The following is a 230,686-nucleotide window of genomic DNA, read 5'->3' on the forward strand; positions in this document are numbered from 1 at the left end:
GGAGTTGGGCCGTCAGCGATGCCGAGGCCTCGTCGAGTCCGTCGAGGTCGTCGACGACGAGCGTGAACCTCCTCGGGGTGCCGGTGCCGGGGCGGCTGCCCGAGCCGCCTGCCCCGCCTCCGCCCGGTGAGCCGCCCGCCCCCGCCGCTCCGCCTGAGCATGCCGCGCCGCACGCCCCGCCCGTGCCTCCCGTGGCTCTCGCGGCTGCCGCGCTCCGCTCCGTGAGGGCGTCGCGCGCCTTCCCGAACAGCGACACCGAGTCCCGGACGCTCGTCCCCTGCGGCAGCAGATGCGCCAACGAGGCCAGCGGAAAACCCGGTTCGGACACTGCGATCGCCTTGCCGGTCGCATGGCCGCGCCGTTCGGCCCGCTCGCGGCAGACCTGCGCCAGATGCGACTTGCCGATGCCCTGCGGTCCGTGTACGACGAACGCCTGCCACCGTTCGCTCGCCAGCGCCTCCTCGAAGTCGGCGATCTCCCGCTCGTGCCCGACGAACGGCCATGCTGTCGGAGCATCCATGGTCTCGCCCCCTGGCAGGAAGTCGGTTCGGAGCAGATTAGGGACCCGGCGGCCGCAGGACCCCCGTACGTACGGGAATTGGCAGATCTTGAGTGCCGCGAGCCCTGCCACAGCTGTGACGCATCAGGCCCGCGTCCGGACCCACCCGGCCCGCGCGCAAGGGGAGAGGGCACTCCGAAACCACGCGCCTTGGACAGCGGAAGGCCCACGTCACGCACGCGTACGGGACCGGGGAAAAGCAGTGGGGAAGCGGGCCCCGAGCGGCGATACTCGCTCAGGTGTTCTTGACGATAAGCACCACGGGAGACGCCCGCAGCCCGGCCACCGACCTGGGGTTCCTCCTGCACAAGCACCCGGAGAGGGCCCAGCGGTTCGCCACGTCGTACGGCGACGCCCACGTCTTCTACCCCGAGGCCTCGCCCGCGCGCTGCACGGCGGCGCTCCTCCTCGACGTGGACCCGGTCTCGCTGGTGCGCCGGGGCAGGGGCAAGGGCCGCGGCGGCGCACCCGACACCGCACTGGCGCAGTACGTCAACGACCGTCCATACGCTGCGTCCTCGCTGCTCGCGGTCGCCCTGCGGACGGTCTTCGCCACCGCGATGAAGGGCCGCTGCGACGCGAAGCCGGAGCTCCCCCTGCGCGATCTGCCGCTGCGCGTGGAGGTGCCCGCGCTGCCCGCCCGCGGCGGTCCCGCCCTCGTACGGCGCCTGCTGGAGCCCCTGGGCTGGAGCGTGGAGGCCGACGCGCTCCCGCTGGACGGACAGTTCCCCGAATGGGGCGACTCGCACTATGTGCGCCTCGTCCTCACCGGAGAGCTGCGGCTCTCGGACGCGCTGCGCCACCTGTACGTACTGCTGCCGGTCCTGGACGACGCCAAGCACTACTGGGTCGCACCCGACGAGGTCGACAAGCTGCTGCAGGCCGGCGAGGGATGGCTGCCCGGCCACCCCGAGCAGACGCTCATCACCCGCCGCTATCTGACCCGGCGGCGCACGCTGACCCGGGACGCCATGGAGCGGCTGGAGCTGGCGAGGCTCGCCGAGGCCGACGACAGCGAGGCGGAGGAGCTGGACAACGCGGTCGACGAGGACGCGGACACCGAGGAGAAGCCCGTACCGCTGGCGGTGCGGCGCCGCGAGGCGATCCTGCGGGTCCTGAACGGCCAGGGGGCGCGGCGCGTCCTCGATCTGGGCTGCGGCCAGGGGCAGTTGGTGGGTGCGCTGCTGAAGGAGAGCCGCTTCACGGAGGTCGTCGGCGTGGACGTGTCGGTGCGCGCGCTGAACGAGGCCGCCAGGCGGCTGCGCCTGGAGCGGATGCCGGAGCGGCAGGCGGCCCGCGTGAAGCTGACGCAGGGCTCGCTCGCCTACAGCGACGTACGGCTCAAGGGGTACGACGCGGCGGTGCTCTGCGAGGTCGTCGAGCACGTGGACCCGTCGCGGCTGCCGGCCCTGGAGCACGCGGTGTTCGGCACGGCGGCGCCCGCATCCGTGGTCGTGACCACGCCGAACGTCGAATACAACGTCCGCTGGGAGTCGCTGCCCGCCGGGCGGTCCCGCCATCCTGACCACCGCTTCGAGTGGGACAGGGAACAGTTCCGCGCCTGGGCGGACTCGGTTGCGGGGCGCTACGGCTACGGCGTCGAGTACGTGCCCGTCGGCGACGACGACCCGGAGGTGGGCCCGCCGACGCAGATGGCCGTGTTCCGGACCGGACCGGCGGCGGAGCCCGCCACCCGAAGAACCGAAGACGAGCAGGGGGACCGCAGATGACCGCAGCCACGGACACCGCGTCGCCGCTGCTCGGAGTGCCCGACCTGTCGCTGGTCGTCCTCGTGGGCGTCACCGGATCGGGCAAGTCCACCTTCGCCCGCAGGAACTTCCTGCCCACACAGGTGCTCTCCTCGGACTTCTGCCGGGGCCTGGTGGCCGACGACGAGAACGACCAGGGCGCCACGCGTGACGCGTTCGACGTCCTGCACCACATCGCGGGCAAGCGGCTGGCCGCGGGACGGCTGACCGTCGTCGACGCGACGAACGTGCAGCCGGAGGCGCGAGGCAGACTCGTGAAGCTGGCACGCGAACACGACGTGCTGCCGGTCGCGATCGTCCTCGACATGCCGGAGAAGGTGTGCGCCGAGCGCAACGCGCAGCGGCCCGACCGGGCCGGCATGGGCCGCCACGTACTGCCTCGGCAGCGCCGTGAACTGCGCCGTTCCATGGGGAAGTTGCAGCGCGAGGGGTTCCGCAGGGTGCATGTGCTGCGCAGCCCGGAAGAGGCCGGAGCCGCCGGGATCGCGATCGAGAAGCGGTACAACGACCTGCGGCATCTGAGCGGGCCGTTCGACATCGTCGGCGACGTACACGGCTGCCGTGCCGAACTGGAGTCCCTGCTGCGGCGCCTCGGCTACGAACTCCTGCGGGACGGGCAGGGCCGGCCCGTGGACGCGCGCCACCCGGAGGGCCGCACCGCCGTCTTCGTCGGCGACCTCGTCGACCGCGGTCCGGACAGCCCCGGCGTGCTGCGGCTGGTGATGGGCATGACCGGCGCGGGAAACGCGCTGTGCGTGCCCGGCAACCACGAGAACAAGTTCGGCCGCTTCCTCAAGGGCCGCAACGTGAAGCTCACCCACGGCCTCGCCGAGACGGCCGCGCAGCTGGAGGGTGAGAGCGAGGAGTTTAGGGCGCGCGCCGCCGCGTTCGTCGACTCGCTCGTCAGCCACTACGTGCTGGACGGCGGCGCGCTCGTCGTGTGCCACGCGGGCCTGATCGAGAAGTACCACGGCCGCACGTCGGGACGGGTGCGGGCCTTCGCGATGTACGGCGACACCACGGGCGAGACGGACGAGTACGGCCTGCCCGTGCGCTACCCGTGGGCCGAGGAGTACCGGGGCCGCGCCGCGGTCGTCTACGGGCACACGCCGGTGCCGTCCGCGTCATGGGTCAACAACACCATCTGCCTGGACACCGGCTGCGTCTTCGGCGGCCGGCTCACCGCGCTGCGCTGGCCGGAGCGTGAGCTGGAGTCAGTCGAGGCCGAGCGGGTCTGGTACGAGCCGGTGCGGCCGGTGGCGGCGACGGGCACGTCCGGCCACCGGGAGCGGCCGCTGGACCTGAACGACGTCGCCGGACGGCGGATCGTCGAGACGGCGCACCACGGCCGGATCTCGGTGCATGAGGAGAACTCGGCGGCGGCGCTGGAGGTCATGAGCCGCTTCGCCGTCGATCCGCACCTGCTGCTGTATCTGCCGCCGACGATGGCGCCCTGCGCGACCTCCTCGGAGGAGGGCTTTCTGGAGCACCCTGCGGAGGCCTTCGCGGCCTACCGCGCGGAGGGTGTGTCGCGGCTGGTGTGCGAGGAGAAGCACATGGGCTCGCGTGCTGTCGTGCTGGTGTGCCGGGACGCGGAGACGGCGCGGCGCCGGTTCGGAGCCGCGAACGGCACGAGCGGCGCCGTGCACACCCGTACCGGGCGGCCGTTCTTCGACGAGCCCGCGCTCACCGAGGAGTTCCTGGCGAGGCTGCGCGAGGCGGTTGCCGGCAGCGGTCTGTGGGACGAACTGGCCACGGACTGGCTGCTGTTCGACGCCGAGCTGCTGCCGTGGTCGCTGAAGGCGTCGGGGCTGCTGCGCCGGCAGTACGCGGCCGTCGGCGCCGCCGCCGGGGCGGTGTTCCCGCCGGCGGTCGCGGCTCTCCGGGCAGCCGTGGAGCGGGGAGTGGGCGGAGAGGACGTCGCGGCGCTGCTGGAGCGGCAGCGCGAACGTGCCGAGTGCACCTGGGCGTTCACCGACGCCTACCGCCGCTACTGCTGGCCCGTGGACGGTCTCGACGGGGTGCGGCTGGCCCCCTTCCAGATACTCGCCGCCGAGGGACGCAGCCTCGCCGCGGTGCCGCACGGCGGGCAACTGGCCTGGCTCGACCGGCTCGTGGACGCCGACCGGGGAGCCGCAGCGGCGGCCGGGCGCGAGGAGCTGCTGCGCGCGACCGCGAGGGTCACGGTGGAGGCCGGCGATCCCGAGAGCGAGGCCGCAGCGGTCAAGTGGTGGCTGGAGACCACCGCGTCGGGCGGCGAGGGCATGGTCGTCAAGCCGCTCGACGCGTTCGTGCGCGGCGGGAACGGACTGGTGCAACCCGGGGTCAAGTGCCGCGGGCAGGAGTATCTGAGGATCGTCTACGGTCCCGAGTACACCCGGCCCGAGCATCTGTCGCGGCTGCGCTCCCGTTCCCTCGGGCACAAGCGGTCGCTCGCGCTGCGCGAGTACGCGCTGGGCCTGGAGGCACTGGACCGGCTGGCGGCCGCGGAGCCGCTGTGGCGGGTCCATGAGGCGGTGTTCGCCGTGCTGGCGCTGGAGTCGGAGCCGGTCGACCCGCGTCTGTGAGCGGAGCAGGGCGGTCCCGGCAGTCAGCCGTGCTGCCGGGCAGCCGGGCCGGGTTCCGGCTGCCCGGCCGTACCGGCTGCCGGGTCCGACTGGGCATTGCTCCTCACGCCGCGCCTCAAACCCCGGCCCGCTGGGACCCGCCGGTAACCACCCGTTCCGGCCATGCCGCATCCCTCAACCCTGCCCCACCGGGTGATTGGACGGTCACATCGAGAGCTGTCCCCGGCTAGGTACATATTGCCTATGGCCTTTTCAGCCTCCTTCCGATGAGCTGGAGAATGACCATTGCCACCGACGCGGTCAGGGCGTCGACCCGCACGTGAGGCATCCGGCTCGTACGGGAGGCGCAGCGGACTGCCGGGGAGATTGAACGAACGGATGGAATGCGCACGTCTGTCTGATGCGGACCTGCTCCGTCTCGTACGAGCGGGAGGGGAGCCGTCGAACGCTGCGCTCCGTGAGCTGGAGCGACGCCACTTCCAGGCGGTGAGAGTCTTCGCGTCGGCCTGCGTCGTCAGCTCCTCGGCGGCGGACGCTCTGGCCGGCCAGGCGTGGAAACAGGCGCTGCGGCCGCAGGACGGAGAAGCTTCGGGTGCGGTGCGTCCACACGCGCTGTCCGTCGTGCTGCGTACGGCCGCCGCATGGTCCCGCTCAGAGCAGCAGAGCGTTCTCAGCCCGGACTTGGTCTCCTGGGCCGCCGCGCACGCTCCGGCGCATGGGACCGGCGACGAGGACGCCCAGCCGCAGTTCCACCCCCTCTCGGTGGCCTCGCGGGCCTTCGCCGGGCTGACCGAGCACAGCCAGACGGTGCTGTGGCACAAGGCCGTGGAGCACGACGAGACGGAGCGCATCCAGGAGATCCTCGGCCCCGGCGGCGAGGCGGTGCACCTGCTGGAGCGGCGTGCGCGCAACGAGCTGTACAACGTCTACGTACAGCTCCACCAGGCCGGTCTGGCCGACGAGTGCCGGCCCTTCCACCGGATGGTCCTGGCCTACGCCGAGGAGAAGGCCATCGACATGGCGGCGGATCTCGCGCCGCACCTCGAAGGCTGTGCCGCCTGTTCGCGGGCCGTCGCCGACCTCGGGCGGATGCGCGTCGACTGCGGGGCGTTCCTCGCGGAGGCGGTCCTGCCGTGGGGAGGCGAGGAGTACGTCGCCATCAGGGCGGAGGAGGACGCCCCCGTGGGCACCGCCCTCGAACTCCTCCCGGGCGGCGCGCACTTGAGGCACACGCCGGGCCGGATGCACCGCCGCCTCTTCGGGCGCTGGGGCCCCGCCCGTCCTGTCCTCCCCGGGGGGCGGCGCACCACCCGGGTGCTGCAGAGCCTCGCCATCATCGGACTCACCTCCCTGGCCGCGGCGTTCGCCTTCTCCGGCAGCCTCCGGCCCGGTGCGCCACAGGGCAACGAGTCCGGCCCGTCCGAGAGCGCGCAGCCCGCACCGCCCGGTCAGCCCGGTCCTCCCCGCGCGACCGCCACGGCCACCTCGACCGTGACGGAGACCCCCAGCTCCAAGCCGCCCCCGGAGCGCAGCAAGGCCCCGCCCCCCGCTTCCAGGGCTCCCGTACGCGGCGCGATCCTGGAGTGGGTCTTCGAGGGGGTCAAGGGCGGTGTGGTGGCCGACACTTCGAAGAACGGCCGCAGCGGCACCTTCGCGGGCTCGCCGCCCCCGGACGCCGCCGGGGGAGGTGTCCGGTTCGCCGGACAGCAGTCCGTCGTCTCGGACGGCCCCGTCGTCGACACCGAGCGCGGCTTCACCGTGTCGGCGCGGGTCAAGCTCGACAGCCTCGGCGACGACCAGGCCGTGGTCACCCAGGACGCGGACCGGTCCAGCGGCTTCCTGCTCCAGTACGACGCGGAGGAGGACCGCTGGGAGATGCGCATCCCCGACGAGGACGAAGAGGACGCGGAGGAGGCCGAAGCCGACGAGGCGGCCACCGACTTCGGCCCTGACACGGGAGTGTGGACGCACCTGACCGGTGTCTACGACGACAAGGACGACGAGATCCGTCTCTACGTCGACGGCCGGCTTGAGGACACGACCGAGCACGAGGAAGGCGACTTCGCCTCCGACGGCGACTTCGCCGTCGGCCGCGGGCTGTCGGGCGGCGCGGGCTTCCGTGGGGTGGAGGGCACCGTCGACGACGTGAGGGCCTTCGACAGAGCGATCAGCGGGAGCGACGCGGCGGCCCTCGCCAGGAGGTCCTGACCGCTGACTGCCCGCCGCGGCGTGACTCCCTGGGGCGTGTCCGCGAGGTCCCGCCCCCGGACTCGGTTCCGGTGAGGGCTCAGCGTCGCCGGTCGCGGGGGGCGGCCCGCCCCGGGCGAAGGCCCAGGGGGCGGGCGCCGCCGCTGTGCGGACACGCCCTCGGCGCCCCGGTTCCGCCCGTACGAAGCGGGCTCGGGGCGCATTCGTGTCCGGGGAGGGCACGGGCGCTCCGTGGGTTTCTTGCGTATCCGTATATCGCCCGACCCGTATAGGCGCGTCACGGATCCGTGAGTAGCTTCCCTGGCGATCGGTATGCGGGCCCCCGGTTCGGGCCCGAGGATTCGCGGCGGTACCCCCCACGGGACCCATGGTCCGCCCGACGCGGGTGAACGCCGCCCCCCACAGAGGAGATTGCCAATGCGCACGCTGCTTCGAAGACTGACCGGCGCCGCCGCTCTCGTCTTCGCTCTCGTCTTCGCCTTCCCCGTCTCGGCGACCGCCGCCGAGATCAGCGACGCAGCACGTTCCGACGCCGCCGTCTCCGCCGTCGCGCAGCAGGCCGGCCAAGCGGCACTCTCGGAGGGCTTCCCCACCGGTGACGCGCCGGGCTCCCCCGCACTTCCCGACGCCCCCCGTGACGACAGTCCAGGCTTCACCGCCTGGACGTACCACATCACTTCCTCCTGCAGCGGTCTCGAAGGCCCGATACGCCAGGGCGCGAACTTCTGGGGCGACGCCCAGGAGACGTCCTCCAGCGGCACCCCGGTCGAGTGCACCGGCGGCTACGTGCAGGGCTGCGGCGGCGGGAACGTCGTCGGGTGCAACTGGGGCCAGGGGCAGCGCATCATGCTCTCCACGCTCGTCAGTGACTTCGCCCTGCTCGCCGCGCACGAGTTCGGGCACAACTGGTACGGGCACTCCCCCGCGGGATGCGCGAACTGGGCAAGCGCGTACGAGGTGATGCGGCCGACCATGTGCTGACGGCACCGCCGTCTCCGGCGGATCAGCCGAACGTGCGGATGGCGGCTGTCGTCATGCCGCCGGACCCTCGCAGGCGTGTGGTTGACCTCCCCCCGGCCCCGCCGGGGGAGAGGCCCCGGTTACGGCAGGACAGACGTGCCGCAGCCGTGTGAACTCACACCGCATGGGGGTCCGGCACCATGGCCGGCGTCCGGTGCACCCGCCTTCGGCTGATCCCGCCGGACAGGCTCCGGCAGGCGGCCTCCGGCGGAACCACGCCGGGGGCCGCAGGCGCGTGACGGCACCCGGCCCGGCCGCTCGCCCGTCGCGCGCCCGCCGCAGGCCCATGCTCTATCCGGGGCCGCGTCCCGCCGGTTCGGTGTGCTCCGCGAGGGCCTGCCGTGAGCTGATGCCGAGCTTGCGCATCGCCCGCGCGACGTGCTGCTCCACCGTCCGCGGAGACAGGTGGAGGGTGGCCGCTATCTCCCTGTTCGTCAGGCCGGTCGCGGCGAGTTCCGCCACCTCGCCCTCACGCGGGGACATCCGCTGGGCGTACGAGGGACGCCCCGGGGCCCGGCGCCGGGCCGCCGCGGGGCCGTGGGCGCGCAGCGTCGCCCGTACACGGGCCGCGTCCCACACCGCGCCGAGCGCGGTCAGCTGCTCCACCGTCTCCCCGAGACGGCGCGCGGCAGCCTCCGCGTCGCTGCCGAGAAGGAACGCGCAGCGCCCGGCACGCTCGGCCATCAGGGCGGACGCGTACGGGTGCGGCAGCCGCGCATAGGCCGCGGCCGCCTCCTCGAAGCGTCCGAAGGCCGCCTCCACTTCGCCGTCCTCCTCGGCCAGCACGGCCCGGCACCACAGCAGCGCGGCCGCGGCCGAAGGAGCGTCCCGTCCCGCGATGCCGTCGGCGAACTCGCCCACCTTCTCGCGCGCCTCGGAGGGTCTGCCTGCGCGGACGTGGGCCTCGGCCACCCAGGGCGCGAGCGGCGCGCCCCAGACCCAGACGCCCTTCCTCCGCAGCCGCTCCCAGGCCCAAGCGGCCGCCCTCTCCGCCGAGTCGACGTCCTGGCGTGCCAGCCGCAGCCGGATGTACGCCCCTGCCGCCGTGGTCGCGACGGGAGCCTCGCAGGCCTCCCACGCCTCGCACGCCGGCGGCTCGGACGCTCCGGACGGGCGCGGCTCACCGCACGGCAGCCAGTCCTCCGCCGCGGCCCACTCGCCCTTCGCCAGCGCCAGCAGGGCCAGCACCACGCGGGCGTCGTTCGCGACCCCGTCCTCGGCGGCGAGCCCCGTGCACCGTTCGGCGAGTCCGTCCCAGCGGCCCGTCAGCCAGTCGCGCAGGAGCGCCGTGCCGCGACCCACCCGCTCCAGGAACGGCGCCCCGCTGCGTACGGCCAACTCGACGCCCTCCAGGAGGAGTTCACCGGCCCGACGATGGTGGCCGAGATACACCGCACCGTTGGCCGTGTTGCAGAGCCCGCGTGCCGCCTGTTGCCTCTCGGCCCGCCGCGGGCTGTTGCGCGGCAGCCTCTCCACCAGTCCCCAGGCCTCCGGGTCACCGGAGTTCATCAGCACCGTCGCCCGGCACGCCGCGACAGCCGTGCGCGTCGTGCGGTCCCCTGAGGCGGCTGCCGCCTCCTCGGCGCGCCGCAGCCAGGCGAGGTTGTCACGCAGACCGAGGCCGGGGAAGAACGGGTTGGCCAGGGCCGCCGTGGCCCGCGCGGCCAGTGCGGGCCGCTCCGTCAACTCCTCGGCAGCGCGCCGCAGTTCGGCCCGCCCCTCCTCGAAGCGGCGCTTCTGGTTATGCAGCAGCAGACCGAGTTCGAGCCGCATCTCACCGCGAGCCGCGGCCGGCAGCGCCGGGTCGTCGACGATCCCGCGCAGCGCCCGCGCCGTCCCCTCCGACCGTGGGCCGAACATGGCCCCGCGAGCCAGGTTCAGCGCCAGCCGGCCCCGCTTGTCCGGCGGCAGCCCCACGGCACCCAGGACCTGCTCCAGCAGCGCGAACCGTGCCTCGTCCCCGCCGCCGGCAACGTCCCCGCGCTCGTCGCCCTCGCCGAAGTCCCCGTCCCGTTCCGGGTTCCCGTCCGCACTCTCGCCGCAGCCGCCCGCGGCCACGTGCTCCGCGGCACGCAGCCAGTCCTCCGTACGGCCGCCGCCCTGCCAGTGCCGGGCGACCCGGGTCCACGGCACAGGGGCGCGGTCCGCGAGCATCGCCGCGGCGCGTTCGTGCAGCCTCTCCCGTACGGGCCCCGGCAGTTCCTCGTACACGGCCGAGGCCTCCAGCGGTACCGCGAACCCGTACCGGCCCTGCTCCGTCTCCCGCAGCACCGAGCCGTTCAGTGCCGCCACCAGCGCCTCGTGGCCGCCGTCCCCGGTCAGCCCCGCCACGGTGGCCAGATCGCGTGCGCCGGCGGGCTCGCCGAGCACCGCGGCCGCCCAGACGACCGGACGGTGCCGCTCCGGCAGGGCACCCGCCCTGTCCAGCACCAGCTCGGCCAGGCGGACCGGCACGCCCGCCTCGTCCACGTCCCCGGCTGTGAAGTGCCTTCGGTTCCGGCCGCCTGAGGAGTCGCGCAGTGTGCACAGCAGGTCGACGACCACCTGCGGTATGCCCGCGGACCGGCGGTGCAGCCCCGTGACGAACTCCTGGGTGCAGCGCTGTGCACCGAGCAACTCCCCGGCGAGAGCGCGTACTTGCCGCTCGTCCAGGGGAGGCGGCGAGCAGCGGGTGACGGACAGCCGCGACGGGTAGTCCACGGCACGGCCCAACGGAAGCCCGGGCCGCGACAGTTGGCCTGGCCGGTAGGTGAGCACGGCCATGAAGCGTGCGGGCGGATCACTCAGCAGGTGCCGCAGCAGCCGGAGGTTCTCCTCGTCCGCGTGGTGCACGTCCTCGACGACGAGCAGCGCGGGGCGTACGGAGGCGAGCGCCGACTCCAGGGAAGGATGCGGGACGGAGCCGGCCGCCGCGCCGGGATCGGCGACGTCGGGCCCGCCGGACGTACGGAAGGTGACGGCCAGCCGCGGCACGCATCTCGCCGCCGGCGACTCCAGCAGCCGCCGTACGAGTTCACTCTTGCCCATGCCGGCTTCGCCGCCGACCAGCAGCAGCGCCGGACGCGCGGGCCCTTCCGCGTCGCCGGACAGCGCGCACGTCAACTGCCGCTCACACGTCTGCTCGCACACGAGAGGCCGCTCCTCGCCCAGTCGTCACGAACTCCTCGCCCCACCGGGCCCTCTGCGAGCGGACGCACATGCCACCGATGGCCGGTGCCCCGCTATGTATCACGTATTCGCACTTATGCACCAGAGCCGTGACTTGACGGCTCCGCAGAGTCAACTCCGGGCCCTGATGCGGTAGTACAGCCTGAGCCGGCACCGGCAGGCGTCAGCGGGACAGCAGACGGGACGCCGCCACGACGCCGAACAGGGCCGGAACCGTGTAACAGCCGCCCGCAGCAGGGGGAGATCACCGATGTCGCGTTACCACGAGCTCAAGTTCCGTGCGGTCACGGCGTTCCAGAGGAGGATCGGCAACCCCGTCACCACCCGGCTGCCTGCCCAGGTCCTCCTGGAGACCACCGGACGCAGGTCCGGACTGCCCCGCCGCACGCCGGTCGGCGGGCGCCGCACCGGCGAGACGTTCTGGCTGGTCTCGGAGTACGGCGAGAAGGCCCAGTACATCCGCAACATCCAGGCCGATCCCCGGGTACGCGTCCGTATCCGGGGACGCTGGCACACGGGCACCGCCCACCTCGTCCCGGAGGACGACCCGCGTGCACGCCTGAAGACCCTGCCCCGGCTCAACAGCGCGGCGGTGCGGGCCGTCGGCACGAACCTGCTGACGGTACGGGTCGACCTCGACGGCGCCGCCCCCGGCGTCACGGAACCCTGACCTCCCGCATACGGGCACACGGCGTACGGGCACACGGCGTGCGGGCGTGCGGGCGTGCGGGCGTGCGGCCCGCGACGGGGCAGGCGGGCTCAGCCGGGGAGCCCGGCCGGTTCCAGCCGGCAGACGATGCCCTTGGACGTCGGCGTGTTGCTGATGTCGGCGACGCTGTCGAGCGGCACGAGGACGTTGGTCTCCGGGTAGTACGAGGCGGCGGAGCCGCGTGCCGTGGGATACGCGACCACGCGGAAGCCCTTGGCCCGCCGTTCGATCCCGTCGTGCCACACGCTCACCAGGTCGACCTCGGCGCGGTCGGCGATGGCCAGCTCTTCCAGGTCCGCCGGGTTCACCAGCACCACGCGGCGGGCGTTGTGGATGCCGCGGTAGCGGTCGTTCATCGCGTACGGCACGGTGTTCCACTGGTCGTGGGAGCGGAGCGTCTGCAGCAGCAGATGACCCTTCGGCGCCTGGAGCATCGTGAACTCGTTGCGGGTGAAGACGGCCTTGCCGCCAGGGGTGTTGAACTTCCGCTCGTTGACCGGGTTGGGCAGCCGGAAGCCTCCGGGCACCGCCACCCGCGCGCCGAAGTCCTCGAATCCCGGCACGACTCGGGAGATGCGGTCCCGGACCGTGCCGTAGTCCGCCTCGAACTCCTCCCAGGGGATGGCGGGGTTCGCGCCGAGAGCCGCACGCGCCAGCCTGGCGATGATCGCCACCTCGCTCAGCAGCAGCGGCGAGGCGGGAGCCAACTTCCCTCGCGAGATGTGCACTTCGCTCATCGAGTCCTCGACGGTGACGAACTGCTCCCCGCCGGCCTGGACGTCCTTGTCGCTGCGTCCGAGCGTGGGCAGGATCAGGGCCGTCTCGCCGCACACCGTGTGCGAGCGGTTGAGCTTCGTCGAGACGTGCGCGGTCAGCCGGCAGCCGCGCAGCGCCTCCTCGGTGGCCTGGCTGTCCGGACTCGCCCGTACGAAGTTGCCCGCCACGCCCAGGAAGAGCCGCGCCTTCCCGTCCCGCATGGCCCTGATGGCGTTCACCGAATCCAGCCCGTGCTCCGCGGGCGGCGTGAAGCCGAACTCCCGCTCCAGGGCGTCCATGAAGGACTGCGGCATCCGCTCCCAGATCCCCATGGTCCGGTCGCCCTGCACGTTGCTGTGACCGCGTACGGGGCATACCCCGGCCCCCGGCCTGCCGATGTTCCCGCGCAGCATCAGGAAGTTGACGATCTCGCGGATGGTGGGCACGCCGTGCTTGTGCTGCGTCAGGCCCATCGCCCAGCACACGATGACCTTCTCCGAGCGCAGGACACGTTCGTGCAGGGCCTCGATCTCCTCGCGGGAGAGGCCGGTCGCGGTCAGCACGTCGTCCCAGCAGACGTCGCGGGCGTGTGCCGCGTACTCGGCGAAGCCGGTGCTGTGGGTCTCGATGAAGCCGTGGTCGAGCACCCCGCCGGGCGACTCGTCCTCCGCCTCCAGCAGCAGCCGGTTCAGGGCCTGGAAGAGCGCGAGGTCCCCGCCGGGGCGGATCTGCAGGAACTGATCGGCGATCTCGGTGCCGCGCCCGAGCACGCCGCGCACCTTCTGCGGGTGCTTGAACCTCATCAGCCCGGCCTCGGGAAGCGGGTTCACGGCGACGACCTGACCGCCGTTGCGCTTGGTCTCCTCCAGCGCCGAGAGCATCCGGGGATGGTTGGTGCCCGGATTCTGCCCGACGACGAGGACGAGGTCCGCGTCGTGGATGTCCTGCAGGCTCACGCTGCCCTTGCCGGTGCCCAGGGTCTCCATGAGCGCCGAACCGCTCGACTCGTGGCACATGTTGGAGCAGTCGGGAAGGTTGTTCGTGCCGTACGCGCGGGCGAAGAGCTGCAGCAGGAACGCGGCCTCGTTGCTGACGCGGCCAGAGGTGTAGAAGAGGGCCTCGTCGGGGGAGGCGAGGCCGCGCAGCTCGCCGGCGAGCAGACCGATCGCCTCGTCCCAGCCGACCGGCTCGTAGTGGTCCGAGCCGGGCCGCTTGACCATGGGCTCGGTCAGGCGGCCCTGCTGGTTGAGCCAGTAATCGGACTTCTGGTCCAGCTCGGAGACGGAGTGTTCGCGGAAGAACTCCCGGGTGACGCGGCGTGAAGTGGCCTCGTCGTTGATGTGCTTGGCGCCGTTCTCGCAGTACTCGTTGCGCTGCCGCTGCCCCGGCCCGGGCTCCGGCCACGCGCAGCCCGGGCAGTCGATGCCCTTGGTCTGGTTGACGTTCAGAAGCGTGAGCGCCGTGCGCCGTACGGAGGTCTGGCTGAGGGAGTACTGGAGGGCGTGGGTGACGCCGGGCACGCCCGTCGCCCAGGTCTTGGGCGGGGTGACGGACAGCTCGTCGTCCGGGTCCTCGATGCTGCGCATGGTCTCTTCGGTCCCTTTCTGCCGCGTACGCCGGCCCGACGGCGGCCCGGCTTCAAGAGGCACAGGGAAGCCGGGCCGGTTATGGCAGCTCTTGTCTGCGTATCGGCGCGTCCGCGACACCGCCAGCCTCGTGCGGACTTCCCGGCTGTGTCAAAGAGTTGCTTCCGATCACCTGATAGCCCTCGTCTATACACGGCATGGCGGCGGCGCGGACGCCCGGGCACGGCATGGACCCCGCAGTTCACGGACTCCCGGGAGAGGCTAGTTGCTTGGGGCTACCATCTAATAGGGTGCGGCCGGGCGGCCTCCCGTGAGGGCCCGGGCCCGCGGCCCGTCACTTGTTCGCGGGAGTCCGCCTGACCAGCACAACTGCGAACACGGAGGTGCCCGTTGAGCACGGACCAGCAGTGGGACATCGTCACCGGAGTCGGGCTGACCGCCCTGGCGGTGGCCGCGGGCAGAGCAGCCGAGTCCGCACGCCCGGACGCGCTGATGAGCGACCCCTACGCCTCCCGGCTCGTCGCCGCGGCGCAGTCGCCGGTGCCCTTTCCCTTCGCCGGTGGCTCCGCCGAGTCCGCCGGGTCCGCCGAGTCCGCCGGGTCCGCCGAGTCCGCCGGGTCAGGCGAGCCCGCGGCTTCCGCCGGCTCCGGTGCGACGGGGGTCCAGGACGAGGAGATGTGGAACGGCGCCTCCGACTACATAGGGCTGCGCTCACGGGTCTTCGACGACTACTTCCGGGACGCCGCCGGGGCCGGCATCAGGCAGGCCGTGATACTCGCCTCCGGGCTCGACACGCGCCCGTACCGGCTCTCCTGGCCCTCCGGCACGGTCTGCTTCGAGCTCGACCAGCCGGCCGTGCTCGGCTTCAAGTCGGCCACGCTCGCCGGGGAAGGAGCCACCCCGGGCTGCGATCACCGGCCGGTGCCGGTCGATCTGCGCCACGACTGGGGAGCCGCCCTGGAGGCCGCCGGTTTCGACGCCTCCCGGCCCACCGCGTGGCTCGCCGAGGGGCTGCTTCCGTACCTTCCGCCGGAGGCCGAGGTCCGGTTGCTGAAGGAGGTCAGCCGTCTCTCGGCGGACGGCAGCCGCTTCGCCGTCGAGCGGATCGACGACGTGGGACACCTGCTCGACGACCCGGTCGTGCGTGAGCGCTCGGACGCGCTCGGCATGGACTTCCCCTCGCTCTTCCCGGCGGGGGAGCGTACGCCGGTGGCAGACCAACTGACTGGCCTGGGCTGGAAGTTGGAGCACCGTACCGTCCCCGCGTCCGCCGCCGCGCTCGGCCGTCCCGAGCCGGGGCTCGCGATGCTCACCGATCACGTCACCCACACCTTCGGACGCCTCGGCTGACGGCCGCCGCGGGCGGGGGGTCGTGCCGGGCCCCGGAGGGAAGCCGGGCCCGGCACGACGGGGCGCCCGGACCGGGCCGGAGATGTTCCGTCAGATCATGTACCGGCTGTCCGCGGGAGGGAGCCCCAGCCGGGGCGGGGCGGCGCTGGGAAGTCCCGGCGTGGGCCAGGCGGCGGGCGCCGCCTGCAAAGCCGGCGGACCGTAGCCGGTCACCGGTGTCGCACGGCTCGGGGCGAGCAGCGCGTAGAGGACCGTGTCGCGCCACGTGCCGTCCGGACGTCTCTGATGCCGCCGCAGCAGACCCTCACGGACCGCGCCGATCTGCTGCATCACCTCGTGGCTTCTGCGGTCGAGGTCGTCGAGCTGCCACTGCACCCGCGAGAATCCCAGGTCGTCGAAGGCGTGCCGCAGGAGCAGCAGATGCATCTCCACGGTGGCGTACGTGCCGGTCAGCGAGTCCCCGAGCCAGTGCCAGCCGATGTCCAGCCGCTGGTCCATCACGCCGATGTTGAGGTACGCGATCCAGCCGGCGGGCCTGTGGGTGCGGGCGTTGAGCGCGACGAAGAGGAACGCGGCTCCCGCCGCCTGCTGGGCGAGCCGCTGTTCCACGATGAAGCGCATCTCTGCCTGCGAGCGCGGCGCGTGCACCGGAAGCCAGCCCCAGTCCGTCTCCAGGCCGCCCTGGGCCGCGAAGAGCTCCGGGACGTGATCGATCCTGAGTGGCTCCAGCACGACGTACCGGCCTGGCAGGGCCACGGGAGCGGGGGGCCGCGCGGTCATGTGCGGCACGCTAGCGGGCGGACCCCGTCCGGCGGGAGTCATACGCACGATCACAGCATTTCCACCGACGGCAATCAGCCGCGCACGGACGTCGGGGCTGCGGCCCCAGGGCTTGTCCGCAGAGTCCCGCCATGGCCACTCGCACCGCTCCCGCCGCGCTCCAGGGCGCTGGAGACGACGGCGAGGGCGAGCGCGGAGGCGGCCAGCACGGCGCCCACCCAGTTCGGTGCGGTGTAGCCGAGGCCCGCCGCGATGACGATGCCGCCGAGCCAGGCGGACAGCGCGTTGCCGAGGTTGAAGGCACCGATGTTGACCGCGGAGGCCAGGGTCGGCGCACCGTGCGCCTGGTCGAGTACGCGCTTCTGCAGCGGCGGCACGGTCGCGAAGCCCAGCGCCCCGATGAGGGTGATGGTGACCGCGGCCGCCCCCTTGTGGTGCGCGGTGAGCGTGAAGAGTGCCAGTACGACGGCGAGGGCGCCCAGCGACACGTAGAGCATGGGCATCAGGGCCCGGTCGGCGAGCCGCCCGCCGATCAGGTTCCCGCCGACCATCCCGAGTCCGAAGAGGACCAGGAGCAGCGTGACGGACGAGTCGGCGAACCCGGCGACGTCCGTCGTCATCGGCGTGATGTAGGTGATGGCCGCGAAGACCCCGCCGAAGCCGAGCACGGTCATCGCCATGGCGAGGAGGACCTGGACGTTCCTGAACGCGGCCATCTCGTGACGCAGTCGTACGCCCTGGGGGCCTGCCATGTCCGGCACGAGCGCCGCCACGCCGGCCAGGCCGAGCACGCCGAGTCCGGCGACGGCGAGGAATGTGACCCGCCAGCCGGCGCTCTGGCCGAGGAAGGTGCCCAGCGGTACGCCGGCGACGTTGGCGACGGTGAGTCCGGTGAACATCATCGAGATGGCTGCCGCCTTCCTCTCCGGAGCGACGAGGTCGGCGGCGACGACCGAGCCGATGCCGAAGAAGGCGCCGTGCGCCAGTGATGCCACGATCCGGCCCGTCAGCATCAGTTCGAAGGTGGGGGCGAGGGCGGAGAGCGCGTTGCCGGCGATGAAGAGGCCCATCAGCAGCATGAGCATTCGCTTGCGCGAGACCTTGGTGCCCAGGGCGGTCATGAGCGGGGCGCCGAGGACGACCCCGAGGGCGTAGCCGGTCACCAGGTGGCCGGCCGAGGGGATCGAGACGTGCAGGTCCTCGGCCACCTCCGGGAGCAGACCCATGATGACGAATTCGGTGGTGCCGATTCCGAAGGCCCCGACGGCGAGAGCCAGGAGCGCGAGAGGCATGGCGAAGCCCTTCCAAGAAGATTGAACAAGCGTGTTAACTGCACGCACAATAATTGCATACGCGTGCTACTTGCAAACGCGGGCTAAGAGTCTCGGTGTGGTCTGTCCGGTGTGCGGCGGGAACGGGCGGACGGCAAGAAGGCGCCACCCCGGGGATGGGGTGACGCCTCCTCCGGCCCTACGGACCGTGCCGCCGGAGCCTCAGTTGAGGGTGTCGGGGTCGGGGCCGGTGCGGGTGCCGTCGTCGAGCGGGGTGATGGCCGCGACGTCCTCGTCGGAGAGGGAGAAGTCGAAGACGTCGATGTTCTGCCGGATGCGCTCGGGTGTGACCGACTTGGGGATGACGACGTTGCCGATCTGGAGGTGCCAGCGCAGGATCACCTGGGCCGGTGTCCTGCCGTGCGCCTGGGCGATGGCCGTGACCGCCGGGTCCCGCAGCAGGGCGCCCTGGGCCAGCGGGCTCCAGGCCTCGGTGGTGATGCCGTGCTCGGTGTGGAAGGCGCGCAATTCGCGCTGCTGGAGCCGGGGGTGGAGCTCGATCTGGTTGACGGCGGGGACGACGCCGGTGTTCTCCAGCAGCCGGGTCAGGTGCGCGGGCTGGAAGTTGGAGACCCCGACGGCCCTCGCCCGTCCGTCGGCGTGGATCTTCTCCATGGCCCGCCAGGTGTCCAGGTACCGGTCGCGGGCCGGCAGCGGCCAGTGCACGAGATACAGGTCGACGTGGTCGAGGCCCAGCTTCTCCAGCGAGGTGTCGAAGGCGCGGAGCGTCTCGTCGTACCCCTGGTCGTCGTTCCAGAGCTTCGTCGTGACGAACAGTTCCTCGCGTGGGATGCCGGAGGAGGCCAGCGCGCGGCCGACGCCCTGCTCGTTGCCGTAGACGGCGGCGGTGTCGATGCTGCGGTAGCCGGCCTCCAGGGCCGTGCCGACGGCCGCGGCGGTCTCGTCGTCCGGGATCTGGAAGACGCCGAAGCCCAACTGCGGGATACGAACGCCGTTGTTGAGGGTGACTTGGGGGACGGTGGTCATCGGGTGGATTCCTTTCCTTGCCGCGAGGGGCGCGGCCCGGGGTCTGTGATCAAGGTATGAGGGTCGGAGCGACGCCGCCGTCGACGCGCAGGGCGGCACCCGTCGTCGCCGAGGCCTGCTCGGACGCGGCGTACAGGACGAGGGCGGCGACCTCGTGCGGACGGATCAGCCTGCCCAGCAGCGAGGTCGGACGCTCCTGCTCGATGAACGCCCGCTCGGCCTCCTCGAAGGAGGTGCCGGGCCCGACGCGGTCGGTGATGAACTCCTCGACCCCAGGGGTGAGCGTGGGGCCCGGCAGCACGGAGTTCACGGTGACGCCCGTGCCGGCCACCTCCTGGGCCATGCCGCGGGAGAGGGCGAGCTGGGCCGTCTTCGTCATGCCGTAATGGACCATCTCGGTCGGTGTCATGACGGCCGATTCGCTGCTGATGAAGAGGACCCGCCCCCACCCGCGCCGCGCCATCCGGGGGGTGTGATGACGCGCCAGCCGGACGCCGCTGAGGACATTGACGTCGAAGAAGCGCTGCCATTCCTCGTCCGGGATCTCGAAGACCGGGGCGGCCGAGAAGATGCCGGTGTTGTTCACGAGGACGTCGCAGTCGGGTACGGCTTCCACGAGCCGCCGCGTGCCCTCCGCGGTGGACACGTCCGCCGCCACGGGACGCACCGTCTTCGAGCCCGATTCCCCGGCGACGGCGCGGGCGGCCGCCGCGGTGCGTTCCTCGTCGCGTCCGTTGACCACGACGTCGGCGCCGGCGCCCGCCAGCGCGACGGCGACGGCCTTGCCGATGCCGGCGGTGGAACCGGTGACGACGGCGGTACGGCCGGAGAGGTCGATCTGCATGGGTTCCTTCCTTCATGGCGCCCGCTCCGGCCTGGGCGGGAGGCGGTCGCCGGTCGTCGTACGGGGCAGGAGCGCGTCGGTCGTACGGTCCTGCGGTCGTGGAGAAGGTGCTTCCGGGGCAGCGGAAGCCGACGCCGGGCAGGTTACTTGCGTGCGCAGCTAGTTGCAAACGCGCTATATACCCACGCGCCGGTAAAGACTGAACGACGTGCGACGCTCTGCGCGTGTGACGGGGGCCGGGTTCGGGGGAGGGCGGTCAGAATAATTGCATACGAGCCATAACGGCGTTAGCGGTATATTGTGCGGCTGCTCTACCCTTGGCCCCGGCAGGTTCTGCTTCGAGGGAGGAAGACAGAGATGACCGCGACGGACCCGGCGATGACCGCCCTCGCTCAGAGCTGGTGCGCACTGTCCCTGCTGCACGGCCGGATCGAGACGCACATCGAGCGTGCCCTGCAGGCGGGACACAGGCTCAGCGTCCGCGAGTTCTCACTCCTCGACGTCCTCAGCCGTCAGCACACCGGGCCCGGCGGTCACCTGCAGATGAAGCAGGTCGCCGACGCGGTCGTGCTCAGCCAGAGCGCCACGACCCGGCTGGTGACCCGCCTGGAGGACCGCGGACTCCTCTCGCGCTACCTCTGCCCGACCGACAGGCGCGGCATCTACACCGACGTCACCGACGACGGTCTCGCCCTCCTCGGCGAGGCGCGGCCCACCAACGACACGGCTGTCCGCGAGGCGCTCGACGAAGCGGCCAAGGACCCCGAACTCGCCCCGCTGGTCAAGGCCGTCGAGGCCCTCAGGGCGCCCGCCTGAGCGGACCCTGCGCCCGCCGGCCGGGCCCGACGGCCGCGCCCGACGGCCGCGCCCGCCCTCGGTTGCCCTCGGCCGTCAGCGGCGGTCGCCTCCGGCGGGCACGCCCGTCGAGTCGCCGGGCTCCTCGTGGGGCTCCTCCCCGGGACGGCTGCGGCGCAGGAGGTAGGTGTCCATGATCCAGCCATGCCGGGCACGGGCTTCGGCCCGCAGTTCCACGATGCGGCCGGCCACCCGGTCCAGCGGGCCGGACACCAGGATCTCGTCCTCGGTGCCGACATACGCACCCCAGTAGATCCACAGATCCTCGTCCGTGTGCCCGGTGAAGCGCTGATGGGCGTCGAGCATGACGACGACGTCGTCCGCGGAGCCGATGCCCTCGTCCAGGAGCCTCCCGGGGGTGAGCAGCACCGGGCCCCCGACTTGGTTGAGCGGCGTGCCGTGGGCCGCCGTCAGCGCCGAGACGCTGCTGATGCCGGGAACGACCTCGTAGCCGAAGGTCACGGTGCCCCGGGAGCGGATCTCCCGGAGGATGCCGAGCGTGCTGTCGTACAGACCGGGGTCGCCCCACACGAGGAAGGCCCCGCATTCACCCGGTGCCAGTTCCTCGCTGATGAGCCGTTCGCAGACGTCCGCACGCCGGTGCCGCCAGTCCCGTACCGCATCGGTGTAGGGCCCGTGGCTCTGGCGGCTGCGGTCGCGTTCCGGGTCCTCGCCTTCGACCAGCCGGTACGGCGTCCCGACGTGCTGGTCGAGCAACTGCCGCCGCAGCCGGATCAGTCCGTCCTTCTCGCTGCCCTTGTCCAGTACGAAGAAGACGTCGGCCCTCCGCATGGCGGCCACGGCAGCCAGCGTCAGGTGTCCGGGATCCCCGGCACCGATCCCGATGACCAGGATGTGCCTGTCGCCGGCGCTCACGGTGACGTCCGCCCTTCGGCGGCGGCACGGCGGTGGCAGCCCTCGCCGGGCAGCTTCCGTATGGGTCCGGGCCTGTCGTGCACGGAATCTCCTTTCGCGGGGCAGGTCGCGGTGCGCTGCGACTGCCCGGGGGACGAGGCGACATGACGAGGGAGCAAGGGGACGGGAGAACGAGGGGGCAAGGGCGAACGAGCTGCTCCGACCCTACGGACCCCTGGCGAGGGCGGTCGTGCCGGTCCGTCTCGTCGCGCGTGCGGGGCGCGAACACCGCCCCGCGGAAGGCGCCTTCGGAGCGGGCGGGCATCGACGTGCACGTGTGTGCTTCAGTGGTGCGGTGCCCGCCGAAGCCTCTCCCGCCGCTTTTCACCCCGTCCGTGAAAGGCGGCAGCGGTGAACCAGCCCCACGTGCTGATCCTCGGCGGCACCACGGAGGCCCGCCAACTGGCCTCCCTGCTGTCGGCCGAGGACGCGCGGGGCGGAGGACCCGGGGGACCGCCCGCACCACGGGCGCCCGGCGGCAGTGCGCCCGTCCCGCACCGTCTGCGCGTCACCACGTCGCTCGCGGGCCGTACCGCGAACCCCGCCCCGCTGCCCGGTGAACTGCGTACCGGAGGGTTCCCGGACGCCGGAGGGCTGTCCCGGTGGCTGACGGAACACCGGGTGGCGGCGCTCGTCGACGCCACGCACCCCTTCGCCGCGAGGATCAGCCGCCACGCGGCGCGGGCCTCGGCCCGCTCCGGTGTGCCGTTGCTCGCGCTGCGGCGGCCCGGCTGGTCCGCCGGCCCCGGCGACGACTGGCATGTCGTCGGTTCCCCGGAACAGGCCGCCGCCGTCCTGCCCGGTCTGGGGCGGCGTGCGTTCCTCACCGTCGGACGTACGGGCGCCGCCGCCTTCGCGCACCTCGACAGCGTGTGGTTCCTCATCCGTACGCTCGAAGCGCCGGAGCCTCCCGTGCCGCCCAGGGCCGAAGTCCTCCTCGACCGTGGGCCGTTCACCGTCGAGGCGGAACGCGGGCTGCTCCAGCGGTACGCCATTGACGTCCTGGTCACCAAGGACAGCGGGGGCGCCGCGACGGCCGCCAAGCTCACGGCCGCACGCGAGGCGGGTCTGCCGGCCGTGGTGATCGGCCGCCCCCCGGTGCCCGGCGGCGTCACGGTCACCTCGTCCCCGCAGGAGGCGGCGGACTGGGTTCGCGCCCGTACGGGCCGGCGCTGCACAGGCTCTGCCTAGGGAGCGTCCAGTCCCTGGCGGCCGTTCCCGAGGGCCATGCCGGCGGTGAGGGTGGAGCCGTCCGCGGCGTCGATGAGGATGAAGGACCCGGTGCGCCGGCAGTCCGCGTAGGCGTCGAGCGGGAGCGGCTCCGCGGTGCGCAGCACGACGCGGCCGATGTCGTTGACGCCCAGCCGGCCGGGGTCGGGATCGGAGGACAGGTCATCGAGAGCGAGGCGGTCGGGGATGTCCTTCACGACCGCCCGTACGGTGCGTGTGCCATGCCTGAGGAGGACGCGCGCCCCCTTGGCGAGCGGGTTCTCGTGCAGATGGCAGACGGTCGCTGTGACGTCCCGGGTGAGGGGCGGCAGCACGCCGGCCGGCGCGATCATGTCGCCGCGGGAGACGTCCAGGTCGTCGGCGAGGTGGAGGCTGACCGACTGCGGTGCCCAGGCGGCCCGCGCGCGCCGCCCGAGGACGTCGATGGCGGCGATCGTCGTCGTACGGCCCGAAGGCAGGACGGTGACCTCCTGGCCGACGTGGAAGAGACCGGAGGCGATCTTCCCCGCGTAGCCGCGGTGGCCCGAAGACCCGGCGGTCCGCGGACGGATCACGCACTGGACCGGGAACCGGGCCACGCGACGGCGCGGGTCGTGATCGATGTGGACCGACTCCAGGTGCTCCAGGACGGTCGGGCCGGGATACCAGTCCATGTGGGCCGACGGCTCGACCACGTTGTCGCCCTTGAGCGCGGAGACCGGGACCGCCGTCACGGCGGGCACGCCGAGGCGGGTGGCGTACGCGGTGAACTCCCCGGCGATGCGAGCGAACACGCCCTCGTCATGTCCGACGAGGTCCATCTTGTTGACCGCGAGCACCACATGGGGGACCCGCAGCAGCGCGGCCACGGCGGCGTGCCTGCGGGTCTGCTCCACGACGCCGTGCCGGGCGTCGAGCAGGACGACCGCGAGTTCGGCCGTCGACGCCCCGGTGACCATGTTGCGGGTGTATTCGACGTGCCCGGGGGTGTCCGCCAGGATGAAGCGGCGGCGCGGGGTGGCGAAGTACCGGTAGGCCACGTCGATGGTGATGCCCTGCTCGCGCTCCGCGCGCAGCCCGTCCGTGAGGAGCGCCAGGTCGAGATCCTGCCGGCCGCGGCTCCTCGAAGCGTTCTCGACGGCCTCCAGCTGGTCGGCGAGCACCGACTTGGAGTCGTGCAGCAGCCGGCCGACCAGCGTCGACTTGCCGTCGTCGACGGAACCCGCCGTCACGATGCGCAGCAGGCCCGGTTCCTGATCACCGGTCATGGTCAGAAGTAGCCTTCTCGTTTGCGGTCTTCCATCGCGGCCTCGGACAGACGGTCGTCGGCGCGGGTGGCGCCGCGCTCGGTGAGCCGCGTGGCGGCGACCTCGGTGATGATCTTCTCCGCTGTGTCGGCGCCGGAGCCGACGACGGCGCCGGTGCAGGACATGTCGCCGACGGTGCGGTAGCGCACCAGCCGGGTCTCCACCGCCTCGCCGTCCCTCGGGCCGCCCCAGTCGCCGGGCGCGAGCCACATCCCGTCGCGCTTGAACACCTCGCGCCTGTGCGCGTAGTAGATCGAGGGCAGTTCGATCTGCTCGCGGGCGATGTACTGCCACACGTCCAGCTCGGTGAAGTTCGACAGCGGGAAGACCCGTACATGCTCGCGGGGCGAGTGCCGGCCGTTGTACAGGTGCCACAGCTCCGGCCGCTGCCGCCGGGGGTCCCAGCCCCCGAACTCGTCCCGCAGGCTGAACACCCGCTCCTTGGCGCGTGCCTTCTCCTCGTCCCGGCGCCCGCCGCCGAAGACCGCGTCGAAGCGCCCGGTCTCGATGGCGTGCAGCAGCGGAACGGTCTGCAGCGGGTTGCGGGTGCCGTCCGGCCGGTCCCGCAGCTCGCCGGAGTCGATGAACTCCTGCACCGACGCCACGTGCAGCTGCAGGGAGTTCCGGGCGACCACCCGGTCCCGGTATGCGAGCACCTCCGGAAAGTTGTGCCCGGTGTCGACGTGCAGCAGCGCGAACGGCAGCGGTGCCGGGGCGAACGCCTTGAGAGCCAGGTGCAGCATCACGGCGGAGTCCTTGCCGCCGGAGAAGAGGAGCACCGGTCGCTCGAACTCCCCGGAGACCTCCCGGAAGACGTGCACCGCCTCCGATTCCAGCACGTCCAGATTCGGCAGCTGGAAGTCCTCGGCGCTCGTCCGGTCGTCGAAGGGATCCAGGCCGGAGGTCGCGGGCCGGTCAGCCGTACGGCGGTCCTGGCGCGGTCCGGGTATGCGGTCGCCGTTCATTGGCTCCGTCCGTGGTCGGCTTCGCTCGGGGGCGCGCTGAGCTCGTTGAAGAGCCGCTCCCACTGCGGCTGGACCGCGGCGGGGGAGTAGGAGCTGCGGGCGGTGGCCAGGGCGGCGGCACCCACGTCGGCGCGCAGCCCCTCGTCGGCCATCAGCCGGCTGATGGCGCTGCCGAGTGCGTCGATGTCGTCGGGAGGCACCAGCAGGCCGTCCTTCCCGTCGGTGATGACGTCGGCAGGGCCGGTCGGGCAGTCGAAGCTCACCACCGGCAGGCCGTGCGTCATCGCTTCCAGCATCACCATGGGGAGGCCCTCGAAGCGTGAACTGAGCACGTAGAAGGACGCGTTGGTCAGCTCGTCGTCGAGGTGCGAGGTGTGGCCCATCAGGAAGACGTGGTTGTACAGCTCGTACTCGGTGATGAGGGCGCGCAGCTCGTCGCGGCGTTCGCCCGTGCCGAAGATGCGCAGCTGCCAGTCCGGATGCTCGCGCACGGCCTGTGCGAAGGCGGGGATGAGAAGGTCGAAGCCCTTCTGCCAGAACAGCCGGCCCGCCGCCACCGCGACCTTGTTCGTGTACGTGCTGCGCCGCTGCTGCTCCACGGCGTGTACGGCGTTGGGAATCCGCACCACCCGCGTGCCGGGCAGCACCCGCTCGTACTCCTCACGGTCGCCGTGAGTGAGCACCGCGACGGCGTCGAATCGGTCGTAGAGGCTGGTGATGGCCGCCCGGATGTCCTTCTTGTACGTGCCGAGGTTCATGTGCTCCTGGGCGACGCAGACGACCTCCGGGCGTGCGTACTTGGCGACCAGGAAGTTCAGGCCCGGCCGGGTGGAGACGAGGACCCCGTCGCGCACCTCCCGCAGCAGGCGGATCACCGCCTTCTCCGCCTGCAGGCTGAAGAGCTCGTAGCCGAACTCGCCGCGCGGTACGTGCCGCGGCGCCCTCCCGGCGTCACGGGCGCGCCGGGCGTCCCGGGCGCGCGCCAAGGGGCCGCGTCCGGCAGCGGCGGTGCGGGTGCTCTCCCGCTCGTCCACGAGGGCTCTCAGACGTACGCGGCTGTCGAGCGGGAAGCGGGGTGCCGCCCGCCGCCGCAGCACGCTGATCACCTCGACGTCGTGGCCGGCTGCTGCCATCGCCTCGGCCTGGTTGAAGACGGTGCGGATGGTGCCGCCCGTTCCGTAGGCGTGCAGCAGCAGGTAGCGGATCCTCATGATGCCGACTGCGCCTCGTGCCGCGGCGCGAGGCATTCGACCGACAGGTTGTCCTTGACCGTGTAGTACGGCTGGACCAGCGGCGCACCGTCGTGCTCGCCCGCCGGCTGGGCGGGAAACTCGACGATGTCCTTCTTGCCCTTGATGCCGTCCAGCCGCCGCCCGGCCCGCAGCCGCACCTCGCCGCCGGCGCTCTGCGACACGAGATGGATGTCCCAGCGGCCCGGTACGGGCAGTTCGCCTGCCGCCAGGTCCGCCACCGGGAAGGAGCCGTCGAAGCGGGTGCCTTCCATGGCGACGGGGTATTCGAGACGGCGGTCCTTGTGCCCGCGCAGGGTGAGCAGCAGCCGCCAGGGGCCGCCTGCCGCCTCCGCCTCCGTCTCCGGCGCCGGTTCCGCTCCCTGCTCCGTTTCCGGTTGCGTTTCCGCTTCCGTTCCGGCCTCGGGCTCCGGCAGGCCGTGTGCGTGTCCGACCAGCCGGATGCGGCCCTCGCGGGGCCACACCTCGGCGACCTCCGCGTGTCCCTTCCCGGCCTGCTGCCCGCCGGCGTCCCGCGCGTCCCGGCCGCTGCCGGCTCCCGAGTAGCCCCACGCCCTGCTGATCTCCCGCAGCGGCTCGGGGATCTCGTCCGGCCCCGGCAGGTCACGGCCCTGCTGGACGTGGCCGGTGCGGATCTTTTCCTTCCAGTCGCCCAGGCCCTTCTGCAGGTTGTGCAGATCGCTCCCCGCCCCGGCCCCGTACTCGAGCATTCCCGGCTCGAAGGGGACGTCGAGGAACGCGCAGATGCCCTTGAGGGTGGCCTCCGGATCGGCGGTCAGGTCCTCGTAGCGCACGACGTGACCGGGCAGGTTCCTGCGGGCCCGTTCCACCGCCCGCATGTAGCGCAGGGCGTCCAGGGCGGCTTCCTCGGGGTTGCGCTTGTCCGGGTCGGCCTCGTGCCAGGACTCGGCGACCGAGGCGGGGTGGCGCAGCAGGAAGACGAAGCGGGCGTCGGGCCAGCAGGCGGCGATGCGCTGGTAGGCGAAGGCGTTGCTGGGGGTCTTCTCGACGATCGTGCTCTTGCCGGCCCTGACCAGTTCACGGTGCATCACACGGTCCCAGAGCAGGTGCTCGAGGTCGCCGCGCTCCAGCCCGAGCGCCGCCATGGAGCGCTCGCCGAGCCCGGTGCTGGAGCGGACCTCCAGCCGGCGCACATGGAGTTCGTGCGGAGAGTGCAGCTGCGAGTGCGCGCCGAGCAGCAGCCGCAGGAGCGTGGAGCCGGAGCGTACGGGGGCGATCACGAACACCGGACGCTTCAGCAGCCGGTCCACCGCGGGGTCGTCGGGGGCGCGGAAGTCCACCCGGTCCTGCTTGCCCTTCGCGGTCGTCGCCGTTTCCGGCCGCGGCTCCGCCGGGCGGGCCGGTCTGGGTCGGCCGGCGCGGCGGACCTCGTACCCGGTGACCGAGCCGAGCTTTCTGTTGAGCTTTCCGACGAGAGACATGGCCCATCCCTATGCGTCGTGGACGCTGATTTTCAACTCGCGTGCAAGGAGTTGTTCACAAAGTCCTGTGCCCGGCCGGGGAGCGGACAGACGTGGAATCACGTCCCGGGCGCTCCGCGGCCGGACTCAGCGACTGCCCGGTCGCCGGTCCCGGTGCCGGTCGGCGGATTCACCCGCGGACGGCGACGGCCGGCGGAGTACGCGAACGAGTGGGACGACGACGTGCACGTTGACGAGCGGGCGCCCTTCGGCCGGCGGGCCGCGTCCTGCGGGCGGACCGCCTCCGGCGGCGGCGCTGCCCGGTGTGCCCCGTCGAGGCGGACGCGGAGGCGGGTGACGCTCTGTCACGCCCTCTTGCCGGTCCCGCCGCCCACCGCGTACGTGTAGTACCGATACGGCAGTTCAGGAAGACCGGACAAGGGTGAGCAGGAGCGCCACGTGTACCGACTGACCGTCCTCTACGGGCACCCCGAGGACCCCGAAGCCTTCGACGAGTACTACACCAGCACGCACATTCCGGTGGCCAAGAAGATGCAGGGGCTCACCGGCTGGACGATCGGCCACTGCGAGGCCGCCGAAGAGGGCGAGAAACCGCCCTACTACATGATCGTCGGCCTCTACGCGGAGTCCCGCGAAGCCCTCGAAGCGGTGCTGGCCAGCCCGGAGGGGCAGGCCACCGTCGCCGACGTGGCCAACTTCGCCACCGGCGGCGCTTGGTTCTTCTTCGACGACGAGCAGGTGATCACGCCGGTCACGTTGGGCTGAGACCCCTGCTGCCGTGCTTGCGCACCGCCCCTGTCAGCGGGCCGCGGGGAATTTCTGCTGGAAACGGCCGCCGGCGAAGCTGCGCAGCGCGGTTTCCAGTCCGGCCGCCCGGGTGCGCGTCTCCTCTTTGGCGGGCGAGACGATCGTGTACTTCAACACACCCTCTCCCGGGCTCAGTTGCTGAGGCACATGAGTGTCCGCCCCCTTCGCGAGGGCGACCGTCAGGGCGAGTTCGCGCATGTTCTTCGCCCTGGTGAACGTGACGGACGCGATGTCCCGCCAGGGCACCGCCAGCATGTGCGGGCCGTACCGCACATGGAGCCCGTCCGCCCCCACTTGCAGGGCCCTGGCCCGCAGCAGCGGCAGGGAGACCCTCAGGTTGTGGCTCAGGTACACGAGCGTGGCGAAGAACGCGTACGCGCAGAGCGCTGGGAGGACGTCGAGGACCAACCCCACCATGAGCAGCAGGCCGCCGATCGCCGACGCCCGCAGGACCGGCCGTCGCATCCGGCGCCAGAACGCCTGGGGGCCCCATTCCTCCACCGCGAACGCGGGAGGGTCCGCCGGACCGCCTTGCGTCCCGGCGGACGGCCGGCTCCGGTGGGCCTCCGCCGGCGCCGGCTGCCCGGCGTGCGCGGGCTGCTCCGGTCGGCCCGGAGGCGCGGAACGGGCGGGAGGCATCGTCGCGGCCGCCGCCCTCGCCGAATTCGCCTGCTGCGGCCCGGTGGTCGCCACGGCGTCCGCGTGCGGACCGCTGTCCGTCACGTCCGTCCGCGAACCTGTGGTCAGGTCCTCCGGCGCGACCCGCGGGTCGCGCACCGCCGACGGCTGCCGGTTCGCGAGGCGCGCGACGAGTTCCCCGGCGGCGGGCCGGTCCTCCGGTGCCTTCCGCAGGCAGTCCCGTGCCAACTCCCGCAGGCCGTACGGCACTCCGCCGAGGTCGGGCTCCTCGTACACGACGCGGAACAGCAGGGCGTGTGAAGGCCCGTCGCCGAAGGCTCCCGCGCCTGTCGCCGCGTGGACGAGCAGCGAGCCGAGGGAGAAGATGTCCGACGGCGGACCCGCCGGCTGCCCCATTGCCTGCTCGGGCGACATGAAACCGGGTGTACCGAGGACGGTTCCCGCCCTGGTCAGATCGGCTCCCATCGAAGTCTCCAAGGTCTCGAGCGCCTTGGAGATGCCGAAGTCGATGACCCTGGGACCGTCGTCCACGAGCAGGACGTTGGAGGGTTTGAGGTCGCGGTGCACGAGGCCGCCCTTGTGGAACGATGCGAGCGCCTCGGCCAGCCCGATGCCGAGCCTGCGCACCTCGCTCTCGTCCAACGGCCCCTGCTGCCGGACGCGTTGGGCCAGCGAGGGCCCGTCGACGTACTGGCTGGCGATCCACGGCATGGCGGCGTCCGGGTCCGCGTCGACGACCTGTGCCGCCCAGAAGCCGCCCGCCCGCATCGCGAGCTTCGCCTCCCTGCGGAAGCGGTCGCGGAAGCCGGGGGAGGACGCCAGGTCCTCCCGTACCACCTTCACCGCGACCCGCCGCCCCGCAGGGGACTCACCAAGGAACACCCGGCCCATGCCGCCCTGGCCGAGCCGGCCGGTCAACCGGTACGGGCCGGCAGTTCGCGGATCCCCGGCTCCCAGCGGTTCCATCGGGCCCCCTTCGACTGCGGCCTCACCTGTCACCCCGTACGCCACACCCTAGCGACGTCGTCCCACGGCGACTCCTCGTTCCGGGGCAGTCGCCGTGACGTGCGGGGCTGTGCCGCCGGCGCCGGCCACCCGGCGACCCGGCTCCGTGACGGCGACGCGCGCTCAGCGCCTGTACGTCACCGACTTGAAGGACTCGGTCTGCCGGCGGATGCCCTCTTCGGTGGGCAGCCGCTCGATCGAGCTGGCGCCGAAGAAGCCCACGACCCCCGACGTGCGGGAGAGGACGTATTGCGCGTCCTCCGGCTCCGCGATGGGCCCGCCGTGGCACAGGACCAGGATGCCGGGGTCGACCGCGGCCGCGGCGTCCCGCATCGCCTGGATCCGCTCGACGCATTCGTCGAGCGTGAGCGCGGTCTGCGCGCCGATGCTGCCCTTGGTCGTCAGGCCCATGTGCGGGACCAGGACGTCGGCCCCGGCCTGCGCCATGGCGGTCGCGTCCGCTTCGTCGAAGACGTACGGGGCGGTCAGCAGCCCGCGTTCGTGCGCGGCGGCGATCATCTCGACCTCCGCGCCGAAACCCATGCCGGTCTCTTCGAGGTTCTGCCGGAAGACACCGTCGATCAGCCCCACCGTGGGGAAGTTCTGCACCCCGGTGAAGCCCGCCGCCTTGACCTGGTCGAGGAAGCGGCCCATCACCCGGAACGGGTCGGTCCCGTTCACGCCCGCGAGGACAGGGGTGTCCTCGACCACGGGCAGTACCTCGTCGGCCATCTCCATGACGATCGCGTTCGCGTCGCCGTAGGCGAGCAGCCCCGCGAGCGAGCCCCGTCCGGCCATCCGGTAGCGGCCGGAGTTGTAGATGATGAGCAGGTCGATGCCGCCTGCCTCGGCCGACTTGGCGGACAGGCCCGTACCGGCCCCGCCGCCGATGACCGGGCGTCCCTCCGCCGCGGTGGCCCTCAGCCGCCGCATCGCCGTTTCGCGGTCCAAAGCCGTGCTCCCTTCTGCCGGCGCTCTGCCGTCGGTCTGCCGTCGGTGCCGTGCGTTCCGCGTCCGTCCCGCATTCTCGTACGCGCCCGCTGCCGCCCTCGTGCGCAGCGGGTTTTCCGTACGGAGCCGCCCCTCACACCGCCCGGGTGATCAGCCGGTCGAGGCGGCGGGCGGCATCGCGCCCGAAGCCGGGGGAGTTGATGTGCGCGTCCACGTCGACGACCTCGACCGGCGATCCCGCGAGCGCGTCACGCAGCGCCGAGAACAGAGCGTCGTCCGCCGCCGCGTCGCGGAACGGGCCGCCCTCGTCGTCGATGCCGCTCAGCCCGCGCAGCGGGAGATGGACGGCGACCGGCCCGTGCGCACCCGCGAGCTTCGCGCCGATGCGCCGGCCCAGCTCGGCGTTCTCCTCCGGCGTGGTCCGCATCAGTGTCACCGCCGGGTTGTGGATCACGAACGTACGGTCCCCGAACTCGGCCGGAACCGTCTCGCGCGGCCCGAAGTTGGCCATGTCGAGCGCTCCGAGCGACACGACCTGCGGTACGCCCATTGCGGCCGCCGCCTCCAGCCGGTGGGGTCCCGCACTCAGTACGCCGCCGACCAGGTCGTCGGCCAGTTCCGTCGTCGTCAGGTCGACCACCCCGGCGAGACGGCCGTCGCGCACGAGCTTCTCCATCGCGCGGCCGCCGGCCCCGGTGGCGTGGAAGACCAGCGGCTCGTACCCGAGGCGCACCAGCTCTTCACGCGCCTCGTCGACGGCCGGCGTGGTCAGGCCGAACATCGACAGACCGACGGCCGGCCGCCGTTCGCCCCCGGGTGCGTCACCGCGTGCCTCGTGCTCCACGGCCATGGCGGAGATCGCCGCGGCGGCGTTGCCGAAGATCTGCCGGGAGACGGAGTTGATCCCGGCCACGTCGACCACCGCGTGCATCAGCGTCACGTCCACCTCGCCGACGTACGGGGAGACATCGCCCGAGGCCATCGTCGAGACCAGCAACTTCGGAACGCCGACCGGCAGCGCCCTCATGGCACGGGAGGCGACGGACGATCCGCCGGAGCCGCCGACGCCGAGCACCCCGTCCAGCCGGCCCTCCGCGTGGAGCCTGAGGACGACCGCCGCAGCCCCGGACGCCATCACCTCCATGGCCGCGCCGCGGTCGCCGGCTTCGCGGAGCACCGTGAGGTCGCCCCCTCCGGCGCGCGCGACTTCGGCCGCCGCCACGTCCGCGCCGGACGCGGGCGCTTCGGAGAAGGAGCCGACGTCGACGGTCACCGTCTCGACCCCGTGCGCGCGGACGCGGTCGGAGATCCAGGCGTACTCCTCACCCTTTGTGTCCATCGTGCCGACGAGCACGACCGTGGCCATCCTGCTCACCTCCTGTTTCCAGCCCTCGCTCGCCTCTGCTGCCTCCGAGAGCCATGGCACTCAGGTTCACAGATGTCCTGCCCCGCGACCTCGTTTCCATGAAGTCCCCGCGGGCCAGGGTTCTTCGGGGCCTGCCCGGGCCGGCTGAAGGACCCCGGCCGGCTGCGCGCACGCCCTCGGCCCGGCACGTACGGGGATCACCTGGTGCGTCGCCGCCCGCGACGCACCCGTAGGCAGCAGGCTGATGGGGAACAGCTCCGCTTGACTTAAAGTTAAGGTTAAGTTGCACCCTGAGGGTGTCGCGTTGGTCCAAGGTCCGGGAGGGCACCATGCACGCAGTCGTTCTGCACGATTTCGGTCCTGCGGAGAACCTCCGTTACGAAAGCGTCGCCGACCCCGTGCCGGGCCCGGGCCAGGTGCGGATCGCCGTGCGGGCGGCGGGGGTGCATCTGGTCGAGACGATGATGAGATCGGGCCTGGAGAGCGACATGATGCCGCCGCTCCCGGAACTTCCGTCGATCTTCGGCGGAGAGGTGGCGGGCACCGTGGATCTGGTAGGTCCCGGGGTGGACCCCGCGTGGACCGGGCTGGCCGTCGTGACCTCCGCCGGTGCACCCGGTGGCTACGCGGAACTGGCGGTGGCCGACCTGGCGTCGGTACACCGGATCCCTGACGGGGTGACGTACGAGCACGCCGTCGCCATGGTGGTCACCGGGACCACGGCCCTGCAGCTTCTGGAGATGGCGGAGCTCACCTCGGACGACGTCGTCCTGATCACCTCCGCGGCGGGCGGGGTCGGCCGGCTGGCCGTGCAGTACGCGCGACGGGTCGGGGCGCAGGTGATCGGTGCCGCGGGCGGCCCCGCCAAGGCAGCGGCTGTGCGTGAGCTCGGTGCGGACCTCGCCGTCGACTACAACGAGTCCTCCTGGAGCCACGACGTGGCCGAGAAGCTGGGCGGCCGCGCGGTCACGGTGGTGCTCGACGGGGTCGGCGGCGCCAAGGCACAGGGGGCCTTCGAGCTCATCGCCGACGGCGGCCGCTACCTGACGATCGGCAGTGCTTCCCAGGAGGACTTCGTGCCGGACCCCGAGATGCTGCGGAAGCGTGACATCAGCGCGGTGGACGCCCTGGCGCTGCTGCTCGAACGGCCGGAGGAGGGGCCGGAGTTCGAGGCCAGGGCGCTGGCCGCGGTGGGGGACGGCACGCTGATGCCGAGTGTGCAGGCGTTCCCGCTCTCGGAGGCCGCTGCCGCGCATGCCGCCATCGAGGCAAGGGCGACCACCGGCAAGGTCGTCCTCGTCCCGTAGACGGAGTCCACACGTACCCGGAGGTGCCGTCCAGGCGGCGGCCGCGGGGTGCGTGAACGACGCCGCCGCAGCACCTGGGGCTCCCGTGCGGCGCGGTACGGGCCGCGCCGCACGGGAGTCGAGCTTTACACCCGCACGCGAGGCCGGTCCGGCTCAGCGCAGGACGGCAGCGCGGCGGCCGGTGTTCCGGATGGGGCGGGCCGGTGTCACGCGCCGGCAATGGACGACGATGTCGAACCACTCGGCAAGCGATCCGCCGGTCATGTGGTGGGCGGCGTCGTTGTCCGGGTCGTAGCGCGGTCCGATGGCCCGCAGCCGGGAGATCTCGTCGAGCCACTCGGCGACCGGCGGCGGCGGAGTTCCACCGAGGTCCAGGAGAAAGGCGCTGATGCCCGATGCGCTCAGCACCGACTCCGCGAAGGGCGGGGTGGCGTTCGGGACCTGGTGCGGCGGCGCATCCCCGTGAGTGGCGAGTTCGCCGTGGTCGAAGGTGAGTCCGATCGATGTGTACCGGGGCCCGAAGCGGTCCCTGAGGTAGCTTCCGGCGTTGCGGGACACCCGCACCGGATTGGGCGGGAAGCTCATGGCCCGTCCGGATCCGTTGGACGTGTGCGAGCTCGAGGACCAGAACAGGGCCTTGTGGCCGGTGTGTTCGTGCCACCAGGCCAGGTTTTCGGCGAAGAACCGCTCGAACTGGGCCATGTTGTGCGGATCGAGCGGTTGCTGATCGTGATCGTGGAGCTCGTAGTACTGGACGATCAGGCGCGCGTTCTGTACCGCCCAGGCGTGACCGTCCCGTTCCGCCGGTACTCCTGCCACCAGCGCATGTGCGGCCCGTGCCCGGTCGACCCAGACGGTTCTGGCGGGGAGGTCACGGAACCGGCGGGTGTGCGAGCGGACGTCGTCGCCGGGACGGAGCCCGGCATAGCAGGCCTCCAGTTCCGCCACGCGGTCCGGGGCGGCCCGGCGGACGAAGTCGACGACCGTGTCGTACGCCGATCCCCTGACCTCGTGGGGGCTCACCCCGACGAAGCGCACCGGGTCGCCGGGATGAGCCATGTTGAATGTCCGCATCCACTCGAGGAGTTCCAGGACCTCCTCGGTTCGCGAGAAGGGCTCGGCGCGTGCGAGGAGCGCCTCGGGATCGCCGGTTCCGGTGCGGACGAACTCGTCGAGCCCGACGCCGAGCGTCCAGTCCTGGTCGAGTACGACAGCGCGGAAGCCGGCTTCCACGACCAGCAGCCTGGCGAGGCGGGCCTGGAGGGCGAGGATCTCGTGCGCCCCTCGGGTGCCGGCGCCGCACCCCACCACGGACGCTCCGTCGCCCAGCATGCTGAGCAGCGGCCGCAGATCGTCGAGGGGTGCTGACGGGTCGGCTGTGGTCAGAGGGTGGGCCATCTCCTTGATCCACTCCGTGACAGCTGTGCGTCCATCTGGGGAGAGCGTCATGGAGTCACCCTGTGACTTCAAGTCCGGTTGAAGTCAAATGTGGGTGGAAATGGGCGTTTCGTCACCGTGTCATCGGCCAGGTCCCGCCCATGAGACGGCGGAAGTCCGTCACGTTCGGCATGTCCGCGGGACCCGGGGTTGTGGACGGGTCAGCGAGACCCGGCAAGAGGCAGTGGCTGAGCGAGGACTGCCGCGGTGAAGACCGTTTCGTCGTCCTGACGGCCCGTGACGCGCGTCCATCCTCCGGGGTCCTCGGAGTCCCGCGTGGCCTCTATCCAGCAGGGCCGGCCGAATTCGGCATAGCGCTGGAAGCTGCTGTCGATGCTGGTGATGAGCGCCGGACGCGGGCCGGGGTCGGAGGCGTGGACGGCCTGGCGTGCCGCTTCGAGCAGAGCCATGCCCGGTATGTGGTCGACGGGGTGGTCGAAGAGGACCGGATGCATGGGCTCGAGGCGGACCTGCCAGGACCCGGGCGTCCCGGAGGGAGCGAGGACCACGTCGAAGTCGGAGCCCCGGCCCACACTCGCGGGTGCGACAGGGGCGAGGGGTGCGGGAGGGCTGCCGGCCGCCCGGGAGAGCTGTGCGGCACGCAGCCTGTCGTAGACCTTGGGGGAAACGCAGCTGTAGCCGGCTCCGCCGCTGGCGACGACCTGTCCACCGAGCCGGATGGAGGTCTCGTAACGCAGACCGGCCAGCTCGTTCCTGCGTCGTTGGATATCGGTGCAGGTGACGTCGATTTCGAGGTTTGCGGGAGCCGAGCCTATGGCGAGGCGGTCGGGGAGAGCTAAGTAGTTCAGGTCCCACATGAGGAATTTGCGGTCGAGGGGCACGTCGAATGAGGTGTGCGCCAGAAGGGCTCCGACCTGCCGGATCGTCTCGGCGGCCAGCAGGGAATCGTAGAAAGTGCGCCCGATGGGCGTGAAAAAGCTGTGGCTTCGGGGCCATTGCGCCGTCATCGCGCAGCGTCCGTCCTTGAGAGTGGTCCAGCCGGTGAGGAGGACCTCGGTGACGGATGCGCGGTGTACGTACTCACGCGGCACTGTCGTCGTGAGTCCTGGCGGGGGCGCTGTCGCGCAACGGCAGGAAGTCTGAGCGGAGTTGGCTGCGATGCTCTGGATCACTGTTCCCCCTTGACGATTTCCGCTGCTGACGAAAGGACGGCGCCCTTGCGACCCCGGTAAGGCCCAGAAAGGGCCCTGCGGCATGAGACCTGTGCATGGCCTGTGCAACCGTCAAGTGACGGTCATGTATCACCCAAGGGATGCCCCAGGATTCCTCAAGCGGGAGCCAACATACGTACTGATCGGTTTCTTGTACAAGTGGATCAGGTGAAGTCGGGGCAGAACTTGTGAGTCCAGAGACGCGGCATCACGTCACGGCGGCCGGCGCGGAACCCGAACTCGGCCGGGGCGGCCGCAGATCTCTCAAGTGAGCCCCCGGTCAGGTATCTGCAATGTCAATTCCTGCACACCCAATGTCAATACTGTGTCAACTCCCTGCGACAGCCGCTCGATACGGCTATGGGGACTGGGCGATTCGGCAGGACTGTTCAAGCAACGGGCCATCCGCTACGTTTTCGGCGTCCGGGGGTTTGCGGGCACCAGGGGAATTCATGCTCGGCGTCGCCATCGACGAACGCAGCGCGATCCAGCACGAGGAATTCGTGACCGCCGCGGCATGACGGCACCGGCGATCATGGAGATGCCTTGCGTCAAATACGGCTGGCAGCTGTCAACATCGACGGTGTCCTGCTCACGGACACCTTCAGCCCGGTCATCCACCGCTTCATCACCCGTCGCGGAGCCGAGTATTCCGCAGACGTCGAAAGAGAGATCTTCTCTCAGCCCCAGCACCTGGCGGCAAAGGCGCTCGGAGTGGCCGCGGGTCTGGACTGGTCCGTGCCCGAGCTCTTGGAGGCGTTCTTCGAAGAGCGCGACGCGTACCTGTCCGATCACCCCCTGCGCGTCCAGGACGGAGCTGTCGAACTGCTCCGCCGGCTTCGGGCCCAGGGTCTGCAGGTCATCTGTTACGGCGGTCTCCGGAAGGAACACTTCGACCGATTCCTGGGGGAGTGGGAAGACCTCTTCGACGGGCCGCGGTACGTGTGCACCGACGAGATCCGGCCCGGCATCCGGGAGATCTCCGCGGACGTCTTCGGGCTCGGGTTCGACCAGGTGCTGTTCATCGACGACGTGGCCCGGGTCGCGGAAGCCGCCAGGGAACTCGACGTGGCCTTCATCGGTCACGCCTCCGACTTCGAGCACGGCTTCCAGGGCGTGTTGATGCGGGAGGCGGGGGTGCGCCACCTGGTCACCTCGCCGGCCGAGATCGACGAGGAACTGCTGTGCCTGGTGGACGCCGAAGCCGCCGCGGGTGCCGTGTGGATCCGCTGACCTCCGCGGCCGGGAGTCCCGTCGCCGTGGGCCACACCAATCAACTGTGAAGGGAAGAAGTCATCATGACCCCTCGTCATGGCCTGCTCCGGGGCAAGGTCGCCCTGATCACCGGGGCGAGCAGCGGAATCGGGGCCGCGGCCGCCCGGGTCTTCGCCCGGGAAGGGGCCGACGTGGTGCTCGCCGCCCGCCGCGAGGACCGGATCAAGTCATTGGCCGAAGAGCTTCGTTCGGAAGGGGCGCGGGCCGAGTACGCCGTGTGTGACGTGACCCGGGCGCAGGACACCGTGGCCGCGGTGGAATGTGCCGTCGACCGCTTCGGGGGCCTGGACGTGGCCTTCAACAACGCCGGCTTCGGCGTTGGCCGTACGCCACTGCACGAGATGGGGGACGACCTCTACGACCAGATCATGGACGTCAACGTGCGCGGTGTCTGGAACTGCCTGCAGGCGGAGATCTCCGCGATGCTCGCCGCCGGCACCGGAGGAGCCCTCGTCAACAACAGCAGTGTCGGCGGACTGCGGGCCACACCGGTGGCGGCTCCCTATGTCGCGTCGAAGCATGCGGTCATAGGCCTGACGAAGGCTGCCGCAGCGGAGTACGCGGACCGCGGAATCCGTGTCAACTCCGTGGCCCCCGGCACCACACGGACCGAAGTGGTCGGTGCGTGGTTCGACGCCCACCCGGACATGGAGGCGGCACTGCATCAGGCGACGCCGCAGGCGCGTACGGCGGAGCCCTCCGAGATCGCCGAGGCGGCCGCTTGGCTCTGCAGCGACCGTGCGTCATTCGTCACGGGGGCCACGATGCCGGTCGACGGCGGGTTCACCATGGTGTGAGAGCGCTTTCCACAGCTTGAAGACAAACATACCTAGCGGTATAGAATTACTCGGGCGACTTGGAGCGGGTCTGCTGGGCAACGAAGGCCACGCGGCCGCAGAAGGATGGATGGAGAGTTCCGTGGCGAAACAGGATCGCGGGGTACGAACCCGGCAGTCGATCTTGCTCGCTGCTGCCGCGGTGTTCGAGGAACGCGGCTACGACGCGGCGAAGTTGACCGAGATCCTCGTACGGGCCAACGTGACCAAGGGGGCGCTGTACTTCCACTTCGCGTCCAAGGAAGAGCTCGCGGTCGAGGTCATCAAGGCCCAGGTCGAGGCGAGCTCCACCCCCTTGCCGCAGGCGTCCAAGGCGCAGGAGTTCGTGGATCTCGGTCTGATCTTCGCTCACCGCCTCGCCCATGACACCCTGCTGCGCGGCAGTGTCCGGCTCACCCTCGACCAGGGCGGGGAGGGGCTGAACCGAAGCGGTCCGTACCGCGACTGGACAAAGGTTTCTCTCCGCATCCTCAACGAGGCGAGGGACCGGGGTGAGCTGCAGCCGCACGTCGAGCCGCGGGTGACCGCCCAGCTTCTCGTCGGTGCCTACGCCGGCGTCAACATGATGAGTCAGATCCTCGGTGAGGCCCACGACTTGAGCCGCCAGATCGCGGCGCTGTACCAGCACTTGATGCCCGGCATTGTGATTCCTGCCGTGCTGGAGACGCTGGACATGTCGGCCGGCCGCGGTGAGCGAGCACTTGCCGAGATGCGTGCCGTCCAGGCGAACGGCGCCCGCTGACCGGGAGTTCGCGGTTCGTCTCCGGGTGAGAGGCCGGCGCGCGGGAATGCTGCCGACGGTGAACACCGGCAGGCGCAGACTGTGCAACCGGGCCTGCTGCGTGCCGACTGGCAGCGTTGTCGGAGAAACCGCAAAGGACGTGAGTGGAGCGCTCAGCGGGCGGGCGGCGACAGTGATCCGCTCCCCATGCTGAGCGCCCAGGCATTGATCACCAGGTCGGTGCCGCTCGGATCGACGGTGTCCTGCGCATGCCGTGCGGCCATCCGCGGCAGCAGCAGCTGCCACAAGCCGGTGAGCGAACGCCGGGACAGCCATTCCTTGTTGTCCCTGCCGAGGACTTCGAGGCCGACGGTCGCGGCCATCACAGAGGCAACGAGGTGCTGCAGGGAAACCTCCCTGGTGAGGATGTCGTCGTCGGAGGCCCGGGTGAGCAGCTGCTGCACGCAGCTGTGCCATTCCTGACGGAGGTTGAGTTCCTTCTGGCGGGTCGGGTCGCAGCTGAGCCGGAATCCGGCGCTGACGACGACGTCGCAGCTCAGCAGGTACGCGAAGATGTGTGACACGTCCGTCAGCGCCTGCAGCGGGCTCGTCCGGCACAGGCTCACCTTGTGTGCCGCCCGCCGAAGGGACAGACACGCCGCGTCCTCCACCGCGTCGGCCACCGCGGCCTTGTTCTCGAAGTGGAAGTGCAGGGCACCCGAGCTCACCCCGGCCCCGGAGCTGATCTCTGCAAGGCGTGCCTTGTCGTAACCATGTCGTTCGAACAGCTCGGCTGCCGAACGGATCAGTGCGTCACGGGTGCGGGCTGCCCGTTGCTGCTTGTTCAAGGTGGCTCCTGTGAGGGAACTGTCTGTCGGGGTCGAGTATGGGTGGAACTATCAAACCAACCTCCTGGTTTTATATCTAGGCGGACGAACGAAGCGGCAAGGAGCCTTCCGCTCAACCTTCTGTTCAACTCGGCTTATTTGTACGGAAACAATGAAGGGTCACGCCTAAGCGTCTACCGCCGGTCTGTGGCACTCCTCCAACTGGCCGGAAAATTCGTCTGGTTGAGACCTTGCGCACTCTTGGTATGTGAGCTAACAGCCAAGGCAAAAGTCTTGACATACCGGGATGCCGGTTTGTAGCGTCACGCAAATCCGGGGGACTACTCGTGATGCGTCCATCGCTCAGACGTGTAGGAGCAATTGATGAATCGGCATTCCACAGAGCTGTTCGGGCCACGCGGCACCTCTGCGCCTGCGCGACCGGCTGAGATCACCGCCGTCCACCCCCGCCGGGAGGCCCTGCGGGTCCTCGTCGTGGAGAGTGAGGCTCGTGCTGCCGATGCCCTCGTTCTGGGGCTGTCCAGGCACGGTCATCATGCCGAGAATGTGGCCACCGGCGCCAAGGCGCTGCAAGTGCACCACAGTGCCGACCTCATCCTGCTCGACCTCGACCTTCCCGACCTTGACGGTCTTGAGATCTGCCGCACGATTCGAGCCACCTGCGCCACTCCCGTCATCGCGGTCACCGCCCGGGACACCGAACTCGACCGAGTCCTCGGACTGCAGGCGGGCGCGGACGACTACATGGTGAAGCCTTACGGGTTCAGTGAGTTGATGGCCCGTATCGAAGCCGTCATGCGCAGGGTCCGGCCTCCCCAGCCTCCTGCCCAGATCATCACGCGCGGCGGACTGAGCATCGACGCCGGCATCCGTGAGATCCGGCTCGACGGACGCCGCATCGTGGCGACCCGCAAGGAGTTCGATTTACTGCACCTGCTCGCCTCCCAGCCGGAAACCGTCATCTCCCGCAGGCAGTTGATGATGCAGGTGTGGGACGACTCGTGGTCCCGTTCAGGGCGCACCATCGACACGCATGTCAGCAGTCTGCGCAGCAAGCTCGGATCGAGCAGCTGGATCATCACAGTCCGCGGGGTGGGCTTCCGGCTCGGACGAGCCTGACGCCGACGCCGGCGGCGGTTCTCCGCGCGGCACCGCGAGCTGCATACTCGGGATTTTCCGTCCACGGGGCCCCGGCTCCGCGACGCCTGGCGCCGCGTGAGCACGGGGCCGGTCCCGTGCTCACGCGGTGCGGGGCGATGGGCTGAGAGTCCGTCGGACATCCGCGTCGTGGTAGTACGCACGGCTCTGGCTGTTCTTGCGCCGTCGCCAGCGTTGCTGGCTCGCGTGGCGGTAGACCGTGCCCGGCGGGATGTTCCATAGCCGGGCGATTTCGGCGGCGCTGAACCAGCGCACCGGCTCCTCCTGTTCGGGGTGCGCGGGCGGTCCGTCCGGCGCCGGGCCCCTGGTCCGAGCCGCCATGAGGCGGCTCAGCTGCAGCCATTGCCTGCCCGTCCAGCGGTGTTCGCCGTCGGCGTCGCACATGATCTCGGCGGGCGGCCGTCCGGACCGGTCGGCGCCGACCGCGGCGGTCAGGGTGCCTCCACAGCCGGACTCCACGCAGTCGCCGACCGGCACTGTGCGTGCCGGGTCGGGGTCGATCACCCGGCGTGCCGTGTGCACGAGTTGGGTGATCTCCTCGCTGAGGTCGCCCGCCGCTTCGTGAGCGGCCAGCCAGGCCGCGTGCCGCAGCAGGAACGCGGCCATCGGCGCGACCGCACGCGGGGGTGGCGATATGCCGCGTTCCTGGTTGACAACGCCGGCCCAGCCGGCGAGCACCAGAAGCACGGAGGAACGCACCTCGGCGGCAGCCGCGTTGAACGGCATGCCGGGAAGCGGTCCACCCGAGGTCCGTTCGCGCCGCCGGTCGGATCCGCCGTCCAGATGCAGGGCACACTCCGCGTACAGACCGGGCAGGCTTTCGAGGTCCCGCGCGAGACGCTTCCGGCAGGACACGCACAGCCGGGACCCCGCGACCGTCCGGCGGGGCGGACGGCCGGCCGCCCCGTCACGGCAGCCGACGCCGGCGCACGCCGCGGCGCGAATCGTCTCCTTGGTCACCGTTCCCCCTTGAGTGGTTGTTCCTCGCCGGCTTTCGGGCCGGGGCGAGCGGTAATGCTAGGACTCAGAATTCCTGCATCACAAGGAGAAGACTCACCAGTTGTGCATTCTCTGACATTCATTTCATGCGGCTCACTCATTCCGTGACGAGCGGGTCAGACATCTTGCCAGGTCGCAGGCATCGACGGTCGGGCATGTAGCGGAGTGCAATGTTCCATTTGCGTTTCTCCTGACGTTCGTCTCACCTGTCTCTTTGAAATGCGCGGAGGCCTGAAGAACCTTGCGCAGACCTGAACCTGTAGCGTCTTGAAATCGCTTTGGCCTACGACGAACCTCGTTAGCAACTTCCGCTGCTCTGTGCTGAGTCGCATGTGAACCTGCGTCCCCGCTTCCCGGGTGCAGGCATCAGTTCCGGAAAACCCCGAGATGGCCGAGGAGAGGCACATGGACGCTGCAGTGATTGTGGTGGGTGCAGGACCGGCAGGATTGATGCTCGCCGGGGAGTTGCGGCTCGCGGGAGTTGAGGTCATCGTCCTGGAGCGCCTGCAGGAGCGAACCGGGGAATCGCGGGGCCTTGGATTCACTGCGCGCACAATGGAAGTCTTCGACCAGCGCGGGCTGTTGCCCAGGTTCGGTGACATCGAGACGAGCAACGTCGGTCATTTCGGCGGACTTCCCGTTGACTTCGGCGTACTCGAAGGTGCCTGGCAGGCCGCCAAGACGGTTCCGCAGTCCGTCACCGAGACGCATCTCGAACAGTGGGCCACCAGCCTTGGCGCAGACATCAGGCGCGAACACGAATTCGTTTCACTCAAGGACGACGGAGAGTGCGTCGAAGTACAGGTACGCGGCCCGCAGGGCGTCCATACTCTGCGCTGCGGTCACCTGGTGGGCTGCGACGGCGGTCGCAGCGCGGTGCGCAAAGCCGCCGGCTTCGACTTTCCCGGCACCGCATCGACCATGGAGATGTTCCTCGCCGACATCAAGGGCATCGAACTCGAACCGCGGATGATCGGTGAGACCCTCCCCGGCGGGATGGTCATGATCGGCCCGCTGCCGGGCGGCATCACCCGGATCATCGTCTGCGAGCGCGGCGCCCCGCCGCAGCAGCGCGAGGTGCCGCCCTCCTTCGACGAAGTCGCCGACGCCTGGAAGCGGTTGACGGGCGATGACATCTCACACGCCGAACCGGTGTGGGTCAGCGCCTTCGGCAACGCCACTCGCCAGGTCACCGAGTACCGCCGCGGGCGCGTCATTCTGGCCGGCGACGCCGCGCACATCCATCTGCCCGCCGGCGGGCAGGGCATGAACACCAGCATTCAGGACTCGGTGAACCTCGGCTGGAAACTCGCCGCGGTGGCGAACGGCTGGGCCCCCGAAGGGCTGCTCGACAGCTACCACAGTGAACGGCACGCCGTCGGCAAACGGCTGCTCATGAACACCCAGGCTCAGGGACTGCTCTTCCTCTCCGGGGCCGAAGTGCAGCCACTGCGTGACGTGATGAGCGAGCTCATCGCATACGAAGAGGTCTCTCAGCACCTCGCCGCCATGGTCAGCGGACTGGAGATCAGCTACGACGTCGGCGCCGCCGGTCATCCGCTGCTCGGGCGGCGTATGCCGTCCCTGGAGCTGGCCGGCGAGCGGGGCGGGACATCCAGCACCGAACTCCTGCACTCCGCTCGCGGTGTGCTGCTCGACCTGGAGGACAACCCGCGACTGCGTGGGCGAGCGGCCCCCTGGTCCGACCGGGTCGACATCGTCACGGCCCAGGCACGGAACGTCTCGGCGGCCTCCGGGCTGCGGGGAAGCTCCGCCGTCCTGGTCCGCCCCGACGGCCACGTCGCCTGGGTCGCTCCAGGCAGCAGCCGCGACCTGCCCAGCACCCTCCAGCGCTGGTTCGGCCAGCCGGGCAGGCGATAGTGCTTCGCCGCGAACGTCCTGCCGGGGTGAACGAGAGGCCACGGCCGCCGCTTCCGGCACCCGGGCGGTCCTCATCCGTCCGTACCGCCCACCGCTCTAGCCGACCCACGGGAGGCACACAGACATGCACAGCACCCTGATCGTGGCCCGGATGGATGTCGAGTCCAGCGCCCAAGTGGCGCGGCTCTTCAGCGAGTTCGACGACAGCGAGATGCCGCATCGAATGGGCACACGACGCCGGCAGCTGTTCTCGTACAAGGGCCTCTACTTCCACTTGCAGGACTTCGACGGTGACAACGGCGGCGAGCTCATCGAGGACGCCAAGAACGATCCGCGGTTCGTGCAGATCAGCCAGGACCTCAAGCCGTTCATCGAGCCGTACGACCCTGCGACGTGGCGCTCCCCGGCGGATGCCATGGGCACCCGCTTCTACAACTGGACGGCGTGAGTGAAGAACCGTCACACCCAATCAACGGGAGGGGGTCACCCAGTGGGCCGCCGGGTGGTAATCACAGGCGTCGGCGTTCTGGCGCCGGGCGGGATCGGTGTCAAGAGCTTCTGGAGCCTGCTGAGCGAAGGGCGTACGGCGACCCGGGGAATCACCTTCTTCGACCCGTCGGCCTTCCGCTCGAGAGTCGCGGCGGAGGCGGATTTCGACGCGGAGCTGCACGGGCTGAGCCCGCAGGAGATACGCCGCATGGACCGGGCTGCCCAGCTGGGTGTCGTCACCGCCCGTGAGGCGCTCGCGGACAGCGGCCTCGAACTCGCCGGGGTCGATCCGCACCGTATGGGTGTCACCATCGGCAGCGCCGTCGGCGCGACGACCGGCCTCGACGACGAGTACCGCGTGGTCAGCGACGACGGCCGTCTCGACCTCGTCGACCACACGTATGCGCCACAGCACTTGTACAACTACTTCGTGCCGAGCTCGTTCTCGGCCGAGGTGGCGTGGGCGGTCGGCGCGGAAGGGCCGAACACCGTGGTGTCCACGGGCTGCACCTCGGGCATCGACTCGGTCGGGCATGCCGTCGATCTGATCCGCGAAGGCACCGCCGACGTGATGATCGCCGGTGCGACGGACGCCCCCATCTCGCCGATCACCATGGCGTGCTTCGACGCGATCAAGGCCACGACTCCGCGCAACGACGACGCCGAACACGCCTCGCGGCCGTTCGACGCCACCCGCAACGGCTTCGTGCTCGGCGAGGGCAGCGCGGTCTTCGTGCTGGAGGAGTTCGAGAGCGCGAAGAGACGTGGAGCGCACCTCTACGCCGAGATAGCCGGCTACGCCTCGCGCTGCAACGCCTTCCACATGACGGGTCTGAGGCCCGACGGACGTGAGATGGCCGAGGCGATCAGGGTCGCCCTCGTCGAGGCGCGGGCCAACCCCGAGGACATCGACTACATCAACGCGCACGGATCCGGCACCAAGCAGAACGACCGGCACGAGACCGCGGCGTTCAAGCGCAGCCTCGGCGACCACGCCTACCGCACCCCGGTGAGCTCCATCAAGTCGATGGTCGGTCACTCGCTGGGAGCGATCGGCTCGATCGAGATCGCCGCCTCCGTACTGGCCATGGAGAACGACGTCGTGCCGCCGACCGCGAATCTGCACACCCCCGACCCGGAGTGCGACCTCGACTATGTGCCGCTCACAGCACGTGAGCAGCGGACCGACACGGTACTGACCGTGGGCAGCGGCTTCGGCGGGTTCCAGAGCGCGATGGTGCTGACCCGCCCCGTCGGGAGGGTGGGATGAGAACCAAAGCCGTCATCACCGGAATCGGCATCGCGACCCCCAACGGGTTCGGTGTGGACGACTTCTGGGCAGCGACCCGGGTCGGCAAGAACGCGATCGGGCGCATCACCAGGTTCGACGCCGAGCGGTACCCGGCCGGACTGGCCGGTGAGATCCGCAACTTCACGGCCGAGGACCACCTGCCGAGCAGGCTGCTCCCACAGACCGACCGGATGACCCGGCTCGCCCTGGTGGGCGCCGACTGGGCCTTCGAGGACGCGGGCGTCTCTCCCGACGACATCGGCGAGTACGACATCGGCGTGGTCACCGCCTCGACCTCGGGTGGTTTCGAGTTCGGTCAGAACGAGCTCCAGAGGCTGTGGAGCCAGGGGAGTCAATACGTCAGCGCGTATCAGTCCTTCGCCTGGTTCTACGCCGTCAACAGCGGCCAGATCTCCATCCGGAACGGCATGCGCGGCCCCAGCGGAGTGGTGGTCAGTGATCAGGCGGGCGGCCTCGACGCGATCGCCCAGGCCCGGCGGCAGCTCCGCAAGGGCAGCAAGATGATCTTCTCGGGCGGGTTCGACGCCCCCATCTGCCCCTGGGGATGGACAGCGCAGCTGGCCGGCGGTCGTCTCTCCACCAGCGAGGATCCCGACCGTGCCTACCTCCCGTTCGACGCGGCGGCCGACGGCTACGTGCCCGGCGAGGGTGGTGCCTTGCTGATCCTCGAGGACGAGGCGGTCGCACGTGCCCGCGGCGCGAAGAAGATCTACGGCGAGATCGCCGGCTACGGTGCGACCTTCGACCCCAGGCCGGGCAGCGGAGGCGAACCCGGTCTTCGCCGTGCCATCGAGACCGCGCTCGCCGACGCCGGCATCGAGGCGGGCGAGGTCGATGTCGTGTTCGCCGACGCCGCCGGTTCGCCGGACCTGGACCGCAGCGAAGCCGAGGCGATCACCGCGGTCTTCGGTCCGTCCGGGGTCCCCGTCACCGCCCCCAAGACGATGACCGGGCGCCTCTATTCCGGCGCAGCTTCCGTGGATGTGGTGTCGGCGCTGCTCGCCACGTGCGAGGGCTTGATCCCGCCCACCACCAACGTGGAGCTGTCGCCCGACTACACCATCGACCTGGTGACCCACCAGCCACGCGCGGCCGTGGTGCGCACGTCGCTCGTCCTCGCACGCGGCTACTCCGGCTTCAACTCAGCCGTGGTGGTACGTGCCGTGGACTGACCGCACTGCCTGAGTCGTACGACCCGAACCGAGCCCCGTCCTTTCTTCCTGGAGTGGATATGTCGCAGAAAGACCGCAGCGTCGCCGTCGTCACCGGTGCCACCAGCGGGATCGGCCTCGCCGTTGCCCGCCTCCTCGCCAACGGCGGCCATCAGGTGTTCATCGGCGCCCGGAGCGCCGAGAACGTCGCGGCGACCGTCAAGCAGTTCCAGGACGAAGGGCTGGACGTCGACGGCTCTGACGTCGACGTGCGGTCGACCGAGAGCGTGCACGCCTGGATCCAGGCGGCCGTTCACCGTTTCGGGACGCTCGACGTGGTCGTGAACAACGCGGGCCGCAGTGGCGGCGGCGTCACGGCCGACCTCGCCGAAGAGCTCTGGCAGGACGTGATCGAGACGAACCTCAACAGCGTCTTCCGCGTCACCCAGGAGGCGCTGACCACGGGCGGGCTGCGGGGCAAGGACCGGGGGCGCATCATCAACATCGCCTCCACCGCCGGGAAACAGGGCGTCGTACTCGGCGCTCCCTACTCCGCCTCCAAGCACGGCGTGGTCGGCTTCACCAAGGCGCTCGGCAACGAACTGGCCCCGACCGGTATCACGGTCAACGCGGTCTGCCCCGGCTATGTCGAGACCCCCATGGCCCAGCGGGTCCGGCAGGGTTACGCCGCCGCCTATGACACCACCGAGGAGGCCATCCTCGACAAGTTCCAGGCGAAGATCCCGCTCGGCCGGTACTCGACGCCCGAGGAGGTGGCGGGCCTGGTGGGCTACCTGGTCTCCGACACCGCTGCCTCCATCACTTCCCAGGCTCTCAACGTCTGCGGAGGCCTGGGCAACTTCTGAGGCCCTTCGGACAGCGCCTGCACAGACCCGATGAGGAAGGAGAGTCCGACATGACGACCCGCGAGGTGGAGCACGAGATCACGGTCTCGGCGCCGGCCGCCACTGTCTACCGGCTGATCGCCGAGGTGGAGAACTGGCCGCGGATATTCCCGCCGACCATCTACGTCGACCACGTCGAGAAGGGCGAAGGCACCGAGCGCATCCGTATCTGGGCCACCGCCAACGGCGAGGCCAAGCAATGGACTTCGCGCCGCACCCTGGACGCGGACAGCAAGCGCATCGACTTCCGGCAAGAGGTCTCCGCGCACCCTGTCGCCTCGATGGGAGGCGCCTGGATCATCGAGGAAGCCTCCCCGGGCGTCTCCCGCATCCGGCTGCTGCACGACTACCGGGCCGTCGACGACGATCCGGAGAGCCTGCGGTGGCTGGACGAGGCCGTCGACCGCAACTCCCGCACAGAGCTGGAAGCGCTGAAGACGAACGTCGAACTCGCCCACACCAACGAAGAGTTGACGTTCTCCTTCGAGGACAGCATCAGGATCGCCGGGTCGGCGAAGGACGCGTACGACTTCGTCAACGATGCCGATCAGTGGGCCGAGCGGTTGCCGCACGTGGCCACCGTCCGCCTCACGGAGGACACCCCGGGGCTCCAGGAACTGGAGATGGACACCCGCGCCAAGGACGGCTCGGTGCACACCACCAAGTCGTACCGGGTGACCTTCCCGCACCGGCGCATCGCCTACAAGCAGGTCACGCTGCCGGCTCTGATGACCCTGCACACGGGCTACTGGACATTCAGCCCGGACGACGGGGGAGTCACGGCGTCGTCCCAGCACACCGTCACGATCAACACCGACAACATCACCCGGATCCTCGGCTCCGAGGCCACCGTCGAGGACGCCAAGGCGTACGTTCACAACGCGCTGAGCACCAACAGTCTCGCCACCCTCGGCCACGCCAAGGACTACGCCGAAGCACGGGCCTGATCATGTCCGCGGACGGCACCTCCACCCAGGTCATCGTGGTCGGCGCGGGCCCGGTCGGGCTGATGCTCGCCGGCGAGCTCAGGCTGGCCGGGGTGGCAGTGCTCGTCCTCGAGACGCTCATGTCGCCGACCACCGAGTCGCGCGCCTCCACGCTGCACGCCCGCACCATGGAGGTCCTGGACAGCCGCGGCCTGCTGGCACCGCTGGGGGACGTACCCGATGACGCCAGGGGCCACTTCGGGGGCGTCCCTCTCGACCTCACGCTGCCCAGCCCCTACCCCGGGCAGTGGAAGGTCCCCCAGACCCGGGTCGAGGAGCTCCTCGGCCGGTGGGCGACGGATCTGGGAGCCGACATCAGGCGCGGTCACGAGGTGACCGGCCTGACCGTGGCCGACGAGTACGCCTCCGTCGACGTGCGGACCGCGGACGGGTCGGCGGTGCGCTTCCGGGCCGACTACGTCGTGGGCTGCGACGGCGAGAACAGTACGGTGCGGCGCCTGGGCGGCTTCGACTCCCCCGGCGCCGACGCGGAACGGGAACTGCTGCGCGCCGACGTGGCGGGCATCGAGATCCCCGACCGCCGCTTCGAGCGGCTCCCGGGCGGTCTCGCCATCGCCGCCCGGCGGCCCGACGGCGTGACCCGGGTGATGGTGCATGAGTTCGGCGCTCATCCGTCCGGTCGGCAGCCGGAGTTCAGCGACATCGTGGCCGCCTGGCGGCGCGTCACCGGCGAGGACATCGGCGGCGGCACCCCACAGTGGGTGAATGCCTTCGGTGACACCTCCCGGCAGGCCGCGCGGTACCGCGACCGCCGGCTCCTCCTCGCCGGGGACGCCGCGCATCAGCAGATGCCGATCGGCGGTCAGGCTCTCAACCTGGGCCTGCAGGACGCATTCAACCTCGGCTGGAAACTGGCCGCGCAGGTTCTCGGGCGTGGCCCTGACGGCCTGCTCGACAGCTACCACTCCGAACGGCACGCCGTCGGCAGGGAGGTCCTGAGCAACATCCGCGCCCAGGCGATGCTGTTGCTCGGGGGCCCCGAAGTCGACGGCGTACGGCAGATCTTCACCGAGCTGACCGGAAGCGGGAGAGTGCGGCAGCACCTGGCCGGGATGATCTCCGGACTGGACATCCGCCACGACGCCGGCACCGGCACCCACCCCCTGCTCGGCAGGCGGCTGCCGCACTGGCGGCTCACCTCCTCCGACGGAGCTGCCACCAGCACCGAACTCCTGCGCCCCGGACGGGGTGTGCTGCTCGTCCTGACGGCCGACGCCGCCCTCAAGGACGGATTGCGCGCCGTCGGAGCCCGCTGGACGGGCCTCGTGCGAACGGTGACGGCGACCTCGCTGTCCGGCGAGCCGTCCCCGGACACCGGCGCCCTACTGGTGCGTCCGGACGGACATGTCGTCTGGGCCGGCACCGAGATGGCGGGTCTCACCGCTGCTCTGCACGGCTGGTTCGGCGCGCCGACGGAGCCGTCCCCTCACACCCCGGCGAATTCCGCCGCCTCCGCAACGCCGACGGAGCGGTCCCCTCACACCCCGGCGAATTCCACCGCCTCCGCAACGCCGAAGAACTGGAGATCACTCATGGGAAAGCTCACGGGCAAGACCGCCCTCGTCACGGGATCGAGTCGCGGCATCGGGCGCGCGACAGCGATCCGCCTCGCGCAGGAGGGCGCGCTCGTCGCCGTGCACTACACCGCCGGCAAGGACGAGGCCGAGGACGTCGTCGAAACGATCGAGAAGGACGGCGGTCATGCTTTCACCGTCCGTGCCGAACTCGGCGTCGACGGAGACGTCCACGAGCTGTTCCTGGGCCTGGAGAACGCCCTGCGCGACCGCACAGGGAGCGTCGCCCTGGACATCCTGGTCAACAACGCCGGTGTGATGGGCGGAGTCAAGCCGGAAGAGACCACGCCCGAGACCTTCGACCGGCTCTTCGCGGTCAACGCCAGGGCACCGTTCTTCCTCATCCAGCGCGCGCTGAAGCACATGCCCGACGGCGGCCGCATCGTCAACATCACCTCCGGCCTCACCCGGTGCGCCAACCCCGATGAGATCGCGTACGCGATGACCAAGGGCGCCGTCGATCAGCTGGCCCTGCACTTCGCCAAGCACCTCGGCCCGCGGAACATCACGGTCAACTCCGTGGCGCCCGGCATCACCCGGAACAGCAACCCCGTCTTCGACATGCCGGAGGCGGTGGAGTTCATGGCGGGTCTGTCCGCCTTCAACCGGGTCGGTGAGCCCGAGGACATCGCGGATGTGGTGGCCTTCCTCGCCACCGACGAGGCGCGCTGGGTCACCGGCTCCTTCGTCGACGCCACGGGCGGGACCCTGCTCGGCTGACCCCCCTGAGCTGCCGGCCCGTCGTCCCCGTACGGGCCGGCAGGCGGCCGTCCCGCTGTTCGCCCACGTCCGAGCCGTCCCGCCGTTCGCCCACGTCCGAGGGAGTGTGGACCAAGGAATGTCCTCAGCAGACGACACGATGCTCTCCCGGCTCCGCACGCTGACCGAGCTCAAGGAGTCGGTCCACACCGGCGATCCGGCCGCCACCGACGCCCAGCACGCCAGAGGGAAGCTGACGGCACGGGAACGGATCGAGCTGCTCCTGGACAAGACGTCGTTCACGGAGGTGGAGCCGCTGCGCCGGCACCGCGCCAGCGGGTTCGGCCTGGCGGACAACAGACCGCACTCCGACGGAGTGATCACGGGGTGGGGGACCGTACACGGACGTACGGTCTTCGTGTACGCCCACGACTTCCGGATGTTCGGCGGTGCGCTGGGGGAGGCTCACGCTCATAAGATCCACAAGGTGATGGACCTGGCCCAGTCCGCCGGATGCCCGCTGGTGAGCTTGAACGACGGGGCCGGCGCGCGGATTCAGGAGGGCGTGAGCGCCCTGGCCGGCTACGGCGGGATCTTCCGGCGCAACACCCGCTCCTCCGGAGTCATCCCGCAGATCTCGGTGATGCTCGGCCCCTGCGCGGGCGGTGCGGCCTACAGCCCGGCTCTGAGCGATTTCGTGTTCATGGTGCGCGACGTCGCGCAGATGTTCATCACCGGGCCCGACGTGGTCCGCACGGTGACTTCCGAGGACATCACCCACAACGGTCTGGGCGGCGCCGACGTGCACGCCTCCCTCTCGGGGGTGTCGCACTTCGCGTACGACGACGAGGCCAGCTGCATCGAGGACGTGCGCTACCTGTTGTCGCTGCTGCCGTCCAACAACCGCGAACTGCCGCCCCGCGTCCCCAGCAGTGACCCGGCCGACCGCGAGAACCCGGCCCTGCTCGATTTGGTGCCGGCCGAGCCGGAACGCAGCTACGACATGCACGCCGTCATCGAGGAGATCGTCGACGACGGCGACTGTTTCGAAGTGCACTCGGGCTGGGCCACCAACATCGTGTGCACCCTGGCCCGGCTCGACGGCCAGGTCGTGGGGATCGTGGCCAACAACCCGGGCTCGCTGGCCGGCGTCCTCGACATCGAAGCCTCCGAGAAGGGGGCGCGCTTCGTCCAGTTCTGCGACGCCTTCAACATCCCCCTGGTCACCCTGGTCGACGTACCCGGCTTCCTGCCGGGTGTGGATCAGGAGCACAACGGCATCATCAGGCGCGGCGCGAAACTCCTCTACGCGTACTGCAACGCCACCGTGCCGCGGATCTCCCTGGTCCTGCGCAAGGCCTACGGCGGCGCATACATCGTGATGGACTCCCGCTCCGTCGGCGCCGATCTGTCATACGCGTGGCCGGCCAACGAGATCGCCGTGATGGGCGCCGAGGGCGCGGCGAACGTCATCTTCCGCCGCGAGATCAAGGCGGCTCAGGATCCACAAGCCGTACGCGAGCAGCGCATCGAGGAGTACAGGGAACGACTCATGCACCCGTACTACGCGGCCGAACACGGTCTGGTCGACGACATCATCGACCCTTGCCGGACTCGTGCCGTTCTGATCCGCTCACTCGACATGCTCCGTACCAAGCACGCCGAGCTGCCGGGACGCAAGCACGGCAACCCCCCGCAGTGAGGCTCCGTCCGTGTACGTGCCGGGAGTTGTGACGGCATGACGGAATCACCGGCTCCGTGGGTGGGCGAAGGGGGTGTGCGGATCACCCGCGGCTGAGCCCTCGCGGACCCCGGCTCAGACCGGTCCCGGGCCCGCGTCTCCGGTCCGCGCGTACATCTGCAGGAAGATCCGCGCCCCGTCCGTCACCAGCCCTTCGATCTGCTCGTCCGACAACGGCAGCGCCCCGAAGTAGGACTCCGTCATGACTCCGCCTCCGATCAACATCGCCAAGTGCCGTGCCGCCTGGGCCGAGTTGGCGGCATCGATGGCGAGCAGCCCCTGACGGCCCACCTCGAGCAGTCGCCGTTCCAGCGCCGCCCGCGTCGCCCGCGGCCCGATGCGCTCCCATTCCTTGAGCACGTCGGCGGGCAGCCGGGGCCCTTCGGGGATGATCTGGCGTACGAGAGCGAAGTGCTCCGGGTGGACGTCGGACTGCCTGGCCCAGTCGAGGGCGAGGTCGAGCAGACTTTGCTCCACGCTCGCCGACGTGCGGAAGTGCCGTTCGAAGACCGCCTCCGTGGCCGCCGAGACGGAGGCCGCGCTCTCCAGGAGCACGGTGCGGAAGAGGCTCTCCTTGTCGGTGAAATGGTTGTAGAGGGTGCGGGTGGAGACCCCGGCCTCGGCCGCGATCGCGTCGATGCTCGCGCGGGTGTAACCCTCGCTGCCGAAGACGGTACGGGCGCCACGCAGAATGGCCTGCCGCCTCTCCGGCGTTCCCCTGCGAATCGGCCTGTGCCGCATGTCCATCTGGTTCGCGGTCTTGTTCACTCGTGATACCTCGCGGGAAGAAGGCTGTGGTGTGGTGGGCCCCTCGCCGGACCGCCCGGGTCAGGATTCCTGGATGAGGGGCCGCTGATTGCGTGCCGCACTGCTCGCGATCTCTTCGAGCAGTGCGGCCTGGCGCAGGCAGGCCGACTGCGCGGTGCCGGCGCCTTTCCCGGTGCGTACCGCGTCCGCGAAGGCGGCGAGGGTGGCGGAGACCTGGTCGTGGGGCTGCAGTTCCAGGATCTCGGTGCCGTCGCTGGTTTCGACGTGGAGCGTCGGGACGTGGTCGGCGGGCGGGGTGAAGGCGCGGTCGAGAGTGATCCGGCCGCGGGTACCGGTGATCTCGTACAGCGAGCGGTAGCCGTGGTCCAGGCCGAACGCCAGCTGGGCGGTCACGCCGTCCGGGGTGCGCAGCAGGGCCGCGCCCGCGGTGTCGACCTCCTGGCCGGGACCGCTGATGAGAGACGCACCGAGCACGGCGAGCCGGGGGCCCAGGAAGTGGAGTGCGGCGCGCAGGGGGTAGACGGCGGTGTCCCAGAGGGCGCCGCCGCCCAGCTCGGCGCTGTAGCGGATGTCGTCGTCGGCCCGGCGGGGGACGGTGAATTCGGCACGGAACGAACGCAGTTCACCTATGACGTCGTCAGACAGGAGAGTGCGCACCGTCTCGTGCTGGCTGTGGTGGACGAAGAGGACGTTCTCCATCAGGGCCAGCCCACGGGCCCGGGCGGAGCCGATCAGCTCGGCGGTCGCCTCGCGGTCCGTGGTCAGCGGCTTCTCCGCCAGGACGTGCTTGCCCGCGGCCAGCGCCGCCCCGGCCCAGTGGGCATGCAGGGCGGCGGGCAGCGGAACGTAGACGGCTTCGACGGAGGGGTCCTCGAGCAGCGCCTGGTAGCCGTGGACCGCACGGCAGCCATAGGGACGCGCCGCTTCCTCGGCCCTGTGGAGGGCGCGGCTGGCGATGGCGGCGATCTCGGTCCGGCCGGAGGCCGCCATCGCCGGGAGCATCCGGCGGCGGGCGATCTCCGCGCAGCCGAGGACGCCGATCCGTGTCGGGGCCGTCATCCGGGCACCGCCCCCGTGTTGAGGCAGGCGAGCAGGGTGCGGGCCTGGACGTTGACGTAGTGGCCGTGGCGGGCGAGGGAGCTGAGCTGGTCAGGGGTGACCCAGCTGTAGCCGGGCGGCACATCGGTGCCGATGTCCTCGGTGTCGACGATGAGGTAGCGGGATTCGGCGTTGAGGAAGCGGCCCCCCTCCTCGCTGTGCACGGCCTCGTAGCGGATTCGGGCAGGATCCGCTTCGAGTACCAGGTCCAGGTATCGGGGGCGGTCGGCCGGATCGAGGTGGGCGTAGTTCTCGGGGGTGTACTGGACGGTGGGCCCGAGCTCGACCGTGTCCAGGAAGCCGCCTTCGGCGCGGGCGTGCGCCAGCACGTGCCGCACCCCGCCGAACCGGCGGGTCAGGAAGGCGGTGACTCCGGTGGCGACGGGTTCGAAGAGGGGCTGGGTCCAGCCGGTGACCTCCCGGTTGCCGGCTTGCACCGCGAGAGCCACCACCCGGAAGTAGCGCCCTGCGTCGTGACTGATCGCCCACGGGTCCCGCTGCCATCCCGACACCTCGCCGAGGGGGGTGCGTTCGGCCCGCAGCTCCCGCCGGGACCGCTCGCCGGTGAACCAGGAGAGCAGTCCGGTGTCCGAGTGCAGGGCCCGGCTCCCCGGTGACACGCCGGGCACGCACGCCAGAACGGTGCGCGCGTCCATGTTGATCACGTTGTCCAGGCGCAGCAGTTCGCCGATCTGGCCCAGGGTCAGCCAGCAGAAGTCGTCGTCGACGTGCACGTTCTCGTCCGTCTGGACCAGCATGTTCCGGTTGGACTTCTGGTGGAACCAGGAGCCGTGCTCGGACTGGAGGACGTCGGCCATTACGCGCCCCCTGCCGGCCTGGGTGAAGTACTCGATGTACTTCACGTCGGCGCCGCGGTGCACCTTGGTGTAGTTGCTGCGGGTGGCCTGCACCGTGGGGGAGACCTGGAGCAGATTCGGGTTGCCCGGCTCCATCTTGGCCTGCATCAGGAAGTGCAGCACCCCGTCGAACTCCTTCGCCAGGATGCCCAGGATGCCGACCTCGGGCTGCTTGATGATGGGTTGCTGCCACTCACCGCCCGACTCCTCGTCGGCGACCACGTGCAGTCCCTCGACCGTGAAGAACCGCCCGCTGTGGTGCCCGAGGTTGCCCGTGTCCTGCGCGAACGACCAGCCCTCCAGGGCCGAGAACGGAATCCGCTCCACGGCGAAGCGATGCGCCACGCCGCGCTCCGCGAGCCACGGCATGAAGTCCGGGTTGCGCAGCTGCATGCCCGCCTCGCGTTCTGCGGCGGAGCGGGCCAGCCGGTCCCGGAGCCCGACGTCCTCCCGGGGGCGCAGGGTTGCCGTCGCGGTCATCGGCTGCTCCCGGCGAACTCCCGGACGGAGGAGGCGATGTAGTCGATCATCTCCTCGGTGAGGCCCGGATAGATGCCGACCCAGAAGGTGTGCTCGGTGACGAAGTCACTGTTGGCCAGGTCGCCGACCACCCGGTGCGGGACGTCGAGGTAGGCGGGCTGCCGAGTGAGATTGCCTGCGAACAGCCGTCGGGTGCCGATCTTGCGCTCCTCCAGGAAGTCCACCAGTGCCGCCCGCGAGAACGGGGCTTCGGGGTCGACGCTGATGATGAAGCCGAACCAGCTGGGATCGCTCCCGGGGGTGGGCTCGGGCAGCCTCAAGTACGGGACCCCGTCCAGCCCTTCGCGCAGCCGCCGCCAGTTGCGGCGCCGGGCCTCCACGAAGCCGTCCAGCTTGTCGAGCTGGGTCAGACCCAGCGCGGCCTGGAGATCGGTCGCCTTCAGGTTGTAACCGACGTGGGAGAAGATGTACTTGTGGTCGTACCCCGCGGGCAGCCGGCCCATCTGGTGGTCGAACCGCTTCAGGCAGGTGTTGCTCTTGCCGGGTTCGCACCAGCAGTCCCGGCCCCAGTCCCGCAGCGACTCCACCACGCGGTGCAGCTTCAGGTTCGAGGTCAGGACACAGCCGCCTTCGCCCATCGTCAGATGGTGGGCGGGATAGAAGCTCACAGTGGTCAGGTCGCCGAAGGTGCCGGTGAGCTGTCCCTGGTAGGTGGATCCCACGGCGTCGCAGTTGTCCTCGACGAAGAACAGGTCGTGATCCTTCGCGAGTTGGGCGATCTCCGCGACCTCGAAGGGATTGCCGAGTGCGTGCGCGATCATGATGGCCCGGGTCTTCGGTCCGATGGCGTCGGCGACCCGCTGCGCGGTGGTGTTGTAGATCCCCAGGTCGATGTCGACGAAGACGGGCACGAGGCCGTTCTGCACGATCGGGTTCACCGTGGTCGGGAAGCCCGCCGCGACCGTGATCACCTCGTCTCCCGGCCGCAGCCGCCGGTCTCCGAGCACGTGGGAGGTCAGCGCGGTCAGCGCCAGCAGGTTGGCGGAGGAGCCGGAGTTGGTCAGATGGGCCTTGCGGCGTTTCAGCAGCTTCGCGAAGCGTGACTCGAAACGCTGCGCCCGATCGCCCGCCGCGATCGTCAGATCCAGCGCGGCCTCCACGAGTGCCGCGCGGTCGTCGGCGTCGAGCACGGCGCCGGACGGCCAGATCGGGGTGACGCCGGGGACGAAGCGGCCGTCCCCCTGCTGGTCGAGGTGGTACTTACGGGTCTCGTCCAGGATCAGTGCCTTGTGGTCGCTCATGGCTGATTCAGTTCTCCTGGTAGAGGGCGGTGCCGGCGTGGACTGCGCGTTCCTGCGTGACGTGCTGCCACCAGGACGGGGTGTCGCGGTACCAGGCGACCGTGTCGGCGAGGCCTTGCTCGAAGGGGACCAGGGGTTCATAGCCGAGCTGATCGCGGATCTTGCTGTCGTCCAGGGCGTAGCGCAGATCGTGACCCTTGCGGTCGGCGACGCGGTGGACCATGGACCAGTCCGCTCCGCACAGTTCGAGGATGCGCCGGGTGATGTCCACGTTGGTCAGTTCGTTGCCGCCGCCGACGTTGTAGGTCTCACCGGCCTGACCCTTGGTGAGCACCAGTTGGATCGCGCGGCAGTGGTCGTCCACGTGCAGCCATTCGCGCACGTTGCGCCCGTCGCCGTACAGCGGCACCTGTTCGCCCCTCAGCAGGTTCGTGACGAAGAGGGGGATCAGCTTCTCCGGGTGCTGGTGCGGTCCGTAGTTGTTGGAGCAGCGCGTGATGGACAGATCGACGCCGTGCGTACGCCAGTAGGAACGGGCGACCAGGTCGGACGCCGCCTTGGAGGCGGCATAGGGGGAGTTGGGGGCCAGCGGCCACTCCTCCGTCCACGAGCCCTGGGCGATGGAGCCGTACACCTCGTCGGTGGAGACGTGCACCACTCGCTCGACTCCCCGCTCCACGCAGGCGTCGAGCAGGGTCTGGGTTCCCCCCACATTGGTGCGTATGAATTCGGCGGCGGAGTCCACGGACCGGTCGACGTGCGACTCGGCCGCGAAATGCAGGACGGCGTCGTGGCCGTCGGCCACCTCCGTCACCAGTGGCAGGTCGCAGATGTCTCCCTGCACGAACTCCAGGCGAGGGTGGGACGCCGGGAGATTGTCCCGGCGACCCGCGTAACTGAGCTTGTCCAGGACTGTGACGCGTGCGTCCTCGTAGCCCGGATATCCGCCTTGCAGCAGCGTGCGCACGTAGTTCGAGCCGATGAAGCCCGCCGCGCCGGTCACCAGTACCCTCATGCCGCTCCACCCTCTTCCGCACGGCCCGGGCGTTCGCGACGACGGGGCGCCCGTGCGGCCGGGATGGTTTCACGCCGGCAGCGGAGCCCTCCGGGGCCCGGCCGGAACCGCGTCCTGTCTGTCCTGTTCAGCATGAGGCGGCCACCTCGATCCGTGTGTCGTCACCGACGATGAGCCGGTGGTGGGTGGTCTCCTGCTCGCCCGCGCCCACGTGTGCGGCACGGCCGATGATCGAGTTCCGCAGGGGGGTCACGTCCCGGATCTCCGCGCCGTCCAGGACGATTGAGTCGGTGAGCCGGGTCCTGTGCACCACGCAGTCGCGCCCGATGGAGGTGCCGGGACCGATGTGGCTGTCCTCGATGACCGAACCGGCCCCGATCACCGCGGGACCCTCGACCGTGGAGCGCACGATGCGGACTCCCGCCTCCACGACGACGGTGCCGTCCAGCCTGCTGTTCGTGTCGACCTCGCCGGCCATGGACGGCTTGAGGGTCTCCAGCAGCTGCCGGTTGCATGCGAGGGCGTCTTCGACCCTGCCGGCGTCCTTCCAGTAGCCGTCGTACTCGCTGGCGCGTACGTCATGGCCGTTGGCCACCAGCCACTGGAGGGCATCGGTGATCTCCAGCTCGCCGCGCGCACTGGGCTCGATGGCGGCGACGGCCTCGTGGATGGCGGGTGTGAAGAAGTAGACGCCGACCAATGCCAGGTCGCTGCGCGGTTCGCGGGGCTTCTCCACCAGCCGTTCCACGCGCCCCTCGGCGTCCAGTTCGGCCACGCCGAACGCGCGTGGATCGGTGACCTTGTGTACGACGATCTGCGCTTCGGGGCGGTGCTCGGCGAAGTCCTCGGCGACGGTCGTGACGCCCTCGGGCAGCAGATTGTCTCCGAGGTACATGACGAAGTCGTCGTCCCCCAGGAAGGACCGCGCGAGGGTGACGCAGTGGGCGAGCCCCAGCGGCTCCTCCTGGGGGATGTAGGTGATGGGGACTCCGGTGTCCGAACCGTCGCCGATCACTTCTGCTATCTGCTGGCCGCCGTCGCCGACGATGACGCCGATGTCGGTGACACCGAGGTCACGGACACCCTCCAGGACATGCTCCAGGACGGGCTTGTTGGCGATGGGGATGAGCTGCTTGGGCATGGAGTAGCTGAAAGGACGCAGACGGGTACCTGACCCGCCGGAAAGCACCAGAGCCTTCATCGCGTTCACTCCTGACGTATGGAATAGGCCACGCCGGGCCGCTCCCACCGGGGCAGCAGCCCCGCGGAGACGGCTTCGGCGAGTGAGAGGGCCGCCGCGTCCTTGTCGGACATCAACGGCGGGTGCGTGAACCCCCAGGGGAGAGCGAGTTCGTGGTCCAGCGGATCGATGTCGATCTGGGTGCCTGGGACGTAGGTGCTGGACAGCACGTAGCAGATGCGGGTGTCGTCGTCCCGGGTGAGGAAGCCGTGTCCGACGCCCTCGGGTACGTACACGCTCCGGCCGGATTCGGCGTCCAGCTCGGTGACGTGGTGGCGGCCGTACGCCGGCGATCCGACGCGCAGGTCGACGACGATGTCGCGCAGCGCTCCCTGGACGCAGGTCACGTACTTGGCCTGGCCGGGCGGGATCGCGACGCCGTGAATACCCCGGAGCGTGTTCTTCCGTGAGGTGGAGTAGTTGATCTGACGTGCCGCGAACGGGTGGCCCAGTGCACGCTCGAGCGCATCGACGCGCATGCCCTCGTAGAAGTCACCTCGCTCGTCGACGTGACGTCGTGGGGTGACGACGAGAACACCCGGGACGGTGGTTTCCTCGAGGTGCACCACGCTCACCCCCCGATCCGGAGAGCCTGCGAGCGGCGTTCGACGGACTTGCGGAGTTCGTCGACGACGGTGTGCACCTCCGAATCGCTCAGCCCTTGATGCAGCGGGAGCAGCAGGGTCCGGTCCGCCGCCTCCTCGGCCCCCGGCAGCGATGTGCCCTCGGACCGGTACGCGGGGACCTTGTGCAGAGCGGGGTAGCGGAACGTGGTGAAGATCCCGCGCTCCAGCAGGTCCCTGGCGACCTGGCCGCGGACGGCGGCATCCAGCTGCACCCAGTAGAAGTAGTGCGAGCTGGTGTGTCCTTCGGGCAGGGGCGGCGGCAGCCGCACGCCCTCCGCGTCCGCGAGCAGCCGGTCGTAGAGCGCGGCGATCGCGCGGCGGCGTGCGACGAAGTCGGGCAGCTTGCGCAGCTGCACGCTGCCGATCGCCGCGGTCACGTCGTTGCCGATGCTGCGGCGGCCGAAGCCCTGGACGTTCGGTTCCCACCAGCGGTCGGACACCTTGGCCGCGTCGAAGGCACTGGCGTGCTCCAGCCCGTGGTAGGCCAACTGACGCGCGCGGTGGGCAACTTCCGGATCACGGGCGTAGAAGGCACCGCCGTCTCCCGTGACCAGCACCTTCATGGAGTCGAAGCTCCAGGTGGAGATGTCGCCGAAGGTGCCGCAAGCCTGGCCGTCGGCCGTGGAGGACACCGAGCACGCCGCGTCCTCCACGAGGGTGATGCCGCGCCGCCTGCACAGCCGCGCGATCTCGGCGATGTGGCCCGGATAGCCGCCGTAGTGCAGTACCACCACCGCTTTGGTGCGCTCGGTGAGCGCCCGCTCGATGTGGTCGGCCGTCGGGTTGAGCGTACGGACGTCGGAATCGCAGAAGACCGGCCGGGCTCCTGCCGCGGCGACCGCGTTGGCGGCCGCCACGAAGCTCACGGACGGGAGCACCACCTCGTCGTCCGGGCCGAGTTCAAGAAGATCGACGGCCAGGAAGAGTCCCGACGTACAGGAGTTGATGAACAGCACCTGCTCCGGCCGGGCGCCGATGTGCTCGGCGAACTCCGCCTCGAAAGCCTTGGTGCGCGGTCCGCGACCTGTCCAGTTGGTGGCGAAGACCTCCGCCACGGCAGCTGCCTCTTCCTCGCCGAGGCTGGGCTGGAAAACATTGATCACGCTGTGTCTCCTCGTGAAGGACCACATGAGAAGGCGCCCGGGCCGCGCCGTATGGCGCACCCCGGACGCATGGGATCGGCCGTATGCCCCGGACGAGGTCCGAGGGGGAGCGGCCCGCTAGGGCCGTACGCCCACGAACAGGCCACGGCCGTTGGGACCGCCGGGGTGGTACTCCACCGGGCAGCCGGCCTCGGCGAACGCCGCCTTGTACTCCTCCTCGCTGAAGAGCGAGAGGATCTCGTGCTCGGTGAACTCCCTGATTCCGGAGCGGTCGGCCACGGTGTAGCGGACCGTCATCCGGCTCGTACGGCCGTCCTTGACCGTGTGCGACAGCCTGCTGACGGCCCTTCCCTCTTCCTCGGCCAGGGAGGCCGAGACGAATCCGTCGATGAACTTCTCCGGGAACCACCAGGGTTCGGCGATCAGCACGCCGCCCGGGGCCAGGTGCCGGACCATGGACGCAGCGGTGGAACGCAGCTCCTCGACCGTGCGCGTGTAGGACAGCGAGAAGCACATGCACACGATCGCGTCGTAGCTGGTGCCGAGGTCGAAGTCGCGCATGTCCGCGCTGTGTACGGTGCCTCCCGCGAGCTTCGCCTCGGCGATGCGGCCCATGCCCTCCGACAGTTCGAGGCCCTCGGTGCGCTCGAAGTGGGTGGCGAAGCGGACCAGGTGCTCCCCGGTCCCGCACGCGACGTCGAGCAGTGAACGGGCCTCCGGGCGACGGTCGAGGATGAGCTTGGCGAGGTCGTCCGCCTCGGCTGCCCAGTCCCTGCCGCGCGCGGCATGGATGAAGTCGTAGATCTCGGCGTGGTCGGTGCTGTACACCGCGGGAAATGCTTCAGAAACAGCGGTCATGGCGCCTCCAAAGGCGTGGCTGTGAGTGTGAGTTGGTGCTGGAAGGTACTGAGGGCAGGGAATGAACGGTGTGTCCGCCGGTGAGCCCGGAACGACTCCGGGCCCTCTGCCGCCGGGCAGCGGTGTACGCCGCCCGGCGATCGTCCGAGGCGGTGGTCCATCCCGCGGTGCGCAGCGGCGGGAAGGCCGCTGCGCAAGTACAGGCTGTATTGTCGTCAGGTCGAGTTTGCGCAGGTGGAAGCGTTGCCATGGACCTGCGTGGCCACTGAAGAAGCGATGACGTCCGAAGACCGCTGCCCCCGTTCCGGGGAGCGTTCGCGGAAGCGGCCTCGTGGATACCGGGGTACCGCGGGGATTGCCGTCCCTACCGGTCGGAGGATTCGCCCGTCGTGCCGTTCGCGGCCACGGGCTCGGCATCCGGCGGCGGTTCGGGATCGTCGTCGCCGTGCCCGTGCGTCTGCGCCTCCTTGGGCTGGGGCGGCGCGTCGCGCAGCATCACCGTGGCGAACACGGCAACGCAGGTCAGACCGATGGCACCGATGATCGAGTTCAGCCGCAGCCCCGCAGCGAAAGCGGTGTTGGCGGCGTCGAGCAGCCCCTCGCCGGCCTGTGCCGGGAGCTTCGAGGCCACCGTCACCGCGGCTCCGATGGTGTTCTCGGCACTTGCCGCTGCCGCGTCCGGGACGGAAGCGGGGACGAGTTCGTTGAACTGCTGGCGGTAGACGGCCGTGCCGGCACTGCCGAGCACCGCGATGCCCAGAGAGAGGCCGAGCTCGGTGCTGGTCTCCGAAGTCGCCGACGCCACGCCGGACTTCTCCTTCGGGACCGCCCCCAGCGCGAGGGACGTGCCCAGCGCCATGAACAGGCCGAAGCCCGTACCCATGACAGCGAGGCTGATCACCATGGGTGCGGCCCCGCTGTCCTTGTCCACCTGGATGATCATGGCGTGTCCTGCGGCCGAGGCCAGGAACGCGGGTCCCATCACGAAGGCCGGGCGCACCCGTCGTACGAGCATGGGCGCCAGCATCGAGGTGGCCATGCCGATGGTGGTCGGCGGCAGGGTGCACAGCCCCGCCTGCAGCGGCGTGAGCCCCACGACCATCTGAAGGAACTGCATCAGGAAGAAGTTGATGCCGCCGTTCATGAAGATCCCGACGGCCAGCACGGTGACCGGGACGCTGAACATCCGGTCCCGGAAGATGGCCAGGTCGAGCAGGGGGTGGGTCAGCTTGGTCTGCCGGATCAGGAAGACCGCGAGGATGATGGCGCCGGCCGCCATGTAGCCCAGTGCCATCGGTTCGAAGCCCTGCTCGGCGGCCTTCTTGAGCCCGTAGACCACGCTCAGGATTCCCAGCAGGGACAGAACGACGCTGACGAGGTCCAGCCGTCCGGGATCGGGGTCCTTGCTCTCGGGGAGCACCAGCGGGCCGACGGCCACCAGCAGCACCATCACCGGGACACCGAGGAGCAGCGTCGAACCCCACCAGAAGCTCTCCAGGAGCGCTCCGCCGACCAGCGGCCCGATCGCGGTGCCGCCCATGAAGGTGGCCATCCACGTCGAGATCGCGAAGGTGCGCTGCCCGGGGTCGCGGAACATGTTGGACAGCAGCGACAGCGTGGAAGGCATCAGCGTCGCACCGGAAAGGCCGAGCACCGCCCGCATCACGATGAGCATCTCGGCACTGTTCGAGAAGGCTCCGACGGCTGACGCGATGCCGAAGACCACGGAGCCGACCAGCAGCAGCCGGCGGCGTCCGAACCGGTCCCCGAGGGTGCCCATGGTGATCAGCGTCCCGGCTATGAAGAACCCGTAGATGTCGGTGATCCACAGGAGCTGGGTTCCGCTGGGGTTCAGGTCCGCACTCAGATAGGGGATCGCGAGGTTCAGCGACGTCATGCTCAGCGCGAGGAGCAGTGTCGGCAGCGCGAGGATGGCCAGTCCGAGCCACTCCCGCCGGCCGGCACGGGGTGGTGCTGGTTCAGCCATGGTTCTTCTCCTTCACAGGCACATGCCGGAGTCTCACGCGTCCGCGGGAACAAGCGAGGCGTCCGCGAGTCTCTCCAGTCGGGGCAACAGCGCTGCCGGGGACGGCAGTTCGGCGATCTCCGCGGCGAGCGCCCGGGCCCGTACGGTGAAGTCGCCATCGGACAGAATCGCTCGGCACGCCTCGGCCACAGCCGAGTCGGTGGCCTCTGCCTCAGGAATGGCGAGGCCCGCGCCGAAGTCGGCGAGGCGCTGGACCGGAGGCATGAACACGGGCGTCTCCGGGATGACCAGCTGCGGTACGCACGAGGTGAGGGCCGTCATCGTGGTGGCGCCCCCGGCGTGGTGCACGACCAGGTCGCAGGTGGGCATGACCACGTTGAGCGGGATCCAGCCGGTGCGTACGCCCGGGATCGCGGCCCGCAGTTCGGCGGCGAGCTCCTCCGGGGCGGGGATGACGATGTCCACGTCCAGCGGTGCGATCCGTTCGGACAGCGTCTTCAGGAACTTGAAGCCGCGTTCGTGGTCGGCCCGGCTGCCCGCGGTCAGACACACCCGGGGGCGTTCCGCTCGCGAGTACATCCACGGCTCGAGCCGGCCCTGCAGGTTGCCCGGCATCCAGCGCATGAGCAGATCGTCACGGGAGTCCGGCGAGGCGATGCTCGGCGGGCAGATCCCGATCCGCAGATCGGGTTCCGGCAGCCGGTCCAGGCCCAGTTCGCGCAGTTCGGGCGCAAGCACCCGTTCGGCGGCCGCGTCGGTTCCGGTCCATTCGTCCAGGCCCCAGGCCTGGACGACGTAGGGGACCTTGAGTTCGGCGGAGAGCAGCGCGGCCGCGTAGCTCATCGTGCCGCCCACGAGGAGGTCGGGTCGCCAGGTCTCCACGACCTTGCGGAGCGAGGCGAAGCCGTCGGCGCCAAGGCGGGCGAACCAGCTTCCGATGAACCCCATCATGTCCTGGTGGTTCTCGGTGTCGAACCGGTCGTCCCACTCACGAGCCATGTAGTGCTTGATCTCGTGGTCGGCCACGGACAGCGCGGGCAGACCGGCACCGGTGATGTACGGCACCATCGCCTCGTTGCCGGCCATGAACACCTCGTGCCCGGCGTTGCGGACGGCGGAGGCCAGCGGGACGATCCCGAAAATCGTGGCAGGACTTCCCCCGCCCACGAACAGAACTCTCATGGCTTTTCCTCCTGAAGTACGGGGCTCGTCCCTGGAGCCGGGGCCGGAGCGGATCGGTCTGCCACCGGCCGGGTCATCCGGTGGGTTGCCGCTGTCCCCACACGGAGAACTGCAGGACCGTGACGTCCCGCGACTCGGGCCGGTCCAGGGACGTGACGAAGTCGTCGAGCTCCGCGGCGGTCACCGCACCGCTGTCGACCAGACGGTGGCCCTGGAGCTCCATCCGGGTACGCATCAACTCGTTCTCGTCGGCGCCCTGTCCGGGACCCAGCGGTCGTACGCGCATGTCCACCGATGTCAGACCGCCCTGCGCGAGGTAGGCGGGGAGCCGGCGTGCAAGGCGCATGTCGGCGCCGTTCGCCCGGAAGGAACCCGTGTACGCGGCGACGACCGCGCGTCCGGCAGCGGTGGGGGCGTCGTCGCTCGGCAGGAAGTAGAAGTCCTCCACGAGCAGCCAGCCGCCCGGCGCCAGCCACCGCATCATGCGGGTGAGCTCCTGCTCGGCCTGCGGAAGGCCGGTGACCACGGCCCGCGCGAGGACGAGATCGAACGAGCCGGGCTCGAACTCGGCCTGAGTAACGTCCAGTTGCTCCACCGACAGGCCGGGCGCACGTACGGACCCGAGCTCGCTGGTGTCCACGTCGATGGCGTGCACGGATCCCTGGGGTACGCGCTCGGCAAGCAGACGGGACGTCGAGCCGCTGCCCGCGCCGACGTCGAGGCAGCGCCAGTCCGGCGCGAGGGGCAGTTTGTCGATGATCGCGAAGGTGTGCGGGTCGTAGTTCCGCTCCCACAGCCTGGACAGGATCTGTGTGTCTGTCTGCTCCTGCTGCCCGGACGCTGTTGTCATTCCTCTACCCCTGTCATTCCTCTGCCACTTCTGTCCGTTGCCGGGCTCAGCCGGCCTGTCCGCGGTGCTGCGCGGTGAGTCCTTCGAGGACCGGAACGACGTCTGCCGGGCTCGGGACCGCCAGCATGTCCCGGTGCAGTCCGGCGGCTCCCTCCCTGAACGACTCGTCGTTCAGGACCTGGCCGAGTTGCTTGGTGATCTCGTCCAGAGACGACCGGGCTTGGTCCACGACCAGTCCGGCCCCGCTCTTTTCCACGTACCGGGCGAAGTCCTCGTAGTAGTGGCTCTCCTCCGGCCAGATCATCTGCGGGACCTCGTGCGGCACCGCGGCCGCCATCGTTCCGCCGCCTCCGTGATGGATGAGCGCCGAGCAGGTGGGGAGCAGCAGATTGAGCGGCAGGTAGTCGATGACGCGGACATGGTCCGGGACTTCGCGCACCGCCCGGAGCTGTGTGCTGTTCAAGGTGGCGACCAGCTCGACGTCCAGGTCCCGCGCCGCCTGGAAGAGAACCTCCAGGCTGATGGTGCTGTCGTCGGGATAGAAGCTGCGCATGCCCGCTCCCAGGGACAGCGCGACCCGGGGGCGCTCACGTGGCTGGTACAGCCATTCCGGCACGACCGCCGAGCCGTTGAAGGGCAGCGGCCGGGAGTACACGTAGCGCAGGTCGAGCGGCATCCGCAGCCGGATGGCAGGGGAGTGGTCGACGGTCCACTGGCCGAGCAGCAGGTCCTCGTCGAACTCGATGCCGAAGCGGTCCAGGACCGGCTGCATCAACTGGGCCATGGGGTCGGTGTCCACGCCCGTGTCCGGCCGGCGTACCCGGTCGGCGAGGGTCAGCCGGGTCCAGCCGAAGTCGTCCATGGAGAGCACCACACGGGCGTGGGCGGCGCCGCAGGCGCGTGCCGCGATCGCCCCGGGAAACGACACCATGTCCCACAGGACCAGGTCCGGCTGCCACCCCCGCGCGAACTCCACGAGGTCCTCGACGGTGACGGTGGCGGCGGACGGTGCCGGGGTGAGGCTGTAGTAGCGGGTGAACGCCTCGAGGAACGGCTTCGTCGGCAGCCGGCGGGTGCTTCCCGCGTCGAGTTCGGGCGCGAGGGCGGCCGCGATCCGGTCGTAGAGCTCGTCGCTCCCCGGCTTCTCACCCTGGACGAAGCCTTCCTCGCCCACGGACACCGCGAAGAAGCCCAAGTCGCGGACGACTTCGACCATTTCAGGGTGCGTGGCGATCCGGACCTCGTGCCCCGCACCGCGCAGGGCACCGGCGAGCGGAACGATGGGATAGATGTGCGCCAAGGCGGGCGGTACCGAAAACAAGACCCTCATGAGGGCGTTCCCCTTCTGCATGTGTCATGTGCCGGGTACGGACCGGCTGTACGGCTCACCGGCTGATACGAGGATTCGCTGCGTCGATCTGTTCGAGCACGGTGCACAGGACGACCTCCGGTGGCGCGACTTCCAGGACCGCGATGTCCCCCTGCCCTGCCGCGTTGCGGGGGTCGTCCATGTACGCGCGATAGGCGGTTCCGTCCACCCACTGGGGGTAGTTGACGTAGACGCTGCCGTCCCCGCTGACGCAGGCCTGAGCCGAGATGAAGCCCGGGAAGTCCCGCTTCCACTCGCCGCTGCGGAGCAGCAACTCCGAGAGCGCTTCGGCGTTCCGGGGTCCGCCGACGTGGCGGGTCGCCACGGCGACAAGGCCCGGCGGCTCGCCGGACGCAGGGCCTTCGATCCCCGGTCCCGGAAAGCCGCCGGACACCGTGGCCGACAGGACCCCGGGGCGGTCGGCGAGCTCGGCCAGCGCACGGCCGAGCTCGCCGGTGCGTACCGTCTGCCGGTCGTCCGGCGCGGCTGCCCACTCGGCCCGGACCACGGTGGTGTCGCCGTCCAGGCTCAGATGGACCCGGGCCGAACGGAATCGGGGGACCTGCGGCACGAGACGGCGCAACACCTCCGACGCGGCCTCGGCGAGTGCTTCCGCGACCTCGGGGCCCTCGGTGCGCAGGCACCAATAGGTGACGTATCCGGTCAACGCCGGCGGACTGTTGGTCGATTGCATCGTCACCTCCAAGGCGGGCCGTTCAGCGGAAGTCGCCGGCATGCTCCGCGACCCACTCGTGGAACCGGCGGGGCGGCCTGCCGAGTACGTCCTCGACGGTGGACGTGACCGTCTCCGGCTTGGCCTCCAGCATCGCGAAGTACTCCAGGGCACCGTCCGCGTAGGCGGGCGGCCAGCCGGAGTCGACCATGGCGTCCCGTGCCGCTTCGTGCGGTACGTCCTCCCAGCGCAGCGACTGGCCGGTCTTCTCGGCGATGATCCGGAGCTGTTCGCGCTGGGAGAGCGCCTCGGTGCCCGTGACCACATACCGCTTTCCGCCGTGCCCGGGGGTCGTGAGGGCGCGCACGGCGACGGCGGCCACGTCGGCCTCGTCGATCGGGGAGCGGGCGGCGTCGCCGTAGGGCGAGCGCACCACGCCGCCGGCGCGGATCTGGTGGGCCCAGGCCATCCGTACGTTGCTCGCGAAGCCGGTGGTCTGCAGGAAGGTCCACTCCAGATCCGTCTTCTCGAGCTGCTCCTCGACATAGGCGTGGCAGTTGTTGTCCACCGGTTCGAGACCGATGTGCACCCCGATCGAGGAGACGAAGACCACGCGGCGGGCGTGCCGGCCGATCTTCGCCAGGACCTGCGGAACCGTGTCCACGTTGAGGGCGAAGAACGGCCACATCAGAAACACGGCCGTGGTCCCGTCCAGAGCGGGGTCCAGGCTGTCGGGGTCCGCGAGATCGCCGTGGAACACCTTGACACCCTCGGGCAGCCGGTCGATGTTCGGATCGTCGTGCAGAACCAGCGCGCGTGTCTCGACGCCCGAGTCCAGCAGTTGCGCGACGGCGTGCGGCCCAACGTTCCCGGTCGCTCCGATGACGAGCACGGATTGCTGATCGGCCATGGTTTCTCTCCCACTTCGGTCGGGTTAACGGACTGCTCCCTCGCCGCGCCCTCAGCGGGTCAAGAAAGAGGGCGGAGTGAGGAGTTCTCCTCACTCCGCCCGTCGGCCGTTCTCAGCGATGATCAGGACGTGTAAGGCGTCTTCGCACGTGCGTCGCGCAGCGCCGAGCCCCACCAGATGAGCTGTTCCAGGAGCGACTTGGCAGCTTCCTCGCTGCCTTCGGGGCTGGCGGGCTCGCCGTCGGCCTCGAAGTCGGACCAGCTGTTGTGGAAGCTGATCACGTCGCGCACGGTGGTCGCGTGGACCTCGGCGAAGATCTGCCGCAGGTGCTCGGCGGCCCGCAGACCGCCGCCCTGCCCGCCGTACGACACGAGACCGACGGGCTTGGTCTTCCACTCGTCGAGGTACCAGTCGATGGCGTTCTTCAGCGCGGGGGACGTGCTGTGGTTGTACTCGGGAGTTACCACCACGAACGCGTCCGCGGCCGCGAGCTTGGCCGCCAGACCGTCCACCACGGACTGGGTCGGGGCGTCCAGGTCCTCACCGAAGTCGGGCATGATCAGCGGCAGCGGGTGGTCGGCCAGATCGACGAGCTCGGCCTCCACCCCGCCGTGCCGCTCGGCCTGGCGCGTGAACCAGCGGGCAACCGTGGGCGAGAAACGGCCGCCACGCACGCTGCCGATGATCACGGCCAGCTTGATGGGCGCGTCCTGCATAGTGACCTTCCTTGGAATAGCTGATGAGAGTGCGCCGCCCCTGCCAAGGGGTACACGTTGGCAGCACACATAGGAGTCTCTTCGGTGCGCATGCGTACAACAAGGCACTTCGCGAAGAGTTGAGGGGTCTTCACGAAGACTTGTAGAACCGGGACCCGGCCGGTACTACCGCCGGTGACGGACCACCAGGTTCTCCAGCAGGGGGACGAGGTCGTGCGGGGTAGGGGTGGCCATCATTTCGTCGTGCAGCACCGTCGCCGCGTCCCGGAACGACGGCTCGGCCAGGATTCTTGCGAGCTGATCGCGCACCTGTGCCGCCGATGCGTCTCGGTCGTGCAGAACCACCCCCGCGCCGCGGCGTTCCAGATACCGGGCGACGTACTTCTCACCCCATTTCGGGGCCGGATTGACCAGCTGCGGCAGCCCGCCCGCGATCGCGCCGGCGAACGTGCTGTCGCCGCCCTGATGGATGACGGCGGAGCAGGTCGGCAGCAGCATGGTCAGGGGAATGTACTCGACCGCGCGGACGTTGTCCGGGATCTTCTCCACTTGGGAGAGCTGGTCCGCGTGCAGGGTGGCGACCACCTCGATGTCCAGGCCCGACACCGCCTCCAGGAGGGTGGGCAGAGCCACGGTGCTCTCCCGCTCGGTCACGGCGCGAGCGGTGCCGCCCCACGTCAGGCACACGCGCGGTCGTTCCGGTGGGCTCTGGAGCCATGCGGGCACCGTGGCACCGCCGTTGAAGGGCACGTAGCGCATCGGCAGGTAGGTGTGGTCACCCGCCAGCCTCATCCGTTCCGGCACGGTGTCCACGCTCCACTGCCCGGTGATCAGGTCCTCGGTGAACGGGAGCCCGAAGCGCTCGCAGGTGGGCAGCAGGGCCTGGACCCACGGGTCGTCGGCGGGGGTGCCTCCTCGCTGAAGGGACTGCTCCACGTACCGGGTCCTGGTCCAGCCGATCGTGTCGACGGCCCACAGCAGCCGCCCGTGCGCGGCGCCGCAGGCCCGTGCGGCGACGGCGGCAGGAAGCAACAGCGGGTCCCAGATGACCAGTTCGGGACGCCACCCGCGGCAGTACGCGACGAGGTCGTCCAGCACCGACCTGTGCCCGGCGGGCCTGGGAGCCAGGTAGTCGGTGACGACATCGCGGAGCAGGGCATCACGGACGGGTTCCCATGCGTCGGGGGTGTCGGGGTCGAGCGCGATGTCGACCGGCTCGGCGGACTCTTCGAGGAGTTCCTGGGACTTGTCCAGCGGCTCGCCCACGGGCACGGCGTGCATGCCGAGGTCCGTGATGGTCCGCTGCGCGTTCGGAGTGCTGGCGAACCGGACGTCGTGTCCCGCGCCTTGGAGGGCTCGTGCCAGCGGGATGCTCGTGAAGACATGGCTGGGAAGCGGGATGACGGCGAAGAGTATGCGCACAACTGTCTCCTGAGCAGAGGACGATGCGGGCAGGCGGGCCATGCCCAGGGGTGTGTCAGTCGGTCCCCGGAGACCGTCAGGCGGTCCCCGGTAGACGGACCCGGCCGGTCAGATCCTCCAGGGCAGGGACGAGGGAGTGCGGAGCCGGCACGACAGACATGTCCGAGTGCAGGCGGTCGGCGCCCCTCTGGAAGTCCGGTTCGCGCAGGACCCGTTCGATGCGGTCCGTGAGCTGCGCGGGGGAGGACTGCGCCAGGCTGACCCCCAGGCCCGCACCGCTGTCCTCGACGTGCCTCAGCAGCGCCTCGCTGTTGCCGAGGTTCCTGGGGATGATCACCTGAGGCACCGAGTGAGCGACCGCCGCCGCGAAGCTGCCGACACCGCCGTAGTGGACGAGGGCCGAGCAGGTCGGCAGCAGCCGGCCGAAGGGCACGTAGGACTCGGCACGTACGTTTGCAGGCAAGGGGCCCGAGTGGCGGAGCTGTTCGGCGGGGAAGATCATGACGATCTCCGCGTCCAGTCCGGCCAGCGCGCCGACCACGTCGGAGAGGGCGACGTCGGTGTCGGCGAGCCTGCCCTCGGAGTCCCATTCCAGGGTCAGGCAGACCCGCGGCCGGCTCCGGGGCGCGTCGACCCAGTCCGGTGTCACGCTCTCCTGGCTGTACGGGATCTGACGGACCCGCATGCGGGTGGTCTCCAGCGGCAGCTGCGGCAGGCCCGCGGTCGCCTCGATCGTCCACTGCCCCAGGACCATGTCTTCCGAGTACGGCAGGCCGAAGCGTGCGGCGGCCGCGGTCGCCTGTACGACCTGTGGGTCCTCGCCCAGCCCGGGTCCGGCCTCGTGCCGCCACCGTACGAACTGCTCCCGGGCCCAGCCCAGATAGTCCAGGCCCCAGGTGAAGCGGGCGTGTGCGGCACCGCAGACGTGCGCGGCCACCGCGGCGGTGGGAAAGGTGAAGTCCCACAGCACGAGATCGGGGCGGCCGGCGCGGGCGAAGTCCACCAGCCCGTCCACCATCGGGCGGTGGCCGCCTGGACGGTCAGGGGTGAAGTAGTAGGCCTGCACGGGCAGGAACTGATGTCTGACGAAGTCCCAGTGCGTTCGGTCGGACGGCGAAAGGGACGGCGGCAAGGCGTCGGTGATGCGCCGCAGTTCCTTCTCCCGCGCCTGCCACAGCGGGCTGTCCGCCCAGTGGGCGGTGTCCCGCCACTCGGTCCTGGACCCGAGATCCACCGGCGTCAGACCCGCCGCGCGGATGGTCCCCGCCTCCTCCGACGCGCTGGCCACATGCACGTCGTGTCCGGCCTCCCGGAGCGCGTACGCGAGGGGAACCATCGGGTAGAGGTGGGAGGGGTAGGGGAAGTACGTCATCAGTACGCGCACGGAGTCGGTCTCCCGGATTCGGCGTTCGCAGCGGTGCTCAGCTTCGGCTGCGGTGTTCCTCGGTCAGCTTCGCAAGGACCGGCACGACCTGATCGGGGGTCGGCGCCTGGGCCACGTCCGCGTGCAGAGCGTCCGCTCCGCCACGGAATGCCGGCTCACGCACCAGTCGCATCAGAGCGTCGACCAGTCCGTCCACGGTGAGCCGGCCGTCGCGGGGGACACAGATGCCGGCGCCCAGTTCGGCCGCGTAGCGGGCGTGGTCGAGGTAGTCGCCGCCCTCCTTGGGGATCATCAACTGCGGTACCCGCGCCTGCACCGCGGCGGCGAAGGTGTTCGCGCCCCCGTGGTGGACGACCGCCGAGCAGGTCGGCAGCAGCTGGTTGAGAGGTACGTAGTCGACGACCCGCACGTTGCCGGGAATCCAGCTTCCGTCCGGCAGTTGAGTCCGGTCCAGGGTGGCGATCAGCTCGATGTCCAGATCACCGGTCGCCTTGAGCAGCTCGGCCACGGGGACCGGGTCGTCGGCGAAGAATCTCCGCCCGCTCACCCCCAGGGTCAGACACACCCGAGGCCGCTCCGGGGCCCGGCGCAGCCAATCCGGTACGGCGGCCGCCCCGTTGTACGGGACCCACCGGACGGGGACGTGCCGCACGTCCACCGGGAGCCGGATTCGCTGTGCGGTGGGGTCGACCGTCCACTGACCGACCACGAGTTCCTCGCTGAACTCCTGACCGAACCGCTCGAGCGTGGGCCGCATCAGCTCGGCCATCAAGTCCTCGTGGGGGCTGCTCCCCGGCAGGTTCAGCCGCTCGGTGAACCGCTGCCTGGCCCAGCCGAAATGGTCCAGCCCCCACAGCAGCCGGGCGTGCGCGGCACCACAGGCGCGCGCAGCGACCGGTGCGGGAAAGAACAGCGGGTCCCACAGCACCAGATCAGGCCGCCAGGAGCGGGTGAAATCCGTGAGCGCGTCGACCATGGGCCGGCCGCCGGACGGCGTCGGTGGCTCGTAGTAGTTCGCGAAGGGCGCCAGCATGTAATAACGCAGTGCCGTACGGAGGTTGGCGTCCGCGGGCTCCAGCGCCAGGGCCTCGGTGATGCGCTCCAACGCGGCGTTGTCCGCCGCGGCCCGGACCGAAGAGGCCAGGTCCACCTCGGGACCGACCGGCACCGCGGTAAGCCCGCAGCTGGTGATCGCGTCCGTGATACCGGGGTGCGAGGCCACGCGTACCTGGTGGCCGGCGCTCTGCAGCGCCCATGCGAGCGGAACGATCGGATGCAGATGAGCCACGGCCGGGATGATGGCGAACAGTACCTTCACCGCGGTCGTCCTTTCGCCGTGTCCGGCCCGGTGAAGAAGTCCCGCAGCGGCTCCGGGAAGACGCCCCGCTCCGCGGCCATGGTGACCAGCCCGCCCACCAGCTCGGTGAGACGTCCCACGCCCTCGCCGCCCAAGTGCTCGTACGGCGCACGGTCCAGGCGGTCCGTGGTGTCCTCCAGGTCGCGGCGCAGGGCGTGTCCGTCGGCGGTCAGGGACCCGTCGGCGTCCATCAACCCTCGCCGCCGCAGGCGCTGTTCGGCGGCGGACCAGTCCGACTCGGTCCAGCCGCGCTTGGTCATCACGAGGGCCTTCGGCATGCCCTGTCCGCTTGCCGAATGCGTCACCAGGGCTTCCAGGCCGTCGAGACCGGCGTGGCTCAGCGCGGCGATGTGGCTGTCGCCACGGTGCTCGCGAAGCAGGGTGGCGGCGTACCACAGGGCGAGATGGGGTTCCTGGGGTACGGACTGGTCGGCGTGGGCCGCGTACAGGGGACGTCCCGGGCGGCCGCATCCTCCGGTGGCACGTATGGCCAGTTCGGCGGCTTCGACGAGGTGTGCGCCGGCGAGGGCCGGTTCACCCAGCGCCTCCCGCAGAGTCGCGTCGGCAGCGCGCAGCCTGACGGACCAGAGGAACCCCGGCGAGGCCAGGCTCCACACGTGTGGGACGTGCCGGGCGACGAGGTCGTGCCGGAAGCTGCAGAACGTCGCCGTGACCGTGCCCGGGCCGACCGCGCCGAGGGCCGCCGCCCGGGTGGCCAGATACGTGCTCATGGTGTCGTCGAAGCCGTGGCCGGCGAGTTCACTGTCGATGTACGGAGTGAAGTAGACGGTCGAGTGGAGGGCGTTGAGGACGCCGTGGCAGTCACGTACGGCGCGCGGCGGCAGGTCGGTCGCCACAGGTGAAGACATGGTTCCTCCTTCTTCGCGCTGTTCGGGAGGCGGGCACTGGTTCAGGTCGGCAAGAAGCCCGTCAGCGCCGGTTCCGCCAGGTCCGGGGGTCGGCGAAGCGCACCTCCCGGTCCAGACGGGACCAGCGGGCCACGGTGTGCTGGTTCCGGACCGGATCACCGGTCCCGGCTGTGGCCGCGCCGGTCCGCGCGAGCAGAACGGCGGTGAGGGCGGCCAGTTCGCCGGCGTCGGGCCTTCCCCGGGTCACTTTGATGAGTGCCTGCGATTCGGTCTCTGTCATGATCGGCTCCCGTCCGGTCCGGTGCTCGATGGCCGAACCGAAGTGTTGGGTTCGAGGTCGGGTGCGCCGTGCGGTTCGGTTCCGCCCGCGCGAGGACCGTTCGTCCGTGAGTCGTGCCTGCCCGTACGTGCCACGGCTCCCGCCAGTCCGACGACGAGGCCGAGCAGGCCGGCGGCCGAGACCAGCGCCATCGCCGGCCGAAGGTCCGGGGTGGGCTGCTGATGAGCCGTCACCGTGGCCGCGACGAGCGTGAGCATCAGCACGGCCCCGATCTGGACCGCGCTCTGGTACGTGGCGACGGCCGGACCGCGTTCCGCCTCCGGCACACCCGCGGTTGCCTGCGTGTTCAAGGCGGCGAAGGCAAGGACGAAGCCCGCCCCGACGAGCAGCAGCGTGGGAAGCAGACCGCTCGCATAGGGAACGGGGTCAGGCCGGAGCAGGTAGAGCAGGTAGCCGGTCAGCGGCAGCGCTCCCCCGAGTGCGATCAGCCAAGGTGCGCCGAACCGGCTCACCATCCGGCCCGACCACAGGGCTGTCACGGCCAGCGGAGCGCTCGCCGGCAGCAGCGCGAGACCGGTCCACAACGGTCCCCTGCCGGGCGTCGACTGCAGCTGGAAGGAGATGATGAACAGCAGCCCCAGGTAGGAGCCGTTGAGTGCGGCCGCGCCCAGTGCCGAGCGTGGCAGCGCGCCGGCCTTCAGGACGGAGGGCCTGACCAGCGGGTGGGCGGCTCTGCGCTCGATCCGTACGAAGGCGGCGAGGAGGGCTGCGGCGGCTACGAAGCAGCCTGCCGTGCGGATGCCTCTGCCGGAGGCCCCGGCCGAGGGCACGGACACGATCGCGAACGCGAGTGAGAGCAGGGCTCCCGTGAACGTGACAGCGCCCAGCAGGTCGAGCCGGCGGAGAGCGTCCGCCGGGGGCCGCCGTGCTGTGCCCGTACGGCGCCGGACGCGCCCGTCTCCGGGGATGAGCCGCACCCCGAGAGCGAACAGCAGCAGCACCACCGGGGCCGGGAAGGCCACTGCCCAGCGCCAGCTCACCTCGGTGAGTGCGCCGGACAGCAGGAGTCCCGCGGTGAAGCCGCAGGAGCCGAAGAGCGCGTACACCGAAACCGCCCGGTTCCGGTCGGGGCCCTCGGCGAACACGGCGCCGATGATGGCGAGGCCCGTCGGTGCGGTGAGCGCGGCCGCGAAGCCCTTGACGAAGCGTGTCGCCATGAGCAGGGCGGCGTCCTCGGCCAGGCCTGCGACCACGGACGCCGCGGCGAAGGCCACCAGCGCGATCAGATACACCGGGCGCCTGCCGAGGAGTTCGACGATCCGTCCGCCGAGCAGCATCAGCCCCCCGAAGCCCAGGGCGAAGCCGGTCATGGCCCACTGCACCTCGGTCATCGGGAGACGCAGATCGTCCCCGATCGCAGGCATGGCCACCACCATGACCGAGACCTCGAGAGCGTCGATCAGCATGTTGCCGGCCAGGACGAACAGCAACCCCCACATGCGGGGACTCCAGGCCGCAGCGGCGGCCGGTGCTGCGGCCGGTGGATTCGGTGATGTCATACGCCGGGCTCCTGCTCGGGGCCGAAGTGGTCTCCTGCCGCGGCCTCTCCGGCCCCCGCCGGCCGAGCCGCTCCGCGGCGGCTCAGGTTGCCGTGGTGGTGACTGCGAGTTGCGCGTTGACGGCTTCGACGAGGGCGCGGGGCGTTGCGCCGTCGGTGATGACGGAGTCGCCGAGGGTGATGCCGTACTCACGCTCTATTCGGCCACCGGTCTCCAGCAGGGCCAGCGACTCGTATCCCAGCGCGTCGAAGCTGGTGTCGAGGATGTCGCCGTCCAGGGCGGCGCCCTCTGCGCCGGCCCCCTCGAACAGAATGCGCTTGAGATCGGCGAGGGTGAATTCCCGCTCGGACATGTGAGGCCCTTCTGGTCGACGGTTGGGATTCCCGCGCAGGACGCACGTCACAGAGCAGCCGCCCGCCCTCGGTATCGAGGCCGGGCGGCACGCACGTCGGCTGTGGGAGGAGGAACGCGAGCGTGTGCCGGAGAAGGCGCGGCCGAGCTGCGTGAGCGAGTGCTGGCGTAACGCAGCGCCGACCGCGGAGGGGGGCACACACCTTCCGTGCTGCAACGCGAGGCACTGCAGGGGAAGTTAGTAGCAAGCTTCTTCAGCGGGCGGGGCTGCCGCAAGGCTGTCGATGTCAGATCTGCGTGAAGTTGTGCCATGTGCTTGTGTGGTGGCGACCGGCCACCGGGGTTGCCAGGGTGACGTGCGCGAGCGCTGGGCGAGCGCGTCCCGACGCCGGTGGTCCGGCGCACGGATCTCCGGTGAGGAGAAGCCGCACCGCTCACTACGCTGAGCGGACGCGCCGTGCGAAGCGCGAGGAGAAGGGGGTGGGCGCGATGGACCGAGTCGACACGGTCGTCGTGGGTGCGGGCATCGCGGGACTGACCGCGGCCCGGCTGCTTTCCCGGAGCGGGCGGCGAGTCGTCCTGCTCGAGGCTCGTGACCGCGTCGGCGGACGGGTGTGGAGCGACAGGGAGGGCGGGGTCGTCACCGATCTCGGCGCGTCCTGGATCCATGGGGTCACCGGCAGCCCGGTCGCCGAGGCGGCAGCCGCGTTCGGGCTGCGGACCGCGGAGTTCACGGTCGGCGGGTACCAGCCGTACAGCCGTCCCATCGCGTATTACGGTCCCTCGGGCGTTCGTCTCACCGACGACGAAGTGCGGCGCTTCGTGGCCGACATCGGCGCGGTGGACGCCGAACTCGCCCGCGTCGTGGCCGCCATGGCGCCGGGGCGCTCGTACGGCGAGGCCGCCGAGGCGGCCCTGGCCGCCCAGGGCTGGGGGGCGGAACGCACCGAGCGCGTCCGGGAGCACCTGCGCCACCGCACCGAGGAGCAGTACGGCGTCTGGATCGACGACCTCGACGCGCACGGACTCGACGACGACTCGATCGACGGCGACGAGGTCGTCTTCCCCGACGGATACGACGCCCTCGCGACGCACCTCGCGAAGGGACTCGACGTCCGGCTCGGGCACGTCGTCACCTCGGTGCGCTGGTCGTCCGACGGCGTCCAAGTCACCACCGCTCACGGTGTGTTCACGGCGAACCGTGCCGTGGTGACCGTCCCGGTCGGGGTGCTGAAGTCCGCGGAGTTCAGCATCGAACCCCCGCTGCCCGAACCGGTGGCCGGTGCGCTGGCACGCCTTGAGATGAACGCCTTCGAGAAGGTCTTCCTCCGTTTCCCCTCGAAGTTCTGGGACGACCAGGTGTACGCCGTCCGTCAGCAAGGGCCGGACGGGGTCTGGTGGCACTCCTGGTACGACCTCACCGCCGTACACGGCGTGCCGACGCTCCTCACGTTCGCCGCCGGACCGGCCGCGCAGAGGACGCGGGGATGGAAGCAGGAGCAGACCGTCGACTCGGTCCTCGGCGAACTGCGCCGGCTCTACGGCGACCGCGTCGAGGACCCCACCTCCGTGCATGTGACCTCGTGGCAGGACGACCCCTGCTCGCGCGGGTCGTACGCGTACATGACCGTGGGTTCGGCGCCCGAGGACCACGACCTTCTCGCCACCCCGGTGGGCGGCGTGCTGCATCTCGCGGGCGAGGCGACGTGGACCGACGACCCGGCCACGGTCAACGCGGCGCTGCGCTCCGGCCACCGCGCCGCGTCCGACGTCCTCGGCCGTCCCGTCCCGGTCGAGGACGCCTGGGCCGACGGCTGAGGGCCGCCGCCGTCGGCGGGCGGCTCCGACAGCGGAACGAGGCCGGAGTACGGGGGCCGGTTACCTCGCCCGGCCGCATGAGGACGCACCGGGCTTGCCGGTCCCATTCGTCCAGGTAAGGGTACGAAGAGTGAGCTGTGTTGCACCCCTCAGGAACACCTCACCCTTCTCGAGGACGGAGAGTTCCCATGCCTGACCGTTCCAGTTCGAAGCGCTCGGATGGCACGCAGCAGCAGGTTCAGGAGACGGTCGCGCATCCGGTGCGGGCGATGAGAAGTGCCGCCGAGAGCGTCCCCGGGGCGGAGCGTGCCAGAGGGGTCTTCGACGACATGCTGAACACCGTCGGAATCGTTTCGCCGGGAGCCCGCCGCGTTGCCGCGTACACGGGGGCGGGGATCCTCGGCGTGGCCGGTGTCGTCGAGTGGCCGGTAGCCGTGGTGGGCGCCGCGGCGGTGTGGCTGACGCAGCCGCGTCCCGCCGACATGGACGGCGCGGGGACCGCTGACACCGGCGGCGCCAGGACGCAGAAGCGGACTGCGAAGAAGGCTGCCTCCAGGTCGGCCGGCGGCTCGCGCCCGGCGAAGAAGGCATCGAGCAGGAGCACTGCCAAGAGAACCGCCAAGAGCACTGCCGGCAGGACTGCCAGGAGCACCGGCAAGAGGACCGCCAAGAGCACCACGAGCGCCTCGCGTGCGAAGGCCGGCGGACAGAAGAAGACCTGAGCCCTCCTTGCCCGCCGTGACGACCGTCCCGTCCCCCACGCCCGCACGGAATCCCCGCGAAGGTGAGGAATGCTGCTTCGAGTGCTGGCCGGGCTGCCCAGGCTGACTTCCTCACTTCTCCAGAGCGTTCTGGCCGTGCCTGCCAGGACCACTCGCCGGGTCACGCCGCCGGCGGCCGCCGCGGCGCGCCTGACGGGCAGGCTTGCGAGCGCCGGTGCGCATGAGGCGCTGAGCGGTGCGACGGAAGTGTGCGTGTCCGCCGGGCGGTTCGGGTCGGTAGCCCGTGACGCGCTGACGCCCCGGGTCGGTCAGTGGCGGGCAGGGTCCCGGATGCACCTGGGGCTGCGGTACCCGCGTGACGCACCGGAGGGCACGGCGGAAGGACTCGAGGCCGCCGCGGAGAAGGTGGCCGCCGAACTGGCCGAGCACCCCGATGTGCTGCTCGCCTACTGGGACGGCGGCCTGGAGTGCGTGATCGTCAGGGCCGTCGAGGCCGCGGCCTGCGAGCGGGTGGCCGACAGGGCGTCCGAAATCGCGGCCGAGCACGGGCTTGAACACATCGGCGAACGGACGCCGGAGCACGGCCACCCGGGTGACGTCAGGAACGCGCGCGTCGAGGTTGCCGCGCTCGCGCTCGACGCGGCAGGCATCGCCACGGTCTTCGCGGGGCGGGCGGTGCTTCCGGCGCGCGCGCCCGAAGCCCTGGTGGCGTCAGTCTCGCTCCTGCGTGAGGACTCGCGAGTACGTGCGGCACTGGGCCGTCTGCTGGGTTCGGACGCGAGCGACCTGCTCCTGGGAGCGGCCCAGGCGGCAGTCTGCGGACTCGCCCAGTCACCCGGGCCTCTGCTGCTCGACGCCGCGCTGCGGGCCACGCAGTTGGTGCGGTCACTGGCGCAGCTCGGGACGTTCGAGGCAGTGCACGACACCCTCTGTACTCCGGACCGCCCGACGGTGGCGAAAGGCGCCACCGTGCGCCCGGCACTTCGGACATGCCCGGACGAGTCGTACTCGGACACGGCCGTCAACGGAATGCTGGGCGGTGCCCTCGCCACGCTTCTGTTCACCCGTAGCGTCGACAAGGCGGCGGAGACCGTACTGGCCGGTGTCCCCAAGGCCGCACGCTTCGGCCCCGCGGCCTTCACCGCGGTGCTCGCCGCCGCCCTCGCGCAGGAGGACATGCTGGTCGGCGATCCCGCGAGGCTCCGCCGTCTGGAACTCGTGGACACCGTGGTGCTGCACTCCGGAGCACTCCGCAGCACGCGCCGCACCGTGCTCGAAGTCCATCCGGGCACGACGGGCTGGGACCATGGCCGGCTGTGGCACGCGGCCATGAAGACCCTCAGCGCTCCCGAGGGCGGGGCTGAACCACCCGCCGAGCCACCCCTCGTACTTCGTCCGGTGCCCGATGAGACGAAGTCGGAGGCGGGGCTGATGACCGCCTCGCTGCTCGGCAGGGATGTGGGCACCGTCCTGGTCGGCTGGGAAGTCGAGCCCATGGCCGAGGCCGCGCTGGACGCGGCCCGCCGGGCGGGGCTGCACGTCGTGGTGGTCGACGAGCACGGCCTCGGCGAGTTCGGCACCCTGGCCGATCAACTCACCTCGGGGGAAGTCCCGTTCGCCGGGACCGTCGCCGCTCTCCAGGACGAGGGCCGTACGGTCCTCACCGTGGCGCGAGTCCCGCACGACCGGAGGGCTGAACAACCGGAGCGGGCTCCTTCCGCCCATGACGTCATCGACGGGCTGCTCCGTGGCGACATCGCCGTTGCGGTCACCGACGAGGGCAGTGCCGTCGCCTGGGGCGCCGACCTGCTGTCCCTGCGCGGGCTGGAAGGCGTCTGGCGGCTGCTGTCCGCGGTGACCCCGTCCCGAGCGGTCAGCGGATGGGGCAAGTTCTTCGCGGAGGCGGGCGCCGCGCTCTCCGAACTGCTGGTACTCACCCGGGAAGCACGGTCGCGGCAGTCGCCCGCCTCCCTCGAAGTACGTCTCAGTCCAGTCACCGTCGCCACCGCCGCGTCCCTGACGTGGGGCTGGGCCGCCGCGCAGGTCGTGGCCGCCGGAACGACACCACGGCCCGAACCGCGAGTGCCCTGGCACGCGCTGCCTCCGGACGAGGTCATGGCTCGGCTGCGCAAGGCGCCACCCACCGCGCCCAGGGGATTGTCGGTGACACGACGTCTTGCCGGCCGTCTCGCGCGGGACATGGCCGCGTACCCGCTCCTTGCGCCCGTACGGACGGGGGTCCAGCTTGCCCGCGCCGTGTGGGCCGAACTCGACGACCCGTTCACGCCCGTGCTGGTGGTCGGCGCCACCGCGTCGGCACTGCTGGGATCGGCGGTCGACGCCTACCTCGTCCTCGGCGCCGTAGGGCTGAACGCCCTGGTCGGCGGGGCCCAGCGGCTGCGCGCGCAGAGGGCGTTGTTCGCGCTCGTCACCGAGCAGCGGCAGATGGCCCGACGGCTCGATCCGTCGACCGGTGAGGTATCCGTCGTCGAAGCCGCCGGCCTGGCGCGGGGCGAAGTGATCGAGCTGCACGTCAACGACGTGGTCCCGGCAGACGCGCGGCTGCTGGACGTCGACGGATGCGAGGTCGACGAATCCTCGCTGACCGGGGAGTCACTGCCGACTCCCAAACATGTGGCCGCCGTCCCGGGTGCCTCACTCGCCGACCGGAGCTGCATGGTCTTCGAGGGCACCACAGTGGTGGCCGGCTGCGCGCGGGCCGTGGTCGTGGGCACCGGCCACCAGACGGAAGCCGGCCGTGCCGCGTCCCTCGCCGCCCGGGTCCCCATCTCGGCAGGAGTGCAGGCACGACTGCACAGGCTGACCAGGCGAGTGCTGCCCTTCACCCTCGCGGGCGGTGCCGCCGTCGCCGGTCTGTCCCTGTTGCGCGGACGTTCGATGCGTACGGCGCTCCAGGGCGGACTCGCCGTCGCGGTTGCGGCCGTACCCGAGGGCATGCCCCTGGTGGCGACCGTGGCACAGATGGCCGCCGCACGGCGTCTCAGCCGGCTCGGTGTCCTCGTCCGTACGCCGCGCAGCCTGGAGGCGCTGGGCCGCGTCAACGCCGTCTGCTTCGACAAGACCGGGACTCTCACGGAGAACAAGCTGCGGGTCGTCAGTGTCGTCACCGCGAGCGGTGACGATCACAAGGCGGCCGACGCCAGGGCGTTCCCGGTCCTTCGCATCGCCGCCCGTGCATGCCCGGCCGCCGCGGACGGGGCGGGTGTCCACGCCCATGCCACCGACGAGGCCGTCCTGGCAGCCGCCCCGCGTGAGACCGCGTGGACCACCGTGCGGGCCGAGCCCTTCGAGTCGAGCCGCGGGTTCGCAGCCGCCATCGGAAGGGGCGCTCACGGTGACGAAACGCTGGTGGTCAAGGGCGCGCCGGAAGTCGTACTGCCCTGCTGCCCCGATGCGGACCCGTCTGCGGTCGAGACGGCAGACGCCCTCGCCGCCCAGGGGCTGCGGCTGCTCGCCGTGGCCCAGCGTCCCCTGGGCGTGAACGAGGCGGCCGATGTCCTGGACAAGCCGCTCGAACTGCTGGAACTGATCGGGTTCGTGGCCTTGGCCGACACCCCACGCGGCAGCTCCGCCCCGCTCGTGTCCGGGTTGACCGAGGCAGGCGTACGTCCCGTCATGCTGACCGGCGACCATCCCCAGACCGCCCGGTGCATGGCGATCGCCCTCGGCTGGCCCTCCGACGTCACGGTGGTCACGGGCCACGACCTGGCCGCGCTCGACCGGGCGGGGCGGGCTCGCGTTCTCAAGAGCTGCGGCGTCGTGGCCCGCGTCGCACCCGAACAGAAGCTCCAGGTCGTCGAGGCGCTCCGGGAGGGGGGACGCGTCGTAGGCATGGTCGGGGACGGCGCGAACGACGCCGCCGCCATCCGGGCCGCCGACGTCGGGATCGGCATCGGCGCGCGCGGTTCAGCGGCCGCACGCAATGCCGCCGACCTTGTGATCACCAACAGCGAACTCTCGGTGCTCATCGACGCCATCACCGAAGGCCGCGCCCTGTGGCGCAACGTGGCCGACGCCATCAGCATCCTGCTCGGCGGCAACGCGGGCGAGGTCGGCTTCTCCGTACTGGGCACACTGCTCTCCGGCACGTCACCGCTCTCCGCGCGCCAGCTGCTCCTGGTGAACCTGCTCACCGACATGTTCCCGGCCATGGCGATCGCGGTCACGCCTCACGACCAGGGCTCCGCCTCGGAGGACACCCTGACCGAGACGCACGCCGCGAGTCCCGTCAACCTGGGGGAGCCCCTCACACACGAGATCCGCCGGCGTGGTCTGATCACCGGAGCCGGCGCGGCGACGGCCTGGCTGGCCGGCAGTCTCACCCCCGGATCGGCACAGCGCACCAGCACCATGGCCATGTGCGGCGTGATCGGTGCCCAGCTCACCCAGACCGTGGCCGGACGCCGCGACAGCCCCTTGGTCCTCGGTACGGTCATCAGCACGGCCGCCGTTCTCGTCGCCCTCGTCCAGACGCCCGCCGTCAGCCGTTTCTTCGGGTGCACTCCCTTGGGCCCCGTGGCCTGGGCAGGAGTGGCCATTGCCATCGGGACTTCTTCGGTGGGGCCCCGACTGGTGCCTCAGGCCGACGAGTTGCTCTCACGCCTCACATCACGGCTGGGGTCCGTACTGCACACCCGGGACGGCTCTGGCCCCTTGAGCCTTCTCCGACGACGCCCGCCTCACTCACCGCCGCGCTGAGCAGGGCCACGCCACGGCGTCGTGCTCCTGGGGCTCAGACGGTGGGTCGCGTACGGGACGGGATCGGTGAAAGACAGAGAGAGGGCGGGAGTCAGCTGCACTGACTCCCGCCCTCTTCTTCATGGGCCCTTGCAGGTCAGCGGCTCATCCACGCTGATCGCTGCGAAGTACCCCCGGGGCGATTCCGACAGCATCTACACGTATCCGTACCCGTCGTGAGCTGGTGGTTTCTGCAACCGTTGAGGTGCCCAGGCGCCGCCGCCGGGGCGGTGATGCCCGATGAGCCGTCCGATTGCCCCGTCTGTCCGGTCTGCACAGCGAGGGGGCCGCCAGTCCGTGAGTGCACCCGGTGGGGCGGAGGGCGTTGGCGGGTCATCGCAGAGGGTTGCTTTGGACGTCTGGGCGCGGCGCGGCGGCGGACTGATCGTTACCGCCGTGGCTGCGTATTCCTCGTATGAGCACCAGCGTGACTTCGCGTTGCGGGGTGGGGCGGATGCAGTAGGCGCGGCCCTCTGGCCGTTGTCTGTCGACGGCTTGCTACTACTGGCGACTGTCGGATTGCTTAAAACCCGGCCCAAACGTCAGCCGAAGAATGCAATGCGCTGTCTTGGTGGCGTTCTTGCTGGGGATCGCGGTGTCACTGGCCGCCAACGTCGCCGCTGCGCCCACTCTCGGTTGGCGGGAGGTCCTGGTTGCCGGGTGGCCGCCGGTTGCCTTGTTGCTCTCGGTGGAGCTTCTCGCTCACCGCTCTGGCCCACCAGACTTCGCCGAGGCCGAGCCAACGGCTGTGAGTGCAGGTCTCGCTGATGGGCAGATTGGTTTGGGTGAGGCGGTGTCGGCAGGAGCTGTCCGGCCGGCGGAGTCTCGGCCCACGGCTGAGCAGGCCATGTGGTCCCACTTCCAACGCGAGCGATCTCGTGGGCGCATGCCGACGGGTGCCGAGTTGGACCGTGTGGCGGGCACCAACAACTACGGATGAGCAGTACTTGCCCGATGGCGGCAGAACGGTCAGTGGGAATCAGTGGAGGAGCTCGGCAGATCGCACCGACGTCAACAGCTGGGCCGTCTACTGCAACGCCGAGCGGACGGCGGTAAATGCGGCCGGGAATGGCCCTTTGCAGTCAGCTACTCGGACCGTGGGGGGCTGTATTCGATGCGGCGCAAGACGGGCTCCAGCCGGTCGACGGCGTACGGCGGTGCAGCCGGCGACGCCTGCCCTACCGGAGTTCGCTGAAGCGTTCGGTTTCCCGGGTTCGACCCGCGACAATGATGGTGTCGTTTGCTTCCACCGTGGTTTCCGCGGTTGCGTAGGTGAAGCCTTGGCCGGGGCGTTTGATGGCGACGACTGTGATGCCGTAGCGGGAGCGGACGGCGCTGCTGGACAGGGGGAGGCCGATGATGTCGCCGGGCGGGTTCGTTTTGACCATGGCGAAGTCGTCTTCGAATTCGATGTAGTCGAGCATGCGGCCCCGTACGAGATGGGCGACGCGCTGGCCCATGTCGTGTTCTGGGTATACGACGTGGTGGACGCCGAGCTGGGTGAGGATTCGGCCGTGGGCTTCGCTGATGGCCTTGGCCCAGACGTTCTCGACACCGAAGGAAATCAGCAGCGAAGTAGTGAGAATGCTGGCCTCGAGGTCGGTGCCGATGGCCACGACGGCGCGGTCGAACTCGTGGACGCCCAACTGGCGCAGGGCGTCCTCCTTGGTGGAGTCCGCCCGCACGGTGTGCGTGAGGGCACCGGAAAGGGTCTGGACGGTCTCAGCGTCCTCATCGATGCCGAGGACTTCGGTTTCTTCATCGACGAGTTCTAGGGCGAGGGCGCGGCCGAAGCGGCCCAGGCCGATGACAACGACTGAGTTCCCCGGGCCGCCGCGCCGTTTCCTCGGGGTTGTCTTTCTAGCCAATGACGGGTCGCTCCTCGGGAAGGTCATACAGGCGAACGCGCTGGCGCAGGGCGAGCGCGGACGCGACGGTGATAGGGCCGAGCCGGCCGATGAACATCAGCGCGATCAGTAGAAGCTGCAAACCTGTAGGCAGGTCGGCGGTGATGCCGGTGGACAGTCCGACGGTGGCGAAGGCGGAAGTGACCTCGAACAGTGACTGGTCCAGTCTGTGGTCGGTGAACACCATGAATACCAGAGTGGATGTGACGACCGCCGCCACGGACAGGAGCACCACGGTCAAGGCCTGACGTTGAAGGTCACTGTGCACCCTGCGGTGGAACAGGTTGACCGCGCCTTCGCCACGGATCTCTGCGTAGATGACGAAGAACAGCACGGCGAAGGTGGTGACCTTGATGCCACCAGCGGTGCCGGCGCTGGCGCCGCCGATGAACATCAGCACATCCGTGCCCAGCCAGCTGGCCGGGTTCATCTCGGAGGTGTCGATGCTGTTGAACCCCGCGGTGCGCGGCATGACGCCCTGGAAGAATCCGGCCAGCAGTTTTCCGGGCACATTCAGGGTGCCCAGGGTGGCTGGGTTGGACCATTCGATCGCCGTGATGAAGGCGCTGCCGCTGACAAGGAAGACACCAGTGGCCAGCAGCACGATCTTGGTGTGCAAGGACCATTCGGGCGGCTTCCGGAGTCGACGGCGAAGCTCGAACAGAACGGGGAAGCCCAGTCCGCCGGTGATGACGGCCAGCGCGATCGGCAAGCAGATCCAGGGATCGGTGACGAAGCCCATCAGACTGTCGGAGTGCAGCGCGAATCCGGCGTTGTTGAATGCCGAGACGGCGTGGAAGACGCCGAGCCACACAGCCCGCGGCAAGGGCTCGTCATAGCCGGTGCCGAACCGCAGAGCCAGCACCAGCGCCGTTACCGCCTCCACCAGCAGGCTGACCTTGACCACACCGGTCACAACCGCGCGGACATCTCCCAGGCCCAGGGTCTTGGTCTCCGCTGCGGCCGTCAGGCGCGCCCGCAGCCCGATGCGATTGGAGATCAGCAGAACCAGCACGGAGGCGAAGGTCATGATGCCGAAGCCGCCCACTTGGATGAGCGTCAGGATCACCGTCTGCCCGAATCCACTCCAGTAGCTCGGGGTGTCCACCACGACCAGACCGGTCACACACACCGCGGACGTGGAGGTGAACAACGCCTCCAGCGCACCAGCACCGCCCACCCCGGCCTTGGCCACTGGCAGCATCAGCAGACCGGTTCCTGCCGCGATCGCCACCGCGAAGCCGGCAACGACCACCTGCGCCGGATGCCGTAGGCGCGGCCACCGCCCCGTCACCACAACAAGACCTCCGCTGCGCGGGACACCCCGATTGTTCGCACTGGGAGACGATAGACGACCCCACACCTTCCCGGGCACGGCAAATCTGCCGTCCGCCCGCCGCCGTCGCCAGGTTCGGGGCAGACCGGCCGAACGCAAATGATCAGGGCAAGTCTTCCCCAGCGGCCAGCCATTGGCCGACTGCTTTGACGTAGCCGTCTGGCGCTTCCAGCGGCAGCAGATGCCCGGCCCTCGCGAAGACACGCCGTTCCCAGTCGGGTCGGCGTCTGGCCAGATCGTCGATCGTGCTTTGGGAGATGAGGGCGTCCTGGTCACCCCAGAGCAGCAGCACGGGCGCGTTCACGGCGGCGATCGCCCGGTGGATGGGCCGCTGGTCGATGAACAAGGCCGATGTCACCGAGGCGAAGGCCGTGACGGCGTCCCCGAGCCGCTGCGGTTGCGCGCCGCGCACTTCGGCGTTCAGCAGCGCGATCATCTCCGGTGACAACCACGACAGGTCGCCGCCGACGGCCTCGCCGCCCGACCGGTTGCCCGAGGCGGTGACCATTTTCAGCTTGAGGTCGAGCAAGCGTCGACCGGTCAGGCGCAGCACGGCCCGCGCGGCCGGTGGGCCGACGGCCAGGCCCGTCCTGCCCAGGGTGCGCCAGAACAGCACCTCGCCGGCGGGCAGCGGACCGGGCAGTGCGGGAGCCGCGAGTACGACCCGTCCGACCCGCTCGGGGGCCGAACCGGTGAACAGCACCGCCACAAGCGCACCCATGGACCAACCATGGACGACCGCGTCCTGGACGCCCAGCCGGGCGGCGAAGGCGCTCATGAAGCGCGCGTTCGGCGCGGCTTTGGCCGCCCGGGGGTGCGGCGAGCCGGTGTGGCCGAACAACGTTCCCGGCAGATCGGGGGCGATGACCGGCCCGAGCGTGCTCAACGGTGCGATGAGGTCCAGCAACATCGACGCGCTGCCCGCCATCGGGTGGATCAGCAGATGGGTGGGTCCCGCCCGGCCGGCATCGGCGCTCAGGTAATGCACGCTGGTTCCGCAGACGTCGATCGCCTGGCTGCGGATCCCGGCCCACCGCGGGGACAGCACCCCCCAGTCGGCATGACGCATCCTTCCTCCTCCACCTCGCTGATGAGCAGGAGCCGCTGCTCCCGGCTGGTGACTGGTCCCGCCGAACCGGTTCGTCCTGATCGGACTGGGACCGCGGAACTACGGGCAGGTGGGTTCGGTGGCCTCCCGGGCTCGGGTGTGGGCCATGCGGTAGGACTCGTTGCGGGTTTCGACAATGCTGGCGTTGAAGGTGAGCCGGTCGACGATGGCGCCGCAGAGGGGGGGGTCGGTGAAGGTGTTGGTCCAGCGGCCGAGGCTCTCGTTGGAGGCGATGGCGACGCTGGCCTTCTCCTCGCGTTCGGTGAGGACCTGGAAGAGCAGGTCGGTGCCGCGTTTGTCGAGTTCGATGTAGCCCAGCTCGTCGATGCAGAGCAGGTCGACGCGGCCGTAGCGGGTGATGCCATGCAGTGATCAGGGGGCTGGAGAACCGGCGTCCGCATCTCGCCGGGCCTGAACAAGCAGCGCCGCCACGGGACCCGTGAACAAGGCGACCATGACGGCCGCGTCCACCACCGGGTTCTCGGTCACGATCCCGAGGGACAGGAACGCGAGCCAGAGCAGGGTCGTGAGCCGCACCGGAGTGCTACGCCAACCCCAGCTGCCTTGCCCATAGTTGTCGGTGAACTGCTTCGCCCAGCGCGGGTCATGGGCCACAGGGACAGCTTCCATCGCCGTCAGGGCGCGCCTCTCGCGTTTCGACACCACCACTCCAATCGGGCGATGAACGTCTCGCTCTGCATCGCACCGCTGCTCGCGGGCGCCTGGCGCCATCCTCAGCGTGCGATCGGGCGACGCCATCGTCCTCCGGTCGGCGGTCTGGGGCAAGGTCCCATGTGAGCGGCGGAGCACCGTCAGGACCTTGTCCGCCCGTGGTCACGCCAGCAGGAAGTAGCGCCGCCACACGTAGCCGGCAGCGTGGGTCACAGTTCCGAGCCGGCGGTGGGGGGTCTCGGGGGTCGTGGTGCAGCGCGTCGGGCGGCTGCCCGACATCCCAGTTCCTCGGCCAGCTTCTCCACGCGGCGTGTGAGCGCGTCCCGTACCGATCGCGAGCTTTCGACGTCCAGGCCCTTGAGGTCGGGCAGGGCCCCAGTCGGAGTAGCTGCGCCCGGGCAGGACGGGGCAGGCGTCGTTAGCAGCCCAGAGAGATGACCATGTCCGCTGCGGCGACCACCTCGTGTGTGAGCGCTTTGGGAATTCACGGCCCGGAGACAGACCGGTCTCACTCATCAACCGCAGCGCCACCGGGTCGATCCACTCCGCCGGCAGCGTCCCGGCGCTGTGGACGTGGACGGGGTACGTGGGCGCCCGGCGCGGCAGAGCGGCCGCGAGTGAGGCGGGCCTCGACTCGTGCGCAGCCGTCCTTCTGGAGAAGATCGGCGACGAGCACCTCGGTTTCGATGCCGTAACGGGAGCGCAGCTCGTCGGCTGTGGCCTTGAGGCGGGTCTTGTCGCGGGCGACGAGGGCGAGATCGGCTCCGCGTGCCGCGAATTGGCGTGCGCAGCCGGCTCCGAGGCCGGAGCTGGCTCCGCTGATCAGTACCGTGGTCATGGGTTCCCGGGGTGAGGTGTGCGCCGGTTGCACTGCGGCATCCTGGATCAAAGAACTTTCCAGAAGAGTCGCTGTCGGCGGCGCTTGAATCGTGGTTCTGGATCACTTTCCGTGCTCGGGCCACGGAGGGTCACCGAATCGGCGATCAAGATCAGGCCGAACCCGGAGCGGTTCAGGGATGCGTTCCATGCAACCGGCGGGACAAGTCTGTTCTGCTCGGCGTTTCGGGAGGTACGTTGGTGGACGAATCCCTCTGAGGGAGGCTGAGTCCATGCCGTGGTTCGTATGGCTGCTCGCCGCCGCGGCGCTTGGTACCGCGGAGTTTTTCACTCTGACGCTGGTCTTCGGATTGCTGGCAGGCGCTGCATTGGTTGCCGCCGTGGTCGCTGGCGTGGGCATCGGCATTCTTGGCCAGCTCGTGGCCCTCGGAGCGGCAGCGGCAGCGGGCCTCATCATCGTCCGTCCTGTCGCGCTGCGGCACATGGCCCAGTCACCCATCGCACAAGAGGGCAGCGATGCGCTGATCGGCAAGCGGGCCGAGGTCCTGCAGGAGGTCACCGCGACCCGCGGCCTGATCAAGCTCTCCGGCGAAGACTGGTCCGCCCGCGTCCTCGATGAAAGCCATGTGATCCCGGTGGGAGCGCTGGTGGATGTCATGGAGATCGAAGGCGCTACAGCCATCGTCTACCCCCGCGAACTCCTTCCATGAACGGCTGAACACATAGCAACGGAGGAAGTATGGACCCGGTCGTCATCCCGATTCTTGTGGCGGCGATCGTTGTCGTCTTCCTCGTGGCCTCCACCGTGCGAATCGTCCCGCAGGCGCGCCGTTACAACATCGAGCGGTTCGGCCGGTATCGCCGGACGCTACAACCTGGCCTGAACTTCGTCCTGCCGGTGGCGGACCGCGTCAACACCAAACTCGACGTGCGCGAGCAGGTGTATTCGTCCGACCCCAAGCCGGTGATCACCGAGGACAACCTCGTGGTCAACATCGACACCGTGCTCTATTACCAGATCACTGACCCGCGGGCAGCGGCCTACGAAGTCGCCAGTTACCTGCAGGCCATCGATCAGCTCACCGTGACAACGCTGCGGAACGTCATCGGCAGCATGGACCTGGAGGGGACGCTCACCTCACGTGAGGAGATCAATAGCCGGCTCCGCGCCGTCCTCGACGATGCCACCGGCAAGTGGGGCATCCGGGTCAACCGCGTCGAGATCAAGGCCATCGATCCACCGAACACCATCAAAGAGGCGATGGAGAAGCAGATGCGAGCCGAGCGTGACAAGCGCGCGGCCATCCTGCACGCCGAAGGAGAGCGGCAAGCCAAGGTCCTTACCGCGGAAGGCACGAAGCAGAAGGACATCCTGGAAGCACAGGGCACGCAACAGGCCATGATCTTGCGGGCGGACGGCGAGGCAAAGGCGGTGGAGCGCGTCTTCCAGGCCGTCCATCGCAACAATGCGGACCCGAAGATCCTGGCCTACAAGTATCTCGAGACACTCCCGCACCTGGCGAAGAGCGACAACAACACGTTCTGGGTGATCCCGGGGGAGCTGACCGAGGCAGTTCGCACCGTCACCAGCGCGTTCGGAGATCAGTCAACGATGGGTCTTCGCCAACCTGCGCAACCTGAGGAAGCAACCACTTCCGACGCTGACGACACGTCGGACAAAGGCGGGACTCCAGGGCTCGAGGAAAGCTCGACGCTCTCGCCTGACGCTGACGAGGCCGCGAAGCAGGCCGCCGCGGCGGTGAACGAGGCCAAGGCCGAGGCCGAGGCCGCGAGGGCGCCCCAGGCGCCGAGCCGAGGGCAGACGCCCGGCGAATGAGCCCAACCCTCGGCTGCCGCCAGAAACATTTGGCGGCCCGGCCCGGCCCGGCCCGGCCCGGCCCGGCCCGGCCCGGCCCAGGTCAGGCGGCGGCATGGACGGCCGTCGTCCGTTCCTGCGCCTCGGCCCGGTCCGTGCGGCCTCGATGCTCGCCCCTCATAGCCGACTGCTGTGCACGATGACCCTCTCCCCGTCGTCAGTCGCCGACCACGCCACGCCTTCGTCGGGATCCTGAGCCGCACCGGTCGCCAGATGAGTCGCTCTCGGCGGCGCTTGAATCGTGGTTCTGGATCACTTTCCGTGCCCGGGCCACGGAGGATCACCGAATCGGGCGATCATGAACGGCCGTGGGTGATGTTCTTCTCCAGGACTTATCCACGAGGTCCAAGACCCTCTGCTCGAAAACGTAGCGGTAGACGTGGAGTTCGTACTAATACGGCCTGGCCAGCAGCTTGTCCAGTCCCGGTTGATGGCTGGTACCGATGATGAGAAAGCAGACACGAGCGCCTTCGTCCACCATCTCGAAGTAGAGGGTGTGGGGGAAGCTGACCCGTGCGCAGAGGGGCGCGGCACTGGTCGCGTAAGCAGATAGCGACCCGACGCGTCCCCGAAGGTGAGCACGCTCACCGGACCACGAGGGGTGTGGCCTTAGCGTCGTTCTGCACATGGCAAACAGACCGAGCGGGAGAAAGGGCCGGGGATGGTGTGGGGCAGTCGGCTGGCGGTCGTGGCAGCTGTGGGCGGCGGCGTGCTGGCCGGGTACTGGGGGCTGGTCACCGGGGCGATGCCGCTGGACGTCGGTGTCGGCCGGCGAACCCGCCCGCTCGGGCCGCAGACAGTCGGCATCCAGGCGCCCCGGGAGGTGGTCTTCGATGTGATCGCCCAGCCCTATCTGGGGCGTGCCACTCGGGCGATGCGGGAGAAGGTGCGGGTGCTGGAGCGGGGGAGCGACATGGTCCTCGCCGCCCACTTCACCCCTGTGGCAGGTGGGCGGCTGACGGCGACGACGGTGGAGACGGTGCGGTTCACCCGTCCCGAGCAGGTCAGCTTCCGGCTGGTGCGCGGGCCGGTACCGGCCGTCGTCGAGTCGTTTCAACTCACCCAGCACGCATCGGGCACGCAGCTGGAGTACCGGGGCGAGATGGAGACCGACGGATGGGTCCTGGGGGAACGCTGGAGTCAACTGGTGGCCGCTCGCTGGGAGGAGACGGTCGCGGCCTCGCTGACGTCTGTCAAGGAGGAAGCGGAGCGCCGCTCACAGTCCGGAAGTGAAAGGCCAGGCCGATAGGGCAGTGCTGGGGGCGGGGCACTCTGATGAGCGGACTTGCACTTCTCGGCTCGTTCCGGGCGTAGCGTCCTGTCATGGTGCTGCGATTGGTGCTGGGCGCGGTGTTCACGGCGATGGCTGTCGGCCAGCTCGCCTCGTTCGGGCAGATGCCGGGCATCCTCGCCGCGTACGGGCCGGTGAACAACCCGGCAGGGGCCGTCCTGGCCGTGGTGTTGATCACGGGAGAGCTGGTGTGCGGGGTGTGGTTCCTGGCCCGCCCGCGCTCGAAGGCGATCGTCCCGGTGTGGGTGTACACGGGGGCGTCGCTCATCTGGAGCACGCTCGCGGTGCAGGCGTTCGCCCGGGGGTTGGCGGTCGAGAACTGCGGCTGCTTCGGCGTGTATCTGTCCCAGCGCCTCGGATGGCTCGTACTGGTGCAGGACGCGTTGATGCTCCTGTACGCCGCGGTGCTGCTACGCACCGCGCACAGCGGACCCTCCCGGCCTCGGAGGGCGACCCCTCCGGTGGCAGCAGCTGAGGCAATGTCACGGAACCGGAAAGGCGATGACGACGGATGACGGTGGACGAGACAGAACAGGCACCCGGCGCAGCGAAGGAAGGAGGCGCGCCACGGAAGCTGGAACGGGACGAGGTGTTCGTGGAGTTCACCAAGTCCGTCTGCCCGCTGTGCAAGACGCCCGTCGACGCGCAGATCAACATCCGCGAGAACAAGGTCTATCTGCGTAAACGCTGCAAGGAGCACGGGCCGTTCGAGGCCCTGGTCTACGGGGACGCCGAGGAGTACATGTCCTCGGCACGGTTCAACAAGCCCGGCACCATCCCGCTCACCTTCCAGACAGAAGTCAAGGACGGCTGCCCGAGCGACTGCGGACTGTGCCCGGAGCACAAGCAGCACGCCTGCCTCGGCATCATCGAGGTCAACACCGGCTGCAATCTGGACTGTCCGATCTGCTTCGCCGACTCCGGCCACCAGCCTGGGGGCACCTCCCGGACGGAGTCCGGGGGTGGTTACTCGATCACGCACGAGCAGTGCGAGCGGATGCTGGATGTGTTCGTGGAATCCGAGGGAGAGGCGGAGGTGGTGATGTTCTCCGGCGGCGAGCCCACCATCCACAAACACATCCTGGACTTCGTCGACCTCGCTCAGGACCGCCCCATCCGCAACGTGAACCTCAACACGAACGGCATCCGCCTCGCCACCGACAAACGATTCGTCGCCGAACTGGCCGAACGCAACCGGACGCCGGGCAGGTCGGTGAACGTCTATCTCCAGTTCGACGGCTTCGATGAGCGCACCCACCGGGAGATCAGGGGGCGGGACCTGCGCAGTCACAAACAGCGGGCCCTGGACAACTGCGCCGAGGCCGGACTGACCGTCACCCTCGTCGCCGCCGTGGAACGTGGACTGAACGAGCACGAACTCGGCGACATCGTCGAGTTCGGCATCGACCACCCCGCCGTCCGGTCGGTGGCTCTCCAGCCGGTCACCCACTCCGGCCGACACGTCCAGTTCGACCCGCTGAACCGGCTCACCAACCCCGACGTGATCAGACTGATCAACGCCCAGCGGCCGCAGTGGTTCCAGAAGGGCGACTTCTTCCCCGTGCCCTGCTGCTTCCCTACCTGCCGCTCCATCACCTACCTGCTGGTGGACGGCGAACCGGGGAACCGCACCGTCGTTCCCATCCCCCGGCTGCTGCAAGTCGAGGACTACCTCGACTACGTCACCAACCGCGTCATGCCGGACGACGGTATCCGCGAGGCACTGGAGAAGCTGTGGTCCGCCTCAGCGTTCATGGGCACGGAGACGACCGAGGAGAAGCTGCGCGCCACCGCCCAAGCCCTGGACTGCGAGGAAGCCTGCGGCATTGACCTGCCCGAGGCCGTCAAGGACCTCAACGACAGAGCGTTCATGATCGTGGTCCAGGACTTCCAGGACCCCTACACCCTGAACGTCAAACAGCTGATGAAGTGCTGCGTCGAGGAGATCACCCCCGACGGGCGGCTCATCCCCTTCTGCGCATACAACTCCGTCGGCTATCGCGAACAGGTCCGCGAAGTGATGTCCGGTGTCCCGGTTGCCCAGGTCGTGCCCAACGCGCTGCCGCTCGCGGAACGGCTCGCGCCGACGCCGTACGGATCCAAGACCGCACGGGCCGCCACCGGACAGGAGTCCACGCCATGAATCAGCACCCGGCCGGCGAGGAGATGAAGGCGTTGAAGGCGTGCTGCGCCGCCGCCTACTCATCGGACGTCGTCGGCCTCCTGCTCGGCGATTCGTACCACCCCGGCGGCACCACCCTCACCCGCCGCCTCGCCGACGCCCTCACCCTCACCCCGGGCCGGCGAGTGCTCGACGTCGCCTCCGGCCGCGGCACCACCGCGATGCTCCTCGCCGGCGCCTACGACGTCCGGGTGGACGGCGTGGACTACTCAGCCGCCAACACCGCCCTCGCCCAGGAAGCAGCCCGCAGGGCCGGGCTTGCGCGGACGGCTCGCTTCGTCACCGGGGATGCGGAGCAACTGCCGTGCCCGGATGGCGAATTCGACGCGGTGGTCTGCGAATGCGCCCTGTGCACCTTTCCGGACAAGGCTGAAGCCGCCACCGAGTTCGCCCGCGTCCTGCGCCCGGGCGGCCGGCTGGGACTCACCGACGTCACCGTCGACCCCGGACGGCTCCCGAGCGAATTCACCGGTCTCGGCGCCCACATCGCCTGCATCGCCGACGCCCGCCCGCTCCCGGAGTACACCCGGATCCTCGCCGCCGCGGGTCTGCGAACCCTGCGAACCGAACGCCACGATCAGGCGATGCTGCGCATGATCGACCAGATCGAGGCCCGTCTCAACCTGCTGCGCATGACAGCACCGGAGAAGCTCGCCGCCGGCGGCATCGACCTCGACGCCGCCCCAGCCGTCCTCAGCGCGGCACGAACAGCCGTCGCCGAAGGCGCCATCGGCTACGCCCTCATCATCGCCGTGAAGTCCTCATGACCGGCCGATCGCCTGGTCGGGCGAGGGGCCAGGAGAACGCGATGCCCGAAAGCGCGGCCCGTTCGCCCCGCGTCATCGGTCCTGGCCGGCAGCGCGACAGCAGCGGCGTTCCCGGGAGGCGACAGCCATCCGGCGGCCTCGGTGAGGCCCGCACCCGGTTCAGGAGTCCTCTGGCCAGCCGAGCAGCTGTGCCCCGAGCACGGCCACTTGCAGGGTGAAGCTCTGTTGCGGGTCGAACGCAGAGTACCCGGTCAACGCCTCGATCCTGTTGAGGCGATAGGTCACGGTCCGTACTCCGACGTGCAGCTTCTGTGCCGCGGCAGTCGCTACCCGGCCCGCTTCGAAGTACGCCGACAAGGTTTTCAAGAGTGTGTCCGGACGCGTGCGTGCCATGCGCAACGGCTCGAGGACGACTTCTACGAGGTCGGCGAGCGCGGCTCTGTCACGGATCAGCACCTGATAGACGAGCAGTTCGGACGCCAGGTGCACGTGACCGGGCAGTTGCAGCCTCTGGCCGATGTGCAGTGCCTGCCTGGCCTGCTCGAAGGAGCGCACGGCCCCGCCGGGTCCGCGCTGTGGGCGGCCGATGCCGATCCGCCAGCGGTCGTCCGGCCTCAGCATCTCCGTGACGCGGCCGACGAACTCCTCCACCTCCCCCCGCGCCTCGGGCGCAATGCACACGAGCAGACCGTTCTTGGTCGTCACGAGGACGTCCCTGCTCGTCGGATTGCGGTCGATGACGGAATCCATCTGACGGGTCACCGGACCGCCGTCGACAAACCGTTCCGGCCCCGAGGCCACGACCACCACATAGCTGCCCGCGAGCCGCAGGCCGTACCGTTCGGCCCGTTCCGCGAGGGTCTCCAGCCTGCGCCCGTCCAAGAGGTCGTCGACGAACTCGCGCCGGAACGACTCCTCCCGGCGCAGCGACCAGCGTTGTGCCTCCTCGTACCCTTCCGCCACCGCCGTGATGACAGCGTCGGTGGCACGGAAGACCGCTTCGCCGATGTGTCGCAGCGCATTCGTGCCCGCGGCTGCCTGCACGCCGGGCAACGAGGGCCAGGCGAGCCACGTCGCACTCAGGTAGAGGTCGATCACGCCGCGCATGGGCACGTCCTGCTCGGCCGCGCGGGCACCGGTGTCCCGCAGTCGCCGGAGCTCGTCCTGGCCGAGCCGCCCTCCCGTGCTGACCCTTGCCAGCATGGCCGGGTAGCCCTCGAGGAGATGCCCCGGCACGCCCCGCGCCTCCCGGCTCGCCCGCCGGGCGAGATCCGCCGGGCAAGGCAGCTGCGCATCGGGGGTGGAGTCCGGGGGAATCTCCCTCGTCATGGAAGTTCGGTCCCCTTCCTCGTCCTTCGGCACACGGGACAGCTTGCTATGTCCGGTGACGAACCACCACCGGCTATGGAGGCACGGAGCGCAACGAAGCATCGCAAACGACTCTCTTTGCCGACGGTCGGCAAAGAGACCCGGCCGTTGATTGTCCGCGTCGGCCGTTGGCCGGGCTCATGCGGTAACGGAGAATCGAGACAGGGGGCCTCCTGGCCTGCCCGTATTGGCGTTTCGATGGCGGGAGACTTCATGCATGCTGCTGATGTCGTCGAGACGTTGCCGACCGTACAACTGGATGACAAAGTGGTCGGCTGTGTGACGGCGGAGGACCTGCTCCGGGGAGCCCGGGCCGACCGGGCCCGCTCCGGGTCGGCCAGAACCACCCGCTGGTCCGGGCGAGCTTTCCGTGCGTTCACCGACGACACAGTGCACCCGGCGGACGACGCGACGCGGGCGCTCGCCCCGCACACCGCCGTCCCCTGTGCTAGGCCGCTCGGCCGGCGCGATCGTGAGAAGAGCGCATGACCCAGCTGAACAGCGAGAATCCACTGGCCGAGCGCAGACGCCGCCCCTGGGTCAATGCTGTCCGAAGTCTTCTGCGGATGGCGCCAGTTCCGGCCCTGTTCTGGCTGGCTCTGTCCGGGCACTATGACCCGCTGCTGCTGACGCTCGGCGCGGTCTCGGTCGTCGTGGTCTGCTGGCTGATCCGGCGGTCCGGTCTCGCCCACCACGGGCTGACGCTCCCCTTCGCGCTGCGTCTGCCGCGCTACTGCCTGTGGCTTAGCGGACAGGTGTTCATCACAGCATGTGTGGTGGTACGGAAGGTGTGGTCGCCGCGTATGGACCTGCGGCCCGTGGTGGAGCCGACTCCGGCCGCCGACCTGTCGGAGCGCTCGCTGGTGGTCTACGCGAACTCGATCACCCTGACCCCGGGTACGCTTTCGCTCGCCGTACATGACGACAGCATCGAGGTGCACAGCCTGAAGGCCGCCGACATCGACGCGCTCGACGAGGGAGCCATGCTGAGCCGGGTGCGGCGGACGGAGGCGCGCAGGTGATCCTCCTCGTCGTCATGGTGGCGCTGCTCGTCGCCATGATCCTCGCCCTGCTGCGCGCGTTCCTGGGCCCAGGTCTGTACAACCGCATCCTCGCCATCAACAACTTCGGCACCAAGACCGTGCTGTTCATCGCGGTTGTGGGTTTCCTGTTCGGCCGCCCTGAGTTCCTCGACATCGGCATCCTCTACGCACTGGTCAACTTCGTTGCCACCGTCGCGGTCCTGAGGCTGACGCACTACAAGGAACTGCTGAGCGGCTCCGGCTCGAAGGGAGGCGAGTGACACTGATCGTCCTCGATGTGCTGAGCGGCATCCTGCTGGTCGCCGGTGCCTTGTTCCTGCTCTCCGGGGCCGTCGGCCTGCTGCGCTTCCCCGACTTCTACACCCGTATCCACGCCGTCGGCGTCACCGACGCCGTCGGCGCCGGCCTGATCCTGCTCGGCCTGCTGCTGCGCACGACCGGGTGGGAGACCGGTATCCGTCTGGTGATAATCCTGTTCTTCATGGCGTTGACCAGCCCGACCGCGACGCACATCCTGGCGCACGCCGCGCGCCGGGACGGGGTGCGTGTATGGCGGAAGGGTGACCCTCGCCGCTGATGACGACCTTCGTACTGATCCACTCCGTGCTCCTGGCCATCCTCATCGCGACGGCTGTCGCGATCACGCGGATGCGCGCGCTGTACGGGGCCACCATGCTGGCGGCCCTGTTCAGCCTGGTCACCGCATGCCTCTTCGTCCTGCTGGACGCCGTGGACGTTGCGTTCACCGAGGCCGCGGTCGGCGTCGGCATCAGCACGGTGCTGCTTCTCGGCGGCCTCGCGCTGACCCGCTCACGGGAGGCCGTCACGCCACGCCGACGGCGTCTGCCCGGAGCGGTCGTCGTCCTGCTGACCGGCGGCGTGCTCGCCTACGCCGCCCTGGACCTGCCCGAGTTCGGCTCCGCCGACAGCCCCGTGCAACGGCACCCCATCACCGAGACCTACCTGCACGAGTCCCAGAAGGACATCGGCATCCCGAACACCGTCACCTCGGTGCTGGCGAGTTACCGGGGTCTCGACACCCTGGGTGAGCTGGTCGTCGTCTTCACCGCGGGCCTCGCCGTACTGTCGCTGCTCGGTCCGCTCGCGCGGCCGGAGCAGGTGCGACCGCCCGCCGACTTCCACCTCGCCGACTACCGTGTCATCCGTGTCGTCACCGGCACGTTGATGCCGCTCATCCTGTTGTTCGCGCTGTACGTCCTCTTCCACGGCGACTACGGCCCCGGCGGCGGCTTTCAGGCCGGCGTGATCTTCGCGAGCGGTTTCGTGCTCTACGGCTTGGTGTTCGGCCTGGACAAGGCCCAGCAGGTGGTGCCCCGCGCGGCGCTGTGGCTGCTGATCTCGCTCGGTCTGCTGGTCTACGTCGGTCTCGGTCTGACCACGATGCTGCTCGGCGGCTCATTCCTGGACTACGACGTCCTCGACCCGGACCACCCCGCGAGCGGTCAGCACCTCGGAATCCTGGTGGTCGAGACGGCCATCGGCGTCACCGTCGCCTCGGTCATGACGGCGATCTTCTTCAGCTTCGCGGCCCGAGGAGTCTCCCGGTGATCGCGACGCACTACGTCTACTGGGCGTTCTTCGCCCTCATGCTGATCGGGCTCTACGTCGTCATCAGCCACGGCAACCTGCTGAAGAAGCTGATCGGTCTGTCCCTGTTCCAGGTCGGGGTCTTCCTGTTCTACATCAGCCTCGGCAAGAGGTACGGCGGCAGCGCGTCGATCATCTCCGAGGACGTCAGGGCCTACTCGCACCCACTGCCCCAGGTGCTGATCCTCACCGCCATCGTGGTCGGGGTCGCCACCCTCGCTGTGGGGCTGGCCCTGGCCGTACGCATCTTCGAGGCGTACGGCACCGTCGAGGAGGACGAGATCACGGACGACGACAGCACCGGTCCCGACGGTGCCGACAGCGACAGCACCGGCGCCAAGGGCACGGGCAGTCTCCACAAGACCGACCGTCACGGCAGCGGTTCATGACCCAGCTGCCCGTGCTGCAAGTGACGATCCCGCTCGCCTGCGCGCCGCTGTGCGTGCTCGTGCGCTCCCGGACGGCGGCCTGGCTGGTCTTCCTCGCCGCCGCACTGTTCTCACTGACCTGCGCCGCCCTGCTCACCGAGCAAGTGGCGGACGACGGCCCGGTGCGGTATCGGATGGGCGGCTGGCCGGTGCCGGCCGGCATCGAGTTCGTGGTGGGCGACTTCAGTACGCCGATCCTGCTGCTGGTGTCACTGAGCGCCGCGGCCGCCGCGGTCTACGGCCACCGCAGCGTGGCGGCCGAGATGGACGCCCGGCGCAGCACGCTGCTCTACGCATGCCTGTGCCTCACACTGGCGGGGCTGCTGGGCCTGACCGTCACCGGGGACGTGTTCAACGCGTTCGTGTTCCTGGAGATCAGCTCGCTGGCCACGTACACGCTGATCGCCATGGGGCGGCGCAGGCGCGCGCTGCTGGCGGCATTCCGCTACCTGGTGATCGGCAGCGTCGGCGCGGTGTTCGTGCTGATCGGCATCGGTCTGGCGTACGCGGTCACCGGCACGCTGAACATGGCCGACCTGGCGCAGCGGCTGAGCGACAGTGGCGGCAACCGCGCGGTGCAGGCCGCGGTGGTGTTCGTGTTCGTCGGCCTCGCGATCAAGATGGCCCTGTTCCCGCTGCACGCCTGGCTGCCGGCGGCCTACGCGGAAGCGCCGTCCGTGGTAAGCACGTTCATCGCCGCCGCCAGCACCAAGGTCGCGATCTACGTGCTGTGCCGGTTTGCCTTCACCGTATTCGGCGCATCCCTCGTGTTCCACTCGATGCCCGGAGACCGGATCGGCCTGCTGCTGGCCGCTGTGGCGATGTTGGTGGCGTCCGCCGCCGCGTGCCTGCAGAACGATCTGCGGTATCTGCTCGCCTGGTCCAGCATCGCGCAGATCGGCTACATCATGGCCGGGGTCGCGCTGGCCACGACGGCCGGGCTCTCGGCGGCGTATCTGCACATCATGGCGCACGCGGTGACCAAGGCTGCCCTCTTCGGGACGGCCGGACTGCTGCTGATACGGCTCGGCTCGGTTCAGCTTTCGGCGCTTGCCGGGATCGGCCGCCGTATGCCGTGGACCTTCGCTGCGTTCGTGGTAGCCGGCCTCGGCCTGATCGGGGTGCCGCCGACCGCGGGATTCGTCAGCAAATGGGCGCTGGTTGCGGCGCTCGTCGAGCGGGACCAGTGGCTCGTGCTCGGCGCGCTGCTGGCCAGCTCCCTGCTCGCCGTGTTCTACGTCGGACGGGTCGTCGAGATCGCCTGGTTCCGCGAGCCGCCCGAGGGCGCCGAGCCCGTGCGTCCTGCGACGTCGATGGTTGCTGCGGTGTGGTTCCTCGCCTTGCTGTCGCTGTACTTCGGCATCGATCCGACGCTGCCCGACCGTCTCGCCGACGCTGCGGCCTCAGCGCTGCTCGGAACGGGAGGTGGGTGAGCGTGTTCACCGGCTGGACCTCCCCCGATCAGGCCACCGCACTGCCAGTCGCGGTGGCTCTTCCCCTGCTGGCCTGCGGTGCCGTACTGCTGCTGCGGGACCGGCCGGTCGCCCGTGACGTGGCCTCGGTTGTCTGCGGACTCGCGCTGGCGGGCACGGTGTTCTCGCTGTGGCCCGCGGCGGAGCGCGGGCCGCGCTTCGAGCTGTGGACGTGGCTGCCCGGCCTGTCGCTGGAGTTCGTGCTCGAACCGCTCGGGCTGCTGTTCGCCTCGGTCGCCGCCGTGCTCTGGCCGGTGACCACCGTGTACACGGCCGGCTATCTGCGGGCGGCGCGGGAGCCCGCCCACGCGCGGTTCTTCGCCTACTTCGCGCTGACGATCGCCTCCGCGATGTGGATCGCGTTGTCGGGCAACCTGATCACGCTCCTCATCGGTTACGAGGTCATGACCCTGGTGACCTGGCCCCTGGTCGCCCACAGCGGCAACGGAGCGGCGCGGCGCGGCGCGCGCACCTACGCGCTGGTGCTGCTGGTCACCTCCCTCGGGCTGCTGCTGCCCGCGATCGTGTGGACCTGGGTGCTGGCCGGCACCACCGACTTCCGGCTCGGCGGTCTGCTGGGCGGCGAAGCCGGGTCCGGGGTGCTCACCCTGCTGTTCGCCCTCTACATGTTCGGCATCGGAAAGGCCGCGCTGATGCCGGTGCACCGCTGGCTGCCCGCAGCCATGGTGGCCCCCGCCCCGGTGTCGGCGCTGCTGCACGCGGTGGCCGTGGTCAAGGCCGGCGTCTTCACGGTCCTCAAGGTCGCCGTGTACGTATTCGGCCTTGACACGCTGCGGGACAGCGGCGCCGCGCGGCCGGTGACGTGGGTGGCGGCCTTCACGCTGATTGCCGCCGCCGTGGTCGCGGTGCGGTCCGACAACCTCAAGCGGCGGCTGGCCTATTCCACGGTCAGCCAGCTCGCTTACATCGTGCTGGCCGTCACCCTGGCCGACGAGGTTGCGACAGAGGGCGCCGCCCTCCACATGGTCACCCACGCGGTAGCCAAGATCACCCTGTTCCTGTGCGCTGGGGCCATCGCCGTCACGGCCGGGAAAACCCTGGTCAGCGAACTCGACGGGCTCGGCCGCACCATGCCGTGGACGTTCGCCGCGTTCCTGGTGGCGTCGGTCTCGATCATCGGCCTTCCGCCCACGGGCGGCACCTGGAGCAAGTGGCTGATGCTGCTGGGCACGGCCGAGGCGGACCAGGTCGTGCCGCTCACGGTGCTGCTGCTGGGCTCGCTGCTCGCCGTCGCGTATCTGATGCCGATCGCGGTGCGGGCGTTCCTTCGGCCACCCGATGGCCCTCTGCCGCACGGTGAGGCGGCGCCCGTGATGGCCGTACCACTGGTCCTCACCGCGCTCGGCTGCGTCGCCCTGTTCTTCGGTGCGCAGGCCCTGATTGATCCGCTGGCCGGGACTCTGGAGCTGCCGTGAACGACGAACACCCCAACGAGTTCCACCAGGACGACGACCGGCGCTGGCTGGACGATCCGCGCAACGTGACCCGCATCGTGTACGGCCTCGCCCTCCTGTGCCTGCTGGCGCTGGCAGCCGACATCTTCTACACCAAGCACCCGCACTTCTCCGTCGAGCACTGGCCCGGTTTCTACGCCGTCTACGGCTTCACCGGCAGCGTGGGGCTGGTGCTCGCGGCGAAGGGGCTGCGGAGGTGGCTGCGGCGCGACGAGGACTACTACGAGCCGCCGGAACGGGACGAGAGCGTCGAGGAACTGCCGGGACGGAACCGCGATGATGACTAGCCCCGCTCTGCTGCTGATCCTCGGCGCGGCCGGTGTGCCGTTGCTGCGCGGCGGCCGACTGCGCCAGGCGCTGATCCTGTCGCTGCCGGTGGCAGGCCTGGTCATGCTGTGGCTGCTGCCCGAAGGCACCAGTGCCTCCTTCGCGCTCTTCGGCCTGGAACTGACCCCGGTGCGGGTGGACGCCCTGTCCCGGCTGTTCGCCACCGGCTTCCTGGTCGCCGCGCTGCTGACCTCGGTCTACGCCCTGCACCTGAGGGACTCCCTGCAGCAGGCGGTGATACTCGCGTACGCGGGCACCGCGGTCGGCGGCGCCCTGGCCGGCGACCTCCTGACGCTGTTCGTGTTCTGGGAGCTCGCCGGTCTGTCGTCAGCCTTCCTGATCTGGGCGGGGCGTACGGAGCGCAGCTACCGCGCGGGCATGCGATACCTGGTCGCGCAACTGATCTCCGGCCTGCTGTTGCTGGCCGGAACGGCACTGCGCGTCCAGGAGGGCCACGGCCTGGAGTTCAGCTATCTCGGGCTGAACGGCCCCGGCGACGCGCTGATCCTCGCGGGGGTGGGGCTCAAGTGCGCCTTCCCGTTGCTGCACGCGTGGCTGACCGACACCTACCCGGAGGCGACCGTCGTCGGCACGGTGGCGCTGTCGCCGTTCACGACGAAGCTCGCGGTCTACGTGCTGGCGCGCGGCTTCCCGGGCACCGAAATGCTGATCTGGGTCGGCGTGGTCATGACCGTGTTCCCGATCTTCTACGCCGTCATCGAGAACGATCTGCGCCGCGTCCTGGCGTACAGCATGATCAACCAGCTCGGGTTCATGGTCGCGGGGGTCGGGATCGGCGGCGCGCTCGGAGTGAACGGCGCGAGCGCGCACGCCGTGGCGGACATGGTGTTCAAGAGCCTGCTGTTCATGGCCATGGGTGCCGTGCTGCTGCGTACGGGCACCGTCAAGGGCTCCGAACTCGGCGGGCTCTACAAGTCCATGCCGCAGACCACGGTGCTGTGCATGATCGGTGCGGCATCCATCTCCGCGTTTCCCCTCTTCTCCGGGTTCGCCACCAAGTCGCTGATCATGGAGGCGGTCGGACAGGAACACCGGACCGTGGTCTGGCTCCTGCTGCTGTTCGCCTCCGCCGGTGTGTTCCACCACGCCGGGATCAAGATCCCCTATTTCGCCTTCTTCGCCCACGACCGGGGGTTCCGGGTTCCCGAGGCACCGCTGAACATGCGGGTGGCGATGACGATGGCCGCGGTGCTCTGCGTCGGCATCGGGGTGGCGCCGAACCTCTTCTACGAGCTCTTGCCGCACACCATGGACTACGCGCCCTACACGGCGCCCCACGTGATCAACCAGCTGCAACTGCTGCTGCTCGCCTCGATGGCCTTCACCTTGCTGGTCCGCACCGGCCTCTACCCCCCGGAGCTCCGCTCGGTGAACCTCGACGCCGACGCGGTCTACCGCCGTGCCCTCCCCGCCGGCTGGAACGCCCTGACCCGAACCGTGCCCCGGCTGCGCCGGACCGTCGGCACGCCGCTGGGCCACTGCGCCACGGCCCTGTGGGACACGACGGTCCGATCGTCTGTGAACGGCAGGGTCATCGCACCGTGGTCGACCCACTCGATGGTCTGGTGGGCCGTACTGCTGCTGGGCGGCGTGCTCCTGCTGGCCTTGCTGTAGCGTCCGGCGGGATTGTCACGCGGGCGTACCCTGCCGGAGCCGCTCCAGGAGCCGGGCGGCGGTGACCGCCCCGACGAGCAGGGGCGTGCCGTCGGTATCCTGTCCATCACCGCCACGACCGGGGAGCCGGTACGCGCCATCAGCTCGGCGATCTCCACGATGGTGCAGTTCGGAGTAACGGAGAACGGCTTGGGGCGGCCCAGCCGCAGGCAGTCGGACACCAACTGGTCGGGCACCACGCTCAGTCGGTCGGCATACCTCTCGTCGATGATCCGAGCGAGCAGCGGGTCCTGTCTGAAATAACGCGGCAGGCAGGAGTCAATCAGCTGCTCCGCTCGCAGCACGCCGACCTCCTCGACGCCCTGCCCTACCTCACCTTGAAGCTCACCAAGGCGCCCGAAGAGCTGCTGCGGAAATTGTTCGAGATCACCCAGCTCACCGTCCGCCACCACCCGGGCAGCGGCGAGGGCCGACATCAGCATCAAACTGCCAGCCGACTACCTGACCGACATCGCCCAGGCAGCGGAAAGGATCACAGACACCACGCCACCTACACGAAAGCGGCCTGCTCAGCAGGCCACTCCCATTCGTGTAGATGCTGTTGGTACCCCCGGCAGGATTCGAACCTGCGCACACGGCTCCGGAGGCCGGGGAAGCTGGCTGGCGCGTAGGTCGTTGACCTGCGGGTTCTGCATCGCGATGCGGTGCTCGCATCAAGATCATTACGCCATTACTACGTGGGCGGTCTGTCACCCGCTTCTTGAGGCAAGTAGCGTCGACGGGATGGTCTCAGGCGAAGGTGAGTCCCAGAACGGGGCTGGGGAGTTCACTGCGGAGAGCGCGGAGGCTGTCCTCCGCGAAGCCTGTGCGACGGCCGGGTTCGAGCCCTCGGATGCGGAGCTGCTGCGTCTGGGCTCCAACGCCGTCTATCGCCTCGCCCAAGCTCCCGTGGTCGTACGCATCGCCCGTGACCCGGCCAGCATGGAGAGCATGACGCACGCCGTGCGGGTCGCACGCTGGCTTGAGGGAGAGGGTTTCCCGGCCACACGCGTCGTCCCCGGGGTTGAGCAGCCGGTGCTCATCGGCGGCCGTGTGGTGACTTACTGGGAGAACGCTCAGGACACGCTGGAGTACGCGAGTCTGGACGAACTCGGCGACTTGCTTCGCTGGTTGCACTGGCTGGAGGAGCCGGAGGATCTGCGCCTGCCGTACTTCGATTCCTTCGCCAAGGTCTGGCACAGCCTCGGCCTCCTGGACGCTGTTGGCGACGATGACCGGACCTTCTTGAAGGAGCGGGCCGAGAAGCTGCGCAAGGACTACGACGAGCTCGACTTCGTGCTCCCCTTCGGGATGATTCACGGAGACGCCAACGTCGGTAATGCGCTACGGGACAAGGGTGGGCGCCCGCTCCTCATCGACTTGGACGGCGCCTGCCTCGCGCAACGTGAATGGGACTTGATCCTCACGGCGCTCTACTACGACCGCTTCGGTTGGCACACTCGGAGCGAGTACGAGTCCTTCGTGCATCACTACGGCTTCGACATCATGAACTGGCCCGGCTACCCGGTCCTGGCCGACCTCCGCGAACTCATGATGACGCTCTGGCTCGGCCAGCAGGTGCACACAAATGAGCGTGCAGCAGAGGAGTTCTTGCGCCGCGTGCACGACATCCGCACGGGAGGAAGTCGACGAGGCTGGCAGCCGTACTGAGAGCTGGTCTCAGTACGGGAGCTTCACTTCGCTGGCCTCCTGCCACAGACGGTGCTCCGCGGCCTGCTCGTGGAAGTCCCGGACGGGCGCGGCATTGCCCAACTTCCGCAAGTTGGTGCGGAATTCGGCAAGGTATCCGGCGCAACGCTTGGACTTGAGCTGAGTCCCCATGTCGAGGGCGTCCAACGCGATGGTGCACGCCTCTTCGGCGTCGCCGGCCGCCAGGTGAGCATCCGCTAGAACCATCGTGGCGAAGAAGTCGCTTCGTACGTGACTACCGCTCATGGCGTTCTCGGCTTGGCTGACCGCCGTCTGTGCCTTCCCGATATCTCGGAAACAGTGGGCCGCTTCTGCCGCGAGTTCGGCCTGGTCGAAGTAGGTGATCCACTCTGGTTCATCGTCGTTGTTCACGCTTTCCAGCAGCCTCGCTGCTTCGGCCAGAGCCGTTTCGCACCCGCGGGCATCGCCTGAGCGCGCGAGGGCGCGGGCTTCCATGGCGTAGAACTGGGCCATCAACGTCGGTGTTGCGACGCCAGCGATGCCCATACGGGCTGCACGCGCGAGCGTTGCTGCTTCCGTGAAGTTGCCAATGAATGTGGCTTGGTGACTCATCGCCGACAGGATGCTCCCTGCAAGCCGACGGTCGTCCCCTATCCTGCGCGAGCCTGAGAGCCTGGAGGAAGTACCGCTGGGCCAATCCGTGGTGGCAGGTGTCGTACGACATCCAGGCGGCCAGCAACGTCGACTCAGCGACGGTGGAGAACAACGCGCGGCCAACCGCTTCGGTGTACTGCCCCGTGAGCAAAGGGACTACATCGCGGCTGAGGTACTGGATGACTGCCTGCCGACCGTGGTCTCCGCCGAACCGGTCGTCCATCTCCGAGAACATGTCGCTCGTGGACTTGACCGCGTCCACATCCGCGAGGCCGACTCGCAGAGTCCCTTTCGGGGGTGACACTGGGAAGGACGGCTCGGGTGCGACAAGCCAACGGAGAGAAGCCTCGCTCCAAGCCGGCTGCGACGCTTCCGAGAGGAGCAGCGGCTCATGCCCGTGCAGATCAGCACGCCAAAGCTGGTCGACCGAGTGGAAGGCGTCCTCCGGGGTCGGGGGATAGCGAACGTCCAACAACTGGGCGTCTTGGGCGAGGAGATGTCCAAGCCCCAACTCGACTGGCGACTTCCCCAACGCCTCACATACCAGGGGCCCGTAGAAGTCGTCGGGCACGCTGTGTCCGTTCTCCCAGCTCGCGATTCGGCGCTTCACGCTCGCGTCGCCTGGTAGCTGGTCGCCTTTGCGCGCGGCGGCTCGCCGCATCTCCGCGATGAGGCGCCCTTGCCCCCAGCCCAATTGCTTTCGGGCGGTACGCAGTTCGTTCACGACAGAGCGGGCGGCCTGGTTCTGACTCGTCATGACCGCCTCCCCGTTCCACCTCTACTTGCTCTCCGTCTGACGGTAAGGACCTCACGCTTCGGTGTCTTCCCCTTGCCCATAACCGGCCACTCAGCTCGGAAGTGATGTGAGGGGACGTGCTGTTGCGGGCCGCGTCACCTCACGTCACCTCTCGTCATCTCCCCAGCTCAGGGGTACTCACCGGAAGGTGGTTGCACGGCGACCAACGGGGTCGTCGCCAACTGGGGTGAGACGACGTGCAGATGATGAGCAAGCGAGGCATCCAATGGCTGTCCGCCTCCGCGGATGACCCTGAGGCATGCCGTGAGCACTGGGCTGCCGATCCGCGGGCACCGTACCCGCTCTCGGCCGGCCGGTACTTCGACGTGGTCTCGGTCGCTCAGCGAGTCGGACTGGAGACCTTCGAGCAGCTGACTCGCCACAACATGCCAATGGGTCCCGTTGTGATGGACCGCTCAGCGCGGCGAACCGGCTTCTTCCTGCCGTCCGGTCAGCGGGAGCGCTTCGCCCGCATGGTGTTGAACGAGACGACCGATGCCCTCTCTTACCGCTACCTGGACGAAGGCTCAGTGATCGTCGCCCCTGGACCAATGCCGCTGAGCGCCGACCGATACGCCTGGCTTCGTGCTCCGACACGGCGTCCCGAGGCCACGCCTGCGCGGGTTGCGGCACTCGCTGCGATGCTCGTGGCAACTTCCGCTCTGGTCGACCGCGCCGAGCAGTACGAGCGTGAACGCGTAGACCTTGAAGCGACGCTCCGCGAACCGCAAGGCCAACTGGACGCCCTGTTGCCGGAGGTAGCTCATGAACGCTGAGCAGGACTGCCCGGACGATGCGAACTGGTCACCGCTGGACAGCAGCGAGTGGTACGCGGCGCGTCATGCGATGGCAGCACTGCGCGACGTCCTCATTGCAGCCGGTATGGAACGCGCTGTCCCCTATCTGCGCGCCGACTTGAACGCATTCGGACACGGAATGATCGAGCTCGGCCGCATCGCGCCCCACACCGCAGAACGTCTCGCGGAGCTTCTCCGGCTGGCTCTGGAGTGCCCAAGCGACGTGCACACCACTGAGGGGCCATAGGAACGATGCCAGCGGTGAACGAGGTGAACGGAATGACAGGCCGACGAGACGTGTGCGCCCCGAGCGCCGAGGACTTGCAATCGGATGTGCCCTACGTACGCGGCTGGATGGACGGCCGCCGCGGGGCAGACGCGTTGGCTGATGCTCTTCGAGCTCTGGGCCTGGAAACCGATTTGCCGGGCCTACGGGCAGACGTCAATGTGCGCGGCGACGGAATCGTCTGCCTTGGCAAAGTTCGCCCGTCAGCAGCAGAACTGCTGACCAGGGCCCTGACGGCGGGCCTCTCCGTCGACATGGCTCGTAACGCCGCCCGTCCGCCGAGCAGTTCTCAGCCCGACGCGCCGACGGCGTAGCGCTCCTCCTCAGCCGACCGGGACACGATCCGTCACGTTCCTGCCGACGAGACGGTCTCCGGGGCTTCTTGGTACCTGGCTTTCCCCACAGTGCGACAAGGTCCCTGAGCATCAATACCACCGGGTCAAGGCTCCGTAGACGACCTCAAAGCCGGCATCTCCCACTGGGTCTCCGTCGCGTAGTTCGACCTGCCGCCCGTCGAGACCGGCGCCCCAGCGCCGCAGCTCGAACGAGGCGGCAGGTCCGAGTGGATGCCTGGTGCGAACTCTGGCCCGTGACTGGGCTTGCTCAGCCCTGCTGGTGCTACATAGGGCGGACCTCGCGATCGACACAAAGCCGGAGACCGACGGTTCTGGGCTATCGGCTCTTGGGTCGGAAGACGAACCGATGGCCGACGCCTACTCACCCGGCCTTGCTGCGACCAAGCTGCGTGTCAGCCCGCTCCGCTCTCGCCCCTCAGACGACTGCTCTTCCTGTGAGTCCCCGTCGGATCGGGCACGCTGCTGCCGCTGCCATGATCACCATTACGCCGCGTGAGAGCTGCAAGAGCTTCGAGGTCTGGGTAGCAGGGCCGGGCGCACCATGCCGAGAGCCTGCTAGCGGTACTAGTTTCGCGATAAAGGTGCTTTCATGCTGAGTTGAGCATAATATCAGCATCTGCCAGACCGTGGGGAGGTCGGTCTGAACACCAGGATGGGCTCATCCAAGACCGACTGCAGCCGCTGTACTGCGCTCGCCTACGTGGCCGGCGTGGCGCTGGCCACGTCACAGCCTGACCGAGTGACCTCGTTGGCTCGATTGTGGCCCAGGAATATGGGACGTGTGCACGCATGAAAGGGAACTCTGAAGTTGCAGAGCGAATGTGCAACAGGTGCGGAAGCATCAAGAGCCTCGAAGAATTCAACAAGCATAGAGGTGGGAAATACGGAGTCCGCAGCACCTGTAGAGAGTGTGACCACAAACGCTCTCGACGCTACTATGCACAAAATCGAGAAACACGGTTAGCTTATGACCGGGAATACTATGCCGTGAATCGCCTTCGAGTCCTATCCCGTCAAAAGGAACGTAATATGGGCAGGGTGCGGGAGATCAAGGCATACAAGGAAAGATGGAAGAGGGAGAACCCAGCCTACGACAGGGAGTATCGTGAACGGAATCGCGAGTATTTCCGCAACTACAGGAAGGAATACTACGCCAACAATCGAGATAAGTTTCTCCAATACGAAGCCAAGCGTCAGCACGTGCGTGATGGGGTCGACCATGACGGCACGACACGCCAAGAGATACTCGCGAAGACCAACGGAAGATGCATCTATTGCAAGAAGGTTGCAGAAGAGATAGACCACGTATGGCCCCGCGCGCGCGGCGGCCCATGGACGTACGACAATCTGGTGGCAACTTGTTGGACGTGCAATCGCGGAACTGGCGGCAAGTTTGACAGGATAGTCTCGGATTGGTGGCCACAAAACTCCGGAATTGCTTGGGCTGACTTGCAGCCGATACTTATGGCTGCCGGTATTTCAGTAGCGTGGATGCACGATGAGATCGAATCCCAATCGGATGCTTAGTGGTCCGGCTAAGTGCTACTGGTTCGCAATCCAGCGTCCGTGTTGCGCTGCAGCTCATTGGGCTTGATCTTGATATATAGGTGGTGAGGTCGAATTCCCCGAGCCAAGCGTGAAGGTCACCTCTCGGATCCATCAGCCGGTCTAGGTACACAGACAAGCGAGCGCGGCACTCGGCAGCAGACGTGAGGCAGGCAGCAGCCTCGGCTTGTGGGCGCGTGCCCGATCGTCAACACGCTCTTGTCGGCGAGGAAGTCCATCACCTCCTGTGCCATGCCCAAGTTCGACGTTGACCGTCACGGCGCCTGCGACTTACGAGCGGACACGTGGCCCGACACTTGTTGCGTGCGCTCGTAGTCATCTGCCGAAGTCGCGCAGGTGGCATCGAAGCTTTGGAGCTCGTCAGCTGCCTAGATTTCGCCCTCGTTGGTGGCACAGACATGGCAGCCTATGAGCAGCAACGAAAGGACCGGAGATGCCCATTCTCTTCTTCGCCGCCGCTGGTGCCCTCTGTGGAGGCGGAGCTGGCGGAGGGTGGTACCTGTGGAGGCGTGGTCAACAGGAAGCGGCCAAGCGGATGCAGCAGCGGGACGCCGAAGCCGCGCAGCAGGCGCTTAGGGATGCCATCGACCTTGCTGACCTGCGTAGCAAGGCACGAGAGGCAGGCTTGGACCCGGATGAGGTCGTTGCCGGATATGAGAAGTTGCGAGACTCGCAGGTGTCTCCTGATGACGTGCTGAAGAGGCTGGGCCGGGCTGCCATCACCGGCTGAAAACCTTGCCCTGCTGTACGGATCTCCTGCATCCGCTTGGTTCGTGAGTGCCGGTTGCTCGCGCGCCGAGCGGGCCCACCTGGGCTTAGCGGTAGCTCCGAGCCGCGGAGGCAACAGAGCAGATAGCTGGCCTCGAACCGGGCGATCTCGCCGACGAGTTCGGCGCCGTGAGGGCGTAGGCGGGCAACGGCGTCCTCGATGTCGTCGACGGCGAACATGACTCGGTACTTGCCCAGAATGTTGTGCAGCCGGTTGCGTGGTCCGGCGCTAACCACCGCGGGGCTGCGGTACTTCGCCAGCTCGACGAGCCGACTGTGCCCGTCCGTTTCATCATTGGGGGATCGATGGACGAGAGAGGACGGGTAGTCGCTGCTGCTGAGAATCTGGTACTCAAACCGCGAGGCCCTCGTTGGGCTCATACCTCCCTGTGTGTCTTGGACGCCGTGTTCTCAATCAATGCCCACTATGAGCGACACACGATTCCCACCTGCCACCGCTACTCGGCCTGGGCTGGCATCTCAGTTCCGCTGTCAGGCAGCGAGCATCTCCCGGTACCCAACGAGCAGCCACTTCAGGGCTTCGTCACGCACATTCGGACCCACGGTGAAGCGGCTTTCTCTTCCGAGGTCTTGCGGAACAGGCAGCGCATACGGGCAAACCGCGATGCCCCACTGAAGGCAGAGGCTGCCTGCAAGTATGCCGAGATCTTGGTAGCCCACGGCATCACAACCCTTGCCGATGTCAACGCACTTTTCGGTGACTTGGAAAAGCTGGGGGCCGTAGAGCATGACCTGGCGAAGGTTGCCGGCCATGGCTCCGGTGCACGTCTTGCCTACCTGTGGATGCTCATGGGGGACGACAATTGCATCAAGCCGGACCGCATGGTTCTCCGATGGCTGCGAGTGGTGCTGCATCGGACTGTGACCACTTTGGAAGCGATCAAACTCATCACTGAGGCTGCGGCACGCCTGGGTTGCACACCGTGGGAGCTTGATCATGCGATCTGGAAGCACCAGCGGGACTTCTGACTGCGGCGAATGCGTGCACGACGCTGCGAGACCAAGGAGACCACCATGGCCACGCGACTCCGCCGCTTGGCTTCCACGGCCTCGGATCACCGCTTAGGAGTTCGACCGTATGGTTCGCCCGGTCCTGGCCTCTCGATCCAGCCTTGCGCACGTGCCTTCGCAAGGCACCGGTCTGATCCGCTCCAGCCCGACGCCGTTGATGTCACTGTCGATGTCAGGCGGCCTCACGGATTTTGCTCCGGAGGCCGTAGCGATTCCCCCCTGAAACCGATCTGTGTCTGTCAGCTCTCGCGGCTGCGGCAAATTCCTACGAAGTCGCAGTTGGCGCAGGACGAGCACCAGTTGTCTAGGCGGGCCATCTGGTTCGTCCGCAGTGAATCTGCTGCCCCCGTGACCCGCTTGCCGAGCGAGGTCATGACTTGGGGATCCACTAGCTCGCGGGTGTCACGCCCTGCCTTGTCGAGGTTGAGGACCTCAACGACGTCTGCGTTCTCTCCGGTCAGCTCTCGGTAGCCGAGCACGTATAGGTGCAGCTGGTCACGGGTCAGGTCCTCGGCCTGGGCGCGCTCGCTGGACTTGAAGTCGACGACCGACGTCTCATTCGTGTCGAGTCGCTTGATCAGGTCAACGCGTCCGGTCACGGTGACACCGGGGACCGGGTGGATCTCTACGACCTGCTCGGAGTACCTCGTCTGGTCCAGGGTCGCACCATGGCGCTCCAGGTAACGCCGCACAGCTATCTCAGCAGCGGGGCGGAGTTGGTCGGCGGCGGCCTTGTTCGCAAAGGGAAGGTTGAGATGGCGGTCCACGAGGTCCGCTGCTTCCTCTGAAGCGGCGATGTCACCCTCGATGGCGCGCTTGTGGATCTCCGCCATGACGTCGTGCAGAGACTTGCCGAAGCCGAGTTCCTTCTGCAGGGGCGAGTCGAAGCCGTAGAGCAGACGGAGCTTGAAGGAGTACGGGCACTCGAAAAGGTACTTCAGGTCCGAGAAGGACATGACGACCTCGGGGATGCCGCGCATGGGCGCAGGCGTGAGTCGGCCGTCGGGGGGCGGGGAGATCTCGCGGGTCAGGAGGGTGTGGACCTGCGTGGCCTCGTTGAAGAAGCCCGAGCGCTTCTTGCCGGTGCGCTTCTTGCTGGGGGCGAAGGTGAGTGCCAAGTACTTCTGGGCACGAGTGACTGCGACGTAGAAGAGACGACGCTCGTCCGCTTCCGTGCCACGATAGCGGGCTGCGCCTGGAACGAGGTTCTCCTCGACCACGTGAAAGACGCCGAGACCGCCTCGGCCGGAGGCGGGAAAGGTGTTCTTGCGCAGGGCGGGCAGGAAGACGGCAGGCCACTGCATGCCCTTGGCCTGATGGACAGTGGCGATGACGACAGCGTTGGGCTGAGCGTAGCCGTTGTCCCCGTCGGACTCCTCGTAGTAATTGGGCGCCTGGTACTCAACCCACTTCGCGAACGCGTCGAACCGCTGCTGAGGTTCGCTGGTAAGGTGGATGCGCTCGAAGTCTCCGATCGCGGTGGAGAGTCGGCCGAGGTTGTAGTAGACGAGTTCGCCTCGCTCCTGCGGGACACGCTCCTCGCGCAGCCCCACGGCTTCTAGGAAATCAAGGAAGACGCCTTGGAGTGTGGTGGAATCCCAGGGCTTGGAGGCGTCCCACTGCATGGTCGTGGTGAGCACGGGAAGTCCGGCTCGGACGTCGGACTCCGCTAGCCCGACGCCGGCGCCGAGCCATGCGTCGATGACGTCCTGCTCATCAGCTTCTCCGGCAACGAACCGGAAGCAGGCGACGGCGGCCTGCACCTCCGGTGTTTCGAAGAGCTTGGTAAGGCCCTTGATGACGTACGGGATGTCGCGGCGGCGGAGCTCTTTGACGAGCGGGCCGGCGTCAGCCCTGACGGAGCGGAACAGGACGGCGAAGTCGGACCAGTCGAGTCCACGCGGATCGCCGCCTTCGCGGTCCTGGAACGCGACGCCGCGCAACCGCTCCATGCGATCGACGAGCCAGGCGGCTTCGGCATCCGTGTCGGGGAACTCGAGCGCTAGTAGGTCGCCGCGCTCGAAAGTCTGGTGGCCTGCGGCCGTCATGGCCTTACTGAGGCGCTCGCCTAGGGGAATCTCCTCGACGATGCGGCGTGCGAGGTCGACGATGGCGGGACTGGAGCGGAAGTTCTCATTCAGAGTGACACGTCGGACATCCTCGTAGCGGTTCTCGATCGTGAGGATGTTCTCGACGGCGCTGCCGCGCCACTGGTAGATCGTCTGGTCGTCGTCGCCGACCACGCAAAGGTTCGCCCCGTAGCGGGTGAGCCCACGGATCATCTGTTCCTGGATCGGGTTGGTGTCCTGGTATTCGTCGACGACGACGTATTTAACGGTTTCCTTGACGTGCCGCTGCAGGCTCAGCACGGACTCGTCACCTTCGTCGTTGTCGTCGTTCAGCAGAACGGCGGCGTTGTGGAGAATGGCCGTGTAGTCGAAGTACGCGCGCTCGCTGAGGAGTCGCATGTACTTGTCGAGTCCATCCGCTACATCGGGGCGGAGTCCGTCCAGGTCCACATCGTCCTCCCGAAGGATCGACATGACCTGCTGGTACAGCTTGGAGTTGACCCAGCGCCGCAGGGGCTTCGAGGTGCCGTTAACGACTGCGTTTGTCGTGGTCAGTCCTGACCTGGTGCTGTACTTGTCGATGATCAGTCGGGTCTGCACGTCATTGAGGACGTTGTACTTGAACGCCTCGGGCACGTGGCTGTGCAGCAGGTCCAGTGCGTACCCGTGCATGGTGCCGATGTACATCTCAGCGAGGCCGTGCACCTCGCCGTGGAGTTCACGGATCCGCGCGTGCACACGCTCCTTCAGCTCGCCTGCAGCCTTCTCGGTGAAGGTGAAGGCGACGATGTGCCTGGGCTGAACGCCGGGCCGCCCGATCAGGCCGGCGATCCGCTGTGAGATCACCTCCGTCTTGCCGGACCCAGCGCAGGCGACGATGAGGAGATCATCGTCGTGGGTGCCGATAGCGGCGCGCTGGGCGTCCGTGAACTGCATTGTTCCCCCCGGATTGGCTGAAGTTGGTGCCGTGACCTGATGCCTTCGTGCGGCGAGTGCCCGGCGGGGTGGGCGCGCTGAAGACGCCACACCACGCCTAACGCGACGTTAGACCTCGATGGCCTTGAGGACTTCGTCGCCGAGGTAGTTGACGACCTTGACGGCGATGCGGCGGGAGTCGGGCTTGGGGAAGGGCCGGGACTTTGTGGTGAAGAGGGTGGCCAGAGCCTCATCGTCGATCTGCCCCTTGAGCGCCTTGCCGAGCCGCTCGTACGGGTTGAGACCGGTGGACTTGCCGTTCTCGCCCGAGAAGTAGACGTGGCGCACAATGAAAGCCTCGGCGTCGTAGTCCGTGTCGATGGACCACATCATGATGTCGTCCGGGCCCTCGGCGCGTACGTCACCCGTCGTCGGGTTGTAGATGTCGAGCCCCTTGATCTCGGCGACGAGCCGGCCATCACTCGTTTCGGTCACCTCGATGTCGGGCTCGCCGAAGACCGTGAACAGGTTGCCGGTGCCGGTGTTGGCCAGTTCGTCACCCATGGCGAGGTCAGGGTTCATGCGGACGTTGAGCACGGTCATCTTGCCGACGTTGCGCTCCTGGATGACTGAGAACTCGCCTCGCTCCTGGTTGATCTCGTTGGTCGCCTCGGTCGCATTCGCACCGAAGGCGAAGCCGAGAATGAGCAGGAGGTCGATCTCGCCAAATCTGAGGGCCTCGCGAGCAGCGTTCTTGATGAAGAGCGAGTCGACGGTTCCGTATTCGGGACCGAGCGCGATGCCCACGCGGGATGGCGTGCCCTCCTCGGCGGCCTTGCGGATGCCAACAGCGGTCAGTATCCGACCAGAGACAGGCTCGACCGATTCGAACTCCAGCCGCTCGTTCCGGTAGCCGTTCTGCACCCCTGCCTTCTTGACGTGCTCAAGAATCGTCTCTTCGTAGGAGGCACCGGAGGGCATCATCTCGGCGGCCTTCTCGGAGGCAGGGACCTCCTGGTCGAAAGAGACGGACCGGTGCGGCGAGAGCGACTCGACAGTGAAAGGGCCGGCAACCCGGATGGCCTTCCTGTTCTCGTAAGGGCGGTCGTAAAGCGTCTCGAACTCTGCGTGCTTTTTAATCGCCTTGTCGATCTGGTCGCGGGTCATCCCTTCTTTTATGTCTGGATTGTTCGCGATCGATTTCAGCGTAATGTGCGGGACACGCCCATAGACAAAGCCACGGCGAATATCGTTCTTCGATGCTGAGCGATCCAAGGGCTGTTGGCTCAGTTCAGCCTCCTTACTCTTCCCTTCCGAGGAGTCGGCAAGGAGATACGCAGGATACTTCGCACCCATGAGGCGGTGACGTGCAAGGGAGATGGCCACGCGCGAGGTGTCGATGGTAATCCAACGGCGGCCCCACTCTTCGGCAACGTAGGCAGTGGTGCCGGAACCGCAGGTGGGGTCGAGGACCAAATCACCAGGGTCTGTGGACATAAGCATGCAGCGCTCGACCACTCGCAGGGCGGTTTGCACAACGTACAACTTTTCACCCCCGAACTGGTTTTGCCCCATAGTGTCCGTCCAGTTATTCCCAATCGGGAAAGCTGGAAAGTCGTCCACGTAGCGCATGTAGCCAGCTGATCGACCGGCGGGAAGAACTCGACCGGCAGAAACAAGGCGCTCCATGCCAGCCCGATTGGTCTTCCACCCTCCCCGCAGGGGCAGCACGCTCCTACCAGCCACGGTGACGGGAAAGACCGTAGTCTGGCCGACACGCGTTGTCTGACTGGTGAGGTTGTCCACACCAAACGCGCGCGCACCTTCAGGGAGAGGGCCTCCCCTTTTCTCACTAAGCGTCAGAGTTCGACGACTTCCATCAGGAAGTTCAAGGTGAGTGTACAAACTGGACCCTGATTGGCCCACCGCTTTTTCCAGGAATAGCTGACGATATTTGACAACGTCTTTGGATTTAGCATACCAAAGAATGTAGTCATTCAGGGAAGGCAGGGTGTTCGTGCCTCCCGCAAAGCTGCCTGCGCCGCTTGATTTCTGCACCGTAATCAGCGAAACGAAATTTTCTGCACCGAAAATCTCGTCCATGATTGCGCGGACCAAGTGGACATTGTCGTCGCCAATCTGAACAAATACTGAACCACTCTCTGAGAGTAGGTCCCTAGACGACAAGAGGCGGTCCCTAAAGTATGCAAGGTAGGAACTGATTCCCAGCTCCCAGGTATCCCGGAATGCCTTGATCTGCTCGACTTCTCGTGTCGCATCTTCCAGCTTCCCGTCGCGCACGCGAGAGTTATCTGCCCGCGCCTGCCAGTTCGACCCGAACTTGATCCCATACGGCGGGTCGATGTAAATCATCTGAACTTTGCCCCGCAGGTTCTCTCGCTCCGCGAGGCTCGCCATCACCTGGAGTGAATCGCCCAAGATCATGCGGTTGGTCCAGTTCATCTGGTGCTTGTACCAGTCGACTTTGTCAAGTTCATCTAGGATGCCGTCGTCGAAGAAACCGGTGCCGAATAGCGAGAGCTCTTCCTCTACGCCCTCACTTCCCCCCTTCTCGCGCCTTTTCGTCTCATCCATCAGCTGTTTGACGAGATACCGCGGCTCGATCCGCTCCTGGCGGAAGATCGGCGGGGCCGGAACCTCAAGGTCCTGGCGGTCCTGCTCGTCCTTGCCCTTCCAGACGAGCTGGGGGTCCTTGGCGAAGTCACGCTTGCCGCGCCATGTCATGGCAGCCTCGACTGCCTCCGTGACAAGGTCGATCGCGTCCGCCGTCGGATTGTTCACTCGGGTGTCCTCATGCCTTGTGGCCTGCACGGCCTTGGTGCTGTTCGCGGTGCTTCTGCGGGGAGCGGCCATCGTATTTCCTACCCTTTCTGGTCGTCGTTGCCGTGCTGCTGTCGCCGCTGCTCGATTTCCGCCTCGCGGGCCGCGCTGAACAGGTCGTCCCAGGGGTAATCATCTGCGCCCCAGTCCGTGTCGTCGCTTCTGAGCCTCTCCTCGCTCTTGAGGCCCTCCTCGTGTAGGCCCGTCAGAATCCCGTCGCCGTAGAGGGCCTCGATCGCCGCGTTCAAACGCGACTTGAAACCGGTGGGGTCCTCCGACAACTCGATGTAGCCCCACCTGCCGTATGCACCGTGGTTGTTCACGGCCGCGCACCACATGCGCGCGGTCTCCGCCTTCATGGCCCGCTTGCCGGCCGATTTGCGGGAGCCCGATACCTCCACGATGAGGTGGCGCGCCTCGACGTCCTCCTCGTCGAGTGGCTTCAACCGGACGATGAAGTCAGGCAGGTACCGGTGCGTGCGCCCCGCGTACAGGTACGGGATCGCGAACTCCAGGTGGTCGTTCTTGACGTACGACTGCACGTTCTTGTTGCCGTCGAGCAGTGTCGCCAGGGTCTGCTCCCACGTGTTGCCGCCTATGCCGTCGAGGACCACATAATTCACCGGAGACTTGTCCGGGTCGGCCTCGTAGACCGCCTTGGTCGTGTAGAAGTCCACATCATCCGTGGAGCCCTCGGGCGCATAGCGCGCGAAGATGGGAAGCACCCTGGAGGAGTTGTTGCCCTCCTGGCGGTTCAGCGCGGCGAAGAACTGCTGGGCAGCCCGCTGCCGTTCTTCGGAGACCCGGGAGATGATCGCCAGACTTCGCCGGTTGTCCGTACCGACACAGTGGGTGGTCCACTCCTTCGCGAGCTGCACCAGGTTTGGGAACATCCACGGCTTGCGTCCCCGCGTCGGATCCTCAAGCAGTTCAAGGGCCAGTCCGGCCAGCTGGAAGGCGACCTGCTGAACGCGTACACCCCTGGCGTCGACCAGGGTGTGCCTGGCACTCTCACCGACGAAGCCTTCCACATCGGCCCTTGTCGCGACGCCCTGGTTCACCTCGAACGGTTCCGCATGCGTGAAGTCCGCGTAGAACCGTGCCTCTTCGATCTCTACGCGGTACCCCTCCAGACGCGGGAAGGTGATGCGCAGCTCGTCCCGGTCCCTCATGGAGCGGACGTGCTTTGGCTCCGGTCTCGGCTTGGACTTCAGCTCTCTATTCGGGTCGGTCTGGATGAACTGGAACGGGATGCCGTACACGTCTGCGTATTCGGGCTCGAGCAGCCCCTCGTCATTCACGGCGTACGAGATACGGCGCAAACCTCGGCCCACGACCTGCTCGCACAACAGGTGACTGCCGAAGGCACGGACCCCCAGAATGTGGGTGACCGTGTTGGCGTCCCAGCCCTCCGTCAGCATGGACACGGAGACGACACAGCGCACGTCCTGCCCGAGCTTGCCTTTCTTGCCGACGGTGTTCAGGACCTCGCGCAGCAGGTCAGCGTCCGTCAGCGCCTCCACGTCCCGGTCCGGGAACCGGGTGCGGTATTCCTCTTTGAACGCTTCCAGCTCCTCGGCCGCCGCGGCCTTGAACTGGGCGTCCAACTGCGAGTTGTCGGACTCCAGCTGCGCCGAGTCGACCAGGATGGTACGCGGCACCGGGTAACGGCGGCCTGTCTCGTCGTAGTTGGAGAAGTGCGGCAGCATGCCACGCTTCCCCTGGCCGTCCCCGCCCGGCGGTTCGTGCCCGGCAATCTGGTCGTACACCCACTTCGACACGGTCGTGTTGTTGCAGACGACGATGAACACCGGGGGGGTGGAGCCGGTACCTCGGGTCTCTTCCTGCCATCGCGCGAAGGCTTGCGTGTAGTTCCGGTACAGGCTGTGGGCAGCTCCGTCCAGGACACCGGGCAGCGACTTGCCTGCGAGCGTCTCCGGTTTCTGGGAGCGCTTGGGCATCTCGTCCCTGATGTGCTCCCACAGGTTCAGATAGGAGACGTCCTTGTGCTCCGCGTCGTCGTCCACCGGAACGCGCGGGATCTTGACCAGGCCCGACTCGATGGCGTCCAGGAGTCCGAAGTCACTCACCACCCATGGGAAGAGCGTGCCCTCCGGGTAACCCGAACCGTTCAGGTAGAAGGGGGTGGCGGAGAGGTCGTAGACCGTCTTGATGCCGGTCTTGCGCATGACGTGGTTCAGGCCGTCGAACCACTGGCGCGCGTGATTGTTCTCCTCTTCGGCCTGCTTCTTCTCCTCACCCTTCAGGTCCTCGACGGTAAGGGCCCCCTCCAGGGCAGCGCCGCGGGTCTGGTAGCAGTGGTGCGCCTCATCGTTGAAGACGATGATCTCGCCCTTGCTTCCGCCCAGATCACGCAGCACCCGGTTGACCATCATGTCGGGCGTCTCGACGAAGGGGTCGTCCTTCGACCTGGCCAGCAGCAGTTTCTTGGTTTTTGAAGCGAGCCCCTGACCTTCCCGCGTCGTCCTGAGCATGAACGCGTGGTAGTTGGTGATCGCCACCTGCGCCTGGCCGAGCGCACCCCACAGGTCCGCAGGGACAACGTCCCGCTCCTTGTAGTAGTTGTTCGGGTCGGAGGGCATCAGCACGCGCAGCCGGTCCCGGATGGTGATGCCGGGAGCGACCAGGAGGAAGCGCTTGGCGAATCGAGGGTCCTGCGGGCTGGCGACCTTGTTGAGGGTGTTCCAGGCGATCAGCATCGCCATCACGACGGTCTTCCCCGAACCCGTCGCCATCTTCAAAGCCACCCGGGGCAGTCCTGCGTTGTGCTCCTGGTTGGCCTCTTCCAGGTGGCCCCTTATCCAGGCTCTGCCAAGCTTCGTGCCCACCTCCGTCAGGTAGACGGCGGTCTCCACCGCTTCCACCTGAGCGAAGAAGAGCTTCCGCTCCCGGGTCGGGTCGGTCCAGTACTCCAGGAGACGGCGGGTCGTGGGCGTGATGTTGGGGTATCCCGCCTTGCGCCAGCGGGAGACCTCGCTGCGGATGTTGCCGATGACGTCCTGGCCTTTACGCTCCTCCAGGATGCCGTCGAAGGACAGCTCGTGCTGGACGCCGGCGGACGTCTTACGTCCCTTCCTGGCGCGCGGGACGGGCATCCAGGTTTCGCTCGGGCGACGGCCGGGAGCCTTGTCACCTGTTGGCTGTCCCCGCTCATCCAGTTCCCAGTGCTCGGCCGGCTCTTTGTACGGCGAGTTGATGATCGGGTTCTCGATCACTGCTGCCATGGCTTAGTTATCTCCCTCACGCCTCATCAGCGTGGACCGTACAGCCTGCAAGGGCAATTACCCCATTCGTGCCATGAGTACGCTGCCCGCAGACCCTGTGCTCCTCCCGCATGGCTGCCAAACTGGCTCCGTAACGCCGTGGAGCCGACCGGCGCCCCTGCCAGCACTTTCCTCCAACCCAAGCTGTCACTTCGGCCGCGCTACTGGCGGAGCCGGGGAGCGCGCGGCGAGCGTAGCGAGCCCTTGAAGACGTGGAGAAGGTTTGAGCCAGGTCAGGGCTGCATGTCGTAGATGAGGTCCAAGTCGCTGCCCGGCAAGTGAAGTTCTTCGAGTGCCAGGGGGCGGCTGTCGTTGCCGGTTGCGACGCGGAGGAGTTGGAAGACCGGCACCCCTTCTCCGAGGTGTAGTGCTTTCGCCTGGTCCGGTAGGGGCATCCGCGTCCGCACGTGCTCTGTGAAGGTGAGTTCGTGCCCCAGCTCGGCCAAGGCGGAGAAGAGCGCTGGAGCTGGGGGCGGTGCCTTCTCCTCGTACTTAGTGCCGGCCAGAACCGAGAACGGCACGTAGGTGCGGTGGAGTTGACGCAGGCGACCGGCGTCGGCGGTCTGCAACACGTCGTACGTGAACATCGGCTCGCCCGGCGGGATGCGAAGCAGTTCGGCGAGTGCGAGGGGGGCGTCCGTGCGGGTCGCGGTCGGCGTCTCTACGTCCGTCCAGCTGATGCCGTCTGCGTCGACGTACTGTCCGTCGGCCGTACGGCGCACTCCGCGGGGACGGGTGAGGCTCGGCCGGCTGTGAAGCGATCGGACGAACGCGCCTCGGCCCGCCATGACTTCCACGAGCCCTGATGCCCGGAGTTCTGCGATGCCTTGCCGCACGGTCGGTCGCGTGACCTTGAACAGCTCCGCGAGCTTGTCCTCCGAGGGGACAGGGCGGCCTTCCGGGAACGTGCCGTTGAGGATGCCCTCGCGCAAGTAGTCAGCAATCGCGCGGTACTTGGGCTGTGGCTCCTGCTCGCTGCGCTTCTTCGTCGGCATCCCGGCTCCGTTAGATGACTGGTTCGTCAGCGGGTACAGCGTCTCTCACTTCATGTTGGTTGACAACCCGTACTACGGGTGGGCACTCTGTCTGTGCCGCACCCGTACTACGGGTTGTAAAGCACTTCGAAGGAAGGGCCTTCGGAGGCAACTGACATGGAGGTCAAGTAGTGGCAGTCCTGCCGATAGATACGGCGAAGTACACAGGGATCATCTGCGCTGTCCCGCCCGCCCCGCGCATCGCGGACCGGGAGACGGGACGCGTGCGGGTGGACCGCGACACGGGCAAGACCGTCTACCAGGTCGGTCTGTGCCTGATGTCGGCCACGTCCGCCGACGTGGTCAACGTCAGTGTTCCCGGCGAGCCCGCCGGGGTGCAGAACGGCGTCCCGGTCCAGGTCCGCGACCTGGTCGCGGTGCCATGGGAGAACGAGGGGCGGCACGGCGTCGCCTACCGCGCCGCCGAGATCAAGCCCCTTGCGGCTACCCCCAGCAGTAAGGGGGCCAGCCAGTGATCCATTCGGCAACCGCTTCGACTCACTCGGCCGGTACCGGCTGGTCGAGTGGGGTGCTGGTGGTCGCCGCCGCGCTTGCGTCGGGCCTGGTCATCGCGGGCCCGGCCCTGCGCCGGCACTACCCGGTGGTCTGGTGGGTGTGCATCGGTTTCCCCGCCGCGTGCATACGCATCGTACGGACTTGGCGCCCGCTGATGGCCGGATGTGGCTTGGCGATCAGCCGTAGGGCAGCGCTTACGGTGGTCTCCGGGCTTGTCGGCAACGGTGCTCCGCCGCCTCAACCGCGCGTACCGCGACGGGGGTTGGTGCTTCCCACTCGCGACGGCTTCCGCCTCCTCATACGAATGCTGCCCGGTCAGGTGCCGGAGGACTTCGTCAAGGCGGCTCCGGCGATGGCGCATGACTGGGAGGTTCATGCGGTCCGGGTGAGCACCTGGCGGCCGGGCGTTGTACGGGTCCTTGCTTCGGCCACTGATCCGTTGAAGGAGCCGCGCGTACCGAGGCAGCGGACTCCTGGACGACTGCTACGAGTCACCGTCGGCGTTCTGGAGACCGGAGCGCAGTGGGTGATTGACCTTCGGCAGGTGCCGCACTGGCTGATCGTGGGTGCGACTCGTTCCGGCAAGTCGACACTCATCAACGCTCTGGTCGCGGGTCTCTCGCCACAGCGAGTGGCGCTGGTCGGTATCGACTGCAAGGGCGGGATGGAGCTTTCGCTCTACGAGCCCCGGCTGTCAGCGCTGGCGACCAACCGCGGGCAAGCAGTGAAGCTGCTCCGTGCGCTGGTCGACCTGACCTTGGACCGGATGACGGTCTGCCGCGAAGCTCGCGTGCGGAATGTGTGGGGACTCCCGGAGAAGCAGCGTCCGGTCCCGGTCGTGGTCATCGTCGACGAGCTGGCAGAGCTGTTCCTCGTCGCCAGTCGGGGCGAGAAGGACGAAGCGCAGGCAGCGGCAACGGCGCTCATCCGGCTTGCGCAACTCGGCGCCGCACTCGGGGTGTTCCTCGTCGTGGCGGGGCAACGGGTCGGCTCCGACCTCGGGCCCGGCGTGACCGCGCTGAGGGCACAACTCGGCGGCCGGATATGTCACCGCGTGGCCGACCCGGGCACGGCAGAGATGGCTCTCGGCGATCTCAACCCGGACGCCCTGCATGCGGCTCAGTCCATCACTCCCGAACAAGCGGGCACGGCCGTCCTCGCCTCGGCGGACGGGTGGGATCGCGCACGATCCCATCTGGTCCCGGAGACGGAGGCAGAAGCCATCGCGGCCGAGTGCGCCCATCTGACGCCGCATGTACCGGAGTTGGCGGAAGCCATCGGCGCTCCGACCGGCCCGTCCCTGCACATCGAACGACTCGACAGCGACGAATGAGAGGGGAAGCCCGTGCTCGTAACGATGTCAGGTGCGCTGCTGCTCGGCCTGCTGATCGCACTTCTGATCCGTGTCCGCTACTTGCGGTGGCTCGAAGTCCTGCTCTGTTCGGTTTTCGGCTTCCTGCTCGCGAAGAGCGCCGCGGCGCCAGTCGTACAGACCGTGATCGAGGGCGTCGGCGGATTCCTCGGCCAACTCCAGTTCTGACCGGACCTCCGGAGGCGGTCATGACCTACCTGCTCACTTGCCAAGCGGGCTCCCGACGGGGCGCGAAGTCGCCAAACCCGACCCCGTCAGGGCCCTACTCCATCCACCTCATGAACAGCGAAAGGAGCAGCCTCACCTTGACCAATGCGCATCGATCGCGCAAATCGCCGCGCCCCTGGTGCGAACTGAGAGATGACGAGCGGCAGGCCTGTGCCGGACGGGAACAGGTCGTCCTCGTCGGCACCGACGACAACGAGCGCTGGACGTGTCCCGAGCACGCCGCCGCTCTATGGCTGACCGAGCCGACTCTGCGCTTCTCGGCCAAGTCCCGACAGCAGGCCATCGCGGAAGCGATGCGGCACGCCTTCGGAGGTGGCCGATGACCACTCACCAGGTGGCCAACCTGCTCGACCGTGCCACCCGACCCGACTTCGACGCATGGCGCCGACGCATCGTCCGGCTCGGCGGATGCACGAACCCTGTGCACCTCGTCGGCCGGTCGGTACTCGTCGATACGGCAACCGGGGAAGCACTGCACGAAGTCGGTCTGGACGGCGCCGACGGTCGGCTGATGACGGCTTGCGGCAACCGCCGAGCCACTGTGTGCCCCACCTGCTCACGCGTCTACCGCGCGGACACATATCAACTGATCCGTGCGGGGCTGACGGGTGGGAAGGACGTGCCGAAAGAAGTGGACGCGCACCCGCGGGTGTTCGCCACTCTGACGGCTCCCGGCTTCGGCCCCGTCCACACTCGCCGTGAGCGGGGCGGTCGGCGTCTGGCCTGTCGTCCCCGCCGGTCGGGGGAGACGTGCCGACACGGGGCCGGCGTCGGCTGTTATCTCCGGCATGCGGAGCATGATCCGCAGCTCGGCGAACCGCTCTGCGCTCGTTGCTACGACTATGCGGGCGCCGTGCTGTGGCAGGCGCAGGCGGGGGAGTTGTGGCACCGCTTCACGCTGGAGCTGCGTAGGGAACTGGCCCGCATGGTCGGGTTGTCCCGTACGGGCTTCGTGAACTCGGCTCGACTCTCGTACGCCAAAGTCGCGGAGTATCAACGGCGCGGACTCGTCCACTTCCACGCCCTGATCCGCCTCGACGGTCCGGAGGGGCCGGAGATGGGTCCGCCCGTGTGGGCGACAACGGATCTGCTCTCGGCGGCAGTTCCGCAAGCCGTCGAACGCGTCAGAGTTCTGGCAGTCGGGTCGGACGTCGTAGGCCGACGACTGCTGCGCTTCGGACCGCAGGTCGACGTACAACCCGTGACGTCCGCCGACATCCGCGGCCTGTCGTCCGCTGCCGTTGCTGCCTACATCGCCAAGTACGCGACGAAGGGAGCCGAGAGCGCCGGCGCCGTAGACCGACGCATCTACCGGTCCGCCGACCTGGCGGAGCTACCCGTGCGGGACCACACACTGCGCATGATCGGCACGTGTTGGTGGCTCGGCGGCCTAGAGCCCTTCGAGCCGCTTCGGCTGCGCCGCTGGGCGCACATGCTCGGCTACCGGGGCCACTTCTCGACCAAATCCCGGCGCTACTCAACGACGTTGACTGCGCTGCGCGATGCCCGCACCAAGCATCGCGCGGAGGAACATCGGCAGAGGCTTGGTCTGACCGATCGCTCGACCGCTCTCGTCGGCGACTGGCGCTACGCCGGTCGCGGCTACAGCGCGGAAGCTGCCCTCATCGCTGCTTCGGTACGTGAGGGGCGTGGCGGACATGGCGCGTAGTCGAAGCGAACTCCTCACGGTCCCGGAGGTCCTGAACGAGCTGGGCGGAGTGTCGCGGCGCACCTTCTACCGCTGGCGTGAACTGCGTATCGCTCCGCGCTGCATACGGCTGCCCAACGGCGAACTTCGCGTCCGACGCGATGCGCTGGACGACTGGCTTCAGGACAGGGCGGAGGGAGCCGTATGAAGTCGTACAAGGTCTCCGTCTGGAAGCTCAGCACGAACCGAACCACCAAGAAGCCGACGTACCTCGTTCGTTGGGCAGTCGATGGTCGAACCTTCAGCGAATCGCACAAGACCAAGGCGCTCGCCGACCGGTTCAGAGCGAAGCTCCTTCGCGCGCTCGACAAGGGAGAACCCTTCGACACGGTCACAGGGCTTCCGGACTCACTTCGGGGCGGCAAGACAGCGCTGAGCCTGCTGGAGCTTGCAGTGAAGTATGTGGATCGCCGGTGGCCCAACGCTTCCGCGAAGCAGCGGGACAGCATGACCGATGCCCTGGCCGTCGCCGTGCCCGCTGTGACTACAGCTGTACGGGGCCGACCCGAACCGGCGCTGGTCCGACGGGCGCTGCGCTCCTACCTCCTCCCTACTCCGCGCCGTGAGCGGGAACGGCCGGAGGAAGTCGCTGCAGCTGTGCGATGGCTGGAGCGGGCCTCGCTACCGGTGGCGGAGTTGACGGAGATCGACCGAGTGCACGGACTCGTGGACGCGCTCGGCCGGAAGCTCGACGGTAAGCCGGCGGCCAATCAGACCTATCGGCGTCGGCGGGCGGTCACGTACAACGCTCTTGCGTACGCCGTAGAGCTGGAGTTGCTGACCGCCAACCCGTTGGACAGGGCACGGCGGAAGCGAGAACAGCAACCGGTGCACGAGGTCGATAGCCGCGTGGTCGTCAATCCGCGGCAGGCGAGAGAACTCCTCATCGCTTGCACGTACGTCGGCGGTTTCGATCGTGCTGCGGGACGCCGCCTCCGGGCTTTCTTCGGCTGCCTCTACTACGCGGCTACTCGTCCGGGAGAGGCACTGGGACTGCGCCGTTCCGACTGCGAGTTGCCGACGACGGGTTGGGGGCGGATCACCGTGGAGGAGACGCGCCCTTCGGTCGGCAAGTCCTGGACGGACAGCGGCGAGGCGCACGACAGGCGGGGGCTCAAACAGCGCAGCCCCGGTGAGGTGCGGATAGTGCCGATACCGCCTCCGCTGGTGCGGATGCTGAATGAGCACCTGGAGGAGTTCGATACGGCTGAGGACGGCCGGATCTTCGCCAGTGAGCGAGGAAACGTCGTCGCCTCGTCCTCGTACTACAGGGTTTGGCGGCAGGCGCGGGAGCTGGCCCTCATACCGGACCAGGTGTCGTCGGTGCTGGCGGCCAAGCCGTACGACCTGCGGCACGCCTGCGTCTCCCAGTGGCTCAACTCTGGTGTCTCGGCTCCGGAGGTCGCCCGACGAGCTGGCCACTCGGTGGAGGTCCTGCTCAAGATCTACGCCAAGTGCATCGACGGCCAGGAAGCCGAGATGAACGACCGGATCATGAAAGGCCTCGGGGAGGACGAGCCCGAGGGAGATCATTAAGAAGCGCAATCCGTATTCGTCGAAAGCCCCGGCTTAGTTCGGGGCTTTCGACGTATATGCGTACTTACCTGATTCTTGACTTGGCGACGGGGCATGCTCGCGGCATGGAACCGTCTGACGCCGTCGTGAAACGCCTGCGTCCTCTCGTTGCTGCGCACGGCGATTGCAGCCAGGCCCCCGTACGCTTCAGGCCTGATACCTGGCGTCCATGGCTGAAGCCGCGTGGACTCACGGCTGTGTTGGAGTGTGGGTCTCCTGGTCCGTCTCCGCGTGAACGCTTGATAGGCCGCCAGGATCTCGATGTACTCCGCGACGCCGTGCGCACCCAGGCTGACGGCCTCTGCGAGTTCTTCACCGCAGTCATGATCTGGGGCTCTGGCACCACGAACGGACGCGGTCCGCGGTACACCGAAATGGCCTTATGCGATGCACGACTCCGCGGCACATTGGCACGCACCTGTGAGCTGGTGCGTGCTGGGGACCTGGTCGGTGCCTACCGCGCGTTTCGAGTAGCCGGGGTGGGCTCGCCGTTCTTTACGAAGTGGTTCGCTGCCGTGGACGACGGCTCGGGCATGGAGCGGGCGTTGATCCTGGACAGTCGTGTCTTCAACACGCTCAACGGGCTTGGCTGGGTGAGCTGGAAGGCGGCCGGCACGCGAACCAGAGCCGTGCGCTATGCCGCGTACGTTCACCAGATGCACTCATGGGCGCGAGCCCTCGACGTGGACCCTTCGAGGCTGGAGTGGGTCATGTTCCATCTGAACGGCGAGGTGTCTCCCAAGAGCCCCGCACACTAGGCTCTCCGCTCCCTTGAACAAGGGCCTGACCTGCCCCGAAGCCTTCCAAGATCATGACGCTATTACAACGTGATCACTGTCATGGGGCTGCTCCGAGCCGCATCTGCCTGCACACGCAACAACGCCCCGCAACCAACATCCACGCTGGTCACAGGGCGTTTGGGTACTTCAGAAGGAGTACCCCCGGCAGGATTCGAACCTGCGCACACGGCTCCGGAGGCCGTTGCTCTATCCCCTGAGCTACGGGGGCTCGTCGCGCTGTGAGCGGCGACAGAAGGAACAGTACCAGCTCGGTGGTGCTGCACCGGAACCCCGTTTCCCGGGCCCGGAGTTCCGCCCGGGGGTTGCCGGAGGCCGCGGTCCGCAGGGGTGGAAAAGGGCAAAAGCCGGACGCCGGAGGAGGGGTGAGCCTAGGCTCTGTGTGTGCCAGGTATGTCCGGCCGGGTTCTTGTCGTGGACGACGACAACGTCATCCGGCAGCTGATCAAGGTCAATCTCGAGCTGGAAGGTTTCGAGGTGGTGACCGCTGCCGACGGTGTCGAGTGCCTCGACATCGTGCAGGGTGTCCGGCCGGATCTCGTCACGCTGGACGTCGCGATGCCCCGCCTCGACGGGCTGCGGACCGCCGAGCGGCTGCGCGCCGATCCCCGTACGCGCCATATCCCGGTCGCGATCGTCAGCGGCCACACGAAGGTCGACGGTGCGGACGGCGAGGAGCCGCCCGTCGACGCCCTCCTGGCGAAACCCTTCGAACCGTCCGAACTGGTCGCGATGGTGCGGCAGTTGACCGGCCGGACCGAGGGCCGCGAGGCGCGGCCCCCCGGCGGCGCGGACGATGCGGACGAACAGGAGCCGGCCCCTTGGCCGGCCGGCCGCTGACGCCCTCCGGACCGCCCCGCCCGCTCCGCGCGCCGAACGCACCGCGGTACCGCCGTCACCAGCGGTGACGGACGCACACTGCTCGCGCCCCCCGATGCGGCACCGCGCCCGCCCGGAGCGGAATCCGGTTCGCGCCGACCCACCCCCTCTCCCATACGCTTGCCCTGTGACACCCGCCCAGCTCTCCCGCACCGTGCTGCACGCAGTGCGCCGTGCCGCGGCGGAAGGCGAGCTGGGCGCGGCGCGGGGAAGCAGCGATCTGCCACAGCGGGTGACGGTCGAGTCGCCTCCGCGGCGTGGGCCGGGTGACTACGCGGTCAGTGTGGCCTTCCGTCTCGCCGGCCCTTCGGGCATGGCGCCGTACGACGTCGCACGGGTGCTGCTGGCCAGGCTCGTGCGGCAGGACGGAATCCTCGCCGCGGAGATCGCGGGCGGCGGCTTCCTGAACGTCACCCTCGACGACCGTGCGAGGGCCGAGCTCGTGGCGGAGCTGTCCCGCCCGGCCGGCTCCGCTCCCGGCAGCCCCGATCGCGACACCGCAGCCGCCGACACCCCGGCCGCCGACACCCCCGCCGCGGACATCGCGCACTGGAGTGCCGCGACCGGTGACGCCCCGGCCGCTCTCGCCGTACGGACGGCGCAGGCGAGCCCTCTCTTCCGCGTGCAGTACGCACACGCGCGGGCGCGCGCGTACTCGCGTAACGCCCGTGACCTCGGGTTCCGCGGTGAACCGCACGCCTCGGCGGACGTCGGCCCCGAGCCGGAGACCGGAACGGAACCGGAGACCGGAACGGAACCGGACACCCGTCCCGGACAGGACGCCCGTGCCGTCTACGGATCCCGCGGTGCGGCCCTGCTCGCGCTGCTCGCGGATCACCGGCGGGTCAGTGAGCAGTCCGATCCCGCCGGCCACGCACGCCATCTAGTCGCGGTCGGCGACGCCTTCTTCGACTTCCACGACCAGTGCCCGCCCCTGCCCAGGGGAGACGAGAAACCCGGGGCCGTCCACCGCGCCCGGCTGGCTCTCGTCGAAGCCACCGGGACGGTGCTGGCAGGCGGCCTGACCCAGCTCGGCGTAAGCGCGCCCGCGCATCTGTGAGACCGGAGCAGACCCCGAGTCCATGTCCTCCGAGACACCGAGAGCCCTCCGGAACCCCAGAGCCCTCCGAGAACCCCCAAGACTTCGTACACCGCAAAGGACCCACGATCAGCGTGAACACGAACACGGCTGTGAGCACCACGAACCGCCCCGGTGAGAGCGAGGCCACCGCATGAGCCGCTCCGCGCACCCCGCAGGTCCCCGGCACGCCGACGTGCTGCCCGAGGGCCACTACACCGCGCCGCCCGCCGACCTCAACGCGCTCGACCCCCGCGTCTGGCCGCAGACCGCCGGCCGCACACCTGCGGGCTCGGTCACCGTCGGCGGACTGGACGTGCGGGATCTGGCCGAGGAGTTCGGCACACCTCTCTACGTTCTCGACGAGGCCGACTTCCGTGCCCGCTGCCGGGCCTGGCGGGACGCCTTCGGCCCGGACGCCGACGTCTTCTACGCGGGCAAGGCCTTCCTCTCCCGCGCCGTCGTGCGCTGGCTGACAGAGGAGGGGCTCAATCTCGACGTCTGCTCCGGTGGTGAACTGTCCGTCGCGCTGGCCTCCGGCATGCCCCCCGAGCGGATCGCCCTGCACGGCAACAACAAGTCGTCGGCCGAGATCGAGCAGGCAGTCGAGGCCGGCGTCGGGCGGATCGTGCTGGACTCCTTCCAGGAGATCGTCCGCGTGGCGCACATCGCCGACAGGCTCGGCAGGCGCCAGCCCGTCCAGATCCGCGTCACGGTCGGCGTCGAGGCGCACACGCACGAGTTCATCGCGACGGCGCACGAGGACCAGAAGTTCGGGCTCGCCCTCACCGGAGGCACCGCAAAGCCGGAGGCCGGGGGAGGCCCGGCCGCCGAGGCCGTACGGCGCGTACTGAAGCTCGACAGCCTGCAACTGGTCGGCATCCACTCCCACATCGGCTCGCAGATCTTCGACACCTCGGGCTTCGAGGTCGCCGCGCACCGCGTCGTCGGACTGCTCGCCGACATCCGCGACGAGCACGGCCTGGAGCTGCCCGAGATCGACCTCGGCGGCGGCCTCGGCATCGCCTACACGCCCGAGGACGACCCGAGCGAGCCGCACGAGATCGCCGCCTCGCTCCGCGAGATCGTCGGCCGGGAGTGCCGGGGCGCCGGACTGGCCGTGCCGCGCCTCTCCGTCGAACCCGGCCGTGCGGTGGTCGGGCCCTCGGCCTGCACGGTGTACGAGACGGGCACGGTCAAGGAGCTGCCGGGGCTGCGTACGTACGTGAGCGTGGACGGAGGAATGTCGGACAACGTCCGCACGGCGCTCTACGACGCGGAGTACAGCGTCTCGCTCGTCTCGCGGACCTCCGACGCCGAGCCCATGCTCTCCAGGGTCGTCGGCAAGCACTGCGAGAGCGGCGACATCGTCGTAAGGGACGCGTTCCTGCCGGCCGACCTGGCCCCCGGCGACCTGCTGGCCGTGCCGGCGACCGGCGCGTACTGCCGGTCGATGGCGAACAACTACAACCACGCGCTGCGGCCGCCGGTCGTCGCGGTGAAGGACGGGGAGGCGCGGGTGATCGTCCGGCGGGAGACGGAGGAGGATCTCCTGCGACTGGATGTCGGCTAGCGAGACATTCGTCCCACATGTTGGAACGAGCGTGGAATCTCCGTACCCGTACGTGAGACTGACAGCACAGGCAATGACGAGAGGCGAGGTCGGATGATGCGTACGCGTCCGCTGAAGGTGGCGCTGCTGGGCTGTGGGGTCGTCGGCTCAGAGGTGGCACGCATCATGACGACGCACGCCGATGATCTCGCCGCCCGCATCGGCGCCCCCGTGGAGCTCGCCGGCGTCGCGGTGCGCCGCCCCGACCGCGTACGCGAGGGCGTCGACCCGGCGCTGGTGACCACGGACGCCGCGGCACTCGCCCGGCGTGAGGACATCGACGTCGTCATCGAGGTCATCGGCGGCGTCGAACCGGCCCGCAAGCTCATCACCTCCGCCTTCGAGCACGGGGCGAGCGTCGTGACGGCGAACAAGGCCCTGCTCGCCGAGGACAGCCCCTCCCTCCACGAGGCCGCGGAGAAGGGTGGCAACGACCTCTACTACGAGGCGGCGGTGGCCGCGGCGATCCCGCTGGTACGGCCGCTGCGCGAGTCCCTGGCCGGCGACAAGGTCAACCGCGTCCTCGGCATCGTCAACGGCACCACGAACTTCATCCTCGACCGGATGGACTCCACCGGCGCCGGATACGGCGAGGCCCTGGACGAGGCCACCGCTCTCGGTTACGCGGAGGCCGACCCCACCGCCGACGTCGAGGGCTTCGACGCCGCCGCCAAGGCCGCCATCCTCGCCGGCATCGCCTTCCACACCCGGGTCCGTCTCGACGACGTGCACCGCGAGGGCCTCACCGAGATCACCGCCGCCGACATCGCCTCGGCGAAGCGCATGGGCTGCACGGTCAAGCTGCTCGCCATCTGCGAACGGGCGGCCGACGGCCGCTCGGTCACCGCACGCGTGCATCCCGCGATGATCCCGCTGAGCCATCCGCTCGCGGGCGTCCGCGAGGCCTACAACGCGGTGTTCGTGGAGTCTGACGCCGCGGGCCAGTTGATGTTCTACGGGCCGGGCGCCGGCGGCGCGCCCACGGCCTCAGCCGTGCTGGGCGACCTGGTGGCCGCCTGCCGGAACAAGCTCAACGGGTCGAAGGGGCCCGGCGAATCGGCGTACGCGCAGCTGCCGGTCTCGCCGATGGGCGACGTCGTCACGCGCTACCACATCAGCCTCGACGTCGCCGACAAACCCGGCGTCCTCGCGCAGGTCGCCACCACTTTCGCGGAGCACGGCGTGTCGATCGACACCGTGCGCCAGCAGGGCAAGGACGGCGACGCCTGGCTCGTGGTCGTCACGCACAGCGCGCCCGACGCGTCGCTGAGCGCGACCGTCGAGGCCCTGCGCGGCCTCGACACCGTGCGCGGCGTCGCCAGCATCATGCGGGTCGAGGGCGAATGAACGGGACCCGGATACAGGGGAATCGAGGACAGTGACCACCATGGAAACCGCAGCACCCGCCACCTCCCGCCAGTGGCGCGGCGTCATCGAGGAGTACCGCGACCGGCTGCCCGTCGGTCCGCGGACGGCTCCCGTCACACTGCGCGAGGGCGGCACGCCGCTCGTACCGGCGCAGCTGCTCTCCGAACTCACAGGCTGCGACGTCCACTTGAAGGTCGAGGGCGCCAACCCGACCGGTTCCTTCAAGGACCGCGGCATGACGATGGCGATCACGCGGGCCAGGGAGGAGGGCGCGCAGGCCGTCATCTGCGCCTCCACGGGCAACACTTCGGCCTCCGCGGCCGCCTACGCGGTACGTGCGGGCATGGTCTGTGCCGTCCTGGTGCCGCAGGGGAAGATCGCGCTGGGGAAGATGGGTCAGGCGCTGGTGCACGGCGCCCAGATCCTCCAGGTGGAGGGCAATTTCGACGACTGCCTCACCCTCGCCCGCGGCCTGTCGGAGAAGTACCCGGTGGCGCTTGTCAATTCGGTCAACCCCGACCGTATCGAAGGCCAGAAGACGGCCGCCTTCGAGATCGTCGACATGCTCGGGGACGCCCCCGACGTGCACGTCCTGCCGGTCGGCAACGCGGGGAACATCACCGCGTACTGGCGCGGATACAGCGAGTATCTGACCGGCGGTCCCGCGACGCGTGCGCCGCGCATGTGGGGCTACCAGGCGTCCGGCGCCGCGCCCATCGTGCGCGGTGAGCCGGTGAAGGACCCGAGCACGATCGCCACCGCCATCCGGATCGGCAACCCGGCGTCGTGGCAGCTCGCGGAGCGCGCCCGGGACGAGTCGGGCGGCTTCATCGACTCAGTGACGGACCGTCAGATCCTGCGCGCCTACAAGCTCTTGTCGTCGCGCGAGGGGGTCTTCGTCGAACCGGCCTCCTCCGCTTCCGTCGCGGGGCTGCTCCAGGCGGCCGAACAGGGCAGGCTGGAGCCGGGCCAGCGGGTGGTCTGCACGGTCACCGGCAACGGCCTCAAGGACCCTGACTGGGCGGTCGCGGGCGCTCCACGGCCCGTGACGGTGCCGATCGACGCGGACGCCGCGGCGGAACGTCTGGGCCTGGCCTGACGGTTCGCCCGCGCCGGGAGCGGGAAGGCATCCTCTGGCCGGCGCGGCCGCCGGCACGGGGACAGGTGGCAAGGGAGCGCGGAACCGCTTGCGACACGTATCGTGCGCCTCCCGTGCGCCCTGTGTCGCCACTGAACCTTCCTTCGATAGGCTTGTGTTCATCCCACTCCCCGTACGTACTCCGGGGCATCCCCTCGTCCTGTCAGGGAGGCCCCACCCGGTCCGCCGGGCCCGGGACGCACAGGGTCCGTGACCCTTCCGGCGCCCCTCGCCGCGGTCCATGGGAAATCGCGTCAACAATCCAAGGAGAGTCATCGGGAGATGGCCGGTCCCGCGTTCCGCGCCGCGGCTGTCCGCGTGCGCGTTCCCGCCACCAGCGCCAACCTCGGCCCGGGCTACGACGCCCTGGGCCTCGCGCTCGGTCTCTACGACGACGTGGTCGTCCGGGTCGCCGACTCCGGTCTGCATGTCGACATCGCGGGAGAAGGTGCCGAGACCCTGTCGCGGGACGAGGACCACCTGCTCGTGCGCTCTCTGCGTACGGCGTTCGACCTGCTCGGCGGTCAGCCGCGCGGCCTGGAGGTCGTCTGCGCCAACCGGATCCCGCACGGACGCGGCCTCGGCTCGTCCTCCGCCGCCATCTGCGCCGGGATCGTGGCCGCGCGTGCCGTCACGACCGGCGGCGAGGCCAGGCTCCACGACGCGGCGATGCTGGAGCTGGCCAGCGAGATCGAGGGCCATCCGGACAACGTCGCGGCCTGTCTCATGGGTGGCTTCACGCTGGCCTGGATGGACGCGGGAGCCGCCCGGGCGATCAGGATGGAGCCCGCGGAATCCGTCGTGCCTGTGGTCTTCGTACCCGCGAGGCCGTTGCCGACGGAGACGGCCCGGGGGCTGTTGCCCCGTCATGTCCCGCACGTGGACGCGGCGTTCAACACGGGCCGTGCCGCGCTGCTCGTGGAGGCGCTCACCAGGCGTCCCGAGCTGCTGCTGCCCGCGACGGAGGACCGGCTCCATCAGGAGTACCGCGCCCCGGCGATGAAGGAAAGCGTGGAATTGGTGAACCGGTTGCGGGCGGACGGCGTCCCAGCTGTTGTCTCGGGTGCGGGCCCGACGGTGCTCGCGCTGCCCGAGGGCCACGGCGCCGGCGACAAGGTGGCTCAGCTCGCCGGCGAGCAGTGGACGGCGAACAGGCTGAGCCTCGACACCGCCGGAGCCAGCGTCCTGCCCCTGAAGGCGGACGGTGCGGACCGGAGCGCATCTCAGTGACGCGGTGGCCGCTGTACGGCCCGGCAGAGCCGGCGAATGCCTTGGAGAAGCCGATGATCCAGGAGAGGGGGAATGTTTGTTGGGTCCGGTAGTGTTAACCTCAAGTCAGTGCTCGCAGTCTCGTGATCCACACGTGAAACTCTGTGGTGGCCCGTAGAGTGCAGTGCTTGAGTGATCCGCAAGGGCAGAGGCCCAGGATCGCCTCTTCCTCCAGGAGCCTCCCACGCTGCGCCGTTCCGCGGTGCAGTCCCGAGCACGCTCCGGAGCAGGCATGCAGGACGCACATTCTCCTTGCACGCCGAACCATGAATTGATCTCCCCGCCGCACATCCAGGCGGGAACCACCGTTTCGGCCAGGTCCGCGCGCACAGGACCATCGCCGGACAGCACGACCGGTCGCCGAGCCAGACAGGCCGACGTCCGCTCCAGGGAAGGACCCTTTGTGAGCGACACCACCGATCTGATGGGCGTGAACGCCGCTCCCCCTGAGTCCGATGGCTCAGGCGGCACCTCCTCCGGGGGCGCCGCTGCGGAGAAAGCCGACGCGCCTGCCACGGACGCTGCTGCCGCGCCTGCCTCCGGTGCTGCGCCCAAGCGCCGGCGCACCGGCACCGGGCTTGAGGGCATGGTGCTCGCCGAGCTTCAGCAAGTTGCCTCCGGTCTCGGTATCAAGGGCACCGCGCGGATGCGCAAGAGCCAGCTGATCGAAACCATCAAGGAGCGGCAGGCGGGCGGGGGTTCGTCCGCCGGCACCGACGCTCCTGCCGCGCGCGGCAAGGACGGGGACGCCGTCGAGGGCAACGACCAGTCCGCCAAGCCCAGGCGCCGCGCCACGTCCCGGGCGCGCACGGGCGACTCCGGCGGGGACGGCCGGGAGGACTCGGCCCAGATCGACATTCCGGGCCAGCCCGCGAACGAGGAGAAGGCCGAAGGCGACCGCCGCGGCCGCCGCGAGCGCGGCGAGGGCGGCGGCAAGGCGGAAGCCTCCGCCGACACCGCCGAGGGGAAGGCCGACGGCCGCGGTGACGGCGGCCAGCAGCACAAGGGCGACGGCGGCGGCCGTGGCGACGGATCGCGCGGTGACCGCGACGGCGGCGGCCGCCAGCAGCAGGACCGCCCCTCCAAGCGTGACCGCCAGCGCGGCCGCGGCGGCAAGGGCGGCGACGGCGGCGGCCAGAACCAGGGCGGCCAGAACCAGAACCAGGGCGGAAACCGCCGGGACGGCCGTGACGGCCGTGACGACGACGACTTCGACGGCGGCCGGCGTGGCCGGCGGGGTCGTTACCGGGACCGGCGTGGGCGGCGTGGTGGTCGTGAGGATGCCGAGCCGCAGATCGCTGAGGATGATGTGCTGATTCCGGTGGCGGGGATCTTGGACATCCTGGACAACTATGCGTTCGTGCGGACGTCGGGGTATCTGCCGGGTCCGAATGATGTGTATGTGTCGTTGGCGCAGGTGCGGAAGAACGGTCTGCGCAAGGGTGATCACGTCACGGGTGCGGTGCGGCAGCCGCGTGAGGGGGAGCGGCGGGAGAAGTTCAATGCGCTGGTGCGGCTGGATTCGGTCAACGGCACCTCGCCGGAGGGCGGCCGGTCGCGGTCGGAGTTCAACAAGCTGACGCCGTTGTATCCGCAGGAGCGGCTGCGGCTGGAGACGGAGCCGAATCAGCTCACCTCGCGGATCATCGATCTGGTCTCGCCGATCGGGAAGGGGCAGCGGGGGCTGATCGTGGCGCCGCCGAAGGCGGGCAAGACGATGGTGCTGCAGAGCATCGCGAACTCGATCACGGTGAACAATCCGGAGTGCCATCTGATGGTGGTGCTGGTCGATGAGCGGCCGGAAGAGGTCACCGACATGCAGCGGTCGGTGAAGGGTGAGGTGATCTCCTCGACCTTCGACCGTCCCGCGGAGGATCACACCACGATCGCGGAGCTGGCGATCGAGCGGGCCAAGCGTCTGGTGGAGCTGGGTCATGACGTGGTGGTGCTGCTGGACAACATCACCCGGCTGGGGCGGGCCTACAACCTCTCGGCTCCCGCTTCGGGGCGGATCCTGTCCGGCGGTGTGGATTCCACGGCGCTGTATCCGCCGAAGAAGTTCTTCGGTGCGGCGCGGAACATCGAGGACGGCGGTTCGCTGACGATCCTGGCCGCGGCTTTGGTGGAGACCGGCTCCCGGATGGACGAGGTGATCTTCGAGGAGTTCAAGGGCACCGGCAACATGGAGCTGAAGCTGGACCGGAAGCTGTCGGAGAAGCGGATCTTCCCCGCGGTCGACGTGGACGCCTCCGGCACCCGCAAGGAGGAGATCCTCATGGCGGGCGACGAGCTCCAGATCATCTGGAAGCTCCGCCGGGTCCTGCACGCCCTGGACCAGCAGCAGGCCATCGAACTGCTCCTGGACAAGATGAAGCAGACCAAGTCCAACACCGAATTCCTGCTCCAGATCCAGAAAACCACCCCGACCCCGGGCAACGGCAGCGACTGACGGGCATTACGGACCGGGTCTCCGCAGGCCCGGCAGTGAGGGCCGCCCCGCCACATGTGGTGGGGCGGCCCTCACTCCATGTGATGACAGTTGAGAGCTTGCGCACAGGCGCCGCCGCGGCCCTGCTCCCTCCCGGCCCTCTCGCGGACGTACATCGGCCCAGGTCGAAGCGCGAAACGCCCCTGTCGTCCCAAACCCGTGCCACTCTCCACGGGCTGGGCATCACCGTCACGCCGTGTGCAACCCTTCCGGATGGCGTGACTTACGGAGCATGCGCCCGTCTCCGCGGAGATCCGCGGGCAGCGGGGCATTCCCGTACGCACGCCGTACGTACGAGAAGTGACGGCGGAGCCGCAGGGCAGGACAGAGGTGGGCGACGATGGCGGACGACAGCACGGGCGGGCAGGACGAGGCGGCCCCGGTCCGTCCCCGCAGTCGCAACGCCCTGCGCGCCACCGGCCGCCGCCGCAGGCCCCACACGCGCCGGCGGCGGATCCTCAAGGCAGCCGCCTGGACGGCCGCGGCCGCGGTGGTCCTCGGCGGCACGGGCCTCGGCTTCGCCTACTTCAAGCTCAACGGCAACATCTCCGGCGTGGACATCGACGCCGAGCTCGGCGAGGACAGGCCGGGCGACACCCCCGACGGCTCGATGGACATCCTCGTCCTGGGCTCCGACAGCCGCTCCGGTACGAACGGCAAGTACGGCAAGGGTCAGGCCGGCGCCCGCTCCGACACCGCGATGGTCGTGCACGTCAACAAGGAGCACGACAAGGCGAGCGTCGTGTCGATACCGCGCGACACCGTCATCGAGCGCCCCAGCTGCGTCAAGGACGACGGCAGCGGCACCGCGCCGCGGCAGCGCGCGATGTTCAACTCCGCGTACGAGACGGGCGGTCCGGCCTGCGCCGTGAAGACCGTGGAGTCGATGTCCGGTGTACGCATGGACCACTACGCGGAGATCGACTTCTCCGGCTTCAAGAAGCTGATCGACGACCTCGGGGGCGTCGAGGTCACCACCAGGAAGCCGATCAAGGACCCGGACAGCCACCTCGACCTGGCCCCCGGCCCGCACAAGCTCAGCGGCGAGCAGTCCCTCGGCCTCGTACGTACGCGCCACGGGGTCGGCGACGGCAGCGACCTGGGCCGCATCCAGCTCCAGCAGGCGTTCGTGAAGGCACTGATGGAGCAGGTCAACAGCATCGGGGTGTTCAGCAGCCCGAAGAAGCTCTACGAACTCGCCGACAGCGCCACCTCCGCCGTCACCACGGACTCCGAGCTCGACTCGGTCAGCGACCTGGCGGGCCTGGCCGGCATGCTCAAGGGCGTCAAGTCCGACGACATCAAGATGTCCACGCTGCCTGTGACCTACGACCCTGGGGACCCCAACCGCGTCGTGCCGATCGAGTCCAAGGCGGCGAAGATGTGGTCCGCGATCAAGCGGGACGCCGCCATACCGAAGTCCGCGGAGAAGGGCTCGGCGAGCGAGCGTACGGATATCGGCCGCGTGGTCGACTGACGGCCGTCAGGGGCCCTCAGCGGGAATATCAGGCGCCCGCCCCCGGTTTTGGGAGGTACGGCCAGTGATGGCAGACTGGACCGTCGGCCCCGGTTCACGGTGGACAAGCCCGTCCTCCGACCCGGTGCCCTCCCGGAAATAGGAGATTCCCTTGAAGCGCGACATCCACCCCGAGTACGTAGAGACCCAGGTGAGCTGCACCTGCGGTAACTCCTTCACGACTCGCAGCACCGTGAGCGGCGGCCAGATCCGCGCCGACATCTGCTCCGCGTGCCACCCCTTCTACACCGGCAAGCAGAAGATCCTCGACACCGGTGGCCGCGTGGCCCGGTTCGAGGCCCGCTTCGGCAAGGGCGCCGGTTCCGCCAAGAAGTAGCACCACTCGAGCGCCGGTCTCCTCGGCACGTCCCGCGGGACGTGAGGGGCCGGCGCTCTTTCGCGCTGCCTGGCACTTCCTTCTCAGGCAAAGGGCCTTCTTCACGTAAAGGGACAAACGATGTTCGAGGCGGTCGAGGAACTGATCGGCGAGCACGCCGAGCTGGAGAAGCAGCTCGCCGATCCCGCGATCCACGCCGACCAGGCGCGCGCCCGCAAGCTCAACAAGCGGTACGCGGAGCTCTCCCCGGTGATCGCCACCTACCGTTCCTGGAAGCAGGCCGGCGACGACATCGACACCGCGCGCGAACTCGCCGCGGACGACCCGGACTTCGCCGCCGAGGTGAAGGAACTGGAGTCTCAGCGCGAGGAGTTGACCGAGAAGCTCCGCCTGCTGCTCGTACCGCGCGACCCCAGCGACGACAAGGACGTCATCCTCGAGATCAAGGCGGGGGAGGGCGGCGACGAGTCGGCTCTCTTCGCCGGCGACCTGCTGCGGATGTATCTGCGCTACGCCGAGCGCGTCGGCTGGAAGACGGAGCTGATCCAGTCCACCGAGTCCGACCTGGGCGGCTACAAGGACGTACAGGTCGCCGTGAAGAACAAGGGCGGCGGCGGTGCCACCGAGCCCGGCCAGGGCGTGTGGGCCCGGCTGAAGTACGAGGGCGGAGTGCACCGCGTGCAGCGCGTGCCCGCGACCGAGTCGCAGGGCCGCATCCACACCTCGGCCGCCGGCGTGCTCGTACTGCCCGAGGCCGAGGACGTGGACGTGGAGATCAACGCGAACGATCTGCGTATCGACGTGTACCGCTCCTCCGGCCCCGGCGGCCAGTCCGTCAACACCACGGACTCCGCGGTGCGCATCACCCACGAGCCGACGGGCATCGTCGTCTCCTGCCAGAACGAGAAGAGCCAGCTGCAGAACAAGGAGCAGGCGCTGCGCATCCTGCGCGCCCGGCTGCTGGCCGCGGCCCAGGAGGAGGCCGACCAGGAGGCCTCGGACGCCCGCCGCAGCCAGGTGCGTACGGTGGACCGGTCGGAGCGGGTACGGACGTACAACTTCCCGGAGAACCGGATCTCCGACCACCGGGTCGGCTTCAAGGCCTACAACCTGGACCAGGTGCTCGACGGCGATCTGGACGCGGTCATCCAGGCATGCGTCGACGCCGACTCCGCGGCCAAGCTGGCCGCGGCCCAGTAAGCGCGCGCACGGACGGGCGGACGGAACGAGAAGATGCTGCATTCGTCCGGGGGGCGGCCCCCGAACCCACGCGGCCTGCTGATCGCCGAAGTGGCACAGGCGACCCAGCGGCTCGCCGACGCCGGGGTGCCCTCGCCGCGGTTCGACGCGGAGGAGCTGGCCGCATACGTGCACGGCGTGAAGCGCGGCGAGCTGCACATGGTGCCGGACACCGACTTCGACGCCCGCTACTGGGAGGCCGTCTCCCGGCGCGAGGCCCGTGAACCCCTGCAGCACATCACCGGGCGTGCGTTCTTCCGCTACCTCGAACTGCAGGTCGGGCCCGGGGTGTTCGTCCCCCGCCCCGAGACCGAGTCCGTGGCCGGCTGGGCGATAGAGGCGGTACGGGCGATGGACGTCGCCGAGCCCCTGATCGTCGACCTGTGCACCGGGTCCGGAGCCATCGCGCTCGCCCTCGCGCAGGAGGTGCCGCGCTCCCGGGTGCACGCCGTGGAGCTGGACGAGGGCGCGTACGGCTGGGCCGCGAAGAACGTGGAAGGCAGCCGCGTCACGCTGCACCACGGCGACGCGCTCACCGCGCTCCCCGAACTCGACGGTCAGGTCGACCTGGTGGTCTCCAACCCGCCGTACATCCCGCTCACCGAATGGGAGTATGTGGCACCCGAAGCCCGCGACCACGACCCCCAGTTGGCGTTGTTCTCCGGGGAGGACGGGCTGAGCACCATCCGCGGCCTGGAGCGCACGGCACACCGGCTGCTGCGCCCCGGCGGGCTCGTCGTCATCGAGCACGCCGACACCCAGGGCGGCCAGGTCCCCTGGATCTTCACCGAGGACCGCGGCTGGGCCGACGCGGCGGACCACCCCGACCTCAACAACAGGCCCCGATTCGCCACAGCACGCAGGGAGGTGCCGTGATGGCACGGCGTTATGACTGCACCGACGCGACCGACCGCAAGACCGGCCTGCGCGAGGCCGCCTCGGCGGTACGCCGCGGTGAGCTCGTCGTGCTGCCCACGGACACGGTGTACGGCATCGGTGCCGACGCCTTCAGCCCGGACGCCGTCGGCGATCTGCTGGAGGCCAAGGGGCGTGGCAGGAACATGCCTTCGCCGGTGCTCGTGGGCTCCCCGAACACGCTGCACGGCCTCGTCACCGACTTCTCGGAGTCGGCCTGGGAGCTGGTCGACGCCTTCTGGCCCGGCGCGTTGACGCTCGTCGCCAGGCATCAGCCGTCGCTGACATGGGACTTGGGGGACGCCCGCGGCACCGTGGCGGTACGGATGCCGCTGCACCCCGTCGCGATCGAACTGCTCAAGGAGTTCGGCCCGATGGCCGTCTCCTCGGCCAACCTCACCGGGCACCCCGCTCCGCAGGACTGCGACGCCGCGCAGGAGATGCTGGGCGACTCCGTCGCCGTCTACCTCGACGGCGGTCCGACGCCCGACTCGGTGCCGTCCTCGATCGTCGACGTCACGCAGAGGACGCCGGTTCTGCTGCGTACGGGTGCGGTGAGCGCCGAGGAGCTGCGCAAGGTCGTACCCGACCTGGAGGTGGCGCCATGACAGGGGCGGGGGCCGCGCGGCCCCTGACGTCCCGCGGCAGGAACGGCAGGAGATGCCCGCAGTGAACACCCCTCACGGGCGTGGCATCGCGGATCCCGGCGGCATAAGCGCCACCGGTCCGGGCCCGGGGCCCGGCTTCGGTGCGGGCTCCGGCCACGGCACCGCCGGCGCATTCCGCATCCTCCACGTCTCCACCGGCAACGTCTGCCGCTCGCCCCTGACGGAGCGGCTGACCCGGCATGCCCTGAGGGAGCGGCTCGGAGACGGCCGCTGCGGCGGCATCCTCGTGGAGAGCGCGGGGACCTGGGGCCACGAGGGCGCCCCGATGGAGGACCATGCCGCCGAGGTGCTGCTGGAACACGGCGCGGACCCGGAGGGCTTCCGCGGCCGTGAGCTGCTGGACGAGCACGTCATCCGCGCCGACCTCGTGCTCACCGCGACCCGCGACCACCGCGCACAGGTCGTCTCGATGGGGCATTCCGCGGGGCTGCGTACGTTCACGCTGAAGGAGTTCACACGGCTCGTACGGGCCATAGACGCCGCGACACTGCCCGAGGCGGGCTCCGCGGACGGCGTCGTCGAGCGTGCCCATGCCCTCGTGCAGGCCGCGGCGGCCCTGCGGGGCTGGCTGCTGGCGCCCAGCCCCGAGGCGGACGAGATCCATGATCCCTACGGCGCCCCCATCCCGTATTTCCGCTCGGTGGGGGACGAGATCAGCAAGGCTCTGGACCCGGTCGTCACGGCGCTCACCGGCGTTCCTGCCCGCCGCTGACGATTGAGCCGGACGAATGTGAAACCGCAGGCCCCGCGCAGGTGTCCTATCGTGTGGGGCCAAGGAACAGCCAAACCCCTGGGGAACCCGTGCGTGAATATCTGCTGACGCTCTGTGTCGCGGCGGCGGTCACCTATCTCCTGACCGGGCCGGTGCGGAAGTTCGCCATCGCGGCGAAGGCGATGCCGCAGATCAGAGCGCGCGATGTGCACCGTGAGCCGACGCCCCGCCTCGGCGGCATCGCGATGTTCGGCGGTCTGTGCGCGGGTCTTCTGGTCGCCTCCCAACTCACCAACATCGGCGAGCTGTTCGTCCTGTCCGACGAGCCGCGTGCGCTGCTCTCCGGAGCCGGGCTGATCTGGCTGCTGGGCGTCCTCGACGACAAGTGGGGCGTCGACGCCCTGGTCAAGCTGGGTGGCCAGATGATCGCCGCGGGCGTCATGGTGCTGCAGGGCCTGACGATCCTCTGGCTGCCGGTCCCGGGCGTGGGGAATGTGGCACTGGGCGAGCCCCAGGGCCCGCTGCTGACGGTCGCGCTCGTCGTGATCACCATCAACGCCGTCAACTTCGTGGACGGTCTGGACGGTCTGGCCTCCGGCATGGTCGCCATCGCCGCCGCCGCGTTCTTCATGTACGCGTACCGGATCTGGTACGGCTACGGCGTCGAGGCGGCCGCTCCCGCCACGCTCTTCGCGGTGCTCCTGATGGGCATGTGCCTGGGCTTCCTGCCGCACAACATGCATCCGGCGCGGATCTTCATGGGCGATTCCGGATCGATGCTGATCGGTCTCGTACTGGCCGCCGGCGCGGTCTCGATCACCGGGCAGGTCGATCACGACCTCATGGTCGAGCACACCGGTTCCGTACGGTCCGCTGTGCACACGATGGTGCCCGTCTACATGCCGCTGCTGCTGCCGCTGACGATCATCGCCATCCCCGTCGCCGACCTGGTGCTCGCGATCGTCCGCAGGATGTGGCGCGGGGAGTCGCCCTTCGCGGCGGACAAGGGTCATCTGCACCACCGGCTGCTGGAGATCGGGCACTCCCACAGCCGTGCGGTGCTGATCATGTACTTCTGGTCTGCGCTGATCGCGTTCGGTGCGGTTGCGTTCTCCGTGCAGTCCTCCAGCCTCGGCATCGTGCTCGGGATCGTGCTGCTGAGCGCGATCGGGCTCGTGGTGCTGCTGATGCCGCGGTTCACGCCGCAAGTGCCGCGCTGGGCATACGCGTTCGTACCGCCGCGCTACAGGCGCGAGGCGAAGACGGCGGACGGAGGCGCGGACGCAAGCGTGAACGGGAGCGCGGAGGAGAACGGCACGGTATCGAGCACTCAGTCCGATTCGCCGTATTTGGTCAATTTCGAGAAGAATACTCAATTCGCCGCGGGCAACGGGAATTCGGCCGGGGCGGCCGAAACGGAGAAAACGGAAAAGGCGAACACCGCACCTCAGCCCGCATTCGCCGGCCTCAACGGCGCCACCGCGATCGGCCGCAACGATCAGCGGGACGCGCGGAGTTCGGAGCCCGCGTGTGACAGCGAGCACACCAAGTAGGTAAAGACCTCATCAAATAGTTTGTGATAGCGTTCACGAAAGCCGGATGAGCCGGAGACCGGAGCGGAGGACACCGCTCCGGAACTGCGGTTTCGACCCCTCGCATCCGAATCCGGGGAGAGGGCGTCGTCACCGGCGGTCAGCCTTCGACTGGCGCACTGCTCGTGGTGAGTTGTGGCCCGTCAAGGCGAGCATCACCCGCCCCCGACCTCGCCGGAGCTGCCCTCATGCAGTCCAACGATGCCCGGATCCTCCGGGGCGCCGCGGTCTTCGCCGCCCCTGTGGGAGTCGTCGCCACCGTTGTCAGTGCGCTGACGGCCGGGGGGAAGGGCCTCATCGGCGCGCTCGTGGCGGTGGCGGTCGTAGCCGTCTTCTTCGGACTCGGGTTCGCCGCGCTCATGCGCATCACCCAGGACAAGCCGCAAGTGACGATGATGGCCGGGATGTTGGTCTACACGGTGCAGATGCTGCTCATCGGCGTCTTCATCATCGTCTTCAGCGGGACCACGCTGTTCAACAGCCGCGCCTTCGCCCTCACCCTGCTCGTCACCGCCCTGGCCTGGGTCGGCGGGCAGGTCCGTCAGAGCCTCACGAGCAAGATGCTCTACGTCGATCCCGTACCGTCTGCGCCGGCCAAGGAGCCCGCGCACACGGCGAAGCCGGAGTCACGGGATGAGACGTGAGGGGAGGCGGAAGGGGCTTGATCCGGATCTGCTATCGTCCGGAAACGCATCCGGCCGTGTGGGGCCCGCTCGTTCGAGGAGCGCAGTGCCCCGGCGGCCTGCGGTGTACTCGGATCCGGAGCTGTGGCCGCAGCGTGGATCCAGGATGCCCGGTCCTCGGTGCACGCTCCGAGTTGACCACAGTGGCACCGCCACACTCTGTCCCCCGTGCCGACAAGCGGTCTCACCAGCCGCGCTGACACACAAGGTTGCCGTCACTTATGCGTCACGACGAAGGAGTCACGGGTGAGCGCCCTAACGCTGCTGGCTAAGACTGACTGCCACATCAACGCAGGCTGCGCCTTTCCCGCGCCGGGCCTCCACTCGTTCCAGTTCAAGCCGATCTTCACCGTCGGCGGCGTCGAGTTCACCAAGCCGATGCTGCTCGCGATCATCTGCATGGTGATCGTCGTCGGGTTCTTCTGGTCCGCCTTCAGCAAGCCGAAGCTGGTCCCGGGGAAGCTGCAACTGGTCGGCGAGATCGGCTACAACTTCATCGCGAAGAGCATCGCCGGCGATGTGATCGGCAAGAAGGGGAAGCAGTACGTCCCCTTCCTGATGTCGATCTTCTTCTTCGTATGGCTCATGAACATCATGGCCATCATCCCGCTGGCGAACTTCCCGTCCACGTCACGCTTCGCGTTCCCGGTGGCGCTCGCGCTGCTGGTGTTCGTGACGTACATGTTCCTGACGTTCAAGACCCACGGCTTCAAGGGCGGCGTCAAGAACCTGGTGTGGATCGAGGGTCTGCCCAAGCCCCTCGTACCGCTGATCGTGCTCCTGGAGTTCATCCAGAACGTGATCACCCGGCCGTTCACCCTCGCGGTACGGCTGTGGGCCAACATGTTCGCCGGCCACATGCTGATCGTGATGTTCAGCGCCGCGGCCTGGTATCTGGTGACCCCGTCGTTCCTGGCCGCCGTCGCGGGTGGATCCCTCCTCCTGGCGATCGGCATGACGGCGTTCGAGGTTCTGATCCAGTTCCTCCAGGCGTATATCTTCACGCTGCTCGCCGCGATCTACATCAGCGGAGCGCTCGAAGAGGCCCACTGACCCGCCCGATCAACCGATCTCCCCTCGTACCAACGGAACTTCGCTGGGAAGGCCCCCAGCGGACCGCATCACACAGGAAGAAGAAGATGTCTGCCGAGCTTGTCAACATCGCTGCCACGAACATCGACATCAAGGGCAACCTGGGCGCCGTCGCCTACGGTCTCGCCGCCATCGGTCCCGGTGTCGGTATCGGCGTGGTCTTCGGCCACTCCATCGAGGCCATGGCCCGCCAGCCCGAGGCCATGGGCATCATCCGGACCAACATGTTCCTGGGCTTCGCGCTCTGTGAGGTCCTCGCGCTCCTCGGTCTGGTCGTCCCCTTCATCTTCTCTTGAGCCGGGACGGCCGGTAGCCAAACCCGACGAAAGGTTCGGACATGATGACTTTCCTGGCTCAGGGGGGACACGCGCAGAACCCGCTGATCCCCGAGACCGTCGAGCTGGTCGTCGGCCTGATCGCCTTCTTCATCGTCTTCGGCGTCCTCGGTAAGAAGCTGCTGCCCACCATCCAGAAGACCCTGGACGAGCGGCAGGACGCGATCGAGGGTGGCCTGGAGCGCGCGCAGGAGGCCCAGACCGAGGCCAACCAGACTCTTGAGGAGTACAAGGCCCAGCTCGCCGAGGCCCGTCACGAGGCGGCCCGGATCACCGAGCAGGCACGTGAGCAGGGTGCTGCGATCATCGCGGAGATGCGCGAGGAGGGGCAGCGCCAGCGCGACACGATCATCGCCGCGGGCAACGCACAGACCGAGGCGGACCGCCGCCAGGTGACGGTCGCGCTGCGTCAGGAAGTCGGCCGCCTGGCCACCGACCTGGCCGGCCGCGTCGTCGGCGAGTCCCTTGAGGACGCCGCACGGCAGAGCCGCGTCATCGACCGTTTCCTCGAGGAGCTCGAGGAGAAGGCAGAGGCAGCCCGATGATCGGCGCGAGCCGTGACGCACTCGCCGCCGCTCGCGAGAGCCTGACGGCACTGACCGACAGCACGTCGGCGGACCCGAAGGTGCTCGCGGACGAGCTGGCCGCGGTGACGGTGCTGCTGGACCGCGAGGTCTCGCTGCGCCGCGTCCTGGCCGACCCGTCGCGCAGCGGCGAGCGCAAGGCGGAGCTGGTCGCCACGGTGCTCGGCGAGCAGGTGGGCGGTTCGACCGTCGACCTGGTCTCCGGCATGGTGCGCTCCCGCTGGTCCGCCCCGCGCGACCTGGTCGACGCGACCGAGGAGCTGGCGGACACCGCGGAGCTCGTCGCCGCGGAGCGTGACGGCACGCTGGACGACACCGAGGACGAACTCTTCCGGTTCTCCCGTACGGTCGCGTCCTCACCCGAGCTGCGGGCGGCACTGGCCAGCGACACGGCCGCGCCCACGGCCAAGGTGCAGCTGCTGCACACGCTGCTCGGCGGCAAGTCCAGGCCGGCCACGGAGCGTCTCGTCACGCGACTCGTGGCACAGCCGCGGGGACGTAGCCTGGAAGGCGGCCTGGAGGCCCTCTCCCGGCTGGCGGCGGAACGGCGCGGCCGCTCGGTGGCCGTCGTCACCTCCGCGGTGCCGCTGAGTGACCAGCAGCGGCAGCGTCTCGGTTCGGCGCTGGCGAAGCTGTACGGACGCCAGATGCACCTGAACCTCGACGTGGACCCGGAGATCCTCGGCGGGATCATGGTGCGTGTCGGTGACGAGGTCATCAACGGCTCCGTCGCGGACCGCCTCAGCGAGGCCGAGCGGCGCCTGACCGGCTGACGCCGGTCTCCGGGGAGCAGCGGCGTTCGCGTCACACCAACTCAACAGCATCACTTAGCGGCCCGAGTTGGGCCGTAGAAGATCGATACGGTCCCAACAAGGAGAGCAGGGAACCCAGATGGCGGAGCTCACGATCCGGCCGGATGAGATCCGGGACGCGCTGGAGAATTTCGTCCAGTCGTACGAGCCGGACGCGGCCTCGCGCGAAGAGGTCGGAACGGTCAGCGTTGCCGGTGACGGCATCGCGAAGGTCGAGGGTCTTCCCTCGGCCATGGCGAACGAGCTGCTGAAGTTCGAGGACGGCACCCTCGGCCTCGCCCTCAACCTCGAGGAGCGCGAGGTCGGTGCGGTTGTCCTCGGCGAGTTCAGCGGCATCGAGGAGGGCCAGCAGGTGCGCCGCACCGGCGAGGTCCTGTCGGTTCCGGTCGGCGACGGCTACCTCGGCCGCGTCGTGGACCCGCTGGGCGCCCCGGTGGACGGCCTCGGTGACATCGAGGCCGAGGGCCGCCGCGCCCTCGAACTGCAGGCCCCCTCGGTCATGCAGCGCAAGTCCGTCCACGAGGCGATGGAGACGGGCTACAAGGCCGTCGACACCATGACCCCGATCGGCCGCGGCCAGCGTCAGCTGATCATCGGCGACCGGCAGACCGGCAAGACCGCGCTCTGCGTCGACACGATCATCAACCAGCGCGAGAACTGGCGCTCCGGCGACCCGGACAGGCAGGTCCGCTGCATCTACGTCGCGGTCGGCCAGAAGGGCTCCACCATCGCGTCCGTACGCGGCGCGCTGGAAGAGGCCGGTGCGCTGGAGTACACGACGATCGTCGCGGCCCCCGCGTCCGACCCGGCGGGCTTCAAGTACATCGCCCCGTACACCGGCAGCTCCATCGGGCAGCACTGGATGTACCAGGGCAAGCACGTCCTCGTCGTCTTCGACGACCTGACCAAGCAGGCCGACGCCTACCGCGCCGTGTCCCTGCTGCTGCGCCGTCCGCCGGGCCGTGAGGCCTACCCGGGCGACGTCTTCTACCTCCACTCCCGTCTGCTGGAGCGCTGCGCCAAGCTCTCCGACGACATGGGCAAGGGCTCCATGACGGGCCTGCCGATCGTCGAGACGAAGGCGAACGACGTGTCGGCGTTCATTCCGACCAACGTCATCTCCATCACCGACGGCCAGTGCTTCCTGGAGTCCGACCTCTTCAACGCCGGCCAGCGGCCCGCGCTGAACGTCGGTATCTCCGTCTCCCGCGTCGGCGGTTCCGCGCAGCACAAGGCGATCAGGCAGATCACCGGTTCGCTCCGTGTGGACCTCGCCCAGTACCGCGAGCTAGAGGCCTTCGCGGCCTTCGGCTCCGACCTGGACGACGCCTCGAAGGGCGCGCTGGAGCGCGGTAAGCGGATGACGGAGCTGCTCAAGCAGTCGCAGTACAACCCGTTCCCGACGGAGGACCAGGTCGTCTCCGTCTGGTCGGGCACCAACGGCAAGATGGACGACGTCCCCGTCGAGGACATCCGCCGTTTCGAGCGCGAGCTGCTGGAGTACATGCACCGCGAGCACAAGGGACTGCTGACCAGCATCGTCGAGGGCGGCAAGATGACCGACGACACGCTGCAGGAGCTCGGCGAAGCGGTGGACGCCTTCAAGAAGCAGTTCCAGACCGCGGACGGCAAGCTGCTGGGCGAGGACTGAGCGATGGGCGCTCAGACCAGGGTCTACAAGCGGCGGATCAAGTCCGTCACGGCGACCAAGAAGATCACCAGGGCGATGGAGATGATCGCCGCGTCGCGCATCATCAAGGCGCAGCGCCGGGTGGCGGCCTCGGAGCCGTACGCCTCGGAGCTGACCAACGCCGTGCGCGCGGTCGCCACCGGCTCGAACGTGAAGCACGCGCTCACCACGGAGGCCGAGCGTCCGTCGCGGGCCGCGGTACTGCTCATCGTGAGCGACCGCGGTCTGGCCGGCGGCTACAACTCCAACGCCATCAAGGCGGCCGACCGGCTGACGAACCGGCTGATCGGGGAGGGCAAGGACGTCGTCAACTACATCGTGGGCACCCGCGGTGTGACGTACTACCGCTTCCGTGAGCGTGCGATCAGGGAGTCCTGGAGCGGGTTCACCGACAACCCGTCGTACGCGGACGCCAAGGCGGTGGCCGCGCCGCTGATCGAAGCGATCACGGCCGACACCGGCGCCGAGAACGGCGTGGACGAACTCCACATCGTGTACACGGAGTTCATCTCCATGATGACGCAGACGCCGGTCGACGACCGGATGCTGCCGCTCACCCTGAAGTCGACCGCGGAGGAATCGGCCGGGGTCATCCAGGACAACATCAAGCGAGGCCCGGAGGTCCGTCCGCTCTTCGACTTCGAGCCGTCGGCCGAGCAGGTGCTCGACGCGCTGCTGCCGCGGTACGTCGAGAGCCGTGTGTACAACGCACTGCTGCAGGCCGCCGCCTCCAAGCACGCGGCCACCCGCCGTGCGATGAAGTCGGCGACGGACAACGCCGAAGACCTCATCAAGTCGCTCACGCGGCTTGCCAACGCGGCCCGCCAGGCCGACATCACCCAGGAAATCAGCGAGATCGTCGGTGGCGCGAGCGCGCTGGCTGACGCTTCTGCGGGGAGTGACCGCTAACCATGACCGAAACTCTTGAGAAGGCCACGGCGGCGGGCCGCGTCGCACGCGTCATCGGCCCGGTGGTCGACGTGGAGTTCCCCGTCGACCAGATGCCCGACATCTACAACGCGCTGACAGTCGAGGTCGCCGACCCGGCCGAAGCAGGCAAGAAGAAGACCCTCACCCTCGAGGTCGCCCAGCACCTCGGCGAGGGCCTCGTGAAGGCCATTTCCATGGAGCCCACCGACGGCCTGGTCCGTCAGGCCCCTGTGACGGACACCGGCGAGGGCATCACCGTGCCCGTCGGCGACGTCACCAAGGGCCGGGTGTTCAACACCCTGGGCAAGATCCTCAACGATCCCGAGGCGGAGTCCGAGGTCACCGAGCGGTGGTCCATCCACCGCAAGGCCCCTGCCTTCGACCAGCTCGAGTCCAAGACCGAGATGTTCGAGACGGGCCTGAAGGTCGTCGACCTGCTGACCCCGTACGTCAAGGGCGGAAAGATCGGCCTGTTCGGCGGCGCCGGCGTCGGCAAGACCGTTCTCATCCAGGAAATGATCATGCGTGTGGCGAAGCTGCACGAGGGTGTTTCCGTCTTCGCGGGCGTCGGCGAGCGTACTCGTGAGGGCAACGACCTCATCGACGAGATGACCGAGTCCGGCGTCCTTCCGCAGACCGCGCTGGTCTTCGGGCAGATGGACGAGCCGCCGGGCACCCGTCTCCGGGTCGCCCTGGCCGGTCTGACCATGGCGGAGTACTTCCGCGATGTGCAGAACCAGGACGTGCTGTTCTTCATCGACAACATCTTCCGGTTCACCCAGGCCGGTTCCGAGGTCTCCACGCTGCTCGGCCGCATGCCCTCCGCGGTGGGCTACCAGCCGAACCTGGCGGACGAGATGGGTGTGCTCCAGGAGCGCATCACCTCGACCCGTGGTCACTCCATCACCTCGATGCAGGCGATCTACGTGCCCGCGGACGACCTCACCGACCCGGCCCCGGCCACCACGTTCGCGCACCTCGACGCGACGACGGTGCTCTCGCGGCCGATCTCGGAGAAGGGCATCTACCCGGCGGTGGACCCGCTGGACTCGACGTCCCGGATCCTGGACCCCCGTTACATCTCGCAGGAGCACTACGACTGCGCGAACCGCGTGATCGGAATCCTGCAGAAGTACAAGGACCTCCAGGACATCATCTCGATTCTCGGCATCGACGAGCTGTCCGAGGAGGACAAGCTCACCGTCAGCCGTGCTCGCCGTATCGAGCGCTTCCTGTCGCAGAACACCCACGCGGCGAAGCAGTTCACCGGCCTGGACGGATCGGACGTGCCGCTGGACGAGTCGATCTCCGCGTTCAACTCGATCGCCGACGGTGACTTCGACCACTACCCGGAGCAGGCGTTCTTCATGTGCGGCGGTCTCGACGACCTGAAGGCCAAGGCCAAGGAGCTCGGCGTCTCCTGACGCCCGGGTCCGGCGCCGGGCGGGGCCGGACCGCGGGGCACAGCCCTCCGGTCCGTCCCCGTCTCCGCACCCCTTATCCTTTTCCTAACCTACGAAGGAGCCACAGTGGCTGAGCTGCACGTCGAGTTGGTCGCCGCGGACCGCAAGGTCTGGTCCGGCGAGGCCAGCCTGGTCGTCGCGCGAACCACGTCCGGCGACATCGGCGTCATGCCCGGTCACCAGCCGCTTCTCGGTGTGCTGGAGCCGGGCGCGGTCGTGATCCGCACGGCCGGCGAGACCGGCGAGGGCACCGTCTCCGCCGCGGTGCACGGCGGCTTCATCACCTTCTCGGAGGACAAGCTGTCGCTGGTGGCGGAGATCGCCGAGCTGTCCGAGGACATCGACACCGACCGGGCCCAGCGGGCGCTGGACCGGGCGAAGTCGGAGGCCGACGAAGCCGCCGAACGGCGTGCCGAGGTCCGTATGCGAGCGGTGGCGGTCCGCTGAGGAGGCGGCCGGCGCCGGGCGCGGAGCCTGGCACGACATGTACGAAGCTCAGCCGCGGGCTGTTCCGGGTACCCCCGGATCAACCCGCGGCTGAGCCCATACAGAGGGGGACGTGGGGTCCACGAGACCTCGCGGCTCCGGGAGCACCGCGCCAGGCGTGGTACGAGAGAGTGCGAGGAGGTCGGTGATGATGGTCCTCGTTCTGTCCCTGTGCGGCGCGGCCCTGCTGCTGGCGCTGGCGGGCCTGTTCGCCTTCGGTCTGCGGCGCCGCCTGCTGCAGCGCTCGGGGGGCACCTTCGACTGCAACCTGCGCTGGAACGCCCCCGCGCCGACCGTCGCCTATGCCGAGGAGCCGAAGGCCGACGCGCATTCCGGCAGCGGCCCCGGCTCGGGCGGTCGCCCCGCGGGCCGCAGCGGCAAGGGCTGGGCGTACGGCATCGCGCGCTACAACGGTGACCAGATCGAGTGGTTCCGTGTCTTCTCGTACGCACCCCGCCCCCGCCGCTTTCTGGAGCGCAACCGCATCGAGGTGCTCCAACGGCGCGACCCCGAGGGCGAGGAGGAGCTGGCCCTGCTCTCCGACGCCGTGATCCTCGCCTGCTCCCTGTACGGCACCCGCGTCGAGCTGGCCATGAGCGAGGACGCGCTCACCGGTTTCCTGGCCTGGCTGGAGGCGGCCCCTCCGGGCCAGCGCGTCAATGTCGCCTGAAATGGGAAGCGCGCGCTGGTTGGGGGTGCCCCGGACGAAGTCCGGGGGAGCGTGAACGTGGCGTAGCAGGGGGTCCCTCCTGGCCGCGTCCGGGAGAGCGGGCAGACGGCCCGTGCAGTCCTCCGCCGCTCCGGTTCGCGGACAGCACCGCGCCCGCGCTCGCCGCTCCGACACAGCCGAGCGCCAGCCACTGCACGATGCGCAGGTGCTCGCCGAGCACGAGGATGCCCGCCGCTCCGGCCGCCGCCGGGCTGTCGGCTCTGCGTGAGTCCGCGGCCGCCTGGTCAGCCGAGCAGCGCCGCGATCAGGACGAGCACCGGCGCCGCCGCCAGTGTCGAGACGAGGATGGATTCGCGGGCGACGCGTGTGCCCGTCCCGTAGCGCGAGGCGTACGTGAACAGGTTCTGCGCCGAGGGCAGCGCGGACGTCACGACGACCGCGAACAGTGCCGCGGGCGGCAGGTGGAAGACGGCGTGGCCCAGCGTCCACGCCACCGCCGGCTGCGCCACCACCTTGCACGCGACCGCCAGCAGGACCGGAAGCCGCTCGTGCTCCCGTGAGAGTACGGCGCTGCCGCGCAACGACATCCCGAAGGCCAGCAGCACCGCGGGCACCGACATCGCCCCCACGAGGTGGAACGGTTCGAGTACGGGGGCGGGGAGCGTCAGCCCCGTCGCCGCCACGGCGACGCCGCTCAGCGAGCCGATGACAACCGGGTTGCGGAACGGGGTGGTCAGCAGCCGCAGCGGTCCGCTGCGTTCGGCGGGAGCGGAGAAGAGGTCGAGCGCGGTGAGCGCGACCGGGGAGACCACCAGCTGCTGGAAGAGGATCACTGGCGCGACGAGGGAGGCGTCGCCGAGAACGTACGCCGCGATGGGGATGCCGAGGTTGCCGGCGTTGACGTAGCTCGCGCACATGGCCCCGACGGTGCTCTCGCCCGCAGGCCACCGCCGCAGCGCGGCAACGGCGCAGTAGAGCGCCGCGACGGCGAAGGTGCTCAGCGCCGTGATCAGAAGCTGGCCCGAGGCGAGCACGCTGAGGTCCGCGCGGGCCATCGTCTCGAACAGCAGCGCGGGTGTGGCCACATGGAAGGCGAGCCTGGTGAGGATCTCCGGGCCGTTGCTGCCGAGCAGGCCGCGTCTGCCGAGGACGTATCCGGTGGCTATGACGCACGTGATGACGGCGAAGCCGGCTATCACCCCGCCCATGACGGCCCGTTCCCGGCCTCGCACGGCCCCGTCGCCACATCTGTCACAGATCGATTGTCCGCGGGCGTCCGCAACCGCTTGCGGCCGGGTGGGGTCGGGCGGGGGTGTTGAGGGGGAGAGGGGTCAGGCTCGGGTTCGGGGAGGGGGCGTGCTCCGGGGTGCGTTCCGGTTCCGGGGCTTCTCAGACTCCGGTGAGGCCCGCCTCCTGTGCCAGCACCGCCGCCTGCGTACGGCTGCGCAGTCCCAGCTTCCCCAGGAGGCGGCTGACGTGCGTCTTCACCGTCGCCTCCGCCATGCCCAGGCGCTGCGCGGTCTCCGCGTTGGACAGCCCCTGCCCCAGGCAGCGCAGTACGTCGCCTTCGCGGGGAGTCAGCTCGTCGAGTCCGGGGACGCCGGCTGTGCCCCTCCCCGGCAGCGGCGGCCGTCCGGAGCCGCCGGGGCGTGCGAACTCCGCGATCAGACGCCGCGTCACCGACGGAGCGATCATGCCGTCGCCACGCGCCACCGTCCGTACGGCGTCGACGACCTGAGACGCCTCGCTGTCCTTGAGCAGGAACCCTGAGGCACCGGCGCGCAGTGCGCCGAACACGTATTCGTCGAGGTCGAAGGTGGTCAGCACCAGCACGTCCGCAAGCCCTTCCTCCGTGATGCGCGCGGTGGCGGAAACGCCGTCGAGGCGCGGCATCTGGACGTCCATCAGCACGATGTCCGGCCGCAGTTCCCGGGCGAGGCGCACCGCCTCCTCCCCGTCGCCGGCCTCGCCGGTCACCTCGATCCCGGGTGCGCCGCGCAGGATGAGAACGAGCCCCGCCCGTACGGCCTGCTGGTCCTCGGCGACGAGCACGCGGACGGGGGAGGTGGCGTCGCTCTGGACCTTGTCCTGGGGCTCGCCCTGGACCCCGTTCTGGACCCCGTCCTGGGCCTCGCCCGGAGCCTCTGCCCGAGTGCGGGCGCGGGACCCGGATCCGGCTTCCGGCGCCCCGTCCTTGTCCGCCGTCACCGGGGACTCCCTTCCTCGACGGGCAGCTCGGCCCGTACCTCCCAGATCCGTGTACCCCCGTTCGAGCCGTCCGCCGGGCCGGCGCGCAGGGCTCCGCCGAGCAGTTCGACGCGCTCGCGCATGCCGATCAGCCCCGCGCCGGAGCCCGGGGCACGCGGGGCGGGGAGCCGGTCCGTACCGCCCGGGTCACGCGTGTCGCGGAGGGGGCTCGTGACGCGGACCGTGAGCGGTCCCGGCCTGTGTCCGCTCCCGCGGCCTCCGTCCGGCGGGACCCCCAGCAGCTCGACGGTGACGGTGCCCGGCGCGGAGTGCTTGAGCGCGTTCGTCACGGACTCCTGTACGACGCGGTACGCCGCGAGTTCGACGGGCGCGGGCAGCGACGCGGCCGCCCCGTGCTCGTAGCGCAGCGAGAACTTGAGCCCGGGATTGCCGGCGCCGGAGCGTGCGCGCTCCAGCAGGGCGTCGAGGCCGGCGAGGGTCGGGGAGGCCGTGAGCTCAGCCGCCTCGTCGCCGCCGGACGCGTCGCGAAGCAGGCCGATGAGACGGCGCATCTCCGCGAGGCCCTGCACGCTGTTCTCGCGGATCACGGTCAGCGAGTCGCGGGTGGCCGTGTGGTCGGGGGAATCCAGCGAGAGCGCGGCCGTGGAGTGGATGGCGATGGCGGACAGGTGGTTGGCGACAACGTCGTGCAACTCCCGTGCCATGCGGCCCCGTTCGGCGGTCACCGCCTGGACGCGGTCCATCTCGGACAGCAGCGCGGTCTGTTCGGCGCGCAGACGCTGGGCCGCCGCGGCGTTGCGGTGGTCACGGATGACGACCCCCGTCCAGGCGGGCGCGATCGTGACACCGCCGCAGAACGCGCCGAGCAGCAGCGTCGCGGGCTCGCGGGTCGCGGCCATCAGCCCCAGCGTCACCGCGACCGTCACGGCGACGCTCGCGGGGAGCAGCGTCCGGGACAGGCGCGACGGACCGTACAGCACGGCCGAGTAGACGACGTCCGTGAAGACGATGATGGTCGCCAGGAGCGAACCCATCGCGACGTCCGCCGCGAGTGCCGCGACCGCGACCACCAGCACCCAGGGCTGCGCGGATCTGCGGCCGAGCGCGCTGAGGCACATGACGGCGAGGGGGATCAGCAGCCATGCGCCGTACTCCTTGCCGACCCGCGGATTGTTGTAGAGGCCGAACCACCACAGGATCAGCCCGCCGGCGAGACCGGCGAGCGCGACGAGCACGCCGTCGCGGTGCGGGCGCACCGACGGCGGCAGGAGTAGTGGCAGGCGGCGTGGCATGGGTCCATCTCAGCACGCGCCGCCGGGCGAGGCGTCGGCTCCGGGGACCAGTCTGCGAGCCCGCGTAGTACATCGAAGGATGCAGCCGCGTACGTACGGATCATCGCTGGTGAGGACGTGCGCGCGGCGTCCGCCTGTGAACGTGGAGGGAACACCGAGGGCAAGGGGGACGGGCGTGATCGTCACGCTGATCATCATCTGCGAGGTCGCCTTCTGGGTGCTGCTGGCGGCCGGCCTCGCGCTGCGCTATGTGGCGCGGATGCCGCGGACGGGAGCCGCGGTCCTGCTGTGCGAGCCGTTGCTGGAGGTGATCCTGCTGATCGTCACGGCCATCGATCTGCGAGGGGGCGCCGAGCCCGACTGGAAGCACGGCCTGGCCGCCGTCTACATCGGCTTCACCGCCACCCACGGCCACTACATGATCAAGTGGGCCGACGGCCACTTCCTGCACCGCTTCGGGGGCGGGCCCCCTCCCGTCAAGCCGCCCCGGTACGGCATGCCGCGCGCCGTGCACGAGTGGAAGATGAGCGCACGTGCGATCGGCGCTGCGGCGATCGCGGCGGGGCTGCTGCAGCTCGCGAAGTGGTACGTGGACGACGCGGGCCAGAGTGAGTCGCTGCAGATGTGGCAGGGGCGGATGGGCCTGGTCGCGGGCATCAGCCTGATCGTCGCGATCATCTACACGGTCTGGCCGAAGCAGGGCCCGTCGGGGGACGCCGCCGAGCCCGAACGCGAGCCGTCGGGCTCCGCGCCGGGGCCCTTCAGCGGGCCGTACTGACCAGTCAGGCGGTGCCGTGCAGACGGACGGCGTGCCCGCCTTACCGGTCGTCGCGGCCGTCGCGGCCGTCCCGGGTTCCCCGGTCTTCGCGGGCTTCCCGGTCCTCCCGGCTCTCCGGGGCCTCTATGTGGCGGAGTGCCGTGGCCAGGCGGTAGTCCACTCTCACGTCCTCGTAGCCGACGCCGGCCTCGACCCGGCCGGGGAGGTTCGTACGGTCGGAACCCGAGGACGACTCGCGCCCCGGAGAGCCGTGGAAGCGGACCTCGGTCTCCGGCGGGCTCCGGAAGCGGAGCTGATCGGCCGCGACTGTGCTGGTCAGCTCGACGTCAGGCTCGTTCGTGGCCTTTCATGGCGGCTCGTCGCGTTCGCGCCTGCGGGTGGTGCGGCGCTTGGGGCGTTCCTCGGAGCCACCGGACCGGCCTGAGCGGCCCGAGCGCCCCGTCCCCTCGCCGGTCTTCTTCCTCGCCGTACGGGTGGCGGTCTGCCCGGCCTCGCGCACCGTGCGGCCGGACTCGTCGATCGTCTTGCCCGCGCTCTCCCCGACGTCCCGGACCGTCTCCACCGCGCCTTCGCCGACGTCCTCGACGGCTTCGCCCGCGCCTTTGCCGACTTCCTTGGCGGTCTCTCCGGCGCCTTCGCCGACGTCCTCGACGGCCTTGCCCGCGCCTTTGCCGACTTCCTTGGCGGTCTCTCCGGCGCCCTCTCCGACGTCCTCGACCGCCTTGCTCGCGCCCTTGCCGACCTCCTGGACCGCTCCGCCCGCGCTCTCACCGACTTCCTCGACCGCGGAGCTCGCTCCCCGTCCGAGCTCGCCGACCGCCTCGCCCGCCCCGCTGCCCAGCTCGCGCGTCGCGGAGCCGAGGCCGGCGGTGATCTGCTCCAGGATCTGGGGGTTGCGGTCGATCGTCGTCAGCACCCGGCCGATGATCTGGGCGACGTTGTCGAGGCGCACCTTCAGCAGCGCCTGTGCGTCCACACCCTTGATGTCCAGCTCGACCCTGCCCAGGGCGACGTCCGCACCCACGTTGAGCTTGAGGATGTCCAGGACCTCCGCCTGCAGCGACACCCGCGCCCGCAGGTCGTCGACCTCCAGGTTGATCTCGTCGACGTGCAGCTGCGGCACGTCGAGCAGTACGTCGGGGTCCTCGCGCTTTGAGACCGCGGGCAGCGTCTCGGCGCCGTACTCCTCGCCGTTCCCGCCGTCCTCGTCGCGGTCGTCACCGCTCTCGGCCGCCGCGTCGTACGGCTCGTCGTACTCCGCGCCGATCTCGTCCTCGTACTCTTCCGGTTCCCCCTGCTCGGAACCCCTGGTCTTGTCGTTCATGCCGCTCCCTGAGGGTGCGAATATGCACAGAACGCCTCTTTTCACCATAGGACGGTTGCCCCGTACTCGCCCGGCCGCGGGCATGGAACGGCCCGGCCTCGCATGCAGGGGGAAGCGGGGCCGGGCCGATCTACGTGGGGGGTGGCGGTCCGGGGAAGCCGGAGGCCGCGGGAGGGGTCAGCCGCAGTGCTCCTTCTTCTCTTTCTTGGTCATCTTCCGGGTGTGCTGGGTCTTGGTGCTGGGTGCGTCGGCCTTGGGGCCCTTGGCGGTGAAGGGGACGTACCAGATGTGGTGGCCGTAGAACTTGTCCTCGAAGTGCATCTCGTAGGTGCCGTTGACTTCTTCCATGGCGGCTTCGCGGGTGATCCAGCCGACCTCGCCGGGCTTGACCTCGACGTTGGTCTGCTCCTGCTCGGTGTGCGAGCTCTCCCAGGAGTGGCTGTAGCTCGCCTCGATGGTCACGCTGAAGAGTTTGGTGAAGCCGTACTGGGCCTTCATGGAGACGCCGACGGTGTTGGTCTCTCCGGTGGTGTCGGACCATCCGACGGTCGAACGCTGAAGGTCCTTGGTGCAGTTGAAGGCGCTGTCACCGACCTGGTGCGGTTCGCCCATGGAGTCGACGGGTGCACCTGAGGGGTGGAAGACGCACTTGTCGGTGCCGTTGTCGCACTGCTCCAGCAGCTCTCTGGTGGTGGGCTGCTCTTCGTCGTCCGCCTGCGCGGCGGACGGGGTCATCGCTGTGGCGCCCAGGGTGGCCAGAGCGACCACCAGCATCGACAGCTTCTTACGGCGGTTCATGATGCCTCCGACGAGGGTGGGGGTAAGGCAGTTGTCGCTGGGAGCGTCTCCGCGCGCGCTGCGCGCCGGCCGGAGCCGACGGGCTGCGCCCGGTGTCCATCACGTCGCCGACGTTCGCGGTGGGCTCATCGAAGGACCTTGCGGGCGGGGTGCTGCCTCAAGAAGGTGACTGGGCTTCAGCCGCAGTGCTCCTTCTTCTCCTTCTTGGTCATCTTCCGGGTGTGCTGGGTCTTGGTGCTGGGTGCGTCGGCCTTGGGGCCCTTGGCGGTGAAGGGGACGTACCAGATGTGGTGGCCGTAGAACTTGTCCTCGAAGTGCATCTCGTAGGTGCCGTTGACTTCTTCCATGGCGGCTTCGCGGGTGATCCAGCCGACCTCGCCGGGCTTGACCTCGACGTTGGTCTGCTGCTCCTCGGTGTGCGAGCTCTGCCAGGAGTGTTCGTAGCTCGCGGTGATGGTCACCTTGAACAGCTCGGTGAAGCCGTACTCGGCGCTCATGGAGACGCCGACGGTGTTGGTCTCTCCGGTGGTGTCGGACCATCCGACGGTCGAACGCTGAAGGTCCTTGGTGCAGTTGAAGGCGCTGTCACCGACCTGGTGCGGTTCGCCCATGGAGTCGACGGGTGCACCTGAGGGGTGGAAGACGCACTTGTCGGTGCCGTTGTCGCACTGCTCCAGCAGCTCTCTGGTGGTGGGCTGCTCTTCGTCGTCCGCCTGCGCGGCGGACGGGGCCATGGCTGTGGCGCCCAGGGTGGCGACGGCGACCACCAGCATGGACAGTTTCTTTCGGCGGTTCATGATGCCTCCGGCGGCGGTGGGGGTAAGGCGGACCACGCTCCCGTGGTCTCTGCGTGCACTGCCGTCAGCTGAAGCTGATCGACTTCGTGCGGTTGTCCATCACGTCACCGAGGTTCGGCGTGAGCTCGGCGAAGGGCCCGTCGCGCTCACCCTCCTCGCCAGGCTCCGAGAACAGGTTGAGCGTGCAGTTGCCCCAGGGCTGGATGGACGAGATCTTGTCCTTCCAGTCGTCGCTCAGGTCGATCTTGAAGTCGACGTCGTCGGCATCGCCGTCGCACAGCGCGGTGTTGGTGATGGTCAAGGAGGCGCCGCCGTACCTGGTGTCCTCGAAGACGGTCGCGCCGATGATGTTGCTCTCCTCGCCCTCGTCCTTCGTCGAGACTCCGGAGGACGCGACGGGCTCCTTCCCCGCGCGGGTCTCGCCGGCGGCCTTCGCCTTGCCCGTCGAGGCGTCGAGGAGGCGCTTGCTGCCCGGGATGCCGGTCGCCTTGTCGAGGCTCTCGAAGCACTGCGTCTCGCCGCTCTTGGCGTCCAGGGTGCAGTGGTTCCCCTGCCCCTTGGCTTCGGCGCCTCCCTCGTCCCCGGAGACCGCGCCGTTCGCTACCGGTACGGCGATGACACCTGCCAGCAGCGCCACGGCTGCGACGGTGATGCGCATACGCCTTCTTGTCTCGGTGGCCATGAACAACTCCAACCCCTCATGCCTGACCAGCACTTTTTTGGTCCAGGCCTTGTACGAGTGATGGTACTCACAGAAAGCAGAATGGAAAGGGAATCCGGAAATCGTTCACTGCCCGGCGGGCGCTACGCGCGAAAACCACGAGGTCGCCCGCGGTGAATGTGGTGTACCTCTCACCTGGGCGTACGAGGCAACCATGGAAGGGAAATACCGTACGTCCGTATTGGGTCCTTTACATCCGCCCGGAGATGTTTTGCAGAAACTGTCGATGCAATGCGGATTGCTGGAGCGGGTGCACTCTGACCTGGGCTTTCATGTCGGTCAAAAGCTGAGGTCCGCGTAATTCACGGAGAAACCTCAGCGCAGCCTCAAATTATTCTTAAGGGACCCTTAAGAAGGGAAGTGCGCGCCCTCGGGGCGGAGAAAGCAGTGCCTCGGCATACGGATCGGAGAAGTTCTGCCCATTCGGCTTCCCATGTATGCGGAGGCGTGCGAGCGGAACGCCGGAAGGGAACAGAATCGGGCACCGGGCGGGTATGGGCGGGCCTCACCGGGCGGGCTCTCATACTGCTGGAGCCGCCGCCCTCGCCGCCGTCCTCCTCACCGGCGGCACCAGCGCCGGTACGGAGCCGACGCGGCAGGTCAGCGACCGCGCACGGGCCGACGCGACGACGGACGGCGTACCGCTGTGGGTCCCGGCGGACCAGGAGGCGGCAAGGTCCAGCACTTGAAGGGCCCCGGCTTCGACGAGATGCCCACGGCCGTGGAGCAGGGCAAGCCCGTCGCGGACGAACTCCGCTCGCGGGCGAAGGGCGTCGTGCTCGGCGTCGACGCGGGACGCTGCCCGCGACGGTCGACGCCGTGCTCCAACGGGCCCGTTCCGGCGAGCAGTTGCCCGTACCGGTGGAGGCGGGCGCGGAGCGCGTGGTCGCGGCGAGGGGCGCCGCGGCCCTGCTCCGGTGCGGGTGGGCCCGCGCCGCCTCAGCGGTTCTCGCCGGGTACCCACATCACGTCGCCGACCTCCTTGTTGGCGGAGCGCGCCAGGATGAAGAGCAGGTCGGAGAGGCGGTTGAGATACGTGGCGGTCAGCGGGTTCATGACCTCGCCGTGCTCGTCCAGGGCGAACCACGTGGAGCGCTCGGCCCGGCGTACGACGGTGCACGCCTGATGCAGCAGCGCCGCGCCCGCCGTGCCCCCGGGGAGGATGAAGCTGCGCAGCTTCTCCAGGTCCTGCAGGAAGGCGTCGCAGTCCGTCTCCAGCTTGTCGATGTAGCTCTGCACGACGCGCAGGGGCGGGAACTCCGGGTCCTCCACGACGGGGGTGGCCAGGTCGGCGCCGACGTCGAAGAGGTCGTTCTGCACGCGGACGAGCACCGTCGTGATCTCCTGCGGCAGCCCTCCGAGGGCGAGGGCCACTCCGATCGCCGCGTTGGCCTCGTTGGTGTCGGCGTAGGCCGCGATGCGCGTGTCGGTCTTGGCGGTGCGGCTCATGTCGCCGAGGGCGGTGGTGCCGGAGTCGCCGGTGCGGGTGTAGATGCGCGTCAGATTGACCATGCACCGAGCGTACGGCGTACCGGCGGCCGGCGGAGCGACGGGCGTCCTTGCGGCCGGGGGCGGATGACCCGGCGTCAGGGCGGCGACGGCGTCAGGACACCACGTCCCTCACCGAGACCGAACAGGCGAAGGGCGGGCCCGCGGCGTGTGTACGCCGTGGGCCCGCCCCGGACGCCCGGCAACAGCGCGCTGATCAGCGCTGCCGAGTGCTTCTCAGCGCTGCTTCGGCGGAGCGTCCTCCTCCTCGCCCGCGTCCTGATTGCCGAGGATCTCCTGTACGCGCTCGGTCGGCAGGGCACCGCGGAGCGCCAGCCAGATCACGAGGGCGGTGAGGCCGAGGCAGGCCACGGCTCCGAGGTTGAAGTCGAGGACTCCGAGGTTGCCGGCCTTCTCCTTCTGCTCCGGGTAGTCGCCGAGGTAGCTGATGAGCGCCAGCCCGGCGTACCACACCAGGAGCCACCAGCCGTGCTTGAAGTCGAGCGGGGGCGTCGTCTGCTTGGCGACCGAGTAGTAGACGCCCATCAGGACGTAACCCAGGATGATCGCGAGGAAGAGCTTCCAGTTGGTGTCCCAGCCCGTCCAGTAGACGATCAGGTTCGTCGACCACAGGGCGAGGAAGCCGATGACCCACACCCACTTGTCGCCCAGCCTGAACGGCCGCGGGTGATCCGGCATCTGCTTGCGCATCGCCAGCAGGACCAGCGGACCACAGCCGAAGGAGAGGACGGTGGAGTTGGTGACGAACTCGACCAGCTTGCTCCAGCCGGGGAAGGGCAGGAAGAAGAAGCATCCGACGAGGAAGGCCAGAACCAGGCTGACCCACGGGACGCCGGCGCTGCTCACCTTGGCGAGGCCGGCGGGGGCGTTGCGGTTGCGGGCCATCGCGTACGAGATGCGGGCCGTGACACCGGCGTAGATCATCCCGGTGTCTCCGGGGGAGATGATCGCGTCCGCGTAGAGGACGCCGGCCAGCCAGACGGCGCCGAGGATGCCCGCGATGGCGGCGAGCGGGCCGAAGGTGGCCAGCACGTCGCCGTGTGAGCTGAAGTGGGAGCCGACGGCCTGCCAGCCCTCGGCCTTGATGGCGCTGCTCGGCACCGCGCCGAGGAAGGCGACCTGCAGACCTATGTAGATGATGCCGCAGATGACGACGGAGCCGATGAGGGTCAGCGGCACATTGCGCTTGGGATTGTCCGTCTCACCGGCGAGTTCGACGCCCTGGCGGAATCCGAAGAAGGAGAAGGCGATTCCCGCCGTGGCGACCGCCGAGAAGACACCTTGCGAGCCGTACGGAGCGAAGCCGCCGAATTCAGGTGCCGTGATGTGATCGGGATCGAAGCTCAACGCGAAGAAGACCCCGATGACCACCAGGATGACGGCGAGTTTCCACCACACCAGGATGTTGTTGAGGCGGGCGAACCACCGGACACCGAAGAAGTTGACGAGGACGAAGAGAGCCATCAGCGCGACGGATACGACGGTGCCTTCCGGCGTGAGCACGGCTTCGCCGCCCTTGATCTCCTGCAGCCACGGAAGCCAGTTGGTCGAATACTGGACGACTGCCAGAACTTCCACGGGTGCCACGGCGGCGGCCGCGATCCAGGTGACCCACCCGATGGAGAAACTGGTGAAAGAGCCGAACGAATAGTGCGGATACCGCGCGACACCCCCCGAGTGCGGGAACATCGTGCCGAGTTCCGAGTACGTCATGCCGATGATGACGAACATGACGCAGCCGATGGCCCAGGAGATGATTGCCGCAGGTCCGGCCAGCTGGGCCGCGTCGAGCGCCCCGAAGAGCCAGCCCGAGCCGATGATCGAGCCGACTGCCGTGAACAGCAGTCCGACGGTGCCGAATTCACGTTTCAGTTTCTTGTCGTCGCCGCCCTCGTGGAGTGGTGCCTCGGGGCTGCTTTCCACGGCCATGTAACGGCCTCCTCCTGTTTCCGTGTCGTACTTGCCGTCGGAACCGTGATCGGGTACACGGCTCGACGGAACCACAGCAGCCTGCGCGCACTGCCCCATATCTGTCCAGCACGAGATGTGTTCCGTGGAAAACGCGGTCCGCACCGGTCTGGATTTTCGGGAGAATTCCGGCGATGGCATGATGAAAAGCACGACCGGAGTTGTGTGCGTCATGCGCCCGCGCGACGGAAGAGATGTGTACCGAACGTCACGGACACAGCCGCGAGCGGAATCGCGACCAGCGCGCCGAGCGCGGTCTTTCCGTCCCCGTAATCCCCGACGAAGGCGGCCCGTACGGCGTCCACGAGATACCGGAAAGGCACACAGCGGGAAACGGCATCGAGCCACCCCGGCGCCAGGCTCATGGGCAGCAGGATTCCCGACAGCAGCATCGCGGGAAGGTTGAACGCGTTGACGACGGGGGCGAACTCCTGCGGCGTGCTGACGCGCATCGCGAGCGCGTACGAAAGCGACGCCAACGAACCGGGGCGCTGCTGGCGCAGCTCCGCGAGGACGTCACCTCCCGCAGCATCCACGGCGGGGTGGTCGACGGATACGACCTGTTCGCCCGCCGCATCCACGAGGCTCCGACCCTCATGGCCCGCTTCCACGCCATGCAGCAGCGCACCGCAGACAGTCTCGCCGGCACGCTGCGCGAGGAGACCCGCGCACCCGCCGGTGACCCCCGGCCCGAACTGGTCGCCGGTCAACTTGTGCAGTTCAGCATCTCGCTCTTCCGTGCCACGACGATCGCCGTCTCCCGGGGGTGACCCAGGAGCAGGCCGTACGTGAGGCGCTGGAGCGGATCGACACCTTCGAGTCCCTCGTCTCGGAGGCACTCCTCAACTACGCGGAGCGGCCCGCCGAATGAGACGGCGTGCCGGCGTGCCGGCGTGCGACGGCGCGCGACCGGGTGCGGCCCGGTGCGATGCGGCGCGGCGCGGGCGTGCGGCCGCCGGGGCGAACCTCCCGAGGCGGTGCCGGACCGGGCCAAGCCGTGCGGATCGGACACCCCCGGTGTGATGTCCGCCATGTGAGACGTGACGCGTGTCTCTTCGCCGCCACAAGGTTCTCGCGAAGCGCTAATGTCCGCCCAACAGGCGTTCACGCAAGGCAAGAGCAGGTAGGGCCAGGTGGCAGTCGTGGGGAAGAAGCTCGCCGTCGTCGGTGCCGGTCTCATGGGGTCCGGCATCGCACAGGTCTCGGCTCAGGCGGGGTGGGACGTGACCCTCCGCGACGTGACCGGCGAAGCGCTCACCCGTGGCACGGACGGCATCAAGGCGTCGTACGAGAAGTTCGTGAGCAAGGGCAAGCTGGAGGCCTCCGCGGCCGAGGCCGCGCTCGCGCGCATCACCACCACCACCGATCTGGACGCGGCCGCCGAGGCGGACGTGGTCGTCGAGGCCGTCTTCGAGAAGATCGAGGTCAAGCGCGAGATCTTCGGCAGGCTCGACACGCTCGTGAAGGACGGCACGGTTCTCGCGTCCAACACCTCGGCGATTCCGATCACCAAGATCGCCGCGGCGACCTCACGTCCCGAACGGGTCGTCGGCACACACTTCTTCTCGCCGGTGCCGATGATGGCTCTGTGCGAGCTCGTACGCGGACACCGCACCAGCGACGAAACCCTCGCCGCGGCACGCGAGTTCGCGGAGTCCGTCGGCAAGACCTGTGTCGTCGTCAACCGTGACGTGGCCGGCTTCGTCACCACACGGCTCATCTCCGCGCTGGTGGTGGAGGCGGCGAAGCTGCAGGAGTCCGGCGTGGCCACCGCCGAAGACATCGACACGGCCTGCAAGCTGGGGTTCGGCCACGCGATGGGACCGCTGGCCACCGCCGACCTCACCGGCGTCGACATCCTGCTCCATGCCAGCGAGAACATCTACGCCGAGTCGCGGGACCCGAAGTTCGCGCCGCCGGAATCGATGCGCAGGATGGTCGACGCCGGCGACATCGGCCGCAAGAGCGGCCGCGGTTACTACGACCACTGATACACGCACGCACAGACGACGGACCGACTGCCGCTCCACGTGGGCGCGTTCGAGAGGGCATCGCCCGCGAGGGTGATTTCCGTATCGGTTCGAGCACGGACGGCAACCAGGTTGCGGCAATCGCAGTCAGTTGTAGTGAGACATTCAGACGTGAAGGTACGCGCAGCAGAGACACATCCGGGGAGCGGTTATGCAGATCAGGGGCGACCATGCCGAGCTGGCCGTCGGGGGTCGCCTCGACGTCCGGAGCGCGGCGGACGCCCGTACGGTCCTTCACTCCGCCGTCGACTCCGGCGACGGCGACCTGGTGCTGGATCTGGCCGGACTCGACTCCTGGGACGCGACCGGCCTCGGCGTCATCATGGGCGCACACCGAAGGGCGGGCCGCTGCGGCCGCAGGCTCGTGCTGCGTGACGTTCCGCCGCAGATGCAGCGGCTGTTGGTGGCCACCCGTCTGCACCGCATTCTTGCGATCGAGGGTGGTTTGACGGCCTCCGAGGCGCAGATTCTCACCAAGCCTTGACGTGCACGGCGGTTCAGACTGAGCCCCCGCGGTAATACTGTGCCGGAAGCAGCGCCCGGTGCTGCCGTTCGCGCCGACCTGCGACGGGAGATGCCGACAGTGCCGTGACAGGGCAAAGTTTGCCGGGAGGGGTACTGGGCGGGGCGTGCTCGTACCGGAGTATCTGGGGGCATTCCACCATGGTTCAGCACGGCAACACTCAGCACGGCGGTGAGTACGAGGGCAGAGGCCCGGACGCGGAGCCGGGCGGCCGGCGTCCGCTGCAGCTCGTCGTCGGCGGACGGCTGCTCACCGTGAACCCGGTCGACGGCAGCGAGGTGGAGTCGTGTCCGCCCACCGAACTTCCCGGTGAGCCACGAAGACTGACCCACCGCGAACGAGCGGTGCACGAGCGTGGCACGGCAGGGGCCACGGAAGGGGAAGCGCCCGCCTCCCCGGTTCAGGGCGGTGCGGCCTCCGGCTCGCCCGGCGCACCGGGCAGACGCGGGATACCCATGCTGGAACGGGACGAGGAGCGCGAACGGCTGGCCGGCCAGCTCGCCCGCGGACGTTCCGTACGTCTGACCGGACTCCCCGGCTCCGGGCGCACCACGCTGCTGGACGCCGTCGCCGCGGACGTCGCGGACCTCGCCCCCGACGGTGTCGTGCGGCTGAACGGATACCGCCGCACCTCCTCGGATCTTCTGCAGGAACTTTTCGCCGCAGTTCACGACGCTCCCCGCCATCGCCCCGGCGACGAGGAGATACGCGCGGCGCTCCAGGGCGTCGGTGCCGTCGTCATCGTCGACGACCTCGGCTTCGGCGGTGAAGCCCTCGATCAACTCCTCGGCGCCACCCCCGAATGTGCCTTCCTTCTCGCCGTCACCCCGGACGTCGCCCCTCCCTCCGGCGACGTGCACGTGGAGGAGTTCAGGCTCACCGGTCTCAGCCGCACCGCCTGCCTCGAACTGCTCGAACATGCCGTGCGAAGGCCGCTCACGAACGAGGAGACGGACGCCGCGCAGGACATGTGGTTCGCCTCGGAGGAGTCCTCCGGAGGGCTGCCGCTCCGCTTCGTACAGGCGGGTGCCCTGCTGCGCTACGGCGGACGCGCGGGCGAGCTGAGCGGCAGCCGCGGCAGTGCCATGGGCGCCCGCGTCGCCGAGCGGCTGTCGTCCGCCGCACGTGACGCGCTGCGCTTCGCGCTCTCCCTCGGCGGCGAACTCCCGCACCACACGCAGCTGCCCGCGCTGGTCGGCGACCCGCGTGCCGACGAGGCCGAGGGCGAACTCGCCCGCGCCGGGCTCGTCACCGCCGCGGGCGGGCACTACAAGCTGGCGGCCGGTGTCGCCGACGCCCTGTCCTCCGCGGGCTTCGCCGAAGGTACCGACGGGCGTGCACTGATGGCGGCCCACCACTACGGCTGGTGGGTCGGCCACCAGTCCGTCACCTCCACGCGGGTCGCCGCCGAGGCGGACGTGGTGCTCGCCGCCCTCCACGGTGCGCAGCGCGGGGGACAGGCGAGCGCGGCGGTGCTGCTGGCCCGCTCGGCGGCGCCGGTGCTGGCCGGCTCGTTGCGCTGGAGCGCCTGGGACAAGGTGCTGCGCGGCGGCCTGGAAGCGGCGCGCATATCGGGTGAGGTTGCCCAAGAGGCGTACTTCCACCACGAGTTGGGTGTGCTCGCGCTGTGCACCGAGCAGCTTCCGCGGGCGGTCGCGGAGCTGGAGGCGTCGATCGCGCTGCGCGGCGCGCTCGCGGACCAGCAGGGAACGCTGACCGGGCGGCGGGCGCTCGCGCTCGCCACGGACCTCCTCGTCGCACAGCATCCGGCCGCCCCCGTCGGGCCGCCCGAACCGGGCGGACAGGAACGGCCGGAGGGACGGCCCGCGCAGCCCGCTCCGGGTGCCACCCCGTCGGTTCCGGGTGCCGCGGCCGCCTCGCTCGGTGCACACGCGGGTGCGGAGGCCGCCGCGTACGAGGACGGTGACAGGCCCACGCGTTCACTGGCCGCTTCCCTCCGGGGCCACAGACGTGGCGAGCAGCGCGACGGCGGGGATTCCGCGCGTACGGTCGCGGCGTCGCTCGCCAACCCGAACGCCGGCGCCGCGGGCGGAGGCGTGGACACCACGCCCACGCTCGTCCATCCCGCGCATGGCTCGGTCGCATACGGCGCCCGGCGGAATCTGGCCGCGGCGGGAGCGGGCGCAGTGCTGATCGCCGTGCTCGCGACGATCGTGGGGCTGGGACGGATGCCGGACGACGGCTCAGGGCCGCTGGACCGCGGCAAGCCGGGGTCCACCTCGCACCGGGACGATCACAGCGACGTCAACGCCGAAGAGCCGGACAGCCGCAGCCCCAGGACGGGCGAGAGCAGCAAGTCGGGCAGCCCGAGCGAGTCCGAGAAGTCCCCGGACGCCTCGGACAGCGCGAGCAAGGAGTCCCCGAGCGAGAGCAGCTCCGAGCCCGACGAGGACCCCTCCAGCAGCGAGCCCGGCGACGCGGGCGGTTCCGGCGGCTCACCGACCGGCAGCCCGGGCAACAGCGGCGGCTCGGACAGTGGCGGCACGGACGACGGCGGTACGGACAACGGCGGTACCGACGACGGGGGCACGGACAACGGCGGGACCGACGACGGCGGTACGGACAACGGCGGCACCGACGACGGCGGTACGGACAACGGCGGGACCGACGACGGCGGTACGGACAACGGCGGCACCGACACGGGCGGGACCGACACCGGCGGAACGGACGACGGTGGTACGGACACCGGCGGGACCGATACCGGGGGCAACGCCAGCGGTGGTACGGACAACGGCGGCAACGACAGCGGCGGCGGCGAGAGCGGAGGGACACTCGGCGGCACGGTTCTCGGCGCCATGGGCTTCGCACCGTCGAGCGATCCGGGGTCGTTCGTCGTCTGATCCCGCTGTACGGCCACGGCGGACTGCCCCGGCCTGCCGGGGCACGGCTCCGGCGGGCCGCCGTCGGCCGCCGCGCTCCGTCAGCCGCGCCCGCCCGCATCCCCCGTTCCGCCCGCCCCGTCCGCCGCCGGCACCGGCTCCTTGCGTACGAACGCCCTGCGCAGTGCGTGGTACGGCTCGTGCCGCCCGGCGAACTGGCGGTACATCTCTGCCAGTTCCTCCCTGCGGTAGTCGGCCAGCGGCTTCGCCGCCTCGTCACGGGCGCGGGCCGCGGCCTTGGCGGCCACCCGCTCCGCCAGTCCGCCCGCCTGTGCCAGCTCTGCCGCCATCCGCTGCGCCTCACCTGCGAAGTCCCCGGGCGCGGCGGCCACCAGACGGTCCACCAGCCCGGCTCCGGCCGCGGCCGCCGCACTCATCGGGAGCGCCTCACGCATGAGGCGCCGCGCCGCCTCCGGGCCGACGCGGCGGGGGAGCGTGTACGTCCAGTACTCCGACCCATACAGGCCCATGCGCCGGTAGTGCGGGTTCAGCACGGCTCCTGCCCGGCACCACACCTCGTCCGCCGCGAGCGCGAGCATGACCCCGCCGGCCGCGGCGTTGCCGCCGAGGGCGGCGACCACCAGCCGGTCGGTGGTGCGCAGTACGGCCTCGACAAGGTCGTCCATGGCGTCGATGTTCGCCCGGGACTCCTCGGCCGGATCGGCTGCCGCCTCGATGACACCGAGGTGGATGCCGTTGGAGAAGAAGTCGCGGCGGCTGCCGAACACCAGCACCGGGGTGGGGCGGGACAGGGCGTGCCGGTACGCCGCCAGCAGCCGGCGGCAGTGGTCCTTGCTCATCGCGCCGCCCGGGAAGGAGAACCAGACGAACCCGGCCCCGCCGCGCTCTTCGTAGCGGATGTCGCTCCGGCCGGCGCCGTTCGCTCTGCCGTTCCCACTGCCGGACCCACTGCCGGATTCCCCGGCTGACGGTGCCGCCCCGGCGGGCACCTCGGGCACGGAACGGGGCAGGCGTGCGCCCAGCGCGTCCACCGCCGGCATCTTGAACGTGGCCGGCCCGCCCGGCTTCCGGCGCGGCCGCAGCTCGGGAATCCACACGGCGCCGTCGCGCGTCGCACGGCACACCGCGCCCGCCCGCGTCGCCACGATCTCGCCGGGCGCGGCGCGCGGTCGCAGCACGTCCTCGGGGTGTCCGCCGTGCAGGAACCACTCCGCGCCGAGCAGTTCGTCGAGCACGCCCGGCTGGGAGTCGGCCGCGCGGAGCTTGCGCAGCACGGTCCCGGAGGAGTCCGCTGCCCAGTCGATGCGGCGCAGCTCCTGACGGAAGTACGGGCGCGGGCACGGTTCGGCGGCGATCTCGTCCTGGCGCTGCGGCTTCCAGTCGCCCGAGGCGAAGCGGCCGACGGCAAGTCTCACGGCGGCCGTCGCGGCGTCCGCCGCCTCGTTGCGGTAGACGTCGCTCTTGCCGGTCTCCGGTACGGCGAAGGGGACCGTGGCCCAGATGTCCCCGGCGTCCATCTCGGCCTCCGCCTGAAGCACCGTCACCGCCCAGTGGCGGGCGCCGGAGGAGATGGCCCAGTCGAGGGAGGAGGGGCCGCGGTCGCCGGGGGGGCCGGGGTGGACGACGAGGCAGACGTACCGTGACCACACGTCCTCGGGGATCGCCGTCCGGAGCATCGGCGCGATGATCAGCTCGGGTCCGTGTCTGCGGACCGCTTCCCGTACGGCATCGTCGCCCCCGCCGCACACCGTGTCCAACTCATGGCCGAGGTCGGTCAGTTCGGCGTACACGCGTTGGGTGAGACTGTTGAACGCGCTGGCCACGAGCAAAATACGCACAGCACTCTCCCGGGTCCGGGGCGCCGGGCGGCTCCCGGCGCGGGCAGCCTCGGACGCTATCCGGGGACGCCGGAGCCTTCCGTGATCCCTGAGGTGTGTGGCAGGTACACGACCCGTACGGACGTGTGCTTTTCAGAAGAACGGATCAGTCCTCCGGAGGCCGCACGGGCTGCCCGGGGCCGCGCGGGCCGCTCGCTCGGAGGCCCGGACCGGCCGTCCTCAGAAGAGCCGGAGCTTGTCGTCCTCGATGCCGCGTAGCGAGTCGTAGTCGAGGGTGACGCAGCCGATGCCGCGGTCGGACGCGAGCACACGGGCCTGCGGCTTGATCTCCTGTGCGGCGAACACGCCCTTGACCGGGGCGAGATGGGGGTCGCGGTTGAGCAGGTCGAGATAGCGGGTCAGCTGCTCGACTCCGTCGATCTCGCCCCGGCGCTTGATCTCGACTGCCACCGTGGCGCCCGCCTCGTCGCGGCAGAGGATGTCGACCGGACCGATGGCCGTCGGATACTCGCGGCGGATCAGCGTCCAGCCGTCGCCCAGGGTCTCCATGCGGTCGGCGAGCAGCTCCTGGAGATGCGCCTCGACGCCGTCCTTGATGAGCCCTGGGTCGCTGCCGAGTTCGTGCGAGGAGTCATGGAGGATCTCCTCCATGGTGATGATCAATTTCTCGCCCGCCTTGTTCTGCACCGTCCAGACCGGGCCCGTGTCCTCCTCGGACTCCTTCACCGTGCACGGCGGCGACATCCAGTTGAGGGGTTTGTAGGCCCGGTCGTCCGCGTGCACGGACACCGACCCGTCGGCCTTGACCAGGATCAGCCGTGGAGCCAGGGGGAGATGAGCGGTGAGCCTGCCGGCGTAGTCGACGGAGCACCGGGCGATGACGAGACGCATGAGCGGTCACGCTACTGGACGCTCCGCCGCGATGCGATTCGCCCCCGATGGCCCTCTTCGACTGTGGCCGGATGTATGCCCATTCGCATGGTGCGGTCACTCTGCGCCCCTTAACGTTAACGATGGGGGGTGTCGCCGTACGGAGTCGTATGATCACCCGGCGCCGAGCGGTTCCCTTCCAATCCATCCGGAAGACCCCATATCCCCTGGGGTCGCGAGAGGAGAACCCATGTCGCTCGACGTCTCACCGCATCTGCTGGCTCAGGCAGAAAGGGGCGAAGTCGACGAGCGTGACTTCGTCGACTGCGTCCGTACGTCCCTCCCATACGCATGGGAGATGATCAGCACCCTGGTGGCCCGGCTCAAGGTTGACGGCGGCGAGTTCGCCGACAACCAGACGCCGCCGCCGGACGAGCAGGCCCGGGGCCAGCTTCTGCGGGCTCTGGCCAGCGACGCGATACGCGGCTCGCTGGAACGTCACTTCGGAGTACGGCTCGCTTTCCAGAACTGTCACCGTGTCGCCGTCTTCCCACTGGACGGCGCGGTGGACGAAAGACTCACGCGCTTCACTTCGGTGCGTGGCCAGCTGCTCAACCAGTCGCCCACGCTTCGCGACTGCTGACGCCGCGGAGCGTCATCTGGGCCACGCTGCCGCTGCTCAAGCGGGTGGCGGCAGCGTGCCGTGCGGGGCCGCGGGGTTCGCGAACGGCGGCGAGGCTCAAGGGAGTTCACTGCCGGTGGGGAGGAGCGGCAGGACTTCCCCGCCCAGCCGGTGCACGTTCCGCTCCGTCGCCGCGAGGTCGCCCGTGCCCTCGACGAGGAGGGCGAAACGGTCGATGCCCGTGCGCTCGCGCGTCGCGGCGAGCCGGTCCGCGCACAGCCGGGGCGTCCCCACCGGGTGCAGCCGGCACAGCAGTTCGGTGTAGCTGAGCGGGTCGCGCATCGTGCGGTGGCGTCCGTCCACCGTCCGGTGGGCACCGAGCCCCTCGCGGAACCAGCCGGGCATCGCCTTCGTCAGCGACTCCACCGCTTCCCGGGTGTTGTCGCCGACCTGAGCGACCCCGGCGGACACGTGCTGTGCGGCCGCGGTCTCGATGGCTTGCGGATCCTTACCGGCCTCCCGCGCCTCGCGGCGCCACATGGCGATGACCTCGGCCTTCTCCTCGTCGTCGCAGTGCATGCCGAGAAGCATCGGCAGACAGCGCCGTGCCGCGAGCCGGACGGAGCCCGGTGAGGTGCAGGCGACGACCACCACGGGACGGCTGGGAGCCGGCTCGTCCGAGGCGCCCTGTGCCGGGACGAAGGGCTCCTCGCACCGCGGGACCACCTCGACCTCACGGAACTGGTAGCGCTCGCCGTCGGCGCCGACGCGGGGCTCACGCAGCCAGCGCAGCAGCAGGTCCAGGGACTCCGGGAAGCCGTGCTCGAACGCGTCGAGCCCGCCGCCCAGCACCTCCAGGTCGACCCAGGGCCCTCCCCGTCCGACACCGAGCGTGAAGCGGCCACCGGAGGTGAGGTGCAGCAGCGCGGCCTGCTCGCCGAGGGCGACCGGATGCGCGTTGGGGAGCACCGAGACCGCGGTCCCGACACCGATACGGTTCGTGCGCCCCAGCAGCATCGCGGCGAACGTCACCGCCGACGGGCAGACGCCGTAGGGAACGAAGTGGTGCTCAGCGAGCCAGACGGAATCGAGCCCCGACTCCTCCGCGGCCTCCGCTGTACGGACCGCGCGGTGCAGCGGCTCTCTCTGACCCTGCCCGGGGAACTGCGCGGCCAGCACGAATGCTCCAACTCGCATGCTGCTCCGTCCTCTTGAGCGTCCCGTCCCCTGCAGGCATTAACGGCTGACACGTGCCAAAGGCACGGCCTCGGGGTCACCGATTCTTCCGATGAACGGCACGTGACAACAGGCTGCGGACTCGATCCGTCCGTTCGTGCGCCGGGACCGAGTGCGTACGGACCGTCTGTGGCTACTGTGGAGACACCCGCCTTCCGAACTCCCGAGGTGTCCCGTGTCGCCGCGTCGTAACCGCCCTCGCAGCGGTTCAGCCAAGCCCTCCGCCGACGACCGCGAGGAGGGGTCCGGCACGCGCTACGGGATCGAGCGCACCGAGGAGTGGCGCGGCGAGGAGTGGGCCGTACGGCAGATCGGGGGCGCGACGGGCAAGCGGTACCGCTGCCCGGGCTGCGACCAGGAGATCCCGGCGGGGGTGCCGCACGTGGTGGCGTGGCCGCGGATGGGCGACGTGGAGGACCGGCGCCACTGGCACAAGGCCTGCTGGAACGCACGTGACCGGCGCGGTGCGCGTGTGCAGCGCTCGCGCAACGCGCCCCGCCACTGAGGCCGCGGTGCGCCGGTACGCCGGTACGGGAGCAGTCCCGCTGCCGGGGCACCTCGGTACCGCGTACAGTTCAAGGGTCCTGTCGTCTCCGATAGAGGTGGACGTTGCGCATCTGAGGTCCGCGATCACCGCGCGCTACGGAACCGTCCGTAGCACTGTCACGCCGAGCCGGCCTTCTCCGCCGCCCGTGACCTCGCGTGGATGCGACCTCGGTGCATGAGCCGTCCCTCCCGCCCCCTCAGGGCCGGGACCGCGCCCGTCTCCCGGTGCGCACGGTTCCGCAGCCGCGTGGTGCTCGCACACGAAGCCCGCCGACCACCACGCACGCGACTGCGAGACACCATGACCAGTACCGATCACAACCGGCACGGCCCCAACCCGCCCGGTTCCTCCGTGACTTGCTCCGCCCTGTCCTTCCGGTGGCCCGACGGCACCGTCGTCTTCGACGGGCTCTCGCTCACCGTCGGCCGCGGCCGGACGGGCCTCGTCGGCGCCAACGGCTCCGGCAAGTCGACCCTGCTGGGGCTGCTGGCCGGCCGGCTGCGTCCCGCCCAGGGATCGGTGAGCGCCGCAGGCACCCTCGCCCACCTCCCGCAGAACGTCACCCTCGACACGGGGCTCCGCGTCGACGAGGCCCTCGGCATCGCCGGGAGGCGCCGTGCGCTGCGCGCCATCGAGGCGGGGGACGTGAGCGAGGAGCACTTCGAGACCGTCGGCGACGACTGGGACGTCGAGGAGCGGGCCCTGGCGACCCTGGGTTCGCTCGGGCTCGAGGGCGCCGGACTGGACCGTGCCGTCGGCGAGTTGTCCGGGGGCGAGACGGTGCTGCTGCGGCTGGCGGCGCTGCTTCTGGAACGTCCCGACGTGCTGCTGCTGGACGAGCCGACCAACAACCTCGACCTGTTCGCGCGCCGCCGCCTCCATGAGGCCGTGGACTCCTGGCGCTCCGGCGTCCTCGTCGTGGTCAGCCACGACCGTGAGCTGCTGGAGCGCGTCGACCGCATCGCTGAGCTGCGCTCCGGCTCCGTCAGCTGGTACGGGGGCGGCTGGTCCGCGTACCAGGACGCGCTGGCGACCCAGCAGGAGGCGGCCGAACGGATGCTGCGCGCCGCGGACGCGGACGTACGCCGCCAGAAGCGTGAGCTGGAGGAGACGGAGACCAAGCTGGCACGCCGCCGGCGCAACAGCCGGAAGATGGACGCCCAGCGGCGTGCCCCGAAGATCGTCGCGGGGGAGCGAAAGCGGTCGGCGCAGGAGTCCGCGGGCAAGCTGCGCGGCCTGCACGAGGACCGCCTCGGCGCGGCGCGCGAGAGGCGCGAGGAGGCGGAGCAGGCCGTGCGCGACGACGCGGAGATCCGGATCGGCCTTCCCAGCACGGCGGTGCCCGCGGGCCGCAGGGTCCTGAGCCTGCGCGAACTGCGCCCCCGGTACGGGAAGTTGCGCGAGGCGGACCTCCACGTGCACGGGCCCGAGCGGATCGCGCTCGTCGGGCGGAACGGAGCGGGCAAGACCACGCTGCTGCGCACTCTCGCCGGTCAGGCCGAACCCCGCTCCGGACATGCCGAGGTGTTCGTACCCCTGCGGTTCCTCCCGCAGCGGCTGGACGTGCTGGACGACGAGCTCAGCGTCGCCGCGAACGTGGCCCGCGTCGCTCCCGGGGTGACGGACAACCACATCCGCGGCCAGCTGGCGCGGTTCCTGTTCAAGGGGGCGCGCGCCGAACAGCCGGCCGGGACGCTCTCCGGCGGAGAACGCCTCCGGGCGGCCCTGGCGGCGATGCTGCTCGCCGCGCCCGCGCCGCAGCTGCTGATGCTGGACGAGCCGACCAACAACCTCGACCTCGCGGGCGTACGGCAGCTCACGGGCGCGCTCGCCTCGTACGAAGGCGCGCTGCTGGTCGCCGGCCACGACCTGCCCTTCCTCGAAGCGGTGGGGATCACCCGCTGGCTGCTCGTCGGGGAGGAGCTGCGGGAGATCCCCGCGGACGAGGTCCGGGAGGCGTTGGCGTCGCCGGGAGACAGCGCCGGCGTCTGACCGGACGCGCCGCCGGCGGCCGTCCCCGGGGCGCCGGTCCGGCGCCGTCGTGGTCCCGCGTCGCTGCGGCGAGCGTGGGCCGCCGCAGCGGTCGGGGACGCGCCGTGTGAGGGTCCGGCAGCGTGCCGGCCGGCCGCGTGGGGAGACGTGTCCGGTGTTCGGCCGGCGTGCCGGTGGCAGACGTCTCCGGGCCGCCGGACTCGCGCGGTCGGGGGCCGGGCCGTTGCAGGGGGAACTCCCGGGAACTCCCCTGCCTCCGCCGGGGACTTCCTCCCAGGCCGGAGGTTCTGGGGAAGACCAGGCGGAGCGTCAGCCGCCCCGTGCACGGGTCCGGCAGCAAGTCCTCCGCTCACCCCGGGGCCGCAAGGCGCGGGGAACGACGTCCGGCTCATGAGCCGGACGCGGCGTCCAGGCGTTCCCGCTGGGGGATGACCGTGTAATTCGGGTCCTTGGACGACTCCATGCCCGCGTGGAAGACGCCCAGCCGCGTGCACGCCGAGGCGGCGAGGAGGGCCAGTCCGCTCGCGCCCGCGGCGACGCGGCTGCGGCCCGCGAGCAGCGCCGCCCCGGCCGCGCCCGCGGCCGACAGCGCCTCGGCGGCGCGCATCCAGCGCCCGCCGGGACCGCTGCGGTAGACCTCGGCGACCAATCCGAGCCTGCGCTCCATGGCCTTCATCGCGGCGTTCTCCAGTGCGGTCCCGGCGAGTGCCACGCTGCGCGCCGGGCCGTTCTCGGCGGTCGGCGACATCGCAAGTGCCATGCCGGAGGCGGCCGTTGCCGCCGACCCGACGAAGACGAACGGCAGCTCGCGGTAGCCGTCGTGCCAGCCCGGCACCGCCGTGTCCGCCGCGAGCACCGCCGTGTACGCGGCGACGGCAGGCCCGATCAGCGCCGCGCCGGCGGTCGCGGCACGGCCCACACGCGGCAGCCGCCCGCCGAGCGCGCACAGGGCCGCGGCGCCCGAGACCGGCCCGTACACCGCGAGCACCCACGATCCGACGCTCATGGGCGAGGTCGGCTTGAAGACCCGGAGCATGTTGACGAACCGTCCGGGGCGGCCGAGGTCGTGGATGAGGGCCGCGGCCGAACCCGCGACCGCGAGGGCCGAGGAGGTCTTCAGCGCACGGGCCATGACGGGACGTCCGGTCAGCTCGGCACCCGCCGCGAGCACCGAGCCGGCACCGGCGAGACCGCCGAGGAAGAAGTAGCCGGCGATGTTCAAGGGCTGCCACGCGGGCTGGTTGAGCACGGGCCTGCCGTAGTACGAGGTGAACTCGGCCTCCGGCACGACCGTCCGCTCGCCCTTGCGGCCGCGCCGCCTGCCGCCGCGGTGCCTGCCCTTGGCTGTGCCCTTCGGCTTGCTCCTTCCCGTGATCGCGGCGACGCCGGTGGCCCCGCGGTCGCCGGCTCCGTCGCCGTGTCCGTCGGTGAGGTCCTGGCCGCCGACGAGTGCGGCACGGCCGGGACGTACGTCGCTCTGTCCCTCCTTCGTGACGTCCGCGACGCTCCCGGACTCCCGTTCCTCGGCGGGATTTCCGTACACCTGGCCGGGCTTGTAGCCGCTCCGGCGCCCCTGGCCGTCGCCGCTCGTACGGCCGTCGCCGCTGCCGCCGGTCTCGCCGCTCATCGCCGGAACCCCCTCACCGGTGCGCCGTTGCGGCCGTGTGCCGCGAACACGGCCGCCAGCCCGCCGAGCAGCGTGAGCGCGGCCGCCCCGGCGTGCCGCCACATGCCGGGCAGGTCGCGCGTGGTGACGACGGGGTCCGGCGGCAGCCCGTACACCTCGGGCTCGTCCAGCAGCAGGAAGAACGCCCCGTCGCCGCCGACGCCGTCCTCCGGGTCGTGCCCGTACAGGCGCGCGTCGCTCACCCCTGCCTCACGCAGCTGGTCGACGCGCTCCTGTGCCCGCACCCGCAGCTCGTCCAGCGGCCCGAACTGGATGGACTCGGTGGGGCACGCCTTCGCGCACGCCGGTTCCTGGCCGGCGCCGAGCCGGTCGTAGCACATCGTGCACTTGAACGCCCGGCCGTCGTGCGGCCGTTGCTCGATGACGCCGTACGGGCAGGCCGGTACGCAGTAGCCGCAGCCGTTGCAGATGTCCTCCTGCACGACGACGGTGCCGAACTCGGTGCGGAAGAGCGACCCGGTGGGACACACGTCTAGGCAGGCGGCGTGCGTGCAGTGCTTGCAGACGTCGGAGGACATCAGCCAGCGCAGCTCGCCGCGGTCCTGGCCGCCGTCGCCGTCCGTCCCGTCGGCGGCGGGCGCGGCGGGTGTGTTCGCGGCGGAACCGTCTTCGACGGGGTGCGTGCCCGAGCCCTGCGCCGCGAGCGCGAGGACGTCCATGTCGCCGTGGCCGACGTCCGCGTGTGCTTGCCCGAGGGGCTTGCTCTGCTCGATGAAGGCGACGTGCCGCCACGTCGAGGCGCCCAGGCCCCCGGAGTTGTCGTAGCTCATGCCGGTGAGGTCGAGGCCGTCCTCCGGGATGGCGTTCCACTCCTTGCAGGCGACTTCGCACGCCTTGCAGCCGATGCAGACGGAGGTGTCGGTGAAGAAGCCCACGCGCGGCGGGTGTTCACCGGGGGCGCCGGGAGCTCCGTGGCCCGCGTCCCCGGCGGGATCCTTCTCGGCACCCGCCAGCAGATTGCGCCCGATGAGCGAGCTCATCCCCGTACCTCCGTTCCCGTCGTCTCGCCGATGCCGCCGCGGTCGCGGTAGTCCTCCAGCAGCCGGAGCAGATCCGGGCCGCGGGGCCTGCGTCCCGGACGGATGTCGGCGGTGAGGGCCTTGACCTCCTGGATGTGCACGTTCGGGTCGAGGGCGATCGACGTCAGCTCGTTCGCGGAATCGCCCGTCGCATAGCCGTTACGGCCCCAGTGGTAGGGCAGGCCGATCTGGTGGACGGTGCGGCCGCCCGCCCGTACCGGAGACATGCGTTCCGTCACCAGCACCCGGGCCTCCACCGCGCCGCGCGCCGTGACGACCGTCGCCCAGCCCGCGTGCTCCAGGCCCCTCTCGGCGGCCAGCTGCGGCGAGACCTCGCAGAAGAACTCCGGCTGCAGCTCCGCCAGATACGGGGACCAGCGGGTCATGCCGCCCGCGGTGAAGTGCTCCGTGAGGCGGTACGTCGTGACGACGTACGGGAAGACGTCCGACCCCGCCTCCGCCCCGCTGGGGTGGTAGCGGTTGTGCCCGTCCGCGTAGAGCTGCCGCACCGGGCTGCGCTGCTGCCCGTAGAGGGGATTGGCGACGGGGGAGTCCTGCGGCTCGTAGTGCGTGGGCATCGGCCCGTCGAGGAGGCCGGCCGGCGCGTACAGCCAGCCCTTGCCGTCGGCCTGCATGATGAAGGGATCGACGCCGCTGAGCGCGTCGGGGCCCGTGGCGCCCGGCTCCGGCCGGAAGGACGGCGGCCGGTCCGCGATGAAGTCGGGGATGTCGTGCCCGGTCCAGCGGCGCTGCTCCTCGTCCCACCACACCAGGGCCTTGCGGTCGCTCCAGGGGTTGCCGTCGGGGTCGGCGGAGGCGCGGTTGTAGAGGATGCGGCGGTTGGCCGGCCACGACCAGGCCCACTCGGCGGCGATCCAGTCCTGCTCGGTGTGGGGCTTCCGGCGTGCCGCCTGGTTGACGCCGTCCGCGTAGACGCCGCAGTAGATCCAGCAGCCGCAGGAGGTCGAGCCGTCGTCCTTCAGCTGCTGGTAGCGGGAGAGCGGACGGCCGTCCGCGCCGTGGCCGTTGATCTCTGCGAGCACCGCCTCGGCGCTCGGCTCCTTGAGCGGGCCCTCGGTCGGGTAGTCCCAGGTGAGGTCGAGCAGCGGACGGTCCACCGGGTCCGTGGAGTCCGCCAGCCGCTCCCGGATGCGCCTGCCGAGGTGGTACATGAACCAGAGGTCGCTGCGGGCCTCCCCGTCGGGCTCCTTCGCCGCGTGGTGCCACTGCAGCATCCGGTTGGTGTTGGTGAAGGAGCCCGCCTTCTCGGTGTGGGACGCGGCGGGGAAGAAGAAGACCTCGGTGCCGATGTCCTCGGTGCGCAGCTCCCCGCTCTCGATCTCCGGGCCGTCCTTCCACCACGTGGCCGACTCGACGAGCGAGAAGTCCCGTACGACCTGCCATTCGAGCTCGGCCATCCCCAGGCGCTGCATACGGGAGTTGGCCGACCCGACGGCCGGGTTCTCCCCCATGAGGAAGTAGCCCTTGCACACGCCGTCGAGCTGGTTGAGCACGGTGTCGTACGTGCTGTGCGAGCCGGTGAGACGGGGCAGGTGGTCGAAGCAGTAGTCGTTCTCCTCCGTGGCCGCCTCGCCCCAGTAGGACTTCATCAGGCTGACGAAGTAGGAGCGCATGTTGCCCCAGTAGCCCTTGCCGGCCCGTACGGCCTCGATGAACCTGTCCAGGTCCTCGTTCTCGTGCGCGTGCGGCATCGGGATGTAGCCCGGCAGCAGGTTGAAGAGGGTGGGGATGTCGCTGGAGCCCTGGATGCTGGCGTGGCCGCGCAGGGCCTGGATGCCGCCGCCGGGACGGCCGATGTTGCCGAGCAGCAGCTGCAGGATGCAGGCCGTACGGATGTACTGGGCGCCCACGGTGTGCTGCGTCCAGCCGACGGCGTAACAGAACTCGCTGGTGCGCTCCGGGCCGGAGTTCTCGACAAGGGCCCGGCACACCTGCAGGAAGGTCTCCTGGGGGATGCCGCAGGTCTCCTCCACCATCTCGGGGGTGTAGCGGGAGAAGTGCCGCTTGAGGATCTGGAAGACGCAGCGCGGGTCCTGGAGCGTACGGTCCTGCCGCGACTCGGACTCGTCCGCCAGGGGCGGTCCGCCGGAACCGTGCGCCTCCGCCTTCCCGGCGCCCGCCGGGGTGCGGTGCCCGTGCACGCGCACGTCGTACAGCGCGTCACGCTCACCGGAGGCGGACTGTATGGTGCCTCCGCCCTCGTACTGCCAGCCTTCCATCGCGTAGCGGCGGGTCTCCGGGTTGAGGCCGGAGAAGAGGCCGTCGAGGTCCTCGGTGTCCTGGAAGTCCTCGCCCACGATGGTCGCGGCGTTGGTGTATTCGAGGACGTAGTCGCGGAATTCGGAGCCTGTGCTGAGCACGTGGTTGACGATGCCGCCGAGGAAGGCGATGTCGGTTCCGGCACGGATCGGCACGTGCAGGTCGGCCAGCGCACTCGTACGTGTGAAGCGCGGGTCGACGTGGATCACCTTCGCGCCGCGCGCCTTCGCCTCCATCACCCACTGGAACCCGACAGGGTGCGCCTCGGCGAAGTTGGAGCCCTCGATGACGATGCAGTCGGAGTTCTGAAGATCCTGCAGGAAGGTTGTGGCGCCGCCGCGCCCGAAGGACGTGCCGAGGCCGGCGACCGTCGAGCTGTGGCAGACCCGCGCCTGGTTCTCCACCTGGACCACGCCCAGAGCCGTGAAGAGCTTCTTGATCAGGTAGTTCTCTTCGTTGTCGAGCGCGGCTCCGCCCAGCGTCGCCAGGCCGAGGGTCCGGTTGACACGCAGCCCCTCGTGTTCCTGCTCCCAAGTCTCACGGCGCGTACGGATCACGCGCTCCGCCACCATGTCCATGGCGGTCTCCAGGTCCAGGCGTTCCCAGTCGGTGCCGTACGGACGCCGGTAGAGCACCTGGTGGCGGCGGGCGTCGCCGGTGGTGAGCTGGAGCGTCGCCGCGCCCTTCGGGCAGAGCCGGCCGCGGCTGACGGGGGAGTCGGGGTCGCCCTCGATCTGGACGACCTCGCCGTCCTTGACGTACACGTTCTGCCCGCAGCCCACGGCGCAGTACGGGCAGACCGACTTCACGACCTTGTCCGCGTCCTCGGTGCGGGGCCGCAGCCCGCGTGTGTACGCGGAGGACGCAGCGGCGCCGCGCCCCAGCGGATCGTCCCCGGTGAGCTGCCGGTACACGGGCCAGCTTTCGAGCCAGGTGCGCACACCCATCGACGTCCTCCGTCCGCGCGTCCATGTGATCGCGCGGAACCAGTGCCCCTCTCGCCCGTGTTTACGCGTGAGGGACCGGCAGAAGGCACGGAGGAGCGGCGGCCGTTGTGCGGGCGGGTCCGCTCTGCGGGCGGGCCGTTGTGCGACCGGGCGGGCCCGTCGCGCGTGCGAGGCGTCGCGCGGGCCCGCCGCGGGTACGACACGTTCAGCACCCGCCGCGCGTACGAACCCGTGTGCGTACGCGCGGCGGCGTCACACGTCCCGTCGGTTGAGCAGCGTGTAGGCGGTCACGAGCGCGGCTGCCGTCACGGCGGCGAGGATGCCCAGCAGCGGCCAGCCCGTGGCGGTCTGATCCTCGGACATGGGGATGCGGTAGAGCGACGCGAGGCCGTTGAGCGGCGAGTACTCCATGAGGACCTCGCGCACCTTCTCCAGCGTCTCGCCCACCATGAACAGGGCGAGAACCAGGGGCAGGAGCACGAGTCCCATCATCAGCGTGATCGCCCCGGCCGAGTGCCTGAGCAGGGCGCCGACCGCCAGCGCCAGCAGGCCCAGGAGCGCGACGTACAGTCCGGCTCCGACGGTGGCACCGAGCCACTGGCTGCTGCTCGCGACCAGTTCGCCGCTCTCAACGGAGTCCTTCAGCGCCTCCACCTTCGCCGCGTACGGCGGGACCTTCTGGCCGCTGAGCATCGTGGAGTTGATGAGTGCGGTGACCGAGCAGGCCACCGTCGTCATCACGAACGCGAGCAGGAAGAAGATCAGCGACTTCGCGATCAGCACGCGGCCCCGCCTGGGGCAGGCCGTCATGGTGGTGCGGATCATGCCGGTGCCGTACTCGGAGGTGACGACCAGCACGCCGAGGGTGATGATGCAGATCTGCCCGAGCATCAGCCCGAAGAGGCCCGGGGCGAGAAGCGGCATCCCCACGAACTCGTTGCCCTGCAGACCGAGCGCCGTGAGGAGCCCGATGCCGACGACGAGGACGAACATGACGCCGAGGGTCCACACCGTGGAGCGGACCGAGCGGATCTTCGTCCACTCCGAAACGATCGCGTGTCCGAGGTGGGTGCGCGTGACGGGGATGGGGGAGGCGTAGCCGCCGCCGGGCGGAGGGCCGCCGTGCCCCTGGGGGGCGGCGTGCGGCGCCGTCGCCGTCGCCGTGGCTGCCTGCGGGGCGCCGGGCTGCGGCTGGTACTCCTGGGCCTGGTACGGCTGTTGCTGCTGCTGGGCCTGGTACGGCTGCTGAGCCTGAGCCTGTGCCTGCGGCTGGTGGTTCGGCGTGCTCATCGGGCGTGGTCCTCGCTGTCGGGCCGGGAAGCGTCGGAGGGGGCGGCGGGCGGAGCGGGCGCCGGGGGCGCTGCGGGCGCCGAGCCCGCGCCCGGCGTCGGCGGCACCGGCGGCGGGCCGCCCTGCGGCTGCTGCGCGGCCACGTGCGCGTACGGGTCCGGTGCCGCGCCGTCCGGCGCGGGCGGCGGTCCGTAGCCGGGTGCGCCTGCGCCTCCGTACGGCCCGCCCTGCGGCATGGGCGCACCGCCCGGCGGAGGTCCCCAGGCGCCGCCCGGCGCCGCGGGGGCACCGGGCGCTCCAGGGGCGGCCGGTGCTCCCGGTGCGCCCGGCGCACCCGGTCCCATGGGCACTCCGAGCTGCGCCGCCGGCATCTGCTGTTGCTGCTGGTGCTGCAGGCCGGCGCGCTGGTCGGCGGTGGAGCGGAAGTCCACCGCGCCCTGCGTCAGCCGCATGTACGCCTCTTCCAGGGACGCCTGATGCGGCGACAGCTCCCACAGCCGTACGTCCGCGTTGTGCGCCAGCTCGCTGATCTGCGGCAGCGGCAGGCCGACGACGCGCAGCGCGCCGTCCTGCTCGGGCTGCACCTGCCCGCCGGCCTCGGCCACGGCAGACGTCAGCTTCTCCTGCTGCCCGGGATCGCCCTCGGGCGTACGGACGCGGGCGAAGCCCACCGAGTTCTGCGCGATGAACTCCTTAACCGAGGTGTCGGCCATCATCTGCCCGCGCCCGATGACGATCAGATGCTCGGCGGTCAGCGCCATCTCGCTCATCAGATGGGACGAGACGAAGACGGTGCGGCCCTCGCCCGCCAGCTGCTTCATCAGATTGCGGACCCAGAGGATGCCTTCCGGGTCGAGGCCGTTGACGGGTTCGTCGAAGAGCAGCACCTGCGGGTCGCCGAGCAACGCCGCGGCTATGCCGAGCCGCTGGCCCATGCCGAGCGAGAAGCCCTGGGAGCGCTTCTTGGCCACCTGCTGAAGCCCGACGACGCCCAGCACCTCGTCCACGCGGCGGGCCGGGATGCCCGAGAGCTGCGCCAGGGACAGCAGATGGTTGCGCGCGGACCGCCCGCCGTGCACCGCCTTGGCGTCCAGCAGGGCGCCGACGTGGCGCGGGGCGTTGGGGAGGTTGCGGAACGGGTGGCCGCTGATGGTGACCTGACCTGCCGTGGGGGTGTCCAGGCCCAGAATCATCCGCATCGTCGTCGACTTGCCGGAGCCGTTGGGCCCCAGGAAGCCGGTGACCGTACCCGGCCGCACCTGGAAGGACAGGTTGTAGACGGCCGTCTTGGCGCCGTAGCGCTTCGTCAGGCCGTACGCCTCGATCATCCGTTTGTCCCTGGACGAAGTTCGGGGCTCGCTAGCCCCCGGACATGGCCTAGGAGGTTACAAGGCAGCTGTTCGGTTCCATTCGATGGCTTCTACAACGGCACCGGCCCACCCGAGCCGCGCCGCGTCCCCGCCGGTGCCCCGGCGGGGGGGGGCGGACCCGCACGCCTCCGCCGGGCCCCGGCCTGGTGCCTTCCGGCGGCACCGGGCCCGGGCGCGGGCGGTGTGTGAGACCGGCGTGCGAGATGCGGGTACGCGGCCCCGGGTTACGCGCGGTGCGGCCGGATCCGAAACGCGGCCGGGGTCGTGGTCCCAGGTCGGTGGCTGTGGTGTTGAAGGCGGGGGTTTCCGCGTCGAGTTGGTTCTTGCCGCGTCGGGGTGGCGGGCTTGCTGTCGTGGGGCGGGGGAGGCTGCCGGTGCGGCGGCAGGGCCCGTGGGCGAGGCCCCGGCCTGGTGCCTTCCGGCGGCGCCGGGCCCGGGTGCGGGCCGTGTGCGATGCCCGCGCGCGGGGCGCGGGTTCGCGGCCCGGGTACGCGCGGTGCGGCCGGATCCGAAACGCGGCCGGGTCCCGGCGGCACCGGGCTGCGCACGGGGGTGCGAGACGCGAGCGCGAGACGCGGGTGAGGCCCCCGGGCGGAGGCCGCGCGTACGCGCGCCCCGTAACCCCGCACCCGAAAACGCGGCCGGTGCCCGCCCGGCAAGGGCTACGCGTCGCGGCGCTTGAGGACGATCCAGCCCGCGATCAGCGCCGCCACCGTCCAGGCCACCATGATCAGCAGCCCCTCGTACGGCCCGTACGGACGGTTCAGCGACTCCGGAACCACTGCCGTGAGCGTCTTGCCCGCCTGGTCCGGCAGATACTGCGCGTAGTCCTTCGTCGCGCTGACCCCGGTGAGGATGTTCGAGATGAGGAAGAAGAACGGCATCAGGATCGCGAAGGCCAGCAGCGGGCTGCGCAGTACGAAGCTGATGCCCATGGCGAAGAGTGCGAGCAGCGTCATGTAGACACCGCCGCCCAGCACGGCCCGCAGCACCCCCTCGTCCTGGATCGAGACGCTGTTCTCGCCCAGCAGCGCCTGCCCGACGAAGAAGGCGAGGAAGCTGGTGATCATTCCGACCACCAGCACCAGCATCGTGGCCACGAAGATCTTGGCGGCGAGGAAGACGGTGCGCTGCGGCACCGCCGCCAGTGAACTCCGGATCATGCCGGTGCTGTACTCGCTGGAGACGACCATCACGCCGAAGGCGATCATCGCGAGCTGTCCGAGGACGGAGCCCGAGAAGCTCGTCTGGGTGGCGTCGAAGGTGGCCTGCTGCCGCTCTCCCAGATTGTCGAACTGGGAAGCGGTGAGGGCACAGAAGACGGCCGACAGCCCGACTGTCACGACCAGCGCCGTGGCCAGCGTCCACAGGGTCGAGCGCACGGAGCGGATCTTGGTCCACTCGGAGCGGAGAACGCGCGTGGTGTGCGGCATGTCTATCGCCTCTTCCTGGGCGGATTGCCGCCATGGTCCGGTTGCCACCCGCCCTGCTGCGGTCCGCCCTGCTGCGGTCCACCCTGCTGCGGTCCACCCTGCTGTGGCCCGCCTTGCTGCCAGCCGCCCTGCTGCGGTCCGCCTTGCTGCGGCGCACCCTGCTGCTGCCAGCCGCCCTGCTGTGGCCCGCCCCGCTGAGGCGCACCCTGCGGCGATGTCTGATCTTGCGCGTGATACTCGACGGACTCCGCGGTCAGCTGCATGAACGCCTCCTCCAGCGAGGCCTTCTGAGGACTGAGCTCGTGCAGCACGACCTGGTACCAGGCGGCGAGTTCGCCGATACGGGCGGGCTCGATGCCCTCGACCTGCATCCCGCCGTCCTGCTCGAAGACCGGCATGACGCCGACGCTGCCCAGCACGTCCCGCATCCGCTCCGGCTGCGGGGTCCGCACGCGTACGAACGTGCGTGAGTTCTTGGCGATGAAGTCCGCCATCGACGTGTCCGCCAGCAGCTTGCCCCGCCCGATCACCACCAAGTGCTCGGCGGTCAGGGCCATTTCACTCATCAGGTGGGACGAGACGAAGACGGTGCGGCCCTCGGACGCCAGGTGTTTCATCAGGTTGCGGATCCAGTGGATGCCCTCGGGGTCGAGGCCGTTGACCGGCTCGTCGAACATCAGGATCTTCGGGTCGCCGAGCAGCGCAGCGGCGATGCCGAGCCGCTGGCCCATGCCGAGCGAGAACCCCTTCGGACGCTTCTTGGCGACGTCGCTGAGCCCGACCAGGTCCAGCACGGTGCTGATCCGCTTCTTCGGGATGTTGTTGGACTGCGCCATGCAGAGCAGATGGTTGTAGGCGCTGCGCCCGCCGTGCACGGCCTTCGCCTCCAGCAGCGCCCCGATGTAGTTGAGCGGGTCGCGGAGCTGGTCGTAGCGCTTGCCGTCGATGTGCACGTCGCCGCTGGTGGGGCTGTCCAGACCGAGCATCATCCGCATCGTCGTGGACTTGCCCGCTCCGTTGGGGCCGAGGAAGCCGGTGACCATGCCGGGTTGCACGCTGAAGGTGAGATGGTCGACGGCCGTCTTGTCCCCGTACCGCTTGGTCAGCCCGCGCAGCTCAATCATGCACCGACGCTATGCGTGCACCGGCCGTGATGCCAGTGGGTGCGCGGGCTCGACTCACATGCGTGCGCAAGGCGTCGCCGCAGTTCCCGGCGCTTTCACGCGATTGCACACATGCCGGACCGGTCTGCGGCCCCCGGCACGCGAGGAGTCTCCTACGTGCCCCGGGCCGCCCGCGGACGTGAAGCGCCCCGGACGCACTACGGGCCCGGCACGAGATGTGCCGGGCCCGTACGCGCCTGCGCGTCGGTCGGTGCCGCGCGTCAGCGGGACTGCTGGGCGGGAACGCTGCGCGCCGCCGACTCCTCGTCGGCCGCGGCCTCGCCTTCCTCGCCGCCCTGGCCGGCGGCGGCGACGGCCGCACCGGTGAGCGTCGCCAGCATCTCGCGCACGTTGGTCAGCTGCGCGTTGATGCTGTCGCGGCGGTTGGTGAGGGCAGCCAGCTCGCGCTCCGACTCGCTGCGGACGCGGTCCGCCTTGGCGTTGGCGTCGGCCACGATGTCCTCGGCCTGGCGCTGTGCCGTCTCCACCGTCTGACGGGCACGGCGCTCCGCGTCCGTGCGCAGCTTCTCGGCCTCCAGCCGCAGCTGCTCGGCGCGGTGCTCGATCTCGGCGAGGCGCTTCTCCGCCTTCGCCTGACGGGAGGCGAGGTCACGCTCGGACTGCTCGCGGCGCTTGGCGAGGTTGGTCTCGAAGTCGGCGGCGGCCTGGGCGGCCTTGGCGCGGGTGTCCTCGAAGAGGGAGTCGGCCTCCTCGCGCTTGGACTGGGCGTCCTTCTCCGCCTCCGTACGCAGGACGGTGGCCTCGCCCTTGGCCTTCTCGACGATGCTCGCGCCCTCGTCCTCGGCCTTGGACTTGCGCTCGGCGGCGAACGCCTCCGCGTCGTTACGCACCTGCTGCGCGGCGCCCTCGGCCAGCTCGCGGTGCTGTTCCGCGGCACGGCGGGCCTCGTCCCGCAGGTCCTTGGCCTCCTCCTCGGCGAGGCGGAGGATCTTCTCGACCCGGGCGCCGAGCCCCGCGTAGGACGGCTCGGAGTCGTTGACCTGGGCCTGGGCGTTCTGCGTCTCGAGGTGAAGCTCCTCAATGCGCTTTTCCAGCGAGGTGATGCGGGACAGTGCGCTGTCACGGTCGGCGACGAGCTTCGTGATGCGGTCGTCAACCTGCCCGCGGTCGTAGCCACGCCGCACGAGCTCGAAGCCGAAGGGGGAGGAAGTGTCGCTCATGGGGTTCCTGTCGAGTCAGACGGGTTATCAGACGGGGGAGTGATAGGGGAATCCTAGGGGCCAAGACGGCGTGTCATCGAGCCATTGCGGGTTTGATCTGGAGAATGTGCGCTCGTTCGAGTGGCTAACTTCCGGACTCCTTGCCAGCGGACCGAGTCGTACCTGCGCCAACACCCGCCGCCACGCCATTGGTTGACCCGGCGTCGGCGCCGCCCTTCTTACCGCCCCCCTTGTCCGTACCTCCGCCGGATCCGGGGGTTTCGAAGGATTCCAGTGCTTCCAGTACATCCTGCACGCGCGAGATCTCGGCGTTGATGTCCTCCTGGCGGCGCTCCAGCACCTCCAGTTCACGCTGCCCGGCCTCGACGGTCGTCTCCGCCTCGGCCCTGGCCTCGTCCCTGATCTGCTGGGCCTCGCGTACGAGTTCGGCCTTGCGCTGCTCGGCGTCCTTGAGCAGGCCCTCGGCCTTCTTGACCGCGGAGACACGGACGTTGCTCGCCTCGTTGTCGGCCTCGCGTACGAGGCGTGCGGCCTTCTCCTCGGCGTCACGCAGCTGTTCCTGCGCCGCCTTCACGAGCTTGTCGCAGCGCTCTCCCGCGGCCTGCATGGCCTCGGAGGACTCCCTGCGGGCCCGCTCGTGCAGCTTTTCGATCTCGCGCTCGACACGGGTGCGCTGCTCCTGCGTACGCTCCCGGATCGCGGCGGAGTCGCTCCGGGCCTCCTCCAGCATGGTGTTGGAGTCGTTGCGTGCCTTCTCCACCACCTGGCGGCTGTCCTCGCGGGCCTCGCTGACCAGACGGTCGGACTCCCTGCGGGCCGCGCCCACCATGCTGTCGGCCTGTTCCTCCGCCGTCGTCTGTGTGCGGCGGGCCTCCTCGCGGGCCTCCGCGAGCAGCCGGTCGGCCTGCTCGGCGGCGTCGTTGCGCCGGCGGGCGGCCTCCTCGCGGGCCTCGTCGAGGACGCGCTCCGACTCGGCGCGGCTCCTGTCCGCCTCTTCCAGGGCCTCCGAAACCGTGGTCTCCGCCATCGACTTGGCGGCCTCGGACTCCTCCTGCGCCTCCCGCCGCAGCTCCGCCGCAGCCTTCTCGGCCGCGGCCCGCCGGCGCGTGATCTCCTCCTCCGCGCGCTCGTGGAGGCCCGTGACCGAGTCCCGTACCTGCTGAGCGGTCTCCTCCGCGGCGCTGACCATGTCGGCCGCGCGGCGCTCCGCCTCCTCGACGAGCCGGGCCGCCTCGCTCTGCGCGTCCTCGACCCGCTGCCGGGCCGTGGCCAGGAGTTCGTCGCTCTGCTCCCGTGCGTCGGTGCGCTCCCTGTGCGCCTCCTCGCGGGCGCCGGCCAGCAGCTCCTCGGCCTCGCGCCGCCGCCGGTCGGCCTCCTCGCGGGCGGCCTCGAGCGCTTCGGCGGCCTCAGCGTTCACACGTTCCGCGGCGGCGTTGGCCTCCGACCTGATCCGGTCGGCGGTGTCCTGGGCCTCGTTGCGCAGCCGTTCCGCCTCGGAGGCGGCGTCGCTGCGCAGCTGTACGGCCAGCGCCTCGCCCTCCGCCCGGGACTGGGAGGCGTCCGAGTGCGCCTCGCTGCGCAGCCGTTCGGCCTCCTCCTCCGCCTGCTGCTGGAGGGTGCGCAGCCGCTCGGCCGACTCCGTGCGCAGCCGCTCGGTCTCGGCGCGGGCCTCCTCACGCAGGCGCTCCGACTCGCTGTGCGCCTCGCTGAGTTCGCGCTCGGCCTCCGTGAGCTTGGTCTCCGCCTCCGAGTGGAGCCGCTCCAGCTCCGCGGCGGCCTCCGCCTTGCGGTCCTTGGCGGCCTGCTCGGCCTCCTCGCGGATGCGCCTGCCGGCCTCGTCGGCGTCCGTGCGCGTCTGCCCCGCCTGCTGCTCGGCGGTCGAACGCAGCTCCTCCGCCTCGGTGTTGGCCCGCTCCAGCGTCTCCTCGGCCTGGCGGCGCAGCGTCGTGGCCCGCTCGATGGCCTCGGTGCGTACGCGGTCGCTCTCGTTGGCCGCCTCGGTGCGGGTGTCCTCCGCGTCCGCCTTGGCCTTGACCAGGAGTTCCTCGGCGTGGTTGGCCGCCTCCTCGATCTGCTGGACGGCGTCGCGGCGGGCCTCGCTCCGGATCCGCTCGCCCTCCTCGACCGCCTCCGCGCGCAGCTGCTCGGCCTCTCCGCGCAGCCGCCGGGCCTCCTCCTGGAACTCGACGGTCTTCTCGCGGTACTCCTTCGTGTCGTCCTTGGCGGCGCCTTCGAGCTCTTCGACGAGCTGTTGGGCCTCGCTGCGCAGCCGTTCGGCCTCGTCCTCCGCCTCCCGGCGGATCCGTTCGGCTTCCTCACCGGCCTTGCGCGTGGTGGCCCTGGCCTCCTCGGACGCCTTGTCGAGGGCGTCCTCCGCCGTACGTGCCGCCTCGGCGAGCTGGTTGGCGGACTCCTCGGCCGAGCGGGAGCGGGCCTCTGCCTTGGCCTCCTCGATCAGCTGCTCGGCGGCGGCCTTGGCCTCCTCGCGAAGCTGGTCCGCCTCGGCCTTGATGGCCTCGGACTCCTTGGTGGCCTCGCCGACCATGCGGGCGACTTCGTTCTTGGCGGTGCGGAGCCGCTGCTCGTTGTCCGATTCGGCGTCCGAGAGCAGCTTCTCCGCCGCCTCGGTCGCCTTCGACAGCTTCTGCTCGGCCTCGGAGCGGGCCTCGCGCAGCGCGGCCTCCGCCTCCTGCATCCGCTCTCCGGCCCGGCGCACCAGGTCGGCGGCCTCGCGCCGCGAGGACTCGGACTCGGAGGTGGAGGAGGTGCGGAGCTGCTCGGCGTGCTCGGTGGCCTCCTGGGCCTGCGTCGAAGCGGAATTGATCAACCGCTCCGCCTCGGCGCGCGCCCGCCGCAGGATCGCGTCGGCTTCCGCGCGGGCCTTCTCGGCCTCCGAGGTCATCCTGCTGCGGGTGTCGTCGGCGTGCCGCTCGGCCTCTTCGCGGGCCTGCGTCAGTGAGCGCTCGGACTCGGCGCGCGTCTCCTCCAGGAGGCGCTGCGCCTGCTGTTCCGTACGGGCGCGCAGCTGCTCGGCCCAGGCCACGTTCTCGTTGACGTGGGATTCGACGGTGGAGCGGCGCTCGGCCAGCTCCTGGTCGAGCTGCTGGCGGCGGCGTACGGCCTCGGCATGTAGCTCCGACTCCAGCCGGGACTGCTGCTCGGCCCGCTCCTGGAGCAGCCGCTGAGTCTCCATGCGGGCGTCGCGCAACTCGCGCTCGGCGTCGGCCCGCATCTGGTCGGCCTGGAGCTGGGCGTTGCGAAGCAGCGACTCGGCCTGCTGGGAGAGGTTGTCGTACCCGGCCGGACGCGTGGCGAGAGCGCGGCGCGCCTCGTGCAGCTTGGCGCGCAGCACTTCGACCTGATAGCCGAGGTCGTCGGCATGGTCGACGGCCTTCTCCCGCTCCTTCTTCAGCCGCTCCATCTCGGCCTCGAACTGCGAGAGGTGGTCGTCAGCCTCGTAGCGGTCGTAGCCCCGCACTGCGCGGTCCCATCCGTCCCCTGGTCGTGGTGGTGAACTGACCCCTCGTGGCGATGGTGTCAGATCATCGGCAGAACTCCGGGCCGGACCCCCAGCCCGGACCCTCCTCGGGATGGTGCGGAGGCCCTCCCCGGCCGAGTGGCCACTCTACCGGGCCGAAAGGCAGCCGTCAGTGGCTCGTTGTTGCCGATGAGTACTCAGAGGTGTGCGAGGCGGCCGCGGTGACCAACTCGGTGAGGACTCCGTGGCAGTCCTTGGGGTGGAGGAAGGTGATCCGCGAGTCCATCGAACCCCTGCGCGGCTCGTCGTAGAGAACCCGCACCCCGCGGCCGCGGATCTCCTCAGAGTCGGTGTCCACGTCGGCGGTGCCGAAGGCGATGTGGTGGACGCCCTCACCGTTCTTGTCCAGCCACTTCGCGACGGTGGAGTCCTCGCGCACCGGCTCCAGGAGCTGGATGTACGAGGCGCCGCCGTCGTCCGTGCCGTTGATGCGGAGCATGGCCTCGCGGACCCCCTGCTCCTCGTTGACCTCGGTGTGGAAGACCTCGAAGCCGTACGTGGCACGGTAGAAGTCGACGGTCTTGTCCAGGTCGAAACAGGCGATCCCGATGTGGTCGATACGCGTCAGCATTGCCCCAGTGCAGCGTCCGGGCACCCGGTTACGCAACGTGCGCACGGTCACACCCGCTGACCGGTGACCCGGTGGCGTACCGCTCAGTACATTGGCCGCAGTCCCCGTTAACCCTCGTTAGCTCCCTGGGCCTGGCGGCCCGGGGTACCCCATCCCCTCTGCCTCGCGGCCGGGTGGACCCCACCCCTGAGCCCTGTGGCCCGGGGGACCCTCAGGAAGGGATCTGAACCTGATGACTGGTACCTCTGTGATCGTCTCCGGCGCCCGTACGCCCATGGGACGGCTGCTCGGCTCGCTCAAGTCCTTCTCAGGGGCCGACCTCGGCGGCTTCGCGATCAAGGCGGCGCTGGAGCGGGCCGGGATCAGCGGCGACCAGGTCCAGTACGTGATCATGGGGCAGGTGCTCCAGGCCGGCGCCGGCCAGATCCCCGCCCGTCAGGCCGCCGTCAAGGCAGGCATCCCGATGAACGTGCCGGCCCTGACCGTGAACAAGGTGTGCCTCTCCGGGCTCGACGCGATCGCGCTGGCCGACCAGCTCGTGCGGGCGGGCGAGTTCGACATCGTGGTGGCCGGCGGACAGGAGTCGATGACGAACGCGCCGCACCTGCTGCCCAAGTCCCGCGAGGGCTACAAGTACGGAGCCGTCGAGATGCTCGACGCGATGGCACACGACGGGCTGACCGACTCCTTCGAGAACATCGCCATGGGCGCGTCCACCGAGAAGCACAACACCCGGCTCGGCATCGCGCGTCCCGAGCAGGACGAGGTCGCGGCGCGCTCCCATCAGCGTGCCGCCGCCGCGCAGAAGAACGGCCTCTTCGAGGCCGAGATCACTCCGGTGGAGATCCCGCAGCGCAAGGGCGACCCCGTCGTCTTCAGCGAGGACGAGGGCATCCGCGGGGAGACCACGGCCGAGTCGCTGGGCAAGCTGAAGCCCGCGTTCGCCAAGGACGGGACCATCACCGCCGGTTCCGCCTCCCAGATCTCCGACGGTGCGGCCGCCGTGGTCGTGATGAGCCGGGCCAAGGCCGAGGAGCTGGGCGTCGAGTGGCTCGCGGAGATCGGCGCGCACGGCAACGTGGCCGGGCCGGACAACTCCCTCCAGTCGCAGCCCTCGCGTGCGATCGAGCACGCGCTGGCGAAGGACGGGTCCGGGCTCGGGGCGGCGGACCTCGATCTCATCGAGATCAACGAGGCGTTCGCGGCCGTCGCCGTGCAGTCAACGAACGATCTCGGCGTCGGCCCCGAAAAGGTGAACGTCAACGGCGGTGCCATCGCGCTCGGCCATCCGATCGGGATGTCCGGCGCGCGTATCGTGCTCCACCTCGCCCTGGAGCTGCGGCGCCGGGGCGGCGGCACCGGTGCGGCCGCGCTCTGCGGCGGCGGCGGACAGGGCGACGCACTGCTGCTGCGCGTTCCGGGGAAGGCGAACGGGTAGGTCCGGGCGCCATGGCGTGGTGGCCGTGCGGGCCGCCGCGTCGCAGACGGACGTGGTGACAGCGAACTGAGGACAGGGGAGCGCAGCAGGCATGGCGGTGGACGTCTCCGAGCTGGTCGAGCAGGCGAGGGAGGGCCGGCCGAGGGCCGTGGCCCGGCTCATCTCTCTCGTGGAGGGGGCGTCCCCGCAGCTGCGCGAGGTCATGGCGGCGCTCGCGCCGCGCTGCGGCAACGCGTACGTGGTGGGCCTGACCGGTTCGCCCGGCGTCGGCAAGTCCACCTCCACCTCGGCGCTGGTGACCGCGTTCCGGCGGGCCGGCAAGCGGGTGGGCATCCTCGCCGTCGACCCGTCCTCGCCCTTCTCCGGCGGTGCGCTGCTCGGTGACCGGGTGCGGATGGGCGAGCACGCCTCCGATCCCGGCGTCTACATCCGCTCGATGGCCACGCGCGGTCACTTGGGCGGGCTGGCGTGGGCCGCCCCGCAGGCCATCCGCGTGCTGGACGCCGCGGGCTGCGACGTGGTGCTCGTCGAGACCGTCGGGGTCGGCCAGAGCGAGGTCGAGATCGCCGCGCAGGCGGACACGAGCGTCGTGCTGCTCGCCCCGGGGATGGGGGACGGGATCCAGGCCGCGAAGGCGGGGATCCTCGAGATCGGTGACGTGTACGTCGTGAACAAGGCCGACCGGGACGGAGCCGACGCGACCGTCCGCGAGCTCAACCACATGCTGGGGCTCGGCGAGGCCCGGTCGCCCGGGGACTGGCGGCCGCCCATCGTCAAGACCGTCGCCGCGCGGAGCGAGGGCGTCGAAGAGGTCATGCAGGCGCTGGAGAAGCACCGCGCCTGGATGGAGGAGCACGGGGTGCTCGCGGAGCGGCGTGCGCGGCGCGCCGCCCGGGAGATCGAGACGATCGCGGTGACGGCGCTGCGGGAGCGGATGGGGGAGCTGCGGGGCCGGAAGCGGCTGGGCGCGCTGGCGGAGAAGGTCGTCGGGGGTTCTCTCGACCCGTACGCGGCGGCGGACGAACTGATCGCGGGCGTCACCGAGCAGTAGCCGTCCTGTGCGGGCGGCCGAGGGTCCGGCGGCAGGGGGAGTGCGAACTCACGGGCGGCGGGACCGGAATCCGGTCCCGCCGCCCTTCGTGGTCCGGGGTCAGTCGTCGGCGCGGCCGTCGTCATCCCGGTCGTCGCGGTCGTCCTTGTCGTTGCGGTCGTCCCGGTCGTCGTCGGAACGCTCGCCGTCCCGGTCGTCGTCCGCGGTCTGCTGGGTGAGCTTGCCCGAGTCGGCGTCGACGAGGAAGTCCTGCTGCTTGCCGCTCTTGTCGGTCGTCTCGACCTCCCAGACACGGTTGTTCCTGTCGTCGTCCAGGTCGACCGATGTGACCGTGCCCTTCGAGGCGGCCTTGCTCGCCGCGTCGGCGGCGGAGACCTTCAGGCCGGCGGGAGCGACGTCGTCGTCCTTGCCGTCCCTGGCGTCCTCGGCCCGGTCGTCCTTGTCGTCGCGGTCGTCGCGGTCGTCCCGGTCGTCGTCACGGTCATCCTTGTCGTTGCGGTCGTCCCGGTCGTCGCGGTCGTCCGCGGAGTGGGGAGCGCTCGCGACCTGTGCGCTCTTCTGGGCGCCGTCGTCCGCCATGGCCACGGCGGAGACGGTGCCGGTGCCGACGAGTGCCGCGGCCGTGATGGTCGCGATGGCCAGCTTGCGCTTCATGGGTTCCTCCCGAGTGGGTCGCTGTGTCTCTCACAGTGGGTCCCACCGTGGCCGGACGATGCTGAAGGCAGCCTGAAGCCACCTGAAGATCTCTTCAGGTGGGATGCGGGAGAGTGGACCCATGCGTCTGCTGATCGTGGAGGACGAGCGCCGGCTCGCCCTCTCGCTCGCCCGGGGGCTGAGCGCCGAGGGATTCGCCGTCGATGTCGTGCACGACGGCAAGGAGGGGCTGCACCGGGCGAGCGAGGGCACGTACGACCTGATCGTGCTCGACATCATGCTGCCCGGCATGAACGGCTACCGGGTCTGCGGCGCCCTGCGCGCGGCGGGAGACGAGACGCCCGTGCTGATGCTGACCGCGAAGGACGGCGAGTACGACGAGGCCGAGGGCCTCGACACCGGTGCCGACGACTACCTGACCAAGCCGTTCTCGTACGTCGTGCTGCTCGCCAGGGTCCGTGCGCTGCTGCGGCGGCGTACGAGGGGCGCACGCACGGTGCTGCAGCTGGGCGAGCTCTGCGTCGACCCGGGGACCCACCGGGTGAGCGTGGGGGAGTGGGACGTGGAGGTGACGGCGAAGGAGTTCGCGGTGCTGGAGCATCTCGCGGTCAGGGCAGGGGACGTCGTCTCCAAGTCGGAAATCCTGGAACACGTCTGGGACTTCGCTTACGAGGGCGACGTCAACATCGTCGAGGTCTACGTCAGCGCGCTGCGCCGCAAACTCGGGGCGGGCTGGATCGCCACCGTGCGCGGCGCCGGATACCGGCTGGTGGACGCCGGTGCGTAGGGGATCGGTCAGGACGCGCGCCGCACTGGGCGCTGCCCTCGTCGTGGCGGTCGCACTCGTGGCCGCCGGGTTCGCCGTCGTCGCGGTGCTGCGGGACGGGCTCGCGGGCAACGCACGGCTCCAGGCGGAGTCCGCGGCCCGCTCGGTCGCCGCGGAGGTCTCGGACGTGGACGCCCGCGGTGTGCGGGAGCTGGACGGGCTCGACACCGACGAGGACGAACCCGCCCAGGTCGTGGGCCCCGGCGGGAAGGTGCTCGGCGCCGGCGGAACCCTGCGGGGAGAAGGCCCGGTCGCCGGCTTCAACCGTCCCGACGAGGACGAGGACAAGTCCGGCGACGGCACAGCCGGACAGGAGACCGAGGACGCCGGCGACGACGCGACCGACGACGCCGGCGAGGAGGCGGACGAGGACGGAGGCGCGGCCGCCGCCGGAGCCGCAGCCGAGGTCGACCGGGACGCCGAGGAGCGGACCGTCGGCCTGGACGGCCAGGACTTCACCGTCGTCGGCGTGCAGAGCCGTACCCGCGACGGCACCCCGGTGACCGTCTACGCGGGCGCGTCCCTCAAGGACCAGCAGGAGGCGGTCTCGTCGGTGACGCAGGCGATGCTCGTCGGACTGCCGGTGATGCTGCTCGTCGTCGGGGGCGTGACGTGGCTGGTGACGCGGCGTGCGCTGCAGCCGGTGGAGGGCATCCGCAGCGAGATGGCCGGGATCATGGCCAGCGCCGACCTGTCGCGGCGCGTGCCCGAGCCCGACGCACGGGACGAGGTGGCGCGGCTCGCCCGTACGACGAACGACACCCTGGCCGCGCTCGAGTCCTCGGTCGAACGTCAGCGGCGCTTCGTCGCGGACGTCTCGCACGAGCTGCGCAGCCCCATCGCGTCCCTGCGGACACAGCTGGAGGTGGGTGCTGCGCACCCGGACCTGCTGGATGTGGACGGGGCGGTCCAGGACACCGTGCGGCTGCAGCAGCTGGCGACCGACCTGCTGCTGCTCGCCCGCCTGGACGCCGGCGAGCGGCCCGGGGACGGCCGCGTGGCGCTGGGTGCGCTCGTACGGGAGGAGCTGGCTCAGCAGCAGCCGCAGCCGCACCCCGTACGGCTCGGGGAGATGACGGACGGCGAAGTGACCGGATCGAGGGCGCAGTTGGCGCGCGTGGTGGTCAATCTGCTGCAGAACGCGCAGCGGCACGCGGCGTCGCGGGTCCTCGTGTCCGTACAGGAGAGCCGCGAGACGGACGGCCGGTGGGTGGAGCTGGTGGTCGAGGACGACGGGCCCGGCGTGCCCGAGGCGGAACGGGAGCGGATCTTCGAGCGCTTCGTACGGCTCGACGACGCCCGCAGCCGCGACGAGGGCGGTGCCGGGCTCGGCCTCGCCATCGCCCGCGACGTGGCGGCACGGCACGGCGGGACGCTGACGGTTCCGGCGGGCTCCCGCTTCGTACTGCGGCTGCCGGCGGCGTGACGGCGACGAGCCTGAGGGCGGCCGGTCCCGGCCGCGGGCCCGTGTGACGGGCCTCGGCGAAGTGCGGGTGGTGGCCTAGAACCGGCCCCGCTCGGCCCGCAGCTTCTCGGCAACCGGCAGGAGCGTCTCGCGCAGGTGGCCGAGGTCCTCCGGTGCCATGCGGTCGATGAAGTGGCGCCGTACGGAGTCGACATGGTGGGGCGCGACGCTGCGCATCGTCTCCCACCCCTCCTCGGTCAGCACGGCGAAGAGTCCGCGCTTGTCGGACTCGCAGTTCTCGCGGCGGACCAGGCCCGCCTTCTCCATGCGCGTGATCTGGTGCGAGAGGCGGCTCTTGGACTGCAGCGTGGATGTCGCGAGGTCGCTCATCCGCATCCGGTGCTCCTCGGACTCGGATAGGTTGACCAGGATCTCGTAGTCGTTCATGGTCAGGCCGAACGGCTGGAGGTCACGCTCCAGCTGGTACATGAGCAGCCTGCTGACGTCCAGGTGGATGCGCCAGGCTCTCTGCTCGTCAGCGGTGAGCCAACGGGTGCCGTTGGTGCCGTCGTCGGTGTCCATGAACGAGACTTTACATAGCGCCCGTACAGATGTGCTCCCGTCCCGCACTCAGAGCCCGAACCTGCGCTGCAGGCCTCCGAGCTGGCCCGGGAGCTGCGGCGTCTGCTGCCCGCCGCGCTGACCGCCCTGTCCGCCGCCGGGGACACCTGCCTCGTGCGGCACGGCTCCGGTCGCCTGCTCCGCCATGAGCGTCTCGCTGGACTGGATAAGGACGGTGCCGGCCCCCACGAACTCGAACTGGTGCTCCTCGCCGGACGCTCCGCCGATGCCCGTCAGGGCGCGGATGCCCCCCAGCACGCCCTTGAGGTAGCCGTGGTCGTAGTGGTGGCACGGCGAGGGGCAGTCCGCCCAGCCCACCAGGGCCTGCGGGTCGACGCGTACGGGCGGCTCCACGAAGTGCACCGCTCCGTTGGAGGCGGCGACGAACTTGCCGGTGCCGATGAGGGTGAGGAACCCGGGGACGATCGACTGCTTGAGAGACAGCGACGGCTCGAAGGCCAGCAGGTTCCCGGAGCGCACCGTGAGGTTGCCGTCCTCCAGGTCGTAGGAGTTGACGTCGAAGGCCCGGTCGGCGAGCAGCATCTTGCCGCTGCCCTGGGCCACGACCCAGTCGGCGGCGTGCAGCGGGGAGTGGAAGCTGCCGGCGACGAGACCGTCGAGGTGGCCGTGGCCGACTCCGCTGAAGTCGATCTGCCCGTAGTAGGCGATCATCTTGCCCTTCTGCAGGAACCACTGCCCGTTGAGCTCCACGCAGAAGGTGTAGGGGTCGACGTTGTCGGTGGACGGAAGCGTCGTGACGTCCAGGACGCGCGGGGCGGTGCTCACAGCTTCTCCTCACTTGCCTGTACGAACACGGCTCCGTTGCCGGACAGTTCGAGCTGGAAGCCCTCGCCGGAGCCGCGTCCGACCATGTCGCGCCAGCCGAGCGCCGTGGAGAGCTTGTTGCGCACGTCGCCGTGGTGCGCCACGTACGCCTGCGGGTCCACGTGCACGGGACGGTCCGGGGTGACCGGGAGCTGGATGATCCCGCCGTGGGCCATCACCGCGACGGCGCCCCTGCCCTTGAGCGTGGTGGTGAACAGGCCCTGGCCGGTGACCTGGCCGCGGACCATGCCCATCACGCCGCCGTCCGAGCCGAGGAAGAGCGTGCCCTGCTCCAGGGTCCCGTCGAAGGCGAGCAGCCGGTCGGCCTCGACGCAGAGGGTGTCGCCGTCGAGCTCGATCACCTCGACGTGGTGGCCGCCGTGGCCGAACATCACGGTGCCCTGACCCTCGACCGTCATCAGCGGCGTCGCCTCGTTGGCCACGCGGCGCCCGATCATGGACGTCAGACCGCCCTGTCCGCCCTGCATGTTGGGCGTGAAGCGGACGTCGCCCTTGTACGCGATCATGGCGCCGCGCTGGCTGAACAGCCGCTGCCCGGGCTGCACATGGGCCTCGACCATCTTGGCGTTGATCTCCCGGAACGGCATCAGACCTCGCCCCCGACCGTGTTGCGCTCGCTGGGCTGCACATAGACCAGCCCGTCACCTTCGAAGCGGATCTGGAAGGACTCGCCGGACCCTTCACCCATGATCGTGCGGAAGTTGACCCCGGACTGGAAGTGCTGCTGGAGGTTCCCCTGGTGCGCGATGTACGCGCCCGGGTCGACCTGGAGCGGCATGCCCGGCCCGACGCGCAGCACCACAGCGGGCCCGTCGGACATCAGCGCTGCCTGCCCGGTGCCCTCGACGGTGGTGGTGAACAGCCCGTTGCCCTGGGAGGCGCCGCGCAGCCCGGTGAAGGTCGTACCGGTGCGCAGGCCCGAGTCCGTGCAGAGCAGGTTGCTCGCCTCGACGTGGAGCGTCTCGCCGGTCAGCTGGACGAGGTTGATGTCGCTGGCGCGGTCGGCGAAGTAGCACGTGCCGTGCCCCTTCACCTCCATGACCGTCATCTGCTCGCCGGTCAGCCGGCGGGTCACCATCCCCCGCAGGCCCTCGCCGCCGCCTGACATCTTCTTGAACGCCATCTCGCCCTCGTAGGCGACCATGGAACCGTTCTTCGCTTTCACGGCGTCGCCGCTCATCGAGACGGCGAGCACTTTCGCACTGTGAAGTCGGAACTGAGGCACATGGGAAACCTACCCTGGGCTGGGCGAGACAGGGCAAGGCTGCAAGAATGGGCAGCGCTTGTGCATCTCTTCACAAACGATCGAGGTCTGCCGTGTCCATCCTGGAAACCCCGACCGGCCTGCCGCCGAAGTCGGTCTCCGCCCTGCGCCGCCTCCGTCTGGTCTCGACCCCCGAGGCGATCTCCTTCCTCCTGCTGCTGGGCTGCTCCGTACTGAAGCGGACCAGCGACTTCAACGCGGTGCCCGTGATGGGTGCGGTGCACGGCGGGCTCTTCGTTCTCTACGTGCTCTTCTGGGCCGACGCCTGGAACCGCGTGCGGTGGCCGCTCGGCCGCGCCGCCCTGATCTTCGTCCTGGCCGTGCTGCCGCTCGGCGGCTTCTTCGCCGACAGGATGCTGCGCCGCGAGGAGGAGGCGGGCGTGATCGCCGCCCGTGCCCGCAAGGAGCAGGACGTGCGGCGCGTGAACCTGAACGCGGAGAAGCAGTGATCGTCGCCTTCTCCGTCACACCGCTCGGCGTGGGCGAGGACGTCGGCGAACACGTCGCGGAGGCGGTGCGGATCGTCCGCGAGTCGGGGCTGCCGAACCGCACCGACGCCATGTTCACGTCGCTGGAAGGCGAATGGGACGAGTGCATGGCGGTCGTGCGCAGGGCCGTCGCCGCCGTGGAGGAGCGTGCTCCGCGCGTCTCGCTCGTCCTCAAGGCGGACATCAGGCAGGGCGTGACGGACGGGCTCACCTCGAAGGTCGAGTCGGTGGAGCAGCAGCTCAACGGTCAGGGCTGAGCGCCGGCGGTCACGACGCCCGGGGGGTGTCGCCGCCCCCCGCCAGCAGCGCGATGCCCAACGGCGTGCGCTCGTAGAGCACTTGGTGATGCACGCGCCGTGAGGTCAGCAGACCGGCGTCCCGCAGCACCGACAGATGGGCGGAGACCGACGACGGCGCGAGCCCGAGACGTGCGGCGAGCGAGGTCGTGGACGCCGGCTCCTCCAACTCGCCCAGCACGGCAGCCCTGTTGGCGCCCAGCAGACGCGCCACGGCCTGCGCCGAATCCGGCGTGGGCCGCTGCCACAGGCCGCCGACACCGCGCGCCGGATAGATCACGGTGGGCTGCCAGGGCGGCGCGAAGCCGCTGACCACGTCCGGCCATATGAACGCGCTCGGCATCAGCAGCACGCCGCGGCCGCTCAGCTCCTGCACCATCGCCCCCCGGTACTTGGTCCGTACGGAGAGAGTGCCCTCGCTCCAGGACAGCCTCGGATGCAGATCCGCGAACAGCCGCTCCAGACCGGCCTCCGCCAGCTGCCGTGAGCGGTGGGCGATGTCGGCCTCCAGCAGGTCACGCAGCCGGGGCCAGTCGGTGGCCAGCAGCGCGTCCCAGGCGCGCTGCGTCAGGTCCGCCAGCTCCTGCACGGCGCGCGCCGGGTCCTCCAGCATCGCCCGGCCGCGGGCCGACTCGGCGGCACCGGGCGTGGACGCGAGGGAGAGGGCGATCTCGTCGCGGGCAAGGGCCGGGTCGGTGCGGCGCACTTCCTCCAGCTCGTCTCCGAAGGCGGCCGGCGGCCCACCGCTCGTCGACGGCGGCGGTCCCAGGAAGTCCGGTGTGTAGCCGCTGGGTTGCGGCATCAGCAGCCACAGCGGTGCAAGGTCGATCCCTGCGACGGCGTCGTGGATCCTGCGCAGCCACGGCAGGTGGTAGCTGTGCCGGTCGGTGCGGCGCAGCGTGCGCACGGCCTCATGGGTCTCGCACAGCGGGGAGAAGGCGAAGCGGCATCGCAGCAAGTCCTCGGCGCCGAACCGCAGATGATGAGGCATGGCGCCCTCCTCCCGGATTCGTGCTGTGCCGAAAGACTAGAGACCACGGGCTGCCCGCGACAGGCTTCCCGCCATGCCTCCTCCTGCCGCGCAGCGCGACGGCTACCGGGCAGTCTTCCGGGTGCGGGAGTTCCGCTTCGTCTTCGCGGCGCATGTGCTCTCGCTGCTGGGCGCCGTCGTCTCGCACGTCGCACTGCCCGTACTCGTATACGCCGATACCGCCTCGCCCTTCATGTCCGCCCTCACCTTCGCCTTGGGGTTCATGCCGCAGGCGCTGGGCGGCGCCCTGCTCCCGCCCGTCGCCGAACGGTACGAGGGACGCCGGGTGCTGGTGGGATGCGACCTGGTCTGCGCCGTGGGCGTCGCCGCCATGACGGTGCCGGGCATGCCGCTGGCCGCGCTGCTGGCCCTCCGCGCGGTGACGGCCTTCGTGCAGCCGCTGTTCGGCGGCGTACGGGCGGCCGGCCTCGGCGAGATCCTCAAGGGCGACGCCTTCGTGCTGGGACGCTCGCTGATCAGGATCTCGGCGCAGGCGGCCCAGATCGCGGGCTTCGCGGCGACGGGCCTGCTTCTGCTGGTGCTGCCGCCGCGCGGCGCCCTGCTGCTCACGGTCGCCGGGTTCCTGGCCTCGGCTGCGCTGTTGCGCATCGGCACCCGGGCCCGTCCTCCGATCACCGGCGTACGCACATCGGAAGGCGCGGACGGAGGCTCCCCCGGCGGAACCTCCGGCGGCGCCCGTGGCGGCTTCCGCGGCGGCACGCGGGCCGGCACCCGCGCCCTCTTCGCCGACCGGCGCATACGTGCCCTCCTCGCCCTGACCTGGCTGCCCCCGGCCTTCCTCGTCGTACCGGAGGGGCTTGCCGCTCCGTACTCGGCGGAGATCGGTGCCGGGCCGGTCGGCGTGGGACTGCTGCTGGCCGCGATGCCGGTGGGAGGTGTCGCGGCCGAACTGGCCGCGGGCGCGCTGCTGCGGCCCGGTGCCCGGGAGCGGCTGGTGCTGCCGCTGGCGGGCTGTCTGCTGCTGCCGTTCCTGCTCTTCGCCTGGCGGCCCGGGCTGCCGCTCGCGCTGGCCGCGCTGCTCGTCGCCGGTTCGGGCATCGCCTACACGCTCGGCCTCGACCGCTGGTTCTTCGACGCCGTCCCGGAGGAGCTGCGGGCCCGTGCCATGACGGTGATGACGGCGGGGATGATGACGGTGCAGGGCATGGGGATGGCGGCGGGCGGCCTCGCCGCGGAGTTCATGCCGCCGCACTGGGCGGTCGTGGCGGCCGGCGTGCTGGGCACGGCATGCGTGCTCGCCGCGGTGCGTGCGGTGCGAGCGGCTCCGGCGCCCGGCGCCGGAGGGGCCGCCCGTACGGGCACCCGCGAGGGCGCCGGAGGACCGGTTCCTGAGACGCCTGTGTCCGACGTGTGAGCGCCCATTAGGGTTTACGGCGTGCCGAAGCCGCTCAGTCTGACGTTCGACCCGATCGCCCGCGCCGACGAGCTCTGGAAGCAGCGGTGGGGGTCGGTGCCGTCCATGGCCGCGATCACCTCGATCATGAGAGCCCAGCAGATCCTGCTCGCCCAGGTCGACGCCGTGGTCAAGCCCTACGGCCTCACCTTCGCGCGGTACGAGGCGCTCGTGCTGCTCACCTTCTCGAGAGCCGGCGAGCTGCCGATGTCGAAGATCGGCGAGCGTCTGATGGTGCACCCGACGTCGGTCACGAACACCGTCGACCGGCTCCAGAAGTCCGGACTCGTCGACAAGCGCCCCAATCCCGAGGACGGCCGGGGCACACTCGCCTCCATCACCGACAGGGGCCGCGAGGTGTGCGAGGCGGCGACCCGGGAGCTGATGGCCGTGGACTTCGGGATGAGCGCGTACGACGCGGAGGAGTGCGGGGAGATCTTCGCGATGCTCCGTCCCCTGCGCGTCTCCGCTCAGGACTTCGCGGAGGACCAGGGCGCCTGAAGGGTCCGCGGAACGGCCCGTTACGCTCGTCCCCATGAAGAAGTCCGTACTGACCCGGTACCGGGTGATGGCCTACGTCACCGCTGTGATGCTGCTGGTGCTGTGCACTTGCATGATCTTCAAGTACGGATTCGGCATGGGCAAGGACCTGACCTTCGTGGTCTCGCAGGCCCACGGGCTCCTCTACATGATCTACCTCGTCGTCGCCTTCGACCTGGGGCAGAAGGCCCGCTGGCCGTTCGGCAAGCTGCTGTGGATCCTGGTCTCCGGGACGATTCCGACGGCCGCCTTCTTCGTCGAGCGCAAGATCGCGGCCGAGGTCGCGCCGCTGGTCGAGGACGGGGACACCGCTCCCGCCAAGGCGTAACAGCCGCCCCTTCCGTACGTGTGACCCTCTGCCGTCGACCGGCTTCACCGAACGATCGGTCGACAATTACTAGGACGTCCAAGTAAATTCGGGGGTATGGACGCACACGCGATTGAAGAGGGCCGCCGCCGCTGGCAGGCCCGGTACGACGCCGCCCGCAAGCGCGATGCGGACTTCACCACGCTCAGCGGCGACCAGGTGGCGCCCGTCTACGGGCCGCGCTCCGGGGACACGGTCGAGGGCTTCGAGCGCATCGGCTGGCCCGGCGAGTATCCGTTCACTCGCGGCCTCCACCCCACCGGGTACCGCGGCCGGACGTGGACGATCCGCCAGTTCGCGGGCTTCGGCAACGCCGAGCAGACCAACGAGCGCTACAAGATGATCCTGGAGTCCGGCGGCGGCGGTCTGTCCGTGGCCTTCGACATGCCGACGCTGATGGGCCGGGACTCCGACGACCCCCGCTCGCTGGGCGAGGTCGGGCACTGCGGCGTCGCCATCGACTCCGCCGCCGACATGGAGGTGCTCTTCTCCGGCATCCCCCTCGGCGACGTCACGACCTCGATGACGATCTCGGGCCCCGCGGTGCCGGTCTTCTGCATGTACCTGGTCGCGGCGGAGCGGCAGGGCGTGGACCCGGGCGTCCTGAACGGCACGCTCCAGACGGACATCTTCAAGGAGTACATCGCCCAGAAGGAGTGGCTCTTCCAGCCGGAGCCCCATCTGCGGCTCATCGGCGACCTGATGGAGCACTGCAGCCGCGGCATCCCCGCCTACAAGCCGCTCTCCGTCTCCGGTTACCACATCAGGGAAGCGGGCTCCACCGCCGCGCAGGAGCTGGCGTACACGCTCGCCGACGGTTTCGGCTACGTCGAACTGGGCCTGAGCCGGGGCCTCGACGTCGACACCTTCGCGCCGGGCCTGTCCTTCTTCTTCGACGCGCACGTCGACTTCTTCGAGGAGATCGCCAAGTTCCGCGCCGCGCGCAGGATCTGGGCCCGCTGGATGCGCGACGAGTACGGGGCGAGAAGTGAGAAGGCGCAGTGGCTGCGCTTCCACACCCAGACGGCGGGCGTCTCGCTCACCGCTCAGCAGCCGTACAACAACGTCGTACGAACCGCAGTCGAGGCGCTCGCGGCCGTGCTCGGCGGCACCAACTCCCTGCACACCAACGCCCTCGACGAGACGCTCGCGCTGCCCAGTGAGCAGGCGGCGGAGATCGCGCTGCGCACGCAGCAGGTGCTGATGGAGGAGACCGGCGTCACCAACGTCGCGGACCCGCTGGGCGGTTCCTGGTACATCGAGGCGCTCACCGACCGCATCGAGGCCGACGCGGAGAAGATCTTCGAGCAGATCAAGGAGCGCGGCCGCCGCGCGGTACCGACGGGGGAGCACCCCATCGGGCCCATCACCTCAGGCATCCTGCGCGGCATCGAGGACGGCTGGTTCACCGGTGAGATCGCCGAGGCGGCCTTCACCTACCAGCGTGCGCTGGAGAAGGAGGAGAAGAAGGTCGTCGGCGTCAACTGCCACCACTCCTCGGTCACCGGCGATCTGGAGATCCTGCGCGTCAGCCACGAGGTCGAGCACGAGCAGGTGCGGGCACTCGGCGAGCGCCGCAAGGAACGCGACGAGGCGGCCGTCAGCGCGGCCCTGGCCACCATGATGGAGGCCGCCCGCAGCGACGCGAACATGATCGAGCCGATGCTCGACGCCGTACGCGCGGAGGCCACGCTCGGCGAGATCTGCGACGCGCTGCGGGACGAGTGGGGCGTCTACACGGAGCCGCCGGTCTTCTGACCGGCCGGCTGCCGCGGTCGGGCCTCCGCGGTCGGGCCCTCGCGGTCGGGCCTCCGCGGGCGTGCGGAGGGGGAGGGCCCGGTCCGTAGCATGTACGGCTGTGCCGTCCAGGGAGCCGTGGAGCCGCAGGTGAACAGACCGCCGGGGCCGGGCGCGGCCGGTCCGCCGCCGCCGGACCCGCCGTCGGGGCGGCTGCACCGCCGGCTCGGAGTCCTCGACGCGGTCACCGTGGGGCTGGGGTCGATGCTCGGCGCGGGAATCTTCGCCGCGCTCGCACCGGCGGCACGCGCCGCCGGCTCGGGCCTCCTCGTGGGCCTCGCGCTCGCGGCTGTCGTGGCGTACTGCAACGCGACCTCTTCGGCCCGGCTGGCCGCCCGGCACCCGGCCTCCGGAGGCACCTACGTCTACGGGCGCGAGCGGCTCGGGGACTTCTGGGGCCACCTCGCGGGGTGGGCCTTCGTGACCGGCAAGACCGCGTCGTGCGCGGCGATGGCGCTGACAGCGGGCTCCTACGCCTGGCCGGAGCATGCTCATGCAGTGGCCGTCGCGGCAGTGGCCGCGATGACGGCGGTGAACCACGCGGGGGTGCAGAAGTCCGCCTGGGTCACCCGCGCCGTGGTGGGGCTCGTACTGGCCGTGCTCGCCGCACTGGTGACCGCCGTCCTGACCTCCGGCGGAACGGACGCGGCACGGCTGGGGCCGGGCGCGGACCTCACGGTGCCCGCGGTGCTCCAGGCGGCGGGCCTGCTGTTCTTCGCCTTCGCCGGATACGCGCGCATCGCGACCCTCGGCGAGGAGGTGCGCGACCCCGCCCGCGTCATCCCACGCGCCGTGCTGACCGCCCTGGCGGTCGCGCTGGCCGTGTACGCGGTGGTCGCGGCCGCCGTGCTGTCCGTCCTGGGCGGCGAGGGGCTGGCGGACGCCGGCGCCCCGCTGACCGAGGCCGCGCGGGCGGCGGGAGTCCCGGGGCTGGAGGGGGCCGTACGGGTCGCGGCGGTGGTCGCCGCGCTGGGCGCCCTCCTGACCCTCGTACTCGGCGTCTCCCGGACAGTGCTGGCGATGGCCCGCGACCGTCACCTTCCGCATGCCCTGGCAGCGGTTCATCCGCGCTTCGAGGTGCCGCACCGCGCGGGCCTCGCCGTCGGCGCCGTCGTCGCGGTCCTGGCCGCGACGGCGGACGTGCGCGGCGCGATCGGCTTCTCGTCCTTCGGGGTGCTCGTCTACTACGCGATCGCCAACGCGTCCGCGTGGACGCTCACTTCATCCCGCGGCCGCCGTCGCCGCGTCGTCCCGGCGGCCGGCCTGGCCGGCTGTCTGGCCATGGCCTTCGCCCTCCCCGTCTCCTCGGTCCTCGCCGGCGCGGCGGTCCTGACGGCGGGTGCGGCGGTCTTCGCGCTGCGCCGCGCTCGGCGCTGACACGCATGCGCCGGGGCCTTTTCCGCGCCGCGGTCCCGCCCCGGGGTCCCGCTCGTACGGCCCGGGGTCTGTCCGCCGTCAGCGGGAGGACGCCGCCGCTTCAGCGCGACGCCGCCGCCGCGAGGCCGTGCAGGATCAGAGTCGTGAAGCGGGACGCCCACTCCGGGTCCACCGGTTCGGCGCTGACGAGCGTGCGGTGCACCACGGCTCCGGCGATGACATCGAAGATCAGGTCGACCAGCCGCGCGTCCTCCTCCGGGTCCGCCGCGTCGGGCGGCAACTCACCACGGGCCTGTGCGCGTTCGCGGCCCTGCAGCACGAGCCGCTTCTGACGTTCGACGATGGCGTTCCGGATGTGCTCCCGGAGTACGGGATCGTGCGTGGACTCGGCGACGACCGCCATCAGCGAGGCGTTGGTGCCGGGCCGCTGGAGAAGGTCGGCGAAGGCCAGCACGACGCATTCGACGTCGGCCTGCAGGCTTCCGCAGTCCGGCAGTTCGAGCTCGTCGAAGAGGGACGCGACCGCGTGGACGACGAGTTCGCCCTTGTTCGACCAGCGCCTGTACAGGGTGGTCTTGGCAACGCCCGCCCGTGCGGCGACGTGCCCCACTGTGAGCTTGCTCCAGCCCACGTCGACCAGCGCCTCACGCGTGGCGTCCATGATCGCGGCGTCGGCCTCGGTGCTGCGCGGCCTGCCGGCGCGGCGGGGCGAGGGGGCGGGAGAGGGCATGGCGCCAGACCATACCGGGCGGTCTGCCGTACCGGGCGGGCAGATCCGGCCAACGGCATCGTGTCCCCGGTACACGGGGGTTGCGCGAAGGGCCCCCTCACAAGTTACGCTACGAACCGTATCGGAAACGAGTACCTTCCGGTGCGACGACCACGAGCAACACCCGGGGCAATACCGTGATCACGACCATGATCGCGGCAGTGGCCATGACACGACCACGACAGCGACCACGACCACGGGCGAGAGCCACGGCCCGGCCACAGCCGGACGGGGACCGGCGCGGCACACACCACGGCGGAAAGGGGGGAGACTGGACTCATGCAGCCACGCAATATGTCCATGAGCGGAGTGGTCGACCTCTCCGCGGTGAAGGCGGCCGGTGAGGCCAAGCAGAAGGCGGAGGAGGCCCGGGCCCGCTCCGCCGAGGGCGGGGGCGGCGACCCCGTGAGCCTGGTGATCGATGTCGACGAGGCGGGCTTCGAGGAGCAGGTCCTCCAGCGGTCCGCGGAGGTGCCCGTCGTCATCGACTTCTGGGCCGAGTGGTGCGAGCCGTGCAAGCAGCTGTCGCCCGTACTCGAGCGCCTGACGCGGGAGTACGGCGGACGTGTGCTGCTCGCGAAGATCGACGCCGACAGCAACCAGATGCTGATGCAGCAGTTCGGCGTCCAGGGGATCCCCGCGGTGTTCGCCGTCGTGGCCGGCCAGGCGCTGCCGCTCTTCCAGGGCGCGGCTCCCGAGGCGCAGATCCGCCAGACTCTCGACCAGTTGATCCAGGTCTCCGAGGAGCGGTTCGGCATCACGGGCCTGCAGGGCGTGGAGGCCGAGGAGGGTGCCGAAGAGGCGCCGCAGGCCCCCGAGGAGCCCGAGAACCCGGCGCTCGCGGCAGCCCAGCAGGCCCTGGACACCGGCGACTTGAACGGCGCGGTGCAGGCTTACAAGAACGTCCTGTCGGACGACCCCGGCAGCACCGAGGCCCGCGTCGGACTCGCGATGGCCGAACTGCTCGGCCGTGTCCAGGGGCTGGACGCGCAGCAGGTGCGCAAGGAAGCCGCCGACGACCCGGCCGATGTCGAGGCCCAACTCCGGGCGGCGGACCTGGACATGGCGGGCGGTCATGTCGAGGACGCTTTCGGACGTCTTGTGGAGACCGTGAAAAAGTCCGCGGGGGAGAGCAGGGAGACTGCGCGCCTTCGGCTTCTCGAACTCTTCGAGGTGATTGGCGCGGAGGATCCACGGGTAGTCACCGCGCGTAGCGCCCTGGCTCGCGTGCTGTTCTGACGGGCGCGTACGGCCCCGTACGCACGGTCACGACAGATGGTTTTAGCGACATCAGCGGCTGTGTTTTGCCAAAACTTGGTAATCACAGCCGCTGTTACTCGCAGTAAATAGCCTCGCGCGCTTTCTTCTTGGATGTCCGGTTGATTCCCCGCCTGTCACCCCAGGGGTGGCGACCCTGTGTGTCTGTCCTATGCTGATCGGCCGCCGACCAGTTATCTGGCCGTTACTCCCCGGTAACGCACCCCCTTGTGCGCAGCCTTCGGATGCACCACGATCGGCCAAGCTCGGTCCATTGCCCGCAGCCCGGCAACCATTCGGCGCTCAGCAGGTATTGGATCCCCACCGAGCAGACCGGCACGCAAGCTTTCAGCCCCACCCAGCACCACCGCCGGTCTTCCGGACAGGGGGGTCTCTGCCGAACAGGCAGGGCCTGTCCGAACAAAGCAGGTTGCGCGAGAGCGTGGCCAGTGGTTGTCGCTCGGGGGTGATCGCCGACAGCTCGGACGTGACGTATCCGTACGTCTGTCGATGACGGCGCTCTCCTTCCCGAGGACGTAGCACTTCTCCCATCCCAGGTCAGGGAGCGGGCCGTTCAGGAGCGGTCCGTCCAGGCCGGAGATGTACGTCCGAGAAGGAGGAAAGTCATGGAGTCCCTGGCTCGTGGCGGGACCAGATGGAAGCGGTTCGCCGTCGTCATGGTGCCGAGTGTCGCTGCCACCGCAGCGATAGGTGTGGCACTTTCGCAGGGTGCGCTGGCGGCGTCGTTCAGCGTCTCCGGCCAGCAGTTCAAGGTCACCGCCGACCGTCTGGACGGCAAGGGCTTCGTCCAGTACGGGGCTGTCGACTCGACCAAGGCCGGCAACAAGCCCGTCGCGGTCGTCGGCTTCAACGAGGCGAAGATCAAGAATCTTTGCCAGTCCGTCGTCGTGCCGGTTCCGGCATTCGGCGACGTGACGATGAAGCTGAGCGCCGGTACCGACGCAGCGCGGCCGGTCGAGGCCAAGAAGCTCTACATCGATGCTGATGACATCGGCGCCAACGCCACGTTCAACAACATCGACATCGGCGTGTCGGCGGACAGCACCTCGAAGGGCCCCGGTCCGAACAAGGGCGACAAGTACGCGCCCGGTTCGTTCGCCCAGCAGGCAGACAGCGCGACGTTCACGGACGTCAAGCAGCGGGCCTGGGCGACCACCGCCGGAACCTTCAAGCTCAGCGGTCTGAAGATGGGCGTGAAGAAAGGCAAGAACGAGTGCTACTGATGCGCACTCACTGACCGGACGGGTGTGGCGCGGCTGCTCCTTGCCGCCCCGCACCCGTCCGGTCTGCTCCACCAACGCAAGCTTTGTGCCAGTCCCGAGGAGCTGTACGACATGAGCGCCGAGACGCGACAAAGGCTGACGACCGGATTCGGCCAGAAGCGCAGTTCGTTCCGGGACTGGCGCGGACAGCGCCCGTTCACGGGCGGCCTGCTGACGCTGCTCGCCGGTATTCCCATCATGTACGTCCCGTACCACAACCTCACGTTGGGTTCCCTGACGATCCGGATGTCGACGACAGCGGGTGCAGGCTCGCTGATCATCGGTGTCCTGCTGGTCGTACTCGGGCTCACGATGTGGTTCCAGCCCCAGTCACGGGTCTTCGCCGGCATCGCGGCGATTCTGCTGGTCCTGGTCGCCCTGGTCGTCTCGAACTTCGGCGGTTACATGATCGGCTTCCTCCTGGGGCTGATCGGTGGCGCACTCGGCGTCGCTTGGGCACCGGGGAAGCCGCTGGCGAAGAGCAAGGCCGATGCCGACGAGCCCGAGGATGCCGGCAACGCGTCCGCCGGCAGGGCGACTTCGAGTCCCACGTACTCCTCGTCGCCCGCCGAGGCGGACAGGGACTCGGGCGGCGGCCGTCTGACGGGTACGGCCCAGGACGACCTTTCAGTCTTTGGAACGGCTTCTTCGACCGGAGCCGATGCGAACCACGGGAACGGGAGGCACCGTGCCGGGTGACGAGGTTCATGAGGAGGCGGTGCCGTCGGCGCAAGAAGCGTCCGACGCCGGCCGTGGAAGAATCGGTCCGCGCCACGCGGCACCGAGGAAGCCACTGCTGAACCGCCTGCATGTCCCCGCGGGCAAGGCGATAGCCCTCGCGGCCATGCCCTCTGCGGTCCTGATGGGGATGGGGTTCACGCCTCAGCTGGCCAACGCCAAGCCGTTGCCCAAGAACCCCTTCAAGGGCGGCGCCTGCGTGTCTCAGCCCGACAAGGACGAGAACGCGGAAGAGAAGGCCAAGGAGAAGGCCGCCAAGGAGCGCGCGGAGAAGGAGAAGGAGGAGCAGCAGGACGACGAGGCCAAGCCCGGTTCTGGTTCCTCCAAGCCTGAGCCGAGCCCGTCCGACCCCTCCGGCGGCAGCGGCGGCGGTTCCGAGGACCCGGAGCCGAGCCCCTCCCCGTCCGAGCCCGGCGAGGACGAGGAAGAGGACGAGGACGACGGCGGCCTGCTGGGCGGTGTCGGCGACGCGATCGGCGACATCCTCAGCCCCAAGGAGAAGAAGGAGAAGGAAGCCGAGGAGAAGAAGGAAGAGGAGAAGGCCTCTTCCGGATCTTCGGACTCCGGATCCAGCGGCTCCTCGGAGTCCTCCGCGAAGGCGGACAAGCCTGCCGGCGACGCCCTCGGCAAGGTCGGCGACGGCCTCAAGGACACCACCGACAAGCTCGGCGAGAAGGCAGAGCGGGTCGGCAAGGGTGCAGACGACCTGGTGCCCGAGGAGGAAGGCGACAAGGCCACCGCCCGCAAGGACGGCAAGGACTTCCCCTGCGTCGAGCACAAGAAGTCCGCGGGCAAGGACGAGCAGACTCCGAACATGCTCCCCAACGATCCGTGGACGCTGAAGGCCAGCTCCCTCGGTCTGCACGGCCTGGACTACAAGGGTGTCGTCAACATCCGTACCCAGGACGGGAAGACCAAGCAGGCCCTGAAGTTCACGGCCAGCAGCGTCGACATCGGCGACCTGCACCAGATCGTGGACGGACCGAACGGCACCAAGTACCACGTACGGGCCGCCAAGGGCTCCACGTCCACGGTCAAGGGCGGCCAGGTCACCATGTACACGGAGGAGCTCAAGGGCAACCTCTTCGGGCTGATTCCGATCGTCTTCGACCCCGAGCACCCGCCGCCGCTGAACATCCCCGAGGCCTACTTCACCAACGTGGAGGTCACCCAGGCCGGTCAGTTCGGGGGCAATCTCACGGTGCCGGGGCTGCGCAACACCATCGAGTGAGGCCACCGCCTGATTCTTTCCGGGAGCCGTAACATCCGGGAGCCGCACACACAGCATGGCCCGCGACCTCAAGGAGGCCGCGGGCCTTGCTCGTTGCCGGCGCCGGCCGCCGGCGCCGCGGGGTCAGCCCTGGGTGCCGCCCAGGTGGTGCACCCGCACCATGTTCGTGGTGCCGGGGACGCCGGGCGGTGAGCCCGCCGTGATGAGCATGGTGTCGCCCGCGTCGTAGCGCTGGAGCTTCAGCAGCTCCGCGTCGACGAGTTCGACCATCTCGTCGGTGTGCTGCACGTGCGGCACGACGTACGTCTCCACACCCCAGCTCAGCGTGAGCTGGTTGCGCGTCTCGGGCTCGGTCGTGAAGGCGAGGATCGGCTGGCAGGCGCGGTAGCGGGAGAGCCGTCGCGCCGTGTCGCCGGACTTGGTGAAGGCCACGAGCGCCTTGCCGTCCAGGAAGTCCGCCATCTCCGCCGCAGCCCGCGCGACCGAACCGCCTTGCGTACGGGGCTTCTTGCCCGGCACCAGCGGCTGCAGCCCGCGGCTGAGCAGCTCCTCCTCGGCCGCCTCCACGATCTTCGACATCGTCTTGACCGTCTCGACCGGGTACTGCCCGACGGACGACTCCGCCGAGAGCATCACCGCGTCCGCGCCGTCCAGGATCGCGTTGGCGACGTCGGAGGCCTCGGCGCGCGTGGGGCGGGAGTTGGTGATCATCGACTCCATCATCTGCGTCGCGACGATCACCGGCTTGGCGTTCCGGCGGCACATCTCGATCAGGCGCTTCTGCACCATCGGCACCCGCTCCAGCGGATACTCGACGGCCAGGTCGCCGCGGGCCACCATCACGCCGTCGAAGGCCATGACGACGTCCTCCATGTTCGCCACGGCCTGCGGCTTCTCGACCTTGGCGATGAGCGGGACGCGCCGGCCGACCTCGTCCATGATCCGGTGCACGTCGCGCACGTCGGACGCGTCCCGTACGAAGGACAGCGCCACCATGTCGCAGCCCATGCGCAGGGCGAAGCGCAGATCCTCGACGTCCTTTTCCGAAAGCGCCGGCACGTTGACCGCCGCGCCCGGGAGATTGATGCCCTTGTGATCGGAGATGACGCCGCCCTCGATCACGATGGTGCGGACCCGGGGGCCGTCGACCTCGGTGACCTGGAGGGCGACGTTGCCGTCGTTGATGAGGACGGAGTCGCCCTTGGTGACGTCGCCCGGCAGGCCCTTGTAGGTGGTGCCGCAGACCGTCTTGTCGCCCGCGACGTCCTCGGTGGTGATGGTGAACTCTTCGCCCCGCACCAGCTCCACGGGCCCCTCGGCGAAGGTCTCCAGGCGGATCTTGGGGCCCTGGAGGTCGGCCAGTACGCCGACGGCACGGCCCGTGTCCTCGGCCGCCTTGCGGACGCGCTCGTACCGCTCCTGGTGCTCGGGCTGGCTGCCGTGGCTCATGTTGAAACGGGCCACGTTCATACCGGCCTCGATCAGCGTCTTCAGCTGCTCGTAGGAGTCGACGGCTGGGCCCAGGGTGCAGACGATTTTGGAACGGCGCATGAGGACGATCCTAACGGTTTGTTCAAAGGCGGAACGTATCGGGGGTGAAGTGGATCACGGGGTCAGCGGTGAGCCGCGGAGCCCGCCTCGCTGACCAGCTCATAGGTCTGCCGTGCGATCTCCAGTTCCTCATCGGTCGGTACGACGGCCACCGCTACAGGGGCACCGTCGGGGGAGACGATCCTGGCCCCGGCGGGCGCCGGCCCCTCCGGCTCCGCCTCGTTTCTCGCGTCGTCGACGGACAGGCCCAGCCCTTCCAGGCCCTGAAGCGCGGCCCGCCGCACCGGGGCGGAATTCTCGCCCACTCCGGCGGTGAAGGCCACGGCGTCCACGCGGCCCAGCACCGCGCAGTAGGCGCCGATGTACTTCTTGAGGCGGTGGACGTAGATGTCGAAGGCGAGCCTCGCCTCCTCCTCGCCTTCGTCGACGCGACGGCGGATCTCCCGCATGTCGTTGTCGCCGCACAGGCCCACCAGCCCGCTCCGCTTGTTCAGCAGCTGGTCGACCCCGTCCACCGACATGCCCGCCACCCGCACGAGATGGAGGACGACGGCGGGGTCCACGTCGCCGGAACGGGTACCCATCACCAGGCCCTCAAGCGGCGTCAGGCCCATCGAGGTGTCCACGCAGCGGCCCGCACGCACGGCGGAGGCGGAGGCCCCGTTGCCGAGGTGCAGCACGATGACGTTGACCTCGGACGGGTCCTTGCCGAGCATTTCGGCGGTCCTGCGGGAGACGTAGGCGTGCGAGGTGCCGTGGAAGCCGTAGCGGCGTACGAGGTGCTCGTCGGCCGTCGCGGTGTCGATCGCGTAGCGGGCCGCGTGCTCCGGCATCGTCGTGTGGAAGGTGGTGTCGAAGACCGCGACCTGCGGGAGGCCGGGGTTGAGCGACCGGGCGGTGGTGATGCCCGTCAGGTTGGCCGGGTTGTGCAGCGGTGCCAGGGGGATGAGCCGCTCGATCTCCGCGAGCACGGCGTCGTCGACGAGAGTCGGGCGCGTGAAGGTCTGCCCGCCGTGCACCACGCGGTGCCCGATCGCGGCCAGCCGGGGGTCCTCCAGACCGCAGCCGTCCGCCTCCAGCTCCCGCGCGACCGCCCTGAGTGCGGCGTCGTGGTCAGCGAACTCCTCGACCCGCTCCCGGCGTTCACCTCCTGAAGCCAGTGCTGGGGTCTCGCCGCCCGAGGCATTCGGGGTCTCCCCGCCGGAGGCAGGGGAAGAATGCACGAGGCGGGACTGCCTCTCCCCGATGCGTTCCACGATCCCGGCTGCCTGCCGCGAACCGTCCGCCATCTCCAGCAGCTGGTACCTGACCGAGGAGGAACCGGAGTTGAGTACGAGGACGCGGGTCGCGGTCACGGGCGGCTCGGCTTTCTGAACGGGTGTCGGCTCGCGCACGACGATAGCGCCGCGGTGCGCGGGATCGTGCGTGGCGGTGGTGCACGCTGCGGCCCGGCCGGTGCGGGTCCGTTCCGGCCTCCTCCCGTCGCCGGCCGGCCCGCCGGCGACGGAAGCCGCGTACGCCGCGGGTACCGCCGTCACCGGACGTGGACCCGCGGCCCGGGAGCCGGGCCGGACGGCGGCCCAACGGGCCCTGTGCCGGGGCCGATCGGCTCCCGCTGCCCACGGCGGTCCGTGGCCCCGGCCACCGCGCGGACGGGCGGCCGGTCGGCGCGGCCGGGCGTGACGGCCGGGCGTGACGGCCGCCGGGACGCGGCAGGCTCACCCCGGCGCGGTGCCGCCCGTGCCGTCCCCCTGGGCCTGGATCGCGGTGATCGCGACGGTGTTGATGATGTCGGAGACCAGCGCACCCCGTGACAGGTCGTTCACGGGCTTGCGCAGGCCCTGGAGCACCGGCCCGACGGCGACCGCCCCCGCCGAACGCTGCACCGCCTTGTAGGTGTTGTTGCCGGTGTTGAGGTCCGGGAAGATCAGCACGGTCGCCCGGCCCGCGACCTGCGACCCGGGCAGCTTCGTCGCCGCGACCGAGGGCTCCACCGCGGCGTCGTACTGGATGGGCCCCTCGACGAGCAGGTCGGGCCTGCGCTGCCGTACGAGCTCCGTCGCCTCGCGCACCTTGTCGACGTCCGCGCCCGACCCGGAGGTCCCCGTCGAGTACGACAGCATCGCGATGCGCGGCTCGACGCCGAAGCGTGCGGCCGTCGCCGCCGACTGGACGGCGATGTCGGCGAGTTGCTCCGCGTCCGGGTCGGGATTGACCGCGCAGTCGCCGTAGACGAGGACGCGGTCGGCCAGGCACATGAAGAACACCGACGAGACGATCGAGGCGTCCGGGCTCGTCCTGATCACCTCGAAGGCGGGACGGACGGTCGCCGCCGTGGAGTGCGCGGCGCCCGAGACCATGCCGTCCGCGAGACCCTCGCGCACCATCAGCGTCCCGAAGTAGGAGACGTCGGCGACCACGTCGTAGGCGAGTTCGACCGTGACGCCCTTGTGGGAGCGCAGCTTCGCGTACGTCTCCGCGAAGCGCTCGCGCAGCGGCGAGGTCTGCGTGTCCACGATCCGTGCGGACGCCTGCGCGGTGGAGGGCAGTTCGTCCTCGGCGAGGAGCGCGAGGTCGATGCCGAGCTCCGCCGCCCGCCTGCGTACGGCAGTGTGCTCGCCCAGCAGCGTGAGGTCGCAGATGTTGCGGCGCAGCAGCACTTCCGCGGCACGCAGCACCCGCTCCTCGCTGCCCTCCGGGAGCACGATGTGCCGGCGGTCGGCGCGGGAACGCTCGACGAGCTGGTGCTCGAACATCATCGGCGTGACGCGTTCACCCCGTACGACCGCGAGCCGGTCGGCCAACTGCCCCGTGTCGACGTGGTGTTCGAAGAGGCCGAGGGCCACTTCGGCCTTGCGCGGCGTGGCCGCCGTCAGCCTGCCCTCCAGCGCGAGCAGCTCCGCCGCCGTGGGGAACGAGCCGCCGGACACCCCCAGGACCGGCGTGCCCGGGGCGAGCCGTGTGGCGAGCGCCATCGTCTCGGGACCGGGCCGCTCGCCGAGGGTGAGGACGACTCCGGCGATCGCGGGGGAGCCGGCGGCGTGCGAGGCGAGGGCGCCCACGACCAGGTCGGCGCGGTCCCCCGGAGTGATCACCATGCAGCCCTCGGTAAGGGCGGGCAGGAAGACGGGCAGATGCGCTCCGCCGAATACGAAGTCCCGCACGTCGCGGGCGAGGGCCGCCGGCTCGCCCAGCAGCATCTCGGCACCGAGCTTGTCCCGTACCTGCGCGACGGTCGGCGCGGAGAGCGCGGGCTCCTCCGGCAGTACGTAGACCGGCTCGGGGAGCCCGGTGCCGGCGAGCAGGCGCGCCGCCCCGTCACGCTCGGCGCCGCGCACGCGGTTCGCGACCATCGCGACGACGTCGCATCCGAGCGAGGTGAAGGCGTGGTGCGCGTTGCGCACCTCCGAGGCGACGGACTCGGCGTTCTGCTCCCTGCCGGAGACGACGGGCAGCACCGATGCGCCGAACTCGTTGGCCAGACGGGCGTTGAGCGCCAGCTCGGCGGGGAGCTGGGTCCCCGCGTAGTCGGTGCCCAGGACGAGCACGGCGTCGTAGCCGGCCGCGGCGGCGTGGAAGCGTTCCACGAGGGCCGAGACCAGCTCGTCCTCGCCACGGTCCGCCTGGAGCGCCGCCGCCTCCTCGTAGGACATGCCTATGGCGCTCTCCGTCGGCTGTGTGAGGCGGTAGCGGCTGCGCAGCAGCTCGTGGAGGCGGTCCGGGCCGTCGTGGACCAGCGGACGGAACACCCCGACGCGGTCCACCCGCCGGGTCAGGAGCTCCATGACTCCCAGCTCGACGACCTGGCGGCCGTCGCCGCGGCCGATTCCCGTCACGTACACACTGCGGGGCACGGGTGTTCTTCCTCTCGTCGCCTGTGGGACGGTCCGGTCGCACGGCCGTGGAACAGTTGGCCATACGGGGGGGGGTCGCCTGCCCGCGCCTTGGCGCAGCCGACTACGTGGCCGCAAGCGCAGAAGCCCCACGTCTTTGACCGTACCCGGGGGCGATGTGAGCGGGCCCGTCGAGCGGGCAGGAGAGCGGGGAGCGGTCCGGTGGGCGGACGGGCGGTGCGAGGTGCGTTCAACACATGAAACACTCGGCACGGCTCGATTCGTCTGCGGACGGTTCACCGCCAGGACCAGCAGAGCAGCAAGGAGCGCCCGCCCGGTGCGGGCCGAGACGACCAGGAGAGCGAACCCCCATGCGCATCGGAGTCCTCACGGCAGGCGGCGACTGCCCCGGTCTGAACGCCGTGATCCGTTCCGTGGTCCACCGCGCCGTTCACGACCGGAACGACGAAGTGATCGGTTTCGAGGACGGGTTCACGGGGCTCCTCGACGGACGTCACCGCCCGCTCGACACCAACGACGTCGCCGGCATCCTGGCCCGCGGCGGCACCATCCTGGGGTCCGCCCGGCTGGAGCGCGACCGGCTGCGTGAGGCATGCGACAACTCCGAGGAGCTCGTCGACCGCCTCGGCCTCGACGCCCTGATCCCCATCGGCGGCGAGGGCACCCTGACCGCCGCCCGGATGCTCGCGGACGCGGGGCTCCCGGTCGTCGGCGTCCCCAAGACCATCGACAACGACATCTCCGCCACCGACCGCACCTTCGGGTTCGACACGGCTGTGGGTGTCGCCACCGAGGCCATGGACCGCCTCAAGACCACCGCGGAGTCGCACCAGCGCGTCATGGTCGTGGAGGTCATGGGGCGGCACGCCGGCTGGATCGCCCTGGAGGCGGGCATGGCCGCGGGCGCGCACGGCATCTGCATCCCGGAGCGGCCCTTCGAGGTCGATGACCTGGTGAAGATGGTCGAGGAGCGCTTCTCCCGCGAGAAGAAGTTCGCGCTGATCTGCGTCGCCGAGGGCGCGCACCCGGCCGCGGGCTCGATGCCGTACGAGAAGGGCGTCATCGACCAGTACGGACACGAGCGCTTCGTCGGCATCGGCAACCGCCTCGCGAGCGAGCTGGAGTACCGGCTGGGCAAGGAGGCCAAGCCGGTCATCCTCGGCCACGTACAGCGCGGCGGTACGCCCACCGCGTACGACCGCGTGCTCGCCACCCGCTTCGGCTGGCACGCGGTGGAGGCGGCGCACCGGGGCGACTTCGGGCAGATGACGGCGCTGCGCGGCACCGAGATCGTCATGACGCCGCTGGCGAACGCGGTGAGCGAGCTGAAGCGTGTGCCGCAGGACCGCATGGACGAGGCGGAATCGGTCTACTGACCGCGGCCTCCAGGGAGCTGGGGGAAGGCCGGGGTCATGGGCGGGGTCGGACGGGCCTCGCTCGATCGTCCGCCTCCGTGACTCCCCGGATGGCTGGAATCGATCCGTAATACACAGGTTCTAGCGAATCCTCCGCCAGGTGAGGTGCACTGCGCCTCATGGCGAACAACGGCGGATTCGTACGCGTGCTTGGACGGGCCGATGTGCTCGCCCTGGCCTTCGGCGCGATGATCGGTTTCGGCTGGATCGTCCTGACCTCCGACTTCATAACGGAGGCCGGCCCGGGTGGCGCGGCCCTCGCGTTCCTTGCCGGCGGCTTCGTGATCGTGCTCGTCGGGCTGTGCTACGCGGAGCTGGTCTCCGCGATGCCGCACGCGGGCGGTGAACACCACTACGGCCTGCGGGCGCTCGGCGGACGCGGGGCGTTCGTCGTCTCCTGGACGATGCTGCTCGGCTACGTCTCGGTCGCCGCCTTCGAGGCGGTCGCGCTGCCGGAGACGGTGCTCTACCTCTTCCCGGACATGCTCTCGGTCCACCTGTGGACGGTCGCCGGGTACGACGTGTACCTGAGCTGGGTCGCTGTGGGAGCGGGTTCCGCCGTGGTGATCACCGCGCTGAACTATTACGGCATACGTCCCGCCAGCGTCTTCCAGACCGTCGCCGTCCTCTTCCTGCTGGGCGCGGGCGCGCTGCTGCTGCTGGGCTCCTTCACGGGCGGCTCGGCGGACAACATGGAGCCCCTCTTCACCGGCGGGCTCTCCGGGATCTTCGTGGTGCTGGTCGCCGTGCCGTTCCTGTTCGTCGGCTTCGACGTGATCCCGCAGTCCGCCTCCGAGATCAATCTGCCGTACAAGCAGGTCGGCAAGCTGCTCGTGATCTCCGTCGCCTGCGCGTCGGCCTGGTACGCCATGATCATGCTGACCGTCGGCTCCGGACTCGGCGCGGCCGAGCTCGCCGAGTCCGACCTGGCCTCGGCCGACGGCATGGCCGCGCTGTGGAACAGCCCCACGATGGGCAACGTCCTGATCCTGGGCGGCATCGCGGGCATCCTCACCAGCTGGAACGCGTTCCTCATCGGTGCCAGCCGGCTCGTGTACGCCATGGCGGAGTCCCGGATGCTGCCGGCCTGGCTCGGCAGGCTGCACCCCAAGTACCGCACGCCCGGCAACGCGATCCTCACGATCGGCGCGCTCACCGTGCTGGCGCCGCTGTTCGGGGAGCCGATGCTGACCTGGCTGGTCAATGCGGGCGGCATCAACATCGTGATCGCGTACGTCGCGGTCGTCATCTCCTTCCTCGTCCTCCGCCGCCGGGAGCCGGGCATGGAGCGCCCGTTCACCACGCCTGCCGGTCCCCTGGTCGGCTGGTCCGCGCTGGTGCTCAGCCTGGGTCTCGCGGTGCTCTACCTGCCGGGGATGCCCGCCGCGCTCGACTTCCCCTCCGAGTGGGCCATCGTCGGCGGATGGTGGCTGGTCGGAGCCGTGCTCGTCTGGCGGCTGCCGAAGATCACGCCGGGTGCCGACGCCGAGGAGCGGCTCATCGCCGAGGTCACCGCGCGCGGCGGAGCCGGTGGCCGCGGCGTCCGGAACGAGGGACGGGACGAGGAGGGACGGGACGACGACCGGGACCAGGACGCTTCCACCGGCGCGTGACCGGCATGACGGTACGTCCGGCGGCGCGCTGGACGCCACCGAGCGGACATCCGGCTCGGTCGCCGGCCGTCCTGCGGGCCTGCGGCACCCGGGCCGAGGACCGGCGGGCCGGGCGTTCCGCTCCGGAAGCCGGCACGGGCCCGCTCGTCACACCTCCCTGACGAGGCGCGCGGCCTCGGCCAGCGGCAGCCGCGGATACCGCTTCCTCAGGCTCCGTACGGCCGCCACCACCCCGTCCTCGTCCCGCAGCCGGCGAACGGCATCGACGTCGACCGACCGGCGGAAGCCCTCGAAGGTCCCGAACTCCGAGGCGAACCAGTCGTTCCGTCTCCTGCGGTCGGCGTACACCTCGGCCGCTCCGGGAGCGGTGAGCGCGAGGACCAGGCAGGCGATCCCGGGTGCGGGCGTTCCGGTGGAGAGAAAGACGACGGTGAGCGCGAACCCTGCGATCCCCGCAAGCCACAGGAGCACTCGCGGCGCATACATGGTGGGTACCTTTCGACAGCGCTGAGGCTGAGGCGGTCGCCTGCTCCTCCGGCGGGCGGCCGCGTCAGCCTCAGCATGGACGGATGCTCAGCCCTTGACCGCTCCGCCCAGCGTGAAGCCGCCCCCCAGCCGCTTCGCGATGAGGATGTAGAGCAGCAGGACCGGGGTGGAGTAGAGGATCGAGAACGCCGCGAGTTCGCCGAAGGCGATGGAGCCGAGGTTGCCGAAGAAGGTGAAGATGCTGACGGACGCCGGGAGTTGCTCGGGGCTGATGATCAGCATGAAGGGGACGAAGAAGTTCCCCCACATCTGGATGAAGCTGTAGACCGTCACTACGGCGAATCCCGGGCCCATCAGCGGAAGGATCACCTTGGTGAGCGCTTGGAGCCAGCTCGCGCCGTCCGTCCACGCCGCCTCTTCGAGCGCGATCGGCACACCGTCCATGAAGTTCTTCATCAGCCAGACCGCGAAGGGCAGTTGGGACGTGGCGAGGAAGAAGGACGTGCCGTGCATCGTGTCGATCAGGTTGACCTGCACGAAGAGCCCGTAGACCGGCACCATCACGGCCGTGATCGGCAGGCATGTGCTGAAGAGGATGGTCAGCAGGTACGGCCGGGAGAAGCGGGCCTTGTAGCGGGAGAGCGGATACGCCGCCAGCGACGCGGCCGTGACCGTCATCAAGGTGGCGCTGCCGCACAGCAGCAGGCTGTTGATCATCGGTGTGAAGGTGATCTCGTCCGTCAGTACGTTCGAGAAGTTCTCCGTCGTGAGCCCCGATGGCGGCGCGACCTTCATCGACGGCTCGGTGTCGACCGAGGCGAAGATCAGCCACACCAGCGGGAGCACGAACGCCCCCAGCACGACGAGAAGTCCGAGGTCGGCCGCGAGCCGCTGCCGGGTGGCGCGGCTGAGGGACGATCCGGGGCGTACGGGTCGCCGGCGGGGCACGGCCACGCCGGAAGCCTTCGTGGTGTCCGGGGTCCGGGAGACGGCTGCCATCGGGATCAGACCTCCTCGCGCATCAGGCGCAGGTAGACGACCGAGAACAGCGCACCGACCACCAGAAGAAGCAGCGCCACCGCCGTGCCATAGCCGATGAGGGACTTGTTGAACGCCTGGTCGTACATGAAGATCGGCAGGGTCTCGCTGCGTCCGCCCGGGCCGCCCCTCGTCATCGCCCAGATCAGCCCGAAGACCGACAGCGTCTGGAGGGTGTTGAGCATCAGGTTGGTGCCGATGGAGCGGCGGATCATGGGCAGCGTGATGTGCCACAGCCGCTGCCACGAGCCGGCGCCGTCGACCTCCGCGGACTCGGTGACCTCCTTGGGGATCTCCGAGAGCGCCGCCGAGTAGACCAGCATCGAGAAGGCCGTGCCGCGCCACACGTTGGCGAAGGAGACGGCGATGATCGGCAGCGTGAACAGCCAGTTCTGGGACGGCAGATGGAGCCAGGCCAGGATCTCGTTGAGCGTTCCCTCCTTGCTGAAGAAGGTGTAGAGCAGGAAGCCCGCCACGATCTCCGGCAGCACCCAGGCGCTGATCACGACGGCACCGGTGATGGACCGGATGGCCTTGGTCGAACGCGCCATCAGGGAGGCCAGCACCAGACCGAGGGTGTTCTGGCCGAGGATGGAGGAGATGAGCGTGAAGACCAGCGTGAGCAGTACGGAGTTGCGGAAGTTCTCGTCGCCGAAGGCCTTCGTGAAGTTCTCGAAGCCGACGAACGACGCCTCGGCCTGGCCCGTCAGCTGCATGTCCGTGAAGGCGATGTAGGCGCAGTAGGCGATGGGCCCGGCGAGGAAGAGCAGCAGCAGGACGGTCGCGGGGGCGATGGGCAGCCAGCGCCACGGGTTCTGCCGCCGTACGCGGCGCTGGTCCCGGGGCAGTCCTCCGCGCCCCGGGACCTCCTTGCCGACGGCGGTGAGGTCGGTGGCGCTCACTTCTTGACGACCGCTCCGTCCGTGATCGACTCCAGCTGGGCGTCATAGGACTTGGCGGCCTCGCCGACCGTCGAGTCGCCCGTGGTCACCCCTTCCATGGCCTCCTGGATGGCGGTGGAGACCTGGGGGTAGACGGGCAGCGTGGGACGGTACTCGGTGTGCTCGACCCGCTTGGTGAAGAACTTGATGCCCGGCATGGAGTTCAGGTACTTCGGGTCGGCCGCGACGTCCTTGCGTACGGCGATCTGCGCACCCCGCACGCACCACTCGACCGCGTTCTTCTGGCTCTGCATGTGCTCGATCATCTTCCAGGCCAGTTCCGGGTTCTTGGACTTCTGGGGGATCGACCAGGTCCAGCCGCCGGACATGCTCACCTCGCCGGGTGCCTCGCCGTTCTGGGTCGGCATCGGGGCCATGCCCATCGTCTCGTCCCACTCGGGCCAGGGGCTGCCGCCCGTCTTGATCCACTGCTGTCCGAGCCAGGAACCGTCGAGCGCGATGGCGAGCTTCTCCTTGGGCAGCAGGTCGGTGACCACCTTGGTCTGCATGGTGGGGCTCAGCGCCTGGTCGACCTCGGGACCGAGGCCCTCGCCGTAGACGGTCTTGACCAGGTTCAGGCTGTCCTTGAACCCCTTGCTGCCCTTGACCCACTTCTTCGACTTCTCGTCGTACAGCGGGTCCTGGCCGGTGCCGTAGAGCAGCATCTCGAAGCCCTGCATGGCGGCGGCCTCGCCGACTCCCTTGCCCGTGAAGACGTTCAGCGGGATCTTGTCCGGAGCCTTCTTCTTGACCGTACGGGCGGCCTCGAGCACGTCGTCCCAGGTCTTGGGCTTCCAGTCCTCGGGAAGCCCGGCCTTCTTGAAGATCTTCTTGTTGAACCACAGCGCCCGGGTGTCCGTGCCGTCGGGAACGCCGTAGATCTTGCCGTCCTGGGCCTTGGCGGCGGTCTTGGCCGTGGCGTCGAACTGCTTCCAGTCGTCCCACTTGCCGATGTAGTCGTCCAGCGGGCGCAGATAGCCGCTCTTGATGTCGGAGTTGATGAGGAAGGTGTCCTCGTAGACCAGGTCGGGTGCGGTCTTCGGGGAGCGCATCATCTGCTGGAGCTTGGTGACGTAGTCCTGCGCGGAGGCCTGAATCGGGATGATCTTGACCTTCTTGCCCTTGTTCTTCTTCTCGAACTCCTTGGCCATGTCTTTGACGTAGTTGTCTCTGACCGTGACCTTGTTGTCCGTGTCCTTCGGGAAGGCGATCTTGATCGTGTCGGGGTCGCTGCCCGTGCCCCCGCCGCAGGCGGTGAGCGTGCCTGCGGCGAGGACGGCGGCGATACTGAGAACAAGCGGGCTGGCGGGACGCACATGCATGACGGGCATTCGGCCTGACCTCCTCGGGCCACGGCCGGGCGCCACCAAGGGCCGCAGGCCGCGTGGGACGGCTTTGTCCGTACAATCTCCCGGTCCGCCGTGTCCAGGTCAATGGCCGTGCAGAGGCGCAGTTCAACACCGTGACAACGTTGTTATCAACGTCGCCGGAAGGTTGTTCACGGCGCGCCCGGCAGCCGGCTCATGACCGTTCTCAACCCGTGTACCCAGCAAGGATCTTGGAGAATTCCCAGGGCTGCTGGTCCACGCCGCTGCACGAGTCGGCGCCTCCGCCGTCGCAGGGCCGGTCGCGGTTGACGGACCAGAAGCTCGCCCGTGCCAGGCCGCGTTCCTTGGCGTAGTCGACCATCTCCTGGAAGTCGGACGGCGATACGGACTCGCCCTCCACGTCCGTCTTGCCGTTCATCGAGGAGAAGCCGACCTTGCCGTAGGCCTCGTCGGTGGAGATCCCGTACGCCTCGCCCACGGTCTTGGCCAGGCCGTCCACGGCGGACTTGGTGGCCGCGGCCAGGTCGGTGGTGCCGTCGCCGAAGTCGAACGGCATGACCGTCCAGCCGTCCACGTCGAGACCGGCGTCGGCGCCCTTCTGGATGAGGTCCTTGCCGTTGGCGTTGGGGCCCTGCGGCGTGGTGCCGAAGGTGAGATAGACCTTGATGCCGGAGTTCTTCTCCTTGACGATCTTCAGGGCGTCGATGACGCGCTGCCGGACCTCCGGGTTCTCGACCTCCGTCGATTCGATGTCGACGTCGATCGACTTCAGTCCGTACGCGTCGATGACCTTCTGGTACGCACCGGCCAGGTCCTGCGCGTTCGAGCACACCTCGCCCAGCTTGCTGCCGCTCCAGCCGCCGATCGACGGGGTGATGTCGCCGCCGGCGTCCTGGACCGCCTTGATGGTCTGCGCGTCCTGGCCGCCCTCCAGCGGCCTGCTGCCGTCCCACGCGGGCGAACAGCCGCCGTCGGAGAGGATGAAGGCCATGGTGAGCTGGGTCAGGCCGGTCTCCTTCATGAGGTCGGCCGCGTTCGGCGGGTTGCCCCAACCGAGGTAGAGGTACGGGCCGTTGAGGCCGCTCGGTGCCGCGGCGGCCGGTGCGGCGGCCTTCTTGCCGTCGCTCGCGTCCGGTGTGGCGTAGGCGTTGACCGCGAGGGCGGCGGAGCCGGTGAGGGCCGCGGCGAGCGCGAGCGCGATCCGGCCGCGTGCGGAGAGGTGGGGGCGCACGTCGAACTCCCGTCATTGGTGGGGGTCTTGGGAAGCGGGCATCGTCCGGGACGGCTCGGTGCCGTCGCGGATGCGTGGTGCGGAGCCGCACGCTAGCGCGCCAGCATTGGTCCAGACAATAGGAGATCCCAGAAAGGTAAGGAAAGCTTCCAGTCGATCTCGCGCCGTGTGGCCGGGAGTTGGACGGGCCGCCCCGTGAGGCCACCGCAAGTGGTGCCGCACGGGCGGAGGTCGCGGGGCTATCCAGGCAACGTGGGCGGCTGCCCGGGGAGTCGGCAGGTGACGCAACGGGTGCCGGAGCGGGCCCCGCAACGGGTTACGGGTCGGGCCCCGCAGCGGGTGCCCGAGAAGGAGCCGCCCGTGTCAGTCGCGCCACCGGTAGCACAGCTCCGGGCGCCCGACGTGCCCGTACTGCGGGGCGCACGAAGCGCTCCCGCCCTCGACGAGGTGCTCCAGATAGCGCCTGGCCGTGATCCTGTTGACGCCGAGAGCCTCCGCCGCGGCGGCAGCCGAGAGCCCGGCCTCGCCGGCTCCGCGCAGCT

At 69.6% G+C, this 230,686-nt stretch carries 198 protein-coding genes, 2 tRNA genes and 4 pseudogenes (2 of these 204 cut by a window edge); 107 read left to right on the forward strand and 97 right to left on the reverse strand.

Annotation, left to right across the window (positions count from 1 at the left end; translation table 11 throughout):
- Positions 1–520, reverse strand: partial view of a LuxR family transcriptional regulator gene (locus AN215_RS24335; protein WP_070010993.1) — the beginning only. 2,246 nt of this gene lie to the left of the window's left edge; only the first 520 of its 2,766 coding nucleotides appear in the window; the start codon lies at positions 518–520; the stop codon falls past the left edge of the window.
- Between the two features lie 278 nt (positions 521–798).
- Here AN215_RS24335 and AN215_RS24340 point away from each other — a divergent pair, with 278 nt between their 5' ends.
- From AN215_RS24340 to AN215_RS24355, 4 genes are all read left to right on the forward strand, one after another.
- Entirely contained in the window at positions 799–2,289 is a 1,491-nt protein-coding gene (locus AN215_RS24340) for a 3' terminal RNA ribose 2'-O-methyltransferase Hen1 (protein ID WP_070010992.1), read from the forward strand.
- On the forward strand, positions 2,286–4,895 hold the full coding sequence (locus tag AN215_RS24345) for a polynucleotide kinase-phosphatase (RefSeq protein ID WP_070010991.1): 2,610 nt from the start codon (positions 2,286–2,288) through the stop codon (positions 4,893–4,895). The genes AN215_RS24340 and AN215_RS24345 overlap by 4 nt, the downstream gene beginning before the upstream one ends.
- Positions 4,896–5,273: 378 nt before the next feature.
- The gene (locus AN215_RS24350; RefSeq protein ID WP_070010990.1) at positions 5,274–7,103 is read left to right on the forward strand and encodes a LamG domain-containing protein; all 1,830 of its coding nucleotides are present in this window, start codon (positions 5,274–5,276) and stop codon (positions 7,101–7,103) included.
- A gap of 417 nt (positions 7,104–7,520) precedes the next feature.
- A complete protein-coding gene (locus AN215_RS24355; RefSeq protein ID WP_070010989.1) occupies positions 7,521–8,084 on the forward strand; it encodes a hypothetical protein in 564 nt (187 codons plus the stop codon).
- Positions 8,085–8,414: 330 nt separating this feature from the next.
- Here the strand turns inward: AN215_RS24355 and AN215_RS24360 are convergent, their stop codons facing one another.
- Entirely contained in the window at positions 8,415–11,252 is a 2,838-nt protein-coding gene (locus AN215_RS24360) for a helix-turn-helix transcriptional regulator (protein WP_245694687.1), read from the reverse strand.
- Between the two features lie 289 nt (positions 11,253–11,541).
- On the opposite strand from AN215_RS24360, the gene AN215_RS24365 reads away from it, so the two are divergent.
- Complete coding sequence (locus tag AN215_RS24365) at positions 11,542–11,961, forward strand: nitroreductase family deazaflavin-dependent oxidoreductase (protein WP_070010987.1); 420 nt, start codon at positions 11,542–11,544, stop codon at positions 11,959–11,961.
- Between the two features lie 89 nt (positions 11,962–12,050).
- Here AN215_RS24365 and AN215_RS24370 read toward each other — a convergent pair whose 3' ends face one another.
- Positions 12,051–14,342, reverse strand: coding sequence for an FdhF/YdeP family oxidoreductase (locus AN215_RS24370; protein WP_070010986.1), 2,292 nt, complete (start codon positions 14,340–14,342; stop codon positions 12,051–12,053).
- A gap of 390 nt (positions 14,343–14,732) precedes the next feature.
- Between AN215_RS24370 and AN215_RS24375 the strand changes: the two genes are divergently transcribed.
- Positions 14,733–15,692, forward strand: a complete 960-nt coding sequence (locus tag AN215_RS24375; RefSeq protein WP_070010985.1) for an SAM-dependent methyltransferase — start codon at positions 14,733–14,735, stop codon at positions 15,690–15,692.
- 90 nt (positions 15,693–15,782) lie between these two features.
- On the opposite strand, the gene AN215_RS24380 is transcribed toward AN215_RS24375, so the two are convergent.
- From AN215_RS24380 to AN215_RS24395, 4 genes are all read right to left on the reverse strand, one after another.
- The gene (locus tag AN215_RS24380; RefSeq protein ID WP_070010984.1) at positions 15,783–16,472 is read right to left on the reverse strand and encodes a GNAT family N-acetyltransferase; all 690 of its coding nucleotides are present in this window, start codon (positions 16,470–16,472) and stop codon (positions 15,783–15,785) included.
- A gap of 74 nt (positions 16,473–16,546) precedes the next feature.
- On the reverse strand, positions 16,547–17,764 hold the full coding sequence (locus tag AN215_RS24385) for an MFS transporter (protein WP_070010983.1): 1,218 nt from the start codon (positions 17,762–17,764) through the stop codon (positions 16,547–16,549).
- 201 nt (positions 17,765–17,965) lie between these two features.
- Positions 17,966–18,790 carry an aldo/keto reductase gene (locus tag AN215_RS24390; protein ID WP_070010982.1) on the reverse strand — a complete coding sequence of 275 codons (825 nt, stop codon included), beginning with the start codon at positions 18,788–18,790 and terminating at the stop codon, positions 17,966–17,968.
- Positions 18,791–18,839: 49 nt separating this feature from the next.
- Positions 18,840–19,634, reverse strand: coding sequence for an SDR family NAD(P)-dependent oxidoreductase (locus AN215_RS24395; RefSeq protein WP_070010981.1), 795 nt, complete (start codon positions 19,632–19,634; stop codon positions 18,840–18,842).
- A 357-nt stretch (positions 19,635–19,991) separates the two neighbouring features.
- On the opposite strand from AN215_RS24395, the gene AN215_RS24400 reads away from it, so the two are divergent.
- Positions 19,992–20,450, forward strand: a complete 459-nt coding sequence (locus AN215_RS24400) for a MarR family winged helix-turn-helix transcriptional regulator (RefSeq protein WP_070010980.1) — start codon at positions 19,992–19,994, stop codon at positions 20,448–20,450.
- A 75-nt stretch (positions 20,451–20,525) separates the two neighbouring features.
- Here AN215_RS24400 and cobF read toward each other — a convergent pair whose 3' ends face one another.
- Complete coding sequence (cobF, locus tag AN215_RS24405) at positions 20,526–21,365, reverse strand: precorrin-6A synthase (deacetylating) (RefSeq protein WP_070010979.1); 840 nt, start codon at positions 21,363–21,365, stop codon at positions 20,526–20,528.
- Positions 21,366–21,755: 390 nt separating this feature from the next.
- On the opposite strand from cobF, the gene AN215_RS24410 reads away from it, so the two are divergent.
- On the forward strand, positions 21,756–22,595 hold the full coding sequence (locus AN215_RS24410; RefSeq protein ID WP_070010978.1) for a cobalt-precorrin-6A reductase: 840 nt from the start codon (positions 21,756–21,758) through the stop codon (positions 22,593–22,595).
- On the opposite strand, the gene AN215_RS24415 is transcribed toward AN215_RS24410, so the two are convergent.
- The 4 genes from AN215_RS24415 to AN215_RS24430 are packed head-to-tail and all read right to left on the reverse strand — an operon-like array spanning position 22,592 to position 27,577.
- Positions 22,592–23,881 carry a sulfate adenylyltransferase subunit 1 gene (locus AN215_RS24415; protein ID WP_079123373.1) on the reverse strand — a complete coding sequence of 430 codons (1,290 nt, stop codon included), beginning with the start codon at positions 23,879–23,881 and terminating at the stop codon, positions 22,592–22,594. The genes AN215_RS24410 and AN215_RS24415 overlap by 4 nt on opposite strands.
- 2 nt (positions 23,882–23,883) lie before the next feature.
- Positions 23,884–24,885, reverse strand: coding sequence for a sulfate adenylyltransferase subunit CysD (cysD, locus tag AN215_RS24420; protein WP_079123374.1), 1,002 nt, complete (start codon positions 24,883–24,885; stop codon positions 23,884–23,886).
- Positions 24,882–26,096 carry a glycosyltransferase family 4 protein gene (locus tag AN215_RS24425; RefSeq protein ID WP_070011387.1) on the reverse strand — a complete coding sequence of 405 codons (1,215 nt, stop codon included), beginning with the start codon at positions 26,094–26,096 and terminating at the stop codon, positions 24,882–24,884. Before AN215_RS24425 ends, cysD begins: the two co-directional genes overlap by 4 nt.
- Positions 26,093–27,577: a sulfotransferase family protein gene (locus tag AN215_RS24430; protein ID WP_070010977.1), complete on the reverse strand. Its 1,485-nt coding sequence runs from the start codon at positions 27,575–27,577 to the stop codon at positions 26,093–26,095. The genes AN215_RS24425 and AN215_RS24430 overlap by 4 nt, the downstream gene beginning before the upstream one ends.
- 438 nt (positions 27,578–28,015) lie before the next feature.
- Here AN215_RS24430 and AN215_RS24435 point away from each other — a divergent pair, with 438 nt between their 5' ends.
- Complete coding sequence (locus tag AN215_RS24435; protein ID WP_070010976.1) at positions 28,016–28,342, forward strand: EthD family reductase; 327 nt, start codon at positions 28,016–28,018, stop codon at positions 28,340–28,342.
- Between the two features lie 33 nt (positions 28,343–28,375).
- Here the strand turns inward: AN215_RS24435 and AN215_RS24440 are convergent, their stop codons facing one another.
- The 3 genes from AN215_RS24440 to AN215_RS24450 all read right to left on the reverse strand — a co-directional run bounded on the left by AN215_RS24440 (position 28,376) and on the right by AN215_RS24450 (position 32,345).
- On the reverse strand, positions 28,376–29,989 hold the full coding sequence (locus AN215_RS24440; RefSeq protein ID WP_107374494.1) for a serine/threonine-protein kinase: 1,614 nt from the start codon (positions 29,987–29,989) through the stop codon (positions 28,376–28,378).
- A 162-nt stretch (positions 29,990–30,151) separates the two neighbouring features.
- Complete coding sequence (locus tag AN215_RS24445) at positions 30,152–30,979, reverse strand: phosphoenolpyruvate hydrolase family protein (protein ID WP_070010974.1); 828 nt, start codon at positions 30,977–30,979, stop codon at positions 30,152–30,154.
- A 133-nt stretch (positions 30,980–31,112) separates the two neighbouring features.
- Positions 31,113–32,345 carry a Tm-1-like ATP-binding domain-containing protein gene (locus AN215_RS24450; RefSeq protein ID WP_070010973.1) on the reverse strand — a complete coding sequence of 411 codons (1,233 nt, stop codon included), beginning with the start codon at positions 32,343–32,345 and terminating at the stop codon, positions 31,113–31,115.
- 329 nt (positions 32,346–32,674) lie between these two features.
- Here AN215_RS24450 and AN215_RS24455 point away from each other — a divergent pair, with 329 nt between their 5' ends.
- On the forward strand, positions 32,675–33,652 hold the full coding sequence (locus AN215_RS24455; RefSeq protein WP_070010972.1) for a zinc-binding dehydrogenase: 978 nt from the start codon (positions 32,675–32,677) through the stop codon (positions 33,650–33,652).
- Between the two features lie 153 nt (positions 33,653–33,805).
- On the opposite strand, the gene AN215_RS24460 is transcribed toward AN215_RS24455, so the two are convergent.
- Positions 33,806–35,101 carry an erythromycin esterase family protein gene (locus tag AN215_RS24460; protein ID WP_070010971.1) on the reverse strand — a complete coding sequence of 432 codons (1,296 nt, stop codon included), beginning with the start codon at positions 35,099–35,101 and terminating at the stop codon, positions 33,806–33,808.
- A gap of 149 nt (positions 35,102–35,250) precedes the next feature.
- Entirely contained in the window at positions 35,251–36,219 is a 969-nt protein-coding gene (locus AN215_RS24465; protein ID WP_488803510.1) for a ScbA/BarX family gamma-butyrolactone biosynthesis protein, read from the reverse strand.
- A 597-nt stretch (positions 36,220–36,816) separates the two neighbouring features.
- Here AN215_RS24465 and AN215_RS24470 point away from each other — a divergent pair.
- From AN215_RS24470 to AN215_RS24480, 3 genes are all read left to right on the forward strand, one after another.
- Positions 36,817–37,494 carry an HAD family hydrolase gene (locus AN215_RS24470; protein ID WP_070011385.1) on the forward strand — a complete coding sequence of 226 codons (678 nt, stop codon included), beginning with the start codon at positions 36,817–36,819 and terminating at the stop codon, positions 37,492–37,494.
- Between the two features lie 65 nt (positions 37,495–37,559).
- Positions 37,560–38,333 carry an SDR family NAD(P)-dependent oxidoreductase gene (locus AN215_RS24475; RefSeq protein WP_070010970.1) on the forward strand — a complete coding sequence of 258 codons (774 nt, stop codon included), beginning with the start codon at positions 37,560–37,562 and terminating at the stop codon, positions 38,331–38,333.
- 121 nt (positions 38,334–38,454) lie between these two features.
- Positions 38,455–39,114: a ScbR family autoregulator-binding transcription factor gene (locus AN215_RS24480; RefSeq protein ID WP_070011384.1), complete on the forward strand. Its 660-nt coding sequence runs from the start codon at positions 38,455–38,457 to the stop codon at positions 39,112–39,114.
- A gap of 152 nt (positions 39,115–39,266) precedes the next feature.
- Here the strand turns inward: AN215_RS24480 and AN215_RS24485 are convergent, their stop codons facing one another.
- On the reverse strand, positions 39,267–39,941 hold the full coding sequence (locus AN215_RS24485; protein WP_070010969.1) for a ScbR family autoregulator-binding transcription factor: 675 nt from the start codon (positions 39,939–39,941) through the stop codon (positions 39,267–39,269).
- Positions 39,942–40,304: 363 nt separating this feature from the next.
- Here AN215_RS24485 and AN215_RS24490 point away from each other — a divergent pair, with 363 nt between their 5' ends.
- Positions 40,305–41,060: a response regulator transcription factor gene (locus AN215_RS24490; protein WP_079123376.1), complete on the forward strand. Its 756-nt coding sequence runs from the start codon at positions 40,305–40,307 to the stop codon at positions 41,058–41,060.
- A 120-nt stretch (positions 41,061–41,180) separates the two neighbouring features.
- Here AN215_RS24490 and AN215_RS24495 read toward each other — a convergent pair whose 3' ends face one another.
- The gene (locus AN215_RS24495) at positions 41,181–42,059 is read right to left on the reverse strand and encodes a hypothetical protein (RefSeq protein WP_070010968.1); all 879 of its coding nucleotides are present in this window, start codon (positions 42,057–42,059) and stop codon (positions 41,181–41,183) included.
- Between the two features lie 444 nt (positions 42,060–42,503).
- On the opposite strand from AN215_RS24495, the gene AN215_RS24500 reads away from it, so the two are divergent.
- The 8 genes from AN215_RS24500 (at position 42,504) to AN215_RS24535 (ending at position 52,818) form a co-directional block, all read left to right on the forward strand.
- Positions 42,504–43,979, forward strand: a complete 1,476-nt coding sequence (locus AN215_RS24500) for an FAD-dependent monooxygenase (protein WP_070011382.1) — start codon at positions 42,504–42,506, stop codon at positions 43,977–43,979.
- Between the two features lie 124 nt (positions 43,980–44,103).
- Entirely contained in the window at positions 44,104–44,427 is a 324-nt protein-coding gene (locus AN215_RS24505) for a TcmI family type II polyketide cyclase (protein ID WP_070010967.1), read from the forward strand.
- A 54-nt stretch (positions 44,428–44,481) separates the two neighbouring features.
- Positions 44,482–45,738 carry a beta-ketoacyl-[acyl-carrier-protein] synthase family protein gene (locus AN215_RS24510; protein ID WP_275521533.1) on the forward strand — a complete coding sequence of 419 codons (1,257 nt, stop codon included), beginning with the start codon at positions 44,482–44,484 and terminating at the stop codon, positions 45,736–45,738.
- Positions 45,735–46,952 (forward strand): ketosynthase chain-length factor, encoded by a 1,218-nt coding sequence (locus AN215_RS24515; RefSeq protein WP_070010965.1) that lies wholly within the window; start codon positions 45,735–45,737, stop codon positions 46,950–46,952. Before AN215_RS24510 ends, AN215_RS24515 begins: the two co-directional genes overlap by 4 nt.
- A 59-nt stretch (positions 46,953–47,011) precedes the next feature.
- Positions 47,012–47,797 (forward strand): 3-oxoacyl-ACP reductase FabG, encoded by a 786-nt coding sequence (fabG, locus tag AN215_RS24520; RefSeq protein ID WP_070010964.1) that lies wholly within the window; start codon positions 47,012–47,014, stop codon positions 47,795–47,797.
- Between the two features lie 50 nt (positions 47,798–47,847).
- Positions 47,848–48,783 (forward strand): aromatase/cyclase, encoded by a 936-nt coding sequence (locus AN215_RS24525; RefSeq protein ID WP_070010963.1) that lies wholly within the window; start codon positions 47,848–47,850, stop codon positions 48,781–48,783.
- Positions 48,784–48,785: 2 nt separating this feature from the next.
- Positions 48,786–51,137 carry an SDR family oxidoreductase gene (locus tag AN215_RS24530; protein ID WP_070010962.1) on the forward strand — a complete coding sequence of 784 codons (2,352 nt, stop codon included), beginning with the start codon at positions 48,786–48,788 and terminating at the stop codon, positions 51,135–51,137.
- A 118-nt stretch (positions 51,138–51,255) separates the two neighbouring features.
- Positions 51,256–52,818 carry an acyl-CoA carboxylase subunit beta gene (locus tag AN215_RS24535; RefSeq protein WP_070010961.1) on the forward strand — a complete coding sequence of 521 codons (1,563 nt, stop codon included), beginning with the start codon at positions 51,256–51,258 and terminating at the stop codon, positions 52,816–52,818.
- Between the two features lie 114 nt (positions 52,819–52,932).
- On the opposite strand, the gene AN215_RS24540 is transcribed toward AN215_RS24535, so the two are convergent.
- The 23 genes from AN215_RS24540 to AN215_RS24650 form a co-directional block, all read right to left on the reverse strand.
- A complete protein-coding gene (locus AN215_RS24540; RefSeq protein WP_079123377.1) occupies positions 52,933–53,625 on the reverse strand; it encodes a TetR/AcrR family transcriptional regulator in 693 nt (230 codons plus the stop codon).
- A gap of 60 nt (positions 53,626–53,685) precedes the next feature.
- The gene (locus AN215_RS24545) at positions 53,686–54,684 is read right to left on the reverse strand and encodes a Gfo/Idh/MocA family protein (RefSeq protein WP_070010960.1); all 999 of its coding nucleotides are present in this window, start codon (positions 54,682–54,684) and stop codon (positions 53,686–53,688) included.
- Positions 54,681–56,060 carry an NDP-hexose 2,3-dehydratase family protein gene (locus AN215_RS24550; RefSeq protein WP_070010959.1) on the reverse strand — a complete coding sequence of 460 codons (1,380 nt, stop codon included), beginning with the start codon at positions 56,058–56,060 and terminating at the stop codon, positions 54,681–54,683. Before AN215_RS24550 ends, AN215_RS24545 begins: the two co-directional genes overlap by 4 nt.
- Entirely contained in the window at positions 56,057–57,361 is a 1,305-nt protein-coding gene (gene rfbH, locus AN215_RS24555) for a lipopolysaccharide biosynthesis protein RfbH (protein ID WP_070010958.1), read from the reverse strand. Before rfbH ends, AN215_RS24550 begins: the two co-directional genes overlap by 4 nt.
- Positions 57,362–57,368: 7 nt before the next feature.
- Positions 57,369–58,376, reverse strand: coding sequence for a dTDP-glucose 4,6-dehydratase (gene rfbB, locus AN215_RS24560; protein WP_070010957.1), 1,008 nt, complete (start codon positions 58,374–58,376; stop codon positions 57,369–57,371).
- 127 nt (positions 58,377–58,503) lie between these two features.
- Entirely contained in the window at positions 58,504–59,577 is a 1,074-nt protein-coding gene (locus AN215_RS24565; RefSeq protein WP_070010956.1) for a glucose-1-phosphate thymidylyltransferase, read from the reverse strand.
- Positions 59,578–59,582: 5 nt separating this feature from the next.
- Positions 59,583–60,182, reverse strand: coding sequence for a dTDP-4-dehydrorhamnose 3,5-epimerase family protein (locus tag AN215_RS24570; RefSeq protein WP_070011380.1), 600 nt, complete (start codon positions 60,180–60,182; stop codon positions 59,583–59,585).
- Between the two features lie 5 nt (positions 60,183–60,187).
- Positions 60,188–61,345: a DegT/DnrJ/EryC1/StrS aminotransferase family protein gene (locus AN215_RS24575; RefSeq protein ID WP_171904268.1), complete on the reverse strand. Its 1,158-nt coding sequence runs from the start codon at positions 61,343–61,345 to the stop codon at positions 60,188–60,190.
- Between the two features lie 117 nt (positions 61,346–61,462).
- Positions 61,463–62,173, reverse strand: coding sequence for a class I SAM-dependent DNA methyltransferase (locus tag AN215_RS24580; protein WP_070010954.1), 711 nt, complete (start codon positions 62,171–62,173; stop codon positions 61,463–61,465).
- Positions 62,174–62,567: 394 nt separating this feature from the next.
- Positions 62,568–64,190, reverse strand: a complete 1,623-nt coding sequence (locus tag AN215_RS24585) for an MFS transporter (RefSeq protein WP_070010953.1) — start codon at positions 64,188–64,190, stop codon at positions 62,568–62,570.
- Between the two features lie 33 nt (positions 64,191–64,223).
- On the reverse strand, positions 64,224–65,372 hold the full coding sequence (locus AN215_RS24590) for a nucleotide disphospho-sugar-binding domain-containing protein (RefSeq protein WP_070010952.1): 1,149 nt from the start codon (positions 65,370–65,372) through the stop codon (positions 64,224–64,226).
- 73 nt (positions 65,373–65,445) lie between these two features.
- Positions 65,446–66,222: a methyltransferase domain-containing protein gene (locus AN215_RS24595; RefSeq protein ID WP_079123378.1), complete on the reverse strand. Its 777-nt coding sequence runs from the start codon at positions 66,220–66,222 to the stop codon at positions 65,446–65,448.
- 46 nt (positions 66,223–66,268) lie between these two features.
- The gene (locus AN215_RS24600) at positions 66,269–67,552 is read right to left on the reverse strand and encodes a nucleotide disphospho-sugar-binding domain-containing protein (protein WP_070011378.1); all 1,284 of its coding nucleotides are present in this window, start codon (positions 67,550–67,552) and stop codon (positions 66,269–66,271) included.
- Between the two features lie 55 nt (positions 67,553–67,607).
- Positions 67,608–68,285 carry an antibiotic biosynthesis monooxygenase family protein gene (locus AN215_RS24605; RefSeq protein ID WP_139140780.1) on the reverse strand — a complete coding sequence of 226 codons (678 nt, stop codon included), beginning with the start codon at positions 68,283–68,285 and terminating at the stop codon, positions 67,608–67,610.
- A 22-nt stretch (positions 68,286–68,307) separates the two neighbouring features.
- The gene (locus tag AN215_RS24610; protein WP_070010950.1) at positions 68,308–69,174 is read right to left on the reverse strand and encodes an NmrA family NAD(P)-binding protein; all 867 of its coding nucleotides are present in this window, start codon (positions 69,172–69,174) and stop codon (positions 68,308–68,310) included.
- Between the two features lie 122 nt (positions 69,175–69,296).
- Positions 69,297–69,890 carry an NADPH-dependent FMN reductase gene (locus tag AN215_RS24615; protein ID WP_070010949.1) on the reverse strand — a complete coding sequence of 198 codons (594 nt, stop codon included), beginning with the start codon at positions 69,888–69,890 and terminating at the stop codon, positions 69,297–69,299.
- Positions 69,891–70,055: 165 nt separating this feature from the next.
- The gene (locus AN215_RS24620; protein WP_070010948.1) at positions 70,056–71,312 is read right to left on the reverse strand and encodes an activator-dependent family glycosyltransferase; all 1,257 of its coding nucleotides are present in this window, start codon (positions 71,310–71,312) and stop codon (positions 70,056–70,058) included.
- 76 nt (positions 71,313–71,388) lie between these two features.
- A complete protein-coding gene (locus AN215_RS24625; RefSeq protein WP_070010947.1) occupies positions 71,389–72,696 on the reverse strand; it encodes a nucleotide disphospho-sugar-binding domain-containing protein in 1,308 nt (435 codons plus the stop codon).
- A 37-nt stretch (positions 72,697–72,733) separates the two neighbouring features.
- Positions 72,734–74,014 carry an activator-dependent family glycosyltransferase gene (locus AN215_RS24630; protein WP_070010946.1) on the reverse strand — a complete coding sequence of 427 codons (1,281 nt, stop codon included), beginning with the start codon at positions 74,012–74,014 and terminating at the stop codon, positions 72,734–72,736.
- Positions 74,011–74,922 (reverse strand): SCO6745 family protein, encoded by a 912-nt coding sequence (locus AN215_RS24635; RefSeq protein WP_070010945.1) that lies wholly within the window; start codon positions 74,920–74,922, stop codon positions 74,011–74,013. The genes AN215_RS24630 and AN215_RS24635 overlap by 4 nt, the downstream gene beginning before the upstream one ends.
- Before the next feature lie 61 nt (positions 74,923–74,983).
- Positions 74,984–75,202: an acyl-CoA carboxylase epsilon subunit gene (locus tag AN215_RS24640; RefSeq protein ID WP_070010944.1), complete on the reverse strand. Its 219-nt coding sequence runs from the start codon at positions 75,200–75,202 to the stop codon at positions 74,984–74,986.
- A complete protein-coding gene (locus tag AN215_RS24645; protein WP_079123381.1) occupies positions 75,199–76,761 on the reverse strand; it encodes an MFS transporter in 1,563 nt (520 codons plus the stop codon). Before AN215_RS24645 ends, AN215_RS24640 begins: the two co-directional genes overlap by 4 nt.
- 82 nt (positions 76,762–76,843) lie before the next feature.
- Positions 76,844–77,113, reverse strand: a complete 270-nt coding sequence (locus AN215_RS24650) for an acyl carrier protein (RefSeq protein WP_070010942.1) — start codon at positions 77,111–77,113, stop codon at positions 76,844–76,846.
- Between the two features lie 488 nt (positions 77,114–77,601).
- Between AN215_RS24650 and AN215_RS24655 the strand changes: the two genes are divergently transcribed.
- From AN215_RS24655 to AN215_RS28880, 4 genes are all read left to right on the forward strand, one after another.
- Complete coding sequence (locus AN215_RS24655; RefSeq protein WP_070011377.1) at positions 77,602–78,930, forward strand: flavin monoamine oxidase family protein; 1,329 nt, start codon at positions 77,602–77,604, stop codon at positions 78,928–78,930.
- 188 nt (positions 78,931–79,118) lie between these two features.
- Positions 79,119–79,652 (forward strand): hypothetical protein, encoded by a 534-nt coding sequence (locus AN215_RS29935; RefSeq protein ID WP_070010941.1) that lies wholly within the window; start codon positions 79,119–79,121, stop codon positions 79,650–79,652.
- Between the two features lie 69 nt (positions 79,653–79,721).
- Entirely contained in the window at positions 79,722–84,371 is a 4,650-nt protein-coding gene (locus AN215_RS24665) for a cation-translocating P-type ATPase (RefSeq protein WP_079123383.1), read from the forward strand.
- 279 nt (positions 84,372–84,650) lie between these two features.
- Complete coding sequence (locus AN215_RS28880; RefSeq protein ID WP_245694690.1) at positions 84,651–85,178, forward strand: DUF2637 domain-containing protein; 528 nt, start codon at positions 84,651–84,653, stop codon at positions 85,176–85,178.
- Positions 85,179–85,588: 410 nt separating this feature from the next.
- On the opposite strand, the gene AN215_RS24670 is transcribed toward AN215_RS28880, so the two are convergent.
- The 6 genes and pseudogenes from AN215_RS24670 to AN215_RS30145 all read right to left on the reverse strand — a co-directional run bounded on the left by AN215_RS24670 (position 85,589) and on the right by AN215_RS30145 (position 90,271).
- Positions 85,589–86,278, reverse strand: a complete 690-nt coding sequence (locus AN215_RS24670; RefSeq protein ID WP_070010939.1) for a potassium channel family protein — start codon at positions 86,276–86,278, stop codon at positions 85,589–85,591.
- Positions 86,271–87,611, reverse strand: coding sequence for a TrkH family potassium uptake protein (locus tag AN215_RS24675; protein WP_079123508.1), 1,341 nt, complete (start codon positions 87,609–87,611; stop codon positions 86,271–86,273). The genes AN215_RS24670 and AN215_RS24675 overlap by 8 nt, the downstream gene beginning before the upstream one ends.
- 145 nt (positions 87,612–87,756) lie before the next feature.
- Positions 87,757–88,722: an alpha/beta fold hydrolase gene (locus AN215_RS24680; protein WP_070010938.1), complete on the reverse strand. Its 966-nt coding sequence runs from the start codon at positions 88,720–88,722 to the stop codon at positions 87,757–87,759.
- A gap of 99 nt (positions 88,723–88,821) precedes the next feature.
- Positions 88,822–89,121 (reverse strand): annotated as a pseudogene (locus tag AN215_RS28885) (ATP-binding protein); the annotation flags it as partial.
- Between the two features lie 12 nt (positions 89,122–89,133).
- Positions 89,134–89,424, reverse strand: a complete 291-nt coding sequence (locus AN215_RS24685; RefSeq protein WP_171904269.1) for a DUF3040 domain-containing protein — start codon at positions 89,422–89,424, stop codon at positions 89,134–89,136.
- A gap of 517 nt (positions 89,425–89,941) precedes the next feature.
- A complete protein-coding gene (locus AN215_RS30145) occupies positions 89,942–90,271 on the reverse strand; it encodes an SDR family NAD(P)-dependent oxidoreductase (protein WP_070010936.1) in 330 nt (109 codons plus the stop codon).
- Positions 90,272–90,542: 271 nt separating this feature from the next.
- Between AN215_RS30145 and AN215_RS24695 the strand changes: the two genes are divergently transcribed.
- From AN215_RS24695 to AN215_RS24720, 6 genes are all read left to right on the forward strand, one after another.
- On the forward strand, positions 90,543–90,980 hold the full coding sequence (locus AN215_RS24695; protein WP_070010935.1) for an NfeD family protein: 438 nt from the start codon (positions 90,543–90,545) through the stop codon (positions 90,978–90,980).
- 29 nt (positions 90,981–91,009) lie between these two features.
- Complete coding sequence (locus tag AN215_RS24700; protein ID WP_070010934.1) at positions 91,010–92,107, forward strand: SPFH domain-containing protein; 1,098 nt, start codon at positions 91,010–91,012, stop codon at positions 92,105–92,107.
- A gap of 727 nt (positions 92,108–92,834) precedes the next feature.
- Entirely contained in the window at positions 92,835–93,395 is a 561-nt protein-coding gene (locus AN215_RS24705) for an SRPBCC family protein (protein ID WP_245694692.1), read from the forward strand.
- A gap of 74 nt (positions 93,396–93,469) precedes the next feature.
- Positions 93,470–93,952 (forward strand): MauE/DoxX family redox-associated membrane protein, encoded by a 483-nt coding sequence (locus AN215_RS24710; protein ID WP_171904270.1) that lies wholly within the window; start codon positions 93,470–93,472, stop codon positions 93,950–93,952.
- A 2-nt stretch (positions 93,953–93,954) separates the two neighbouring features.
- A complete protein-coding gene (locus tag AN215_RS24715) occupies positions 93,955–95,580 on the forward strand; it encodes a radical SAM protein (RefSeq protein ID WP_245694694.1) in 1,626 nt (541 codons plus the stop codon).
- Positions 95,577–96,386, forward strand: a complete 810-nt coding sequence (locus AN215_RS24720) for a class I SAM-dependent methyltransferase (protein ID WP_245694696.1) — start codon at positions 95,577–95,579, stop codon at positions 96,384–96,386. Before AN215_RS24715 ends, AN215_RS24720 begins: the two co-directional genes overlap by 4 nt.
- Before the next feature lie 159 nt (positions 96,387–96,545).
- Here the strand turns inward: AN215_RS24720 and AN215_RS24725 are convergent, their stop codons facing one another.
- Entirely contained in the window at positions 96,546–97,748 is a 1,203-nt protein-coding gene (locus AN215_RS24725) for a PucR family transcriptional regulator (protein ID WP_171904271.1), read from the reverse strand.
- Positions 97,749–98,239: 491 nt separating this feature from the next.
- On the opposite strand from AN215_RS24725, the gene AN215_RS24730 reads away from it, so the two are divergent.
- The 10 genes from AN215_RS24730 to AN215_RS24775 are packed head-to-tail and all read left to right on the forward strand — an operon-like array spanning position 98,240 to position 106,045.
- A complete protein-coding gene (locus tag AN215_RS24730) occupies positions 98,240–98,776 on the forward strand; it encodes a Na+/H+ antiporter subunit E (protein WP_079123386.1) in 537 nt (178 codons plus the stop codon).
- Complete coding sequence (locus AN215_RS24735; RefSeq protein ID WP_216093832.1) at positions 98,773–99,057, forward strand: MrpF/PhaF family protein; 285 nt, start codon at positions 98,773–98,775, stop codon at positions 99,055–99,057. The genes AN215_RS24730 and AN215_RS24735 overlap by 4 nt, the downstream gene beginning before the upstream one ends.
- Complete coding sequence (gene mnhG / locus AN215_RS24740) at positions 99,054–99,374, forward strand: monovalent cation/H(+) antiporter subunit G (protein WP_216093831.1); 321 nt, start codon at positions 99,054–99,056, stop codon at positions 99,372–99,374. The genes AN215_RS24735 and mnhG overlap by 4 nt, the downstream gene beginning before the upstream one ends.
- The gene (locus tag AN215_RS24745) at positions 99,374–100,366 is read left to right on the forward strand and encodes a DUF4040 domain-containing protein (protein ID WP_070010930.1); all 993 of its coding nucleotides are present in this window, start codon (positions 99,374–99,376) and stop codon (positions 100,364–100,366) included. The genes mnhG and AN215_RS24745 overlap by 1 nt, the downstream gene beginning before the upstream one ends.
- The gene (locus AN215_RS24750; RefSeq protein WP_070010929.1) at positions 100,363–100,794 is read left to right on the forward strand and encodes a cation:proton antiporter subunit C; all 432 of its coding nucleotides are present in this window, start codon (positions 100,363–100,365) and stop codon (positions 100,792–100,794) included. The genes AN215_RS24745 and AN215_RS24750 overlap by 4 nt, the downstream gene beginning before the upstream one ends.
- On the forward strand, positions 100,791–102,266 hold the full coding sequence (locus AN215_RS24755) for a monovalent cation/H+ antiporter subunit D family protein (RefSeq protein ID WP_070010928.1): 1,476 nt from the start codon (positions 100,791–100,793) through the stop codon (positions 102,264–102,266). The genes AN215_RS24750 and AN215_RS24755 overlap by 4 nt, the downstream gene beginning before the upstream one ends.
- Positions 102,263–103,741, forward strand: a complete 1,479-nt coding sequence (locus AN215_RS24760) for a proton-conducting transporter transmembrane domain-containing protein (RefSeq protein ID WP_216093830.1) — start codon at positions 102,263–102,265, stop codon at positions 103,739–103,741. The genes AN215_RS24755 and AN215_RS24760 overlap by 4 nt, the downstream gene beginning before the upstream one ends.
- Positions 103,738–104,067 carry a hypothetical protein gene (locus AN215_RS24765; RefSeq protein WP_070010926.1) on the forward strand — a complete coding sequence of 110 codons (330 nt, stop codon included), beginning with the start codon at positions 103,738–103,740 and terminating at the stop codon, positions 104,065–104,067. Before AN215_RS24760 ends, AN215_RS24765 begins: the two co-directional genes overlap by 4 nt.
- Positions 104,060–105,742: a Na(+)/H(+) antiporter subunit D gene (locus AN215_RS24770; RefSeq protein ID WP_216093829.1), complete on the forward strand. Its 1,683-nt coding sequence runs from the start codon at positions 104,060–104,062 to the stop codon at positions 105,740–105,742. The genes AN215_RS24765 and AN215_RS24770 overlap by 8 nt, the downstream gene beginning before the upstream one ends.
- Positions 105,743–105,754: 12 nt before the next feature.
- Entirely contained in the window at positions 105,755–106,045 is a 291-nt protein-coding gene (locus AN215_RS24775) for a hypothetical protein (RefSeq protein WP_070010924.1), read from the forward strand.
- A gap of 299 nt (positions 106,046–106,344) precedes the next feature.
- Here the strand turns inward: AN215_RS24775 and AN215_RS29945 are convergent.
- A tRNA-Arg gene (locus AN215_RS29945) sits at positions 106,345–106,485 on the reverse strand.
- 40 nt (positions 106,486–106,525) lie between these two features.
- Here AN215_RS29945 and AN215_RS24780 point away from each other — a divergent pair.
- Positions 106,526–107,452, forward strand: coding sequence for an aminoglycoside phosphotransferase family protein (locus AN215_RS24780; RefSeq protein WP_070010923.1), 927 nt, complete (start codon positions 106,526–106,528; stop codon positions 107,450–107,452).
- A 9-nt stretch (positions 107,453–107,461) separates the two neighbouring features.
- On the opposite strand, the gene AN215_RS30955 is transcribed toward AN215_RS24780, so the two are convergent.
- Together AN215_RS30955 and AN215_RS30960 are read right to left on the reverse strand one after the other, a co-directional pair.
- A complete protein-coding gene (locus AN215_RS30955) occupies positions 107,462–108,064 on the reverse strand; it encodes an NsdA family TPR-like regulatory protein (protein WP_488803507.1) in 603 nt (200 codons plus the stop codon).
- Between the two features lie 91 nt (positions 108,065–108,155).
- Positions 108,156–108,863 (reverse strand): annotated as a pseudogene (locus tag AN215_RS30960) (NsdA family TPR-like regulatory protein); the annotation flags it as partial.
- 242 nt (positions 108,864–109,105) lie between these two features.
- Here AN215_RS30960 and AN215_RS24790 point away from each other — a divergent pair.
- The 5 genes from AN215_RS24790 to AN215_RS29950 all read left to right on the forward strand — a co-directional run bounded on the left by AN215_RS24790 (position 109,106) and on the right by AN215_RS29950 (position 112,637).
- Entirely contained in the window at positions 109,106–109,678 is a 573-nt protein-coding gene (locus tag AN215_RS24790) for a bifunctional DNA primase/polymerase (RefSeq protein ID WP_070011369.1), read from the forward strand.
- Complete coding sequence (locus tag AN215_RS24795) at positions 109,668–109,946, forward strand: hypothetical protein (protein ID WP_070010922.1); 279 nt, start codon at positions 109,668–109,670, stop codon at positions 109,944–109,946. Before AN215_RS24790 ends, AN215_RS24795 begins: the two co-directional genes overlap by 11 nt.
- A gap of 14 nt (positions 109,947–109,960) precedes the next feature.
- On the forward strand, positions 109,961–110,299 hold the full coding sequence (locus AN215_RS28890; protein WP_338057939.1) for a hypothetical protein: 339 nt from the start codon (positions 109,961–109,963) through the stop codon (positions 110,297–110,299).
- Positions 110,300–111,379: 1,080 nt separating this feature from the next.
- Positions 111,380–111,868, forward strand: a complete 489-nt coding sequence (locus tag AN215_RS28895; RefSeq protein ID WP_171904272.1) for an HNH endonuclease — start codon at positions 111,380–111,382, stop codon at positions 111,866–111,868.
- Positions 111,869–112,340: 472 nt separating this feature from the next.
- Positions 112,341–112,637 carry a hypothetical protein gene (locus tag AN215_RS29950; RefSeq protein ID WP_171904273.1) on the forward strand — a complete coding sequence of 99 codons (297 nt, stop codon included), beginning with the start codon at positions 112,341–112,343 and terminating at the stop codon, positions 112,635–112,637.
- A 95-nt stretch (positions 112,638–112,732) separates the two neighbouring features.
- On the opposite strand, the pseudogene AN215_RS30540 reads toward AN215_RS29950, so the two are convergent.
- A pseudogene (locus AN215_RS30540) lies at positions 112,733–112,960 on the reverse strand (VOC family protein); the annotation flags it as partial.
- A 21-nt stretch (positions 112,961–112,981) separates the two neighbouring features.
- Here AN215_RS30540 and AN215_RS29640 point away from each other — a divergent pair.
- Positions 112,982–113,665: a DUF8548 family protein gene (locus AN215_RS29640; RefSeq protein ID WP_488803508.1), complete on the forward strand. Its 684-nt coding sequence runs from the start codon at positions 112,982–112,984 to the stop codon at positions 113,663–113,665.
- 281 nt (positions 113,666–113,946) lie between these two features.
- Here AN215_RS29640 and AN215_RS24810 read toward each other — a convergent pair whose 3' ends face one another.
- From AN215_RS24810 to AN215_RS24825, 4 genes are all read right to left on the reverse strand, one after another.
- Positions 113,947–116,712 (reverse strand): ATP-dependent helicase, encoded by a 2,766-nt coding sequence (locus AN215_RS24810; protein ID WP_070010919.1) that lies wholly within the window; start codon positions 116,710–116,712, stop codon positions 113,947–113,949.
- Positions 116,713–116,820: 108 nt separating this feature from the next.
- Positions 116,821–119,493: a site-specific DNA-methyltransferase gene (locus AN215_RS24815; protein WP_245694697.1), complete on the reverse strand. Its 2,673-nt coding sequence runs from the start codon at positions 119,491–119,493 to the stop codon at positions 116,821–116,823.
- An 80-nt stretch (positions 119,494–119,573) separates the two neighbouring features.
- Complete coding sequence (locus AN215_RS24820; RefSeq protein WP_245694698.1) at positions 119,574–122,777, reverse strand: BPTD_3080 family restriction endonuclease; 3,204 nt, start codon at positions 122,775–122,777, stop codon at positions 119,574–119,576.
- A gap of 272 nt (positions 122,778–123,049) precedes the next feature.
- A complete protein-coding gene (locus AN215_RS24825) occupies positions 123,050–123,811 on the reverse strand; it encodes a GntR family transcriptional regulator (RefSeq protein ID WP_070010917.1) in 762 nt (253 codons plus the stop codon).
- A 170-nt stretch (positions 123,812–123,981) separates the two neighbouring features.
- Here AN215_RS24825 and AN215_RS24830 point away from each other — a divergent pair, with 170 nt between their 5' ends.
- The 8 genes from AN215_RS24830 to AN215_RS30775 all read left to right on the forward strand — a co-directional run bounded on the left by AN215_RS24830 (position 123,982) and on the right by AN215_RS30775 (position 130,007).
- On the forward strand, positions 123,982–124,326 hold the full coding sequence (locus AN215_RS24830) for an SCO3933 family regulatory protein (protein WP_070010916.1): 345 nt from the start codon (positions 123,982–123,984) through the stop codon (positions 124,324–124,326).
- A gap of 56 nt (positions 124,327–124,382) precedes the next feature.
- On the forward strand, positions 124,383–125,699 hold the full coding sequence (locus AN215_RS24835; RefSeq protein ID WP_420856173.1) for an FtsK/SpoIIIE domain-containing protein: 1,317 nt from the start codon (positions 124,383–124,385) through the stop codon (positions 125,697–125,699).
- A gap of 12 nt (positions 125,700–125,711) precedes the next feature.
- Positions 125,712–125,906 (forward strand): hypothetical protein, encoded by a 195-nt coding sequence (locus tag AN215_RS24840; protein ID WP_070010915.1) that lies wholly within the window; start codon positions 125,712–125,714, stop codon positions 125,904–125,906.
- 137 nt (positions 125,907–126,043) lie between these two features.
- On the forward strand, positions 126,044–126,289 hold the full coding sequence (locus AN215_RS28905; RefSeq protein ID WP_079123388.1) for a hypothetical protein: 246 nt from the start codon (positions 126,044–126,046) through the stop codon (positions 126,287–126,289).
- A complete protein-coding gene (locus AN215_RS24845) occupies positions 126,286–127,635 on the forward strand; it encodes a replication initiator (RefSeq protein ID WP_070010914.1) in 1,350 nt (449 codons plus the stop codon). Before AN215_RS28905 ends, AN215_RS24845 begins: the two co-directional genes overlap by 4 nt.
- Positions 127,625–127,822 carry a helix-turn-helix transcriptional regulator gene (locus AN215_RS24850; RefSeq protein ID WP_070011366.1) on the forward strand — a complete coding sequence of 66 codons (198 nt, stop codon included), beginning with the start codon at positions 127,625–127,627 and terminating at the stop codon, positions 127,820–127,822. The genes AN215_RS24845 and AN215_RS24850 overlap by 11 nt, the downstream gene beginning before the upstream one ends.
- Positions 127,819–129,210: a tyrosine-type recombinase/integrase gene (locus AN215_RS24855; protein ID WP_070010913.1), complete on the forward strand. Its 1,392-nt coding sequence runs from the start codon at positions 127,819–127,821 to the stop codon at positions 129,208–129,210. The genes AN215_RS24850 and AN215_RS24855 overlap by 4 nt, the downstream gene beginning before the upstream one ends.
- A 104-nt stretch (positions 129,211–129,314) precedes the next feature.
- Complete coding sequence (locus tag AN215_RS30775) at positions 129,315–130,007, forward strand: 8-oxoguanine DNA glycosylase OGG fold protein (protein WP_079123389.1); 693 nt, start codon at positions 129,315–129,317, stop codon at positions 130,005–130,007.
- Positions 130,008–130,185: 178 nt separating this feature from the next.
- Here AN215_RS30775 and AN215_RS24865 read toward each other — a convergent pair.
- A tRNA-Arg gene (locus tag AN215_RS24865) sits at positions 130,186–130,257 on the reverse strand.
- Between the two features lie 182 nt (positions 130,258–130,439).
- Between AN215_RS24865 and AN215_RS24870 the strand changes: the two genes are divergently transcribed.
- The 24 genes from AN215_RS24870 to AN215_RS24985 all read left to right on the forward strand — a co-directional run bounded on the left by AN215_RS24870 (position 130,440) and on the right by AN215_RS24985 (position 155,602).
- Positions 130,440–130,886, forward strand: a complete 447-nt coding sequence (locus AN215_RS24870) for a response regulator (protein WP_070010912.1) — start codon at positions 130,440–130,442, stop codon at positions 130,884–130,886.
- Positions 130,887–131,052: 166 nt separating this feature from the next.
- Positions 131,053–131,985: a DALR anticodon-binding domain-containing protein gene (locus tag AN215_RS24875; protein ID WP_070010911.1), complete on the forward strand. Its 933-nt coding sequence runs from the start codon at positions 131,053–131,055 to the stop codon at positions 131,983–131,985.
- Positions 131,986–132,157: 172 nt separating this feature from the next.
- Positions 132,158–133,576 (forward strand): diaminopimelate decarboxylase, encoded by a 1,419-nt coding sequence (lysA, locus tag AN215_RS24880; RefSeq protein ID WP_070010910.1) that lies wholly within the window; start codon positions 132,158–132,160, stop codon positions 133,574–133,576.
- 93 nt (positions 133,577–133,669) lie between these two features.
- Positions 133,670–134,962 (forward strand): homoserine dehydrogenase, encoded by a 1,293-nt coding sequence (locus AN215_RS24885; protein ID WP_070010909.1) that lies wholly within the window; start codon positions 133,670–133,672, stop codon positions 134,960–134,962.
- 40 nt (positions 134,963–135,002) lie between these two features.
- Positions 135,003–136,082 carry a threonine synthase gene (gene thrC, locus AN215_RS24890; protein WP_070010908.1) on the forward strand — a complete coding sequence of 360 codons (1,080 nt, stop codon included), beginning with the start codon at positions 135,003–135,005 and terminating at the stop codon, positions 136,080–136,082.
- 321 nt (positions 136,083–136,403) lie between these two features.
- Entirely contained in the window at positions 136,404–137,351 is a 948-nt protein-coding gene (gene thrB, locus AN215_RS24895; RefSeq protein ID WP_070010907.1) for a homoserine kinase, read from the forward strand.
- A gap of 442 nt (positions 137,352–137,793) precedes the next feature.
- Positions 137,794–139,839, forward strand: a complete 2,046-nt coding sequence (gene rho / locus AN215_RS24900) for a transcription termination factor Rho (protein ID WP_070010906.1) — start codon at positions 137,794–137,796, stop codon at positions 139,837–139,839.
- A gap of 379 nt (positions 139,840–140,218) precedes the next feature.
- Positions 140,219–141,355 carry an LCP family protein gene (locus AN215_RS24905; protein ID WP_079123390.1) on the forward strand — a complete coding sequence of 379 codons (1,137 nt, stop codon included), beginning with the start codon at positions 140,219–140,221 and terminating at the stop codon, positions 141,353–141,355.
- 151 nt (positions 141,356–141,506) lie between these two features.
- Entirely contained in the window at positions 141,507–141,731 is a 225-nt protein-coding gene (gene rpmE / locus AN215_RS24910; protein ID WP_070010905.1) for a 50S ribosomal protein L31, read from the forward strand.
- A 120-nt stretch (positions 141,732–141,851) separates the two neighbouring features.
- Positions 141,852–142,931 (forward strand): peptide chain release factor 1, encoded by a 1,080-nt coding sequence (gene prfA / locus AN215_RS24915; RefSeq protein WP_070010904.1) that lies wholly within the window; start codon positions 141,852–141,854, stop codon positions 142,929–142,931.
- 33 nt (positions 142,932–142,964) lie between these two features.
- Positions 142,965–143,846 carry a peptide chain release factor N(5)-glutamine methyltransferase gene (gene prmC / locus AN215_RS24920; protein ID WP_070010903.1) on the forward strand — a complete coding sequence of 294 codons (882 nt, stop codon included), beginning with the start codon at positions 142,965–142,967 and terminating at the stop codon, positions 143,844–143,846.
- A complete protein-coding gene (locus AN215_RS24925) occupies positions 143,846–144,493 on the forward strand; it encodes an L-threonylcarbamoyladenylate synthase (RefSeq protein ID WP_070010902.1) in 648 nt (215 codons plus the stop codon). Before prmC ends, AN215_RS24925 begins: the two co-directional genes overlap by 1 nt.
- A gap of 52 nt (positions 144,494–144,545) precedes the next feature.
- Complete coding sequence (locus tag AN215_RS24930; RefSeq protein WP_079123391.1) at positions 144,546–145,265, forward strand: arsenate reductase/protein-tyrosine-phosphatase family protein; 720 nt, start codon at positions 144,546–144,548, stop codon at positions 145,263–145,265.
- Between the two features lie 89 nt (positions 145,266–145,354).
- Entirely contained in the window at positions 145,355–146,818 is a 1,464-nt protein-coding gene (locus AN215_RS24935) for a glycosyltransferase family 4 protein (protein WP_079123392.1), read from the forward strand.
- Between the two features lie 227 nt (positions 146,819–147,045).
- A complete protein-coding gene (locus AN215_RS24940; RefSeq protein ID WP_070010901.1) occupies positions 147,046–147,501 on the forward strand; it encodes a Cg1360 family ATP-synthase-associated protein in 456 nt (151 codons plus the stop codon).
- A 285-nt stretch (positions 147,502–147,786) separates the two neighbouring features.
- Positions 147,787–148,593 (forward strand): F0F1 ATP synthase subunit A, encoded by an 807-nt coding sequence (gene atpB, locus AN215_RS24945; protein WP_070010900.1) that lies wholly within the window; start codon positions 147,787–147,789, stop codon positions 148,591–148,593.
- Between the two features lie 86 nt (positions 148,594–148,679).
- Positions 148,680–148,928, forward strand: a complete 249-nt coding sequence (gene atpE / locus AN215_RS24950; protein WP_070010899.1) for an ATP synthase F0 subunit C — start codon at positions 148,680–148,682, stop codon at positions 148,926–148,928.
- Between the two features lie 41 nt (positions 148,929–148,969).
- Positions 148,970–149,512 (forward strand): F0F1 ATP synthase subunit B, encoded by a 543-nt coding sequence (locus AN215_RS24955; RefSeq protein ID WP_070010898.1) that lies wholly within the window; start codon positions 148,970–148,972, stop codon positions 149,510–149,512.
- Positions 149,509–150,324, forward strand: a complete 816-nt coding sequence (locus AN215_RS24960; RefSeq protein WP_070010897.1) for a F0F1 ATP synthase subunit delta — start codon at positions 149,509–149,511, stop codon at positions 150,322–150,324. Before AN215_RS24955 ends, AN215_RS24960 begins: the two co-directional genes overlap by 4 nt.
- 118 nt (positions 150,325–150,442) lie before the next feature.
- Positions 150,443–152,014 carry a F0F1 ATP synthase subunit alpha gene (gene atpA / locus AN215_RS24965; protein ID WP_070010896.1) on the forward strand — a complete coding sequence of 524 codons (1,572 nt, stop codon included), beginning with the start codon at positions 150,443–150,445 and terminating at the stop codon, positions 152,012–152,014.
- A 3-nt stretch (positions 152,015–152,017) separates the two neighbouring features.
- Positions 152,018–152,962 carry a F0F1 ATP synthase subunit gamma gene (locus tag AN215_RS24970; RefSeq protein ID WP_070010895.1) on the forward strand — a complete coding sequence of 315 codons (945 nt, stop codon included), beginning with the start codon at positions 152,018–152,020 and terminating at the stop codon, positions 152,960–152,962.
- 2 nt (positions 152,963–152,964) lie between these two features.
- On the forward strand, positions 152,965–154,407 hold the full coding sequence (atpD, locus tag AN215_RS24975; protein ID WP_070010894.1) for a F0F1 ATP synthase subunit beta: 1,443 nt from the start codon (positions 152,965–152,967) through the stop codon (positions 154,405–154,407).
- Positions 154,408–154,512: 105 nt separating this feature from the next.
- Entirely contained in the window at positions 154,513–154,893 is a 381-nt protein-coding gene (locus AN215_RS24980) for a F0F1 ATP synthase subunit epsilon (RefSeq protein ID WP_070010893.1), read from the forward strand.
- A 190-nt stretch (positions 154,894–155,083) separates the two neighbouring features.
- On the forward strand, positions 155,084–155,602 hold the full coding sequence (locus tag AN215_RS24985; protein ID WP_070011362.1) for a DUF2550 domain-containing protein: 519 nt from the start codon (positions 155,084–155,086) through the stop codon (positions 155,600–155,602).
- Positions 155,603–155,886: 284 nt separating this feature from the next.
- On the opposite strand, the gene AN215_RS24990 is transcribed toward AN215_RS24985, so the two are convergent.
- The 3 genes from AN215_RS24990 to AN215_RS25000 all read right to left on the reverse strand — a co-directional run bounded on the left by AN215_RS24990 (position 155,887) and on the right by AN215_RS25000 (position 159,102).
- Positions 155,887–156,810, reverse strand: coding sequence for an AEC family transporter (locus tag AN215_RS24990; RefSeq protein ID WP_070010892.1), 924 nt, complete (start codon positions 156,808–156,810; stop codon positions 155,887–155,889).
- 181 nt (positions 156,811–156,991) lie between these two features.
- Entirely contained in the window at positions 156,992–157,654 is a 663-nt protein-coding gene (locus AN215_RS24995) for a response regulator (protein ID WP_070011361.1), read from the reverse strand.
- A gap of 152 nt (positions 157,655–157,806) precedes the next feature.
- A complete protein-coding gene (locus tag AN215_RS25000) occupies positions 157,807–159,102 on the reverse strand; it encodes a sensor histidine kinase (protein ID WP_070010891.1) in 1,296 nt (431 codons plus the stop codon).
- A 175-nt stretch (positions 159,103–159,277) separates the two neighbouring features.
- On the opposite strand from AN215_RS25000, the gene AN215_RS25005 reads away from it, so the two are divergent.
- Positions 159,278–159,880, forward strand: coding sequence for a hypothetical protein (locus AN215_RS25005; protein WP_070010890.1), 603 nt, complete (start codon positions 159,278–159,280; stop codon positions 159,878–159,880).
- A 346-nt stretch (positions 159,881–160,226) separates the two neighbouring features.
- On the opposite strand, the gene AN215_RS25010 is transcribed toward AN215_RS25005, so the two are convergent.
- From AN215_RS25010 to AN215_RS25025, 4 genes are all read right to left on the reverse strand, one after another.
- The gene (locus AN215_RS25010) at positions 160,227–161,204 is read right to left on the reverse strand and encodes a hypothetical protein (protein ID WP_070010889.1); all 978 of its coding nucleotides are present in this window, start codon (positions 161,202–161,204) and stop codon (positions 160,227–160,229) included.
- Between the two features lie 177 nt (positions 161,205–161,381).
- Entirely contained in the window at positions 161,382–162,002 is a 621-nt protein-coding gene (locus tag AN215_RS25015; RefSeq protein ID WP_107374460.1) for a DUF4148 domain-containing protein, read from the reverse strand.
- A gap of 176 nt (positions 162,003–162,178) precedes the next feature.
- Positions 162,179–162,799 (reverse strand): DUF4148 domain-containing protein, encoded by a 621-nt coding sequence (locus AN215_RS25020; RefSeq protein WP_107374461.1) that lies wholly within the window; start codon positions 162,797–162,799, stop codon positions 162,179–162,181.
- 64 nt (positions 162,800–162,863) lie between these two features.
- A complete protein-coding gene (locus tag AN215_RS25025) occupies positions 162,864–163,481 on the reverse strand; it encodes a hypothetical protein (RefSeq protein WP_070011357.1) in 618 nt (205 codons plus the stop codon).
- Positions 163,482–164,014: 533 nt separating this feature from the next.
- Here AN215_RS25025 and AN215_RS29955 point away from each other — a divergent pair.
- Positions 164,015–164,209, forward strand: coding sequence for a hypothetical protein (locus tag AN215_RS29955; protein WP_070010888.1), 195 nt, complete (start codon positions 164,015–164,017; stop codon positions 164,207–164,209).
- 250 nt (positions 164,210–164,459) lie between these two features.
- Here AN215_RS29955 and AN215_RS25035 read toward each other — a convergent pair whose 3' ends face one another.
- The 3 genes and pseudogenes from AN215_RS25035 to AN215_RS25045 all read right to left on the reverse strand — a co-directional run.
- A complete protein-coding gene (locus tag AN215_RS25035) occupies positions 164,460–165,032 on the reverse strand; it encodes a cob(I)yrinic acid a,c-diamide adenosyltransferase (protein ID WP_070010887.1) in 573 nt (190 codons plus the stop codon).
- A gap of 213 nt (positions 165,033–165,245) precedes the next feature.
- Entirely contained in the window at positions 165,246–166,958 is a 1,713-nt protein-coding gene (locus AN215_RS25040; protein ID WP_070010886.1) for an APC family permease, read from the reverse strand.
- Between the two features lie 209 nt (positions 166,959–167,167).
- A pseudogene (locus AN215_RS25045) lies at positions 167,168–167,479 on the reverse strand (ABC transporter permease); the annotation flags it as partial.
- 60 nt (positions 167,480–167,539) lie between these two features.
- Here AN215_RS25045 and AN215_RS25050 point away from each other — a divergent pair.
- The 4 genes from AN215_RS25050 to AN215_RS29960 all read left to right on the forward strand — a co-directional run bounded on the left by AN215_RS25050 (position 167,540) and on the right by AN215_RS29960 (position 172,411).
- The gene (locus AN215_RS25050) at positions 167,540–167,767 is read left to right on the forward strand and encodes a hypothetical protein (RefSeq protein ID WP_070010885.1); all 228 of its coding nucleotides are present in this window, start codon (positions 167,540–167,542) and stop codon (positions 167,765–167,767) included.
- 372 nt (positions 167,768–168,139) lie between these two features.
- Positions 168,140–168,988 (forward strand): 3-hydroxyacyl-CoA dehydrogenase family protein, encoded by an 849-nt coding sequence (locus AN215_RS25055; RefSeq protein WP_070010884.1) that lies wholly within the window; start codon positions 168,140–168,142, stop codon positions 168,986–168,988.
- A gap of 190 nt (positions 168,989–169,178) precedes the next feature.
- The gene (locus tag AN215_RS25060) at positions 169,179–169,511 is read left to right on the forward strand and encodes an STAS domain-containing protein (RefSeq protein WP_070010883.1); all 333 of its coding nucleotides are present in this window, start codon (positions 169,179–169,181) and stop codon (positions 169,509–169,511) included.
- Between the two features lie 179 nt (positions 169,512–169,690).
- Positions 169,691–172,411, forward strand: a complete 2,721-nt coding sequence (locus tag AN215_RS29960; protein ID WP_070031250.1) for a hypothetical protein — start codon at positions 169,691–169,693, stop codon at positions 172,409–172,411.
- 80 nt (positions 172,412–172,491) lie between these two features.
- Here the strand turns inward: AN215_RS29960 and AN215_RS25070 are convergent, their stop codons facing one another.
- Together AN215_RS25070 and nucS are read right to left on the reverse strand one after the other, a co-directional pair.
- Entirely contained in the window at positions 172,492–174,249 is a 1,758-nt protein-coding gene (locus AN215_RS25070) for a hydrogenase maturation protein (RefSeq protein WP_070031251.1), read from the reverse strand.
- A gap of 219 nt (positions 174,250–174,468) precedes the next feature.
- The gene (gene nucS, locus AN215_RS25075) at positions 174,469–175,140 is read right to left on the reverse strand and encodes an endonuclease NucS (protein ID WP_070010880.1); all 672 of its coding nucleotides are present in this window, start codon (positions 175,138–175,140) and stop codon (positions 174,469–174,471) included.
- A 229-nt stretch (positions 175,141–175,369) separates the two neighbouring features.
- On the opposite strand from nucS, the gene AN215_RS25080 reads away from it, so the two are divergent.
- Entirely contained in the window at positions 175,370–175,762 is a 393-nt protein-coding gene (locus tag AN215_RS25080; RefSeq protein WP_070010879.1) for an SCO5389 family protein, read from the forward strand.
- A 96-nt stretch (positions 175,763–175,858) separates the two neighbouring features.
- Here AN215_RS25080 and AN215_RS25085 read toward each other — a convergent pair whose 3' ends face one another.
- A complete protein-coding gene (locus AN215_RS25085) occupies positions 175,859–176,938 on the reverse strand; it encodes an LLM class flavin-dependent oxidoreductase (protein WP_070010878.1) in 1,080 nt (359 codons plus the stop codon).
- 214 nt (positions 176,939–177,152) lie between these two features.
- Between AN215_RS25085 and AN215_RS25090 the strand changes: the two genes are divergently transcribed.
- Both AN215_RS25090 and AN215_RS25095 read left to right on the forward strand, forming a co-directional pair.
- Entirely contained in the window at positions 177,153–177,482 is a 330-nt protein-coding gene (locus AN215_RS25090; protein WP_070010877.1) for an ATP/GTP-binding protein, read from the forward strand.
- A gap of 342 nt (positions 177,483–177,824) precedes the next feature.
- Positions 177,825–179,516: an ATP-binding cassette domain-containing protein gene (locus tag AN215_RS25095; RefSeq protein WP_070010876.1), complete on the forward strand. Its 1,692-nt coding sequence runs from the start codon at positions 177,825–177,827 to the stop codon at positions 179,514–179,516.
- A 388-nt stretch (positions 179,517–179,904) separates the two neighbouring features.
- On the opposite strand, the gene nrfD is transcribed toward AN215_RS25095, so the two are convergent.
- From nrfD to mce, 10 genes are all read right to left on the reverse strand, one after another.
- Positions 179,905–181,143 carry an NrfD/PsrC family molybdoenzyme membrane anchor subunit gene (nrfD, locus tag AN215_RS25100; RefSeq protein WP_079123394.1) on the reverse strand — a complete coding sequence of 413 codons (1,239 nt, stop codon included), beginning with the start codon at positions 181,141–181,143 and terminating at the stop codon, positions 179,905–179,907.
- A complete protein-coding gene (locus AN215_RS25105; protein WP_171904275.1) occupies positions 181,140–182,183 on the reverse strand; it encodes a 4Fe-4S dicluster domain-containing protein in 1,044 nt (347 codons plus the stop codon). The genes nrfD and AN215_RS25105 overlap by 4 nt, the downstream gene beginning before the upstream one ends.
- On the reverse strand, positions 182,180–185,449 hold the full coding sequence (gene fdh, locus AN215_RS25110) for a formate dehydrogenase (RefSeq protein ID WP_070010875.1): 3,270 nt from the start codon (positions 185,447–185,449) through the stop codon (positions 182,180–182,182). The genes AN215_RS25105 and fdh overlap by 4 nt, the downstream gene beginning before the upstream one ends.
- A gap of 252 nt (positions 185,450–185,701) precedes the next feature.
- A complete protein-coding gene (locus tag AN215_RS25115) occupies positions 185,702–186,739 on the reverse strand; it encodes an ABC transporter permease subunit (RefSeq protein WP_070031252.1) in 1,038 nt (345 codons plus the stop codon).
- On the reverse strand, positions 186,736–188,067 hold the full coding sequence (locus tag AN215_RS25120; protein ID WP_070031253.1) for an ATP-binding cassette domain-containing protein: 1,332 nt from the start codon (positions 188,065–188,067) through the stop codon (positions 186,736–186,738). The genes AN215_RS25115 and AN215_RS25120 overlap by 4 nt, the downstream gene beginning before the upstream one ends.
- 704 nt (positions 188,068–188,771) lie before the next feature.
- Positions 188,772–189,542, reverse strand: a complete 771-nt coding sequence (locus tag AN215_RS25125; RefSeq protein WP_070010874.1) for an ABC transporter permease — start codon at positions 189,540–189,542, stop codon at positions 188,772–188,774.
- A gap of 2 nt (positions 189,543–189,544) precedes the next feature.
- The gene (locus tag AN215_RS25130; RefSeq protein WP_079123396.1) at positions 189,545–190,666 is read right to left on the reverse strand and encodes an ABC transporter ATP-binding protein; all 1,122 of its coding nucleotides are present in this window, start codon (positions 190,664–190,666) and stop codon (positions 189,545–189,547) included.
- 260 nt (positions 190,667–190,926) lie between these two features.
- Positions 190,927–191,886 (reverse strand): coiled-coil domain-containing protein, encoded by a 960-nt coding sequence (locus AN215_RS25135; protein WP_070010873.1) that lies wholly within the window; start codon positions 191,884–191,886, stop codon positions 190,927–190,929.
- Between the two features lie 124 nt (positions 191,887–192,010).
- Entirely contained in the window at positions 192,011–195,364 is a 3,354-nt protein-coding gene (gene scy, locus AN215_RS25140) for a polarized growth protein Scy (protein WP_070010872.1), read from the reverse strand.
- Between the two features lie 169 nt (positions 195,365–195,533).
- Positions 195,534–195,995 (reverse strand): methylmalonyl-CoA epimerase, encoded by a 462-nt coding sequence (gene mce / locus AN215_RS25145; protein ID WP_070010871.1) that lies wholly within the window; start codon positions 195,993–195,995, stop codon positions 195,534–195,536.
- A 247-nt stretch (positions 195,996–196,242) separates the two neighbouring features.
- Here mce and AN215_RS25150 point away from each other — a divergent pair, with 247 nt between their 5' ends.
- Positions 196,243–197,433 (forward strand): acetyl-CoA C-acetyltransferase, encoded by a 1,191-nt coding sequence (locus tag AN215_RS25150; RefSeq protein ID WP_070010870.1) that lies wholly within the window; start codon positions 196,243–196,245, stop codon positions 197,431–197,433.
- A gap of 91 nt (positions 197,434–197,524) precedes the next feature.
- Positions 197,525–198,484, forward strand: a complete 960-nt coding sequence (gene meaB / locus AN215_RS25155) for a methylmalonyl Co-A mutase-associated GTPase MeaB (RefSeq protein WP_070010869.1) — start codon at positions 197,525–197,527, stop codon at positions 198,482–198,484.
- Positions 198,485–198,583: 99 nt separating this feature from the next.
- On the opposite strand, the gene AN215_RS25160 is transcribed toward meaB, so the two are convergent.
- Positions 198,584–199,138: a PepSY domain-containing protein gene (locus AN215_RS25160; protein WP_070010868.1), complete on the reverse strand. Its 555-nt coding sequence runs from the start codon at positions 199,136–199,138 to the stop codon at positions 198,584–198,586.
- Between the two features lie 121 nt (positions 199,139–199,259).
- Between AN215_RS25160 and AN215_RS25165 the strand changes: the two genes are divergently transcribed.
- Both AN215_RS25165 and AN215_RS25170 read left to right on the forward strand, forming a co-directional pair.
- Complete coding sequence (locus tag AN215_RS25165) at positions 199,260–199,925, forward strand: response regulator transcription factor (protein WP_070010867.1); 666 nt, start codon at positions 199,260–199,262, stop codon at positions 199,923–199,925.
- A complete protein-coding gene (locus AN215_RS25170) occupies positions 199,918–201,390 on the forward strand; it encodes a sensor histidine kinase (RefSeq protein ID WP_070010866.1) in 1,473 nt (490 codons plus the stop codon). Before AN215_RS25165 ends, AN215_RS25170 begins: the two co-directional genes overlap by 8 nt.
- A gap of 75 nt (positions 201,391–201,465) precedes the next feature.
- Here the strand turns inward: AN215_RS25170 and AN215_RS25175 are convergent, their stop codons facing one another.
- Genes AN215_RS25175 through AN215_RS25190 form a run of 4 tightly spaced genes read right to left on the reverse strand, consistent with a single transcriptional unit; the run spans position 201,466 to position 204,061 of the window.
- A complete protein-coding gene (locus tag AN215_RS25175; RefSeq protein WP_070010865.1) occupies positions 201,466–201,951 on the reverse strand; it encodes a MarR family winged helix-turn-helix transcriptional regulator in 486 nt (161 codons plus the stop codon).
- 48 nt (positions 201,952–201,999) lie between these two features.
- Positions 202,000–202,776 (reverse strand): AIM24 family protein, encoded by a 777-nt coding sequence (locus AN215_RS25180; protein ID WP_070010864.1) that lies wholly within the window; start codon positions 202,774–202,776, stop codon positions 202,000–202,002.
- On the reverse strand, positions 202,773–203,423 hold the full coding sequence (locus tag AN215_RS25185) for an AIM24 family protein (RefSeq protein WP_070010863.1): 651 nt from the start codon (positions 203,421–203,423) through the stop codon (positions 202,773–202,775). The genes AN215_RS25180 and AN215_RS25185 overlap by 4 nt, the downstream gene beginning before the upstream one ends.
- Complete coding sequence (locus AN215_RS25190; RefSeq protein WP_079123397.1) at positions 203,423–204,061, reverse strand: AIM24 family protein; 639 nt, start codon at positions 204,059–204,061, stop codon at positions 203,423–203,425. Before AN215_RS25190 ends, AN215_RS25185 begins: the two co-directional genes overlap by 1 nt.
- A gap of 92 nt (positions 204,062–204,153) precedes the next feature.
- Between AN215_RS25190 and AN215_RS25195 the strand changes: the two genes are divergently transcribed.
- Positions 204,154–204,549, forward strand: coding sequence for a DUF3817 domain-containing protein (locus tag AN215_RS25195; RefSeq protein ID WP_070010862.1), 396 nt, complete (start codon positions 204,154–204,156; stop codon positions 204,547–204,549).
- Positions 204,546–204,845, forward strand: a complete 300-nt coding sequence (locus tag AN215_RS25200) for an MTH1187 family thiamine-binding protein (protein WP_070010861.1) — start codon at positions 204,546–204,548, stop codon at positions 204,843–204,845. The genes AN215_RS25195 and AN215_RS25200 overlap by 4 nt, the downstream gene beginning before the upstream one ends.
- 10 nt (positions 204,846–204,855) lie before the next feature.
- Here the strand turns inward: AN215_RS25200 and AN215_RS25205 are convergent, their stop codons facing one another.
- Positions 204,856–205,875 carry an ArsR/SmtB family transcription factor gene (locus tag AN215_RS25205; RefSeq protein ID WP_070010860.1) on the reverse strand — a complete coding sequence of 340 codons (1,020 nt, stop codon included), beginning with the start codon at positions 205,873–205,875 and terminating at the stop codon, positions 204,856–204,858.
- Positions 205,876–205,948: 73 nt separating this feature from the next.
- On the opposite strand from AN215_RS25205, the gene AN215_RS25210 reads away from it, so the two are divergent.
- From AN215_RS25210 to AN215_RS25230, 5 genes are all read left to right on the forward strand, one after another.
- Positions 205,949–207,289, forward strand: coding sequence for an MFS transporter (locus AN215_RS25210; RefSeq protein ID WP_070010859.1), 1,341 nt, complete (start codon positions 205,949–205,951; stop codon positions 207,287–207,289).
- A gap of 21 nt (positions 207,290–207,310) precedes the next feature.
- Positions 207,311–207,829: a MarR family transcriptional regulator gene (locus AN215_RS25215; RefSeq protein ID WP_070010858.1), complete on the forward strand. Its 519-nt coding sequence runs from the start codon at positions 207,311–207,313 to the stop codon at positions 207,827–207,829.
- Positions 207,830–207,863: 34 nt separating this feature from the next.
- On the forward strand, positions 207,864–208,196 hold the full coding sequence (locus AN215_RS25220) for a DUF3817 domain-containing protein (RefSeq protein ID WP_070010857.1): 333 nt from the start codon (positions 207,864–207,866) through the stop codon (positions 208,194–208,196).
- Positions 208,197–208,292: 96 nt separating this feature from the next.
- A complete protein-coding gene (gene icmA, locus AN215_RS25225; protein WP_070010856.1) occupies positions 208,293–209,993 on the forward strand; it encodes a coenzyme B12-dependent isobutyryl-CoA mutase large subunit in 1,701 nt (566 codons plus the stop codon).
- A 129-nt stretch (positions 209,994–210,122) separates the two neighbouring features.
- On the forward strand, positions 210,123–211,409 hold the full coding sequence (locus AN215_RS25230) for an APC family permease (RefSeq protein ID WP_420856154.1): 1,287 nt from the start codon (positions 210,123–210,125) through the stop codon (positions 211,407–211,409).
- A gap of 100 nt (positions 211,410–211,509) precedes the next feature.
- On the opposite strand, the gene AN215_RS25235 is transcribed toward AN215_RS25230, so the two are convergent.
- On the reverse strand, positions 211,510–212,139 hold the full coding sequence (locus AN215_RS25235; protein WP_070010855.1) for a TetR/AcrR family transcriptional regulator: 630 nt from the start codon (positions 212,137–212,139) through the stop codon (positions 211,510–211,512).
- 318 nt (positions 212,140–212,457) lie between these two features.
- Between AN215_RS25235 and AN215_RS25240 the strand changes: the two genes are divergently transcribed.
- The 4 genes from AN215_RS25240 (at position 212,458) to AN215_RS25255 (ending at position 216,687) form a co-directional block, all read left to right on the forward strand.
- Positions 212,458–213,417: a tetratricopeptide repeat protein gene (locus tag AN215_RS25240; protein ID WP_070010854.1), complete on the forward strand. Its 960-nt coding sequence runs from the start codon at positions 212,458–212,460 to the stop codon at positions 213,415–213,417.
- A gap of 644 nt (positions 213,418–214,061) precedes the next feature.
- Entirely contained in the window at positions 214,062–214,679 is a 618-nt protein-coding gene (locus AN215_RS25245) for a DUF6230 family protein (RefSeq protein WP_070010853.1), read from the forward strand.
- Between the two features lie 111 nt (positions 214,680–214,790).
- Complete coding sequence (locus AN215_RS25250) at positions 214,791–215,417, forward strand: DUF6114 domain-containing protein (RefSeq protein WP_070010852.1); 627 nt, start codon at positions 214,791–214,793, stop codon at positions 215,415–215,417.
- Between the two features lie 145 nt (positions 215,418–215,562).
- On the forward strand, positions 215,563–216,687 hold the full coding sequence (locus AN215_RS25255) for a hypothetical protein (protein WP_245694708.1): 1,125 nt from the start codon (positions 215,563–215,565) through the stop codon (positions 216,685–216,687).
- 123 nt (positions 216,688–216,810) lie between these two features.
- Here the strand turns inward: AN215_RS25255 and pyk are convergent, their stop codons facing one another.
- The 3 genes from pyk to pta form a co-directional block, all read right to left on the reverse strand.
- Positions 216,811–218,238, reverse strand: coding sequence for a pyruvate kinase (pyk, locus tag AN215_RS25260; RefSeq protein ID WP_070010850.1), 1,428 nt, complete (start codon positions 218,236–218,238; stop codon positions 216,811–216,813).
- 62 nt (positions 218,239–218,300) lie between these two features.
- On the reverse strand, positions 218,301–219,593 hold the full coding sequence (locus AN215_RS25265) for an acetate kinase (protein ID WP_070011351.1): 1,293 nt from the start codon (positions 219,591–219,593) through the stop codon (positions 218,301–218,303).
- A gap of 363 nt (positions 219,594–219,956) precedes the next feature.
- On the reverse strand, positions 219,957–222,092 hold the full coding sequence (gene pta / locus AN215_RS25270) for a phosphate acetyltransferase (protein ID WP_070010849.1): 2,136 nt from the start codon (positions 222,090–222,092) through the stop codon (positions 219,957–219,959).
- A gap of 350 nt (positions 222,093–222,442) precedes the next feature.
- On the opposite strand from pta, the gene AN215_RS25275 reads away from it, so the two are divergent.
- Together AN215_RS25275 and AN215_RS25280 are read left to right on the forward strand one after the other, a co-directional pair.
- On the forward strand, positions 222,443–223,468 hold the full coding sequence (locus tag AN215_RS25275) for a 6-phosphofructokinase (protein ID WP_070010848.1): 1,026 nt from the start codon (positions 222,443–222,445) through the stop codon (positions 223,466–223,468).
- Between the two features lie 158 nt (positions 223,469–223,626).
- On the forward strand, positions 223,627–225,120 hold the full coding sequence (locus AN215_RS25280) for an APC family permease (protein ID WP_079123401.1): 1,494 nt from the start codon (positions 223,627–223,629) through the stop codon (positions 225,118–225,120).
- 147 nt (positions 225,121–225,267) lie between these two features.
- Here the strand turns inward: AN215_RS25280 and AN215_RS25285 are convergent, their stop codons facing one another.
- The 6 genes from AN215_RS25285 to AN215_RS25310 form a co-directional block, all read right to left on the reverse strand.
- On the reverse strand, positions 225,268–225,606 hold the full coding sequence (locus tag AN215_RS25285) for a hypothetical protein (protein ID WP_070010847.1): 339 nt from the start codon (positions 225,604–225,606) through the stop codon (positions 225,268–225,270).
- An 87-nt stretch (positions 225,607–225,693) separates the two neighbouring features.
- Positions 225,694–226,605: a carbohydrate ABC transporter permease gene (locus AN215_RS25290; protein ID WP_107374462.1), complete on the reverse strand. Its 912-nt coding sequence runs from the start codon at positions 226,603–226,605 to the stop codon at positions 225,694–225,696.
- A 5-nt stretch (positions 226,606–226,610) separates the two neighbouring features.
- Positions 226,611–227,546 (reverse strand): carbohydrate ABC transporter permease, encoded by a 936-nt coding sequence (locus AN215_RS25295; protein ID WP_079123402.1) that lies wholly within the window; start codon positions 227,544–227,546, stop codon positions 226,611–226,613.
- Positions 227,543–228,907 (reverse strand): extracellular solute-binding protein, encoded by a 1,365-nt coding sequence (locus tag AN215_RS25300; RefSeq protein WP_245694769.1) that lies wholly within the window; start codon positions 228,905–228,907, stop codon positions 227,543–227,545. The genes AN215_RS25295 and AN215_RS25300 overlap by 4 nt, the downstream gene beginning before the upstream one ends.
- 211 nt (positions 228,908–229,118) lie before the next feature.
- Positions 229,119–230,144, reverse strand: a complete 1,026-nt coding sequence (locus AN215_RS25305) for a chitinase (RefSeq protein ID WP_070010846.1) — start codon at positions 230,142–230,144, stop codon at positions 229,119–229,121.
- Positions 230,145–230,507: 363 nt separating this feature from the next.
- Positions 230,508–230,686, reverse strand: partial view of a response regulator gene (locus AN215_RS25310; protein WP_245694709.1) — the end only. The gene runs 538 nt beyond the window's last position; only the last 179 of its 717 coding nucleotides appear in the window; the start codon falls outside the window, past its right edge; it ends in the stop codon at positions 230,508–230,510.

Source organism: Streptomyces abyssalis, assembly GCF_001751365.1.
Lineage (GTDB): Bacteria > Actinomycetota > Actinomycetes > Streptomycetales > Streptomycetaceae > Streptomyces > Streptomyces abyssalis.

Bases quoted from the DNA above. Each gene is read 5' to 3' on its own strand.
- AN215_RS24905 (WP_079123390.1), top strand. From the start codon at position 140,219: ATGGCGGACGACAGCACGGGCGGGCAGGACGAGGCGGCCCCGGTCCGT.
- AN215_RS24355 (WP_070010989.1), top strand. From the start codon at position 7,521: ATGCGCACGCTGCTTCGAAGACTGACCGGCGCCGCCGCTCTCGTCTTC.
- nrfD (WP_079123394.1), bottom strand. From the start codon at position 181,143: ATGAGCGGCGAGACCGGCGGCAGCGGCGACGGCCGTACGAGCGGCGAC.
- AN215_RS24870 (WP_070010912.1), top strand. From the start codon at position 130,440: ATGTCCGGCCGGGTTCTTGTCGTGGACGACGACAACGTCATCCGGCAG.
- AN215_RS24730 (WP_079123386.1), top strand. From the start codon at position 98,240: ATGACCCAGCTGAACAGCGAGAATCCACTGGCCGAGCGCAGACGCCGC.
- AN215_RS24440 (WP_107374494.1), bottom strand. From the start codon at position 29,989: ATGGAACCGCTGGGAGCCGGGGATCCGCGAACTGCCGGCCCGTACCGG.
- AN215_RS24475 (WP_070010970.1), top strand. From the start codon at position 37,560: ATGACCCCTCGTCATGGCCTGCTCCGGGGCAAGGTCGCCCTGATCACC.
- meaB (WP_070010869.1), top strand. From the start codon at position 197,525: ATGGCGGTGGACGTCTCCGAGCTGGTCGAGCAGGCGAGGGAGGGCCGG.
- AN215_RS24720 (WP_245694696.1), top strand. From the start codon at position 95,577: ATGAATCAGCACCCGGCCGGCGAGGAGATGAAGGCGTTGAAGGCGTGC.
- AN215_RS30775 (WP_079123389.1), top strand. From the start codon at position 129,315: ATGGAACCGTCTGACGCCGTCGTGAAACGCCTGCGTCCTCTCGTTGCT.
- AN215_RS24845 (WP_070010914.1), top strand. From the start codon at position 126,286: ATGACCACTCACCAGGTGGCCAACCTGCTCGACCGTGCCACCCGACCC.
- AN215_RS24525 (WP_070010963.1), top strand. From the start codon at position 47,848: ATGACGACCCGCGAGGTGGAGCACGAGATCACGGTCTCGGCGCCGGCC.
- fabG (WP_070010964.1), top strand. From the start codon at position 47,012: ATGTCGCAGAAAGACCGCAGCGTCGCCGTCGTCACCGGTGCCACCAGC.
- mce (WP_070010871.1), bottom strand. From the start codon at position 195,995: ATGCTGACGCGTATCGACCACATCGGGATCGCCTGTTTCGACCTGGAC.
- AN215_RS24450 (WP_070010973.1), bottom strand. From the start codon at position 32,345: ATGGCCACGGTCGTGCTCGTCGGCACGATGGACACAAAGGGTGAGGAG.
- AN215_RS24500 (WP_070011382.1), top strand. From the start codon at position 42,504: ATGGACGCTGCAGTGATTGTGGTGGGTGCAGGACCGGCAGGATTGATG.
- AN215_RS25205 (WP_070010860.1), bottom strand. From the start codon at position 205,875: ATGCCTCATCATCTGCGGTTCGGCGCCGAGGACTTGCTGCGATGCCGC.
- AN215_RS25285 (WP_070010847.1), bottom strand. From the start codon at position 225,606: ATGTATGCGCCGCGAGTGCTCCTGTGGCTTGCGGGGATCGCAGGGTTC.
- AN215_RS24490 (WP_079123376.1), top strand. From the start codon at position 40,305: ATGAATCGGCATTCCACAGAGCTGTTCGGGCCACGCGGCACCTCTGCG.
- AN215_RS24590 (WP_070010952.1), bottom strand. From the start codon at position 65,372: ATGAGAGTTCTGTTCGTGGGCGGGGGAAGTCCTGCCACGATTTTCGGG.
- prfA (WP_070010904.1), top strand. From the start codon at position 141,852: ATGTTCGAGGCGGTCGAGGAACTGATCGGCGAGCACGCCGAGCTGGAG.
- AN215_RS24855 (WP_070010913.1), top strand. From the start codon at position 127,819: ATGAAGTCGTACAAGGTCTCCGTCTGGAAGCTCAGCACGAACCGAACC.
- AN215_RS25040 (WP_070010886.1), bottom strand. From the start codon at position 166,958: ATGGCCGTGGAAAGCAGCCCCGAGGCACCACTCCACGAGGGCGGCGAC.
- AN215_RS24745 (WP_070010930.1), top strand. From the start codon at position 99,374: ATGACGACCTTCGTACTGATCCACTCCGTGCTCCTGGCCATCCTCATC.
- AN215_RS24960 (WP_070010897.1), top strand. From the start codon at position 149,509: ATGATCGGCGCGAGCCGTGACGCACTCGCCGCCGCTCGCGAGAGCCTG.
- AN215_RS24460 (WP_070010971.1), bottom strand. From the start codon at position 35,101: ATGACGCTCTCCCCAGATGGACGCACAGCTGTCACGGAGTGGATCAAG.
- AN215_RS24650 (WP_070010942.1), bottom strand. From the start codon at position 77,113: ATGTCCGAGCGGGAATTCACCCTCGCCGATCTCAAGCGCATTCTGTTC.
- AN215_RS24425 (WP_070011387.1), bottom strand. From the start codon at position 26,096: ATGAGGATCCGCTACCTGCTGCTGCACGCCTACGGAACGGGCGGCACC.
- AN215_RS28880 (WP_245694690.1), top strand. From the start codon at position 84,651: ATGAGCCGTCCGATTGCCCCGTCTGTCCGGTCTGCACAGCGAGGGGGC.
- AN215_RS25235 (WP_070010855.1), bottom strand. From the start codon at position 212,139: ATGCCCTCTCCCGCCCCCTCGCCCCGCCGCGCCGGCAGGCCGCGCAGC.
- AN215_RS24780 (WP_070010923.1), top strand. From the start codon at position 106,526: ATGGTCTCAGGCGAAGGTGAGTCCCAGAACGGGGCTGGGGAGTTCACT.
- AN215_RS25115 (WP_070031252.1), bottom strand. From the start codon at position 186,739: ATGAGCACGCCGAACCACCAGCCGCAGGCACAGGCTCAGGCTCAGCAG.
- prmC (WP_070010903.1), top strand. From the start codon at position 142,965: ATGCTGCATTCGTCCGGGGGGCGGCCCCCGAACCCACGCGGCCTGCTG.
- AN215_RS24345 (WP_070010991.1), top strand. From the start codon at position 2,286: ATGACCGCAGCCACGGACACCGCGTCGCCGCTGCTCGGAGTGCCCGAC.
- AN215_RS25010 (WP_070010889.1), bottom strand. From the start codon at position 161,204: ATGAACGACAAGACCAGGGGTTCCGAGCAGGGGGAACCGGAAGAGTAC.
- AN215_RS24535 (WP_070010961.1), top strand. From the start codon at position 51,256: ATGTCCTCAGCAGACGACACGATGCTCTCCCGGCTCCGCACGCTGACC.
- AN215_RS24605 (WP_139140780.1), bottom strand. From the start codon at position 68,285: ATGCAATCGACCAACAGTCCGCCGGCGTTGACCGGATACGTCACCTAT.
- AN215_RS25020 (WP_107374461.1), bottom strand. From the start codon at position 162,799: ATGAACCGCCGAAAGAAACTGTCCATGCTGGTGGTCGCCGTCGCCACC.
- AN215_RS25160 (WP_070010868.1), bottom strand. From the start codon at position 199,138: ATGAAGCGCAAGCTGGCCATCGCGACCATCACGGCCGCGGCACTCGTC.
- AN215_RS24680 (WP_070010938.1), bottom strand. From the start codon at position 88,722: ATGCGTCATGCCGACTGGGGGGTGCTGTCCCCGCGGTGGGCCGGGATC.
- AN215_RS24585 (WP_070010953.1), bottom strand. From the start codon at position 64,190: ATGGCTGAACCAGCACCACCCCGTGCCGGCCGGCGGGAGTGGCTCGGA.
- rfbH (WP_070010958.1), bottom strand. From the start codon at position 57,361: ATGAGCGACCACAAGGCACTGATCCTGGACGAGACCCGTAAGTACCAC.
- AN215_RS24380 (WP_070010984.1), bottom strand. From the start codon at position 16,472: ATGACCGCGCGGCCCCCCGCTCCCGTGGCCCTGCCAGGCCGGTACGTC.
- AN215_RS24985 (WP_070011362.1), top strand. From the start codon at position 155,084: ATGGTCCTCGTTCTGTCCCTGTGCGGCGCGGCCCTGCTGCTGGCGCTG.
- AN215_RS24795 (WP_070010922.1), top strand. From the start codon at position 109,668: ATGAACGCTGAGCAGGACTGCCCGGACGATGCGAACTGGTCACCGCTG.
- AN215_RS24545 (WP_070010960.1), bottom strand. From the start codon at position 54,684: ATGACGGCCCCGACACGGATCGGCGTCCTCGGCTGCGCGGAGATCGCC.
- AN215_RS25125 (WP_070010874.1), bottom strand. From the start codon at position 189,542: ATGCCGCACACCACGCGCGTTCTCCGCTCCGAGTGGACCAAGATCCGC.
- AN215_RS24940 (WP_070010901.1), top strand. From the start codon at position 147,046: ATGCAGTCCAACGATGCCCGGATCCTCCGGGGCGCCGCGGTCTTCGCC.
- AN215_RS29640 (WP_488803508.1), top strand. From the start codon at position 112,982: ATGGACGAGAGAGGACGGGTAGTCGCTGCTGCTGAGAATCTGGTACTC.
- AN215_RS29935 (WP_070010941.1), top strand. From the start codon at position 79,119: ATGCCTGACCGTTCCAGTTCGAAGCGCTCGGATGGCACGCAGCAGCAG.
- AN215_RS24825 (WP_070010917.1), bottom strand. From the start codon at position 123,811: ATGCCGACGAAGAAGCGCAGCGAGCAGGAGCCACAGCCCAAGTACCGC.
- icmA (WP_070010856.1), top strand. From the start codon at position 208,293: ATGGACGCACACGCGATTGAAGAGGGCCGCCGCCGCTGGCAGGCCCGG.
- atpD (WP_070010894.1), top strand. From the start codon at position 152,965: ATGACCGAAACTCTTGAGAAGGCCACGGCGGCGGGCCGCGTCGCACGC.
- AN215_RS24395 (WP_070010981.1), bottom strand. From the start codon at position 19,634: ATGCAGATCGACCTCTCCGGCCGTACCGCCGTCGTCACCGGTTCCACC.
- AN215_RS24400 (WP_070010980.1), top strand. From the start codon at position 19,992: ATGACCGCGACGGACCCGGCGATGACCGCCCTCGCTCAGAGCTGGTGC.
- AN215_RS24810 (WP_070010919.1), bottom strand. From the start codon at position 116,712: ATGCAGTTCACGGACGCCCAGCGCGCCGCTATCGGCACCCACGACGAT.
- AN215_RS25015 (WP_107374460.1), bottom strand. From the start codon at position 162,002: ATGAACCGCCGTAAGAAGCTGTCGATGCTGGTGGTCGCTCTGGCCACC.
- cysD (WP_079123374.1), bottom strand. From the start codon at position 24,885: ATGAACGGCGACCGCATACCCGGACCGCGCCAGGACCGCCGTACGGCT.
- AN215_RS24885 (WP_070010909.1), top strand. From the start codon at position 133,670: ATGATGCGTACGCGTCCGCTGAAGGTGGCGCTGCTGGGCTGTGGGGTC.
- AN215_RS24700 (WP_070010934.1), top strand. From the start codon at position 91,010: ATGGACCCGGTCGTCATCCCGATTCTTGTGGCGGCGATCGTTGTCGTC.
- AN215_RS25035 (WP_070010887.1), bottom strand. From the start codon at position 165,032: ATGGTCAATCTGACGCGCATCTACACCCGCACCGGCGACTCCGGCACC.
- AN215_RS25220 (WP_070010857.1), top strand. From the start codon at position 207,864: ATGAAGAAGTCCGTACTGACCCGGTACCGGGTGATGGCCTACGTCACC.
- AN215_RS25135 (WP_070010873.1), bottom strand. From the start codon at position 191,886: ATGAGCGACACTTCCTCCCCCTTCGGCTTCGAGCTCGTGCGGCGTGGC.
- AN215_RS25120 (WP_070031253.1), bottom strand. From the start codon at position 188,067: ATGATCGAGGCGTACGGCCTGACGAAGCGCTACGGCGCCAAGACGGCC.
- AN215_RS25105 (WP_171904275.1), bottom strand. From the start codon at position 182,183: ATGAGCTCGCTCATCGGGCGCAATCTGCTGGCGGGTGCCGAGAAGGAT.
- AN215_RS24655 (WP_070011377.1), top strand. From the start codon at position 77,602: ATGGACCGAGTCGACACGGTCGTCGTGGGTGCGGGCATCGCGGGACTG.
- AN215_RS24635 (WP_070010945.1), bottom strand. From the start codon at position 74,922: ATGTCTTCACCTGTGGCGACCGACCTGCCGCCGCGCGCCGTACGTGAC.
- AN215_RS25175 (WP_070010865.1), bottom strand. From the start codon at position 201,951: ATGGACACCGACGACGGCACCAACGGCACCCGTTGGCTCACCGCTGAC.
- AN215_RS24390 (WP_070010982.1), bottom strand. From the start codon at position 18,790: ATGACCACCGTCCCCCAAGTCACCCTCAACAACGGCGTTCGTATCCCG.
- AN215_RS24565 (WP_070010956.1), bottom strand. From the start codon at position 59,577: ATGAAGGCTCTGGTGCTTTCCGGCGGGTCAGGTACCCGTCTGCGTCCT.
- AN215_RS25245 (WP_070010853.1), top strand. From the start codon at position 214,062: ATGGAGTCCCTGGCTCGTGGCGGGACCAGATGGAAGCGGTTCGCCGTC.
- AN215_RS24790 (WP_070011369.1), top strand. From the start codon at position 109,106: ATGATGAGCAAGCGAGGCATCCAATGGCTGTCCGCCTCCGCGGATGAC.
- AN215_RS29950 (WP_171904273.1), top strand. From the start codon at position 112,341: ATGCCCATTCTCTTCTTCGCCGCCGCTGGTGCCCTCTGTGGAGGCGGA.
- fdh (WP_070010875.1), bottom strand. From the start codon at position 185,449: ATGGGTGTGCGCACCTGGCTCGAAAGCTGGCCCGTGTACCGGCAGCTC.
- AN215_RS25210 (WP_070010859.1), top strand. From the start codon at position 205,949: ATGCCTCCTCCTGCCGCGCAGCGCGACGGCTACCGGGCAGTCTTCCGG.
- lysA (WP_070010910.1), top strand. From the start codon at position 132,158: ATGAGCCGCTCCGCGCACCCCGCAGGTCCCCGGCACGCCGACGTGCTG.
- AN215_RS24600 (WP_070011378.1), bottom strand. From the start codon at position 67,552: ATGAGGGTCTTGTTTTCGGTACCGCCCGCCTTGGCGCACATCTATCCC.
- AN215_RS25185 (WP_070010863.1), bottom strand. From the start codon at position 203,423: ATGCCGTTCCGGGAGATCAACGCCAAGATGGTCGAGGCCCATGTGCAG.
- AN215_RS24595 (WP_079123378.1), bottom strand. From the start codon at position 66,222: ATGACAACAGCGTCCGGGCAGCAGGAGCAGACAGACACACAGATCCTG.
- AN215_RS25300 (WP_245694769.1), bottom strand. From the start codon at position 228,907: ATGCATGTGCGTCCCGCCAGCCCGCTTGTTCTCAGTATCGCCGCCGTC.
- AN215_RS24645 (WP_079123381.1), bottom strand. From the start codon at position 76,761: ATGACATCACCGAATCCACCGGCCGCAGCACCGGCCGCCGCTGCGGCC.
- AN215_RS25240 (WP_070010854.1), top strand. From the start codon at position 212,458: ATGCAGCCACGCAATATGTCCATGAGCGGAGTGGTCGACCTCTCCGCG.
- AN215_RS24850 (WP_070011366.1), top strand. From the start codon at position 127,625: ATGGCGCGTAGTCGAAGCGAACTCCTCACGGTCCCGGAGGTCCTGAAC.
- AN215_RS25085 (WP_070010878.1), bottom strand. From the start codon at position 176,938: ATGCGAGTTGGAGCATTCGTGCTGGCCGCGCAGTTCCCCGGGCAGGGT.
- AN215_RS24640 (WP_070010944.1), bottom strand. From the start codon at position 75,202: ATGACAGAGACCGAATCGCAGGCACTCATCAAAGTGACCCGGGGAAGG.
- thrB (WP_070010907.1), top strand. From the start codon at position 136,404: ATGGCCGGTCCCGCGTTCCGCGCCGCGGCTGTCCGCGTGCGCGTTCCC.
- AN215_RS24970 (WP_070010895.1), top strand. From the start codon at position 152,018: ATGGGCGCTCAGACCAGGGTCTACAAGCGGCGGATCAAGTCCGTCACG.
- AN215_RS25130 (WP_079123396.1), bottom strand. From the start codon at position 190,666: ATGATTGAGCTGCGCGGGCTGACCAAGCGGTACGGGGACAAGACGGCC.
- AN215_RS24350 (WP_070010990.1), top strand. From the start codon at position 5,274: ATGGAATGCGCACGTCTGTCTGATGCGGACCTGCTCCGTCTCGTACGA.
- AN215_RS25060 (WP_070010883.1), top strand. From the start codon at position 169,179: ATGCAGATCAGGGGCGACCATGCCGAGCTGGCCGTCGGGGGTCGCCTC.
- AN215_RS24770 (WP_216093829.1), top strand. From the start codon at position 104,060: ATGACTAGCCCCGCTCTGCTGCTGATCCTCGGCGCGGCCGGTGTGCCG.
- AN215_RS24550 (WP_070010959.1), bottom strand. From the start codon at position 56,060: ATGACCGCGACGGCAACCCTGCGCCCCCGGGAGGACGTCGGGCTCCGG.
- AN215_RS24515 (WP_070010965.1), top strand. From the start codon at position 45,735: ATGAGAACCAAAGCCGTCATCACCGGAATCGGCATCGCGACCCCCAAC.
- AN215_RS24455 (WP_070010972.1), top strand. From the start codon at position 32,675: ATGCACGCAGTCGTTCTGCACGATTTCGGTCCTGCGGAGAACCTCCGT.
- thrC (WP_070010908.1), top strand. From the start codon at position 135,003: ATGGAAACCGCAGCACCCGCCACCTCCCGCCAGTGGCGCGGCGTCATC.
- AN215_RS25080 (WP_070010879.1), top strand. From the start codon at position 175,370: ATGTCGCTCGACGTCTCACCGCATCTGCTGGCTCAGGCAGAAAGGGGC.
- pyk (WP_070010850.1), bottom strand. From the start codon at position 218,238: ATGCGCCGTTCCAAAATCGTCTGCACCCTGGGCCCAGCCGTCGACTCC.
- atpA (WP_070010896.1), top strand. From the start codon at position 150,443: ATGGCGGAGCTCACGATCCGGCCGGATGAGATCCGGGACGCGCTGGAG.
- AN215_RS24615 (WP_070010949.1), bottom strand. From the start codon at position 69,890: ATGCAGGACGCGCCCATCAAGCTGGCCGTGATCATCGGCAGCGTGCGT.
- AN215_RS24820 (WP_245694698.1), bottom strand. From the start codon at position 122,777: ATGGCAGCAGTGATCGAGAACCCGATCATCAACTCGCCGTACAAAGAG.
- AN215_RS24710 (WP_171904270.1), top strand. From the start codon at position 93,470: ATGGTGCTGCGATTGGTGCTGGGCGCGGTGTTCACGGCGATGGCTGTC.
- AN215_RS24370 (WP_070010986.1), bottom strand. From the start codon at position 14,342: ATGCGCAGCATCGAGGACCCGGACGACGAGCTGTCCGTCACCCCGCCC.
- AN215_RS29955 (WP_070010888.1), top strand. From the start codon at position 164,015: ATGGGCGGGCCTCACCGGGCGGGCTCTCATACTGCTGGAGCCGCCGCC.
- AN215_RS24365 (WP_070010987.1), top strand. From the start codon at position 11,542: ATGTCGCGTTACCACGAGCTCAAGTTCCGTGCGGTCACGGCGTTCCAG.
- AN215_RS25255 (WP_245694708.1), top strand. From the start codon at position 215,563: ATGCCCTCTGCGGTCCTGATGGGGATGGGGTTCACGCCTCAGCTGGCC.
- AN215_RS24930 (WP_079123391.1), top strand. From the start codon at position 144,546: ATGCCCGCAGTGAACACCCCTCACGGGCGTGGCATCGCGGATCCCGGC.
- AN215_RS25290 (WP_107374462.1), bottom strand. From the start codon at position 226,605: ATGGCAGCCGTCTCCCGGACCCCGGACACCACGAAGGCTTCCGGCGTG.
- AN215_RS24610 (WP_070010950.1), bottom strand. From the start codon at position 69,174: ATGGCCGATCAGCAATCCGTGCTCGTCATCGGAGCGACCGGGAACGTT.
- AN215_RS24415 (WP_079123373.1), bottom strand. From the start codon at position 23,881: ATGACCGGTGATCAGGAACCGGGCCTGCTGCGCATCGTGACGGCGGGT.
- AN215_RS24430 (WP_070010977.1), bottom strand. From the start codon at position 27,577: ATGTCTCTCGTCGGAAAGCTCAACAGAAAGCTCGGCTCGGTCACCGGG.
- AN215_RS25095 (WP_070010876.1), top strand. From the start codon at position 177,825: ATGACCAGTACCGATCACAACCGGCACGGCCCCAACCCGCCCGGTTCC.
- AN215_RS24755 (WP_070010928.1), top strand. From the start codon at position 100,791: ATGACCCAGCTGCCCGTGCTGCAAGTGACGATCCCGCTCGCCTGCGCG.
- AN215_RS30145 (WP_070010936.1), bottom strand. From the start codon at position 90,271: ATGACCACGGTACTGATCAGCGGAGCCAGCTCCGGCCTCGGAGCCGGC.
- AN215_RS25250 (WP_070010852.1), top strand. From the start codon at position 214,791: ATGAGCGCCGAGACGCGACAAAGGCTGACGACCGGATTCGGCCAGAAG.
- rfbB (WP_070010957.1), bottom strand. From the start codon at position 58,376: ATGAGGGTACTGGTGACCGGCGCGGCGGGCTTCATCGGCTCGAACTAC.
- AN215_RS24925 (WP_070010902.1), top strand. From the start codon at position 143,846: ATGGCACGGCGTTATGACTGCACCGACGCGACCGACCGCAAGACCGGC.
- AN215_RS25275 (WP_070010848.1), top strand. From the start codon at position 222,443: ATGCGCATCGGAGTCCTCACGGCAGGCGGCGACTGCCCCGGTCTGAAC.
- AN215_RS24385 (WP_070010983.1), bottom strand. From the start codon at position 17,764: ATGCCTCTCGCGCTCCTGGCTCTCGCCGTCGGGGCCTTCGGAATCGGC.
- AN215_RS24665 (WP_079123383.1), top strand. From the start codon at position 79,722: ATGCTGCTTCGAGTGCTGGCCGGGCTGCCCAGGCTGACTTCCTCACTT.
- AN215_RS30955 (WP_488803507.1), bottom strand. From the start codon at position 108,064: ATGAGTCACCAAGCCACATTCATTGGCAACTTCACGGAAGCAGCAACG.
- AN215_RS24955 (WP_070010898.1), top strand. From the start codon at position 148,970: ATGATGACTTTCCTGGCTCAGGGGGGACACGCGCAGAACCCGCTGATC.
- AN215_RS29960 (WP_070031250.1), top strand. From the start codon at position 169,691: ATGGTTCAGCACGGCAACACTCAGCACGGCGGTGAGTACGAGGGCAGA.
- AN215_RS24695 (WP_070010935.1), top strand. From the start codon at position 90,543: ATGCCGTGGTTCGTATGGCTGCTCGCCGCCGCGGCGCTTGGTACCGCG.
- AN215_RS24505 (WP_070010967.1), top strand. From the start codon at position 44,104: ATGCACAGCACCCTGATCGTGGCCCGGATGGATGTCGAGTCCAGCGCC.
- AN215_RS24530 (WP_070010962.1), top strand. From the start codon at position 48,786: ATGTCCGCGGACGGCACCTCCACCCAGGTCATCGTGGTCGGCGCGGGC.
- atpE (WP_070010899.1), top strand. From the start codon at position 148,680: ATGTCTGCCGAGCTTGTCAACATCGCTGCCACGAACATCGACATCAAG.
- AN215_RS25000 (WP_070010891.1), bottom strand. From the start codon at position 159,102: ATGCCACGCCGCCTGCCACTACTCCTGCCGCCGTCGGTGCGCCCGCAC.
- AN215_RS24990 (WP_070010892.1), bottom strand. From the start codon at position 156,810: ATGGGCGGGGTGATAGCCGGCTTCGCCGTCATCACGTGCGTCATAGCC.
- AN215_RS25025 (WP_070011357.1), bottom strand. From the start codon at position 163,481: ATGGCCACCGAGACAAGAAGGCGTATGCGCATCACCGTCGCAGCCGTG.
- nucS (WP_070010880.1), bottom strand. From the start codon at position 175,140: ATGCGTCTCGTCATCGCCCGGTGCTCCGTCGACTACGCCGGCAGGCTC.
- AN215_RS25165 (WP_070010867.1), top strand. From the start codon at position 199,260: ATGCGTCTGCTGATCGTGGAGGACGAGCGCCGGCTCGCCCTCTCGCTC.
- AN215_RS25280 (WP_079123401.1), top strand. From the start codon at position 223,627: ATGGCGAACAACGGCGGATTCGTACGCGTGCTTGGACGGGCCGATGTG.